General features: G+C 69.6%; 166 protein-coding genes and 3 pseudogenes (1 of these 169 cut by a window edge). 69 read left to right on the top strand and 100 right to left on the bottom strand.

The window, feature by feature from the left end:
• From ABH935_RS07855 to ABH935_RS07815, 9 genes are all read right to left on the bottom strand, one after another.
• Positions 1-442 carry the beginning of an LLM class flavin-dependent oxidoreductase gene (locus ABH935_RS07855; RefSeq protein ID WP_370377117.1) on the bottom strand. The gene continues 656 nt to the left of window position 1, outside the view, so the window shows 442 of its 1,098 coding nt (coding positions 1-442); the start codon lies at positions 440-442; the stop codon falls past the left edge of the window.
• Between the two features lie 10 nt (positions 443-452).
• Complete coding sequence (locus ABH935_RS07850; protein WP_370377116.1) at positions 453-1,316, bottom strand: ABC transporter ATP-binding protein; 864 nt, start codon at positions 1,314-1,316, stop codon at positions 453-455.
• Positions 1,313-2,152 (bottom strand): ABC transporter ATP-binding protein, encoded by an 840-nt coding sequence (locus ABH935_RS07845; protein ID WP_370377276.1) that lies wholly within the window; start codon positions 2,150-2,152, stop codon positions 1,313-1,315. Before ABH935_RS07845 ends, ABH935_RS07850 begins: the two co-directional genes overlap by 4 nt.
• 154 nt (positions 2,153-2,306) lie before the next feature.
• Positions 2,307-3,206: an ABC transporter permease gene (locus ABH935_RS07840; RefSeq protein WP_370377115.1), complete on the bottom strand. Its 900-nt coding sequence runs from the start codon at positions 3,204-3,206 to the stop codon at positions 2,307-2,309.
• Entirely contained in the window at positions 3,203-4,147 is a 945-nt protein-coding gene (locus ABH935_RS07835; RefSeq protein ID WP_370377114.1) for an ABC transporter permease, read from the bottom strand. Before ABH935_RS07835 ends, ABH935_RS07840 begins: the two co-directional genes overlap by 4 nt.
• 101 nt (positions 4,148-4,248) lie before the next feature.
• Complete coding sequence (locus ABH935_RS07830; protein ID WP_370377113.1) at positions 4,249-5,820, bottom strand: ABC transporter substrate-binding protein; 1,572 nt, start codon at positions 5,818-5,820, stop codon at positions 4,249-4,251.
• A gap of 433 nt (positions 5,821-6,253) precedes the next feature.
• Positions 6,254-7,018, bottom strand: coding sequence for a DsbA family protein (locus ABH935_RS07825; RefSeq protein WP_370377275.1), 765 nt, complete (start codon positions 7,016-7,018; stop codon positions 6,254-6,256).
• Between the two features lie 5 nt (positions 7,019-7,023).
• Positions 7,024-7,476: a cupin domain-containing protein gene (locus ABH935_RS07820; protein WP_370377112.1), complete on the bottom strand. Its 453-nt coding sequence runs from the start codon at positions 7,474-7,476 to the stop codon at positions 7,024-7,026.
• Between the two features lie 19 nt (positions 7,477-7,495).
• Positions 7,496-7,921, bottom strand: a complete 426-nt coding sequence (locus ABH935_RS07815) for an Rrf2 family transcriptional regulator (RefSeq protein ID WP_370377111.1) — start codon at positions 7,919-7,921, stop codon at positions 7,496-7,498.
• A gap of 236 nt (positions 7,922-8,157) precedes the next feature.
• On the opposite strand from ABH935_RS07815, the gene ssuE reads away from it, so the two are divergent.
• From ssuE to ABH935_RS07770, 9 genes are all read left to right on the top strand, one after another.
• Positions 8,158-8,715: an NADPH-dependent FMN reductase gene (ssuE, locus tag ABH935_RS07810; protein WP_370377110.1), complete on the top strand. Its 558-nt coding sequence runs from the start codon at positions 8,158-8,160 to the stop codon at positions 8,713-8,715.
• 122 nt (positions 8,716-8,837) lie between these two features.
• Entirely contained in the window at positions 8,838-9,641 is an 804-nt protein-coding gene (locus tag ABH935_RS07805) for a DUF1684 domain-containing protein (RefSeq protein WP_370377109.1), read from the top strand.
• A 10-nt stretch (positions 9,642-9,651) separates the two neighbouring features.
• On the top strand, positions 9,652-10,749 hold the full coding sequence (locus ABH935_RS07800; protein ID WP_370377108.1) for an LLM class flavin-dependent oxidoreductase: 1,098 nt from the start codon (positions 9,652-9,654) through the stop codon (positions 10,747-10,749).
• On the top strand, positions 10,746-12,107 hold the full coding sequence (locus ABH935_RS07795; RefSeq protein ID WP_370377107.1) for an MFS transporter: 1,362 nt from the start codon (positions 10,746-10,748) through the stop codon (positions 12,105-12,107). Before ABH935_RS07800 ends, ABH935_RS07795 begins: the two co-directional genes overlap by 4 nt.
• Before the next feature lie 53 nt (positions 12,108-12,160).
• Positions 12,161-13,807: an ABC transporter substrate-binding protein gene (locus tag ABH935_RS07790; RefSeq protein WP_370377106.1), complete on the top strand. Its 1,647-nt coding sequence runs from the start codon at positions 12,161-12,163 to the stop codon at positions 13,805-13,807.
• Positions 13,804-14,895: an ABC transporter permease gene (locus ABH935_RS07785; RefSeq protein WP_370377105.1), complete on the top strand. Its 1,092-nt coding sequence runs from the start codon at positions 13,804-13,806 to the stop codon at positions 14,893-14,895. The genes ABH935_RS07790 and ABH935_RS07785 overlap by 4 nt, the downstream gene beginning before the upstream one ends.
• Before the next feature lie 2 nt (positions 14,896-14,897).
• Positions 14,898-15,842, top strand: coding sequence for an ABC transporter permease (locus ABH935_RS07780; protein WP_370377104.1), 945 nt, complete (start codon positions 14,898-14,900; stop codon positions 15,840-15,842).
• Complete coding sequence (locus ABH935_RS07775) at positions 15,835-17,511, top strand: dipeptide ABC transporter ATP-binding protein (protein WP_370377103.1); 1,677 nt, start codon at positions 15,835-15,837, stop codon at positions 17,509-17,511. Before ABH935_RS07780 ends, ABH935_RS07775 begins: the two co-directional genes overlap by 8 nt.
• Complete coding sequence (locus tag ABH935_RS07770; RefSeq protein ID WP_370377102.1) at positions 17,501-18,775, top strand: dipeptidase; 1,275 nt, start codon at positions 17,501-17,503, stop codon at positions 18,773-18,775. Before ABH935_RS07775 ends, ABH935_RS07770 begins: the two co-directional genes overlap by 11 nt.
• A 91-nt stretch (positions 18,776-18,866) precedes the next feature.
• On the opposite strand, the gene ABH935_RS07765 is transcribed toward ABH935_RS07770, so the two are convergent.
• On the bottom strand, positions 18,867-19,148 hold the full coding sequence (locus ABH935_RS07765; protein WP_370377101.1) for a helix-turn-helix domain-containing protein: 282 nt from the start codon (positions 19,146-19,148) through the stop codon (positions 18,867-18,869).
• Positions 19,149-19,222: 74 nt separating this feature from the next.
• On the opposite strand from ABH935_RS07765, the gene map reads away from it, so the two are divergent.
• Together map and ABH935_RS07755 are read left to right on the top strand one after the other, a co-directional pair.
• A complete protein-coding gene (map, locus tag ABH935_RS07760; protein WP_370377100.1) occupies positions 19,223-19,990 on the top strand; it encodes a type I methionyl aminopeptidase in 768 nt (255 codons plus the stop codon).
• A gap of 55 nt (positions 19,991-20,045) precedes the next feature.
• On the top strand, positions 20,046-21,233 hold the full coding sequence (locus tag ABH935_RS07755; protein WP_370377099.1) for an NAD(P)/FAD-dependent oxidoreductase: 1,188 nt from the start codon (positions 20,046-20,048) through the stop codon (positions 21,231-21,233).
• A gap of 994 nt (positions 21,234-22,227) precedes the next feature.
• Here the strand turns inward: ABH935_RS07755 and ABH935_RS07750 are convergent.
• On the bottom strand, positions 22,228-23,895 hold the full coding sequence (locus ABH935_RS07750; RefSeq protein WP_370377098.1) for a transposase domain-containing protein: 1,668 nt from the start codon (positions 23,893-23,895) through the stop codon (positions 22,228-22,230).
• A 392-nt stretch (positions 23,896-24,287) separates the two neighbouring features.
• Between ABH935_RS07750 and ABH935_RS07745 the strand changes: the two genes are divergently transcribed.
• On the top strand, positions 24,288-25,217 hold the full coding sequence (locus ABH935_RS07745; RefSeq protein ID WP_370377097.1) for a hypothetical protein: 930 nt from the start codon (positions 24,288-24,290) through the stop codon (positions 25,215-25,217).
• Between the two features lie 72 nt (positions 25,218-25,289).
• Here the strand turns inward: ABH935_RS07745 and ABH935_RS07740 are convergent, their stop codons facing one another.
• Together ABH935_RS07740 and ABH935_RS07735 are read right to left on the bottom strand one after the other, a co-directional pair.
• Entirely contained in the window at positions 25,290-26,873 is a 1,584-nt protein-coding gene (locus ABH935_RS07740) for a peptidoglycan-binding protein (RefSeq protein WP_370377096.1), read from the bottom strand.
• A 336-nt stretch (positions 26,874-27,209) separates the two neighbouring features.
• On the bottom strand, positions 27,210-28,418 hold the full coding sequence (locus tag ABH935_RS07735) for an RICIN domain-containing protein (protein ID WP_370377095.1): 1,209 nt from the start codon (positions 28,416-28,418) through the stop codon (positions 27,210-27,212).
• A gap of 285 nt (positions 28,419-28,703) precedes the next feature.
• Between ABH935_RS07735 and ABH935_RS07730 the strand changes: the two genes are divergently transcribed.
• Positions 28,704-29,717: a LacI family DNA-binding transcriptional regulator gene (locus tag ABH935_RS07730; protein ID WP_370377094.1), complete on the top strand. Its 1,014-nt coding sequence runs from the start codon at positions 28,704-28,706 to the stop codon at positions 29,715-29,717.
• Between the two features lie 37 nt (positions 29,718-29,754).
• Here the strand turns inward: ABH935_RS07730 and ABH935_RS07725 are convergent, their stop codons facing one another.
• Positions 29,755-30,855 (bottom strand): zinc-binding alcohol dehydrogenase family protein, encoded by a 1,101-nt coding sequence (locus ABH935_RS07725; protein ID WP_370377274.1) that lies wholly within the window; start codon positions 30,853-30,855, stop codon positions 29,755-29,757.
• 177 nt (positions 30,856-31,032) lie between these two features.
• Between ABH935_RS07725 and ABH935_RS07720 the strand changes: the two genes are divergently transcribed.
• Both ABH935_RS07720 and ABH935_RS07715 read left to right on the top strand, forming a co-directional pair.
• Positions 31,033-31,599 carry a helix-turn-helix domain-containing protein gene (locus ABH935_RS07720; protein ID WP_370377093.1) on the top strand — a complete coding sequence of 189 codons (567 nt, stop codon included), beginning with the start codon at positions 31,033-31,035 and terminating at the stop codon, positions 31,597-31,599.
• Between the two features lie 168 nt (positions 31,600-31,767).
• Complete coding sequence (locus ABH935_RS07715) at positions 31,768-34,560, top strand: tetratricopeptide repeat protein (RefSeq protein ID WP_370377092.1); 2,793 nt, start codon at positions 31,768-31,770, stop codon at positions 34,558-34,560.
• Between the two features lie 84 nt (positions 34,561-34,644).
• On the opposite strand, the gene ABH935_RS07710 is transcribed toward ABH935_RS07715, so the two are convergent.
• The 3 genes from ABH935_RS07710 to ABH935_RS07700 all read right to left on the bottom strand — a co-directional run bounded on the left by ABH935_RS07710 (position 34,645) and on the right by ABH935_RS07700 (position 37,454).
• A complete protein-coding gene (locus ABH935_RS07710) occupies positions 34,645-35,682 on the bottom strand; it encodes a hypothetical protein (RefSeq protein WP_370377091.1) in 1,038 nt (345 codons plus the stop codon).
• Positions 35,679-37,178 carry a phenylacetate--CoA ligase family protein gene (locus ABH935_RS07705; protein ID WP_370377090.1) on the bottom strand — a complete coding sequence of 500 codons (1,500 nt, stop codon included), beginning with the start codon at positions 37,176-37,178 and terminating at the stop codon, positions 35,679-35,681. Before ABH935_RS07705 ends, ABH935_RS07710 begins: the two co-directional genes overlap by 4 nt.
• 147 nt (positions 37,179-37,325) lie before the next feature.
• Entirely contained in the window at positions 37,326-37,454 is a 129-nt protein-coding gene (locus ABH935_RS07700) for a hypothetical protein (RefSeq protein WP_370377089.1), read from the bottom strand.
• A 113-nt stretch (positions 37,455-37,567) separates the two neighbouring features.
• On the opposite strand from ABH935_RS07700, the gene ABH935_RS07695 reads away from it, so the two are divergent.
• The 6 genes from ABH935_RS07695 to ABH935_RS07670 all read left to right on the top strand — a co-directional run bounded on the left by ABH935_RS07695 (position 37,568) and on the right by ABH935_RS07670 (position 45,493).
• Positions 37,568-40,504 (top strand): BTAD domain-containing putative transcriptional regulator, encoded by a 2,937-nt coding sequence (locus ABH935_RS07695; RefSeq protein ID WP_370377088.1) that lies wholly within the window; start codon positions 37,568-37,570, stop codon positions 40,502-40,504.
• A gap of 182 nt (positions 40,505-40,686) precedes the next feature.
• Entirely contained in the window at positions 40,687-41,226 is a 540-nt protein-coding gene (locus ABH935_RS07690; RefSeq protein WP_370377087.1) for an EF-hand domain-containing protein, read from the top strand.
• A gap of 28 nt (positions 41,227-41,254) precedes the next feature.
• Complete coding sequence (locus tag ABH935_RS07685) at positions 41,255-42,007, top strand: (5-formylfuran-3-yl)methyl phosphate synthase (RefSeq protein ID WP_370377086.1); 753 nt, start codon at positions 41,255-41,257, stop codon at positions 42,005-42,007.
• Positions 42,008-42,016: 9 nt separating this feature from the next.
• Positions 42,017-43,423, top strand: a complete 1,407-nt coding sequence (locus ABH935_RS07680; protein WP_370377085.1) for an aldehyde dehydrogenase family protein — start codon at positions 42,017-42,019, stop codon at positions 43,421-43,423.
• A gap of 1 nt (position 43,424) precedes the next feature.
• On the top strand, positions 43,425-44,537 hold the full coding sequence (locus tag ABH935_RS07675; protein ID WP_370377084.1) for an NAD(P)-dependent alcohol dehydrogenase: 1,113 nt from the start codon (positions 43,425-43,427) through the stop codon (positions 44,535-44,537).
• Positions 44,534-45,493 (top strand): class I SAM-dependent methyltransferase, encoded by a 960-nt coding sequence (locus ABH935_RS07670; protein ID WP_370377083.1) that lies wholly within the window; start codon positions 44,534-44,536, stop codon positions 45,491-45,493. Before ABH935_RS07675 ends, ABH935_RS07670 begins: the two co-directional genes overlap by 4 nt.
• Before the next feature lie 40 nt (positions 45,494-45,533).
• On the opposite strand, the gene ABH935_RS07665 is transcribed toward ABH935_RS07670, so the two are convergent.
• A complete protein-coding gene (locus ABH935_RS07665) occupies positions 45,534-45,671 on the bottom strand; it encodes a hypothetical protein (protein ID WP_370377082.1) in 138 nt (45 codons plus the stop codon).
• Positions 45,672-45,736: 65 nt separating this feature from the next.
• Here ABH935_RS07665 and ABH935_RS07660 point away from each other — a divergent pair, with 65 nt between their 5' ends.
• Positions 45,737-46,474: a tetratricopeptide repeat protein gene (locus ABH935_RS07660; RefSeq protein WP_370377081.1), complete on the top strand. Its 738-nt coding sequence runs from the start codon at positions 45,737-45,739 to the stop codon at positions 46,472-46,474.
• Between the two features lie 180 nt (positions 46,475-46,654).
• Here the strand turns inward: ABH935_RS07660 and ABH935_RS07655 are convergent, their stop codons facing one another.
• The 5 genes from ABH935_RS07655 to ABH935_RS07635 all read right to left on the bottom strand — a co-directional run bounded on the left by ABH935_RS07655 (position 46,655) and on the right by ABH935_RS07635 (position 56,271).
• Entirely contained in the window at positions 46,655-47,221 is a 567-nt protein-coding gene (locus ABH935_RS07655) for an RICIN domain-containing protein (RefSeq protein WP_370377080.1), read from the bottom strand.
• 142 nt (positions 47,222-47,363) lie between these two features.
• Positions 47,364-47,873 carry a hypothetical protein gene (locus tag ABH935_RS07650; protein ID WP_370377079.1) on the bottom strand — a complete coding sequence of 170 codons (510 nt, stop codon included), beginning with the start codon at positions 47,871-47,873 and terminating at the stop codon, positions 47,364-47,366.
• A 104-nt stretch (positions 47,874-47,977) separates the two neighbouring features.
• A complete protein-coding gene (locus tag ABH935_RS07645) occupies positions 47,978-54,670 on the bottom strand; it encodes an RHS repeat-associated core domain-containing protein (RefSeq protein WP_370377078.1) in 6,693 nt (2,230 codons plus the stop codon).
• 130 nt (positions 54,671-54,800) lie between these two features.
• Positions 54,801-55,730, bottom strand: a complete 930-nt coding sequence (locus ABH935_RS07640; protein ID WP_370377077.1) for a hypothetical protein — start codon at positions 55,728-55,730, stop codon at positions 54,801-54,803.
• A 91-nt stretch (positions 55,731-55,821) separates the two neighbouring features.
• The gene (locus ABH935_RS07635; protein WP_370377076.1) at positions 55,822-56,271 is read right to left on the bottom strand and encodes a hypothetical protein; all 450 of its coding nucleotides are present in this window, start codon (positions 56,269-56,271) and stop codon (positions 55,822-55,824) included.
• Positions 56,272-56,793: 522 nt separating this feature from the next.
• On the opposite strand from ABH935_RS07635, the gene ABH935_RS07630 reads away from it, so the two are divergent.
• From ABH935_RS07630 to ABH935_RS07620, 3 genes are all read left to right on the top strand, one after another.
• Complete coding sequence (locus tag ABH935_RS07630) at positions 56,794-58,434, top strand: peptidoglycan-binding protein (protein ID WP_370377075.1); 1,641 nt, start codon at positions 56,794-56,796, stop codon at positions 58,432-58,434.
• A 107-nt stretch (positions 58,435-58,541) separates the two neighbouring features.
• Positions 58,542-59,234 carry an ABC transporter ATP-binding protein gene (locus ABH935_RS07625; protein ID WP_370377074.1) on the top strand — a complete coding sequence of 231 codons (693 nt, stop codon included), beginning with the start codon at positions 58,542-58,544 and terminating at the stop codon, positions 59,232-59,234.
• On the top strand, positions 59,224-60,513 hold the full coding sequence (locus tag ABH935_RS07620; RefSeq protein ID WP_370377073.1) for an ABC transporter permease: 1,290 nt from the start codon (positions 59,224-59,226) through the stop codon (positions 60,511-60,513). Before ABH935_RS07625 ends, ABH935_RS07620 begins: the two co-directional genes overlap by 11 nt.
• Positions 60,514-60,536: 23 nt before the next feature.
• Here the strand turns inward: ABH935_RS07620 and ABH935_RS07615 are convergent, their stop codons facing one another.
• Genes ABH935_RS07615 through ABH935_RS07605 form a run of 3 tightly spaced genes read right to left on the bottom strand, consistent with a single transcriptional unit; the run spans position 60,537 to position 64,205 of the window.
• Positions 60,537-61,970 carry an aspartate aminotransferase family protein gene (locus tag ABH935_RS07615; protein WP_370377072.1) on the bottom strand — a complete coding sequence of 478 codons (1,434 nt, stop codon included), beginning with the start codon at positions 61,968-61,970 and terminating at the stop codon, positions 60,537-60,539.
• A gap of 43 nt (positions 61,971-62,013) precedes the next feature.
• Entirely contained in the window at positions 62,014-62,988 is a 975-nt protein-coding gene (locus ABH935_RS07610) for a 7-cyano-7-deazaguanine synthase (protein WP_370377071.1), read from the bottom strand.
• The gene (locus ABH935_RS07605) at positions 62,985-64,205 is read right to left on the bottom strand and encodes an MFS transporter (protein WP_370377070.1); all 1,221 of its coding nucleotides are present in this window, start codon (positions 64,203-64,205) and stop codon (positions 62,985-62,987) included. The genes ABH935_RS07610 and ABH935_RS07605 overlap by 4 nt, the downstream gene beginning before the upstream one ends.
• A gap of 69 nt (positions 64,206-64,274) precedes the next feature.
• Between ABH935_RS07605 and larB the strand changes: the two genes are divergently transcribed.
• Together larB and larC are read left to right on the top strand one after the other, a co-directional pair.
• Positions 64,275-65,009, top strand: a complete 735-nt coding sequence (larB, locus tag ABH935_RS07600; RefSeq protein WP_370377069.1) for a nickel pincer cofactor biosynthesis protein LarB — start codon at positions 64,275-64,277, stop codon at positions 65,007-65,009.
• Positions 65,006-66,274 carry a nickel pincer cofactor biosynthesis protein LarC gene (larC, locus tag ABH935_RS07595; protein ID WP_370377068.1) on the top strand — a complete coding sequence of 423 codons (1,269 nt, stop codon included), beginning with the start codon at positions 65,006-65,008 and terminating at the stop codon, positions 66,272-66,274. The genes larB and larC overlap by 4 nt, the downstream gene beginning before the upstream one ends.
• Positions 66,275-66,285: 11 nt before the next feature.
• Here the strand turns inward: larC and ABH935_RS07590 are convergent, their stop codons facing one another.
• The 13 genes from ABH935_RS07590 to ABH935_RS07530 all read right to left on the bottom strand — a co-directional run bounded on the left by ABH935_RS07590 (position 66,286) and on the right by ABH935_RS07530 (position 86,025).
• Positions 66,286-74,271 (bottom strand): amino acid adenylation domain-containing protein, encoded by a 7,986-nt coding sequence (locus tag ABH935_RS07590; protein ID WP_370377067.1) that lies wholly within the window; start codon positions 74,269-74,271, stop codon positions 66,286-66,288.
• Positions 74,272-74,350: 79 nt separating this feature from the next.
• On the bottom strand, positions 74,351-74,572 hold the full coding sequence (locus ABH935_RS07585) for an MbtH family protein (RefSeq protein ID WP_370377273.1): 222 nt from the start codon (positions 74,570-74,572) through the stop codon (positions 74,351-74,353).
• Positions 74,572-75,465: a peptide chain release factor N(5)-glutamine methyltransferase gene (gene prmC, locus ABH935_RS07580; protein WP_370377066.1), complete on the bottom strand. Its 894-nt coding sequence runs from the start codon at positions 75,463-75,465 to the stop codon at positions 74,572-74,574. Before prmC ends, ABH935_RS07585 begins: the two co-directional genes overlap by 1 nt.
• Positions 75,462-76,199 carry an SDR family NAD(P)-dependent oxidoreductase gene (locus ABH935_RS07575; RefSeq protein WP_370377065.1) on the bottom strand — a complete coding sequence of 246 codons (738 nt, stop codon included), beginning with the start codon at positions 76,197-76,199 and terminating at the stop codon, positions 75,462-75,464. Before ABH935_RS07575 ends, prmC begins: the two co-directional genes overlap by 4 nt.
• Complete coding sequence (locus ABH935_RS07570; RefSeq protein ID WP_370377064.1) at positions 76,196-77,593, bottom strand: aldehyde dehydrogenase family protein; 1,398 nt, start codon at positions 77,591-77,593, stop codon at positions 76,196-76,198. Before ABH935_RS07570 ends, ABH935_RS07575 begins: the two co-directional genes overlap by 4 nt.
• Positions 77,593-78,666: a phenazine biosynthesis protein gene (locus ABH935_RS07565; protein ID WP_370377063.1), complete on the bottom strand. Its 1,074-nt coding sequence runs from the start codon at positions 78,664-78,666 to the stop codon at positions 77,593-77,595. Before ABH935_RS07565 ends, ABH935_RS07570 begins: the two co-directional genes overlap by 1 nt.
• Positions 78,663-79,292 (bottom strand): aminodeoxychorismate/anthranilate synthase component II, encoded by a 630-nt coding sequence (locus tag ABH935_RS07560; protein WP_370377062.1) that lies wholly within the window; start codon positions 79,290-79,292, stop codon positions 78,663-78,665. Before ABH935_RS07560 ends, ABH935_RS07565 begins: the two co-directional genes overlap by 4 nt.
• Positions 79,289-80,620, bottom strand: a complete 1,332-nt coding sequence (locus ABH935_RS07555) for an anthranilate synthase component I family protein (protein ID WP_370377061.1) — start codon at positions 80,618-80,620, stop codon at positions 79,289-79,291. The genes ABH935_RS07560 and ABH935_RS07555 overlap by 4 nt, the downstream gene beginning before the upstream one ends.
• Position 80,621: 1 nt before the next feature.
• Positions 80,622-81,842 carry a DUF362 domain-containing protein gene (locus tag ABH935_RS07550; RefSeq protein ID WP_370377060.1) on the bottom strand — a complete coding sequence of 407 codons (1,221 nt, stop codon included), beginning with the start codon at positions 81,840-81,842 and terminating at the stop codon, positions 80,622-80,624.
• A gap of 1 nt (position 81,843) precedes the next feature.
• A complete protein-coding gene (locus ABH935_RS07545) occupies positions 81,844-82,509 on the bottom strand; it encodes a cyclase family protein (protein WP_370377059.1) in 666 nt (221 codons plus the stop codon).
• Positions 82,506-83,570, bottom strand: a complete 1,065-nt coding sequence (locus ABH935_RS07540; protein WP_370377058.1) for an LD-carboxypeptidase — start codon at positions 83,568-83,570, stop codon at positions 82,506-82,508. The genes ABH935_RS07545 and ABH935_RS07540 overlap by 4 nt, the downstream gene beginning before the upstream one ends.
• A 90-nt stretch (positions 83,571-83,660) precedes the next feature.
• Positions 83,661-84,608, bottom strand: coding sequence for a TauD/TfdA family dioxygenase (locus ABH935_RS07535; RefSeq protein WP_370377057.1), 948 nt, complete (start codon positions 84,606-84,608; stop codon positions 83,661-83,663).
• Between the two features lie 439 nt (positions 84,609-85,047).
• The gene (locus ABH935_RS07530) at positions 85,048-86,025 is read right to left on the bottom strand and encodes a pyridoxal-phosphate dependent enzyme (protein ID WP_370377056.1); all 978 of its coding nucleotides are present in this window, start codon (positions 86,023-86,025) and stop codon (positions 85,048-85,050) included.
• Between the two features lie 445 nt (positions 86,026-86,470).
• On the opposite strand from ABH935_RS07530, the gene ABH935_RS07525 reads away from it, so the two are divergent.
• Both ABH935_RS07525 and ABH935_RS07520 read left to right on the top strand, forming a co-directional pair.
• A complete protein-coding gene (locus ABH935_RS07525; RefSeq protein WP_370377055.1) occupies positions 86,471-89,149 on the top strand; it encodes a fibronectin type III domain-containing protein in 2,679 nt (892 codons plus the stop codon).
• 1 nt (position 89,150) lies between these two features.
• Positions 89,151-90,836 carry a serine/threonine-protein kinase gene (locus tag ABH935_RS07520; protein ID WP_370377054.1) on the top strand — a complete coding sequence of 562 codons (1,686 nt, stop codon included), beginning with the start codon at positions 89,151-89,153 and terminating at the stop codon, positions 90,834-90,836.
• 50 nt (positions 90,837-90,886) lie between these two features.
• On the opposite strand, the gene ABH935_RS07515 is transcribed toward ABH935_RS07520, so the two are convergent.
• Genes ABH935_RS07515 through ABH935_RS07505 form a run of 3 tightly spaced genes read right to left on the bottom strand, consistent with a single transcriptional unit; the run spans position 90,887 to position 95,270 of the window.
• Positions 90,887-93,007: a transglutaminase-like domain-containing protein gene (locus tag ABH935_RS07515; protein WP_370377053.1), complete on the bottom strand. Its 2,121-nt coding sequence runs from the start codon at positions 93,005-93,007 to the stop codon at positions 90,887-90,889.
• Positions 93,004-94,332, bottom strand: coding sequence for a DUF58 domain-containing protein (locus tag ABH935_RS07510; RefSeq protein ID WP_370377052.1), 1,329 nt, complete (start codon positions 94,330-94,332; stop codon positions 93,004-93,006). Before ABH935_RS07510 ends, ABH935_RS07515 begins: the two co-directional genes overlap by 4 nt.
• The gene (locus tag ABH935_RS07505) at positions 94,329-95,270 is read right to left on the bottom strand and encodes an AAA family ATPase (protein WP_370377051.1); all 942 of its coding nucleotides are present in this window, start codon (positions 95,268-95,270) and stop codon (positions 94,329-94,331) included. Before ABH935_RS07505 ends, ABH935_RS07510 begins: the two co-directional genes overlap by 4 nt.
• 249 nt (positions 95,271-95,519) lie before the next feature.
• Here ABH935_RS07505 and ABH935_RS07500 point away from each other — a divergent pair, with 249 nt between their 5' ends.
• Positions 95,520-96,938, top strand: a complete 1,419-nt coding sequence (locus ABH935_RS07500) for a glycoside hydrolase family 76 protein (protein WP_370377050.1) — start codon at positions 95,520-95,522, stop codon at positions 96,936-96,938.
• A 63-nt stretch (positions 96,939-97,001) separates the two neighbouring features.
• On the opposite strand, the pseudogene ABH935_RS07495 reads toward ABH935_RS07500, so the two are convergent.
• From ABH935_RS07495 to ABH935_RS07440, 12 genes and pseudogenes are all read right to left on the bottom strand, one after another.
• Positions 97,002-97,259 (bottom strand): annotated as a pseudogene (locus ABH935_RS07495) (hypothetical protein); the annotation flags it as partial.
• Positions 97,260-97,362: 103 nt separating this feature from the next.
• The gene (locus ABH935_RS07490) at positions 97,363-98,421 is read right to left on the bottom strand and encodes a hypothetical protein (RefSeq protein ID WP_370377049.1); all 1,059 of its coding nucleotides are present in this window, start codon (positions 98,419-98,421) and stop codon (positions 97,363-97,365) included.
• A 157-nt stretch (positions 98,422-98,578) separates the two neighbouring features.
• Complete coding sequence (gene menC, locus ABH935_RS07485) at positions 98,579-99,688, bottom strand: o-succinylbenzoate synthase (protein WP_370377048.1); 1,110 nt, start codon at positions 99,686-99,688, stop codon at positions 98,579-98,581.
• Complete coding sequence (locus ABH935_RS07480) at positions 99,685-100,662, bottom strand: GNAT family N-acetyltransferase (protein ID WP_370377047.1); 978 nt, start codon at positions 100,660-100,662, stop codon at positions 99,685-99,687. Before ABH935_RS07480 ends, menC begins: the two co-directional genes overlap by 4 nt.
• Complete coding sequence (locus ABH935_RS07475; RefSeq protein ID WP_370377046.1) at positions 100,659-101,174, bottom strand: hypothetical protein; 516 nt, start codon at positions 101,172-101,174, stop codon at positions 100,659-100,661. Before ABH935_RS07475 ends, ABH935_RS07480 begins: the two co-directional genes overlap by 4 nt.
• Positions 101,171-102,268 carry a dipeptidase gene (locus ABH935_RS07470; RefSeq protein ID WP_370377272.1) on the bottom strand — a complete coding sequence of 366 codons (1,098 nt, stop codon included), beginning with the start codon at positions 102,266-102,268 and terminating at the stop codon, positions 101,171-101,173. The genes ABH935_RS07475 and ABH935_RS07470 overlap by 4 nt, the downstream gene beginning before the upstream one ends.
• Positions 102,269-102,361: 93 nt before the next feature.
• On the bottom strand, positions 102,362-103,372 hold the full coding sequence (locus ABH935_RS07465) for an ABC transporter permease (protein WP_370377045.1): 1,011 nt from the start codon (positions 103,370-103,372) through the stop codon (positions 102,362-102,364).
• A gap of 13 nt (positions 103,373-103,385) precedes the next feature.
• The gene (locus ABH935_RS07460; RefSeq protein WP_370377044.1) at positions 103,386-105,158 is read right to left on the bottom strand and encodes an ABC transporter substrate-binding protein; all 1,773 of its coding nucleotides are present in this window, start codon (positions 105,156-105,158) and stop codon (positions 103,386-103,388) included.
• A 43-nt stretch (positions 105,159-105,201) separates the two neighbouring features.
• Positions 105,202-106,194, bottom strand: a complete 993-nt coding sequence (locus ABH935_RS07455) for an ABC transporter permease (protein WP_370377043.1) — start codon at positions 106,192-106,194, stop codon at positions 105,202-105,204.
• A gap of 49 nt (positions 106,195-106,243) precedes the next feature.
• The gene (locus ABH935_RS07450) at positions 106,244-107,428 is read right to left on the bottom strand and encodes a serine hydrolase domain-containing protein (RefSeq protein ID WP_370377042.1); all 1,185 of its coding nucleotides are present in this window, start codon (positions 107,426-107,428) and stop codon (positions 106,244-106,246) included.
• Positions 107,429-107,579: 151 nt separating this feature from the next.
• Entirely contained in the window at positions 107,580-109,250 is a 1,671-nt protein-coding gene (locus ABH935_RS07445; protein ID WP_370377041.1) for a PucR family transcriptional regulator, read from the bottom strand.
• Between the two features lie 137 nt (positions 109,251-109,387).
• On the bottom strand, positions 109,388-110,341 hold the full coding sequence (locus tag ABH935_RS07440; RefSeq protein ID WP_370377040.1) for an aldo/keto reductase: 954 nt from the start codon (positions 110,339-110,341) through the stop codon (positions 109,388-109,390).
• Positions 110,342-110,471: 130 nt separating this feature from the next.
• Between ABH935_RS07440 and ABH935_RS07435 the strand changes: the two genes are divergently transcribed.
• On the top strand, positions 110,472-111,362 hold the full coding sequence (locus ABH935_RS07435) for a helix-turn-helix transcriptional regulator (RefSeq protein WP_370377039.1): 891 nt from the start codon (positions 110,472-110,474) through the stop codon (positions 111,360-111,362).
• Positions 111,363-112,445: 1,083 nt separating this feature from the next.
• Here the strand turns inward: ABH935_RS07435 and ABH935_RS07430 are convergent.
• From ABH935_RS07430 to ABH935_RS07420, 3 genes are all read right to left on the bottom strand, one after another.
• On the bottom strand, positions 112,446-113,216 hold the full coding sequence (locus ABH935_RS07430) for an ABC transporter permease (RefSeq protein ID WP_370377038.1): 771 nt from the start codon (positions 113,214-113,216) through the stop codon (positions 112,446-112,448).
• Positions 113,217-113,223: 7 nt separating this feature from the next.
• Complete coding sequence (locus ABH935_RS07425; protein WP_370377037.1) at positions 113,224-114,228, bottom strand: ATP-binding cassette domain-containing protein; 1,005 nt, start codon at positions 114,226-114,228, stop codon at positions 113,224-113,226.
• Between the two features lie 114 nt (positions 114,229-114,342).
• Positions 114,343-114,885 carry a GbsR/MarR family transcriptional regulator gene (locus ABH935_RS07420; RefSeq protein ID WP_370377036.1) on the bottom strand — a complete coding sequence of 181 codons (543 nt, stop codon included), beginning with the start codon at positions 114,883-114,885 and terminating at the stop codon, positions 114,343-114,345.
• Positions 114,886-115,066: 181 nt separating this feature from the next.
• Between ABH935_RS07420 and ABH935_RS07415 the strand changes: the two genes are divergently transcribed.
• On the top strand, positions 115,067-116,284 hold the full coding sequence (locus ABH935_RS07415; RefSeq protein WP_370377035.1) for a hypothetical protein: 1,218 nt from the start codon (positions 115,067-115,069) through the stop codon (positions 116,282-116,284).
• Positions 116,285-116,384: 100 nt separating this feature from the next.
• Here ABH935_RS07415 and ABH935_RS07410 read toward each other — a convergent pair whose 3' ends face one another.
• Positions 116,385-119,249: a BTAD domain-containing putative transcriptional regulator gene (locus tag ABH935_RS07410; RefSeq protein ID WP_370377034.1), complete on the bottom strand. Its 2,865-nt coding sequence runs from the start codon at positions 119,247-119,249 to the stop codon at positions 116,385-116,387.
• A gap of 221 nt (positions 119,250-119,470) precedes the next feature.
• Here ABH935_RS07410 and ABH935_RS07405 point away from each other — a divergent pair, with 221 nt between their 5' ends.
• The gene (locus ABH935_RS07405; RefSeq protein WP_370377033.1) at positions 119,471-120,580 is read left to right on the top strand and encodes a hypothetical protein; all 1,110 of its coding nucleotides are present in this window, start codon (positions 119,471-119,473) and stop codon (positions 120,578-120,580) included.
• Between the two features lie 645 nt (positions 120,581-121,225).
• On the opposite strand, the pseudogene ABH935_RS07400 reads toward ABH935_RS07405, so the two are convergent.
• Positions 121,226-122,164 (bottom strand): annotated as a pseudogene (locus tag ABH935_RS07400) (endo-beta-N-acetylglucosaminidase H); the annotation flags it as partial.
• A gap of 317 nt (positions 122,165-122,481) precedes the next feature.
• Between ABH935_RS07400 and ABH935_RS07395 the strand changes: the two are divergent.
• Positions 122,482-123,756, top strand: coding sequence for a hypothetical protein (locus ABH935_RS07395; protein ID WP_370377271.1), 1,275 nt, complete (start codon positions 122,482-122,484; stop codon positions 123,754-123,756).
• On the opposite strand, the gene ABH935_RS07390 is transcribed toward ABH935_RS07395, so the two are convergent.
• Complete coding sequence (locus tag ABH935_RS07390) at positions 123,737-123,991, bottom strand: hypothetical protein (RefSeq protein ID WP_370377032.1); 255 nt, start codon at positions 123,989-123,991, stop codon at positions 123,737-123,739. The genes ABH935_RS07395 and ABH935_RS07390 overlap by 20 nt on opposite strands.
• Before the next feature lie 146 nt (positions 123,992-124,137).
• The gene (locus tag ABH935_RS07385) at positions 124,138-125,808 is read right to left on the bottom strand and encodes an ArnT family glycosyltransferase (protein ID WP_370377031.1); all 1,671 of its coding nucleotides are present in this window, start codon (positions 125,806-125,808) and stop codon (positions 124,138-124,140) included.
• 515 nt (positions 125,809-126,323) lie between these two features.
• Between ABH935_RS07385 and ABH935_RS07380 the strand changes: the two genes are divergently transcribed.
• A complete protein-coding gene (locus tag ABH935_RS07380) occupies positions 126,324-128,726 on the top strand; it encodes a ricin-type beta-trefoil lectin domain protein (protein WP_370377030.1) in 2,403 nt (800 codons plus the stop codon).
• Positions 128,727-128,817: 91 nt separating this feature from the next.
• On the opposite strand, the gene ABH935_RS07375 is transcribed toward ABH935_RS07380, so the two are convergent.
• The gene (locus ABH935_RS07375) at positions 128,818-129,648 is read right to left on the bottom strand and encodes a hypothetical protein (protein ID WP_370377029.1); all 831 of its coding nucleotides are present in this window, start codon (positions 129,646-129,648) and stop codon (positions 128,818-128,820) included.
• A gap of 367 nt (positions 129,649-130,015) precedes the next feature.
• On the opposite strand from ABH935_RS07375, the gene ABH935_RS07370 reads away from it, so the two are divergent.
• Positions 130,016-133,183, top strand: a complete 3,168-nt coding sequence (locus ABH935_RS07370) for a GH92 family glycosyl hydrolase (protein WP_370377028.1) — start codon at positions 130,016-130,018, stop codon at positions 133,181-133,183.
• Between the two features lie 383 nt (positions 133,184-133,566).
• Here ABH935_RS07370 and ABH935_RS07365 read toward each other — a convergent pair whose 3' ends face one another.
• The 8 genes from ABH935_RS07365 to ABH935_RS07330 all read right to left on the bottom strand — a co-directional run bounded on the left by ABH935_RS07365 (position 133,567) and on the right by ABH935_RS07330 (position 150,006).
• A complete protein-coding gene (locus tag ABH935_RS07365) occupies positions 133,567-134,331 on the bottom strand; it encodes a hypothetical protein (protein WP_370377027.1) in 765 nt (254 codons plus the stop codon).
• A 309-nt stretch (positions 134,332-134,640) separates the two neighbouring features.
• Positions 134,641-135,294: a response regulator gene (locus tag ABH935_RS07360; RefSeq protein WP_370377026.1), complete on the bottom strand. Its 654-nt coding sequence runs from the start codon at positions 135,292-135,294 to the stop codon at positions 134,641-134,643.
• Between the two features lie 4 nt (positions 135,295-135,298).
• Complete coding sequence (locus ABH935_RS07355) at positions 135,299-136,387, bottom strand: sensor histidine kinase (protein WP_370377025.1); 1,089 nt, start codon at positions 136,385-136,387, stop codon at positions 135,299-135,301.
• Between the two features lie 52 nt (positions 136,388-136,439).
• Positions 136,440-137,984: a nitrilase-related carbon-nitrogen hydrolase gene (locus tag ABH935_RS07350; protein WP_370377024.1), complete on the bottom strand. Its 1,545-nt coding sequence runs from the start codon at positions 137,982-137,984 to the stop codon at positions 136,440-136,442.
• A 338-nt stretch (positions 137,985-138,322) separates the two neighbouring features.
• Positions 138,323-139,102 carry a hypothetical protein gene (locus ABH935_RS07345; RefSeq protein ID WP_370377023.1) on the bottom strand — a complete coding sequence of 260 codons (780 nt, stop codon included), beginning with the start codon at positions 139,100-139,102 and terminating at the stop codon, positions 138,323-138,325.
• A complete protein-coding gene (locus ABH935_RS07340; RefSeq protein ID WP_370377022.1) occupies positions 139,099-139,686 on the bottom strand; it encodes a SigE family RNA polymerase sigma factor in 588 nt (195 codons plus the stop codon). The genes ABH935_RS07345 and ABH935_RS07340 overlap by 4 nt, the downstream gene beginning before the upstream one ends.
• Positions 139,687-139,815: 129 nt before the next feature.
• Complete coding sequence (locus tag ABH935_RS07335; RefSeq protein ID WP_370377021.1) at positions 139,816-140,820, bottom strand: hypothetical protein; 1,005 nt, start codon at positions 140,818-140,820, stop codon at positions 139,816-139,818.
• Positions 140,821-140,880: 60 nt separating this feature from the next.
• Positions 140,881-150,006, bottom strand: coding sequence for a DNRLRE domain-containing protein (locus ABH935_RS07330; protein WP_370377020.1), 9,126 nt, complete (start codon positions 150,004-150,006; stop codon positions 140,881-140,883).
• A 295-nt stretch (positions 150,007-150,301) separates the two neighbouring features.
• Between ABH935_RS07330 and ABH935_RS07325 the strand changes: the two genes are divergently transcribed.
• Positions 150,302-150,826, top strand: a complete 525-nt coding sequence (locus ABH935_RS07325) for a trypco2 family protein (protein WP_370377019.1) — start codon at positions 150,302-150,304, stop codon at positions 150,824-150,826.
• A 122-nt stretch (positions 150,827-150,948) separates the two neighbouring features.
• On the opposite strand, the gene ABH935_RS07320 is transcribed toward ABH935_RS07325, so the two are convergent.
• From ABH935_RS07320 to ABH935_RS07305, 4 genes are all read right to left on the bottom strand, one after another.
• Positions 150,949-152,658 carry an alpha-amylase family glycosyl hydrolase gene (locus ABH935_RS07320; RefSeq protein ID WP_370377018.1) on the bottom strand — a complete coding sequence of 570 codons (1,710 nt, stop codon included), beginning with the start codon at positions 152,656-152,658 and terminating at the stop codon, positions 150,949-150,951.
• 103 nt (positions 152,659-152,761) lie between these two features.
• Complete coding sequence (locus ABH935_RS07315; protein WP_370377017.1) at positions 152,762-153,643, bottom strand: carbohydrate ABC transporter permease; 882 nt, start codon at positions 153,641-153,643, stop codon at positions 152,762-152,764.
• Between the two features lie 18 nt (positions 153,644-153,661).
• Complete coding sequence (locus tag ABH935_RS07310; RefSeq protein ID WP_370377016.1) at positions 153,662-154,702, bottom strand: carbohydrate ABC transporter permease; 1,041 nt, start codon at positions 154,700-154,702, stop codon at positions 153,662-153,664.
• 34 nt (positions 154,703-154,736) lie between these two features.
• Positions 154,737-156,128 (bottom strand): ABC transporter substrate-binding protein, encoded by a 1,392-nt coding sequence (locus ABH935_RS07305; protein ID WP_370377015.1) that lies wholly within the window; start codon positions 156,126-156,128, stop codon positions 154,737-154,739.
• Positions 156,129-156,503: 375 nt separating this feature from the next.
• Between ABH935_RS07305 and ABH935_RS07300 the strand changes: the two genes are divergently transcribed.
• From ABH935_RS07300 to ABH935_RS07280, 5 genes are all read left to right on the top strand, one after another.
• Complete coding sequence (locus ABH935_RS07300) at positions 156,504-157,535, top strand: LacI family DNA-binding transcriptional regulator (RefSeq protein WP_370377014.1); 1,032 nt, start codon at positions 156,504-156,506, stop codon at positions 157,533-157,535.
• An 81-nt stretch (positions 157,536-157,616) separates the two neighbouring features.
• On the top strand, positions 157,617-158,636 hold the full coding sequence (locus tag ABH935_RS07295) for a LacI family DNA-binding transcriptional regulator (protein WP_370377013.1): 1,020 nt from the start codon (positions 157,617-157,619) through the stop codon (positions 158,634-158,636).
• A gap of 303 nt (positions 158,637-158,939) precedes the next feature.
• The gene (locus tag ABH935_RS07290) at positions 158,940-161,384 is read left to right on the top strand and encodes a glycosyl hydrolase family 28-related protein (RefSeq protein ID WP_370377012.1); all 2,445 of its coding nucleotides are present in this window, start codon (positions 158,940-158,942) and stop codon (positions 161,382-161,384) included.
• Between the two features lie 32 nt (positions 161,385-161,416).
• Entirely contained in the window at positions 161,417-164,365 is a 2,949-nt protein-coding gene (locus tag ABH935_RS07285) for a CBM35 domain-containing protein (RefSeq protein ID WP_370377011.1), read from the top strand.
• Positions 164,366-164,834: 469 nt separating this feature from the next.
• Positions 164,835-165,839: a GNAT family N-acetyltransferase gene (locus ABH935_RS07280; protein WP_370377010.1), complete on the top strand. Its 1,005-nt coding sequence runs from the start codon at positions 164,835-164,837 to the stop codon at positions 165,837-165,839.
• A 317-nt stretch (positions 165,840-166,156) separates the two neighbouring features.
• On the opposite strand, the gene ABH935_RS07275 is transcribed toward ABH935_RS07280, so the two are convergent.
• Positions 166,157-168,079: a PAS domain S-box protein gene (locus tag ABH935_RS07275; RefSeq protein WP_370377009.1), complete on the bottom strand. Its 1,923-nt coding sequence runs from the start codon at positions 168,077-168,079 to the stop codon at positions 166,157-166,159.
• A 278-nt stretch (positions 168,080-168,357) separates the two neighbouring features.
• On the opposite strand from ABH935_RS07275, the gene ABH935_RS07270 reads away from it, so the two are divergent.
• On the top strand, positions 168,358-170,700 hold the full coding sequence (locus tag ABH935_RS07270) for a tetratricopeptide repeat protein (RefSeq protein ID WP_370377008.1): 2,343 nt from the start codon (positions 168,358-168,360) through the stop codon (positions 170,698-170,700).
• 170 nt (positions 170,701-170,870) lie between these two features.
• Here ABH935_RS07270 and ABH935_RS07265 read toward each other — a convergent pair whose 3' ends face one another.
• The 3 genes from ABH935_RS07265 to ABH935_RS07255 form a co-directional block, all read right to left on the bottom strand.
• The gene (locus ABH935_RS07265; RefSeq protein WP_370377007.1) at positions 170,871-171,371 is read right to left on the bottom strand and encodes a cupin domain-containing protein; all 501 of its coding nucleotides are present in this window, start codon (positions 171,369-171,371) and stop codon (positions 170,871-170,873) included.
• A gap of 24 nt (positions 171,372-171,395) precedes the next feature.
• Positions 171,396-172,358, bottom strand: coding sequence for an NADP-dependent oxidoreductase (locus ABH935_RS07260; protein ID WP_370377006.1), 963 nt, complete (start codon positions 172,356-172,358; stop codon positions 171,396-171,398).
• Positions 172,359-172,652: 294 nt separating this feature from the next.
• Positions 172,653-173,498 (bottom strand): helix-turn-helix transcriptional regulator, encoded by an 846-nt coding sequence (locus tag ABH935_RS07255; RefSeq protein WP_370377005.1) that lies wholly within the window; start codon positions 173,496-173,498, stop codon positions 172,653-172,655.
• 334 nt (positions 173,499-173,832) lie between these two features.
• On the opposite strand from ABH935_RS07255, the gene ABH935_RS07250 reads away from it, so the two are divergent.
• Entirely contained in the window at positions 173,833-175,146 is a 1,314-nt protein-coding gene (locus ABH935_RS07250; RefSeq protein ID WP_370377004.1) for a carboxylate--amine ligase, read from the top strand.
• Positions 175,147-175,198: 52 nt separating this feature from the next.
• Here the strand turns inward: ABH935_RS07250 and ABH935_RS07245 are convergent, their stop codons facing one another.
• The 3 genes from ABH935_RS07245 to ABH935_RS07235 form a co-directional block, all read right to left on the bottom strand.
• Positions 175,199-176,257 carry an HTTM domain-containing protein gene (locus ABH935_RS07245; protein WP_370377003.1) on the bottom strand — a complete coding sequence of 353 codons (1,059 nt, stop codon included), beginning with the start codon at positions 176,255-176,257 and terminating at the stop codon, positions 175,199-175,201.
• Entirely contained in the window at positions 176,247-176,948 is a 702-nt protein-coding gene (locus ABH935_RS07240; protein WP_370377002.1) for a DUF5819 family protein, read from the bottom strand. The genes ABH935_RS07245 and ABH935_RS07240 overlap by 11 nt, the downstream gene beginning before the upstream one ends.
• A gap of 84 nt (positions 176,949-177,032) precedes the next feature.
• Positions 177,033-178,439 carry an ice-binding family protein gene (locus ABH935_RS07235; RefSeq protein ID WP_370377001.1) on the bottom strand — a complete coding sequence of 469 codons (1,407 nt, stop codon included), beginning with the start codon at positions 178,437-178,439 and terminating at the stop codon, positions 177,033-177,035.
• Between the two features lie 882 nt (positions 178,440-179,321).
• On the opposite strand from ABH935_RS07235, the gene ABH935_RS07230 reads away from it, so the two are divergent.
• Positions 179,322-179,999, top strand: coding sequence for a hypothetical protein (locus tag ABH935_RS07230; RefSeq protein WP_370377000.1), 678 nt, complete (start codon positions 179,322-179,324; stop codon positions 179,997-179,999).
• 9 nt (positions 180,000-180,008) lie between these two features.
• Here ABH935_RS07230 and ABH935_RS07225 read toward each other — a convergent pair whose 3' ends face one another.
• From ABH935_RS07225 to ABH935_RS07215, 3 genes are all read right to left on the bottom strand, one after another.
• Positions 180,009-182,276 carry an NB-ARC domain-containing protein gene (locus ABH935_RS07225; protein ID WP_370376999.1) on the bottom strand — a complete coding sequence of 756 codons (2,268 nt, stop codon included), beginning with the start codon at positions 182,274-182,276 and terminating at the stop codon, positions 180,009-180,011.
• 163 nt (positions 182,277-182,439) lie between these two features.
• On the bottom strand, positions 182,440-183,735 hold the full coding sequence (locus ABH935_RS07220; protein WP_370376998.1) for an MFS transporter: 1,296 nt from the start codon (positions 183,733-183,735) through the stop codon (positions 182,440-182,442).
• Between the two features lie 367 nt (positions 183,736-184,102).
• Positions 184,103-187,366, bottom strand: a complete 3,264-nt coding sequence (locus ABH935_RS07215) for a caspase family protein (RefSeq protein WP_370376997.1) — start codon at positions 187,364-187,366, stop codon at positions 184,103-184,105.
• A 585-nt stretch (positions 187,367-187,951) separates the two neighbouring features.
• On the opposite strand from ABH935_RS07215, the gene ABH935_RS07210 reads away from it, so the two are divergent.
• The 8 genes from ABH935_RS07210 to ABH935_RS07175 all read left to right on the top strand — a co-directional run bounded on the left by ABH935_RS07210 (position 187,952) and on the right by ABH935_RS07175 (position 198,231).
• On the top strand, positions 187,952-189,385 hold the full coding sequence (locus tag ABH935_RS07210; protein ID WP_370376996.1) for a hypothetical protein: 1,434 nt from the start codon (positions 187,952-187,954) through the stop codon (positions 189,383-189,385).
• A gap of 269 nt (positions 189,386-189,654) precedes the next feature.
• Complete coding sequence (locus ABH935_RS07205) at positions 189,655-190,521, top strand: transporter substrate-binding domain-containing protein (protein ID WP_370376995.1); 867 nt, start codon at positions 189,655-189,657, stop codon at positions 190,519-190,521.
• Positions 190,518-191,591: a hypothetical protein gene (locus tag ABH935_RS07200; RefSeq protein ID WP_370376994.1), complete on the top strand. Its 1,074-nt coding sequence runs from the start codon at positions 190,518-190,520 to the stop codon at positions 191,589-191,591. The genes ABH935_RS07205 and ABH935_RS07200 overlap by 4 nt, the downstream gene beginning before the upstream one ends.
• Before the next feature lie 227 nt (positions 191,592-191,818).
• A complete protein-coding gene (locus tag ABH935_RS07195) occupies positions 191,819-193,810 on the top strand; it encodes a tetratricopeptide repeat protein (protein WP_370376993.1) in 1,992 nt (663 codons plus the stop codon).
• Positions 193,811-193,818: 8 nt separating this feature from the next.
• Positions 193,819-195,186: a VWA domain-containing protein gene (locus tag ABH935_RS07190; RefSeq protein ID WP_370376992.1), complete on the top strand. Its 1,368-nt coding sequence runs from the start codon at positions 193,819-193,821 to the stop codon at positions 195,184-195,186.
• A 100-nt stretch (positions 195,187-195,286) separates the two neighbouring features.
• Entirely contained in the window at positions 195,287-196,132 is an 846-nt protein-coding gene (locus ABH935_RS07185; protein WP_370376991.1) for a hypothetical protein, read from the top strand.
• A 269-nt stretch (positions 196,133-196,401) separates the two neighbouring features.
• Entirely contained in the window at positions 196,402-197,010 is a 609-nt protein-coding gene (locus ABH935_RS07180) for an RICIN domain-containing protein (RefSeq protein ID WP_370376990.1), read from the top strand.
• 528 nt (positions 197,011-197,538) lie between these two features.
• Positions 197,539-198,231: a helix-turn-helix domain-containing protein gene (locus tag ABH935_RS07175; RefSeq protein WP_370376989.1), complete on the top strand. Its 693-nt coding sequence runs from the start codon at positions 197,539-197,541 to the stop codon at positions 198,229-198,231.
• A gap of 24 nt (positions 198,232-198,255) precedes the next feature.
• Here ABH935_RS07175 and ABH935_RS07170 read toward each other — a convergent pair whose 3' ends face one another.
• From ABH935_RS07170 to ABH935_RS07155, 4 genes are all read right to left on the bottom strand, one after another.
• Complete coding sequence (locus tag ABH935_RS07170) at positions 198,256-199,185, bottom strand: XRE family transcriptional regulator (RefSeq protein ID WP_370376988.1); 930 nt, start codon at positions 199,183-199,185, stop codon at positions 198,256-198,258.
• Positions 199,182-199,907, bottom strand: a complete 726-nt coding sequence (locus tag ABH935_RS07165; protein ID WP_370376987.1) for a peptidoglycan-binding protein — start codon at positions 199,905-199,907, stop codon at positions 199,182-199,184. The genes ABH935_RS07170 and ABH935_RS07165 overlap by 4 nt, the downstream gene beginning before the upstream one ends.
• A 48-nt stretch (positions 199,908-199,955) precedes the next feature.
• Positions 199,956-200,168 (bottom strand): hypothetical protein, encoded by a 213-nt coding sequence (locus ABH935_RS07160; RefSeq protein ID WP_370376986.1) that lies wholly within the window; start codon positions 200,166-200,168, stop codon positions 199,956-199,958.
• 323 nt (positions 200,169-200,491) lie between these two features.
• Complete coding sequence (locus ABH935_RS07155) at positions 200,492-200,911, bottom strand: MerR family transcriptional regulator (protein ID WP_370376985.1); 420 nt, start codon at positions 200,909-200,911, stop codon at positions 200,492-200,494.
• 75 nt (positions 200,912-200,986) lie between these two features.
• Here ABH935_RS07155 and ABH935_RS07150 point away from each other — a divergent pair, with 75 nt between their 5' ends.
• A complete protein-coding gene (locus tag ABH935_RS07150; protein ID WP_370376984.1) occupies positions 200,987-201,829 on the top strand; it encodes an enoyl-CoA hydratase/isomerase family protein in 843 nt (280 codons plus the stop codon).
• On the opposite strand, the gene ABH935_RS07145 is transcribed toward ABH935_RS07150, so the two are convergent.
• Complete coding sequence (locus ABH935_RS07145) at positions 201,826-202,461, bottom strand: MBL fold metallo-hydrolase (protein WP_370376983.1); 636 nt, start codon at positions 202,459-202,461, stop codon at positions 201,826-201,828. The genes ABH935_RS07150 and ABH935_RS07145 overlap by 4 nt on opposite strands.
• Before the next feature lie 203 nt (positions 202,462-202,664).
• On the opposite strand from ABH935_RS07145, the gene ABH935_RS07140 reads away from it, so the two are divergent.
• A complete protein-coding gene (locus ABH935_RS07140; protein WP_370376982.1) occupies positions 202,665-203,129 on the top strand; it encodes a MarR family winged helix-turn-helix transcriptional regulator in 465 nt (154 codons plus the stop codon).
• A gap of 129 nt (positions 203,130-203,258) precedes the next feature.
• Here ABH935_RS07140 and ABH935_RS07135 read toward each other — a convergent pair whose 3' ends face one another.
• The 5 genes and pseudogenes from ABH935_RS07135 to ABH935_RS07115 all read right to left on the bottom strand — a co-directional run bounded on the left by ABH935_RS07135 (position 203,259) and on the right by ABH935_RS07115 (position 208,031).
• Positions 203,259-203,633: a ricin-type beta-trefoil lectin domain protein gene (locus tag ABH935_RS07135; protein ID WP_370377270.1), complete on the bottom strand. Its 375-nt coding sequence runs from the start codon at positions 203,631-203,633 to the stop codon at positions 203,259-203,261.
• Between the two features lie 27 nt (positions 203,634-203,660).
• Positions 203,661-205,994 (bottom strand): annotated as a pseudogene (locus ABH935_RS07130) (ricin-type beta-trefoil lectin domain protein); the annotation flags it as partial.
• A 154-nt stretch (positions 205,995-206,148) separates the two neighbouring features.
• Entirely contained in the window at positions 206,149-206,682 is a 534-nt protein-coding gene (locus ABH935_RS07125) for a ricin-type beta-trefoil lectin domain protein (RefSeq protein WP_370376981.1), read from the bottom strand.
• 736 nt (positions 206,683-207,418) lie between these two features.
• Positions 207,419-207,667 (bottom strand): hypothetical protein, encoded by a 249-nt coding sequence (locus tag ABH935_RS07120; protein ID WP_370376980.1) that lies wholly within the window; start codon positions 207,665-207,667, stop codon positions 207,419-207,421.
• Between the two features lie 121 nt (positions 207,668-207,788).
• Positions 207,789-208,031, bottom strand: coding sequence for a hypothetical protein (locus ABH935_RS07115; RefSeq protein WP_370376979.1), 243 nt, complete (start codon positions 208,029-208,031; stop codon positions 207,789-207,791).
• Positions 208,032-208,080: 49 nt separating this feature from the next.
• Here ABH935_RS07115 and ABH935_RS07110 point away from each other — a divergent pair, with 49 nt between their 5' ends.
• A complete protein-coding gene (locus ABH935_RS07110; protein ID WP_370376978.1) occupies positions 208,081-208,704 on the top strand; it encodes a LuxR C-terminal-related transcriptional regulator in 624 nt (207 codons plus the stop codon).
• A gap of 140 nt (positions 208,705-208,844) precedes the next feature.
• Here the strand turns inward: ABH935_RS07110 and ABH935_RS07105 are convergent, their stop codons facing one another.
• Positions 208,845-209,498: a TetR/AcrR family transcriptional regulator gene (locus tag ABH935_RS07105; RefSeq protein WP_370376977.1), complete on the bottom strand. Its 654-nt coding sequence runs from the start codon at positions 209,496-209,498 to the stop codon at positions 208,845-208,847.
• Positions 209,499-209,567: 69 nt separating this feature from the next.
• On the opposite strand from ABH935_RS07105, the gene ABH935_RS07100 reads away from it, so the two are divergent.
• Positions 209,568-209,930: a hypothetical protein gene (locus ABH935_RS07100; RefSeq protein ID WP_370376976.1), complete on the top strand. Its 363-nt coding sequence runs from the start codon at positions 209,568-209,570 to the stop codon at positions 209,928-209,930.
• A gap of 28 nt (positions 209,931-209,958) precedes the next feature.
• Complete coding sequence (locus tag ABH935_RS07095; protein WP_370376975.1) at positions 209,959-210,690, top strand: LuxR C-terminal-related transcriptional regulator; 732 nt, start codon at positions 209,959-209,961, stop codon at positions 210,688-210,690.
• 58 nt (positions 210,691-210,748) lie between these two features.
• Here ABH935_RS07095 and ABH935_RS07090 read toward each other — a convergent pair whose 3' ends face one another.
• Complete coding sequence (locus ABH935_RS07090) at positions 210,749-211,753, bottom strand: hypothetical protein (RefSeq protein ID WP_370376974.1); 1,005 nt, start codon at positions 211,751-211,753, stop codon at positions 210,749-210,751.
• A gap of 307 nt (positions 211,754-212,060) precedes the next feature.
• Between ABH935_RS07090 and ABH935_RS07085 the strand changes: the two genes are divergently transcribed.
• The 4 genes from ABH935_RS07085 (at position 212,061) to ABH935_RS07070 (ending at position 214,884) form a co-directional block, all read left to right on the top strand.
• A complete protein-coding gene (locus ABH935_RS07085) occupies positions 212,061-212,309 on the top strand; it encodes a hypothetical protein (RefSeq protein ID WP_370376973.1) in 249 nt (82 codons plus the stop codon).
• Positions 212,310-212,419: 110 nt separating this feature from the next.
• Complete coding sequence (locus ABH935_RS07080; RefSeq protein ID WP_370376972.1) at positions 212,420-212,929, top strand: sigma-70 family RNA polymerase sigma factor; 510 nt, start codon at positions 212,420-212,422, stop codon at positions 212,927-212,929.
• On the top strand, positions 212,926-213,639 hold the full coding sequence (locus ABH935_RS07075; RefSeq protein ID WP_370376971.1) for an anti-sigma factor: 714 nt from the start codon (positions 212,926-212,928) through the stop codon (positions 213,637-213,639). Before ABH935_RS07080 ends, ABH935_RS07075 begins: the two co-directional genes overlap by 4 nt.
• Positions 213,640-214,104: 465 nt before the next feature.
• On the top strand, positions 214,105-214,884 hold the full coding sequence (locus tag ABH935_RS07070; protein WP_370376970.1) for an SDR family oxidoreductase: 780 nt from the start codon (positions 214,105-214,107) through the stop codon (positions 214,882-214,884).
• A 110-nt stretch (positions 214,885-214,994) separates the two neighbouring features.
• On the opposite strand, the gene ABH935_RS07065 is transcribed toward ABH935_RS07070, so the two are convergent.
• Together ABH935_RS07065 and ABH935_RS07060 are read right to left on the bottom strand one after the other, a co-directional pair.
• The gene (locus tag ABH935_RS07065) at positions 214,995-216,020 is read right to left on the bottom strand and encodes an NAD-dependent epimerase/dehydratase family protein (protein WP_370376969.1); all 1,026 of its coding nucleotides are present in this window, start codon (positions 216,018-216,020) and stop codon (positions 214,995-214,997) included.
• The gene (locus ABH935_RS07060) at positions 216,010-216,615 is read right to left on the bottom strand and encodes a TetR/AcrR family transcriptional regulator (protein WP_370376968.1); all 606 of its coding nucleotides are present in this window, start codon (positions 216,613-216,615) and stop codon (positions 216,010-216,012) included. The genes ABH935_RS07065 and ABH935_RS07060 overlap by 11 nt, the downstream gene beginning before the upstream one ends.
• 208 nt (positions 216,616-216,823) lie before the next feature.
• On the opposite strand from ABH935_RS07060, the gene ABH935_RS07055 reads away from it, so the two are divergent.
• From ABH935_RS07055 to ABH935_RS07025, 7 genes are all read left to right on the top strand, one after another.
• A complete protein-coding gene (locus tag ABH935_RS07055; protein WP_370376967.1) occupies positions 216,824-221,035 on the top strand; it encodes an FtsK/SpoIIIE domain-containing protein in 4,212 nt (1,403 codons plus the stop codon).
• 140 nt (positions 221,036-221,175) lie between these two features.
• Entirely contained in the window at positions 221,176-221,475 is a 300-nt protein-coding gene (locus ABH935_RS07050; protein ID WP_370376966.1) for a hypothetical protein, read from the top strand.
• Positions 221,475-223,271, top strand: a complete 1,797-nt coding sequence (locus ABH935_RS07045; RefSeq protein WP_370376965.1) for a hypothetical protein — start codon at positions 221,475-221,477, stop codon at positions 223,269-223,271. The genes ABH935_RS07050 and ABH935_RS07045 overlap by 1 nt, the downstream gene beginning before the upstream one ends.
• A gap of 168 nt (positions 223,272-223,439) precedes the next feature.
• Positions 223,440-223,736 carry a hypothetical protein gene (locus tag ABH935_RS07040; RefSeq protein ID WP_370376964.1) on the top strand — a complete coding sequence of 99 codons (297 nt, stop codon included), beginning with the start codon at positions 223,440-223,442 and terminating at the stop codon, positions 223,734-223,736.
• A 52-nt stretch (positions 223,737-223,788) separates the two neighbouring features.
• Positions 223,789-225,594, top strand: a complete 1,806-nt coding sequence (locus ABH935_RS07035; protein ID WP_370376963.1) for a protein kinase — start codon at positions 223,789-223,791, stop codon at positions 225,592-225,594.
• A gap of 173 nt (positions 225,595-225,767) precedes the next feature.
• On the top strand, positions 225,768-226,436 hold the full coding sequence (locus ABH935_RS07030; RefSeq protein WP_370376962.1) for a response regulator: 669 nt from the start codon (positions 225,768-225,770) through the stop codon (positions 226,434-226,436).
• A 100-nt stretch (positions 226,437-226,536) separates the two neighbouring features.
• Positions 226,537-227,697 carry a sensor histidine kinase gene (locus ABH935_RS07025; RefSeq protein ID WP_370377269.1) on the top strand — a complete coding sequence of 387 codons (1,161 nt, stop codon included), beginning with the start codon at positions 226,537-226,539 and terminating at the stop codon, positions 227,695-227,697.
• Positions 227,698-227,825: 128 nt separating this feature from the next.
• Here ABH935_RS07025 and ABH935_RS07020 read toward each other — a convergent pair whose 3' ends face one another.
• Entirely contained in the window at positions 227,826-229,754 is a 1,929-nt protein-coding gene (locus ABH935_RS07020; RefSeq protein WP_370376961.1) for a hypothetical protein, read from the bottom strand.
• A 188-nt stretch (positions 229,755-229,942) separates the two neighbouring features.
• The coding region (locus tag ABH935_RS07015; RefSeq protein WP_370376960.1) for a CHAP domain-containing protein at positions 229,943-230,686 on the bottom strand (744 nt) is incomplete at its 5' end.

Here is a 230,686-nt window from a genome sequence, read left to right as displayed (position 1 = left end):
GGTCCGCGGACTCCCATTCCTTGCGCACGATCGACAGGAACTCGTCGGTGCGGCGGTAGCGGGTCGCCTTGTCGGTCAGGTCGCCGTCGCGCGCCTGCTCTCGGTCGTCCCCGCCGGTGATGGTGTGCAGGGCGATGCGACCGGGGTGGAAGGCGTCGATGGTCGCGTACTTGCGCGCGGCGTAGGTCGGCGAGACGAAGCCGGGGCGGTGGGCCAGCAGCACCGCCAGGCGGGTGGTGTGGGTGAGGATCTGGTCGGCGACGGTGAAGCCGTCGACGGAGGCCGAGGAGTGCGCGACCAGGACGCGGTCGAACCCTGATTCCTCGTGCGCCAGGGCCAGGTCCTTGAGGTAGTCGAGCTGGACGGCCGGTCCGGAGACCGCGGCGGTCTCGGTCTCGCTGCCGGGGCGGGTGGAGGCGATGCCGATGAACTCGATGGGCATGGCGGGTTCCTTACGCGGTGGGGGTCGGGCGTGCGGAGAGAAGGTGTTCGCGGCGCAGGCGCGGCGCGGCGGCGACGAGGCGGGCCGTATAGGCGTGCCGCGGGTCTTCGAGGACTTGGCGGACGGGGCCGTCCTCGACGATCCGGCCCTGGTGCAGCACGGCGACGCGGTCGGCGACGCCGGCCAGGGAAGGCAGGTCGTGCGAGATGACCAGGACGGTTGTCGCGGTGGTGTCGCGCAGCTCGGCGAGGAGCCGCAGGACGTGGCCGCGGTTGGCCGCGTCCAGCGCGCTGACCGGCTCGTCGCAGATCAGGAGTGCGGGCTTGGTGACCAGGGAACGGGCCAGCAGGACCCGTTGGCGCTGACCGCCGGAGAGCCGGCCGGGGTGGCGGTCCAGGAGGGCGTCGTCCAGACCGACGGCACGCACCGCTTCCGCTGCGCTTTCGCGGCGTTCGGCCTTGCTGCCGACGCCTGTGACGGCGAGTGGTTCGGCGACGGACTCAGCGACGGTCAGCTCGGGGTCCAGGGCGCGCAGCGGATCCTGGAACACGAACTGCAGGCGCCCGGAGCGCCGGAACGCGCGCAGTTCCCGGCCGCGCAGTGCGGAGATCTCGGCGCCGCCGAAGACGACGCGTCCGGAGCGGAGCGGGACCAGTCCGGCCACCGCCCGGGCCAGCGTGGTCTTGCCGGAGCCGGTCTCGCCGATGATGCCGACGATCTCGCCGGGCTGCGCGGACAAGATCGCGTCGGCCAGGACTGGCGGCGTGTGGCGGCCGCCGTAGCCGACGGTGACTTCGTCGACGGCGAGGAGCGGGTGATGGCCGGTGGTGTCGGGGCTGCCGGAGCCGGTGAGGGCTACTGTCTGCGTGCTCATCGGCTCGCCTCCAAGAGCGCGCGGGTGTGTGCGTGCTGCGGCGCGGCCACGATGTCGGCGGTCGGCCCCTGCTCGACGAGCTCGCCCCGGTACAGGACCAGCACTTCGTCACAGACTTCTGCGACGACGGCGAGGTCGTGGGTGACCAGCAGCAGCGCCAGGCCACGCTCTTCGGTCAGCGTGCGGAGCAGTTCCAGGACCTCGGCCTGCACCAGCGCGTCCAGCGAGCTGGTCGCCTCGTCGGCCACCAGCAGGTCCGGGTCCCCGGAGATGGCGATGGCGATCAGGACGCGCTGGGCCATACCGCCGGAGAGCTCGTGCGGGTAACGGCGGTAGACGGTGTCGGCGTCGCGGAGCCCGACGGCGGCGAACAACTCCAACGCCCGGGCGCGTGCGGCGGCTCGGCCGACGCCGGTGTGGACGCGCACCGTCTCAGAGAGCTGACGCCCGACGGTGATCGAGGGGTTGAGGTAGGAGGCGGGGTCCTGGAAGACGATGCCGATCCGGGTGCCGCGCACGGCATCCCACTCGCGGCGACTGAGCCCGGTCAGGTCCGTACCGCCGAGATCGATCCGGCCCGCCGACCGCTCGCAGCCGCGGGCCAGCAGGCCCAGGACCGCGCGGCAAGTCAGGGTCTTGCCACTGCCGGACTCGCCGACCAGGCCCACGGTCTGGCCGCGGCGGATCGCGAACGAGACCCCGTGCACGGCCTCGGTGCGGCCGGCGCCGACGGTGACGCGCAGGTCCTCGACGCGCAGGACCTCGGCGGGCTGTTCGGCGCTGGCAGGTTCGCGCGCACCGCGCTCACGCGCGGCAAGGTGGCCGGCAACCGGAATGCCTGCGGCAGATTCGCTCGCGGCCGGACGGCTCGCGGCGAGTTCGCTCGCGACAGTCTCGGGCACGGCCGATTCGCTTGTGGCCAGTGCGTCTACTGCGGATTCGCCCGCAGCTGGTTGGCTCGCAGCCGATTCGTCGGCGGCGATCGGCGGATCAGAGAGCTGGGATCGGGACATGAGCATCCTCCTTCGCCTCGTAGTGGAAGCCGGGGTCGGCAACGACAGCTTCGGGGGCGATCTCGGCGGCGCCGCTGTCGCGGATCGCGTCGGCCAGGGTGTTCAGCGCCCCGGCGGCGATCATGATCAGCAGGCCCGGGGCCAGCGGGGCCCACGGCTGCTGTGCCAGGTACTGCAGGTCGCTGCTGAGCAGCCCGCCCCAAGTCGGCGCCGGCGGCTGGACGCCCAGGCCCAGGAACGCCAGCGAGGACACCGCCAGCAGTGCCGCGGCCGTGGCCTGGGCAGCGGTCACCGCCAGTGTCGGCAGGACCTTGCTCCAGATGTGCGTGCGGAGGATCCACCAGCGCGAGGCCCCGAAGAGCTCGGCCGCCTCGACGTACTGCGCGCGCGTCAGGCCGAGGCCGGCGGCGCGGGCGATGCGGAAGAAGCGCGGTGCCAGGATCAGGCCGATCGCGATCATGGCGGTGGTCAGGGTGTTGCCCAGCACGCCGGTCACCGCGACCGCGAACACGATGTACGGCAGGGTCATGAACGCGTCGGCCAACCGGGACAGCACCCACTCGAAGGGCCGGCCCAGCCACAGCGAGGCCAGGCCCGGCAGCACGCCGACCGCCAGCCCGACCCCCACTGCCTCCAGCGCGCCGACGACGGAGCGCCCGGTCCCCTCGATCAGCCGGCTCAGCACGTCCCGGCCGAGGTAGTCGGTGCCGAGCAGGTGATGTGCGCCGGGGCCTTGGAGGACCGTGTTCGGGTCCTGCTTCAGCGGATCGAAGGGAGCCAGCACGCCGCCGAAGACGGCGAGCACCGCGATCACTCCGATGACGGCCAGCGACACCTTGGCCGAGCGCAGCCGCCAGGCCCGTCGCAGAGTCCTCATATCGCCCCTCCCACCGGGCGCCGCGCCTGCGGGGTCAGCCGCGTCAGCGCGAGGTTGACCGCGATGTTGCTCACCAGTACCACCGCGATGGTGACCAGCAGCGTCCCCTCGATCAGCGGGATGTCGTGCTGCGAGCCGGCCTGCAACGCCAGCTGCGCCACACCCGGCAGGTTGAAGATCTTCTCAGCGACGACGGCGCCGCCGATCAGACTCGGGATCTCCAGGCCGATGACCGTCAGCGCCGGGGCGGCGGCGTTGCGCAGCACGTGGCCGAACAGCACCCGGCGCGCCGGCAGCCCGCGCGCCACCGCACCGGTGACGTAGTTCTCGCTCAACGCCCCGACCAGCGAGGTCCGCAGCTGCCGGGCGATCGCCGCCGCGCCCTCGACGCTGAGCGCGAGCGCGGGCAGCAGCGCGAACCGCAGCCACTGGCCGGGATCGGTGCCGAGCGGCACATAGCCGCCGGATGGCAGAACCTTGAGAAACACGGAGAAGACGATGATGAGCGCGATGCCGATGACGAACGGCGGCACCGTCGCCAGCCCCGCGCACACCAGCGTCACCGCGCGGTCGAGCCGCCCGCCCTGCCGCAGCGCCGCCGCGATCCCGGCGACGCCGCCGAGCACCACGGCGAAGACCAGGGCCAGCACCGCGATCGACAGATCGACCGGCAGCGCCTGCCGCACGCTCGTCGCCACCGGGATGCCGGTGAAGTACGAGGTGCCCAGATCGCCCGTCAGCGCGTGCCCGAGCCAGCTGAAGTACTGGACCACGAACGGCCGGTCCAGACCGAAGACGTGGTTCATCCGCGCGATGTCGGCCGGGGTCGCGAGGTCCCCGAGCACCGCCGCCGCCGGGTTCGCGTGGCCGAGCGCGCCGAGTCCGTAGGTGAGGAAGGACGCGAGCAGGAACACCACCACCGGGACCGCGACGATCCGCACGACGCTGCGCCCGGTGCGAACGGTGCGTCCCAGTGGACGTCGCGCCACCCCAGATGCCCGGACCGACTCCAGCCCAGCGGTTCCTGCCGCGTGAACGGCGCTCACTTGATCGTCACACCCTCGAACCGCTGCACCACCGTGTACGCCGGAATCTCAGAGACCTTCGACGAACGCGCCAGGATGCGCGGCACCGTATAGAGGAAGACGTTGGGCATGTCCTTCACCGCCAGCGCGGTCGCCGCCTGGAGCACCGCCGGGTAATCCGGGCTGTCCAGCGGCGTCACAGAGATCTTGTTCACCGCCTCCAGCAGTTCCTGCGGCACCGTGCGCCCCGGATTCATCAGGCCCTGCTGCCCGAACAGCACCTGGAACGCCTGCGCCGCCGAATCGCGGCCGGCGAAGGCGTCCACGGTCAGGGCCCGCGAATGCTGGACATAGACGATCTGCGTGAACTGCGCCGCCGGAATGACCTCGATCTTCGCCTTGAAGCCCACGGCCTGAAGCTGCGACTGCACCTGCTCCGGCACACCGGTCGCGGTCGAGGTGGTGATGGTCACCTCCGGATTCGGCCCGTACTTGGACTGCGCGAGCAGCGCCTTGGCCTTGGCCGGGTCGTAGGCGTACGGCTGGCCGATCGCGGGATCGTTGCCGACGTAGCCAGCCGGGAACGGCTGGTACGCGACATCGCCGTAGCCGAAGTTCGCCGTCTGAAGCAGAGCTTTGCGATCGACCGCGAACTTCAGCGCGAGCGCCACGTTCGGATCGTCGAAGGGCGCCAGCGCGGCGTTCACGTCCAGGGTCGCGACGACCAGCGAAGGGATGACCTGCACCGACAGACCGGCCGCCTTGGCAGCGGCGATCTGGCTGCCCGGGATCTGCGCGAGGTTGTACTGACCCGACTGAAGCCCCGCCACGACCGTCGCCGCGTCGGGCAGCGGATACAGCTCGACCCCGGCGAGCTTGATCTGGTCGGCGTTCCAGAAGTTCGGATTGCGGACCAGGACCGCTTTGGAGTTCTGCGTGTACGAGGTCAGGCTGAACGGCCCGGCGCCGGCCGGCTTGAGCGCCAGGCCCGCCGCGTCCGTGGTGAAGGCGGCGGGGTTGACGATCATCCCGGTCTTCCCGGCGAACAGGTTCGGGATCTGGTAGTTGGCCACGGACAGGTCGATCACGACGGTGACCGCGTCCTTCGCCGTCACGTTCTTCACCGTGGTCAGCTGCGAGGCGATCAGCGAGTTCTTGGCGTCCCGGCCCCGCTCGATGCTCTGCTTCACGGCGGTGGCGTCAAGCGCGGTGCCGTCGCTGAACTTCAGGTTCGGACGCAGCGTGAAGGTCACCTGGGTACCGTCGGCGTTGTACTTCCAGCCGGTGGCCAGGGCCGGTACCGCGTCGCCCTTCTCGTTCTCCTGTGTCAGTCCCGAATAGGCCAGGGACAGCGCGTGGACGTCCCACCCGGCCGAGGAGGTGACGGGATCCCAGGAGGTCGGCAGCGCCCACCCCCATTTCAGAGTGCCCGTGGCGTTGCCCGCCAGCTGGGCGTTCGCGCCGGTCGCGACGCCGGTGCTGGTCCCGCCGCAGGCAGCCAGGAGGGCACCGCCGGCGGCGCCCAGACCCAGCGCGAGGAACCCGCGGCGGCTGGTGGTCCGGGCACCGGTGGATTCGATGATTGGCAATGTTTTTGGGAGGCCGGTAGTCGTCATCGGACGAGGTCCGCCTTTCGCAAGGTATGCGTGCACACCGACGACCGCGGGCGGGTGATGGCGCCATGGCGTCGGAGGCTGGATGGTGAAAGCTGGGATGCCGCCGCGAGACGAGTGCGGCGCGAAGTGCGGGCGACGCCGGACCGCGCCGGCACGCGGCGATCCGGGGTTCTCTCCTGCGGGGGAAGATCCGATGCGGCCGAAGAAGGCCGGGGCGACCGGGGTGGGTGTCAAGCGTCAGCGGGCGCGAACACCCCGGGAAGCGGAGCGCTTCAGATACGTGGTGCCGGGCAACACAGGGCGCTGGAGGTGCGCCTGAAGTCGACGTAGCGGCAGACCACGCCGGGGTGTATCCGGTTCATGGTGCTCATCGTGGCGACGGCGGGCACCGCTGTCAATTGATACATCAAAGTGTCTTATGGCTTGAGACCCGGGAGTCCGCAGGTCCCCAGGCGGCGCGGGCCGCGTCCAGGTACTCGGAGAGCGGACGCCAGCCGGGGACCACGGCGCGTCCGGCGGGGCCGGTGAAGACGAGCGTGGGCAGGGCGTAGCGGTATCCGTCCTCCGGCAATTCGCCCAGCGGTTTGGCCTGACCGTTGTGGCGTCCGGGCGTGGTGATCTCCCGGACTTCGGCACACGGGGTACGGGTCTCGGCCCAGTCCCGGCGCACGGCTTCCAGGACTTCGGGGCTCGCTGCGGCGCGCGCCAACTCCGCGGCGTCCACGCCGGGAAGTCCTTCGAGGGCGCGGCGTACGCGCTCCGGGGTGTCGGCGGGCTCGCCGTCGAGGAAGGTGGTCTCTCGCAGCCGGCGCAGGACGGCGTCGGCGATGTCAGCACCCTGAGCTTCCGCGGCCTTGCAGGCGAGCGAGGCGGGCCAGCTGCTACCGGCCACCCACTTCAGGTGCGCGGGGCACGGCGCCGCGGTGTGGGTCGAGATTTCGAGGAGTTCCTGGTGGTACCAGGCCGCTTCGGCGGCGGGGTCCGGGGCCGGCTCGTCGCAGTCGTCGAAGAGGATGCCGTAGACGCGGCGCCAGCGCACCTGGTCGCCCAACGCCGTGCGCAGCTGCTGGAACTTGGGCTCGGAGCCCCACGCCCAGGGGCACGCCGGGTCGGTGAACTCGGCGACCGCCAATGAGCCGTCCGCTCCGTCCACACCGTCCGCGCCGGTCATGCCGATCACGCCCCGTCGGATCCAGCGTCGGATCCCGCGCCGCGGTCCACCGGCGCCCACAGACTCGGCAGGTTCACCACGACGCCTTCCTGGCTGCTGCGGGCGATCACCACCAGCGCCTCCTCGGTGCCGGGGTTCTCCTCGCGGTGCGGCACGTACGGCGGCACGAACACGTAGTCGCCGGGCTCGGTCTCGATCCGCACCTCGTCGGCGCCGTCGGCGAAGACGAACACCGGGTTGCCGGACACCACGTAGATCGAGGTCTCCGCCTCGCCGTGGTGGTGGTCGCCGGAGTTCGTGGCCGGCGCGACGTGGGTCTGGCCCATCCACACCTTCGAGGAGCCGACCGTCTTGCCGGAGACCGCCTCCAGGCGGGTCATCCCGGTGGTCTGGTTGGTGTCGCCGCTGAGCTCGGCGCCGCGGACGTGCCGCAGCGCGGTGTGCCAGTGGTCCGTCATGGCGTCCCGCCTCTCGTCGTCATGCGCTCACCGCCAGCGAGCTGGTGAGCAGGTCCGCGACGCTGATCCCGGCCAGGAAGTCCTCGGTCCGGGCGCGCAGCGCCGTCCACAGCACGGAGATCTGCTCGGCCGGCGCCGGGTAGAGCACCGACTCGGGCGTGTCTCCGTTGATTGTGAGCATCTCGCCGTCCACCGCCGCCACGATCTCGGCCAGTGAGATCGCCGACGCCTCGCGCGCCAGCCAGTAGCCGCCCTCGCAGCCGCGCTGGCTGCGGACCAGGCCGGCCACGCGCAGGTCCCGGACCACCGCCTTCAGGAAGCGGTAGGGGATCTGCTGGGACATGGCGATGCCCTCGCAGGTGAGCGGGCGAGCGGTGTCCGCCGCCAGCTCGACCAGTACGCGGATCGCGTAGTCCGTCCTCGCCGAGATGCGCATCGGTGTCATCGGTCCTTGTCGGGAAGCGGATGGGGAGGCGTGCCCGTTTGTCCGCCAACCACCGGGCAGACGCTTGACACACCGGCACCGTATCAAAATAGACTCATCGTGGTGTCCTTTCCATCGGCGGCGTCCGCGGCACCGGATCGCCCCACCGAAAACGGCTCGCGCGGCGGCGCGGCCGGACCCCGCGGCGCGTCGTTCCGGCGACCGCCCGCCCCAGCCGACGAAAGCGACGTCCCACCATGGCGACCATCCTGACCGTCTCCGCAAGCCCTTCCACGCACTCGAAGACCGCCCGCACGCGGTCTGTCGTCGACGCGTACCTCACCGAGGCCGGCCACACCGTCACCGCACTCGACGTCCGGGACCTCCCGGCGTCCGCGCTGCTGTCCGCCGACCACACCGACCCCGCGATCGCCGCGGCGGTCGAGCTGTTCGAGAGCGCCGACGGGGTCGTCGTGGCGACTCCGGTCTACAAGGCCTCCTTCTCCGGCCTCCTCAAGACCCTGCTGGATCTGCTTCCCCAGCGCGCGCTGGCCGGGAAGGTCGTCCTCCCGCTGGCCACCGGCGGCACCTTGGCGCACGTCCTGGTCCTGGACTACGCACTGCGTCCGGTGCTCACCGCGCTGGGCTCGCCGGTCATCGTGCAGGGCCACTTCCTGCTGGACCACACCATCACCGTGGACGCCGGCAACGGCCGAGCGGCTTTCACGGCCGACTCGGAGAACTCGTTGCGGCGCGCCGTGGACAGCTTCGTCCGGGAGCTGGGCTACCGCGTGCCGGTACCCGTCGCCGCCTGATGGTCCTGCCACCATCCAGGTGGCGAGACGAGGATGACAGTCCGATGGTTTCCGCAGGCATGATGAATCCGCCCCCAATCCCTACTGAATCTATAGGCATAATCTCGGAAGGTTCGAAGAACGTGACAACCGACGTCGGCACATTCGTCGAGAGCTGGCAGGAATGGCACACCGGCCAGGAAGGGCGGATCGGTGATCCGCACGGCTTCCTGGCCATCACCGAGCTGCACTGGCTGAGCGACGAGCCGGAGCGTTACGACGACGCCCCCGGCACGTGGTCCACCGGCCCGGACGGCGTCCGGGTGCTGCTGGCCGAGGGCGAGGAGCTGGTCGTCGACGGTGTGGCCGTGCACGGCGAGTACAGCTTCGGCGTCATCGGCGAGCGGGCCAGCCTCTTCCCGGTCTCCGGGGACGCGGTCATCGAGGTCGCCAAGCGCGGCGGCCACGACATCCTGCGGCCCCGCCACCCCGAGAACCCGCTGCGCGTGGCCTACACCGGGACCCCGGCCTACGAGCCGGATGAGCGGTGGGCGGTCGGCGGCCGTTACGTGGCCTTCGACAGCCCCCGGCCGACCACGGTCGGAGCGGCGGTCGAAGGCTTGCAGCACGTCTACGACGCGCCCGGGCGGGTCGAGTTCGAACTCGACGGACAGGAACTGAGCCTCACCGTGTTCGCCGGCCACGCGCCGGGCAGCCTGATGGCGCTGTTCACCGACGCCACGTCCGGCGTGAGCACCTACGCCGCGAACCGGTCGCTGAGCATCGGCGCGCCGGACGACGACGGCACGGTGTGGCTGGATTTCAACCGAGCCGTGAACCTGCCCTGCGCCTACACCGACCTGGCGACCTGCCCGCTGCCGCCGGCGGAGAACCGGCTCCCGGTCGCCGTCGAGGCGGGAGAGAAGACTCCGTACGAGCGCGGCTGAGGAGAGTCCGGTGAGCGACGCGACGCCTGTCACACCACCTCGAATACACATCAACACCCTGTCTTTCCTGACGCCGGGCAACTTCCCGGACGACGACCCGTACGCCGGGCTCGAACAGACCCTGCGCCTGTTCGAGCTCGGCGAGCGGCTGGGCTTCGACGGGGCCTGGATCAGGCAGCGGCACCTGGAGCACGGCGTCGGGTCCGCCGCGGTGTTCCTGGCCGCGGCGAGCCAGCGCACCAGCCGCGTCGAGCTCGGCACCGCGGTGATCCCGATCGGCTACGAGAGCCCGTTCCGGCTGGCCGAGGACCTGTCGATGGCCGATGTGCTGTCCCGCGGACGGTTGCAGGTCGGCCTCAGCGCCGGCGTGCCACCGCACGCGGACCTGATGGGCCACCTGGTCTTCGACGGCGACTGGCGGACCTACGACCTGTCCTACGGCCGCATCTCGCGACTGCTGGAGAACCTGCGCGGGGACTACCTCGGCGATCCGGACACCGTCATCCACTCCCCCGGCAACACCCAGCGGCCGCGTCTGCAGCCGCACAGTCCGGGGCTGGCCGACCGGATCTGGTACGGCGGCGGCAGCGGCCGGTCGGTGCGCTGGGCCGCCGAGAACGGGGTGAACCTGCTGACCGGCAACATCGTCTTCGGCGAGAGCACCGACGATTTCACCGCCGCGCAGCTGGCCCTGCTCGCCGAGTACCGGCGGCTCGTGGCCCCGACGCGGCGGACGCGCGTCGCGCTGGGCCGGGTGATCGTCCCGCTGGACGGCGCCGACCGCGCGACCCGGCAGAAGTACCGCGACTACGCCGCGAGCCGCTACGAGCGCACGCTGAAACCGCAGGGGGAACGGCGGATTCTGTTCGCGCCGGACGTGGTGGGGACCGCGGATCAGATCCTCGAACAGCTGCATGCCGACGCTGCTGTCGCGCAGAGCTCCGAACTGCGGTTGGAGCTGCCGTACGAGTTCCACGCCGAGGACTACGAACAGATTCTGCACGACGCCGTGCACCTGATCGGGCCCGAGTTGGGGTGGGTCGCCGACGCTTCGCCACACGTCCAGACGCGGGATAAGACGCCGGAGAAGCTCACGGCGACAGCATGAGTCGCGCACCCGGCACGACCGATTCGCCTTCGCTCGACAGCGATACACCGGCGCCGATTCCTTCAGTTCCTTCAGCTCCTTCATCTCCTCCGACCCGCAAGGCCTTCGCGGCGCTGGCCGTCCGCGACTACCGCATCTACCTGTCGACCGGCCTGGTCTCCAACATCGGCACGGCGATGCAGGGCGTCGCCCTGGACTGGTTCGTGCTGACGCACACGCACAGCGGAACCGCGGTCGGCTGGACCACCGGACTCCAGTTCGCCCCGGTGCTGCTGTTCGGCTTGTGGGGCGGGGTGCTGTCCGACCGCTACGACCGTCGCGTCCTGCTGCTCACCGCGCAGACGCTCTACGCGGTGCAGGCGGCGATCCTCAGCGTCGCCGTGTTCACCGGCCACGCGCCGCTGTGGCTGATCTACCTGCTGTCGTTCTGGCTGGGCTGCGTGTTCACCGTCGAGAACCCGGCACGGCTGTCGTTCGTCACGGAACTGGTCGGCGGCGCGCTGATACCGAACGCGGCCGGGCTGAACATCCTGTCCCTGAACATGGCGCGGCTGGTCGGCCCGGCTGCCGCCGGGATGCTGATCAGCGCTGTCGGCACCGGCTGGGTGTTCGTGATCAACATGGCCTCCTTCGCCGTGGTGCTCGCCGGACTGACCGCGATCCGGCCCGCTCCGCGAACAACTGCCCGGGCGCGGACGCCGTGGAAGGGCGCCGGCACCGCAGGGCTGCGCTATGTCGCGGCGCGACCCCGACTCCTGGCGGTCCTGGCGATCTTCGGCCTGGTCATGACGTTCGGCGCGAACTTCCCGATCACGATGACGCTGTTCGCCGGCCAGGTCTACGGCGTCGGCTCGCGCGGACTCGGCTTCATGTCCACCGCCCTCGCGGTCGGCACGATCGCCGGAACGCTCGTCGCGGCGCGCCGGGCGGCACCGCGGGTGCGCAAGGTCGTGACCGGAGCGGCGTTGTTCGGAGCCGCGGAGGCCGCCGCCGCACTGGCCCCCGCCTACGCCGTGTTCCTGGTGCTGCTCGTCCCGGCCGGATTCGGGCTGATGACGCTGAACACCGCGGTCAGCGGCTACGTCCAGACCGAGGTCGACGAGGCGATGCGCGGCCGGGTGATGTCCGTGTACACGGTGGTGGCGATGGGCGGCACCCCGATCGGCGGCCCGGCGATCGGCTGGATCTGCCAGCACGCCGGCGTGCGCTGGGGCATGGGAGCCGGCGCGGCGGCGTCCGTCGCGGCGGCCGGGCTGGTGGCGCTCTGGCTGGTCAGTCGGACGAGAGCCGCTTCCTGTCCCACACCGCCGAACTCGCGACGTACCTCGGCATGCGGCGTGACGGCGAGCTCGCTGTGACAGCCGGCAAACGACCTGTGCACTGATCCCGCGAACGGAAGGCAGCCAAAGCCATGTCACGCCAGACCAGACCAGCCCGCACCGGCCTCGGCATCACGGCCCTGGCCGTGGCGTCGTTGGCGGCCCTCGCCGCGTGCACCAGCACCCGGTCGCCCGCCGGGTCCGCCGCCGCCGGGGACTCGGCCCGGACGCTGGTCGTCGGGACGACCGACCAGGTCACGAGTCTCGACCCGGCGGGTTCCTGGGACGCGGGCTCCGGGACCATCGAGACCGAGGTGTACTCGCCGTTGCTGAACACCAAGCGCGGCTCGTCGGACGTCGTGCCGGATCTCGCGTCCGGGATCAAGCTCACCGGCCCGAAGCAGTACACGGTCACTCTCAAGCCCGGCTTGAAATTCGCCAACGGACACGACCTGACCTCCTCCGACGTCAAGTTCAACTTCGACCGGCAGCTGCGGATCGCCGACAAGAACGGCCCGTCGTCCCTGCTCTACGACCTGGCGTCGGTCGCGGCGCCGGACCCGCTGACCGTGGTGTTCACCCTCAAGTCGGCCAACGACGCGCTGTTCCCGCAGGTGCTTTCGACCTCGGCCGGCCTCATCGTCGACGAACAGGTGTTCCCGGCCGACAAGCTCCTCGACGACGCCGCGATCGTCGCCGCGAAGCCGTGGGACGGGCCGTACGCGATCGGCACCTACGACAAGAACTCGCTCGTCTCCTTCACCGCGAACCCCGCCTACCAGGGCCTGTTCGGCGCGCCGAAGGCCAAGGACGTCGACCTCAAGTACTACACCGACGCGAGCAACCTCAAGCTCGACGTCCAGCAGGGCACCGTCGACGTGGTCTACCGCACGCTGACCGTCGCAGACCTCGAAGACCTCGGCACGAAGAAGGGCGTCGTCGTCCACACCGGCTCCGGCAACGGCATCCGCTACCTCGTCTTCGACCTCAAGACCCAGCCCTACGGCAGCGCGACCAAGCAGGCCGATCCGGCCAAGGCGCTGGCCGTCCGGCAGGCCGTGGCCGACTCCGTGGACCGCGCGCAGCTCGCCTCGCAGGTCTACAAGGGGACCCTGACGCCGCTCTACTCCCCCGTCCCCGACGGCCTCACCGGCGCGACCCCGGCGCTCAAGGCGCTGTACGGCGACAAGAAGGGCGGCCCCGACCCGGCCGCGGCGAAGACGCTCCTGGCCCAGGCCGGCGTGGCCACGCCGGTGGTGCTGAACCTCCAGTACAACACCGACCACTACGGCTCCTCCTCGGCCGACGAGTACGCGCTGATCAAGACCCAGCTGGAGGCCACCGGCCTGTTCACGGTGAACCTGCAATCGACCGCGTGGACCCAGTACGGCAAGGACCGGGTCGCCGACCAGTACCCGCTGTACCAACTCGGTTGGTACGCGGACTACCTGGACGCGGACGACTACCTCGCGTCCTTCTATTCACACAACAGCTGGGTCGCCAACAATTACGACGACCCCGCGGTCCAGGCGCTCATCACGCAGGAGGAGACCGAGCCCGACCCGGCCAAGCGCACCGCGCTGATCGAGCAGGTGCAGGACAAGGTGGCTGCGGCCGTGCCGCTGATCCCGCTGCTCCAGGGCTCGACGGCGATCGTCACTCGGGACGGGGTCACCGGCGTGCCGGCCACGCTGGACAGCTCGTACACGTTCCGCTGGGCGGAGCTGTCCAAGCAATGAGTGTCCTGATCCAGGACGTCCCGGGCGCCACCGGCCCTGCTTCTCAATCCGGGGCCGGCGCCGGGGACCGCGGGCTCGCGCGCTACCTGGCAGTCCGCTTCCTGCTCATCATCCCCACGGTCCTGGCCCTGGTCAGCGTCGTCTTCTTCCTCATGCGCGGCACCGGCGACTCGATCACCACCGCGTTCGGCGACCGCCTGACCCCGGCCCAGCTGCACGCCAAACTGCACCAGGCCGGATACGACCGGCCGCTGCTGACTCAGTACCTTGAGTATCTCCGGGGTCTGGCGGTCGGAGACTTCGGCCGCACCGCGACCGACGACCAGCCGGTCTCCGCAGTCCTGCGGACCTACGGCGCCGCGACGGTCGAGTTGGCGGGCTACGCGCTCGTCGTCGCGCTGGCCGTCGGCGTCCCGCTCGGCATGGTGGCCGCGGCCTACCGGGACCGGGCACCCGACGTCGCGATGCGGCTGGTGGTCATCCTCGGCTACGCCACGCCGGTGTTCTTCCTGGGGCTGCTCTTCAAGCTCGTCTTCTCGGTCTGGCTGGGCTGGCTGCCGTCCTCGGGGCGAGCGAGCATCGGCGTGCAGCTGGAGCTCCAGAACCAGAGCAGCACCACCGGCCTGTATCTGGTCGACGCGCTGCGCAGCGGCGACGGCGCGGCGGTCGTCGACGTGCTCGAACACGCCGTCTTGCCCGGCCTCACCCTCGGGCTGCTGGTCGCCGGGGTGGTGGCGCGGCTGGTGCGGACCAACCTGATCGGGACGCTGTCCGCGGACTACGTCGAGTCCGCGCGCTCCCGGGGCGTCAGCCGGTTCCGGCTGATCACCCGGCACGCGACCCGGCCGGCGCTGATCCCGGTGGTCACGGTCCTGGGGCTGCAGATCGCCGGGCTGCTCGGCGGGGCCGTACTGACCGAGACCACCTTCGAGTGGAAGGGTCTGGGCTACGAGCTCGCGCACTACCTGAGCGCGCGGGACTTCCCGGCGGTGCAGGGCATCGTGGCGCTGTTCGCGGTCGTCGTCGCGCTGACCAACTTCCTGGTCGACGTCGTCGCGGCCCTGATAGACCCCCGAGTGAGGTACTGACCGTGGCCCGGTTCCCCGGCAGCTTTTCCAGCAGCCTCTCCGGCAGCGTGGGAGTGCAGCGCGCGATGCTCCTGGCCGGCGTCGCCCTCACCGCGCTGTTCCTGCTCACGGCCGTCTTCGCGCCGCTTCTCGCTCCGTACGGACATGCTCAACTGAACAGCGGCCATGTCTTGTTCGGCTCGCAGCAGCACCCAAGCCGGGCGCACCTGCTCGGGACCACCATCGCCGGGTACGACGTGCTGTCGCGCACCATCTGGGGCACGCGCACCGCGGTCGCGATCATCGTCGCGGCGCTCGGGCTGTCGGCGGTGCCGGGGATCCTGCTCGGCCTGGTCTGCGGGTATCTCGGCGGCCCGTCGGACCGGGTGCTGGTCGGCGTCGCCGACGCGATGTACGCCTTCCCGTCACTGCTGCTGGCCATCATCATGTCGATCGTCATCAGCGGCGGACAGTCGAGCCTGGTCGGCGGGCTGGGCGCGGCGGCGTGCGCGGTGGCCGTCGCGTTCGTGCCGCAGTACTTCCGGGTGGTCCGGGCCGAGGCGGTCCGGGTCAAGTCAGAGCCCTTCGTCGAGGCGGCCCGGGTGATCGGCACCGGGACGTGGCGGATCATGCTCCGGCACGTGCTGCGGAACTCGGTGCGCACGCTGCCGCTGATCCTCACGCTCAACGCCTCCGAGGCGATCCTCACGCTGGCCGGGCTCGGGTTCCTCGGCTTCGGGATCGAGCCCAACGCCGCCGCCGAGTGGGGCTACGACCTGAACCGCTCGGTCGCCGACGTCACCTCGGGGATCTGGTGGACCGCCGTGCCGCCGGGGCTGGCGATCGTGCTCACCGTGCTGGGGACCACGCTGCTCGGCGAGAGCCTGACGGACCTGGCAGATCCGCGGCTGCGTCGCCGTCCGGCGGCGGCACCCGAGATCGGGACGGAGGTCGGAGCAGATGCCTGATCTGCTGCGGATCGACGATCTGCATGTGGGTTTCAGCACCGATGGCGGCGTGGCTCCGGCTGTTCGCGGCGTCAGTCTTTCGGTGGCCCCCGGCGAGGTTCTGGCGCTGGTCGGGGAGAGCGGCAGCGGGAAGACCGTGACGGCGAAGTCGGTCCTCGGGCTGCTGCCGGCGACCGCCGTGACGACCGGCCGCGTGCTGCTCGGCGACGGCGCCGCCGACCCGGACGAGGACGTGCTCACCGCGTCCCCGGCCCGCTTGCGCGCGATGCGCGGCACGCTGGCGGCGATGGTGTTCCAAGAGCCGTCCACGGCCCTGAACCCGGTGTTCACGATCGGCTGGCAGATCGCCGAGGGGCTCCGGGCGCACGGCCGGGGCAGCCGCGCCGAGCGCCGGGACCTGGCCGTCGAGCTGCTCGACCGGGTCGGCATCCCGGATCCGGCTGCGCGTGCGAAGTACTACCCGCATCAGCTCTCCGGCGGACAGAAACAGCGTGCTGTCATCGCCATGGCGCTGGCGCTGGGCACGCGGCTGATCGTGGCCGACGAGCCCACGACCGCGTTGGACGTCACGGTGCAGGCGGAGATCCTGGAGCTGCTGCATCGATTGCGGACGGACCTCGGCACGGCCGTTTTGCTGATCACGCACAACATGGGGGTGGTGGCTGACCTGGCGGACCGGGTGGCGGTGATGCGCGACGGGGCCGTCGTGGAGCAGGCACCGGTGACGACGCTGTTCGCCGCACCCGCACACGACTACACACGCGAACTGCTGGCCGCCGTGCCAGTGTTCGGAAGTGCGGACCCCGCCATGCCTCCCCAGCCTGACGAGCCTATGGTCAGCGCGGCGGGCCTGGTGATCGACTTTCCGGGCCGCCTGGGACGCCGGGCGTTCCGCGCCGTGGACGGAGTCGATTTCGAGATCCGTGCCGGCGAAGTGCTGGGCCTGGTCGGGGAAAGCGGGTCGGGCAAGACCACGATCGGCAGGGCGATCGCCGGTCTGACCGCCGTGACGGCCGGTGCGCTCGACGTGCTGGGCGAACCGGTGACAGCGTGGCAGCGCCGAACCGGCAAGCGAACCCGGGCAGGCCACCTCGGCTTCGTCTTCCAGGACCCGGCCACCAGCTTCAATCCCCAGCTCACCATCGCCGACAGCGTCGCGGAACCGCTGGAGGTGCACCGTCCCGAACTCGGGCGCCGGGCGATCCGCGCCGAGGTCGAGGCGCTGCTCGACGCGGTCCGGCTGCCGCGCGGCCACGGGGACCGCTTCCCGCACGAGCTCAGCGGCGGCGAGCGCCAGCGCGCGAGCCTGGCCCGGGCGCTGGCGCTGCGTCCGCGGCTGCTGATCGCCGACGAGCCGACGTCGGCGCTGGACGTGTCGGTGCAGGCCTCGGTGCTGGAGCTGTTCGCCGGGCTGCGCCGGGAGCTGGGTTTCGCAGCGCTGTTCATCAGTCACGACCTGGCCGTGGTGGAGCGGGTCGCGGATCGGGTCGCGGTGCTCCACCGGGGCCGTATCGTCGAGTCCGGCGACACCGCCGTGGTCCTGGGCGCGCCCCGGGCGGATTACACGCGGCGGCTGATCGCCTCGTTGCCCGTGGCGGACCCGTCACGCCAGTCGCGTCGGCGGCACGAGGATGGAGGAATCGGTGAGCGAGGTATCGATGAGCACTGACACTGACGGTGGCACTGGCACTGGCACTGGCACTGGCACTGACGCCGACGCCGGCGCCCTGGTGGAGGAGGCCCTGGCTGCGAGCCCGGTCTTCGACGGCCACAACGACCTGCCGCTCGCGCTGCGGGCGCGCTCCGGTTCCGGCGTGGAGGGCCTGGACCTGGGCCGTGCGGATCTGCACACCGACCTGCCGCGCCTGCGTTCCGGAGGCGTGGGGGCGCAGTTCTGGTCGGTCTACGTGTCCTCGTCGCTGCCCGAGCCCGAGGCCGCGGTGGCCACCCTGGAGCAGATCGACACGGTCTACCGGCTCGTCGCCCGCTACCCGGACGATCTGCGCATCGCCTACACCGCAGCCGATGTGGAGGACGCTTTCGCGAGCGGCCGGATCGCCTCGCTGCTCGGCATCGAGGGCGGCCACAGCCTGGCCGGTTCCTCCGGCGTGCTTCGCGCCTTCGCCCGGCTCGGCGTCCGCTACGTCACGCTGACCCACAACGACAACACCGCCTGGGCCGACTCCGCGACCGACGAGCCCGGGGTCGGGGGTCTGGACGACACCGGGCTCGCGATCGTCGCCGAACTCAACCGCGTCGGGGTGCTGGTGGACCTGTCGCACACCGCCGAGAGCACCCAGCTCGCGGCGCTCGGCGCGGCCACCGCCCCGGCCATCTTCAGCCACTCCAGCGCCCGCGCGGTCAACGACCACCCGCGCAACGTCAGCGACACCGTGTTGGAACGGCTGCGCGCCAACGGCGGCGTGATCCAGCTGACCTTCGTCCCGGCCTTCATCTCCCCGGACGTCGCCGCCTGGTCGGCCGACCACGCCGCCGAACGCGAACGCCTCGGGCTACCCGCGCACTCGTGGACCTGGCCCGGCACCCCTCGCCCGGGCGAGGACCCGAAGTCGGTCGCCGAGCAGTACGCGCAGACCCTCGCCGCCCCGCCGGACCCGCGGCTTCAGGAATGGCTCGACCGCCACCCGCGCCCGGAGGCCACCGCGGCGCAGGTCGCCGACCACGTCGAACACGCCCGCGACGTCGCCGGTCTGGCACACATCGGCCTCGGCGGCGACTACGACGGCGTCGACCGCCAGCCCGCCGACCTACCGGACGTGGCCGGCTACCCAGTGCTGCTGCGTGAGCTGGCCTCGCGCGGGTGGTCTCGCGGTGAGCTGGAGGCGTTGACCAGTCGCAATGTCCTGCGGGTGTTGCGCGAGGCGGAGGAGGCGGCCACCGAGCCGTTGTGGCCGACGGCGGCACTGCGGTGAGGCGGTAGGGGCACGGTAGGCGGTAGCGCCCGGGCCGCGCCCGGATCCGCGGCCGTGACGCGGAGCTGTTCCTTGGCCAGCGTTCCGGGAGTTACGCCGCCACCGCGGCCGGCGTGCCGTCGCGGTCTTGGGCTTGGGCGGCCGGCCGGGCCAACTCGTCCAGGGACAGGCCGAGGACGGCCGCGACGGCGGCGATGGTGAAGAAGGAGGGCGTCGGCGCCCGACCGGTCTCGATCTTGCGGAGCGTCTCGGCGGACACCCCGGCGGCCATCGCGACCTCCGTCATACTGCGGTCGCCTCGGGCCTGCCGCAGCAGGACGCCGAGCTGGCGACCACGTTCGAGTTCGGACCGGGTCAGGGGGTTGCGCACCATGACCGTGATACTAATACCGGTATAGTAATTGGGGCAACGCGGGCCACCGCGGGCCGACCGGAAGGGCACGGATCATGGTGGAGTTGAAGACGGCGGCGGAGTTGGACGCCATGCGGGAGGCGGGCCGGGTGGTCGGCACGATGCTCGACACCGTGCGGCGGATCGCGGATGTGAACGTCAGCCTGCGCGAGCTGGACGAGGCGGCGCGTGCCGTGCTGCGCGAGGCCGGGGCGGGCTCGCCGTTCCTGAACTACCGTCCGTCCTTCGCGGCGACGCCGTTCCCGGCGGTGATCTGTACTTCGGTGAACGACGCCATCGTGCACGGCATCCCCGACGACTACCGGCTGCGCGACGGCGACCTGCTCGGCGTCGACTGCGGCGCGACGCTGGACGGCTGGGCCGGCGACGCCGCCGTCAGCTTCGTCGTTGGGACCCCGCAGCCGGCGGATTCACGTCTGATCGACACCGCGGAGCAGGCCCTGGCCGCCGGGATCGCCGCGGCGGTGGTCGGTGCCCGCATCGGGGACATCTCCCACGCCATCGGCAGCATCGCGCGAGCTGCGGGCTACGGCATCATGGAGGACTTCGGCGGCCACGGCATCGGCCGGCACATGCACGAGGACCCCGGCGTCCCGAATGAGGGGCGGCCCGGCAGGGGTCTGCGGCTGCGGCACGGGATGACTTTCGCTATCGAGCCGATGCTCATTGCCGGTGGCCGTGACAAGTGCCGGACGGCTACGGATGGTTGGACCCTGCTCACCACCGATGGGAGCCGCGCGGCGCACGTCGAGCACACCATCGCCGTTACCGACGACGGGCCGCGCATTCTGACAGTGGCCTGACAAGTCGTTATGGTTCCCGTATGACGATCCGCACCGAGTCATCCGGAACCTGAGCATGTACGACGTCATCGTCGTCGGTGCGCGATGCGCCGGGGCCGCCACCGCGCTGCTGCTGGCGCGGCAGGGTGTCAGGGTCCTGCTCACGGACCGGGCCGCGTTCCCCAGCGACACGATCTCGACGCACCTGCTGCACCCGACGGGTGTGGCGCGCCTGCGGGCGTGGGGCTTGCTGGATCCGTTACTGGCCACCGGGTGCCCGTCCATTGACACCATCAGCTTCCGGGCTGCGGAGGACCTCGTGCTGCGCGGGGCGCCGTATCCGTGTGATGGGGTCGCGGTTTCGCTGGCGCCGCGGCGGACCGTGCTCGACGCGCTGCTGGTCGAGGCGGCCGTGGCGGCGGGTGCCGAGCTGCGGGAGGGTGCTTCGTTCCAGGAGGTGATCTGGGAGGACGGCCGAGCGGTCGGCGCCGCGTTCGGCGGGCGCGGCGGCGGACGCAGCGGCGGTTTCACCGAGCGGGCCGCGCTGATCATCGGTGCGGACGGCCGGCACTCGGCGGTGGCGCGTCAGGTCGGGGCGAAGCCGATCCGCGACGCCGGAACGTTCGGCTGCCAGTTCTACGGCTACTGGCAGGGCCTGCCGAACGTGGGCACGCAGATCTTCGTCGGCGGCGGCCAGGCGGTGTTGGCGTACCCGACGCACGACGAGCACCATCTCGTCCTGGTCGGCTGGCCGCACGCGCGCTTCGCCGAGGTGAAGCAGGACCTCGACCGACACTTCCTAGCCGCGGTCGCCGCCAGTGCCCCGGCTATCGCCGAGCAGCTCACCGACGCAACCCGGACCGGGTCCATCACCGGCTCCGGCGACCTGGGCAACTACGTCCGCGAGTCGTCCGGACCGGGGTGGGTGCTGGTCGGGGATGCCGCGGCAGCGAAGGACCCGGTCACGGCGCAGGGTATCGGTGATGCGTTCGCGCAGGCTCAGTCGGTGGGGGACCGCCTGGCCAGTGCTCTGGCCGGGGGGCCGGGGGCGGTTGACGCGGCGATGGCGGCGCATGGTGTCGATTGGGAGCGGGGCGGGAGGGCGGCGTTTGAGACGACGGTCGCGTTCGCGATGGGCGGCAACTCGGCCAGACTGCTGCCGGTGTTGCGTGCGATTGAGCGGCGGCCGGAGTTGATCAGTATGTTCTATGGGGTGTACGCCGGGCAGTTCACGGTGGAGGAGTTCTTCGCGGCGGTTGGGTGAGGTTGGCTCGGGGGTTTGGGTGGTTGTGGTTTGGGTGGTTGTGGTTTGGGTGGTTGTGGTTTTGGGCGCTCGTGGTTTGTGTGGGTGCTGGTATTGGGCGGGGTGGGGTTGGTTGTGCGGTTGGTTGCGGGTTTCAGGCGATTTTTACGGCTTCGCGCAGGGGTTGATGACCTCGCGGGGGGACGCAGTTCGGTTGTGCCCCGCTGGTTGCGCTGGCGGCTGGCGGTTTTCGTGGGCACGACCGCGCGGTGGTTCGGGTCTGAGCGTGGTGCGTTGGCGACTGGCGGTATTCGTGAGCAAGAGCGCGCGGTGGTTCGGGTCTGAGCGTGGTGCGTTGGCGGCTGGCGGTATTCGTGAGCAAGAGCGCGCGGTGGTTCGGGTCTGGGCGTGGTGCGTTGGCGGCTGGCGGTATTCGTGAGCAAGAGCGCGCGGTGGTTCGGGTCTGGGCGTGGTGCGTTGGCGGCTGGCGGTGTCGGTGTCGGTGGCGCGTGCTATATCTACGTATAAGGGGGATTAATTCCCTAACAAAATGCCGCCACGCCCGACTCGCACACCAGGCTGCGCTGGCGGCCGGCGGTGTTCGCGTGCAAGACCGCGCGGTGGTTCGGGTCTGAGCGTGGTGCGTTGGCGGCTGGCGGTTTGCGCGTGCACGACCGCGCGCCGGTCCGAGTCACTGCGCACGCGTTTCGTAGGCGGCAATCGTCGTGCGTGGTGGGCACCTTGAGGCCTCCGGCGGGCGCTCTACAGCGAGGGGGCGACCCGCGCGTCCGGCGCTTCGGCGGCGGCCCGCGACTGCTCGGCTTTCTATCCGCTGTTGCCTGCGCCGCGCTGCCTGCTGGCGGTCGCTGCTTGTGGTCGCCGAGGTTCTGTGCCCCTCGCCGCGTCGTCGCCGTAAACGGAACCAGGCCGGTCCGGTGGTGTAAAGCCGGATCACACCTGCTGTGGTCCGGTTTCGCCCGGCTTGACACCGCCAAACCGGTCCAAGATCGGGTAGTTAAGGGTTTGTGGGTGCTGTCAAGGTTTGTTCGGTGTTGACGGTGTAGGTGCCTGGTGCGGTTTTGGTGATGTGGCCGCGGCGGGCGGCGGTGTTGAGGGCGACGCCGATGGCGTTGAGGGGGTCCCAGCCGGTGATGCCCAGGGCGCGGGCGAGTTGGCGGGCTTGGTGGGGTTGGCCTGGGTGGGTGTGCAGGATGGCCAGGGCGCCGATCGTGTGGTCGCTCATGGTGGGATGGCGGGTGCGCAGCGCTTGGATGGTGGCGGGGTTCGCTGGCTCGGTGGCGGGCGTGGCAGGGGGCTGGATGTGGGTGTTGATAGTGCGGATGGCGGTGCCGGTCGCTGGGCGGGGGTCGTCGGGTCGGTGTTTGGGGTAGCGGGAGCCGGGTTGCTTGAGCACGCGGGCGGCGACGCGGGGTCGGCGGGGATCCAGGGGCTGGTCCAGGACGGCTGTGCCGATGGTGCCGAGCAGGGGGTCGGGGTGGCCGGCGATGTGGTCGGCGCGGATGACGCTGTCGCGGGCGGCGGCAAGGGCGACGGTGACCGAGCAGCGGTCCGGATCGAAGCCGGGGCGGGTTGCGGCGGCGTCGGTGGTGACGGTGGCCAGGATCTGCCAGATGCAGGCCAGTGCCCACATTTCCTGGGCGATCCCGAAGGGGTCGCCGGAGCGCAGCACGGTGCGGCCGGTGAGGGTGTGGCGTAGTCCGAAGAAGCAGGTCTCGATCTCCCAGCGCTGGTGGTAGAGCTCCACCAGGGTCTTCGCGGGGTGGGTGCGGTGGTCGGTCAGTGAGGTGATCAGCCGCCAGCGGCCGCTCACGACGGTGCCGTCGGCGCCGGTGATACTGATCTGCGCATCGATGACGCGCAGCCGAAGTTCGCCGATGCGGGTCAGGAACGACCCGTCGGGCAGCACGGCCAGCACCGCGGGTTTGCGTACTGCGCTGGCCCGGATGAGGAACTGCGCCTGGCGTCCGGCGACGCAGGTCATGACCTTGTCGGCGTCGAAGGCCGCATCGGCCAGCAGCAGCATCGAGGCATCCAGCCGGGCCCACAGCGCGGCGGCGGTGGACTCTGCGACCGACAACGCCGTCACCGTCGCGCCCAACAGCGCCCGGGTGCCGCACTCGGCCAAAGCCAGCAGCTGCACCCCAGGCCAGCCGTCATTACCGCTGCGGCGCCGCCCGATCCGGAACACCGCCCGGTTCCGCGCCGTGTCCGGCGCCTTGAACGAGGAACACCCGTCAACAGCCACCATCCGCAACCCCCGATAGCGGCAGCCCGGCATCCCCGGCCAGGACGTCGGACCAGCCAGGTGCTCGAACAACGACCTGATCGGCGCTACCGACACCCGCCGCCGCAGATCCCGCAACGCCTTACCCGACGGAGCCGGCACCATGATCTTCGGCAGGCCCCGCATAGCACCGGTCAGATGCGACCACACCCCGCAAAGGCCCACCTCCGGAAACAACACCATCGCCAACACCACATACACACCCACCCGCGAAGGCAGCATCCGCACCCGCTGCTGCACACACCCGGTGGCCTCCAACACCGCATCGACCAGCTCGAACGGCACCAACGCCGTCAACTCACCCAGATGCCCCGCAGCGAACACCCCCGGCGCCACGTCGATGGTGCGCTCCGCACGGACCATGGCAGACTCAGACACGACGAGACCTCCGAACAACGGTTTTCCTTAGACAAGAACCCGTGTATCAGAGGTCTCGTTTCACATGCCAGCCCAGCAGCCCAGGGCCTTGACACCACCGGCAAACCCTTAACTACCCGCTCTTGCGGCCCGGTCAGGTTGGCAGAGCCCGCCGACGCGGCGAGGGACCCAGAACCAACACCCCGCATGGTCCGGTCGGACACGACGAACCGCGCCGCCGGTTGCGCTGGCCCGTCATCAACCGCGGCGGGTGCGCCTACGTGCGGCGTGATGGCCGGGCAACCGCCGGAGCCGGCAGACCGTCTTTATATACGATGCCTTATCCGAGGCCTCTGCAATACGACGGCGCCTATCTTCGGCGAATCGCACATATCAGTACATGGAGCTATCGCATGCGCTTGAAGTCCCTGATCTCCCTCGGCGTGGCCGCGGCCTGCGTGCTGGCTGTCGCGCCGGGTGCCTACGCTGCCGCGTCGCCGGCACCGCCGACTACCACGACTACCGTCGTCGCGACGACGCCCTCGGACAGTGTTGGTGGGCTGCCCGCGTCCAGCCTGGATGGGCGGGTTGCGTACGTGCCGAGTTCCGGCGTGAAGACTGCGGCGCTTGCTGCGCGGCATGTCGGCGGCGCGACTGGGTACGACATCTCCTGGCCCGAGTGCGGGGGGCCGATGCCGCCGGCGTCGTCCATTGCCATCGTTGGTGCTGATGGCGGGCATCCCTTCAGCCAGAACCCGTGCCTTCAGCAGGAAGCCGCTTGGGCGGCGGGCGCGAGCAACCACGCGCAGTACATGGTGCTCGACTCGCCGATCGGCTTCACTTCGCCGCACGTGTTGCAGTACGCGTACCACGGCCCGGCCGGTGACTGTACCGCCACCGAGTACTACTGCCAGTCGTTCAACTGGGGTTACAACGCCGCGTACTCCGCGGTGCAGAATGCCACTGCTGGGGGAGCTACCAGCGACAAGTGGTGGCTGGACATCGAGTTGCCGCAGGCTTCGAGCATCGACCCGCCCGGTGCTCAGTGCTACACGCCGAACTTCTGGGTCTGCGACCAGAGCCTGAACTCCACCGTCGTCGTGGCCGCCGAGATCGCGTTGCGGCAGCAGGGCAAGGATGTGGGCGTCTACTCCACGCAGAAGCAGTGGGGCGCCATCACCGGGGGTCTGCCGTTGGGCGGGCCGATCTGGATTGCCGGGTACGACTATGCGGCTGCGACGTACTGTGACGTCGCCAACGCCGGCAAGTACTGGTTCGCTGCGGGGGCGCCCGAGTTCGTCCAGAGCCTGCCGGCGACGTACGACCCGGACACCGCCTGCTGAGTGGAGTTCATCGGTGGGAGTGGCGACCGCCGGCACCGACGGTCGCCACTCGCCGCCGGAGGCGTGCGGGGGTCAGCTGCCGACGAGCATCTGCCAGGTCTGCGGTCCGACTTGGCCGTCCACGCCCAGACCGTGGGCGGACTGGAAGGCCCGGGCCGCGGTGGCGGTGCCGGCGCCGAAGCTGCCGTCGACTGTCAGGCCGTAGCCGAACTTGTTCAGCTCCACCTGGGCGGCGCGGACGTCGTCGCCGGTGGCGCCCTGTTGGACCTGCACGATGAGTGCCGACCAGGTCTTCGGGCCGATCTGGCCGTCGGCCCCTAGACCGTGTGCGGACTGGAAGCTCTTGGCCGCGGCCGGAGTGCCCGAGCCGAACTGGCCGTCGGCGGTGATCGAGGCGCCGTGGTAGCGCAGCAGGTACTGCACGGCCTGCACGTTGCTTCCGGTGTCGCCGTCGATGACGTTCGGCCACGGCGGTGCGACGGCGCCTCCGCCCGAGGCGCCGCTGCCGGTGCCCACGAGCATCTGCCAGGTCTGCGGGCCGACCTGGCCGTCCACGCCCAGACCGTGGGCGGACTGGAAGGCCCGCGCGGCGCTGGCGGTGCCGGCGCCGAAGCTGCCGTCGACGGCCAGGCCGTAGCCGAACCGGTTGAGCTCCACCTGCGCGGCCCGGACGTCGTCGCCGGTGGACCCCTGCTGGACCTGCACGATCAGTGCCGACCAGGTCAGCGGGCCGATCTGGCCGTCCACGCCGAGGCCGTGCGCGGACTGGAAGCTCTCGGTCGCGGTGAGGGTGGGCGCCCCGAACTGGCCGTCGGCGGTGATCGAGGCGCCGTGGTAGCGCAGGAGGTACTGCGCCGCCTGCACGCTGGGCCCGGTCATGCCGTCGGTGATGTTCGGCCAGGACGGCAGGATGACGCCGCCCCCGCCGCCGCCCTTGCCGCCCCACTGCCCGAAGTCGGCGGCCATCGCCTGGTCGAGGTCCGCGTCCTTCCCGGCGACCGTGATGTCGTTCTGGACCTGCCGCAGCTGTGCGCGGCCGTCCCAGTTCCCGCCGGACCAGGCGTACGTCTGCCAGCCCCAGGCGATCTTCCCGTTGTTGAAGAGCTCCTGGATGACGTGGTAGCCGGCGTACGCGCCGGTCCGAGAGCGGCCGATCACCGAGGCGACGCCGTCGAAGTAGGAGTTGAGCGCGGCGTACATCGAGGGCTGGAGGTCGAAGTCGACGCTGAAGTAGATCGGCCGCGTCGACGGCATCCCGTCGGCCAGTGCCTGCCGCTGTGCCTCGGTGGCGTGGCCGGCGCCCTGGGAGTAGGGGTCGGAGGGGACGCCGGTCTGCCAGGACTGAAGCCCGTCGGACTCCCAGTTGGAGACGATGCCCAGACCCGCGGCGGTCAGAGCCTGGGCCTCGGACAGGGTGAGGACCTTGGTGTTCGGCAGCCAGCTGAGGTAGCGGCACACGAAGCCGTAGCCCGCCGCGGCGACCGAGGCGGCGGTGAGCGAGGCGTCGGAGTAGTCGATCCCGTACACGGTCCCCGCGGTTGCCGCCGACGCGGACTGGGCCAGCCCGATACCGGCCACGGAGGCGACCGCGGCGCCGCCGGCGAGAGTCAGCAGCCTGCGTCGGGACAATCGAGGGCTGTCGTCAAACTGGTTCATGACACGGTCCAATCCTTGACGTGTGGTTGCGGAGAGCGCCGCGTGAGCCGTAGATCGAGCCGGCCCATCGTCGGCGAACCCCGGCCCGGTATCCAGACCGGCCCGGGGCTGGGAACCGTTCGCACCGCACGACAACACCGCTACCTGCGGCTTGGGACACCGGATCGTGCAACTGTCGACTGAGCAGTTGAACGCGGCCGCCGTGATCACGCCTGGACAACCAGCGATCGCCGGGCCCCCTCGCCAATGGCGGGACCCGGCGTCGCAGTGCCCTGTCTGGTCTCAGTGCCCTGTCTTGTCACAGTGCCCTGTCTATCCGCAGGGCTCACCGATCACTCAGTGAACCGACCAGACCTGGTTGGCCTGAGTTCCGCCGCCGCCGTAGCAGTCCCAGATCTGGAGCAGGGTGCCGTTGCCAGTGCCCTGATTCGCCGCGTCCAGGCACTTGCCGGAGTTGGGGTTCGTGATGGTGCCGTTGCCGTTGACCTGCCACTGCTGGGCCGCGGTGCCGTTGCACGACCACAGCCGGACCTGCGTCCCGTCGGCCGTGCCGGCGCCCGCCACGTCCAGACACTTGCCGGACTGCGGGTTGACGAACCGGCCGCCGGTGTTCGACCACAGCTGGTTCCACCCGCCGCCGCAGTCCCACAGCTGCACCGGGGTGCCGTCGGCGGTGCCGAAGTTCTGGATGTCCAGACACCGGCCGCTGCCCTGGCCGACGACCTCGCCGCCACCGCTGCCGCCGCCACCGCCGCCGGAGCCGTTGGCGGTGAAGGAGAAGGAGTTCACGCCGAGGCCCGGGCCGCCCTGCCAGGGTTCGAAGCCGAACTGGACGCTGGTCAGGTACCAGGCGCTGCTCATGTAGCCGCGGCTGAGCGAGTCGTTCGTGAAGTCCTTGATGTTCACGGTGATCGCGGTGGTCGGGTTCTCGCGGACGTAGGACACGTCGTTCCAGCCGATGCCGCCGTTGTTCATCCGGGACTCCCACACGTCCCACGTCGCGCCCTCGATCGTCGCGGTGCCGATCTGCGAACCGGCGGGCCGGGGCGCGCCGGAGTGGTTCGCCCAGATCATCAGTTCCTCGCCGTCGTTCTGGCCGGAGGGGTTGGGCTGGGTGTCGAACCAGATGTCGTAGGAGGCGTCCCACTGGCCGGCGGCGGTGGCGAAGTCGACGCTGGACTGCGGGTTGCCGAACGCCGAGACCTGCAGGGGTAGTCCGCTGCCGGTCGAGCAGTTGCCGTAGTGGCAGCCCGCGTAGATCGACGGGTACGCTGCGGGCGCGCCGCCGGTCCCGACGTTGTGGTTCCCGGTGGTGACGGAGAATCCGTCGTTCGTCACGTCCAGGCACTGCTGGATCGTGTCGCCCCATTCGTTGTTCTGCACGATGTACTGGCCGCCGGAGACCGCAGTGCTGTCGAACTTGCCGCAGATGGTGGTGTCCGCGTGGGCGGCGGACGCGGTGAACGTCCCCGTGGCCGCCACCGCGAGCGCGAGCAGCCAGCCGCGCCATCTGCGAGCGGTCGGGGATTGCCGGAACTGAGCCATGGACGAGACCTTCCGTTGGGTCGCCAGAGGTGCAGTTGCCAGCGCTTCCGGTGTCGGCCGAGCGATCAACCTGGGTCTGGAATCCCCAGTCGATGTCACTTCGGCGGATGAATTGGAAGCGCTTCCGGTGAGAGTAGCGATCCGATGCGTGACAGGGAAGGGGCTTTGCAAGGATTCTGTTACCCGACGGCAACAGGAGCGGTCAGGCGCCCTCGTGAAATGATGGGAGCGCTTCCAGCGCCGCGGGAGCCAGAGCCGCTCGACCGCCCGAAAGGCAGACGCGCCATGCCCGAGGCACCACGCCGTCAACCCACCCTCGACGAGGTCGCCGAGCGGGCCGGCGTCTCGCGCACCGCCGCGTCACGGGTTCTGAACAACGCCCCGCACGTCAGCAAGGCCAAGCGCGACGCGGTCCAGAAGGCCATCAGGGAACTGGGATACGTCCCCAACGCGACGGCCCGGGCCCTGGCCACCAGACGGGCCGGCGCGGTGGTCCTGGCGATCACCGACGACGACTCCGCGCTGGGCCAGGACACCCCCTTCTACAGCCAGGCCATCGCCGGGGTCACCACGGTCCTGGAGGAGACCGGTCTGGAACTCATGCTGGTCCTGGTCAACTCGCCCCGCAGCCGCTCCAAGCTCCAGGACGTGCTCCAGACGCACAGCGCCGCCGGCGTCATGCTGATGGGCCGGCACGGCGACGACCCGCTCGCCGCACTCGCCGAACAAGCGGGCATGCCGGTCGTCTTCGGCGGCCGCCCGCTGAACGTCGAACCGCGCTTCTACGTCGACTCCGACAACCGCGGCGGCGCGCGCGCGGCCACCGAACACCTCATCGCCCGGGGACGCAGCCGCATCGCCGCCATCACCGGCCCGCTCGACAGCGACGCCGGGCTGGCCCGCCACCGCGGCTACCTGGACGCGATGGCCGTGGCGGGCCTGGACGCGGACCGGGTCGCGCACGGCGACTACACCGAGGCCAGCGGCACCCGGGCGATGCGGGCGCTGCTGGACCGGCACCCGGACCTGGACGCGGTGGTCGCCGGCAACGACACCATGGCCATCAGCGCCCTGCGAACACTGACCACCGCCGGCCGCCGCGTCCCCGACGACGTGGCCGTCACCGGTTTCGACGACTACCTCGCCGCCCGGCACACCGCCCCGCCGCTGACCACGGTGCACCAGTCGATCCAGGCCTGGGGCCGGGAGATGGCCCGGATGCTGCTCGCGGTGATCGACGGCGAGCAGCCCAGCCCGCTGATTCTGCCGACGCGGCTGATCGTGCGCGAATCCAGCTGACGCGGTCAGTAGCCTGCTGTGGTCGGACGCCCGGGTCTCAGGGCAGGGTGACGACGACCTTCGCCGCTGAGACACCGCCGCGCTGAAGGTCCAAGGCAGCCTGGATGTCGTCCAGGCTCTTGCCGACGACCATGGGCTTCGGGGCCGCCAGATAGCGGCCGTCGGCCAGCGCCGCGGGTAGGAAGTCGCGGTAGATCGCGGTGCCGACCTCGTTGGCCTTGAGTGTCGTGCCGAATATGAACTTCAGCCCGACTCCGCGCGTTCGCGCCGCGAACTGCAGCGCGACGTTGGCGCCGATGAGGCTCGCGAGCAGGCGCGGAAAGGCGAACCTGCCCCGGTCGGGGTCGCCCAGGCGCTCGAAGGGCACCGGAGCGGTGGCCAACGCCACGAACTTCTTGCCGCGGCACTTGCGGACGATGCGGACGCAGGACGCGGCGGAGGTGGCGCCGAAGGCGATCGCGCCGGCCAGGGTGCGGCCTTGGAAGGCCTCGATGATGTCCGGCACCACGGTCGGGCTGTTGTAGTCGAAGACCGCGCTCGCGCCCAGGGCTCGGACGTAGTCGAAGTTGCGCGGCGAGGCGGTGGTGACGACCTCGTAGCCGGCGGCGACCGCCAGCTGGACGGCGTTGCTGCCGGCGCTGGTGGATCCGCCCCACACCAGGACGGTCTGGCCGGTCGGCTCGGGGTTCGCCGACGGATGCCGCAGGCCCAGGTGGCCGGTCTGGAACAGACCGCAAGCGGCGGTGGACACGGCCAGCGGGAGCACGACGGCGTCCTCGAACGGCATCGCGTCCGGCAGCGGGCAGGCCATCTTCTCCGAGACGGCGGTGTAGTGCTGGAAAGCACCCTCAGCCGCACTGTTGCTGTCCTTGTCGGTCCCCACAGCGTGCCCGATCACCCGGTCGCCGACGCGGAATCGGGTGACCTCGGTCCCCACCTCGACGACCTCGCCGGCGACGTCCGCGCCGAGCACCGTCGGGTAGCGCAGCCAACCGTAGGTCAGGCTGCCCTCGACCTGGATGATCCAGTCCAGGGGGTTGATCGCGACCGCACGGTTGCGTACGACGAGCTGGTCGGGGCCGGGTCGGGGGTAGGGGCGGGCCGGACTTCCAGGCGGGCGTGTTTGGCCGGGATCCAGGCAGCGGTATTCGTGGGCGTGTTCGTCGGCGTGTTTGCGGGAGTGGTCATGGAAGAGCTCCTGCCAGTGATTGCACTTGGTGTAATGACTTCACTGTGCCAGGCGATTGCACCAAGTGCAAACAGTGACTTCACCGCGTGCGGACGCACCGGCGGACGCGCCGGTAATGTGATGGCCATGGCACGGTGGGAACCGAACGCGCAACAGCGGCTCCAGCAGGCGGCCGGAGCGTTGTTCGCCGAACGCGGCTACGCCGACGTCACCGTCGCCGACATCGCCGAGCGCGCCGGCCTGACCAAGCGCACGTTCTTCAACCACTTCCCCGACAAGCGCGAGGTCCTGTTCGCCGACGCCGCCGCCTTCGAAGCGGCCGTCCTGAAGCACCTGGCCGCGGCCGACCCGGCCCTGGCGCCCCTGGACGCCGCCGTCGAGGCCCTGGCCGGCGCCGGCCTGAGCGACCTGGCGAAGTACGGCGAGTACGCCGCCACCCGGCGCGACCTGATCGCGTCCTCGACCGAACTTCAGGAACGAGACCTGATCAAGACGGCGGCGCTCACGGCGGCCATCGCCGCCGGGCTTCTGGAGCGCGAAGCGCCGCCACGGACGACGGCCTTCGCCAGCAAGGCGGCGGTCGCCGTGTTCATCGCCGCCTGTGACGACTGGATCGACTCCCCCAGAGCGAATCTCGCCACCCTGATATACCAAGAGCTGGCCGAACTGCGGCGCGCGGTTTGCGGAGCCTGATTCCGCCCGGAGGGCCGTCGCGGGTTTGGGGCTCGCCGTGGCGGCAGCGATCGAGAAGGAGTGAAATCGACTTCTGCGACGCGGTCGAAGTCCAGTAGTCTGTCCACTTCTGTACATCTACTCCACGCGCGGCAGCGGCGTGTGGGACGGTCGGGAGCGCACAACTAGATGGCTGCGAACGAGGCGCCGGATCCCTCGCAGGCTCGTAACCTGGAGGAGTTCATCACAGCCCTCGGAGAGTTGCGGCAATGGGCCGGCGGCCCGTCCTACCGGATGTTGGCCAAGCGCGTCGGCCCGCTGATGCGGCCGCCGCAGCTCGTCGCGCACACCACTGTCACCGGGGTCTTCCAGCCCCAGCGCCGCCGGTTGGACATCGATCTCGTGACGACCATCGTCCGGGCCCTCGGGGTGGACGAGCCCGAGGTGGCGCGCTGGCGGCAGGCCTGCATCCGGGTGCACGTCAAGGCCAAGGCCGGCCGCTCGGTCGGGCCGCTCCGGCAGCTGCCCGCGAATCTCGCCGCCCTCACCGGGCGCGACACCGAACTCAAGCAGCTCCTCGACATCGCGGCGGCCACCGGCGACAAGGCGAGGACGGTGGTGGTCTCCGCGATCGACGGCATGGCCGGGATCGGCAAGACCGCCCTGGCCGTGCACGCCGCTCACCTCGCGGCCAAGAACTTCCCCGACGGGCAGCTGTTCGTCGACCTGCACGCGCACACCGCCGGCACCGGCCCCCGCGACCCGAACGAGGCCCTGGGCCGGCTTCTGCAAGCCCTCGGCCTGGCTCCGCAGGCCATCCCGCCGGAGTTGGACGAGCGGGCCAAAGCCTTCCGGAACCGCCTGGCCGGCACCCGCACCCTGATCGTGCTGGACGACGCCGCGAGCGAGCAGCAAGTCCGCCCCCTGATTCCGGCCGCTCCCGGCTGCCTGGTCCTGATCACCAGCCGCAACCGCCTCAAGGCCCTGGACGACGCCCAACCGCTGCCGCTGGACGTCCTGGATCCCGCGGACGCGATCGCCCTGCTGCGCCGGCACGCCGGGCCCGGCCGCGTCCCCGCCGACGACCCGGCCGCCGCCCGCATCGCCGAGTTGTGCGGATACCTGCCGCTGGCGCTGCGCATCACGGCCACCAACCTGGCCCACCGCCCCACCTGGACCACCGACCACCTGGAGACGCGGCTGCGCACCGGGCTGGCCGACCTGGCCGCCTTCGACGACGGCGACCGGCGAGTGCGTGCCGCCTTCGACCTGTCCTACGACAACCTCGCCCCCGAGCAGCAAGCCATGTTCCGCCACCTCGGACTGGTCCCCGGCCCGGACAGCGACCTCTACGCGGTAGCCGCACTCCTGGACACCGGCGTGAACGAAGCCGACACGCTGCTCCAGGACCTCACCGACCGCAGCCTGCTCATCGAAACCGCCCCCGGCCGCTACCGGCTGCACGACCTGCTGCGCGAGTACGCCCGCACCCTAGCCGTGACCCACGAATCCACCGAGCAGCGCACGACGGCGCTGGACCGCCTCCTGCACTACTACGCCCACACCGCACAAACCGCGTCCAACGCCATCTCCCGCTTGCCCCGCCCCGCACCCGACAGCCCCTCCCCCGCCCACACCCCCGATCTGACCGAGCCCGAGACCGCCCGGGCCTGGCTGCGCACCGAATACCGCAACCTCGATGACGCGCGAACCCAGGCCGGCCATCTCGACCGCCACACCATCGCCTTGGCCGCGGGTATGGCCGAGATTCTGCTCTCCGACGGCCCGTGGATCCACGCCTTGGAAGTCCACCGGGCCGCGGCAGAGGCAGCCGCCCGTCTCGACGACTGGGCCGCCCACGCCACCGCCCTGACCGACCTGGGGCGGGTGCGGCGTCTGACCGGGGATTCGCCGGGCGCTGCGGACGCCTTCGCGCAGGCTCTGGAGATGTCCCAGCAGAGCGGCTATCGCCTCGGTGAGGCCAACGCCCTGACCAATCTGGGACAGGTGCGGCACCTCAGCGGGGATTTTCCGGGTGCTACGGAGGTCTCCGCCCAGGCCCTGGAGATCTTCCGGGAGATCGGCGACCGCCTCGGCGAAGCCAACGCCCTGACCAATCTGGGGCGGGTACTGGACACGAGCGGGGATTATCTGGGTGCGGCGGATACCCATACGCGGGCCCTGGAGATCTTCCGGCAGATCGGCAACCGCCTCGGCGAAGCCAACGCCTTGAACGACCTGGGCCGAGTGGGGCATATGCGCGCAGATTTTCCGAGCGCGCTGAACGCCCATACGCAGGCCCTGGAAATCTTCCAGCAGATCGGCAACCGCCTCGGCGAAGCCAACGCCTTGAACGACCTGGGCCGGGTGGGGCATCAGAGCGGGGATATCGCGGGCGCGCTGGACGCCCACACGCGGGCCCTGGAGATCTTCCGGCAGATCGGCAATCGCTTCGGCGAGGCCCTCGCCCTCCACGACGTGGGGCTGGCGCGCTGTCTGACCGGGGATCTCCCGGGCGCGGCCCAGGCCCACACTCAGGCCTTGGAGATCTTCCGACAGCTCGGCAATCGGGCCAATGAGGCTTCGACGCTGAACGACCTGGGCCGGGTGCGCTATCTGACCGGCGACTTCCAGGGCGCGGCGGACGCCCACAACCAGGCCTTGGAGATCTTCCGGCAGATCGGGTACCGCGGCAACGAGGCCTGGGCGCTGAACTTCTACGCGGCCGCGATCGCCGCGCTCGGCGACCGCCCCCGAGCTTTCGCGCTGTACCAGCAGGCTCTGGCGATGAACCGGGAGCTGCGCAAACCCGACGACGAAGCGATCTCGCTGGAGGGCATCGCCGATCACTACGTGGCCACCGGCGACCCCACTCAGGGTCTGGCATACCTGAACCAGGCATTGGAGCTCTACCGGCGCCTCGGCATGCGCGCGGACATCGAACGGGTCCAGGGCCGGCTGTCCGAACTCGGAGCGCGTTAGCCGCGGCGGCGTGGGCGTCGAATATCGCGCCCACGCCGGTCAGGCGGCGTCCCAGCTGGTACGCCACCTCTGTCTATTTGTCCGTCACACCCTCGCGCCGCGGACGACCAGCGGTCCGACGTGCCCGTTCGCGCGCGCGTCCCGGCAGGCCAGGCCCGGCGACGGTCCGATGCCCACGACGAGGCCGTCGTCGACCGCGAGCCACGCGCCGGTCGGCAGGTGGGCCGGCACGTGCACCCTGAGCGCGGATCGCAGCGGGGCGTTCGGGTCCGGCTTGATCGCCCTGGGATCCACGGCGTCGCGCCACTCCCGGACCGTCCGCTCGCGGTAGCCGAGGCGGCGCCAGATCGCGTACTGCGCGACGATGAGCGGGCCGAGGAACGCCAGCACCGGCACGGCCGTGCTGACCACGCGCCACCAGAACAGGGCCATGATGAGCGCCGTGACCGCGACGCCCACGAGGCCCGCCGTCACCGCCGGCCGGCGGCCGAAGGCCTTGCCCGCCGCCATCGGGAACAGCACGAGCATCACCAGGTCGCCCAGACCGATCGCCACCAGGGCGCCGTGGCTGCCCGGGATGACCAGCAGCGGGGCGAACGGCAGGCCGTGCAGGTGGTCGGAGAACCGGGTCATCAGCGACGTCAGGCTGGTCGCCGTGAGGTCGTAGCCGGTGAGCATCGCCGCGAAGGCCGCGACGTGCGCCGCGCGCATGCCGCCCTGCACCCACATGCTCGTCACCCCGATCACCGCGACGGCGAGTCCGGCGTCGGTGAGCAGCGTCGTCGGCAGCGGATGGCCCGACAGCCAGCAGGCCCACGTCGCGGCGCACAGCGCCAGCGCGGCCAGGGTGGCCGGCCGGCCGCCGAGCAGCGGAGCCGCCGCGGTCTGGATCGCGACCACCGTGACCAGGCCGAAGACCGCGGCGACCACGGTCGCCGGCAGTTCGAGGTAGAGCAGCGGCGCGATCACCACCGACACCGCCATGAGCGCGACGTCGGAGCGGACGAACAGGCCGATCGGCGGCCGGCTCACGGTGTACCGGCGGACGTGGACCAGCGCGAGGCCGATCAGGACGGCGACGACGAGGACGAGGCCCGCGAGCGCGGGGGCGGACGGCTTCACGCTCGGCTCCCCGCGAACGCTTCGTCCGATCTGGCAACGCTCTGACGTTTGTCACCGCCGCCGATGTGGCCCGAGCTGTCGAACGAGTACTCCCGCAGATCGGCCCGCACCGTGTTCCGCGCCGGCAGCCGCTCCACATCGTCGTGCACGACGATGCCCTTCAGCGCGACGCCGAGCGCGGCAGCCCTCTCCTCCAGCCGTGTGAGGATCCGGGCGGACCGCTGCCGCGCCACAACGTGCAGCACCGGCCCGCCGGGCTCGTCGACCAGGCAGTACCGGGCCGGCAGCAGGATCGCGCGCTCGGCCTCCAGCAGGTCCAGGATCGAGCGGGTCGGCACGGCGACGCTCAACGGACCGTCGTACCGGCCCAGGATGTCGGAGGAGGCCGCCATTCCCGCCAGCTCGCACGTCGGCGCGCTGTCCAGCACCCGCACCAGGTCGTTCGTGACGTAGCGGAGCAGCATCGTGCACTCCCGGTACGGGACATAGGGCGTGACCACAAGAGTCGCGGCACCCCCCGGCGCCGCGGGCTCAAGGGTCTGCGGGTCCAGAAGCTCGATGTGCCCGAACTCCGCGGGGTAGTGCAGGTGCCCCTGCGAGCAGTGCGCGCCGCCCGCGGGCAGGATCTCCGTGGCCTGATACGCCCGCTCCGGCGCGACGCCGAATGCCTCCTCGACGCGCGCCCGCAGGGCCTCGCTGACCACCTCGCCGCCGGAGAGCAGGTCGGTCAGTCCGAAGTCGGCCGGCGTCCAGCCGTCCCGTTCAGCGGTTTCGACCAGGGACGCGAACACCGACGCCGGTGCCGAGAAGTTCGTGATCCGCGGTGCCCGGCCGGGCAGGTACAGCGGCGTGGCCAGACGTTCGAGCACCAGCTCCGGGGCGATCGAGCCGATCTGGACGAACGCCGCCCCGACCCGCCGGACGATCTCGGCGGTCACCAGGTAGCCCAGCGTGGCCCGCGACGAGACGCCGGTGGCCACCACGTCGTGCGGCCGGACGCCGAGGGTCATCGCCATGGCGATCGTGCTGAGCGCGATGACGTTCTCCAGGTCGCCCCGCGAGTACCAGACCACCGTCGGGGTCCCGGTGGTCCCGGTCGTCGCGGCCATCAGATACGGCACCGAGCCGGAGGCGACGAACGCCGCCGGCATCGCCCGCAGCGAGGCCTTGGACGTCGGCGGGACCTGCGCCCAGGTGTCGGCGGTCAGCTCCTCCGGCCGGATCCCGAGCTCGCCGAACAACCGGCCGTAGTACGCCGTCTGTCCGGCGGCGCGCCCAGCCGTGCGGCGCAGGGCGCGCGTCGTGATGGTGTTCTGCACGTCCGGGTCGATCACGCCCTGCCGGCCCGGGAGCAGTTGCGAGTCGTCGCCGACCGTCCCGAACTCGCGCAAGGTGGCGACCAGGTCCTGCGAGACCCGGGTGAGCACCTCGGGCCGGAGCCGGCCGCGCAGGATTCCGGCGGCATAACGCATCTGGTCGATTCCGCTGCGCAGCAAGGGTTCTCCCGGTGTCTCGGTCTCTCGGTTTCTCGGGTTCTCGGTTTCTCGGCGTCTCGCGGGGTCCGGCGACGTGGAACGGGCCGAGCACGCACATCCGAGAGTGCGTGCTCGGCCCGGGTCAGCGGCAGCTGCCGGCAAGCAGCCTCAGCTCAGCTGCGAGCTGAACATCGCGCTCGACAGGGTCGACAGGACGTACTTGGCGTAGTGGCGCGTGGCCTTGGCCATGATGGACTCCTTCGAAACGGTGCGGGTAGGACGGAAGAACTCTTTCACCGAGCGCGTGCGATACCCTTGCCGCTTGCTTGCAGTGCCCTTGCGTTTCGCGGACACCGGTGTGCGGGCAAGGCCGTCACACCCGGGCGCACAGGCCACGGGGAGGGACGGACGTGGAATTCGGTGTGCTCGGATCGCTGCTCGTCCACGACGGCACCCGGGAGATCCCGATCTCCTCGCCCCGTCAGCGGGCTCTGCTGGCGACGCTGCTGCTGCACGCCGGATCGCCGGTGGCGGCGGACACCCTCGTCGAGGCCGTGTGGGACGACATCCCGCCCGGCGCCCGGTCCACGCTGCACACCTATGTGACGCGGCTGCGCAAGGCCGTCGGCGCCGACGTCGCCGAGCGGATCAGGACGCGCGGCGGGAGCTACCTGGTCGAGGTCCGCCAGGGCGAACTCGACCTGCACCGCTTCACCGCTCTGCGGAATTCGGCGCGCGCCGGCGCGGACAGCGGGGACTGGCCCGCGGCGGCGGACCTGTATCGGCAGGCGGTCGCGCAGTTCCGCGGCGAGCCGCTGGCCGACGTGCCCTCCGGTCTGCTGCACCGAGAGCACGGGCAGCGGTTGGCCGAGGATCGGCTGCGTGCTCTGGAACAGCGCATCGATGCCGACCTCGCGCTCGACCGGCACGCCGATGTGGTGGCCGAGCTTCAGACTCTGGTGGCTGTGCATCCGCTGCGCGAGCACTTCAGTGCCTGTCTCATGACCGCTCTGCATCGGTCGGGACGGAGGGCCGAGGCGCTGGCCTGCTATCAGCGGGCGCGTACGGCACTCGCCGACGAGCTCGGGATCGAGCCGGGGGCCGAGCTGCGGGAGCTGCATCTGCGGATTCTGCGGTCTGAGGATGAGGGCGAGGCCCTGATCAGGGTCGGCGCTGAGCCGAACGCTTCTCCGGTGTCGGCGGCGCTGGTGTCAGTGTCGGTCCAGCCGGTGTCAGTCCAGCCGGTGTCAGTCCAGCCGCCCGCGGCCCAGCCGTCCGCCGACCCGTCGCCGGAGCCGTCCCCGCCCCCGCCGCCCCGTCCGACACCGGCTCACCTCCCGTCGGCGATCAGCGATTTCACCGGCCGCGACGACGACCTCGCCGCACTGCTCGACTGGCTCGACCCGACCACCGGTGCCGGATCGGTCGCGGTGGTCTCCGGAAGCGGCGGCATCGGCAAGACCTCGCTGGCGGTGCGCACGGCGCAGACCCTGCGCCGGCACTTCCCGGACGGCCAGCTCGCCGTCGATCTGCGGGCCGGGGCCGGGACCCCGGTGGATCCCGGCGTCGTGCTCGCCGGTTTCCTGCGCGACCTGGGCGTCGACAGCCGCGAGATCCCGTCCGGCACCGACCGCCGGGCCGCGTTGTACCGGTCCGCCGTCGCCGGCCGGAGGCTGTTCATCCTGCTGGACGACGCCCTGGACGCGGCGCAGGTCCGTCCTCTGCTGCCGGCCGACCCGGGGTGCGCGGTCGTCGTCACCAGCCGGAACCGGCTCGCCACGCTCGAAGGCTGCCGCCGGGTCATCCTCGGGATGCTCGACCCCGCCGACGCCCGGTCGCTGTTCGCCCGGATCATCGGCGAGGACCGGCTGGCCGCCGAGCCGGAGGCGGCCGCCGCCGTGCTGGACGGCTGCGGCGGGCTGCCGCTGGCGATCCGCGTCGCCGCCGCCCGGCTCGCCGCGCGCCCGAGCTGGACGATCGCGTCGCTGGCCGGGCAGATCACCGACGCCCGCCGGCGCCTGGACGAGCTCCAGGTGGACGACCTCGCGGTGCGTGCGAGCTTCCAGGTCAGCTACGACGGCCTCGCGCGCTCGGCCGGCGACGACGACTTGCAGCGCGCGCTGCGGCTGGTCAGCCTCTGGGAGGGGGCGTCGCTGAGCCTGCCCGCCGCGGCGGCCCTGCTCGACCTGCCGGCGGGCAGCGCCGAGACGTCGCTGGAGCTGCTCGTCGACAACAACCTGCTCGACTCGCCGGAGCGGGGCGTGTACCGGCTGCACGACTTGATCAGGCTGTGCGCGGCCGAGATGAGCGCCGCGCACGACGCAGAGCCCGAACGAACCGAGGCCGTCGGCCGGGTCCTGCGCTGGTACCTGCACACCGCCGCCGCGGCCCACCGCCGCCTGGCGCCGCTGGCCCGGCAGCTCGACCTCGACCCGCCGGGCGAGAACGTGGCCCCGCTGGACTTCCCCGACTACGAGGCCGCGCTGGCCTGGTCGTCAGGCGAGGATCGGAACCTGACGGCGGCCGTGCGGATCGCCGAGCGTACCCAGCACGACGTCGTGGCGTGGCAGCTCGCCATGGCGACGGCACCGTATTACCAGCTGGACACGCCCACCGCCGACTGGCTGGAGACCTTCCGCATCGGCTGCGACGCCGCCCACCGCCTCGGCGACCGCTTCGCCGAGGCGCGCATGCTGAACGGCCTGGGCATCGGCTACGGACTCATCCGCGCGGATGACACCGCCATCGAGCACCTCCGCCAGGCCCTGCAGATCCGCCGCGAGATCGGCGACCGCCGCGGCGAGGGCGCGACCCTGGCCAACCTCGGCACCGTGTACGAGCGCCTCGACCGCTTCGAGGAGGCCCTGGAGTGCCACAGCCAGTCCCTCGCCGTCGCGCGCTCGGTCGGCAACGACAACGGCGCGAGCGTCGCCCTCGGCAACCTCGTGGCCTCCTGCCGAGGCCTGAAGCGCTATGACGAGGCGATCGCCCACGGCCGCGAGGCCCTGGAACTGGCCGACCGCATCGGCGACCGCGTCGGCCAGGGCTACGTCCTGCACAACGTCGCCGGCGCACATCTGGAAGCCGGACGGCCGGCGGCGGCCGTCGAGCTGCTCGGCCAGGCGCTGGAGGTGCGCAACGCCCTGGGAGACCAGCGGACCCGCGCGGAGACGCTGGCCGATTTCGGCATCGCCCTCGACCGGCTCGGCCGCGGCAAGGAGGCGGCCGAGGCGTGGACCGAGGCCGCCGACGTCTTTGAGGACCTGCGGGACCCGCGCGCTGCGCGGATGCGTGAGCTGCTTGCCGCCGGCCCGGATTCGAGCGCTTCACACATCACGGAAGGCTGATCCTTCTCGGGGTCGCCGAATCGCCATGCCCCGCCACGGCGCGCGCCGTGTCATGCGCGCCGTGGCGCACTGGTGCGACGTCCACTGATCGGGTGAATTCGGAGCCCGGTGCGGGACGAATCAGTTCCCTGAGACGACAATCGGACAAGTCAGGTCACTGCTCACGAGAGGCCGGAATCGCCATGAACCACCACCCCCAGGCTGCCGCGCGGGTCGAGCACGTCTTCGAGCTCTTCGACGCCGACGGCAACGGTTTCATCGAGGCCGCGGACATCGCGCTGATGACGGAACGGGTGGTCGCTGCCGCGACCGGGTCCGAGCAGGTGGCGAAGGATGCGATCCGGGCGGCCTTCGAGCGGTACTGGAACACCATGGCCGCCGAGCTCGACGAGCGCGGTGACGGACGGATCACCGTGGAGGAGTTCCGGCCCTTCGTGCTCAGTCCGGAGCGGTTCGGGGCGGCTGTCGAGCAGTTCGCTGAGGCGCTGTCGGCGCTCGGCGATCCGGACGGCGACGGGCTCATCGAGCGGCCCGTCTTCGAGGCGCTGATGAAGGCGATCGGGTTCGGGCACGAGAACCTGCACGCACTCTTCGACTCCTTCGAGCCCGACGCGCAGGACCTCATCGAGGTGGAGGTGTGGCGGGCCGCGATCGTGGAGTTCTACGAGCCGCACAACGGCGACACCCGGGGCAACCATCTGATTCCCGCGCAGGGGCGCTGAGCACCCACGCCACCGAAAGGAGAGCGCGTTGCTGCTGCTCATATCCCCGGCCGATGTCGAAGAAGCGCGCGACTGCGCGAAGGCGGCGCGGTTCCTCGACATCGTGGACGTCAAGAAGCCGGACGAGGGCTCGCTCGGTGCGAACTTCCCGTGGGTGATCAGGGAGATCCGCGACGCCGTCCCGGCGAACAAGCCGGTGTCCGCGACCGTCGGGGACGTCCCCTACAAGCCCGGCACGGTCGCGCAGGCGGCGCTCGGCGCGGCCGTCTCGGGCGCCACCTACATCAAGGTCGGGCTCTACGGCTGTACCACGCCCGAGCAGGCGATCACCGTCATGCGAGGGGTCGTGCGCGCGGTGAAGGACTACCGCCCGGACGCGCTCGTCGTCGCCTCCGGCTACGCCGACGCGCACCGGATCGGTTGCGTCAACCCGCTCGCGCTGCCCGACATCGCCCACCGCTCCGGCTCCGACGCGGCCATGCTCGACACCGCGGTCAAGGACGGCACCCGCCTGTTCGACCACGTGCCGCCCGACCTCTGCGCCGAGTTCGTCCGGCGGGCCCACGGCGCCGGCCTGCTCGCGGCGCTCGCGGGCAGCGTCCGGGTGGACGACCTCGGCACGCTCACCGGCATCGGCACCGACATCGTCGGCGTGCGCGGGGCCGTGTGCGAGCGCGGCGACCGCACCACCGGACGGATCCAACCACACCTGGTGGCCGCCTTCCGAGCCGAGATGGACCGGCACGAGCAGGAACAGACGACCGTCGCCGCCGGGATCTGAGCCGACGGCATGCCGACGACCCAGCCCAGCCGCGGCCCGCACGTGGCCCGCGCCGGCAGCTTCGCAGTCCTCGATCCCGCGACCGGCGAACCCTTCGACGAGGCGCCGGATCAGCAGCCTGAGGAACTGGACGCGATCGTCGAGCGTGCCCGCAAGGCCTGGCGCGGGTGGCGGACCGACCCCGACGCCCGCGCCGCCGCACTGCTCGCGGCGGCCGACGCGGTGGAGCAGGCCGCGCCGGACCTCGCTCCCCTGCTCACCCGCGAGCAGGGCAAGCCGCTGCCCGAGTCGCACGCGGAGGTCGCCCGCACCGCGGCGCGCCTGCGCTACTTCGCCACGCTCCGCCCGGAAACCCAGCCGATCGCGGACGGCCGGCCGATGCGCAGCGAGGTCCGCTGGCGACCGCTCGGCCCCGTCGCCGCGATCGTCCCCTGGAACTTCCCGCTCCAACTCGCCTCCGCGAAGTTCGCCCCCGCGCTCGCCGCGGGCAACACGGTAGTGCTCAAGCCCTCTCCGTTCACGCCGCTGGCCACCAGGATGCTGGGATCCGTGCTCGCTGCCGCCCTACCCGAGGACGTGCTCACGATCGTCACCGGCCGCGAACCCCTCGGCGACCGCCTCGCCTCGCACCCGGGAATCCGCCACGTCACCTTCACCGGCTCGATCCCCACCGGACGCGCCGTGGCGCGCGGCGCGGCGTCCTCGCTCGCCCGGGTCACCCTGGAACTGGGCGGCAACGACGCCGCGATCCTGCTCGACGACATGGACGTGGAGCAGATCGCGGACCGGCTGTTCTGGGCGGCGTTCCGCAACTGCGGGCAGATCTGCATGGCGGTCAAACGTGTCTACGCCCCGGCCCGGCGCTACGCCGAGGTCGTCGAAGCCCTCACTCAGCGCGCGAAGAGCACCGTCGTGCGGCCGGGCCTGGAAGCCGGATCGCAACTGGGCCCGATCAACAACGCCGTTCAGCTGGCCCGCGTCGAGCGCTACGCGGCCCGGGCCCTGGCCGACGGCGCCCGCGCCGCGACCGGCGGACGCCGGCTCGACGGGCCGGGCTACTTCTTCGCCCCGACGATCCTGGCCGACGTCCCGGCCGAGAGCCCGGTGGTGACCGAGGAACAGTTCGGCCCGGTGCTTCCGGTGCTCTCATATCAGAGTATTGACGAGGCCGTCGAGGCGGCCAATGACACCGGCTTCGGGCTCGGCGGCTCGGTATGGGGAACCGATCTCGACCGGGCCGAGGCAGTGGCCGAGCGGCTCGAATGCGGGACGGTCTGGATCAACCATCACGGCGAGCTCTCCCTCGCCCAGCCGTTCGCGGGCGTCAAGGAGAGCGGCGTCGGGATCGCGGGCGGGCCGTGGGGCTTCTACGGGAACCTCAGGCCGTTCGTCGTGCACCGGCCGCGGGAGGCGTGAGGTGGGCCTCCGGTTCGGCGCGGCAGTGCTGCGTGCGTATCAGAGCCCGTTCACCCTTGAAGAAGTGGCCTTGAACGCGGGACCGGCCGCCGACGAGGTCCTGGTGAGGATCGCCGGGTGCGGGATGTGCCGGACCGACCTCGCCGTCCGCAGCTCCGCGGGTCGCTCACCGCTGCCGGCCGTCCTCGGTCACGAAGGCGCCGGAGTCGTCGTGGAGACGGGCGGCCCGGACACCCGGCTGAGCGTCGGCGACCACGTCGTGCTGAGCTTCGACTCCTGCGGACATTGCCGCACCTGTGTCGGCGGCGCCCCCGCTTACTGCGATTCCTTCGCGGACCTCAACCTGTTCGGAGGACGCAAGGAGAACGCCGCGCGATTCACCGACGCGGCGGGAAACCCCTTGGCTCCCCGATGGTTCGGCCAGTCCTCGTTCGCCGAGTACGCGATGGTCCCGGCCCGCAACGCCGTCCGGGTCGATCCCGCGCTGCCCGTCGAACTGCTCGGCCCGCTCGGCTGCGGTTTCCTCACCGGCGCCGGGGCGGTCCTCAACACGTTCCGCGCAGGCCCCGGCGATACCGTCGCCGTCCTCGGGGCCGGAGCCGTGGGCCTGGCCGCGGTCATGGCGGCGACCGCTGCCGGGGCCGTAATCGTGGCCGTCGACCAGCACCCCGAACGGCTGGCGCTGGCCGAGCGCTTCGGCGCCATCCCGCTGTACCGGACCGGCAGCCTTTCCGACCGTATCAAGCAGCTGGCAGACGGCGGAGTGCAGTACGCGCTGGACACCACAGCCTCGCCGGAGCTGATCAACGATGCACTCAGGGCCCTGCGACCGACCGGCCACCTCGGCCTGGTGGCACGGCTGCACACGACGCTGCCACTGGAGCCCGGGACCCTGGACCGGGGACGGAAGCTATCCCACATCTGCGAGGGCGACGCGGTGCCCGGTCTGCTCATCCCGCGATTGACAGAGCTCTGGCAGGCAGGCCGCTTCCCCTTCGATCAGCTGATCCGCACCTATCCGCTCGACGAGATCAACGAGGCCGAGCGCGACTGCGAGGCGGGCCGCGTCGTCAAACCCGTCCTGATACCGCGAACCGAGATGGAGCACGCATGACGACCGACGTGCCGCAGCGGAACACCAGCGCGGAATGCGCGGGAGACGCGGGAGACACGGGAGACACCGAAGGCGCAGGCGTCGACGGCGGCATCGGCGTCACCGCGCTCCTGGTCGCCGCCGCCCGCGCGATCGAGACCCACCGCCACGACAGCCTCGCCCAGGACCCCTACGCCGAGCACTTCGTGCGTGCCGCGCCGGCGTCCACGAGCTGGCCCGTCCGCATCCAGCAGGCCCCGGACGGCGACGCGAACCCGCTGTGGGGCCGCTTCGCACGCTACTTCGGCTTGCGAACCAGGGTCCTCGACGACTTCCTCCTCCAGGCGGTCCACGCGGGCGCGCGCCAGGTCGTCCTCCTCGGCGCCGGGCTCGACGCGCGGGCATACCGGCTCGACTGGGCCTCAGGCTGCGTGATCTTCGAGCTCGACAGGCAAGGCGTGCTGGCGTTCAAGCACCGGGTGCTCGACGCTCTCGCGGTCACCCCGAAGGCGGCCCGCGTCCCGATCCCGATCGACCTGCGCGCCGACTGGGTCAAAGCACTGACAGACGCCGGCTTCGACCCGACAGCGCCGAGCGCCTGGCTGGCCGAGGGCCTGCTCTTCTACCTACCCGCCGCCGCCGAGACGCAGCTCATCGATGCGGTGCACCGGCTCACTGCGGCGGGAAGCGCGCTGGCCTTCGAAGTGAAACTCGAAAGGGACTTGATGGAGTACCGGGACAGTCCGCTGTACACGGCGACGAGGCAGCAGATCGGCATCGATCTGCTCGACCTGTTCGCGAAGGAGCCGCGGCCCGACTCGGCGGGCGCCTTGGCGCAAAAGGGCTGGTCCACGACAGTCCACACCCCCTTCGACTACACACACCGGCTCGGACGCGGCCCGCTGCCCGAGCCAAACGACGCGCTGGCCGGCAACCGGTGGGTGTTCGCGCACAAGACGAGCGAGGCGCGCGGCTAGAGCGAAGAGGTAGCGGGAGCGCGCAATAGCCGCCTGTCCCTCACCGCTGCCGGGTCGGCTGCACGATGATCTCGGTGACGTCGACCCCGGCCGGCTGGCCCAGCGCGTCGCCGAACGCCCGGGCCAGCCTGGTGGCCTCGGCCAGATCGGCCAGCGGCCGGGCACCGACGTGAGCCACGATGCCCCGGCCCTCGCGTTTCCGTGTCAGCCTCCGGACACGTCTGTCGGCGCTAGCGTTGAGGCATGACGGAATCGCAGAACATGGTGGAATTGCTCGCGCGCGGGGACGACGCGCTGTTCGAGGGCGGATACCGGAGCGGGGACTTCGCGGCCGCTCATGAGTTGTTCGCGGCCGCGGAGACGCGCGCGGCAGCGGAGGGCGATCGGGCCGGCGAGGCCGACGCGGTGTACTACCGCGGGCTGACAATGCACTACGAGTCGATCGTGCGGCGGTTCAGTGGCACCGGGATCGACGCGGCTGACATCGACGCCGAGGAGGTGTTGTTCCGCCGGTCGCTCGCGCTGAATCGTGCGCTGGGAGGCGCCGGGGTGGCCCGGCCGCTGTTCGGGCTCGGGCTGGTCATGCAGGTGCTGCGCCGTGATTGGGCCGCTGCCGAGCCGTTGTTCCGCGAGGCGCTGGAGCTGGTCGATGGCGTAGAGGCGCAAGGCGACCTCTATACATGCTCGGAGATCCACCGGCACATCGGCTTCTTCTACGCGGTCCAGGACGTACAACTCCCGGTGGCGATCAAGCACCTGGAACTGTCCCTCACCTTCCGCGAACGGCTTGGCGACCCGCGTCGTGTGCCCAGCGGATTGGCCGCGCTTGGCGATGCTCATCTCGCCCACGGGCAGGTCGAGCGCGCGGTCGAGCTGTTCGAGCGTGCGGCACAGAACGCGCGGGAGGTGGGGTTGTTGTCGTTCTGGATCGCGGACGCGGAGCGAGGACTTCGCGAGGCGCTGGAGGCCAGGGACCGTTAGCCCCGGGTCTTCACAGGGCCCACGAAACCACCTGCCCGAGATCAAGCCCGCCGCGCCGGCCACCGGGCCGTTGCCGTCGGTACCGGACAGCTTCGGGCGCGACTCAGATCATCCCAGGCCAGGAGACATTGTGGAAGCCGCCGATCTATCAGTGATCTGCTACGGCGCTGTGAATTCGGGCTATACCGTCGTGTCGGACACGAACCAACTCTGGTCGGGGTAGTGGCCGTACGGATATATATTGATCGGCGCGACGCCCGTGTTGGCTCCGGGGACAGACATGGCCCAGCCTTGCATCGTGAGAATACCAGTCGACCCCGGCCCCGTATTGCTCCACGACCAGAGCTCCGTGTTCACATTACCGTTCGCCGCACTCGGTCCGCAGTTCTGAAGCGTGAGCTGGGCGGTGCTCCCCGGCACGTATGTCACACACAGAGAGGGGTTCTGGTGGGGAAGAATGTAAAACCAGCCTGGATGGCTGCTCGAAAAATCAAGGTACCAAAGCTGGTCCGGGAAGAGAGGGCCGGTGCAGGTGTATTGGTTGACGACCGCCCCTGCGTGGATGTTGTCGCCGGGCACTGACATGCACAGACCCGAGTGATCGTTCGTGAACCAAACCACACTGTCGTCGGACGCGGAGGCGGAAGCGGTGACCGTGCTCGCGCACAGAGCGATGGAAGCCAGGAGGCCCACCAAAAGGGCGTACCACTTACGGTTTCTCATAGATGGCTTGAGTGCTGCCGGCATGCTGATTCCTTTGGAGAGTGGGCTGTTGGTGAATATCGGCGGGACGCGCATTACTGGCAACCCCCGCGACCAAGAGATTCGTGCCCTGATTCAGGACATTGAAAACACCTTGTGCTGCCTGAAAATCGCCGATTCCCCGCCGTCATCTCGCAGCTACGGGAAGGCGTCCTCTCAGCTCCTCCAAGGTCGCCGCGAACTCCGTTTCGGACATGACCGGTCCGATTTTCTCCCGCCTCATGTAACTCCGGGAGCCGACGCGGCAGTGAACCTGAGTCTCGATCCGCTTACCTTTCTCGGTGATGATCCAGATGGCCTTCATACTGGCGCCGTTCCGCGAGCCCGATCGGATGGGGCGTTCCTCGACGGCGCGGATCTCATCCCAGCGGAAAATGTAGGTGCGGACTGAGTTGCGGACCTTGAGGCCCCGGTCACCCACGTAGATGCCGATCGTCAGGACTCTGACCATGAACGCGGGAATCAGGATCCACCCGTTGACGATCACGCCGAGCAGGAACACGACCCCGGCCGCCGCGGAATGCACGCCCGCCCCGACGAGCAGCGCGCCGACCAGCGCCAGCCAGCTCAGCTCGACGACGGCCAGGCGCCTGGCCAGGACGCCGCGGTCGTACCTGAGCCGTTTCCACTCCCACATCTTGTGCTCTCTCGTCGCGCTCGCCGGTGGCGCCGATCGGCGACACCGGCCGTCAGGTTCCTGGCTCCTGGCGCGGATCAGCGGCCAGGAGCCAGAAAACTGAGTCAGTCCCAGATATCGTCCCAGAGCGATTCGACTCCCTTGACGGGGTTGAACGCGTAGACACTGGTGTTGCTTTCGCCGGCGTGCGCTTCGGCGATCGGGCCCTTACCCCACCCGACGGATTGGTCGAACACGTGCACGTGATTGCATCCGCTTCGGTCGTTGCCCCACGAGTAGTTGAGGGTGTACGACGGCCCGCCGGGCACTCCGATACTTCCACCGGCGGTACCGAACGGACCGCCGAGGTCATAGACCGTATTGGCGTCGCTGACCTGCTCCCCGCCCGAAATACCCGCTGACGGCGTCCCGATCACCCCGGCCACCGTGCCCTCGACACCGAGGTTCCCCGTGCTGTCCGCGACGACGCATCCGCTCGCCGCGCCGCCGAAGAGGAAGGTCGCGGCGCCGCCGAGGCAGAATCCGACCGTCCAGAGGCCGGCGGGGTCCGCAGCGTTGAGCGGATTGTCGTGGACGTAGCCGTAGCTGCTCCGCGTCGCGTCCACCGCGGGATCGACGGTGATGAACTGCGCGGTGGCCGGATCGTAGAACCGCGCTCGCAGGTAGAGGAAGCCGGTCTCCGCGTCGTCGTACCCACCGGTGTATTGCAGCGGTGTCGTCGCGGTACCCGTGTGGTTGGTGACGTTGCCGAAGGCGTCGTAGCCGTACGTGCCGGCGATCGCGCCGTTGGCGTCGAGCAGGGCCCGGGTCGAACCGGCCGCGTCACTGAGATACCAGTAGGTGCCGGCGGAACCGATCTGCTCGACCGGAGTGCCGCCGGGTCCGTAGACATAGTCGACGCTGCCGTCGTAGAGCAGGTCGGCGATGGTCCCGGCGTCCCAGGTGAAGGTGGTTGTCGTACCGCCAGCGGTCTTGCTGGTCCGCAGTCCCAGCCCGTCGTAGCCGTAGCTGACGCTGCCGTTCGCTCCGGAGTATCCGGTCAGTTGGCCGGCCTGGTTGTACGAGTACGTACTCGCCGTGCCGCTCCCAGGGGTGGCCGCGGTGCGGTCGCCCTCATTGTCGTACTGGTAGCTGGTTGCCCCGGTGGGCGGTGCGGCGCACGGTGCCGTGCTGGTAGCCGTCCCCGGAAGAGTCCAGCACGTGCGGCCCGCCGCGTCGAAGCCCTGTGCCGATCCGGCCAGGCTGGTCGGGTCGGCGGCCGCGTCGTAGCCGTAGCCGACCGCGGTGGATCCGGCGGTCGCCGATTTGAGCTGTTCGAGGGGCGTGTAGCCGAACGTCTGGGCCGTGCCCGGCACCCCCGACGGCGCAAGGCTTGCCACCTGTCCAGCGTTGTCCCGGCCATAGGTCAGGCTCGCGAGACTCGTCGAGCCGGTGGCGGCGCTGATCGAGCTGACGAGATCGGTGTCGGTGAGCCCCCTGGTCACGACGGTCCCGTTCGGGTAGGTCGTAGAGGTCAGGTCGCCGTCGTAGTCATAGCCGAACTGGGTCTTCTTGGTGTTCCAGTCGGTGACGGAGGACAGCCGGTTGGCCTTGTCGAAGCTCCGGATGACGGTCTGGCTCTGCCCGCCAGGATAGACGATCGATGTCTGATTTCCGTTGTTGTCATAGCCGTAGCCGACGGTGGTTCCCGCTCCGCTGGTCTCGGAGACGACTTCGCCGAAGGCGTCGTACTTCCACGTGGTGGTCCCGGTCCCGTCGGTCATGCTCGTGCGATGCCCTGCGGGGTTGTAGACGGACGTGACACCCGGAGTCCCGGTCGCGGAGTACTTCACCGACGTCAGGTTCCCGGCCGCGTCGTACCCGTTGGTCGTGACCCGGCTGTCCGGGTTCGTGACCGTGGTCAGGTTGCCGGCGGGGTCGTAGCCGTACGTCGTCTTCTGGTTGTCGGGATCGGTCCGGCTGCTCTTGCGGGCCTGAGAGTCGTACGTGTACGACGTCTTGTTCCCCGCGGGATCGATGGTGTCCTTGACGGTTCCATCGCCGTAGTAGTCGGTATGCGACGTAGTCGTGTCCGCGTTGACCGTCGCGACCGCCTCGTTCGCCGGGTCGAACTGGTACGTCGTGGCTTGGCCGTCGCCGTCGGTGCTCGACGTCTTGTTGCCGTTGGTGTCGTAGACGGCGCCGGTCGAGTGGCCGAGCGGGTCGATCGTCTTCACCACGTGGCCCCAGGCGTCCTGCTGGTAGGTGGTGCACCCCTTCGCAGGCGGCGTGCAGGCCGTCGTGGTTCCCGCCGCGACGCCGTTCGGGTCGACCTTCGACGTTCGCCAGCCGGTGCCGGTGTTGTAGCCGTACAGGGTCTTGTCGCCAGCCGGATCGGTCTCGCTGGCCATGAACCCGTTGCCGTCGAAGGCGAAGGCGGACGTGTTCCCGTTGGCGTCGACGAACCGGGTGCGGTCCGCGGGGTGCGCCGAGTCGTCGTAGTAGTCGCTGGAGTTCCGCGACGGCAGGACTGCCGGATTGCTGTCGACGATCTCCGCGGACTGGTCGTTCTGCTGGACCGTGACGCCTGTCAGCAGGCCGTAGACCAGCGTCCCGTCGTTGGTCCCGGAAGCCGTCTTGATGTGGCCGGCCTCGTCGTACTTGTAGGTGGTCTGGACGCCGAGCGGATCGACGACGGTCGTGAGGTCGTTCAGCGCGTCGTAGGTGGAAGCGGTGGTCTCGCCGCGGGCGTCGCTGGAGGCGATCTTGTTGCCTTCGGCGTCGTAGCTCGCCGTCTGGACGTTGCCGTCGGGATCGGTGGTCGAGGTCCGGCCGAGCGTGATCGGGTCGTAGGCGTAGGTCCAGGTGCTCGCGGTCGAGGATCCGTAGCCCTTGGTCTCGGAGGTCAACAGGCCGTTCTGGTACGTCCCGAGCCACTGGTTCCCCGCCGGATCGGCGACCAGCGTCTGACCGGCGGCCAGGCTCGGCGTGGTGGCGGGGCCGTAGGTGAACGTCGTGACGCGGCCGATCTGGTCGGTCTGGGTCTTCACGCGCTCTGACGAGTCGTACGTCATCGTCATGGCCGGCACCGGGCTGGTCGTGGTGTCGCCGAAGTACTTCGGCTGGCGCCAGCTGGTGAGCAGGTGCGTACCGGTCTGGTAGCCGTACGTGGTGTGGTCGTCGTCCTTGAGGGTCGGGGTGCGCGTCGTGCCGACCCCGTAGACGTCGGTGAGGTCGTTCGAGGAGTCGTAGCCATAGCTGACCTGCCGGCCGGCCGAGTCGCTCAGGCCCGTGATGTGGCCGCCGGTCCAGGCGAGGGTGTAGACGTGCCCGGCGGCGTCGGTGATCGTGTGCAGGTTCCCGGAGCCGTCGTACGCCAGGGTGGTCGCGTAGCCGGCCACCTTCCCGGCCGGATCGGTTTGCGTGAGGAGATGGCCGGTGGCCGCGTCGAACGTCATGATCTCTTTGCCGCGGCGGGTGAACGTGTAGGTGGTTCCGGTCTTCACCAGCGTGGCCGCGTCGCGAGGCGCGGCCGGCGCGTAGACACCGGCGGTGTCGACGAACGCGACCTGCGAGCCGTCCTCCTGATGGATCGTCACATTGCCGGTCGTGCCGTCGGTCGCGGCCGAGACGTTGTAGGAGAACGTCCAGCCGTAGCCGAACGGACCGTTGACCGCCGAGGCGCCGTTGGGCCCGGCGGGGTCGGCGAACCCCGAGGCGTAGGTGCGGGTGAAGTCCAGCGGCGCGCTGCGTCCCGGGGTGGTCAGGTCGGTGACCGTCTCGCCGTAGTAGCCGTTCGCGGTGTTCACCGGGTCTCCGGCACAGGCGTTGGTCGACACACACTGCCACACCGACGGGTTGGTCCCCGTCGGGTCCTCCGGCGGGGTCAGCGGACCGCCGACCGGTGCTCCCGGATTGGCGGTGGTTCCCGGGATGCCGCCGCGCGGAAGGAAGGCCAGGGCGTCATAGCCGACGTCGTAAGCGCCCGGTGTCATCGAGCTCTTGTTGGTCAGCTGAACGGTGCCGCCCGGAGCCATGCCGAAGGTGCCGAGCACGATCCATTGATCGACCCGGAGGTGCTGGTTGACGGTCACCGTCACGGGATTCAGCCCGGCGGAGCCCGAGTTGACGACGTACGTCGCGTCGCCGGTGGTGGCACCGGTGGCCGGGATGTGGACCTCGATCGTGTAGTACTGGAACTTGGACAGCGTCGGGGTCCAGGTGCCGGTGTTCATGACGGCCGGCTCGGAGCCGTCCTGCGTGTGGTCGAACATGATGTAGCCGCCGAAGCCGGCGCCGAGCTGGTGGGTGTCGATGGCTCCGGTCGGGTCGCCGTTGGCGTTGGTGCCGTACGTCATGGCGAACGTTCCGCCGTTGGACCAGTTCGACGTCCCGGTGCATCCGACGATGTTCAACGGGGTCTTGCCGGCGGCCAGCCCGGGCTGTGCGGACACGATGACCGGCGGCCCGTCCGAGGTCGTCGGGACCGCGCTCGTGTCCAGGCTGCAGACCGGTGGATGCGGATCGTTCACCGACGGCTCCGTGGAGCCGGAACCGTAAGCGTATGAACTCGTCGAACACGTCGTGGCGCAGTTGGGGATCCAGGTGACCGGAGCGTGCCACCAGCACTCGTAGTCGGCCAGCGTGCAGGTGCCGGACTGTCCGGTCGCGCCCGGGTTGCACAGGTCGCCGGCCGATGTGCAGAAGGTGTTGAAGGCCGGGATGTTCAGCCAGTTGCTGCCGCCGTTGAAGGTGGCTTGCGCATAGGCGTGCGATCCCATGCGCACCAGCGGCGTGCCCATCCAGCCCAGGACCCGCTCCTGGTAGGGCCAATCGCCCGGGTGCGCGGCGTCAGCATACGTATAGGCCAGGTACGGCGCCCGGTTCGGCGGATAGCTCGGGTTGGCGGGGTTGTTCGCCCACCCCAGGCCCCACGTCCCATCAGCACCCGTACAACTCGGGCCGGGGGTGCATCCGGTCGTGTTGCCGTGCTTGGCGTCGGGCTGGATACCGGTGTTGTAGGCCCAGATCGCGAAGTACCAGTTCTCCAGGTACCGCGGGTCGCCCCCGTTCGCCGTGATCCCGGCGGCGTAGAGCGTGTTCCAGGTGCGCTCCAGGATCTGCAGGCCGGCGGCCATGTTCTCCTGGTAGTCCACCGCGATCTTCCACTGGCCGTGCAGGGAGTACTGCTGGCCGGTCTGGCTGGCGAACATCCCGGTCGTCACCTGGGATATGCCGTAGCCGCAGTCGGCGGCGGCGTAGTTGATGGTGTCGATGGTCCCGGCGGCGCCGTAGTAGTCCGCGATGACAGGGTTGCCCGCGATACCGGGCAGGGCATGCCAGGAAGCCTGGTCCCAGTTGGACTCCTGCGCCATGATCGCTTCGAAGACCGAGCGGGGCACGGTGTTCCAGGTGTCGCTCGACGGATGGGACAGCGGTACCGCGGCGAAGTCGCTGTTGGGCGAGTAGGAGACCAGGCCGAGGTTGTCGAAGTTCGCCGGCCGGGCGTACGCGGACCCGGTCAGCAGATTCTGCTCGGCCATCTGGGCGGCCCAGTCGATCTGGCTGGACCCCTGCTGTGTGCTCTGGAAGGTGGGATTGTCCCGGGGCACGGAACAAGCCGGAGTCTGCAGAGCATTCGGCGTATCCGCCTTGGCACCGGCCTGCCCGGTGGTGCTCTTCTGACCGACGGCCGACGTCGGCAGATCGGAGTTCAACGCGTCCCGGTTCACACCGTCCGGGACCGCCGAGGACGTGGCCGTGGTGACCGGCGTGGTTCCCGCGGTGTCCTTGGGCTGGCTGACCACCTTGCCGGTGGCCGACGCCAGGACCTTCGAGTCGGCCCGGGTGTCCGTCTGGTGCGCGCCGAAGACGGCGTCGCCGTCGAGGGAGACGGTTTGCGGATCGGTGATCGCCTTCGTGTCGACCGCCCGCACCGCCGATCCGTGCGCGACCTGGTCGGCGCCGATGAGGACGTTGCGACCGGCCCGGCCGGAGAACAGGTTCAGGCTGGTCGTGCGCCCGCTGCCGGTCTCGGTGACGCCACCGTTCTTCTCATGCTCCAGGTGCGCTGTCGTCGCACCCGGCGCGACCAGCAGGAAGTCGACCCCGCCGTCGGCGGCGGGCCGCAGGTCGTAGGGCTGCCCCGACACCGCGGCGATCGTCTGGGGTACGCCGGTGTCGTGTCCGGTCTCCGGGACGGCGACCAACCGGCTGCCCAGGACCCCGACCACGCCCGCGGCGGCGGGTACGGCGGACGTGAGCTGACCTGCGACCTTCGTGCTGTGGCCGATCCGGCCCGTGGCCAGGTCGGCGGAGAGTATCTCCGTGCTCTGCTGATCGTTGCCGAAACCGACGGAGAACTCCGCCTCGTCGCCGGTCCCGCAGCCGGGCGAGTCGTACTCCAGCGCGACGCCGCTGGCTATCGGCTGAACCCGTCCGGTCGCCAGGTCGACGGAGTACGCGAACGCACCGTGCTCACGTCCCGCCGTCGAGTTCGCGGCGGACGCCGGGGCGACGGTGACGGCCTCGAAACGCCCGTCGCCCGACGTGCACTGATATCCGGTCCAGCCGGCCTCATCCATCCCCGCGGGTCGGAGCACGGCGATCTCGTGCCAGGCGAATCCTGATTTCTCGCGGGAGACCTGGAGGTGATAGCCGGCGCTGTCACCGATCGCGGTGACGGCGAGGTCGGACGAAGCCGTCGCCGACGGTCCGAAATCCGCGGCGGTCCCCTGGCCGACCGCGGCGGCCGACGTCTGCGGCGCTCCGAACGCGGGCCCGGCTGTCAGCTCGCCGGCGGCCAGAGCGATCGCCATGACGACGGCGGCACCCCGCCACGTCCCGGATCTGGCGTGCCGTCGCAAGGCGGATTTGGGCAATGGAAGCATGGCGCTCCCCTTCCGAGACGAGCGGGATGGCGGTGAGGCAGGTGGCGGCCCGGAACTGTCAGCTCGCGCCGACAGCGGCGTCAGCTCGCTTGAGGGCGTCGTCGATGTTCTTCTTCACCTGGGCGAGCTCAGGAGCGTGTTGCTCGATCATCTGCTGCTCGTAGGCGGACTCCACGGCGAACCAGATGCCGATGACGTTGGTCTTCTGCTTGCACCTGACGTCGGCCGTGGCGGTAGCGATCTCCGAGGTCGACACCGACTCCGTGTGCCAGTTCGGATCGTTGGCCGCGTCGTTCGGCGTCGCGTAGGTGTATCCGACCGCTTGCATACACGACGACCACGCCGCGAACGCCGCCTTGACCCGGTCGTCGCTCAGCGAGTGGTTGAACCCGTCGGAACCGATCTTCTGAACCACACCGCCGAGGCCGATGTCCGTGCCTCCGGTGTCGAGCTTGTTCTCAGCCTCGCCCACACACCCGCCCTTGGGGACGGCGACGCCGTTGTAGGTGGCCGGCGTGGGAAGCCCGACGTGCGGCCCGGCACCCGAGCCGAGCACGGAGAACATCACGTCGCTCATCTTCGGCACCGGAGGCCTGGTGGTGCTCTGCGGCGGGTTGTGCGGGTGATAGCCGTACTGAGACGCCACCGCCGGGTCGACGACGCCGTAACGGCGGGCGTTCTGATCCGGCCCGTTGGGGCCGGTGGACGGGACCACATACGATCCGTAGTCGAAGCCGTATCGCTTCATGCAGGAGATCTCGACGGCGATCGTCGCCGCGTCAATCTTCTGATACTGATCGTTGGTGATCTTGTACGCGTCGATCGGCAGCGCCAGCGCCGCAGGATCCGTGATCGCGGGAGTCGAGGAGACCGGCGGCTCCGTCGAGCCGCCGGCCGGGTGGCCGGCTCCGGACGAGCAGGCAGCAACGAGGATCGCGGTAACCGCCATGGTGCAGGTGATACCGGTAGCGGCGGTCTTCCGAGTCATGGTCGATACTCCATTTTGCGATTCGCGATTGCTGCAGCTGTCCGAAGGACGATTCCGGCCGCCCGGCCGCCGGACCGGTTACCGGGACGTGCTAGGGGCAGGTGCTGTCGGTGGCGACGTCGAACAGGTTGGAAGCGTCGTTGTCGCTGGTGGACGAGAGAACCTTGTACCAGCCGGGCTGTCCGTACACCGCCATCCAGTCCCAGGACCCCACCCATTCGGAGTTGTAGAAGATGCACAGGGTGTTGCCGTTGTTGTAATTGGCGGCCGAGAGCGCGTTGTTCTTCACCGGAACGCCGTTGCCGGGGCAGTTGCCGCCGCCCGAGCAGCCGAAGTGCAGACCGGCGAGGTCCGACCAGTCGTTGCCGAGGTCATAGGACGCGCCGTTGTATCCGGCCTGGAACCACAGGCACCCGTCTCCCGCATAACAGGTTCCGGGCCCATCCGCCGAGGCGGGCGCGGCGGTGGCCAGGCCTCCCGCCGCGAAGGCGAGGCTCGCGAACGTCGCGACGGCCAGCCGTTTGACTTTCGTCCATGCCATAGTTGTCCCGCTCCTTCATGCCGTACTACCGATGGGTCGTTGCCGTGCGGTGGTGCGAATGGAGCTCGCTGGCGGCCTCGCTTGCCAGAGCGGGGCCGTCAGTGCCACGGAACGTCGATGCGCTCAGCGACGCCGATGTGACCGGTCGTCAGCATCGCGACTGCCGAGCGGCCGGGTCAATCAGGTTCCATCGGCTCAAATAAATAAGCAACTACCTTACGTAACCGGCGCCGGAGGGAATGCTGCCATACCGGACAGCGGTGTTGCCCGAATAGCCCCTCAGCGTCCTGATATCAGAGCCTTCAACACGGTCACGGAGGGTTCAAGGTCACGAGTTCATAACATATTGTTCGGGCCCTGATTCCCTTGACAGCCGCCGCGACCCGGCGGCAGTCTGACGCGAGTCCGACCACTGACGTACGGTCGGTGACCGGGCTTGGACAAGGCCCAGATACCGGATCGAGGCTGTCACGCTTGCATTCCACCGAGACCGGGCCGCGCTCCGCTGCTGACGAGAGTCCTGTGGCGGAGACTGGAACCGGCAGCGACACCGGCACCGGGAGCGCCGATCCCGACATCGTCATCGCCGGTTTGTCCAAAACGGTTCGGCGACAACGGGTGTTCCTGGCAGCGGCCTGCGTCGCCGCACTGGCCGCGGGCGGCGGGTTGGTCGCGTCGACGATGATCGAGTCGCCGGCTCAACAGGCCGCTGAGACCAAGCCGCCGAAACCCGCGGTGCTGACCGCCCCTGTGGTGAAGAAGGTGCTGACCGACACTGTCACCACTCGGGGCACGGTCGGGGCAGGCGGGGATATCACTGTCAGTCCGGTGGCGAGCGGTGGCGGTGGTAGTTCCGCAGGCGGCGCCGTCTCGCTGGTGGCGTCGAAGTTGTATGCCAAAGCCGGCGACCAGATCCGCGCCGGACAGGTCCTGATCGAGGTGTCTGGACGGCCCATCATCGCCTTGTCCGGAGCGGTGCCCGCGTACCGGGATCTGAAGCCGGGCATGGACGGACCCGACGTCGCGCAGCTCCAGGCCGCGTTGAAACAGCTCGGTCACGATTCCGCGCCGGACACCCTCGGGCACTTCGGCGATGGCACCAAGAGCGCGCTGACAGATCTCTATACCGCCCTCGGTTACAGCGTTCCGACCACCGGCGGTGCCAACGACACCGGCGACAGCTCCGCGCTCCAGGCTGCCGCCGACGCGGTCACCGCGCAGCAGCGCACGGTGGACACGGACTACGGCCTGCTGCAGAAGGCGAACCAGGCGCTGGCATCTGCGAAAAAAGGACTCTCACCACCCACTACCTCGCCGACCAGCGGCTCTGGGCCGGGCGCTGGACCGAGTGCCGGACTGGGCCAATCTCCGCTTCAGGCCGCCCAAGAAGCGCAGCAGACCGCGCAGACCACCTATGACAACGCCCTTCAAGATCTCGGCAAGGCCGAGAAAAAGCAGAGCGATCTGACCGCTACGACCGGACCGATGCTGCCGGCCTCCGAGGTCATCTTCGTCCCTTCCTTCCCGGTGCGGTTGGCCAAGCTCAACGCCACGTTGGGCAGCACGGTCACCGCTCCGTTGCTGACGCTCGAATCCGGTCGGCTCGTCGTCGCCTCGCTGCTTCAACCGGGTCAGAACAGTCTCGTCAAGCCGGGGGTGAAGGTTCAGCTGACCGCCGAGGCGCTCGGCCAGACCGCTACCGCGAACGTCACCTCGATCGGACCGTACAGCGATGGAAGCGCGAGCAACGGACAGAACGGGAACGGACAAAACTCGGGGACCGGAGGCGCGGCTGCGGGGCCGAGCAACGGACAGGCATCCGGGTCAAACGCCACCGGCGGTCAACAGCCGACGCAGTTGCCGGGATATCCCATGACGGTGACGCCGGATTCGCCGTTGAACCCCGCTTGGGCCGGCCAGGATGTCCGGGTCACGATCATCAACGCGGCCACGACCAGTGCCGTGTTGACGGTGCCGCTGTCCGCGGTGTCGACCGGCGCTGACGGACACGCCACCGTCACGGTCGTCGCAGCGGACGGGACCCAGCGGCGGATCCCGGTGACCGCCGGGGCCAGTGCCGACGGAGATGTCGAGGTCACGCCCGCTGACGCCGGCGCGCTCCGCGAGGGCGAGGCGGTCGCCATCGGTCAGGCCCCGCAGTGAGCCCTGACCCGCACACCACGCATCCGGCGATACCGCGATCACCGCAATCGGAACGACCGGTCCTCGAACTGCGCAGTGTAGCGCGGACCTATCCGGGACCGCCCGCAGTGGCCGCGCTGGCGCCGACCGACCTGACGGTGCACGCGGGCGAGCACGTCGCCATCATCGGGCCTTCTGGATCCGGCAAATCAACGCTTCTGAACCTGCTGGGTCTTCTCGATCGGCCGACCGGGGGCCGCCTGTTCCTGGACGGAACAGACACCGCCACGCTCAACGAGCGCGACCGCACCGCGCTGCGCGGGCGCCGGATCGGGTTCGTCTTCCAGGCCTTCCATCTCATGCCGCACCGCAGCACGGTGGAGAACGTCATGCTCGCGCAGCTCTACACCGACCGGCGGCGCAAGGTCGAACGACGTGCGGACGCAGTCAAGGCGCTCACCAAGGTGGGGCTCGGCCACCGGATGAGCGCACTACCCTCGACGCTGTCCGGCGGGGAACGACAGCGCGTCGCGATAGCCAGGGCGCTGGTCAATCGGCCCGCGCTGCTGCTGGCCGACGAACCGACCGGAAACCTGGACTCGCAGACGGCCACAAAGGTGCTCGACCTCCTGGCGGAACTCGTCGCGGACGGGCTCACGCTGCTGGTGATCACCCACGATCCGACCGTCGCCGAACGCGCGCACCGGACCGTGGCGATCCATGACGGAAGGCTGACCGAGCAGCACCCGGCAGCGTCGAAGAGCACTGTGTCAGCCCCGGCACCGACGCACGATCACTTGGCGGCACCGCGTGCCCGGTAGAAAAGACGGTGAGGGCAGCCAGGGCCTGATCGAACGCAGTCGGCCGCGCGTCCGCGAACTCGGCTCCGAAGCCGTCGCCGGACTGGTCCAGCGACCGGCACGCACGTTGCTGACCATGCTCGGCACCGTGCTCGGCGTCGGCGCGTTCGTCGCGATCCTCGGACTGACGACGACCGCGGCCGGCCAGATCTCCTCGGACTTCTCGGTGCTGTCCGCCACCCAGGTCGACGTCGACGACTCCCCCGACCCGGCCGCGCTCACCGCGGACGGCTCCGCCGGCTACGACTTCCCGCCCGACGCCGACGCCCGGATCGAGCGCCTGAACGGCACCGTCCACGCCGGCCTCTGGTGGAAGGTCCAAGACACGCACGACCCCACGCCGCCGACCGTCGCGGCCCACCCCCCGACCTCGGTCTCCGACGAGACCCGTTATCAGGGCCCGCAGATCGACATCTACGCCGCCGACCCCGAAGCCCTGGCCGCGATGGGCTCCACGGTCGCGCAGGGCAGGGTGTACGACGACTTCACGTCGAAGCGCGCCGAGCACGTGGCCGTCCTGTCGGACTCCGCCGCGCGGCGGCTGGGCGTCACCCGCCTCGACGCCCAGCCGGCGGTGTTCATCAACGGGGTCCCCTACCTGGTCGTCGGGATCATCAGCGACCTGCGACGGCACCCCGAACTGCTGCTCGGGGTGATCATCCCCACCACGACAGCGACCGCGCAGTTCGGAGCGCCGACCTCAAGCGCCCCGGCCCACATGCTGATCCAGACCAAACTCGGCGCGGCCCGACAGACAGCCGCTCAGACCGCGCTCGCACTGTCCCCGGAACACCCCGAGCGCTTCAAGGTCATTGCCCCGGCCGACCCGCATTCGCTCAAAGACCACGTCACCGGCTCCATCAACGCACTGTTCCTGCTCCTGGCCGGCATCACACTGATCATCGGAGCCGTCGGCATCGCGAACACCACCCTGGTCTCGGTCCTGGAGCGCACCAGCGAGATCGGCCTGCGCCGCTCACTCGGCGCCCGCCCCCGCCACATCGCCGGCCAGTTCCTCACCGAGTCCACCGCGGTCGGCGCCCTCGGCGGCCTGATCGGCACCGCTCTGGGCGTCGCCACCGTCGTCACGGTCGCCGTGGCCCGTCACTGGACCGCCGTCCTCAACCCCGCCACCGTCCTGCCCGCACCCCTGATCGGCGCCGTCGTCGGACTCCTCGCCGGCACCTACCCGGCCCTGCGCGCGGCCCGCATCGAGCCGGTTGAGGCGCTGCGGCGCTGACGGTGTTTCGCCAGTACAGCTGCCTACACCTGCTCGGCCCGGGCCGCGATGAGGTCGACAAGCTCGTCGATCCGGTCGGCGTGGGTGTGGTGGCCGAGGACGCAGACGCGGATGGTCTGCCGACCGTGAGTGACGGTGCTGGACAGCAGCGTCCGCGGGTCGTCGTTGATCCGCGCGAGTAGTTCGCGGGTGGCCTGGTCCGCTGCTTCCAGCGCGGCTGCGCTGTCGTCGCTGGGCCGAACCCGGAAGGCGACCGTGCTCAGGTCGGGACGCCAGGGGACTTCGAGGGCCGGGATGCTGGCGAGCGCGTCGTGGACCCGCTCGGCGAGGTCGAGTTTCTCGTCGAGGGCTTCCCGGAAGGCGGACACCCCGTGCAGATGGAGGGGTATCCAGGCGCGGAGGCCGCGCACCTCGTGACTGAGCTCCGGACCCATGTGGGCGTAGTTGGGCAGCCCGCCGGCCGAGACGACTTCCTGGAAGTAGTTGCCGGTGCCCTCGTGTGCGGCGTAGAGCTTGGCGGGGTCGCGGACGACGAGGGTGCCCGTGCCGAAGGGCAGGAACAGGGTCTTGTGCGGGTCGAGCGTGATGGAGTCGGCGCGCTCTGTACCGGCCAGTCGCCGACGTCCGCGTTCGGTGAGGCGGAAGAAGCCGCCGTAGGCCGCGTCGATGTGGAACCAGAGGTCCTCGCGCGCCGCCAGATCGGCCATCGCGGGCAGCGGGTCGACGGTGCCAGTGTCGGTGGTGCCGGCCGATCCGACCAGCAGGAAGGGACGGAGTCCGGCGGCCCGGTCGGCACCGATCATCGTCGCTGCCGCCGTGACGTCCATGCGCAGGTCATCGATGCAGGGCACGGTCCGTATGCGGTGCGCGCCGATTCCGGCGAGCCGGGCCGCCTTCGCCACGGAGTGGTGCGCGTACGCCGTGACGTAGACCGTGCCGTCGGCGAGGTCCTCGCCGAGGCGGTCGTGGCGGGCGGCGACCACCGCGGAGAACGTGGCCATGGAGCCGCCGGTGGTGAGCAGGCCGGTGCTGCCGTCGGGGAGCCCGCAGACATCCCGCGCGATCCAGCGCAGTACGCCCTCCTCCAGCGCGACCAACGCCGGGGCGGCGAAGGCGAGGCTGGGGTACTTGTTGATGCCGCGGGCGTAGAACTCGGCGAGTGCGGAGCTGTAGAGCCCGCTGCCGGGAATGTAGGCGAGGTATCCGGGCGCCGATGTCTCTAGGGCGCAGTCCACCGCGCGGTCCAGCCGGTCGAGCAGTGCCTTGAGATCCCCGGCCGCCTCTGGCGGCGGGGAGAGGAAGGACTCGACGAGATCAGCGGTTAGGCGCGGGTCGACCAGATTGCCGGCCGGCCGGTCCGGCAGGCTCTCGACGTGGTCTATGACGCGACCGAGAACCAGGTCGCCCATCTCGGCCATGGCGGCGCGGTCCGGTTCCAGCGGAAAGTCATTCATCATTCACAACCGTTCATTCGACGTCGTTCAGCGAGATGCCTCGGCATCAGGGTGCAGATATAGACGGGCTCCCCACCGAGCCGGACCGATACGGCGCGAGCTCTCCCGGCCCCGTCAAGCCGAGCGCCACCAGCCCGCTGAGCACGCCGCGCTTCAGCTCCGCGTCGTCCTGGAGGACCGCCATGGCCGCGGCGTCGACCTCGACGCGGAACGACTTCAGCAGGATCCTGACACGCAGGTCGCCGACGGAGATCCCGTTCCGTGCGAAGTAGCCGCGCACGTGTTCCTCGGCACGCTCCACGCTTCCCAACAGCGCGAGCGAAACCGGGACGCCGACCTGGATGCGCGAGGCCAGGCACGGTGCGGCGGGTTTGTCCGCGACCGGCAGCGCCCACGACGCGGCGAGCTTTCGCACCATCGCCTTGTCGATGCCCGCCGCCGCCAGCGGCTCGACCACCGCCAGTTCCTCGGCGGCCCGCAGCCCCGGCCGGTCCAGCGCGCGCCGGTCGTCCGCCTGGGTGCCGGTGGCCACGTGCGCGATGCCCGCTTCGTCGGCGACCCGCCGAGCCGCCGCCAGAACGGTCGACTTGCAGAAGTAGCAACGGTCGCCGAGGTTTCGGCGGTAGCCCTCAGCGGCGAGTTCGTCGGTCGCGACTTCGACCAGACGGACGCCGAGCGCCGCGGCGAGTTCCCGGGCCTCGGCCAGCTCGCGCCGAGCCAGGCTCGGGGAGTCCGCGATCACCGCGAGCACGCGCGAGCCCAGGACGCGGGCCGCGGCGGCCAGGACGACGGTCGAGTCGACGCCGCCGGAGAAGGCCACGACCAGGCTGCCGAGATCGCGGAGCACGGTTTCCAGCCGGTCGGCGGCGACGCGGATCTGCGCCTGCTCCACCAGCTCTGTCAGCTCTGTCAGGTCCAGCAGCCTTGTCAGATCCATCGCGTCCATCGCGTCCATCGCATCCAACGCGTCCATGGGCTCGGTCGGTCCTACCAGTTCCATCAGCTCTTCCTCCGCGTTCATGAGGCTTCCACGGCTTCCAAGGCTTCAGCGGTTTCCGGCCGGATCCGCTGCTCGGGCCGGGTGAACAGGTAGCCGGAGGCGACGGCCACCAGAGCGGCCATCACCGTCAGCATCACGCGGTAGTCGACCGTCGCGATCAGCGCGGCGCCGAGCGCGATCGCCGCGCCCTGCAAGGGACTGAACAGGAAGTCGAACCCGGCCAGGACCCGGCCGCGCAGCTCCGGCGGGGTACGGCGCTGCAGGACGGTGACGATGCCGATGTTGATCCACGGCAGCGAGACTCCGAACAGCACCATCCCCGCGACCGTGACCGGCAGCGACGGCGTCGTCAGGAGCAGCGCGCCGACGGCGAACGCCGCCATGCCCAGCCCGACGAGCCCGCCTTCGCCGTAGCGCTTCGCCAGGCGCGCCGCGACGGTCGAGGCGGCGAGCGCCCCGACGCCCATGGCCGCCATGAGGTAGCCGAGGAACTCCGGCTTGCGATGCAGGCCGTTGCCGACCACGGCGAACACCACCGACTCGACGAACCCGAACGCGACGACCGTGAACAGCGCGGCGACGACGAGCTGCCGGAGGTCCACCGTGCGCAGCAGGTGTCTGATACCGGCGGTCGCCTCGTCGAGGAAGTGGGTCTCGGCCGGTTCGGGCCGGGTCTCGGTGACCCGCAACAGCAGCAGGGCCAGGATCGCGGCACCGAAGGTGGCCGCGTCGAGCCAGATCACCCCGGAGGCGCCGACCGCGGCGAGCAGTCCGGCGCCGAGCAGCGGCGCCACCAGCCAGACGCCCTGCGATCCGGACTGCACCAGGCTGTTGGCCTCGGCCAGCAGGTCGTCCTCGACGACGGTGGCGACCAGCGCGTTGCCGCCGGCGCTGATCACGGTCCCGAAGGCGCCGTAGAGGAACATCACGAGGTAGATGAGCCACACCTGGTCGCGTCCGGACACCAGGAGCAGCACCAGGATCACGCCGCCGGTCGCCGCGTTGGCCAGGACCAGCAGCGGACGCCGGCGGTACCGGTCGGCGACCATGCCTCCGACCGGACCGAGCAGGGTCCCGACCGTGTAGCAGAAGACGGTCATGCCCGCGGCGGCGCTGCTGCCGGTGAGCATCTTGACCCAGATGCCCATCGCCAGCCACAGCGACCGGTCGCCCAGAGTGGAGAGCGTCTGGCCGATGAAGTACAGCGTGACGTTGCGGTGAGAGAGCGCGCGCAGCATCGGGGGGACTCCTCTTAGGTACCGGTAAGGCGCTGATGCCGGGCATCCGGCGCGAGGTAGTGTTCGATCGTGACTGGAGATGACGGGGGCCGGCCCCGGCCCGCGGAGCGGATCGTCGAGCTCGGGGACTTCGCGAAGCTGGACGTCGATCGCATGGCGCGGACCGGTGTCCCGGAAGTCGTCTTCGCGGAGTCCAAGACGGTGGAGCAGACTTTCGCCGCGTTGGAAGGTCTGCGCAGGGCGAACCCCTCGTCCCCGGCACTGGCGACCAGGTGTCCGCAGCCGGTGCTGGAGCAGGCCGTGCGGTATTTCGAGTCCGACGAGGTCCTCGTGGACGAGGTCGCCAGGACCCTCACCGTCGGTCCGCTGCCGGAGCCGATCGGCCGGGTCGCGGTCGTGTGTGCCGGGACGTCGGATCTGCCGGTGGCGCGGGAGTGCCTGGCGACGCTCGCCGTGCTCGGCGTCGGCGCGGTGTCGGTGACCGACGTGGGCGTGGCCGGGATAGCGAGGCTGTTCGCGCAGCTGGACACGCTTCGGGCGAGCTCGTGTGTGATCGTCGTCGCCGGGATGGAAGGCGCCTTGGCCGGCGTGGTCGCCGGTCTGGTGGCGCCGCCGGTGATCGGGGTCCCCACGAGCGTCGGGTACGGCGTCAGCGCCGGGGGTCTGGTGGCCGCGGCGGCGATGCTCGCCTCGTGCAGCCCCGGATTGGTCACCGTGAACGTGGACAACGGGTTCGGCGCCGCGGCGCACGCGGCGAAGATCGTGAAGACGGCATACTCCATGCGGACGGCGGACGGTCGGTGAGCACCGACGCGCAGCTGCCGGCCGCACAGCTGCCGGCCGCACAGTTGCCGGCCGCGCACCTGGACTGCACGCTCGGAGTCGCCGGCGACATGCTGCTCGGCGCGCTCGTCGGCGCCGGGGCCCGGCCGGAGGCGGTCACGGCGGCGATCGAGTCGATGGGCATCGAAGGCATCGCAGTGCACTTCGACGACGCGCGCCGCGCCGGATTCGCCTGTAAGCGCGCCGAAGTGACGGTCCCCGCGGAGCCCGACGTCGAACGAACCCTCAGCGACGTCCTGGCCGTGGTGCGCGGCACGGTTCTGCCCCCGCGCGCGATGCGGTACGCGGAACGCGTTTTCACTCTGCTCGCCGAGGCGGAGGCGACCGTCCACGGCGTGACCCCCGACGAGATCCACTTCCACGAAGTCGGGGCGTTCGACGCGCTGGCCGATGTCGTGGGGTGTGCTGCCGCCCTGGGTGATCTGGGGCTGCTGGAGGAGGGCGTCGTCGTGCACTGCTCGGCTTTCGCCGCCGGCAGCGGAACGGTGCGCAACAGACACGGCCGGCTTCCCGTGCCGGCACCGGCGGCCCTTGAGGTGGCCCGGTCCGCCGGCATCGGGCTGACCCGCTCCGATCTGGCCGGCGAGCGGACGACGCCGACCGGTGCCGCGCTGGTCGCGGCATTGGCCGTCCCGGCGCCGATGCCGGAGATGACTGTGACGGCGGTCGGTTGCGGCGGCGGCACCCGCGACTTCAGCGACGGCCCCAACATCACCCGGGTGCTCCTGGGCCGGCGCACCGGCGGCGCGGCCCTGGGCACCGAGGAGATCGTCCTCGTCGAGAGCACCGTGGACGACCTCGATCCCCGGCTGTGGCCCTCGGTGCTGCGGGCGGTCCGCCGGGCCGGCGCCTGGGACTGCTGGACCACGCCGACGATCGGCCGCGACGGCCGGCCCGGGCAGACGGTGACGGCGGTGTGCGGCGAGCAGACCCGCCGCGCCGTCGTCGAGGCGATCCTGCTGCACACCTGCACGCTCGGGGTCCGCTGGTCGCCCTGGCAGCGGGTGACGCTCCCCCGCCGCTCGGTGCGCGTCGCCGTCGGCGAGGCCGGCGCGCGGCACGAGATCACCGTGAAGGTCGCCGAGCTCGCCGGACGGGTGATCACCGCGCAGCCCGAGCTCGCCGAGGCGGAGCAGATCGCTGCGATACTCGGCCGCTCCGTCAGGTCGGTGTGCGAGGAGGCCGCGGCCGCCTATCGGACGGCCGCGCCTCCCCCGGGAGCGTGACAGGACGCTGATCACTGGCCGCCGACCGCGATCTTGGCCAGGTCGCTGACCCGGGAGCTGCGGAAGAACTCCCGCAGGTCGATCTTCAGCCCGAGTTTGGACCGGGCCCGGCCGACCAGCCGCATCGCGAGCAGGGAGTTCCCGCCGAGCGCGAAGAAGCCCTCGTCGACCCCGACCTGTTCCACGCCCAGGATCTCGGCGAACAGCGCACACAGCTGTTCTTCCTTCTCCGTTCGCGGCGCGCGGTAGCCGGAGGTGTCGTTCTCCGGAGCCGGCAGGGCTTTGCGATCCACCTTGCCGTTGCCGGTCAGCGGCAGCTTGTCCAGCACCACCAGCGCCGAGGGCACCATGTAGTCCGGCAGCCTCCCCGAGGCGAACTCCCGGACCGCGGCCGGATCGGCCGCGCCGGTCACATAGCCCACCAGGCGCCGGTCCCCGGGCCGGTCCTCGCGCACCACGACCGCCGCCGCGCCGACGCCGGGAGCGCGGCCCAGCACGCCTTCCACCTCGCCGAGCTCGATCCGGAAGCCGCGCACCTTCACCTGGTCGTCGACCCGGCCGACCAGGACCAACCGGCCGTCGCGGTCCCAGCGGACCAGGTCTCCGGTCCGGTACATCCGCGACCCCGGCGCGCCGGACGGATCGGCCACGAATCGTGACGCCGTCAGGGCGCCGCGTCCGACGTAGCCGCGGGCCAGGCCGGTCCCGGCGACGTACAGCTCTCCGACGACCCCCGGGGCGACCGGGAGCAAGCCGTCGTCGAGCACTGACACCCGGGTGCCGGGCATCGGCGTACCGATCGGAACGACCCCCGAAGGAGTCGGCGCCGCCGGATCGATGCGGTATTCGGTGCAGCTGACCGTCGTCTCGGTGGGGCCGTAGACGTTGAAGACGGTGACCCCGGGATGCCGGTCGCGCCATTCGGCCAGCGCGCCGCCCCGCAGCGGCTCGCCGGCCAGCAGGAGCTCTTCGGTCGGCGCGAACTCCTCGGGCAGTTCGGCCAGCACCTGCAGGTGGCTCGGCGTCGCCTTGAGGAACGTGCTGCGCCGCTGCGGCGCGGGTTCCTCCAGCGCCGCGAGCTCGACGGCTCCGCCGTTGATCAGCGGTACGTAGAGCGCGGTGACGGTGAGGTCGAAGGACACCGAGGAGTGCAGCAGCGCCGTTCCCCGGGTACTGGCGTAGTCCTCCTTCGCGAAGGCGAGGTAGTCGGCCAGCGAGCCGTGCTGCACCATGACGCCCTTGGGCGTGCCGGTCGATCCGGACGTGTAGATGACGTAGGCCGGGTTCCGGGGGTCCACGGCCACCTCTGCCAGGTTCCCGCCGGGCTCCCGGGCCACGCCGCCGGCGGTGGTCGGGTCGTCCACGACGACCCAGCGCGTGTCCAGCGGCAGGCTGTCGGCCGCGCCCGCGGTGGTCACGACGCAGACCGGGGCGGCGTCGTGGACCATGAAGCCGATGCGCTCGGCCGGATACGCGAGGTCGATCGGCAGATACGCGCCGCCGGCCTTGAGTACCGCGAACAACGCGACGAGCAGATTCACCCCGCGCGGCAGCGCGACGCCGACCAGCCGCTCCGGGCCGACGCCGAGCGAGCGCAGATGCCGGGCCAGCCGGTTGGCCCGGCGGTTCAGCTCGGCGTAGGTCAGCCGGTCGGATCCGCAGACGATCGCGATCGCGTCCGGAGTCCTGGCCACCTGTGCCTCGAACAGCTCCGGCAGCGACAGCGCCCCCTGCGGCACTCCCCCGTCGCCGAGCTTGCGCAGCCAGGCCGTCTCCGGCGCCGAAAGCACCGGCACCTCGCCGAGCGGGAGCTGCGGATCGGCCGCGACGGCGTCCAGGAACCGGGCGAAGCGCTCGGCGATGCCCTCGGCGGTGTCCTGGTCGAACAGGTCGGTGGCGAACTCGACGTAGCCTTCGAGCCCGGCGGGCTGCCCGTGGCCGTCCAGCCGCTCGCGCAGCGCGAAGGTGAGGTCGAACTTCGAGGTTCCGACGCCGGATTCCCGGGTCTGGACCTCGACGCCGGGCAGTTCGACCCGCAGCTGGTCGCCTTCCAGGGTGAGGAGCACTTGGAAGAGCGGGTGGCGGGAGGTGGTGCGCACCGGGTTGACCACGTCCACGACCCGTTCGAAGGGGACGTCGGCGGCGCCGAACGCGGAGACGTCCACCTCGCGGACGCGCGTGACGAGGTCGCGGAACGCCGGATCCCCGGCGGTGTCCACGCGCAGTACCAGGGTGTTGACGAAGAACCCGACCAGGTCGTCGAGCGCGGCGTCGCCGCGTCCGGCGGTGACCGAGCCGATCGGCACGTCCGTACCGGCGCCCAGCCGGGTCAGCAGCCCGGCCAGGCCGGCCTGCACCACCATGAACAGCGTGGCGCGGCACTCCCAGGCCACGCGCAGCAGGCCCGCGTGCGTGCGCGCCGGAACGGCGAACCCGACGCGTCCGCCCCGGTGCGAGGCCACCGCCGGCCGCGGCCGGTCGGTCGGCAGCGCCAGCTCCTCCGGCACCCCTTCGAGCACTCCGCGCCAGTACTCGGCCTGACGTCCGATCACACTGCCGGGATCGCTTTCGGCGCCCAGCCACTCGCGCTGCCACAGGGTGTAGTCCACGTACTGGACCGGGAGCGCGGGCCAATCGGGCGCCGCGTCACGAAGCCGCGCCTCGTAGGCGGCACCCAGGTCGCGGCCCAGCGGGCCCATCGACCACCCGTCGCCGGCGATGTGGTGCATGAGCAACAGCAGCACCTGTTCCTCGGGACCGAGCCGGAACAGCCATGCCCGCACCGGGACCTCGCCGCCCAGGTCGAACCCGTGGCCGGCGGCACGCGCGTATTCGTCCTCGAATCCGCCGGCCGTGCAGTCCACGACGGTCAGCAGCGAAGCGGGTACCGACGCCGCGTCGCGGACGGTCTGCCAGGCGTCGCCGTCGATGTCGGCGAACACCGTCCGCAGCGATTCGTGCCGCAGGACGAGGTCGCGCAACGCCGCGTCCAGGGCACTCACGTCCAGGACGCCGGACAGGTGCAGCACCAGCGGGACGTTGTAGGTGGCGACGTCGCCCTCCAGCCGGTTGATGAACCACAGCCGCCGCTGCGCGAACGACAGCGGCACCCGCTCCGGGCGCGCCATGGGCACCAGCGCAGCGCGCGCCGATTCCGCCCCGGCGAGCGAGCGCGCGAGACCGGCGACCGTCGGCGCCTGGAACAGGTCGGCGATCCCGACCTCGACGCCCAGCACCGACCGGACGCGGGCGATCAGCCGCATGGCCAGCAGCGAGTGCCCGCCGAGCTCGAAGAAGCTCTGGTCCACGCCGACCCGGTCGACGCCCAGGACCTCGGCGAACACCGGGCACAGCACCTCTTCGGCCACGGTGCGCGGGGCGCGGTATCCGACCCCTGATCCGTAGACCGGGACCGGCAGGGCCCTGCGATCGACCTTGCCGCTGACGGTCAGCGGCAGCCGGTCGAGCACCATCAGCGCCGAGGGCACCATGTAGTCGGGCAGCTTGCCGGCGGCGAACTCGCGCACGGCCGCGGCCTCGACGGCGCCGGTGACGTACCCGGCCAGCCGCCGGTCGCCGGGCCGGTCCTCGCGGACCACGACCACCGCGGCGCCCACGCCCGGGGCGCGGCCCAGCACGTCCTCGACCTCGCCGGGTTCGATCCGGAAGCCGCGGATCTTCACCTGGTCGTCGGCCCGGCCCACGAACACGAGCTGGCCGTCGCGGCCCCAGCGCACCAGGTCGCCGGTCCGGTACATCCGCGTGCCGGGCGCCCCGAACGGGTCCGCCACGAAGCGCGAGGCCGTCAGACCGCCGCGGCCGACGTATCCCCGGGCCAGACCGGCGCCGGCGACGTACAGCTCACCGACCACGCCGGCGGGCACCGGCGCCAGGCCGTCGTCGAGCACGTGCAACCGGGTGCCGGGGATGGGCTTGCCGATCGGCGGCGTCCCCGCACCGGACAGCGGTTCGCTGATCGTGGCGTAGACGGTGATCTCGGTGGGGCCGTAGGCGTTGATCATCTGACGGCCGGCCGACCAGCGGGCGGCGAGTTCGGCCGGGCAGGCTTCGCCGCCCACGATCAGCGTCCGCAGGTGCGGGTGGTCCTCGGGGCGCAGCGCCGCGAGCGCCGCCGGGGTGATGAGGGCGTGGCTGATCTGATGCTCGATCAGGAACGTGCCGAGGGCTTCGCCGTCGGTCGGGCCCGCGGGCGCGACGGCCAGCATGGCGCCGAGCGGCAGGGCCATCTGGAGTTCCATCACGGACGCGTCGAAGCTCGGCGAGGCGAAGTGCAGGACGCGGCTGTCCCCGGTGATCCCGAACCGGTCCGCGTGGGTGCGCACGAGGTTGGCGATGCCGGCGTGCGCGACCATGACGCCCTTGGGCTTCCCGGTCGATCCGGAGGTGTAGATGACGTAGGCCGCGTTCGCAGGTGTCAGGGGCCTGTGACGGTCGGCGTCACCCGGGTTCGTGTCCGGCTCGGCGTCCAGTGCGGACAGCGTCTGTGGCGCGTCGAGCACGAGCGTGGGCGTGGGCGCCGCGGTCGTCGGCAGCCGGTCCGCGACCGCCGTGTTCGTCAGCACCGCCGCCGAGCCGGAGTCCTGGAGCATGAAGGCGATCCGCTCGGCGGGACTGTCCGGGTCGACCGGCAGATAGGCGGCGCCGGTCTTGGACACGGCCAGGATCGCGACGGCCATCTGCGCCGAACGCGGCAGGACCGCGGCCACCACGCGTTCCGGGCCCAGGCCGGAGGCGATCAGGTGGTGCGCCAGCCGGTTGGCCCCACGGTTCAGGTCGGCGTAGGTCAGCCGGGACGCGCCGTCGATCAGCGCGACCGCGTCGGGAGTCCTGGCGACCTGGGCTTCGAAGAGCTGCGTCGTGGTCGCGGCCGGTTCGGGGGCGCCACCGTTTCCGGCGCTGAGCAGTTCCCGCCGTTCCTGGGCGGACAACACCTCCACCTCGCTGAGCCGCGTCTGCGGGGCGGTGGCGACAGCGGTCAGGAACTGCGCGAAGCGCGAGGCGAGGGCTTGTCCGGTCTCCCGATCGAAGAGGTCTGAGGCGTACTCGACATAGCCTTCCAGGCCGTCGGGACGTCCGTCTCCGTCGAGCAGTTCCTGCACGGAGAAGGTGAGATCGAACTTCGACGTCCCGACCCCCGCCGCGCGCACCTCGACCTCGATGCCGGGCAGGACCACGCTCAGCGGATCGTTCTGCTCGAAGGCGAGCATCACCTGGAACAACGGGTGCCGGGCCGACGAGCGCGCCGGGTTGACGGCCTCCACGATCTGCTCGAACGGGATGTCCTGGTGCGCGAAAGCGGCGAGGTCGACGTCGCGGACACGAGTGAGGAGGTCGCCGAACGCCGGGTCCCCGGCGGTGTCCGCGCGCAGTACCAGGGTGTTGACGAAAAACCCGACCAGGTCGTCCACCGCGGCGTCGCCGCGCCCGGCGGTGACGGAACCGATCGGCACGTCCGTCCCGGCGCCAAGCCGGGTCAGCAGCCCCGACAGTGCGGCCTGGACCACCATGAACAGCGTCGCTCGGTAGGACGACGCCAGCTGCGACAAGTCCGCGTGGACCCGTGCCGACACCTCGAACGCGGCCCGGCCGCCGCGGTGGGAGGCCACCGCCGGGCGCGACCGATCCGTCGGGAGCGTCAGCTCCACGGGCACGCCGTCCAGTGCCTTCCGCCAGTACTCCGTCTGCTGCGCGATCATGCTGTCCGGATCGTGTTCGGAGCCCAGCCGTTCCCGTTGCCACAGTGTGTAGTCGATGTACTGGACCGGCAACGGCGGCCAGTCCGGAGCCGCGCCTTGAGTACGAGCGGCGTAGGCGGCGCCGATGTCCCGGCCGAGCGGGCCCATCGACCAGCCGTCGCCGGCAATGTGGTGCAGCACCAACAGCAGCACCGACTCCTCGGCGGACAGCTGGAACAACCACGCCCGCAGCGGCGGTTCGCCGGCCAGGTCGAACCGGTGGGCCGCGGCACGGGCCAGCGCGTCCGGCAGCTCGTCGGTGGTCGTGGGGACCACCGACAGCCGCGGCTGCGCCTCGTGACAGCCCAGGACGACCTGGACCGGCTCGCCGTCCACCTCGTCGAAGACCGTCCGCAGGCTCTCGTGGCGGCCGATCACATCGTGCAGCGCGAGTTCCAATGCCGGAACGTCGAGCACGCCCGACATGTGGATCTCGTAGGGCAGGTTGTAGGAGGAGTCCGGGCCTTCGAGCCGGTCCACGAACCACAGCCGGCGCTGCGCGAACGACAGCGGCACCCGGTCCGGACGCGCGGTCGGCACCAACGCCGCGTGCGCCGCATCCGCCCGGCGCGCCACCCGCGCCAGACCCGCGACAGTGGGCTCTTCGAACAGGTCCGCGATCCCGATCTCGACGCCGAACAGCGACCGCAGCCGCGCCACCAGGCGCAGGCCCAGCAGCGAGTGTCCGCCGAGGTCGAAGAAGCTCTGATCCACGCCGGCGCGGGGCAGCCCGAGCACGTCGGCGAACAACGCGCACAACCGCTCTTCCGTCTCGTCGCCGGGCGCCCGGTAGCCGGAGGCGTCGTGGTCGAGTGCGGGCTCTGGCAGAGCTTTGCGATCCACTTTGCCGTTCGCGGTCAACGGCAGCCGGTCCAGCACCACGACAGCCGAGGGCACCATGTAGTCCGGCAGCAGGCCGGCGGCGAACGCGCGGACCGCCGCCGGTTCGGCGCCGCCGGTCACGTAGCCCACCAGCCGGCGATCCCCCGGGCGGTCCTCGCGCAGGACCACCACGGCGGCGCCGACGCCCGGAGCCGTGGCCAGCACGTCCTCCACCTCGCCGGGCTCGATCCGGAAACCGCGCAGCTTCACCTGATCGTCGGCCCGCCCGACGAAGAGCAGCCGGCCCGGACCGTCCCCGCGCACCAGGTCGCCGGTCCGGTACATCCGCGTCCCCGGCGCCCCGAACGGGTCCGCGACGAATCGCGAAGCCGTCAGACCGCCCCGGCTCAGGTATCCCCGCGCCAGGCCGGTGCCCGCGATGTACAACTCCCCCACCTCACCGGCGGGGACCGGATGCAGCTTCTCGTCCAGCACATAGAGATCCGTGTCGTCCAGGCCGGTGCCGATCGGCACAGTCCCGCCGCCGTGAAACCGGTCGCGCATCCGGAAGGAGGAGGCGAACGTCGTCGTCTCGGTAGGACCGTAGCCGTTGACCACCGTGACGCCGGGGCAGTGTTCGAGTACTGATCGCACGGCCGCGGGCGACACGACGTCGCCGCCGGTCCACACCTCGCGCACCCCGGCGAACACCGCGGGGTCCTGCTCGACGACCGCGCTGAACATGCCCGCGGTCAGCCACAGCGCCGAGACGCCGCCCGCGGCGAGCGCCCGTCGCAGCTCTGGAGCGTCGAGCACCGCGGCCTCCGGGATGACCACCCGGCCGCCGGAGAGCAGGGGAACCCAGAGCTCGTAGGTAGTCGCGTCGAAGGCTGGCGCCGAATGCAGCAGCATGCAGGCGTGCGCACCGTGGGAGAACGCGGTGTCCGCCGCGAGCGCCGCGACGCTGCGATGGGTCACCGCGACCCCGTTGGGCAGACCGGTGGTGCCGGAGGTGAAGTTGACGTAGGCGAGTTGCTCCGGGTGGACCGGTATATCAGGGTTCTCGCTCCGTCCGCCGGGCACCAGGGCATCGGCCTCGGTGAGGACGTGTTGGACGCCATAGCCCTGCACCACCGCGTCGATGCGGGACTGCGGGGCGCGGACGTCCAGCGGGACGTAGACGCCGCCGGCCTTGGTGACGGCCAGGATCGCGACGACGGTGGCGGCCGAGTGCTCGGCGCGCAGGGCGACGAGCGTCTCCGGGCCGACCCCGGCCTCGATGAGCCGATGGGCGAGGCGGTTGGCGCGCTCGTTCAGCTGGCCGTACGTCAGCCGGGTCGTTCCGTGGACGACGGCGATGACGTCGGGTGTGCTCGCCGCTTGTCGCTCGAACAGTCGGGGCAAAGATGCGTGGGGCATGGTTGTTCCTCTGCGAAATCTGTACCTGATACAAGATCTGTGTTTGCTACAAGACCTGTGGCCAGTGGTCGGCGAACGATCAGCCGTCGCGGCCGCCGTCCATGGCTCGGGCCAGGCTTGCCGGCCGCATGTCGGTCCAGTGCCGGTCCACGAAGTCCAGACACGCCTGGCGGCTGTCCTCGGCGTGGGCGGTCCGCCAGCCGTCCGGCACCGCGCGCGCCGCGGGCCACAGCGAGTACTGGGCTTCGTCGTTGACGAGCACGAGGAAACGGCCGTCGGCGTCGTCGAAGGGGTTGGCCATCATTGCTCCCGGAGGGTTCGGTTCGGATCGTGGTGGGGTCGTTCGGGTGCGGTCCGCTGGGCGACCAGCACGGCGTCGTCGACGGTCTCGTGGTCGGTCACCTGGCTCCAGGCCTCGTCGCCGAACATCGCGAGGACGGATTCGACCTGGTAGGGGCCGTGTTCCAGGAAGAGCCAGCCGCCGGGGGCCAGGAGCCGGCGCGCGGTCGCCGCCACGGCCCGGACCACGTCCAGACCGTCCGCGCCGCCCCACAGCGCCAGCGCCGGGTCGTGGTCGCGCACCTCGGGCATCCCGATCGCGCGGCCCACCGGGATGTACGGCGGGTTCGCGATCACGACGTCCACGAGGCCGTCGAGTTCGGGCAGCGCCGTGGCCACATCGCAGCATTCGAAGGCGACCTTCACCTCCGCCGCGGCGGCGTTGCGGACGGCCAGATCGCAGGCCTGCCCGGACAGGTCGACCCCGGTGACCGTCGCGCCCGGCACGTCGGCGGCGACGGTGATCGCGACCACGCCCGAGCCGGTGCACAGATCGACCACGCGCGGGGTGGCCGTCGGCAGCGTGCGAAGCCGTTCGACGACGCGCGCGACCAATTCCTCGGTCTCCGGCTTCGGGACGAACACCCCGGGCTCCACCAGGAATCGCCGGCCGCAGAAGAACGACGCGCCGACGATCAACTCCACCGGCTCGCGCGCGACGCGGCGATCGACCAGCGCCCAGAATCGCGCGGGCACCGGCAGGTCGAGGTGTGTGCCCACCGCGTCGGGCGTGGTGCCCAGGGCGTAGGCGGCCAGGCTCACGGCGTCGCGCTCGGCGGTCGGCACGCCCGCCGCCTCCAGCATCGCGTGCGCGCCCTTGATCGCGGACCCGATGCTCAGCCCACCCGCGGTCATCGCAGCACCCGCCCGCCGTCGATGACCAGGGTCTGACCGGTGACCGCGGACATCCGGGCAAGGTCGAGCACCGCGTCGGCGACCTCCGAGGGCTGGACCACGCGGCGCAGCGCGGTGCCGGCGAGCAGGCCCGCCAGCACGTCCGGGCGCAGCTCGTCGGTCATCGCCGAGGCGACCGGCCCCGGCGCGACGCAGTTGACCCGGATGCCGCGGGGGCCGAGGTCCCGGGCCAGCGACCGGGTCAGCCCGAGCACGGCCGCCTTGGCCGCCGCGTAGTGCGGACCGAACGAGCCGCCGGTGAACGCCGCGGCGCTGGAGATGGTGACGACCGATCCACCGGCCTTCTCCAAATGCCCGAGCAACGCCTTGGTGACGGCGAACGGGATCTCGACGTTCAGCTGCATGCACTCGCGCCACTGCTCGACGGACAACTCCTCCACCGGCACCGGCCGCGCCCCGCCGACGGCGGCGACCAGCAGGTCGACGCCGGTCCACTCCGCCGGCACGCTCTGGACCAGGCTCGCGATCCCCTCCGGGGTCCGCAGGTCGGCTTGGACGACGCTCACGCCGTCGTCCGACCAGGCGCCGGTCCGGCTGTGGGTGTGGGCGAGGACTTCGGCGTCGGCCCGTCGGCAGCCGGCGACCACCGCCGAGCCGAGGTCGCCGGAGGCACCGATCACCACCACGCGGTTGACGCTGTTCTGTGTCACCGTCTCCATCACGGTCGCCGTCACGGCCGGACTCCTTGATCTCCTGATGAGGGCACGGTCCCCGGTCGGGGAACGAGGCCCAGATGCGCCTTGGGTTCGAGCAGGAAGGATCTGAGGCTGCCGTCGTGCGGCAGGCCCGGAAGGGTGTACCAGGGTTCTGTCAGGCCGGTGACGACACGCCGGACGGTCGGTTCGGCCAGGGCCCGGTCCGCCAGGACCGGATCGGTGCCGAGCAGGTTGAGCACGAGGCTGTCGCGCAACGGACCGATGGAGCCGTCCCACGGCGCCACGACGACGAACGGGAACGGCAGCTCCGTGCCGATCAGCGGATGTCCGGCATCGGGGGCCGAGAGGACCACCGGCCGCGCGGCGACCGAGCCGTCTGGCAGCGCCAGGAACGGATCGCCGCCGTAGTGGTCGCGGCTGTGGTCGACGAACCCTGTGAACTGCCCGAGCGACTGCCGCAGTCCGTCCACCCGATCGACGCCGAACCTCGGCGGATTCCCATAGCCGGCAAGGCGTTCGGCGAGCAGGTCTGCCAGCCGCCCCGGATCGCCGGACGTGAAGATCGCCGAGATGTTGGTGCACCGGACGCCGCTGTCTCCGGCAATCGCCCGCGCCAGATGGTCGATGACAGCAACGTCCCCGGGCCGCACGGAGTCACCGACGGCCGCCTTCGACCGCCCCGGCCCGCGAACCAGCACGTTCGACCGGCCACCCCAACGCCGTACCGCATCCGGACCGCCGTAGACGATGGACAACGGCGCGGACTTCACCAGATGAGCGCTCACCGCGTGGTCCCCGGGCAGCACCGCCAACCGGTCGGCGGGCAGCCCGGCGGCCAGCAGAGCCGCTGCGAGGCGAACCGGCGTGAAAGGATCACGACCGCCCGGACGGACCACGACCCGATAGCCGTATGCCAGAGCCCTGACCCAGGTCAGATGCGGCTCGGAATGGTTGCTGGCGGCCACGACGCCGATGACCGGCGCGCGCGGCACCCACACCACGCGGTGCCCGGGCCCGCTGTCCGGGGCCGGACGCTCCACGGCGTCAGCCGTGCCGAGCTGCCGCAGACCGTCGGCGAGCGCGGCGAGTCCGTGTTCGACGACGCTCGGCGGCAGGCCCGTGGCCAGTGCGGTCAATCGGATGTACGCGGCGGGATCCAAGCCGTCGAGATCCGCCGACTCCAGCGCCTTCGCGGCATCGTCGAACAGCTGCTGCCCGACCGGCCGCCCCGGTTCCGCGGCCCGCATCCGATCCAGCACGGCCTGAACGAGCAGCGGCGGCACGTACTCGACCTCGGCGATCGGCTCGCCGGTCACCGCCGTCAGCACTCGACGATCGACGGCCGCCGGGATGCCGGGGCCCGTCAGCGCGGCCAGCCGGCGCGAAATGCCCGCGGCATCCGGCGCGGCCATCAGTAGACCCCCTCGATCACCGTCGCGCCGCCCTCGCGATACGGCGCCACCTCGGCGAGGCCGTCGAGGCCGCCGTAGAAGGAGCCGCGCGTGGGCGCGACGCGAATCGCCGAGTCGCGCTCAAGCACGTTCGGCAGGAACATCTCGCGGGTGATCAGGTGCACCAGGACGCGTCCCCGCTTGCCGTGGGCGACCGCCTCCCCGCCGGCGTCGACCACCTCGACCACCGCGCGCGGCCAGAAGGGTTGGAAGACGCATGCCTGCTTGTCCTCCGGGACCGGCGGCCGCTGCGGCGCGATGCCCATCAGGCTGTTGCCGTAGATGCCCGTGACCACCGCCTCGGGGAAGTAGTGGTCCCGCACCATGCTCAGACTCGACTCGTCGAAGCTGGTCCCGCTCCAGATCAGGCCGGTCAGCCGGGCGGCGAGCCGTTCGCGCAGTTCGGTCCGGGCGCACAGCGCCTCCAGGACCGCGGGGGTGATGAACAGAACCCTGACGTCCTGCGTGGCCGTGACGAGCTCCACCTGGTCCAGGACGTGCTCGATGTACTCCTCGGCCAGCTCGGGGCGCCCGGAGCGGATCATCCGCTTGACCCAGCGCGGATCGAAGTCGATCGTGAAGCAGGCGCCCCCGCGGGTCTCGGCCAGCCGCCGCATCGAGCGGCCGACGATGTGCGGGCCGGTCGGTCCGACGTGCAGCCAGTGGACGTCCCGGGGGAAGGCGTACTCGTCGAACATCCGGTCCACCCACGCGATGCCCTCGGCCCGGCTGCCGGCCTCGATGATCCGCTTCGGCGTGCCGACGGTACCGCCGGATTCGTAGACCTGGAACGGACGGCCGCGGCAGCCTTCGGGAAGCAGGTCGTCGACGGGGACCGTGCGCAGCTCCGCGCTGAAGTCGGGGAACCGTCTGAGGTCCGCCAGGGTGGCGACGTCGGCGAGCGGATCGAATCCGAGCTCTGCGACCCGGCCGAGCCAGAACTTCGAGCCGGTCGCGGGGTTGAAGTGCCAGCGCAGGATCTCTTGTAGATGCGGAGCGAACTGGTCGGTCGGCGAAGTGGTGTAGGCGCTCATCGGGCGACCTGCCCGATGCCGGCCGTCGGATCCACCTGGTCAGCAGGGCCGGCCGGCTGAGCTGGCTCGCCGAGCGCGTTGGCGACGATGCGCAACCCGTGCTCGGTGAACAGGGATTCGGGATGGAACTGGACCCCTTCGATCGGCAGCTCCCGGTGCCGCACACCCATGATTTCTCCGTCCGAGGTCCGAGCGCTCACTTCGAGCTCTGCCGGAAGCGACGGCTCGTCGATGACGAGGGAGTGGTAGCGGACGACCTCGAAGGGATCAGGCAGCCCGGCGAACACCCCGCGGCCGTCATGGGAGACCTGCGAGCACTTGCCGTGCATCGGCCGCCGGGCATGCGTGATCTTCGCGCCGAACGCCTGGCCGATGCACTGGTGCCCGAGGCAGACCCCGAAGACCGGGATCCGGTTGCCGAGGCAGCGGACCACGTCGAGGGAGATACCGGCCTGGTCCGGCGCGCAGGGTCCGGGCGAGACGATGACCCGGTCCGGGGCGAGGCGTTCGAACTCCTCGACCGTCACCTCGTCGTTCCGCAGGACCCGGCAGCGGTGGCCCAGACGGCCGGCGTACTGGACCAGGTTGTAGACGAACGAGTCGTAGTTGTCGACGACCCCGATCACCGGACCGCCCCTTCCAGATCGAAGCCGATCGCCCGGGCGACGGCGGAGAGCTTGGCCAGACACTCGCGGTGTTCCTCGGCCGGATCGGAGTCGGCGACGATCCCGCCCCCGGCCTGCAGATGGGCTCGGCCGCCCTGCAGCACCAGGCTCCGGATGGTGAGGAAGAGGTCGACGTGCTCGGCGCCGAAGCTCCCGACAGCACCCGAATACAGTCCTCTGACAGTGGGTTCGAGCTCGTCGATGATCTCCATCGCGCGCACCTTCGGCGCCCCGGTCATCGTCCCGGCCGGGAAGGTGGCCCGGATCAGGTCGTCGGGCCGCAGCCCGGCCGCAGTCTCGCCGACCACGTCCGAGGTGAGGTGCATGACCCGGGAGAAGCGCTCGACCGCCATCAGCCGGGGCACCGTCACCGTCCCGGGACGGCAGACCCGGCCGAGGTCGTTGCGCGCGAGGTCGACCAGCATGCGGTGCTCGGCCTTCTCCTTCTCCGAGGCCCGCAGTTCGGCCTCGTTGCGGGCGTCGGCGTCCGAGTCGGCGCCGCGCGGGCGGGTGCCGGCCAGCGGGCGGATCAGGCCTCTGCCTTCGGCCATCACCACGCACGGCTCCGGGGAGCAGCCGACGGCCTCGAAGCGTGGGCCGCGGTACCAGAACTGATACGGCGAGGGATTGCCGGCGGCGAGTTCCCGGTACGCCGCAAGCCCGTCGATCTCCGCCGGGACCGAGATCGCCAGCGAGAGCACGACCTGGAAGACGTCGCCGTCGACGATGTACTGCTTGGCTCGCCGCACCGCCGCGATGTAGTCGTCGTATTCCAGACTCACCTCGGCGGCGCCGAATGCCCCCGATGGCCGAAGCCGCGGCGCTTCGCTGCCCAAGCTGCCGAGCGCGCGCACGGCGTCGGCTGCGGCTCGCTCGGCGTCCTCGGGTGTGCGGCCGCGGCCGATGACGACGGTGCGGTCGGCTTCAAAGCGGATGAGCGTCTCGGGCAGGAAGAATTCGTACCGCGGCAGCGGACCGTCGGGCCGGGCGGGGAGGCGTTCGACGTCGCGGGCCGCGTCGTAGCCGAGGAATCCGACCCAGCTCTGTTCGCCGAGTGATTCGGCCTCGGCGAACGTGAGCGAGGCGAGGAAGTCCACAGCGGCGGTCAGCCCACTCCCGCAGAAGGCCAGCTCCCCGAGGTACAGCATCGGAACGACGTCCGCTTCAGCAGAACTGGTCACCATGATCCGACGCTCGTCGCGCAACGCGCACGCCGCCGCGACCGGATCAAGGGCCTGAGGCAGAACCCTTTCATGGCGACACACCACGTCGCCTTTGCTGATCGACATCTCAGCCACCCCCGACCGCCACCGCGTGAGCCGGACCCGCCGGCACCCGGAACTGCGTGCGCTCGTGATCGGAGACGTCCTTGCCCATGGCGTACCGGAATCCGGCGATCTGGATCGCGCGCGGCGGGCAGCCCTCGATGTAGACGCCGAGGTCCCGGTTCTCGTAGAGGCAGTTCCCCACCAGCACGACGGCACCGGCCAACGGCGGCGTGGCCGTCATCGGACCGGCCAGCACGGTCATCTCGCCGTCCCACTCCAGGAGTTCGGAGCGCAGGGCGACCATGGCGCCGGCGATGTAGCGGCGACAGGCCGGACAAGCCCGGTCGGCGTGGACGTGGATCCCGGGGCGCGGGGAGACGATCTCGACCGGCGCCTTCTCCATCTCGAACCGGATCGCGGCGGGATCGGTGCCGCGCAGTTCGATGTCGGCGAGGTCGAGCGGTCCCATGCCGCGCTGATGCGCGTCGCGCAGATACGCCACGGAGTCGGGATCGAACCCTGCGATGGATCCGACGGCGACGTCGAGCGCGACGGCGTTGCGGCTGGCGGCCAGGAACCCGACCTCGCGGGCCCGGCCGGCCATCGGATAGTTGCCCTCGATGACCGTCGTGCCGTCGCAGACCACGAGGTCCTGGTGGCGGAGCAGGTTGAGGTCGACCGTGGACTCGTCCACGCCGGCCATGTGCACGATCCGGGTGGTGTAGCCGGGAAGCAGGCCGACGAGGTTCTTCATCGCGTTCGAGTAGACGACGCTGGCGTGCGTCCGCAGCTGCGGGACGCCGATGAAGTAGTCGCAGTCCAGCACGAGGTCCGGCACGGCGATCGGGACCCGCAGCGACGTCGCCGCCGGGATCGAGGCGACGCGCAGCGGGAGGTCGTCCAGGCTCACCACCCGGGCCCAGCGGTGCACGGGATGGTCGCGCAGGACCTCGTAGATGTTGGCGGTCCGCTCGGCGACGGTCGGGTGCGCGCCTTGGTCGGCGACCCGGCGGGCCAGTGCGGCGAGCAGGTCGGCGTTGACGGCGAACCCGGGCTGGGTCTGGAACATGTTCGGCTTGATCAGGACTTCGTCCCCGGCACCGAGCTCCGACAGCGGCTCGCCGAGCGCGGACAGGAGCTCGTCGAGGGCCGCGCGGACGGCGTCGGCGGTCGGGCGGGCGCCGGGATGGGCGAACGCGACCGGCGTGCGGGTCTTGCCGGCTTCGTTGCTGGCTACGGACATCTCAGTCCGCCTCGATCGCGATCACCCGGGCCGGGGCCGCCTCGGAGTCGCGCACCTTGATCGGCAGCGCGTAGAGCTGGACGACCTGCCGGGTCAGCTCGTGCATGTTGGTCAGGTACTCCGCGATCGGGATACCCGCGGTCAGCAGCGTGAGGTGCACCGGGGACGTCCCGTCGCCCGGCCGTTCGGTGAGGCAGTCGATGCCGACCAGGCTCGCGCCGTTGTCCACGGCCCACTCCGCGGCCGACGGGGCCAGGTAGGGCGGGACGTCCCAGTAATCCGGCCGGCCCCAGGCCCGGCTCACGTAATCGGTGCGGACGAGCAGGCGGTCGCCGCGCTGCCAGACGTCGCCGACGCATTTCTCGATGTCGTCCCCGGTGATCGGGGTGAGGTTCGAGACGTGGGAGAGGTCTGCGACGCAGGCGCGGCCGACGAGCGTTTCGAGCGGGACCGCGTCGATCCCCTCGGCATCAGGGAAGAAGTGCAGGCGGTATTCGATGTGTGTGCCGTTGTGCGGGAACAGGTGCAGCTGCGAGAAGGTCCGGGTGGTCGGCGCCGGGTCGGTGTCCGGCGTCATCCGGCGCTCCAGGCCGAACTCCGGGAACCAGCCCGCCGGATACGCGGGCATGCCCTGGTAGAAGCCGTGGGTCAGGTCGACGATTCTCATGCTTGTTCTCCTTGTTCGCGGTGGGGTTCGGGGGGAGATTCGCGGTGGGGTTCGCGGCGGCGGGGGAAGCGGAGCCCGTCGAACTCGCCGAGGACGACGGTCGCGCCGTAGGGGACCAGCCAAGAGGGACACAGATGGCTGATATCTGCGTTGACGAGCACGGGGAAGGTCGTACCGGGCAGCACCTCGGCGAGGAGTTCGGTGACCTCGGCGGCCCACTCCGCGGCCGGCACGACCTGGTTGGCGCCGACCACCATCCCGGCCAGCTTCGTCAGGTCCGCGCAGTCGGCGAGGCCGGCGAGCAGGTCGCGGACCGGGATCTCGTTGTAGAGGTTGACGTCCCAGAACAGCACCGAGCCCTCGGTCCGCAGACCCCACTCGGTCACGAGTTCCGACAGCAGCGGCAGCGCGGCTCCCACCAGGGGACCTTCGGCGAGGCCGCGCCGGATCCAGTCCATGCCGCCCGGCCGGTCACGGACGCGCTGCCGGTGCTGGACGTCCGGATTGATCCAGCTGTACCACTGGCTGGTGCGCGAGGGCATGGGCTCGCACACCAAGTCCGCGTCGGACATCACCGCCCTGCGGAAACAGTCGAGCGTCTCCGGGAACGGACCGCCGACCTCGCCGAGCTGGTGCAGGTAGGTGTAGCCGTAGTAGGAGACGAGTCCGACTTCGGACAGCAGGAACTGATTGAGAAAGACGTTGTCGCTGTATCCGATGAACGGCTTGGGATTGCCGCGGATGACATCCGCGTCCAGATAAGGGATGAGCTCGACGCTGCCCTCGCCGGCGTCCCCGCAGAAGACCCCGGCGACGCTCGGGTCGCTGAAAGCCGCCATCAGGTCGGCGGCACGCTGCTGCGCGGAGCCGGCCCTCCCGCCGTCTTCGGAGACGGCGTAGACGTTCTCACCGTAGGACACTTTGAATCCGAGCCCTGACAATGTCTGCTCGGCCCGGACGACGCGCTCGGGGCAGTAGACGATGTCCGGCAGGGCCGGACTCACGACCCTGATATCGTCGCCCGCAGCCAGCGGTGCGGGCAGCAAAAGGCGTGGTGGCACTGCACATTCCTCCAGACAGGACTGTGTTGCGCGTGGCGGTTGACGCACGCCACGCGGCGTCGGGTCCGCCGCTTCGCGGCGGTACCCGCGTCAGCCGGCGAAACCCGCCAGCGGCTGCACGGTGGGCCGGCAGTCGGCCAGCGCCACCGGATCCCCCATCGCGACCAGAATCTTGCGGTCGCCCTTGAACGACTCCCGGCCGTGCGCGGCGAGGATGTTGTCCACGATCATCACGTCCCCCGGACGCCACGACTCCCGGACGGTGGCGGCGCGGTAGGCCTCGTCGATGACGCGCACGTCAGCCTCCGCGAGCGGCTCCCCGGTCCCGAGGACGGTGTGGTACGGGAAGTTCCCGGCCCCGCCCAGGGCCTCGCTCATGATCTCCCGCACCTCGGGCTCCAGCGACCACTCGTTCCAGAAGACGGCGTGGTTGAACCACACCTCCTGCCCGGTGCGCGGGTGCGTGATGAGCGCGGAGCGCCGCTGAACCGTCCGCAGCGCGCCGTCGGCGTCCCATTCGTGCGCGATGAGATTGGCCTGGCAGTACTTGGCGACGTCGGCCGGATCCTCGGAGGCGAACGCGGTCGTCCAGCCGAGCCCGAAGTCGTCCCGGTAGTTCCGTACCAGGGCCCAGCCGTGCGCCCGGAACCGGTCGAGCAACGCGGCCGGGATCGCCTCGCGCACCTTGCGGACGTCGGTGACCGGAGTCGCCCCGCCCTCCTCGGGCGCGATCAGGCAGCAGAACAGCAGCAGCCCGGGGAACGTCAGCGTGTAGCTGTTCTCGTTGTGCGGCCGGATCGACTGCGCCGGCGGCAGATCCGTCGAGGAGTAGACGTCGGCCCCGAAGTGGCTGCGCGGCGTGGCGTTCTCCCGGTACTGGGCCCGCTCGGTGATCACCGCGTCACGGACCCGCGCGAAGTCCTCGGCGGAGCGCACGGGCAGCCCGCGCAGGAAGACGGCTCCGTGCTCGTCGAGCCCGGCGCGCAGTTCCCGGCGGTGCGCCTGGAGCCAGGCGCAGGCGTCGTCGATCGTTTCCACCGGTATCTCGACTAACGCCGGGTGCCCCGGCTCCGTCTTGAAAGACGGCAGGCGACCTGCGTCATCGTTTACCACCACTTTCTCCCTTCCATGGGGCTAGACGATAAAAGCCTGTCTTGGACAGATACCTTTCGGTATAGGTGAAACAACCTCCGTACAAGACCTATCCAAGATCGAGGGCAGATGTCCGCGATGCGCCTCATCCGCCGATCTGATGGCTTTAACAACCCTAGAAAACGCCCACCGCAGGCAAACCCGTAGGACCACCTGCATTTGATGGCCCTTAGGAGCAAACCCCCGCGGTGTTGAGAGCGTCAGGGTTCGAAGGGTGAGGGGGTATGACAGTGGATGTACTTAAGGTGCGGCGTTGAACCCACACGGCTACATGACCGTTGCGCCACGCGGGGATTCGACGGCGCGCCTGTCTCTACCTGAAGCCTTAGTCCGACATCAGTTCACTGAGTCGCCGGACGTCGAGGTTCCCGCCGGACAGCACAATGCCGACTCGGGCGCCGGCTCCGGCTCCGAGGCCGACCCGCCCCGCGAGCGCCGCCGCGACGGCCGCCGCCGCACTCGGCTCGACGACCGTCTTGACCCGTTCCAGGAGGAAGCGCAGCGCGTCGCGGATCTCGTCGTCCGTCACCAGCACCACCTCGCTCACGAGGCGCCGCGTGACGTCGAAGGTCAGCTCTCCGGGCATGTCGGTGGCGATCCCGTCCGCGATCGTGCGCGGGACCGGAATCCGCACGCGCTGCCCGGCGGCCAGCGAGAGCTGCGTGTCATTGCCCGCGGCCGGCTCGACCCCGACGATCCGCGTCGCCGGACTCAACCCGGAGGCGGCCAGCGCACACCCCGCGATCAGCCCACCCCCGCCGACCGGCACGAGCAGCACATCGAGGTCCTCGACCTGGCCGAACAGCTCGACCGCCAGCGTCCCCTGACCGGAGACCACATCAGCATGCTCAAACGGCGGGATCACCACCAGCCCGCGCTCGGCCGCGAGCCGCTCAGTGATCTCCTCCCGCCGATCCGTGTACCGGTCGTACGTCACCACCGTCGCCCCGTAGGCACGCGTCGCAGCCACCTTCCCAGCCGGCGCGTCCCGCGGCATGACGACCGTCGCCGAAACCCCCGCCTCCCGCGCCGCCAAAGCCAAAGCCTGCGCATGATTCCCGGACGAGAACGCGATCACCCCCCGCGCAGCCTGCGAGGGATCAAGCCGGCTGACAGCATTGAGCGCACCCCTGATCTTGAACGACCCGGTCCGCTGAAGATTCTCAGCCTTCAGATACACCCGCGCCCCCACCGCACGATCCAGCGCCGCGGACGTCAACACCGGCGTCCGATGCACCCGCCCCCGCAACCGCCCGGCAGCCGCCATCACCGACTCGAACGTGGGAACCTCACGCTCACCCATCCCAGCCCTCCCCCGCTGTCGGGTACCCGCGCCCCGATTCGACCGGCGCCGGGACCGGCGCGCCGCACCGTGCGCCATCGTAGCGGTGACCTGCACGCCTCCCATGCTCCGGCAGGCGGCGCGACCATCGGCCCTCGCGGGCTCGCTCAGCCGCTGGCTGCTACCCGCGGGCGGAATGCATACTTCGCCGCCCGGTTGCCGAACCAGACGGAATATCCTGCGTTTCCACAGAACCGAGAAATCTTCACCTCACGCATCCGTGCCCAGAATCCCAGTACTTTGCGATAACCCCGTCCATCCACCGCGTGCCGTGCTAGGTTTTTCGCCCGGGGTTCGGGCTGGACCCCTTTCAGGGATCAGTGCGGGAAATCAGGGCGGGCGGCTTGATCTCTTTGCCTTTCTCGCATTCCGGCAATAACAAGGCTTTGTCGTTTGGGGGGAGACCGTGAGTTTTCCACGGCACGGCGGATATTGGGGCGCGGGGGTGGCGACGACTTTGGTCGCCGGCCTGCTGGGGCTGGGCGGGCATGGGCTGACCGCGCAGAACGTCCACACGCTGCAGGGTAAGGCGTGGCTGTCCAACAATGGGAACGGCAGCGTGTCGCTCGTCGACGGCTACTCCGGCCGGGTCGGTGCGCAGGTCGGTGTGTCAGGGCTCGGGCATCCGCTGCAGGTGGTCGACGCGCCGGACGGCGCTGTGGTCACCGACGACCACGGGCGGCTGGTCAAAGTCGCGAACGACGACTTCACCACCAGTGGCACCATCACGCTGTTCGGCGGCCACATCACGACCGCCGCGGCCGGGTCCGCCACCCTCTACGCGGTCGATCAGGCCGCCGGCGACATCCAGCAGCTCGACCCCGCCGGGGCCGGGCTGACGCCGATCGGTCCGCGGTTGCACGCGGGCTCGTCAATCACCTCGCCGGTGGTGGCGCCGGACGGCAGTCTGTACGCGGCGGTGCCGGCGAACGGTTCCGTGATCCACGTGGCCGGCGGTGCCGTCTCCGCGGTCGGCGGGGTGGGGCAGCCGACCGACCAGCTGGCCGTCGTCATCGCCGGGCGCACGCCGGTGGCCGTGGACCTGACGCTCGGCACCGTCTCGCGCGTCGCCTCGGGGCCCAGCGCCGTGCGGGTCGCCGCGCTGCCGCAGGGCCACAAGGCCGTGCAGGTCACCGGCTCCGACACGGTGGACGGGCTGCTCGCCGTCGTCGGCGCCGACGACGTCGACGCGGTCGACGCCGCCACCGGCGCCGTCACCACCACCCCGCTGACCTCGGCCATCGCGCCGGTCCAGGCCGTGATGCGCGGCTCCTCGGTGGTCATCATCGACAGCCTCACGCATCAGGTCCTGATGGTCGACCCGGCGTCCGGCAAGCCGCCGACGCAGCTCCGGCTGCCGGGCGTCCAGGCCCCCGACACGCTGACCGTCCAGGACCGCCTGGTGTTCGTCAACGACAGTCAGGATTCTTCGGCGGCCGTCATCGACGGTTCCGGGAACGTCGTGCCGGTCTCGAAGTACCTGCCGGCCCCGAAGCCCACGCCGTCGACGCCGAAGCCCACCCCGAGCTCCGCGCCGCCGGCCCCGACCACGTCCCGCCCGAGCGGGCCGACGGGGCCGACCGGGCCGACCGGCACCGTCCCGACCGGAAACCGGTCCACCGGGCCCCGGTCGAGCACCCCGAAGCCGCCCCGGCCGGGACCACCCGGGGCGCCCGGCGCACCGGCCGCGACCGCCGGCAACGCCTCGGCCGACCTCGGCTGGCGGGCCGCGGCCCCCAACGGCAGCCCGGTGACGGTCTACCACATCGCCTGGACCGGCTCGGACGCCTCGACCGGGACGCTCGACGCGCCCGGCACCGCACTCGGCACGACCATCCCCAGTCTGACGAACGGCGTGCAGTACACCTTCACCGTCGTGGCACAGAACGGCGTCGGCCGAGGGCCGTCGGCCACGAGCAACCCCGTGACCCCCTCCGGCAACGTCCCCGACGCACCGACCGGCGTCACCGCCGCCACCCCCAATCCCGACGGCACCGTGACCCTGACCTGGACCGCGCCGGACCACGCCTACCACGTCGCCGGCTACACCGTCTGGGCCGCCGGGTCGACCGTCCCCCTGGTGAGCAACGTCTCCGGGACCTCCACGACGCTCGGCGCCCAGCAGAACCTCGTCGTGGGAACCCCGGTCCAGTTCCAGGTGAGCGCGACCGGAACCGTCGGCGCCGCCGAGGGCACCAAGTCGACGCCGAGCGCGCCGGTCACGCCGTACCTGCCGCCGACCGCGCCCACGATCGGCGTCACGTCGATCGCCGCCAACGGCACCTCGGCACAGATCACAGTGTCCTGCGACGCGGCGTGCCAGCAGGGCAGTCCCCCGGCGAAGTACCGCGTGGCCCTGACTCCCGCCGCCGGCGGACCGGTCGTCGTGAACGCCACCGCAGACGGCTCGCCGGTGACGGTCCCGCTCTCGGGTCTGGCCGCGAACACGTCCTACACACTGGCCGTCAGGGTCACCGACGCCGCCCAGGCGACCGGCCCGAACGGGACCGCGCCGCTGACGACCACGGGACCGCCTTCGGTGAGCGGGGTGTCGGCCGGCGCCAACGGCCTGACGCTCTCGGTGTCCGCGAACGTGGGGCGCGGCGGCCTGGCGACCGACTGCTGGGTGACGGTCGACGGGACGTCGATCAACAGCCACTCGACGGCGTGCGGCACGATCAACGTGGGCGTGTCGACGTTCAACCAGGCGTACACCGTGCACTACTACGCCCAGAACGCCGCCGGACAGGCCACTGGCCAGACGACCGTGATGACGGGGACGAAGGCGATCATCGCGGACGCGACAGCGGCCTTCGGGACCTGCCCGGCAAAGAGTCAGTACTGCGGAGGAAACAGCCACGTTCTGTCGGTGGCAGGCTGGAACCCTAGCAACGAGATCCTGTTCGTGACACAGGGCACGACTGTTCAAGCACTCTGCTGGGAGAATGCGACACCAGCCGACAGTTCGACCAAAATGGGCACCTCGACTGTCTGGATCAAGGTCAGCAGCCCCGCGAACGGCTACATGTCGAACCTGTGGATGCTGGACCCGAACACCGCGACCAACAACCTCCCCGGCTGCTGACATGCCACGGCCGCGGCGGAAAGCCGCCCGCTTCGACGTGAACGAGCCCCCGGAGATCCCCGGGCTCAGCAACCTGACCCTGCTCGGCGTCGGCGGCAGCGCCGCCGTCTACAAGGCCCGCCAGACCGCGATGAACCGCGACGTCGCCGTCAAAGTCCTCATGACGCAGATGGAGGACGCCGAAACGCGCCGGAACTTCCAGGCCGAGTGTGAGGCCGCGGGCCGGCTGTCCACGCACAAGTTCGTGGCAGACGTCTACCACGGTGACTTCCACCGCGGGTTCCCGTACATCCTCATGAAGTACTACGTCCACAGAAGCCTGGAGCAACGCCTGTCGCTGCGTGACGCGCTCCCCGTGGACGAGGCCCTCAGCCTCGGCGTCCGCATCGCCGGAGCCCTGCAGTTCGCCCACGACCAGGGCATCCTGCACCGCGATGTGAAACCGGCCAACATCCTGCTCGACTACAACGGCGAGCCCCAGCTGTCCGACTTCGGGATCGCCGTCGACCGCGACACCCCGTCGGCGGCGCTGCGCTACGCCATGACAGCGGTCTACGCCGCCCCCGAGGTCCTCCGCAACGGCGGCGGCTCGGCCCCGGCCGACGTCTGGTCGCTGGCCGCGACGGTGTACGCGGCGCTGGCCGGCCGTCCGCCCTTCCACACCGGGGGCGATCCCGACCCCGGTGTCCTGAGGGAGCGGGCGATCTGCGGCCCGCTGCCGGTCATCGAGCACCGAACGGACATCCCGGAGCAGCTCCACGCCTGCCTTCGCAGTGCCCTGATCGGCGAGCCGTCGCGACGGACCGGCTCGGCCGAGGAGTTCGGCCGTGCCCTCAACGAGGTGGAACGCGACCTCGGGCTGGCCCCGACGCCGTGGGACGACGGTCCGGGGTCGGAGACGAATGCACCGCGTTCGGCACGCCGAGCTCCCTCGGGACGAGTGCCGGACCAGCCGCGCGCGCCGGCCGAGGACCCGCCGGAGGGCGGGGCCGGCAACCTCAGGGTGCCCTGGGAAACAGTGCACGGGATGACCGACTACAGCGCACCGGTGCCCGAGCCCCCGAAACCGAGCGACGGGATCCACATCGGAGTACCGATCCCGGGCGGCGGCCCGCGGCGTGACCCCGACCGGCCCCGCGTCATGCGGCCGTCGGATCACCAGGGGATGCAGACCGACGTCATCCACTGGGAGGCGCCGCCGGAGCCCGAAGAGTCCGCCGCAGCCGGCTCGACTCGCCGACGGCCGATGCTGGTCGCCGGCGGGTCCGTGCTGGCGATCGGCGTCATCGGCGGCGGGTTCGTGGCACTCCAGAGCCACCAGGCCACGGCGGCGCAGCCGGCCGGTGCCATCTCGTCCGCGCCGGTTTCGGCAGCCGCTCCCGCGTCGTCGCCTGCCGCCGCGTCGACGCCGATCCCGCCAGACGGCGTCACGGTCGTCGCCTCGGGGACCGGGCTGAAGGTGTCGTGGCACGACCCCGAAGGGAACCCGCAGCACTTTCCCGTGGTCATCACCCTGGGCGCCGGCCACACGCCGACGCCAGTGACCGGCGGCAGCCCGCAGGTACTCACCGGCCTCGACGCCGCCAAGCCATACTGCGTCGCAGTCGGCTACGTCTACTCGCTGGACGGCCGCGCCGCCTACTCGACGCCGGAGTGCGTCCGTGGCGGTCAGGCCTCGCCGAAGTAGACCGACACCAACGCACCGCGCCCCCGGGAATCATCCCGGGGGCGCGCACGTCACCGTCGGTCGGCCGGCACCCGGAACGCGCTGCGCACCCGCTGCGGCGCACTCAGCGTCGTCCCCACGGATTTCCGCGCGCTATCGCTGAGCTGCCAGGCAACATCGGCGTCATCCATGCTGACCTCGTCATACAACGCCCGCTCCACCAGCACGGCCAGCCGCCGGACCGGAACCGACTCCGGCACCACGCCGACGGCCGCCGCCGCGACGTCGTGCGAACTGCGCGCCCGCACCGTGAGCCCGGCCTGCTCCAGCGGATGCAGGAGTTCGTCCCACGCGCCGACGACCCGTGCCGCGGCCTCCGGAGCCCGGCGCAAGCGCCGCCGCCGGGTCAGGAGCCTGATTCGCACGACCCCCAGCCAGATCGCGACGAGGGCCAGGAACCCCAGCGCACCGAGCACCACGACCAGGGCCACAGACGGGCCGCGGTGGCGCGGCTTCGGCGGATCGGTGATCGTCGTCGTGTCCTTCGTCCGGTGCCCCTGGTCCACGGCCTGCGAGACCTGCGACACGCCGGTCTGCTGCTCGCGCGGCGGTGCGGCGGCGCTCTGGTCCGACCGCGGCGTCGGGTCGAAGTCGACCCAGCCGATGCCGCCGAACATGACCTGGGGCCAGGCGTAGGCGTCGCCGTCGGTGACGACGTCGGTGGCGCCGGCCGTGTGCCCGGGCAGGTAGCCGACGGCCATCCGGGCCGGGAGGCCGAGTTGCCGCGCCGCCATCACGAACGCGGTCGCGAACTGCGCGCTGGTGCCCCGCTGGGTCTGCAGAAAGCGGGTGATGTTCCCGCAGCTTTCCCCGGGCGGAGCCTTCTTGTCGTAGACGTAGGGCGCCGAGTTCAGATGTTCCTGCAGCCAGACGGCTTCCTCGTCGGGCAGGCTCGCCTGTTGCCGAGCCTGGTCGGCCAGGCTGCGCAGGCCTGGCGGGGCGCAGGACGGGACGGCTGTCAGCCCCGCCGGCGCGTTCGCCGGAATGGCTGCGCTGGTGAGCGCGTCAGCCCCCGGATTCACCACCGAGGCGGTGACCGAGAACGTGCCGAGCGCCCCGGCGGAGGCCAGGAGCTCGTGGCCGCTGTCGTACTCGACCGTGCCGGGCCGGTTCGACGACACGTTGCCGGGGTGCGGCAGGAGTGTGGCCGGCGACGTGAGCGTCACCTGCGCCGCCCCGGTGTCCCCGGTCACCGGCACGGTGCCGATGCCGGTCGGCTTGGCATCGGCCGACGCCCGCCAGGCGGCACCGTCGTAGGAGTCGTAGACGAGGGAGACCCAGTTGCGGGGATGGACCTGGAGCGCCCCGGACAACGTCGCGGTCAGCACGGGCCGGTCCGGGCTTTGCAGCCGGCCCGACAGCTCAGCGAGCGGGTCGACGCTGACCTGGGACTGGACCGGGAGCTGCTGCACGCTCCGGGGGTCGAAGGCCTTGTGCAGCGGGATGGCCGTGACGCCGACAAACGCCGCTACCGCGACGGCGGCCGTCGTGAAGGCGGCCAGGCCGCTGTCGCGCAAGGCGTTCGACGATGTCGCGGCCAGATAGCCGAGTGCCGCGACGGCATAGCAGGACGCGTAGACCGCCGACGACCCGGGGCCGTGGACGCCGAGCGTCAGCAGACCGCCGAAGACCAGCGTGGCGGGCACCAGCGCGCCGACCGGCCGCTGGCTGCGTGCGGCCAGCGCCACGACAGCCGCGAGCAGGGCGCCGACCAGCAGCGGCAGGTCGGTGAAGCCGCGGCTGTCCGGCACCGGGGTCGGGACCGACAACAGCCGTTGCACGCCGTCCGCGACCGCTCCGGCCAGGCGCGATCCGAGGCCGGACGGAGCGTAGGGGTCCGCGGCGGCCAAGAACATGCCCGGCAGGACACCGGCCATGACGCCCAGGAACAAGGCGACGGCCACTGCGAGCGGACCGCGCGGGCCCGGCCGGTCAGGGCTCTGCCTGCCTGCGACGAGCCGCTGCGCTCCGAGCGTCACGACCGTCGCGGCCGGAACGGACAGTGCGATCAACCGCAGAGCGGGAGCCGTGTTCAGGACCTTGACCAGCGGGAGCAGGGCCGCGCCGGTCAGCAGGGCGCCGACCGTGACGGTCGTAGTACGGCGCAGTGTCGTGGGAAGGGTCGCGGTCATGCGGCGGCCCTCGTGCGGTGCAGCGCCGCCGGCAGCTCCTCGGCGCCGCGCACCTCGGTCCACAGGACGCGGCCGATCCGAGTGGTCGTCGCCGGACCGGGCGCGTCGGTCGCGTAGACGGCGATGACGCGGGCGTAGGACGAGGCCAGGACCTTGAGATCGTTGGCCCAGGGATTCAGCGACCGGGTGCTCACCACGACGGCGAGACTGCCCCGGCCGCTCTCGGCCAGGCGCCGGATGCCGACGCCGAGGGCGCCGCCGCCGCGTCCGGACGCCGGGCCGTCCCTTTTGTCGGCCGCGGGCAGTCCCGAGGACGATGCCGATTCGGACCTGGACCGTTGGCGCGGAAGGGGTTCCGGCGATTCCGGCGGCTCGGGCACGATCCGCGTCAGAGCATTGAGCACCCCCTCGGTGGTCGCGGCCCGGCGGGCGCGCCCGCCCTGGACGAGCAGCGACCGGCCGAAGGTGTCCAGCAGGACCAGCGGGTCGCCGCGGTCCGTCGCGCACACCGCGACGCTCGCCGCGCAGTCCACGGCCACCTCGAAGGCTTCGAAGGCCTCGTCCGCGCCACCGGGGACCACGTCGACCAGCACGGCCACCGCCGCGTGCGCGGTGTCCACGTGCTGTTTCACCAGCACCCGGCCCGCGTGCGCCGTGGCCAGCCAGTGGATGTGCCGGCGTTCGTCGCCGGGCACGTATTCGCGCAGGCGGTGGAACGCGAGCGTGCCGTCCATCTTCGTCTCCGCCTGTGCGCCGTCGACGGACCGCGCCAGGCTCTGGGCGACGGCGGGGAGGCCGACCGGCCGGGGACGGACGTAGAGCTCGGAGGAGGTCCCGGTGTCCAGGACCCGGCGGGCCAGGCCGAAGGGGTCCGCGCGGGTCACCAGCAGCGGACCGACCGGCACGACGCCGCGGCGGGCCGTCGGCAGTGTCGGAGACTCGACCTGGGCCGTCGCGCCGCCGCCGACGGCCGGGAGCTTGACCGGCAGGCTCTCGGCGCCCGCGATCAGCCGCGTCCGCGCCGAGGGCAGGGACCAGCGCGAGGTGTTGTGCACGTCCAATCGGGCCGTGACGTCCGGCGTGCCTCGGGTGACCTGGGCCGGGTGCGTGTACCGCTCGACGGTGAGGGCCGGGGTGCGCGCGACGGTGACCAGCGCCACCAGCACCGCGGCGATGCCGGCCGAGCCCACACCCGCGAGTTCGGGGTACCCGAGCGCCAGTGCGGCGCCCACGACGGCCGCGGATCCCGCGAGCAGCAGCCAGCCGCGCAGGGTCAGGGCCTTGTGGAACGGGGTGACGCCCAGGAGCTCGCCCCGCGCGGTCATCGCACACTGCCTGCCGTGTCCGGCGTGCGGACCTTGGCGAGCACGTCGCGCACGACGTCCTCGGCCTGCACGCCGTCGAGCTCGGCCTGCGGCGACAGCACCAGGCGGTGCGCCAGCACCGGGCCGGCGAGCGTCCGCACGTCGTCCGAGGTGGCGTATTGGCGTCCCCGCACGTAGGCCAGCGCTTGTGCGCTGCGCACGACGGCGATCGTCGCTCGGGTGCTGGCGCCGTGCCGCACGTGCGCGTGGTCGCGCGTCGCCCGCGAGAGGTCGACCACGTATCGGGCCAGCGTGTCGGTCACGGTGACCTGCTTGGTCTCCTCGATCACGCGCAGCACCGTGTCGCGGTTCATCACCGGCCGCAGGTTCTTCACGGTGTGGCCCTGCTGGTGGCTGCGGATGACGGCCAGTTCCTCCTCGGCTTCCAGGTGCCCGAGGCTCAGGCGCATCAGGAACCTGTCGAGCTGCGCCTCGGGCAGCGCGTAGGTGCCCTCCATGTCCACCGGGTTCTGCGTCGCCACGACCAGGAACGGCCGCCGCGCCGGGTGGGTCGTGCCGTCGACGGTGACCTGGCGCTCCTCCATGACCTCCAGCAGCGCCGACTGCGTCTTGGGCGAGGCCCGGTTGATCTCGTCCGCGATGACGATCTCCGCGAACACCGGCCCGGGGCGGAACTCGAACTCCCCGGTCCGCGGGTCCAGCACCGAGGTCCCGGTGATGTCTGCCGGCAACAGATCCGGCGTGAACTGGATGCGCCGCCATTCGGTGTCGATCGCCGCGGCCATGGCCCGCGCCAGCGTTGTCTTCCCGGTCCCCGGCACGTCCTCGATGAGCAGATGGCCCTCGGAGAGCAGACAGACGACGGCCAATTCGACCGTCGCCGGCTTTCCGATGACCATTTCCCCGATGACATCCGTCAATATGCGAGAATGAGGCATTGAACAATCCCTCCCCCAGTGCCGGCCCGGCGCTTAAGTGTGGGGCCCGCAGTCCGAGCTGACACCTTATCGGCCGGGGCGGGAATCCCGGCGGGATTCACGGTATTCGCGAGCAGAGGGCTTGAAGGGTTTCTCTCTAGTGGACAATTCCGGGGCGCGCCGACTCGTGGACGGCGCTCGCGCCGCTGTCTGCACCTATTGACGCCTCCCTGATGCCTTGGTTACGTCTTCACCGTGAAGCGTTCCTTGATGCTCATCCTCAGTGTCCTGATGACCTTCGTGCCGCTGGCGGTGGCAGCACCCGCACGAGCCGCCACCATCTGCGACAAATACTGCGACGCGCGGGACCCCGCGCTTTCCCCGGTGGACCGGCAGCCGGTCAGCACCAGCATCTACTCGCGCAGTATCGTGCTGCACTCCGACGACAGCGACGACATGATGTGGGCCAGCATCGACAACGGGAACCCCGGTGACGAAGTGTGGCTCGACCGGTCATTCGACGGCGGGCAGACCTGGTCCTCCGGCAGCAAGCTCGGCGACACCACCGTCCCCAGCGGCGACCGGGGCTGGCGGACCCTGATGTACAACAACGACGACTGGAACAACCTCGGCGTCGGCGCGATGCGCGCCTGCGGCAAGGCCGGCGACCGCGCCGAGATCGCCTGCACGCCCTGGGCCCGCACCACGTGGAACGCCGCGGACCGGCGCCGCGCCGCGGCCACCGCGGAGATGATGTTCTACAACACCTCCACCGGCCTGTTCAACACCACCGGATGGTGGAACTCGGCGAACGCGCTCACCGCGGTCATCGACAACATCCGGGCCACCGGCATGGGCAGCTACGAGTACGCGGTGTCCACCACCTACAACAAGAACATCAACGCGCAGGGCGGCAACTTCACCAACTCCTACATCGACGACACCGGCTGGTGGGGCCTGGCCTGGGTGGACGCCTACGACCTGACCCATGACTCGCGCTACCTGACCACCGCCGAAGCCGACGCCGACTACATGGCCCGCTACTGGGACTCCACGTGCGGCGGCGGGGTGTGGTGGAGCACGGCGAAGACGTACAAGAACGCCATCCCCAACGAGCTCTACCTGCGGCTCACCGCCGCGCTGCACAACCGCATCGCCAACGACACCGTCTACCTGCAGCGGGCCCAGGCGGAGTGGAGCTGGTTCCAGTCCAGCGGGATGATCAACAGCTCCCACCTCATCAACGACGGCCTGACCTCCGGCTGCGCCAACAACGGCCAGCCCACGTACACCTACAACCAGGGCGTGATCCTGGGCGGCCTGGCCGAACTGTACGGGGCGACCGGCAACAGCTCGCTACTCACCAGCGCCACCGCCCTGGCCAACGCCTCCACCACCAGCACCGCCCTCAACCCCAACGGCGTGCTCACCGATCCGGGTGAGCCGGGCAGCAACGGCGGCGGCGACGGTCCGTCGTTCAAGGGGGCCTATGTCCGTGGTCTGTCTTATCTGAACGCCACGCTCTCCAACCACCCGTACAGCGCCTACCTGACCAGGCAGGTGAACACCGTCTACCAGAACGACCGGAACGCACTCGACCAGTACGGCTACCACTGGGCCGGCCCGCTCGACAGCATTGACGCCGCCCGCCAGCAGAGCGCGTTGGATCTGCTGAACGCCGCGGGTTAGCAGGACCGGATCAAGGCCGGGCCACCAGGACGTGACTGCCTGGTGTGCCCGGTCGAAGGTCGGTCAGGCGTCGGGGTCGACTTCGGGGTGCGTGAACCGCACGGTCTTGCCCAGCGAACGGGCATAGGCGATCTCGGCTCGGGTGCTGTCTCCGATGTAGTCGCCGACGACGAGCACCTCGTCGGCGAGCCGGATCTTCGCGCGGTGCAGCTCGCCGAGTCGGGCCTTCAGCGCGTCGGGCTCGGCGGGATCGGAGCAGAGTTCGTGCGGCGACTTCGGGTCGATGCCCGGTTTGACGACGATCTTTCCGGCGAGCTTCTCCATCAGCGAGACCTCCAAGGGACAGCTCGTCTAAGCGTGTGGGTGTTCGCCGCCCTGGTGCTCGACCGGTTCGGCGACTGCGACGACCAAGTGGTCATCGTGGTCACGGTGGTGGTGCCGCTATATGGTCTTCCGCAGCCAGCGAGGCCAGCGGGACATAAACGCGCGCCAGCGCGCAGTAGGCCTCCCATAGCTGTCGCGCAGTGCTCTGGCTCATCGGGAAGAGCGGGCCCTGGCTGATGTTGAGGGAACGCAGATACTCCCGGAGCATGCGCGCCGTTCTCCGGTCGTCGATGTACACCGGAGCAGCCTTGCCGCCGAAGTCGAGCATGATGGAGCTCCGGCCGACCGTCACGTTCCCAAGACTCAGCGACAGCAGCTTCTCCACCGGCACGTGGCCGACGTGGGCGAGTTGGAAGAGCAGCCGTTCGCGCTTGCCGGCCCGGGGAATGGTGTGGATCACCCGCTCCACGTCAGAGCGCCGCCGCTTCCTCAGCAGGCGAACGCCCGCGCCCGCGGCGGTGAGGACCGCTCCGCTGGAGAACAACCCGAGCCCCATCGCCGTGGCGAACAGCCAGTGCAGAGCGTGCGAGACCACATAAGTGACGGACCGCGAGACCGGCACGGTGACGTCGATGGGAGCCGCCTCGGAAAGCACATCGCTGGTGTCCGTGCGGTAGGCCGTGACCACGATCCGGATGCGCGCCGTGCCGGGAGACCCCGCCTTGACCTCGAAGCTCCAACCGGCCGTCTGGCCGACGCCGAGCACGGGCTGCCGCGCCGAGGAGAGATCCGTGCACTCCATGTTCGAGCAAGCGACCGCCAAACCAAGGTAGGCGCCAGTGGGCACGTTCTCGCTGGAGGCCACGTAGCCGGGCCCGGCCGAGGGACCGGGTACCTCGGGCGAGGGCAGCAACAGGGATGGGGAACGCCCGATGTCCGTGACCGTCACCTGGAAGTCGGCGGATTCGCCCGGCCCGAGGCTGTCGAGCTTGGTATGTATGAGTACGCCCTTGTCCAGGGATTCCTGGTCTTGGCGGATCTGAAGCGCGTACGTCGCCTGTTCTGAATCTCCCGGCGCGGTGACGACCGGCGGCGGGGGCTGGGACGATCCATTGTCCGAACCACACGCCGCGACGATCCAGCCGGCCAGCGAAACCATGAGCGCGAGGAGGATTCCGGACTTCCGGCATCGCGGTCTCCACCGCCCACGTGAAATCAGCACTCTGAGATGCTTTCAGACACCCCGGCACGTGTGAAGCAGATCGGGCAGTTTGCACCGAGGCCTCGGCATCAGACGCCCACGCCGCATAAGAAAGTCATCCGAAGTCGATCCAATGCCTGGCCGTTGTGAACTCATCGAGCAGCGCAGGGTCGGGCGTGACCCCGAGACCGGGCCCCTGCGGCACGTCCAAGCACCCGTCGCGCAGGACGAACGGCTCGGTGATGTCGCGCTCGAAATAGCGCTCGGACGCGCTGATGTCTCCGGGCAGGGTGAAGTTCGGCAGCGCCGCCAGCGCCACGTTGGCCGCGCGGCCGACGCCGGTTTCCAGCATGCCGCCGCACCAGACCGGTATGCCGTTCGCGGCGCAGACGTCGTGCACGCGGCGTGCCTCCAGGTAGCCGCCGACGCGTGCGGGCTTGATGTTGACGATGCGGCAAGCGCCGAGGGCGATCGCGTCCGCGGCCGAGCGGGCCGAGACGATGGACTCGTCCAGGCAGATCGGGGTGCGTAGCAGCCGGGCCAGTGCGGCGTGGCCGCGGATGTCGTCCTCCGGGAGCGGTTGTTCGACCAGGAGCAGGTCGAAGGGGTCCAGGGCGGCCAGGCGCGGCGCGTCGCCGAGGGTGTAGGCGGTGTTGGCGTCGACCTGCAGCAGCAGCGCGTCGCCGAACCGCTCGCGGACGGCACGTACCGGCTCCACGTCCCAGCCGGGCTTGATCTTCAGCTTGATCCGGCGGTAGCCCTGGTCGAGGTAGCCGCCGACGGTGTCGACGAGCTCTGCGACGCTCGGCATGATCCCGACCGAGACGCCGACCGGCACCGAGGAGCGCACGGCACCGAGATGGTCGCCGAAGGAGGTGCCGGCGGCCCGCAGTTCGGCGTCCAGGACGGCTGCTTCCACCGCCGCCTTGGCGATCGGGTGGCCTTTGAACGGCGCCAGGATCTCCGCCACCAGCGCCGAGGTGACGCGCGGTGCGGCGGCGAGCCTTGGGAGAAAGAAGCGGCGGATGACGTCCTCCGCGCCGTGGATGTACTCCGAGGAGTACACCGGCTCGCTCATCGCGGCGCATTCGCCCCAGCCCTCGGCCTCCTCGGTGACCACGCGGATCAGCAGGATGTCGCGCTCGCCCACCACGCCGAAAGACGTCTCGAACGGGCTGCGCAGCGTCATGGCCAGGCGCCGCAGTTCGACTCCGGATATCTTCATCGGCGTTCGTTCTCCTCGTCTCGTTCCAGACCTTGGTCCAGGTCTTGGTCCAGGTCTTGTTCCAGCAGGTACCAGCCCGATCGGGTGAAGCCGGTGATGCGGTATCCGCGTCCCAGGGCTTCCGTCAGCGCACCGCGCAGCGCGAACCGCCACCGACGCGCCAGCTCGGGTGCCTCACGCCGCAGGTCCTGGATGGCCGCAGGCGTCGCACACAGCAGGGGACCGCCGAAGTCCGACGGCGGTGCGGGGTCGGGCATCATGCCCGGCGCGATCCCGGAGAGCAGTACTTGGTTCGCGCTGAGCAGGGATTCTTCGTTCTCCGGCTCGTTTCGAGTGCCGTTCGCGGCAGCGTCCGCGCGCGCCGAGTCGAGTGCCCAGCTCATCAGGAGTCGATCGCTGCCTTGTCCCGCGTTGACGCCGTCAGGCATGTCGCCGTAGAAGTCGACGAGGTAGGCGGTCGCGTCCGCGCCGAGTTTGGCCATGTTGAAGTAGGCGTTGGCACGCACCAGCGGGTCGAACGTCCAGGTGATGCGGCGCAGGCCGCGGCTCAGGGCCCAGGCGCGCTGGTGCAGCTTGACCGCGAAGCCGGCGTGTCGGCCGTCGGCCTCGGGCAGCATCCCGGTGATGTGGGAGTGCAGATGGATGCCGCCGCACGGTTCCACATCCGAGGCGAGAAATCCTGTGGCGGCACCGACCAGCCGGTCGCCGTTCTTGTCGTCGAAGACCCCTGCGATGTAGCAGCCTTCGTATGCCATCACGCGCATCAGGCCGGTGGGCATCAGGCTCTGCCCCGGCTCAAGCGCCCAGATCCGGGTGAAGACCTCGGCGACCGCACCGAGGTCACTCGGCTCTGTCAGTTCTCTGATGGTGACGGCTGCGGCACGCGCTGCCGCCTCGGCTTGGGCGTGCGCCTCCGCGATCAGGGCACGCGCCGAGGGCGTCGGGATCGGCGTCGGGATCGGCACTGTGCTCACGGACGCGCCCCCGCCAGGTCCGCCACGAGCTCGGCGAGCAGCGCCGCGCGCTCGGGCATGGAGCTGGCCAGGACGTGCTCGCCCTCGGCGTGCGCACCGCCGTCGGCACTGGCTTCCAAGACGAGCACTGCCTGATTGCGGCGGGCTTCGTCCTGGATGAGGGTGCGGGCTGCCGAGGAGCCGACTTCCTCGTCGGTGGTGATCAGGACGGTGGCACCGTCCAACGCGTCGGATCCGCCGAGCGGCCAGACGGTGTCGAGGTGACCGAGCAGCAGGACGCGGTCGCCCCGCCCGAAGCGCCAGCGGAGCTGGGCCGCTCCCCCGTGCTCCAGGCGCTGCGGGTGCGATCGCAAGAGCCTGATTCCAAGCTCGGCGACCGCGTCGGCACAGCGGCTGGTCGCGGACGGGTCGCCGGTCGGCGATTCGCAGCGGACCAGCGTTTCCAGGTCGGCGAGCATGGACGGCAGGGACCGGGTCAGCCGCTCAAGCCGCGGTGCGGTGTCGACGGTCACGCGGCGGCCCCGCGGTGCCCACGGCGGTCGGCGGGCACGCCCAGCTCGGCCTGGAACAGGCGCAGCACATTGCCGCCCAGCGTCGCGGCCACGACTTCCTCGTCCAGGCCGCGCGCCAGCAGTTCGGCGGTGAGCAGCGGCAGACCGGTGGGCCCGGCCAGACCCGGCAGCGCGGCGAACGGATCGCAGCCGGCCACCGGCCCGAGCTCGACCCCGGCGGGCAGCACGTCGTGCAGCATCTCGGCCACGAAGTCCGGTCCGATGCCGACATGGCCCGGACCGGCCACCTTCTCGATGTGCTCGATGTGGTCGACGAGCCGGGAGATCGACGGCTCGTGCGCGTCCACGAACCCCGGGAAGAAGTTCACACACACCACGCCGCCGCCGGCGGCGATGGCCGCTATGCGCGCGTCGGTGAGGTTGCGGTGGTGGTCGCACAGCGCCCGGGCGGAGGAGTGGGTGGCCAGCACCGGCCGGGTCGCGAGGTCGAGCACGTGGTCGACGCCGGCCGCGCCGAGGTGGGAGACGTCGAACAGCATGCCCAGGCGCTCCATCTCGGCCAGCGCCTCGACCCCGGCGGCGGTCAGCCTGCTGCCCGCGGCGTCCTCCGCCGAACCGTCGGCGAGCGCCGTGCGGCCGAGGTGGGTCAGCGAGGCGATGCGCACGCCGAGCCGGTACAGCGTGGCGAACAGTTCGACGTCGGCGTCGATGCCTGGGGCGCCTTCCAGCGCGAGGACCAGCGCGATCCGTCCGGCGGCCAGCGCGCGGTCGATGTCGGCGCCGTCCAGGCACAGGCCGACCTCGTCGGCGTTGCCCTCGGCGATCCGGTGCGCGGCCTCGATCATGCGCAGCGTCTCGCGCAGCGCGCCTTCGGGCCGGTACGCGTCGTCGATGTAGACGGGGAGCACTTGGATGTCCACGCCGCCGGCGCGCAGCTGCGGCAGCCATCGCGCGCGGAAGTAGTCGGGCCACTGCGCGACCGGCCGCAGGACGACCGAGCAGAGCAGGTCGTTGTGGGTGTCGGCGACGACCGCGCGTCGGTGCAGCTCCAGCGCGGCCGGATCGAGGCGTTCGGGGGTGCCGAAAGCGGGCATGGTGAACGGATCAATTCTGAGCATGGCTCTCGTCTCTGAGCATGGCTCTCGTCGAGTCGGATGAACCGGAGGTCCGGCCGCGCCGGCCGGCCGTCACAGCCGCACCCGCGGGTCTGCCACCGCGTACAGGACGTCGACCAGCAGGTTGGCCAGCACGATGAACGCGGCCGCGAACAGGGTGACGCCCATCATCATCGGGAAGTCGCCGTTCTGGATCGAGGTGATGGCCAGGAAGCCGATCCCCTTCATGGAGAAGGTGATCTCGACCAGCACCGCGCCGCCGAGCACGGTGGCGAAGTCCATGCCGAAGATGGTGATGATCGGGGTGATCGCGGCCCGCAGCGCGTGCTTGAAGATCACGCGGCGTTCGGACAGGCCCTTGGCCCGCGCGGTGCGCACAAAGTCCTCGCTCAGGACGTCGAGCATTCCGGCCCGGGTCAGCCGGGTGTAGAGGGCGGCCAGGCCGAAGGCCAGACAGGTCCAGGGCAGGATCATGTCCAGGAACCACTGGCCCGGGTCGGACAGGATGCCCACGTAGCTGCCCGGGGCGGGCAGGATCGACCACCGGTAGGCCAGCGGCAGGGACAGCAGCGGCGCGAGGAAGTAGACCGGCAGCGAGATGCCGAGCAGGGCGGTGACCATCGACGCCCGGTCGAGCAGCGAGCCCTTGCGCACGGCCGAGGCCAGACCCGAGGCGATGCCGAAGAACAGCCACAGGACGCCGGCGCCCACCGCGATGGAGAAGGTGACCGGCAAGTCGCTCAGGATCGTCGGCCAGACCTGTTGGTAGTTCCGGAACGAGTAGCCCAGGCAGGGGGCCTTGCACGCGATGTCCTTGGTGCCGTCGCTGAACGTGGTGCCGGTGACGACGGTGCGGAGGTAGTCGAAGTACTGGACCGGGAACGACCGGTCGAAGCCGAAGCGGTGGATCACCCCTTGGACCGCCGCGGGCGAGGGCTGTTTGCCCACGTACTGGACCGCCATGGTGGCCGGTGTCTGCCCTCCCCACTGCGGCATCTCGTAGAAGATGACCATCGTCACGAGCGCGACGACGAGCAGCAGCCCGGCCACGGCGAACAAGCGCCGCACGATGAAAGTCAGCATGGTGTCAGGGCCCTCACTGGACGCCGAGAGCCTGGAAGTCGTACATCCCGTAGGCCTGCTCGACATAGGCGTTCGTGACGTTCGGCGGGCGCAGCATCAGGGCCCGGGAGTCGATCATCGGCACCAGTGCCGCGTCCTTCAGCGCCTGCTGGTCGATCTGGGCGTACAGCGCGTTGCGGGCGTCCGGGTCGGTGGTCTTGAGCGCCGTGGCCATCAGCGAATCGATGGCCGGGTCTTCGAGTTCGGAGTAGTTGCTCTCACCGGTCGACTTGATGCCGTCCGGGGTGACGATCTGGTCCAGGAATCCGTACCCGGACGGGAAGTCGGCGGCCCAGGCGGTGATGAACAGCGCCTCGTTGTTCTGCGTGACGTAGGACTGGCTGCCGGCCTTGATCGAGAGCTGGCTGTACTTGAAGCCGTCCTCGGTCACCGTGATGCCGATGGCGGCCAGGTTCTGCTGGACGACGTCGGCGACCGGCTTGTCCTTCGGCTGGTCGATGTAGTAACCCATCTGGGTGGTGATGTCGGTGACGTGCTCGGCGGCCTTGCAGGTCGCGATCTCGGCCCTGGCCTTGGCCAGGTCGCCGGTGTGGCCCGGGGTCGGGTACAGGTCCTGCTGGACGTAGCCGGGCACGGTCGGGGGCAGCACCGTGGTGGCGATGTCGCCGCCACCGATGCCGCCGCCGAACGCGGTCTGCACCGCGGCCTTGTCGATCGCCCACTCCACGGCCTTGCGGCAGTCGATGTTGTCGAAGGGCTTGATCTTCGTGTTGATCGTCAGGTAGGTCAGCAGCCCGGTGATCGGGTCGTCGGCCTCGGCCTTGAGCTTGGCGTTGCCCAGCACCTGCGACTGCGTCGCGGTCTGGACGCCGACGCCGCCCTGGTCCACGTCGGTGCCGCCGTGCATCAGGTCCTGATCGACCGTCTGCGCACTGACGTCGACCTTGTCGACGATCCTCGCGGCGCGCGCGACGTGCAGGTGCAGCGGATCCGAGGCGGCGTTGAAGTTCGGCGACGCCGACAGGTCCAGTTCCTTGCCCACGGCGTACGAGTCGAACGTGTACGCGCCGGAGGACAGTACGTGCTCGTAGTAGGTGGCGCCGGTGTCCTTGGCCCGCGGGACCGGCGCGGTCGACGGCAGCGTCAGCACGTCGTCGAAGTCTGCGAATGGCTTGACCAGGTGGAAGACGATGGTGCCGCCGTCCGGCGTCTCGATACCCGAGGGATGGTCGGCCGGGTTCTTGTCCTTGTACGGACCCTGATAGTTCGTGGTGTCCGTGAGCAGCTGCTTGAAGTAGGTCGGGCCGTTGGGCAGGACGTCCTGGCCCCAGTTCGAGCGCTCGATGCCGTAGGCGACGTCCTGCGCGGTGATCGGGGAGCCGTCCGTATACGTCGCGCCCTTGACCAGGTGGAAGGTCCAGGTCAGGCCGTCCGTGCTCATGGTGCCCAGGTCGGTGGCCAGGTCCGGGACCAGCTTCACCGGGCCGGGACCCTCGGCGAAGGTGACCAGCGAGCGGGTGTAGAGCCGCAGCATGTTCCAGTCGGCTCCGAAGTAGGTGTTGCCCGGGTCGGTGGACTGCAGGTCCGAGGACTGCTCCAGCCGGAGCGTGCCGTGGGCGGTGGCCGAGGACTTGTTCACGATCCCGGTCACGCCGACGTTGTATGCCGCCGAGGCATGGGCTCCGCTGCTGCCGCTGTTACTGCTGGTGGACCCGCCGCCGCAGGCTGCGGCGCCGAACGCCAACGCTGTGGCCGCCGCGCAGGCGGCGATTCGTGGCTTGTGCATGACGCGTGTGAACCCCTTGTCTTCTCGTTCGGGTCTCGCCCGGTCAGCGACCGGCCTTGGGATCGAAGGCGTCGCGCAGTCCGTCACCGAGCAGGTTGAAGGCGAGCACGGTGAGGAAGATGGCCGAGCCGGGGACGATCAGGAACTCCGGGTCGACCTGGTACAGGGCGATGGCCTCGTTGACCATCTCGCCCCAGGACGGCATCGGCGAGCGGATGCCGACTCCCAGGTAGGACAGCGACGCCTCGAACAGGATGTTCGACGGGATGAGCAGCGTCGCGTAGACCAGGATCGGGCCCGTCAGGTTGGGCAGGATCTCTCTGAGGATGATCCGCGCGGGAGTGGCGCCCAGGGCGCGCGCCGCGTCCACGAATTCGCGTTCGCGCAGCACCAGGGTCTGCCCGCGCACGATGCGGCCGATGTACGGCCAGGAGAAGAAGCCGATGATGACGATCAGCACCACGATCCGCAACACGTTGCCGGTCAGTCCGAAGGACGAGTAGCCGAGCACCCCGGACAGCGAGATCGCGAACAGGAACAGCGGGAACGCGAGCATCACGTCCATGGTCCGGCTGATCACCGAGTCGATCAGGCCGCCGAAGTAGCCGGCGACCATCCCGAGGCCGACCCCGATCGCGATGGCGATCACGGTGGCCAGTCCGGCGATGCCGAGCGAGGTCCGGGCGCCGTAGACGACCCGGGCGAACAGGTCGCGGCCGGTCGGCACGTCCACGCCGAGGAGGTGCCGGGAGCTCATCCCGCCGAAGCCGCCGCTGGGGATCTGCAGGTTCGGGTCGATCAGATCCGTGTGCGTGGTGTACGGATCGTTGCCCGTGAGCGAGCACAGTTGTGGCGCGAAGACCGCCATCAGGATGAGCAGGACGACAGTCACCCCGCCGGCCATCGCGACCTTGTCCTTCTTCAGCCGGCGCAGTGCGATCCGGCCCGGGGAGCGGCCCTCGATGGCCTTGCCGAGCGGCGCCGGGGCTTCCGGCTCGGCCGCCGGCACCGAGCCCGGTTCCAGAATCGTCGTCATGGTGTCGCTTCCTCAGAGCTGTCTGGTCCGGCGGCGCGAAGCAATGCCCTCATCCCAGGAGTTGCGCCCCGTGGACGAGATCCGTCGTGACCGAGGCCCTGAAGTCGGAGACCGCCGACCAGTCGCCCTCGTCGGTGTTGATCAGCACGGCGACGGCGTGGTTCTGGTCTTCCGTGAGGACGACCATGGTGGCGAACCCGATGTCGGAGCCGGAGTGGCCGACGTACGGGTGTCCGGACACGACCTCTTGGACCCAGCCGAGCCCCTGGTAGGGCACGATCTTCGGGCTGACTTGGGGACGCAGCATGTCGGCGACGGCGGCGGCCGACAGGATCGGGGGCGTGCCGATCGCCCCGCCGATCATCGCGCGCAGGCTGGTCGCCAGATCGGTGACCGAGCAGCGCAGCGCACCGGAGGGGACGTCCGGGTAGCTCATCTGAGGCAGCGCGGCCAGGGCGCCGTTCTTGTACTCGTACGGCACGGCCAGTACGCCCGGCGCGAACTGCCGCAGGTACCAGTGTGCGTCGGTGATGCCGAGCGGCCCGAACAGATTCGCCTGCGCGTAGCCGGTGAAGTCCTGTCCGCTGACGCACTCGACGACATAGCCGGCCAGGGCCATGCCTACGTCGGAGTAGCTGAAATACGTGGCCGGCTTGTGCTTGGGCAGATACGACTTGTTCGGTGCGTAGTGCTTGCCACCCGGCACGAGGTAGCCGCGGAGGAAGTCCGACAGGCTCTCCGTCGGGTCCCCGACGGTGTCGAAGCCCACGTAGTTGTCGTCCGAGATGCTGGAGGTGTGGGTGACCAGCTGGTGCGGAGTGATCGGCACGTTCGGGTAGTGCGGGTTGCGCACCGGGAAGTCGATGAAGTCGTTGACGTCGGCGTGCCGGTCCAGACCGCAGCGCTCAAACAGCTGGACCAGGGCCGAGGCGGTGAACAGCTTGCTGACCGACGCCAGATGCATGGGCGTGTCCGGGGTCAGCAACCGGTTCGCGGCGATGTCGGCGTAGCCGAAGGCCGCCGCGTAGGGGGTCGGGGCGTTCTTGGAGACGATCGCGACTTCGACCCCTGCGACGTGGGCGGCCGCCAACCGGGCCGGAATGCTCGCCTCGAACTCGCGCAGCCACTGGTCGAAGGTCTGTTTCTGGCCCGTGCCGGCGAAGGCCACGGAGCCCTGGGCAACGATGAGACCGGCCAGTCCCGCTTTGAGGACCGAACGTCGAGTCGAGATCATGATGCGTCATCCGTCTCTGGCGGTCGCTTCCGCCGATTGATTCCGTTCATGGATCGGTGTGCCGAGGCTATGTCTGCCGGTCGGGCCGAAGCTTCGTCCGGGCGGATGAGGCCGCGCGACGGAATCTGTAGAGAAGGACGAAGATCGCGGACTACACGTCCGGGTCGTCCTGGGTCGTCGGCCGCCCGGAGGGCTGCAGTCGGAGGTGCAGCATGGCCGCGAACCGGGCGTCGGCGTCCTGCAGATCGATCTGGCCGATCTCGGCGACGCGGCGCAGCCGGTACCGGAAGGTGTTCGGATGGACGTACTGCGTCGCGGCAGCGGCGTTCACGTCGCCGAACGCTTCCAGCCACGCCCGCAGCGTGGCGACCAGGCGGGTGCGATGCCGGGAGTCGTAGTCGGTCAGGCGCGCGACCGGGCCGCCAAGGGCGTCGCCTCGCTCGGTGATGGTCTCGGCCATCTCGGCCAGCAGCGCTTGGAGCTGAACGTCGCCGATCAAGGCCACACAGGACTCGGCGCCGTCCCGTTTCCGCAATACGTTGAGGGCCCGGTGCGCGCCGGCTCGCGACCGACTCAGTTCACTGTGGCCGGTGCCGATCTCGCCGATGCCGACGATGAGCCCGTGCCGGATCCCGATGCGCCGTAGGAACTCCTGAGCCACCGCGGCGACGCGCTGCGCGCCGTCGGCGCTCTGCTGCGGCACCGGCACGATGGCGTACACCACGTCGCCGACGACGGCCACGGCCGAGCGCGGATGGACGGCGGTCAGGTGCACCGCGAACGCGTCGGCCACGCGTTGACGTTCGGCGACCAGGTCCGCGCGCCGCACCGTGGACGGCTCGCCGGGAGCGCCGACGACGTCGAGGGCGACGACCACCGCGGCCCGCTCGGCCAGCCCGAGGCGCGCGACCGCCTGCGCCGCGCCGGGCCCGGACTCCAGCGCGGTGGCGACCAGGTCGGCGTGCAGCCGCCGCCCGACGTCGGCCCCCGCGCGCAGCCGCATCATGTGCAGGGCGACGAGCTTGGCCGCGTCGCGGAGCGCCTGTGCGCGCTCGGCCGACAGCGGCGCCCGCACGGCGGCCCAGATCGTGCCGAGGATCTCGTCGCCGGCCCGCACCACCAGCGCGGCCCTGGGCATCTCGCCGTGACCGATCAGGTCCGGCAGAGGATCGACGAACACTGGTTCCTCGCTGCGGTACAGAGCCTGGTAGACACCGCGTTCCTCAAGGATGCGCGTGTACTGCTCAGGAACCTGCCGGCCCAGGATGGTCGCCACCCGCGAGGCGTCGGCCTCGTCCTGGCGCCCGGAGAACGCCAGCACCCGGTTGCCCCGGTCCTCGATGGTGATCGGCGCGTCCAGCAACGCCGCGATGGCGTTCGCGAGGGCGAACAAGTCGCCCGCCGGCGTCCCGAACATCGTCGGCGTGCCCACCTCGCCGACGTCGCCCTCCGCGATCAGCGACCTGACCATGGCCGCCAACTGCGCCCACGTCGCCCCCGGCGTCAGCGCCAGCACGGTCACGCCGGAGCGTGAGGACGCGTCCTTGACGACCTGATCAGCGACGACCGGCGCCCGAACCACCAACGCGGCCGCGCCGACCATGACGGGATCGGCCAGCAGCGCGGCGATCTGCTCCGGCCCCCGCACCCCCACCCCGAGCACCAGCGCGTCCAGGCACGACGCCTGCTCCTCCAGCGGATCGTAGATGACGACACCGCCGACCTCTGTCTCCGAGCCCGCATCGCCGCACACCACCTCAAGCAAGGTGCTGCCCAGGTCTTCGACGACCCGGCCCAAGCTGGCCCCGAGATGCGCCTTCATCGCCGATCGCACGCCTTCCGCATCCGGGGGCCGTGCCCGCGCCGGGCCTCCTCGCCGTCCACGGCATCCTGACGCCGCCGAGTCTCCGTTGGCAAGGATCTTGAGGCTGGCGACCAGTAACCAACAGCCAGCAACTGCTACATGGCGTGCTCCCAGCTGCCGCGCGTGTCGACGTTGGCGGCATCCGCCAGCGCCTCCAGCTCGGCGATCTCCTCGTCGGCGAGCGCGATGCCGTGAGCTCGGACCAGACCGTCGAGATGGCCAGCCTTCGTGACCCCGATGATCGGGGTGGTCCCCTTGGCGATGGCCCAGGCGGTAGCGATGTCGGCGGCGGACGCGCCTCGGTCCTCGCCGATCGCCGCCATCCGGTCCGTCAGCGCCTGCAGCTGGGGCAGGATGCCGTTGTACACGGCCGCCCGGCTGCTGCCCTCCGGCAGCGGACGGGCCGGGCTGTACCTGCCGGTCAGCGCCCCTTGCTCAAGGACCATGTAGGAGAAGAACCGCACGTCGTTCTCGCGGCAGTGGTCAAGAATGCCCGCGCGCTCAGAGCTCCGGTACAGGAGGCTGAAGTGGTTCTGGACCGCCTCCACGCGGAAGCCCGCCTCGCCGAGGATCTGATCGGCGAGAACGATCTCCTTGAGGTTGTGGTTCGAGACGCCGACGTGCTTGATCCTGCCGCTGCGCAGCTGCGGAATCAGAAGCGGCGTCCAGCGGGCCACGTCGGCAGGATTGTGGATCCAGTACAGATCCACATAGTCCGTGCCCATCCGGTCCAGGCTCTGCTCCAGCATGTCCGCGACCGGATCGTCGCCGTCGCCCGCGATCTGCGGGGTGAACTTCGTCGACAGCTGATACTCGCTGCGGGCGTAACCCTTCAGCGCCTGAGCCAGGACGGTCTCCGAGTGGCCCATGCCGTACACCACCGCGGTGTCCCACAGGGTGAACCCGTTCGACTGCGCCTTGTCGACGACCTCTCGCAGGCCGGACGCGGTCAGCCGGCTGCCGAAATAGCCGTCGCCCACCTCGCCGCTGTCTCCCCAGGCCCACGTGCCCAGCGCCACCGCCGGCACGGTCAGCGTCTTGCTCGCCATGTCCCCTACCTCCGTTGCTTGTCGTTCGGCCTCCAGCAGACCCCGATCGCCGCCGCCGGAGAAGGTCGCCTTTATAGGGGGTACGACCTCGACCCCCCTCGCGCCGTGACCAGCGGCTACCGTGAAAGACATGGACCAGCAGCCCGGAAACCGCGAGGAGATCCGGCACTTCCTTGCCAGCCGCCGCGCCAAGATCACCCCGGCGCAGGCGGGACTGCCGACCAGCACCCGACGCCGGGTCGCCAGACTGCGGCGTGAGGAAGTCGCCGTCCTGGCCGGCGTGAGCACGGAGTGGTACACGCGGCTGGAGAAGGGCCACATCGGCGGCGTGTCCGACGAGGTCCTGGACGCTGTCGCTCGCGCCCTGCACCTGGACGACGACGAGCGCACCTACCTGTTCGACCTGGCCCGGTCGTCGCGGCCCAAGAGCCGCACGCCGTCGCGCCGCAGGGACGTCGAGGTCCCGCCCCGGGTTCAGTGGCTGCTCGACTCCATGACGATGTCCTCGGCGTTCGTCCGCAACGGCCGCACGGACGTCGTCGCCGCCAACCCGCTGGCCCGAGCCCTGCACGCACCGATGTTCGACAGCACCACCGCCGACCGCCGCGGCCGCCCCAACATCGCCCGCTACATCTTCCTCGACGCCAGCGCACGCGACTTCTTCGTCGACTGGGACGCCGCCGGCAACGCCACCGCCGCCCTGCTGCGCGCCGAGGCCGCACGCGAGCCCCACGACCGGGCCCTGCGCGAACTCATCGGCGAGCTGTGCACCCTCAGCCCCGAGTTCCGCAGCGTATGGGCCGCGCACAACGTCCTGATCCGCCACGACGGCGTGAAACGGCTCCAGCACCCCGACGTCGGCCACTTGGAACTGACCTTCCAGTCCCTCGACCTGCCCCTGTCCGGCCGAGCCGAGCACACTCTGATCACCTACACAGCCGAACCCGGCACCGCGTCCGAAGACCAGCTCAAACTTCTCGCCAGCTGGGCGGCCACGCAGTCCCGGGCGATCTCGCCCTGACTTTCCGGCAGGATAGAAACGGCGCTGCTGACCTGTGTGTGGGTGCTGGTGGCGGGTGCGGTTTGTTTGTGGGTTGACAGTCAAGGGCGTTTTCTTACGGCTTCGCACTGGTTTAAGAAGGATCCGCTGGGTGGCGCAGTTCGGTGGTGTGCCTGGCGTCGCGTTGGCGGCTGGCGGTGGTGCTGGGCACGATCGCGCGCGGGTCCGAGTCACTGCGCACGCGTCAGGTAGGCGGGCGGCGGCCGCGTTTGGTGGGCGCCTGAAGTCAAGAGCAGGCGCCTCCGGCGGGGGCACTCCAGACTCTGAGGGATCCGGGACAACCCCGCCTGTGGTGTGGACGGGGTCCACTGGGTGGCCACAGGTGGCGGTGAGCCGTCGAGCCGGAGGTGCGGGAACCTTTCCCGCAGGCGGGGTTGTCCCGGGTTCCCCGTCGCGTCGGCGGGCGTAGCCACGCTGACCGGACAGCCGGTGTCAAGCCGAACGCGACAGCACCACAGCAACAGCGATCCGGCTTGATACCGGCTGGCCGGTCTGCTTCCGTGAGGCGACGACGTGACGGGGAACCCGGGACAGAGGCGACCACAAGCAGCGTCCGCCGGCAAACAGCGCGACCCCCCCTCCCCGGAGCGAGTGCCGCTCGCCGCGCAGGCGCCGCCGGAGGCCCTGTCTTTGACTCTTGGCACCCACCAAACGCGGCCGCCACCCGCCAGACCAAACGCGTGCGCAGTGACTCGGACCCGCGCGCGGTCGTGCACACGAACACCGCCAGCCGCCAACGCCACGCCAGGCACACCACCGAACTGCGCCACCCAGCGGATCCTTCTTAAACTCGTGCGAAGCCGTAAAAAGCTCCTAAAATCCACCAACAAACCGCACCCACCACACCCCAGCCACCCACACCCACACCCACACCCACACATCAAGCAGGGCCGCCGATAAAAGCGGCAGCCGAAACACATATCCCCCAACACGGAGGAGCTCGCGGCGGCATGTTCTGGATCCCCGCCGTCGCAGGAGCCTGATCGGGCACCAAGAAGACCGGGCCGAACGGAGTCGGCCCGGTCTTCTTGTGCTTCCACCGGCCTACGCCGCGGTCTTCTTGTTGAACAGCGACCGCGACCAGAGGTAGCCGACCAGGGCGATACCCGCGAGCCAGACCAGCGAGATCCAGGCGTGGTCGCCGACCGGGGTGTCCATCATCAGGCCGCGCAGGGTGTCCTCGATGTGGGTCATCGGCTGGTTCGAGGTGAAGGCCTGCAGCCAGCCGGGCATGGTGCTGGTCGGCACGAAGGCCCCGGACAGGAACGGCAGCATCGACAGCAGCGAGGCCGTGCTCGCCGCGCCGGAGGCGTTCGGCGCTCCCAGCCCGATCGCCGCCGAGAGCCACGCCACCGCGTACAGCATCAGCAGGATGATGCCGACGGCGGCGAGCCAGCGCAGGGGATTGGACGTCGGCCGGAAGCCGATTGGCAGCGCGATCACCACCACCAGGGCGATGCCGGTGAAGGTGCGTAGTGTACTGCCGATGACATGCCCCGACAGCACCGAGGACCGGTGGACGGCCATCGTGCGGAACCGGTCGATGATGCCCTCGCTCATGTCGCTGTTCACAGCGGTGGCGGTGGCACTGGCCGAGTAGCCGGCGCCCATCAGGATGATGCCGGGCACGACGTAGTCGATGTACTTGACACCGTGGGTGTTCAGCGCGCCGCCGAAGCCGTAGTTGAACAACAGCAGGACGATCAGCGGCAGCAGGATCGTCATGATCAGAGTGGACGGGTTCCGCGCGGTGTGCTTGAGCACACGGCCGGTCTGTGTGCGTACGTCGGTGAACGCGTAGTTGAGGGCACTCACGGCTTCGTCACTTCCCCGCTGTCGCGTTCTCCGGCGCCACACCGCTGTGCCGCGCGTCTTCGTCAGGCTGCTGCGGTACCTCGGTGCCGGTGAGGGCGAAGAAGACGTCGTCCAGGTCCGGGGTGTGGATCGCGAGCTTGTCGACCGTGATGGACAGCCCGCTCAAGCGGTCCAGCAGGGAGCGCAGCTCCTCGACGCGCCCGTCGCTGGGCACCTGCAGGCTCAGCTTCTCGGTGTCCGGCGTGCCGTCGGCCACCGCCGCGGCGGCCGCGTCCAGCTGCTGCTGGTCGGCGAACCGCAGCGTGATGTGGCCGCCCAGGATCATGCTCTTGAGCTGGTCCGGCGTGCCCTCGGCCACCAGCTTGCCGTGGTTGAGCACGGCGATCTGGTCGGCGAGCTGGTCGGCCTCCTCCAGCAGCTGGGTGGTCAGGAAGATGGTCATCCCGTCCGCGGCCAACTCCCGCACGATCTCCCACAGGGTGCGGCGGCTGCGCGGGTCCAGCCCGGTGGTCGGCTCGTCCAGGAAGATGATCCCCGGCCGCCCGACCAGGCTCATCGCCAGGTCCAGCCGCCGCTTCATGCCCCCGGAGTAGGTGACGGCGTACTTGTCGGCGGCGTCGACCAGATCGAACCGCTCCAGCAGCTCATCGGCCCGGCTGCGGATCTCCGGCTTGGGCAGCCGGTTCATCCGGGCCATCAGCAGCAGGTTCTCCCGGCCGGTGAGCAGCTTGTCGACGGCCGAGAACTGGCCGGTGACCGCGATCGAGCGGCGCACCCCGTCGGGGTCGGTCTTCAGGTCGTGCCCGGCGATGATGACCTCGCCGCCGTCGGCGGGAATCAGGGTCGACAGGATCCGCACCGTCGTCGTCTTCCCGGAGCCGTTCGGCCCGAGCAGCGAGAAGATGGTGCCGGCTTGGACGTTCAGGTCTATGCCGTCCAGGACGACGTGCTTGGCGAAGGACTTACGCAGCCCGTTCACCACGATCGTCGGCGGAGATGACGCGGTGGTCACAGTTCCTCGTTTCCTGGTCTGGGACGTGTTTCATCGGCCCGCGGCGGGAAAGTCTCCGAACCGGGGCTACGTTGCAGGCCTTGCGATCGAGGTGTGCCTCTGGGCGGCGGCGCTCTAGGCCGGCTTCGGACCCTGGCGCGGCCGCCCTCCAAGCGGGTTCTGCTCCGGCATGTCAGGAAGCTTCCCTTCGGCGCGCAACTTGTCACGGCGCACCCGCCACTCGTCGCGCAGTTCGGGAAGCCGCTCGGAAAGGAAGTCGGCCAGGGCGGCGAGCTCTTCCAGGACCGCCCGCCGGATCGACGAGTCGTCAGGCAGCAGAGCCAAGCCCTCCCGCATCAGCTCCGCCTGCTCACGATGGATGGTGGCGTCAAAGCCCTTGGGCTCGATCCGAGCCGGATCGATGCTGAAGTGGTCGACCCGCTCACCGGCCGTCCGCGACCGCTTCAGGAGCTGGTAGGCCTCCAAAAGCTGGATCGCGCCGGTGATGGCGCTCCGGCTCGCCATGAGCGCCTCGGCCAGCCCCGCGATCGTCTGCTGCGGCGGATCACAAACGATGAGGTAGCCGAGAAGCCTGCCCGCCATCGGCGGAAAGCCGTACTGACGGGCGTAGAAGCGACCCGCGTGGTCGGCGAAGATCAGTTCGGCGTCGTTGGGCACATCACTGACACTACAGCTATGACTGAGATGACACAACTTTCTGTCATCTCAGTTCTTGATTTCTTGACTGGCACATCCGTTCAGAGTGGGCAGCCGCATCGCGCGTCCAGACCGTGTCCAGAGGGCCTGGAGAGCGGTCGGCGAGCATCGGCTCGACGGCTTCATTCCAAGGGGGATGCCCATGATCAACCTGTTCTCGTCGACCCGTTCGTCGCGGCGGCGGTCGGCGGCGCTCGCGACAGCCGGCGCCGTGACCTTCCTGAGCGTGCTGCCGTTCGCGCAGGCCGCGCAGGCGGCGTCGGGGTTCCAGCGCGCCGCGTACTTCGTCGGTGCGGACGGCAGTCTCGACGTCTTCGGCAGCAACAGCGACGGGGTCTGGTCCAAGGCGGTGCCCATGACTCCGGCCAAGAGTGCGCCGGCCGGGGCGCCGGTGACCGCGGTTCGTGGGCCCTCGGGACGTCTCCTCGCCTACTACGTCGGCGTCGACGGGGCCGTGTACGAGTCCTGCGGCGCGGTTCGGGGATCCTATGCGGCCGTCACGGGATCCGGGTTCGCGACGGCCGGCGCCCCGGTGTCGGCCACGCTCATCGGCCGAGAGGTCCACCTGACCGTCGAGTCCGCCGGCGGCTTCAACTCCGCCACCGACGACGACCCCCCGATGTGCGGCACCGGCGTCCACTGGTGGGGCCCCGGACCGCACCCGAAGTGGTGGACCGTGGGCGGCGACTTCGCGACCGTCGGATACACCGACGGCGAAGTCGGCGTCTTCCAAGCCGGCAACGACGGCGCGGTCCACGCGCTGTGGGGCACGGCCGCCGGGCAGTGGCAGGAGGCCCAGCTCACCGCTACCGGCATCGCGGCCCCCGGCGCAGGCCTGGGCGCAACGGTGAACTCGGCTGCCGGCGCGGGAATCCGCGCTGCGGCCGCGAGCCTGAACGCCGCGAGCCCGAACGCCGCCTCGCCGACGCCGGGCGCCACCTCGATCTTCTACGCCGGGCGCGACGGGCACGTCAACGTCGAGCATCCGGCGACCGGCGGCCTGTCCGACCAGCCGGTAGCGCTGCCCGGCGACCCCGAGCCGGCACCGTGGAAGGCCCACATCGGGGCCCTGTCGGCCGCCGACGGGACGACTCAGGTCGCTTACATCTCCTCAACGGGCGCCCTGTTCGTCGCCGGCACCGTCAACGGGCAATGGCAGGTGCCCAAGCAGGTCAGCGGCTCCGGGTTCGGCATCGCGGGCAGCTCGGTCGGCGTGGCCGGCCTCGGCGGCGACGACATCGACGTCATCTACTGCGGGACCCCGCCCGGCCACATCCACATCGGACCCGGCGGACCGGTCTACACCCAGCCGGCCCTCGGATCGGTGGTCGCGGGCACGGTCACCGCAGCCGCGCAGTAAGCGGTAGCGGTCCGGAGGCCGATACCCCTGGAGCTCCTACGACACGTCGGCGGAAGCGGAACCGGGCGCCGTGCCGACGACCTGGCCGGGAACGGGACACCTACCCGTTCCTGGCCAGGCCCGCGAGCTGTGCACGAACGTCCGCGGCGGCCGGCGCGTCGAGCTCGTCGAACAGGTCCAGGGCCCGGCTCCACTGCCGCCGCGCCTCGACCGTCCTGCCGATGGCCTGATGAATGTGTCCGAGACAGTCGAGGGTCTCGGCCTCGCCGTAGCGATCCGCGGTGTCGCGCCGCGCGGCCAGGGCCTCCTCGCAGCGCTGCAACGCCTCCTCATAACGGCCCATGGACTGGTACGTGCGGGCCAGGTTGTCGAGCACGTTGCCCTCCATCCCCCGGCTTCCGAGATCCTGAAAGATCTCCAAAGCCTGTCGCTGACAGGCGATGCTCTCCTCGAACCGGCCCGCGTCCCGATAGCGTTCCCCCAGATTCGCCAGCGCGATCCCGGTACCCGCCCGGTCGCCGGACTCCCGGAAGATCTCCAGCGACTGCTCCAGGCAGGTGATGCTCTCCCCCATCTCCCCCAGCCGCCGGTAACTGTTGCCGAGGTTGGTCAGCACTCCGGCCTCCCCGCTGCGGAAACCGATCTGGCGCATCAGATCCAGAGCCCTGCGATAGTGGCCGATCGCCTCGGCGTACTCGCGCAGATCGTGACAGCAGGCGCCGAGGCCCACCAGAATCCTGGCCTCGGCCAACGGGTCGCCGGCCCGGCGGGCGCAAGGCAGAGCCAACTCGTAGCACGCGACCCAGTCGGCCCACAGGCGCCTGGTCTCGAAGAAGCCCCACAGGTAGCGGGCTATCTGCCAGCCCTGATGATCGAGTCCGTACTCACCCGCCGCGCGCACCAGCGGGACCAGGCCGGCGCGCTCCGCGTCGAGCCAGGCGAGCGCCGCGGCGCGGTCGTCGAACCGATGTGCCGAGCGGTCGTCGGGGGGTCGGTCGGCCCGGTCCAGGCGGTGCGGCCGGATCAGTTCCTCGGCGTTGTCCACGGTGAGCACGTAGAAGTCGAGCAGCCGCTCCATCGCGGCCCGCCTGGCCGACTCGCTCTCCTGCGCACGGCACTGCCGGGCCGCGAAGACGCCGAGCAGGTCGTGGAAGCGGTAGCGTCCGGCCCTGGACTGGTCGAGCAGATGGGCGTCGACGAGATCTTCGAGTGCTTCGTCGGTGTCCCGGACATCCGCCCCGGCGAGCGCCGCGGCGGCCCGCACCGTGAACTCCGGCCCCGGGAACAGGCCGAGCAGACGGAAGATCCGCTGCCGATCAGGGGTCTGCGATTGGTAGGAGAGGCCGAACGCCGCGGCGACACTCCGGTCCTCGACGCGCAGCTCCGCCAGCCGGCGGTCCTCGTCGCCGAGCCGGTCGAGCAGGTGCGCGATGCTCCAGGCCGCGCGGTGGCGCAGCCGGGCGCCGGCGATCTGGACGGCCAGCGGGAGGTTGCCACAGATCCGCACGACGGCCGCCGTCGCCTCCGGCTCGGCGGCCGGTCGGACGTCGCCGGCGGCGAGCGCGAACAGGGTCGCGGCCTCGGCGGCGGGCAGCACGTCGAGGCTGAGGAACTCGCAGTCCTGCAGGCCGGGCAGCCGCCGGCGGGCCGTGATGAGGACGAGCGACCCGGCCGTGCCCGGCAGCAGCGGCCGCACCTGGGCCGCGCCGGAGGCGTTGTCGAGCACCAGCAGCATCCGGCGATCGGCGAGCTCGGCCCGCCACGTCGCGGCCCGCTCCTCCGCCTCGACCGGTATCCGGTCCCCGGGTACCCCGACCGCGCGCAGCAGTCTGTCGAGCGCGGTCGCGGCGGTCAGCGGCTCCTGGCCGACGGTGTGCGCGTGCAGGTCGAGGTAGAGCTGGCCGTCGGGATAGTCGTCGGCCAGACGGTGCGCCAGACGGACGGCGAGGGAGGTCTTGCCCACGCCCGCCATGCCGTCGATCGCGAAGACCCGCAGGGGCGGGACCGATCCCGGAACTGCCCCGGTCGCCGGCCTCCGGTCCGCTCGACCGCCGGGACGGTCGATCGAGCTCAGTACCCTGATCATCTCCTGGTCCCGCCCGATGAAGCCCTCGATGTCCCGAGGAAGGTTTCGACGAGCAGCGGCGGGCGCTCGCACTGTCGCCTCAACACGCGTCTCAAGCGTCAAAGCGGGGTCGGCGACGAGGATCCTCTGTCGCAGTTCCCGCAGAGCCGGTCCGGGGTCGAGGCCGAGATCGCGGGCGCACGCCTCGCGGGCCCGGTCGAAGGCCGCGAGGGCGTCGGCCTGGCGGCCCGCGCGGTAGAAGGCGAGCATGAGTTGCGACCAGGCGCGCTCCCGCAGGGGGTACTCCCTGGTCATGGTCCGCAGGTCGCCGATCACCGCCGCGTGCCGGCCCCGCGCCAGGACCACGTCGATCCGGTCCTCGACCACGCCGAGCCGCACCTCGGCGAGCCGGTCCCGCTGGGTGGCGGCGAACGGTCCCGGCACGCCGCCGAGCGCGGCGCCGTCGAAGAGCCCGAGCGCCTCGTCGTAGTGGCGTTCCGCCTCCGCGAGAGCGCCGGTGCCCACGGCCGTTCGGGCCGTCTCGACGCACCGCTCGAAGCGCGCGAGGTCTATCGCGTCGGACGCGGCCCGCAGCAGATAGCCGGACCCGCGCGACTCGATGACGCGTCCGGGCGAGCGATGCCCGCGCCCGGGTTCGAAGGCCCGGCGCAGCCCTGCGACATAGGTATGGACGCCGCCCTCGGGCCGGGTGGGCAGTTCCTCGCCCCACAGCGCGTCGATGAGCTCGGCCCGATAGACGACGTGGTTGCTGCGGAAAGCGAGTACGGCGAACAAGGCGCGCTGCAGCGGCGGGCCGAGCTCGATCTCGCGGTCCCCGGCGAACGCCCGCAGCGGGCCGAGCACTCTGACGGCAAGTTCCTGGTCTGTTGCCGCGTCCAAGGCTGTCACCCCAGGACGGGACGATACTGGCGCCGGTGCCGACGCTTCAACCAGCGGCGGCAAAGGCATCCAGACGTTATGCAGAGCGCGGTGCCAGCATGGCCCGGCTCGGTGTATCAGAGATCTTTCAAGGGGGGAGCGGCACAGTGACCGGGGGAACATCACAGAATCGCAAGCGATGGCGGATCAGGGCGGCGGCGTTTCTCGCGGCCCTCGGAATCGTGGCGGCACCGCTGTCGGCGGCAGCCGCGGAACCGGCCGCGCGACCGGCGGCGGCGAAGCCACCGGCGAACGCCTATTTCGTGGCGTCGAACGGCACCGTTTACGGCTACGGCCGCAACGTCGACGGGACTTGGCTGCCGGCCGTCCCGGTGGGCACCAGGATGACGGCTCCGCCCGGAGCACCGATCACCTCGGCCCGTATGTCGGACGGAACACCGGTCGCCTTCTTCGTCGGCGACGACGGTGCGATCTGGGGTGGTTGCAGATCCCTGTGGCGCATGACCGTAGCGAATCTCCTGAAGCCCGGCACCCCTGTGACAGTGGCGGTCACCCCGAACGCCACGATGCTCGTGTTCTCCGACGGCCAGGGCCAATGGTCCGACGTCCACGTCGAGTCGGAGATCCACCACCCGTGCGACGTCCCCGGAGGCCCTCCCCCGCCGATCAACGCCGAGCCGCTGCCGGGCACCGGGCACGTCCCCGGCGGCACCATCGCCGCGACCGGCCTGGCGGACGGCGAGATCGGCGTGTTCGCGGTCGACGTCGACGGAGCCGTCCACGCCACCTGGCGCGCCCCGGACGGCGACTGGAGCGACACGGCGCTCACCGCAAACGGGGCCTCGCTCCCGGGTGGCGGCATCGCGGCAACCGTGTCGGCGACCGACGGCAGCGTGACACTCTTCTATTCCAACCGCGCCGGCCAGGTTGTCCTGGCCCAAGTCGCCGAGGGAGCGGGCCTGCGGGCCGACCCGACGCCGGTCCCGTGGGCGGTGGCGAAGATCCCCGAGGGCGCCGCACTCGCAGCCGTGAGCAGCAGCCTGGGCACCGACGTCTCGTACATCGCGCAGGGCGGCACAGCCATCGACCTCCAGACCGACACGGCCGATGGATGGAAGAACGCTGTGACGCTGAGCCCGGCCGGCTTCGCGAAGGACGGCAGTCCGGTCGCGGTGACGGCGAGCGCCGACGAGGTCGACGTCTACTGCGGCACCGCCCCGGGCGTCCCCGGCCACTTCGGCGTCCCACCGCACACCCGCGGAGACGTCAGTTGGCGGCCGGCCGGCGCCGCGGGCCTCGTCCCGCCGATGGGAGTGATCACAGCCTCGTGATCGTCCGAACGGTGTACCGTTGCGGCCGACTTCGTGTCGGGAGTCGGCCGCAACGGGCCATCGCTATGCGGTGATGGCGAACACGTGCAACTGGCCCTGGTTGGCAGAGCTCGGCAGGGTGACGCTCTTGACCGTCTTCCCCGCGTGCAGGGAGATGGCGCTGGTGGCGAACACCTTGGTGGCGACGCCGTCGCGGCCGCCGGAGGTGGTGTCGCGGTAGGCAGTGCTGATCGCGACCGTGTTGCCCGACTGGACCGAGGCGCTGCCGCCGTTGAGCGTCCAGTCCGAGAACGACAGGGTCACGTTCTGGCTCGTGCCGTCGGTGAAGTTCACCTTCGCGGTCCCGGTGGAGGGTCCGTTGGTGGCGGCGCCCAGGAAGGCGATGCTGCCGGAGGTGCCCGCTCCCGTTATCGCGACCGTCTGGCCTGCGGCCTGGTAGTTGTCCGGTGTCCCGGCGGCCACGTTCGGCCAGGTGAAGGTCTTCCCCGACGCGGTGATCCGGGAGCCCGGACTGATGCCGGCGGAGGCGAGTGCCTGGGATGAGTAGGCCCAGCCGACGCCGTCGAAGTTCGGTCCCGTCGAGCCGTCGCTGGCGATGCCTGTGTTGTTGTACGTCGCCGTGCCGCCTCCGCCCCCGCTGCTCTTGTAGAGGGCGGCGCTGCCGTACAGCGCCTGGGTGAAGGACGAGATGTACGCGCTGGCGTCCGTGTCGGGCAGGTTGTAGGTGTTGAAGACCCCGTAGCCGTTGCTCACGGTCTGCTGCGCCAGGCTGGTCGCGGTCGACGAGTCCGTGTTCTGAATGTCTATCGCCGCCGGGGCGAGCTGCGCCTTCGTCATGCCGGGCACGCCCGGCACCCCCCACGTGCCGTAGTAGGGGTTCCAGCTGTAGTTGATCAGGCTGCCGACGTTGATCCCGTTGTAGGACAGCGAGGTCGAGGCCGGGCCGATGTAGTACAGGGAGATGATCTTGTTCGGCAGATCGTTGCGCAACGCCTGGACCAGGTACGGGAACGACCACGCGTTCGGCTGTCCGGTGCCGTTCGTGCCGTAGTCGGCGTATTCGTCGTCGAAGTCGATGCCGTCGAGGCCGTAGGTGGTCACGGCGTTGGACAACAGCGTGGCGAACGCCGCCGCGCTCGCCTGATCGGGGAAGTTGGCGAAGCCGGCGCCCTGGTGGTTTCCGAGGATGGACAGCAGGACCTTGATTCCCTTGGCCTGCAGCGGCGCGATCTCGGTCGCGGCGTTGTCCAGCACCGCCTGCACCTGCGGATTGAAATACAGGGTGGCTTTGGTGCCGTCGTAGTTGATGTTCGCGGCGAAGATGATGGCGATGTCGAACACGTTGGCCCCGTTCGAGGCCAGCGTGTAGTTCCCAGCGCTGGTGATGCTGTTGGTGTTGACCTCGACGTAGGCGGTCGTGATCGGACCGGACTTGGTGGCGGCCGGGGCCGCGGCACCCGCGGCCGCTGCGGCCGAGGTGCCCGCCTGGGCCCGGACCACCGCCGATGACGTCCCGAGGACGGCGACGGCGAGACCGGCGTCGCGCAGCAAGCGGCGGCGGGTGAGCTGCGGACTGTCGTTCATTGACATCTCCTTGTAGTCCAGTCTGCTGATTGCCTGTGCGCATTCCGGGTGGTGCCGCCGAGGGAGGTAAACCGCTCAAGCAAGGGCACTATCCACCCGGTGACGGACTGGGTCAAGAGCCTGAACCGGCTGGAAATCCGCTCCGATCCCGGCCGAAGACCGGCGAGGTGCGGCACGCCGCGTTCGGGTAGCGTGCCACCGTGACGACACCCGAGTACCCGCTCGACCGCCCGGCCGGCGGTGAGCCAGGAGCTCCGGCCGGCCCACCGCGCACTCAGCGCACTCAGCGCCCCCAGCCTCCCGAGCGCGCCCAGCAGATCGTCACCGCGGGCGTCCTGGGCGCCCTGGCTGGCGCCGCCCTCGGCAGCCACCGCGGGCGGCGCGGGACCGTACTGGGCGCGCTCGCCGGGGCGGTCGGCCTCGGCACGGTCGAGGCGGTGGCCCGGGCGCGACAGCGGCCCGGGCAGATCCCGGCCTGGTGGGCGCGCGTCGCCGCCAGCGGCGCGATCGCGGCGCCGGTCGGCTGGGCCGCCGGCCGGGCGACGGGCGCCGGACCCGTGGTGGTCGGCACCGCCGCGGGGGCCGTCGCCGGAGGTCTGGGCCTGCGCCCGCAGAAGGTCGCGCTCGGACCGGTGCTGGGCGCCGCGATCGGCCGCGGGCTGGCCACCCGGCCCGGGCTCAAGGCGCCGGCGGTGGTGGCCGCGGCGGTCGTGGTGGGCTTCCGCACGGTGTCGGCACTGGTGTTCCGCGATCCGCAGGTCAGCCTTCTGGCGGAGCGCGTCACCGCACGCGACCTGCCGTTCGTCGTACCGCTGGAGTCGCGCACGCGGTACGTCGGCACCGGATACGTCCGCGATCTCGCGGAGGTCCTCGGCGGCGTCTACGTCCCCGACACGGAAGACGTCGGCATCGTCGCCTCCCTCGACGAGTTGGAGGGTCCGGACTTCGCCCCGTCGAAGGCAGACCCCCTGGTGCGCGAGTTCTACGAGCACACCACCCGGTTCACCTTGGACATCGTGCCGGAGTGGCGCACGTGGGTCCGGCCGGGCTACCTGCTCTACCGCACCCTGCTGGCCCGCCCCCTCGGCCAGGCGAACGTGCCGATGAACCAGCGCGAGACGCTGCGCGGAATCCGCAGCCGGATCGACACGATCGTGCACCCGGACGACGACATCGTGGCGGTCCGCGGCTGGATCCGCTCCTTCGCGGACAACGACGAGCCCATCTACATGGGCATCTACACCACCTACCGGAACGCCGGCCGCGGCTACGTCAGCGTCGGGTTCCCCCTGCCCCAGGCCAGTTTCACCGCGACGCTGCTGCCGAAAGCCCGGCCGGACGGCGGCCTGGTCCTGACCAGCCGCAGCGACCTGGACCAGCCTGGCCACTACCTGACCTACATCGACTCGCAGTCGCGCGAACTGACCAGCGCCGCGGTGCACGGCTTCGCCGAGCAGCTGGACGTCTACGTCCAGGACGGGGAACTGCGCGCCGAACACGCCTTCTGGGTGTTCGGCCTACCGTTCCTCGTCCTGCACTACCGCATCCAGCGCAAGCCGAAGGCCGGGCGCCTCACCGCAGGTGGGAGCTGACGACGACGACCAGGACTGCCAACCCGAGCAGCCGCCTGAAGTAGTTCACCCCCTGCGTCAGCTCCAGGTAGGCCCAGGTGAACAGAAAGGCCGAGCTGACGAATTCTGCTGCGCTGCGCCAGTGGCCGCCGCCGGAGATCCCGGCGAGGGCGGCGAAGACCAGCCAGCCGATCAGCGGGAGGTTCGGCCACTGCGCGAGGACGACTCTGCCGTCGGCATCCCGCCAGAACCTCATACGGTCGGCCGATTCCGTTTCGCCAGAGGCCGTCGCTGCCGGACGAATCGCGATGATGGAAGCACCTTCTTTCTCGGCTGCCCACGGTCGTGCGGGTAGAGGCCGCATCTGAACACTAGGCCGTGCTAGATCTCCACTCGGATCCTCTAGTGACAGACCGTCTCAGCTGTCCGGTACACGTAAAGCGACTGCTGCGGGCCCATGAAGCCGAAGCGGCGGTATTCGGGAGTCGCGTCGAGAGTCCAGCCGGCTTGTTGCTGAGGGCTCGCGGCGACGACGTAGCACGGGTGGTCGTGTCCGAATGCCGGGCTCTTCACATAGATGCCGGGTTCGGCGTTCGGGTCCATCGCCTTCTTCCCGTCCGGGGAGTGCCAGGCCGTCCAGTCGAGGCCGGCGTCGACGTGGTCGGCGGAGGCCTTGTGGCCGGCGACTATCGACTGGGCGGTGTGCCAGGTGGCGGCGTCGAAGGTCAGTGCGTTGACCGTGATCGAGCCGGTGACGCCGGCCAGGAGGGCGCCGGCGAGGGCGGCGAGCGGGATTCGCGGGCGGGCGATCGGCTCGGCGCGATGGAGCGCGATCGCCAGGAGCGGCACGGTGAGTGGGAGCAGGTAGCGGTCGAAGAGGATCCAGTGCTCGGAGAGTTCGAGCATGATGGAGCCCGCGGTCACCAACGCGAACACGAGCACTTCTTTACGGAGCGTGCGGACGCGCGCGAGCACCAGGCCGATGAGCAGCGCGCTGGCGAGACAGCCGAGCGGCAGCAGCAGGTCCCATATCGGCCGGGGGAAGAGATTGGCGCGTAAGCCGAGGAACGCCGGGCTGTAGGCGCCGTTGGGCTGCAGATAGTTCTGCGGGAGGACGACCGCGCCCCGGTAGACCTCGTAGGCGAACCAGACCCCTGCGACGAGCGAGATCCCCTGCACCGGCCGCGACCAGGCCCACGGCCGCGCCGTCAGCACCACCACGGGACTGAGCGCGAGCGCGAGGTAGAGCCAGCCGCCGGCGGCCGTGAAGAGCACGTAGTGCCAGCCGGGAAACTGCGCGAGGGTCACCGCGGGCGGCTCGGCGTTGGGTACGGTACGGCGCCAGTGTTCGAAGACGAGTGCTCCGACCGCCATCGTCGTGCCGAAGCCGAGCAGCCAAGCCAGCTTGGCGGGCCGCAGCAGGTCCCGCTTCCACAGCGCCGCCACGTACACGCCGACGATGGCCGCGATGGCCTGCTCGCGAATGGTGAAGCCCCAGAAGCCCGTCACCGACGCCGCCAAGAAGAGCGGAACGGAGGCCCGATCAAGCGCTCGCCGACCGATGGCGAGCGTCACCGTCACCGCGGCCAGCGCAGGAATGTCGGTCATGAACGACGTGGACAGCAGGCCGAAGCCAGGCCAGCACACCAGCACGAGGACGCCGACCGCGGCGCGTCGGCGCCCGCCGACCGCGCGCAGGATGTCGAAGACGGCCCAGAGCGCGACAACCGCGAGGACACCGATATAGGCGTCCTGAACCAGGATCCAGCGGCCCGCCTTCCACAAGGGGATGAACTGGCCGACCAACGCCATCGAGTTCCAGTTGAACAGGTGGACGCGGCCGGTACGCGCGAAGATCTCGACGGCCCGGCTGAAGCACCAACTGTCGTTGTGCGGTATAGACAGGCTGCCGGTCCACGCCGAGACGAGAAACGGGAAGCCGATACCGATCGCCGCTGCGAACCCCAGAAGGATCAGCGTCGAGCGCTCCCAACCGCCGCGCAGCACACCCGTATCCGACTGCGTGTCCTCGTCCAAGACGGCGACAGCAGCGGTCCCCCGAAGCTGGAACACGCCTCACCCTCCCATGAGGCCCGACTTCGACACCACTGTTCGCTTCGGTCGCGCTGTGAGGCCGCACGCACACTGCCCACCAATGTGAACGTTCTCATCCCACGCGTCGAGGTGAGTATCCGATCGTCTCAGACCACTGTCAAGGGCCGCCTGCCGGTCCGGGGGCGGCTCGGCGTGGTGAATCACGTTGAAATCCGGGAAGTTGGTTCCGGACTATTGACAAAACCGCGCAAGAGTAATCACGATGCGACACGGTGACTCACCGCCGGTCGACCGCCCACCTCCGGCCCGGCGCGAGTATCCAAGCACCCTGCGACATCGCGGCACGCATCGATCCGCCGGCTGACAGGACCCTGATTCAGCACCGGCCGGCGGCCGATCCGCCGTGCCCCCGCCGGCATCGGCCCTGACGACCGGCGGCGGCGGTCCAACCGCGGTCCGCGTGCGGTCCGTCGCCTCATGTCTGCCGTTCGGCAGCGCATCACCGTGGCCGACCCGTCCCGAAAGGAAGATCGATGAGCGCAACCCGCACCCGACGATTCAGACGACTGTGGCCTCTTGCCCTCGCCGCACTGCTGGCTTCGATGTTCTTCGTCGCCGCCAGCCCCAGTCCCGCGCGCGCCGCGACGTCCACCACGATCTCCGTGAACGGTGCCGGCGGTGGGCGGACCTTCGACGGTATCGGTGCCATCAGCGGCGGCGGTGGCAACTCGCGGCTGCTGCGGGACTATCCGGCGGCTCAGCAGGCGCAGATCCTGGACTACCTGTTCAAGCCCGGCTATGGCGCCGACCTGCAGATGTTGAAGCTGGAGATCGGCGGTGACGCCAACTCCACGGACGGCTCGGAGCCGTCGATCGAGCACACCCGCGGCGTGATCAACTGCAACGCCGGGTACGAGTTCTGGCTCGCCCAGCAGGCCAAGGCGCGCAACCCCAACATCGCCTTCTACGGCCTGGCCTGGGCCGCACCGGGTTGGATCAACGGCGGGTTCTGGTCCACCGACACCATCAACTACCTCATCAGCTGGCTCGGCTGCGCCAAAGCCGACGGAGTCCCGGTGTCCTACCTCGGCGGCTGGAACGAACGCGGCTTCGACGCGAACTGGTACATCAACCTGCGCACCGCGTTGGACAACGCCGGCTACGGCAGCGTGAAGATCGTCGCCGACGACAGCGGCTGGGACGCCGCGGACGCCGCAGCCTCCAACCCCGCGTTCAACAACGCCGTGTCCATCTGGGGCGCGCACTACCCCTGCGCCGGCGGTGACGGCGGCAGCGCCGACACCTGCTCCAGCGATCCGGCCGCGCAGCAGAACGGCAAGCCGCTGTGGGCCAGTGAGAACGGATCGCAGGACATGAACACCGGCGCACCCGCGCTGATCCGCTCCATCACCCGCGGCTACATCGACGCCAAAATGACCAGCTACTTCAACTGGCCGCTGATCGCCGCGATCTACCCGAACCTCCCCTACGCCACAGTAGGTCTGATGACCGCCGGATCACCGTGGTCGGGTGCCTACTCGGTCGGCGCCAACACCTGGGCCACCGCGCAGGTCACCCAGTTCGCGCAACCCGGCTGGCAGTTCCTGGACGCCGGATCCGGTTACCTGGGCGGCACGGAGTCCAACGGCTCCTACGTCACCCTGAAGTCGACGAACAACACTGACTACACCACGATCATCGAGACGACGACGGCCAGCGCTGCCCAGACCGTCACCATCAACGTCAGCGGCGGCCTGTCCACCGGCCCGGTGCACGTCTGGTCGACCGACGTCACCAGCCCGAGCAGCGGCTCGGCCCTGGTCCACGCCCAGGACATCACGCCGTCGAACGGCTCCTACTCGCTGACCGTCCAGCCGGGGTACGTGTACTCGATCACCACGACGACCGGCCAGGGCAAGGGCACCGCGACGGCTCCGGCGAACGCCGCCCTCGCCCTGCCGTACAGCGACGACTTCGAGTCCACCGCGACCAACACCGAGGCCCGCTACTTCTCGGACATGCAGGGCTCGTTCGAGGCCCGGCCGTGCACCGACGGCCGTTCCGGGCAGTGCCTGCAGCAGGTCACCCCGGTCATGCCGATCGAGTGGCAGAACGACTCCGACGCCTTCTCCCTGCTCGGCGACCAGACCTGGTCCAACTACACCGTGCAGGCCGACGTCGACCTGCAACAGGCCGGCACCGCCGAACTGCTGGGCCGGGCCGGCACGCAGTCGCGGCCGCAGGGAAACCAGGACCTGTACAAGTTCCGGGTATCGGACACCGGGGCCTGGTCGATCGTCAAGAACTATGCCAGCGGCGCGGCCACCACCCTGGCCAGCGGCACGACCACGGCCCTGGGCACCGGCCGGTGGCACACCGTGGCCCTGGGCTTCCAGGGCACGCAGATCACCGCCACCATCGACGGCGGCACCGTGAGCACCGTCAACGACGGCACGTTCCTGTCCGGGCAGGTCGGTATCGGCGTCGTCGGCTACCAGACCGACGAGTTCGACAACCTCACCGTCATCCCGGGCAGCGGCACGGCCCAGCCCCCGACCGGGCCGATCACCTCCGGCATCGCCGGCAAGTGCCTGGACGACAACACCGGCTCCGCGGTCAACGGCACCAAGGTCCAGATCTGGGACTGCAACGGCAGCGGCGCGCAGCAGTGGACGTACACCGGCGGGACGCTCCAGATCAACGGCAAGTGCCTCGACATCACCGGGGCCGGGACCGCCAACGGCACCCTGGCCGAGATCTGGGACTGCAACAACGGCGGCAACCAGCAGTGGGAAGCCGTCGGCAACACGCTGGTCAATCCCTCGTCCGGCCGCTGCCTCGACGACCCGGCGTCCAACACCACCAACGGCACGCAACTTGAGATCTGGGACTGCAACGGCGGTCTGAACCAGCGATGGACGCTGCCTTCGAGCTGAGGCAGGCAGACCTGTGAACGTCGGTGCCGCGCGTACTCCCCCGTGGGCGGACGCGCGGCACCGACGCGCGGCACCGACGTCCGGCAGCGCCTCAGGTCGGAAGACGCCACCTGATGCCCTGCACGCCGGTCAGCAACGAGGTCCCGATGAGGTGGACTGTGTGATGGCTGTTGACCTCAAGGGCCGTCGTGGGACGGATCGGCTTGTACAGATCGCTTTGGACGAAGGCGTGACAGGCCACCGGCAGTGCGGCCGGATCGAAGACGATCTCCATGATGTACTGCTCGGTGCGGTGGCGTACCGCGTGGGCGAGCAAGGAGCTGGGCTCTCCGGTGGGATTGGTCCAGCGGTACTCCAGCAGCCAGGTTTCGTTCGCCTTCAGGCGCTGGCCGAATCGGAGTTCGGCGACCATCACCGGTTCGTGCGCGTGCCACCGAACGTGCCCGACCGTGCAGTTGGCGACGGCTTCGAGGTCGATGCGGTTCAGGTCCGAGCCCGGGTCGGCGAAGTGCCGCAGGACGTAGCCGTCGACGCCGTCGCGACGGGCTCTCACCACCATCCGTGACGCGATCCGCCAGATCTGCCCGGCCTCGTTGACCCAAGCGCGGTCGTGGTGCGACAGCACATCGACAGTTCGCTCGCGGGCTCCGGGCCACTCGTCGAGCAGCTCGCCCAGTGCACCGTGACGCTCGCTGAGCTCGGTGCGCGGAATGAGGTCGGTCAGCGTTTGACGGGGCAGTCCGAGTATCTCTTCCAAAGCCTGGACGGCGGGTACCGAGGCGGGCCGTGCCTTGCCGTGCTGCCAGTCGCCCAGAGTGGACACTCCGACCGGGTATCCGAGCGCTGCGAGACGTTTGCAGACCACCTGCAGAGTCAGCCTTTGGTGCCGGATCGCCGTGCGGAGCAGGTCATGGAAGCTCACCAAAGTACGGTCCGGAATTCCGGACCCATCGCGGACGGTCCCCTGGGGGCTAGGCATATATCGATCCCTGGTATCCGTGACTCGATCACACAGGAAGCACAAAATTCGAACGTTTATAAGCATGTATCTGAACGGGAGTAAACGCTACCGCACCAGGGCCGTCAAGAGACTCCGGACCTGACCTTCCGGCGCTACGCCGGCCGGAAGGGGGAGTGTAGACAGTCGTGCAGCGACCGTCCATATCCCTTAAGGCTCCGGATATTCGGATATTGCGACGGATCCCAGGCCGTCACAGGATTCCAACCAGCCTGTGAACGCCCGCCGATCCGGCCCGCCCCACGGAGGTCTGCCCATGTCACGTCGGCCCATGTCACGTCCATCGGTCCGGTACAGACTCGGCAGGCGCGCACGCCATGCCCTCGGCACGTGTCTGAGCCTGGCGCTCATCGTCACGGCCGCGCTCGCGGGGCCGCAGGCGGTGCGCCAGGCGTACGCGGCGGTCGCCGACCCCGCCAGCATCGTAAATACCCTGATAGGTACGCAGAACCACGGCGAGACCGTCCCGGGAGCGGCGACGCCCTTCGGGATGGTGCAGTGGAGCCCGGAGAACACGGCCGGGGACCAGACCCGGGAAGTGGAGCCGGGCGGGTACAGCTACGACTACACGAAGATCCGCGGCTTCAGCCTCACCCACCTGTCCGGCACCGGGTGCGCGGGTGCCTCGGGCGACATACCGTTTCTGCCGATCACCTCTTCGGTGTCCACGTCCCCCAGCTCGGACACCTCAGACGCCACTTACGCCAGCGCCTATTCGCATGCGAACGAGACCGCCACGGCGGGCTACTACAAGGTCGGGCTGGATTCGGGCGTGACGGTCGAGCTGAGCGCGACCACGCACACCGGAGCGGGCCGGATCACCTACCCGTCCGGCAGCCCGGCCTCGCTGCTGGTGCGCACCTCCAACTCGGAAGTGGGCAGCAGCGCGGCGGTCACCACCATCGACACCGCGGCGCGCACCATCAGTGGATCGGTGACCAGCGGCAACTTCTGCGGCTACATCAACCCGATCGACCAGCGCAGCTACTACACGCTGTACTTCGTCGCAGCCTTCGACCATCCGATGACCTCCACGGGGACGTGGAACAACGGCAGCGTCACCGCCGGCTCGACGAATGCCTCCGGCGGCACCGGTTGGGATTCCAACGGCTTCCCGGTGGCCGGAAACGGCTCCGGAGGCTATGTCACCTTCGACACCTCCGCGGGCGGCACCGTCGGTGTGCGGGTGGGCATCTCGTACGTCAGCCAGGCCAACGCCCAGGCCAATCTGGACGCCGAGAACCCCGCCGGGACCAGCTTCGACACCGTGCGGCAGCAGGCGCACGACGCCTGGAACACCGCGCTGAACCGGATCAGCGTCAGCGGCGGCACCGGTGACCAACAAGCCACGTTCTACACCGCCCTGTACCACTCCCTGTTGCATCCCAACGTGTTCAGCGACGTCAACGGCCAATACGTGGGCATGGACGAACAGGTGCACTCGGTCTCCGGGGCGCAGAAGGCGCAGTATGCCAACTTCTCCGGCTGGGACGTCTACCGGGACCAGGTGCAACTCGTCACTTTGCTGGAACCGGACGTCGGCGCCGACATGGCCCAGTCGTTGTACAACCAGGCCGGCCAGAACAACGGCGTGTGGGACCGCTGGACGCACAACCAAGGCGGCACCCACGTGATGACCGGCGACCCCGGTCACGCCGCGGTTTCGAGCATCTACGCCTTCGGAGGTACGAGCTTCGACGCCACCGGCGCCCTCGCGTCGATGGTGCACGCCGCCACCACGGTCACGCCCGACGATCTCAGTTCGGCCGGCTGGAACGTGATGGTGGTGGGCGAACGACCCTCGCTCGACAAGTACCTGTCGCTCGGCTACGTGCCCGCCGACAGCAACGCCTGGGGCGGGGCAGGGGAAACGCTGGAAGACGGGGCCGCCGACTTCGGCATATCCACCCTCGCCGGCCGTCTCGGCGACACCTCGACGGCGGCCACGTTCCTCAACCGGGCGCAGGGCTGGAAGAAGGTCTACAACTCGGCCAACGGCGGCTACATCCAGCAGCGCAACTCCGACGGCAGTTGGCCCTCGTTCAGCCCGGACACCGAGGACGGCTTCGCCGAGGGCAGCGCGGCGCAATACACGTGGATGGTCCCTTACAACGTCAACGGGCTGTTCACCGCGATGGGCGGCAACGCCACCGCGGCATCCCGGCTGGACCAGTACTTCCACAACGCGGACGGCACCTGGGCCCTGACCGGCGGCAACGGCACCACCTCCGACCTGAGCAACGAGCCGTCGATCGGCGACCCGTGGCTGTACGACTTCGCCGGGAAGCCGTACCAGACCCAGAACACCGTGCGGCAGGTGGTCGACACGCTGTGGAGCGACACCCCCGCCGGCATCCCGGGGCAGGACGACCTCGGCGCCATGTCGTCGTGGTACGTGTGGGCCGCGACGGGCATGTACCCCCTGGCTCCGGGCCGCTCCGAACTGCTGCTCGGCTCACCGCTGTTCACCCAGGTCGTCGTCCACCGCGGCAACGGCGTGACGATCACCGTCAACGCACCCGCGGCGGCGGCCGGCGCTCCCTACGTCCAGAGCCTCGACGTCAACGGCGCGCCGTCGACCAAGCCCTGGTTGCCGGAGTCGTTCGTCGCCAACGGCGGCACCCTCGACGAAACCCTCGGCACCAGCGCCAACACCTCGTGGGGCTCGGCCGCGTCCGACGCCCCGCCGTCCTTCGACACCGGTTCGGTTCCGAGCAACGACTTCTCGTTGGCGGTGGGTCCTTCGTCGGGTTCGGCGGTGGCTGGTTCTTCGACTACTGCGACGGTGACCACCGCCGTGGTGTCGGGGTCCGCGCAGTCGGTGTCGCTGAGCGCCGGCGGACTTCCCAGCGGCGCGACGGCCTCGTTCAGCCCGTCATCGGTGACCGCCGGCGGATCGAGCACGTTGACGATCTCCACCTCGCCGTCGACTCCTGCCGGCACATACGCGGTCTCGATCACCGGGTCTGCCCAGTCGGCGACACATTCGGCGACCTACGCGTTGACGGTCACCGGCTCCGGCGGCGGGATCTCGAACGGTCCACACACGCTGATCACCTCGGGTAAGGCGCTGGACGATCCGAACCACTCGACGGCCGCGGGTACGCAGCTGATCACCTGGGCCCCAACCGGCGGCGCCAATCAGAGTTGGGTGTTCACGCAGCAGTCGGACGGGTCATATCAGATCACGAACAGCGAATCGAACCTGTGCATCGATGTCTCGGGAGCGTCCACTTCCCCAGGCGCACAGGTGATCCAATGGACCTGTCACGGCGGGGCCAACCAGCACTGGACCGTCACAGCACTCGCAGGCGGCGGCTACACAATCGCCTCGCAGAACGGCGGACTGTTGCTGACCACCGCCTCGACGTCGGACGGATCGCTGGTGACACAACAGGCCAACACCGGCTCGGCCCTCCAACACTGGGCTATCAGCTAAGAACGCGGGCTACGTGACGGGGACTCACGGCCTCGCCGCCGACGCGGCGGTACTTGTCGGCACCACGGTTCTCAGTCCCGGTCTTTTGGGCCGCGGAGCGTGTGAGCAGCTCGGTTTCGCGGCGGGATCGGTGCGGTGAGACGAAGGTCTGGCACCGATCCGGCCGAGCCAGCCGTCGCGCCGGCTCGGGGACTCGGGGACTCGGGGTGCTGGACGCGCCGGACCTCAGCACGCGACGGTCGCCGCCCTGGCCGGTGACCACGTGCTGACGCCGGCCGGTGTGCGACGCCCGGCTACCTCACTGCGGTCAGGCGGTACTGGTGCTCAAGCAGCGGAGCCGCGGGCCGGTTGCGCGTGGCGGCTGCTGCCACAGGGGATACCGATCAGTCGACATCGAGATCCGGCCAATCCTCGGCCCGGTTCGGGGCCGACCTCCGTGCTCGCGCCTTGGCGTACCACTCCTGCGCCTCGGCTCGGCGTCTCGTTCTGTTCAGCACGTCGCCGAGCAGCTCCATCCAATCGGCTTCCAGGCGGTAAGTGTCGTGTCTGTGACTGGAGTCGAGAGCCTTGCGCACGTACGGCTCGGCCAGGTCGGAACGCTGGGTGCGGGTCAGTATTCGCGCGAGGTCGATGCAGGCGAGCGGGTCGGCATCAGCGCGGTCGGCGGCCAGCCGCAGGAAGTGCTCCGCGTCGGCCTGCCGGCCGTCTTGGCGGAGAAGCCATTCGGCGAGTTTGTAAGCGGCTTTCGCGTGACCCCCTTCGGCGGCTTGGCGGAGGTAGCGCTCGGCGTCCGATGTGGCGTCGTCCGAAGGCCGGCTGTCCCCCAGGCGCGTCGCGCCGATGAGGAACGCGGCGTGTGTGTGCCCTGATTCGGCAGCCGCTGTCAGATAGCGCTGCTCCTCAGGCGTCCAGGGATTTCTCTCCTCCGGCCAGACAGGCCTCAACCTTTCGTTGGCCGACAAGCGGGCGAGCGCCACCGCCGCGTCGGCGTGACCCGCGTCCGCCGCGCGGCGGAGATGCAGACGGGCGAGCTCGTACAGCCGCCGGGCCGATCGCAGGTGTATCCGGGTATTGAAATGGTCGCGCCGCAGCTCGACGTAGCGCTTGCCGAGCGCGTACGAGGCTTGCACGTCCCCGCGCTCGGCCACTTTCCGCAGCGATCTTCGCTTCAGAGGCCCCACAGCCGTGTTCTACCCGCGCACGAGGCGGACATGGATGAACGGCCCGCGAACCGCCTTGAAATGGAGCCGCGGCCGGTCACAAACCGCGGTCGAACAGTATGCGTTCTCGCCGGCGGACAGACCGCTCGGGCCGGTCAGCAGAAGCGGGCCGGGGTGGGCGCCCAGCAGGGCGGACCCATCGCGGTCGGATGGATCAGATAGCTGCGACCGTCGGACGCCCCGGTCTTCGTGACCGAAGATGCCGAGTCCCCCGGTCTGCGCCACGAGGTACTAGCGTCAATCAGAACCCACGGTGACCAGGCCGGATTCATACGCGAAGACGACAGCTTGAGCCCGGTCCCGCAGCCCGAGTTTGGTCAACAGGTTGCTGACATGGCTCTTCACCGTGTGCTCGCTGACCACCAACGCGGCCGCGATCTCGGCGTTGGAGCGGCCGCGCGCGATCTGCTGGAGTGTGTCCACCTCGCGTTCGGTGAGCTTGTCCACGTGCCTTCTCAGCGCCGGACGTGGTGTGCCGCGGCTGAGAGCGTCCTGGATCAGGCGCCGGGTGACGGTCGGGGCGAGTAGGGACTCGCCCGCCATCACGAGTCGGGCGGCGCGGACCAGGTCGTCGCGGCGGACGTCCTTGAGTAGGAACCCGCTGGCGCCGGCGCGCAGCGCGTCGTACACGTAGGCGTCGATGTCGTACATGGTCAGCACGAGGACTTTCGCGGCGGTCCGGCGGCAGATCTCGGCGGCGGCCGCGACGCCGTCGACGCCCGGCATGCGGATGTCCATCAGGACCAGGTCCGGGTGGAGTTCCACCGCCTTGTCGATCGCCTCCTGGCCGTCGGCCGCCTCGGCGACGACGGTGATGTCCTCGTGGGCGTCGAGGATCATGACGAAGCCGCTGCGGAACAACTCTTGGTCGTCGGCGACGAGTACGCGCATTCAGCTATCCGATCGGCAACGTGACGGCGACGGTGAAGCCGCTCGGGTCGATGGCCAGGGTCCCTCCGCATGCTTCCACGCGTTCGCGCATCCCGGTGAGGCCGTGCCCCTCACGCAGGCTCGGTGCGCCGTGGCCGTCGTCGCTCACCTCGATGCTCAGCATCCGGTCGTGCCAGAGCAGGCGTAGCCAGGCGGTGCGTGCTTCGGCGTGGCGGAGGGTGTTGGTCAGGCACTCCTGAATGACGCGGTAAGCGGCGATGTCCACCGCGGACGACGTGCGCAGCCGGGTGCCGACTTCTTCGGTGCGCACGTCCAGACCGGCTTGACGCACCCGCTGGACCAAGCTGGTGAGCGCGTCGAGCCCGAGCCCGATCTCGCCGCGCAGTGCGCCGAGCAGCACCCGAAGCTGCCCGATGGCTTCCCGTCCGGTCGCGGAGATCGCCTCGAACGTCGCCTCGGCCTTCGCCGGGTCGTCTCGGACGACCAACGGCCCGGCCTCGGCCTGCACGGTCATGAGTCCGACCGAGTGGGTGACGATGTCGTGCATGTCGCGGGCGATGCGGGCGCGCTCCTCCGCGGCTGCGAGCGCGCGCTCCTCCGCCATCCGCCGGGCGCGCTCCGCCTCCGCGTCGGCGTGCGCCCGCCGCGCCCGGGTGCCGACGCCCAGCGCGTACGCGGCCACGTACTCGGTCGTGACGGCGCGGAAGGTGTCCAGATCGTTGTGCGGCACCGCCAGCGAGACGGCCACGCCGCCGGCCAGCAGCACGATACCGACGACGCGCCACGCCGGCCGGGCCAGCTCCGCGAACGTGTAAGTACACACCAACGGCCCGTACGGGGCCAGCGACAGCGGCTCGCCCGGGGCCGCGTGGTCCGCGAGATCCAGCACCATGATCGCGAGCCCCACCACGAGGCATACCGGGAGGAGCCAGACGCGTCGCCACAGCACCGGGACCGAGCTCAGTACGGTCAGCACCACGGCCCACCACGGCTGGGTACGCGGTACGAACGCGGGCACGAGCGCGGCGGCGGTGACCACGGCGGCGACAGCCGCGTCGACACGCGCGACCCGTATCGCCGCCCCCGCCGACACTCTGCTCTCCCACGCTAGGAACTGCCACGGCCCCGGTCTCACCACGGCCAACCTACTGCGCCGCGGTCTCAGGCGTCGGCGCGGTTCGCACCGCCAGCTGCTCTGATCCGCCGTGCGGCGTACCTCGACGCCCCGCGCGGGACCTGCCGACATACGCGACGGCGATTCCGGCGAGGAACAGGACGACGCACGTCCACGCGAACCAGTCACCGAAGCGCGCGTACAGCGTGGACGAAGCAGGCGACGGCAGCCAGGCGGTGACCGAGACCATCGACGGGCCGGACGTTCGCGCCTCGGCGGTCACGCGGCCATAAGGATCACTCACGGTCAGCGCGCCCTGCCTCGCGGCACGTACCACGGTCATGCCATTCTCGATGCCCCGGGCGATCGCCATCCTGCTGTGCAGCCACGCGTCGTCGGAGAAGTCCCACGCCGGCACGAAGAGCGTGCTGGCGCCGTGACTCCGGTAGTCGCGTACCAGGTTGGGGAAGTCGAGGTCGAAGCAGACGGCGAGCGCCCAACGGTCCTGCCGGCCGGGAAGGAAGGCCTGACTGTGCCCCGCGGTCAAGTCGTCCTCCACACCGGTGACGAGGTGCTGCTTGAAGTAGGTGACCGGGGCGCCCCCGTCAGCCGGGAGGTCGATCGCCGCGTTGAAGAATTGATTGTCCCGCTTCAGAATCAGCCCGACGACGATGTCGAAGTGTCGCTGTTGCGCGAGGCGCGACAACGGGCCGGTGAGCGTGGGAAGGCTCGTGTCGTCGGCGGTGAAGGCCTTCTCCGGAAGGACGACGACCCGGATGCCCTGTGCGGAAAGCGCCTGAACGCCGCCCACGTAGGCGTCGAGAAGATCGTGGCCGGCGGCCGATTCGACGGGCGTCGGATCGATCTCGCGGTCACTGGCCATCAGGGCCACACGCTCTCCGGTTTGCGGGTGCGAGGAGTGCAGACGCCACGCGCCGTAGCCCAACGCGACGGCCAGTACCGCCGTCGCAGCGACGGCCGGCTGCCACCGGCGCGCTCGCGTCTGCCTCTGCTCCCGCGCCCGGCCCCAGCCCTGCGGTGCGAACACGGTCGCAGCCGCTGCCGGCACCAAGAGCACGAGGAAGGTCACGCCCCATATCCCGGTGACCGAGATGATCTGGAACACGGGCAGGACGCTCGCCTGGGTATAGGCCAGGCTCCACCACGCGCCGAACGGTGCCGCTTGCGACATCACGAGCTCCACCGTGACCCAGGCCGCCGGAAAGACGACGGTCGCCAGGAGCGGACGCCGTTGCCCGATCAGGGCGCGCGCGAGCAGCACCACGAGCCCGAACAGCAGCGCCGAGCCCCCAATGATCAGCACCGCCACCGGCACCGGAATCTGCACGGTGTCGACGAAATAGCCCCACATCGCCGACTCACCGCCCAACCACGCGGCGACCGCGAGCCCGAAGGCAGCACGCCGGCCCACCCGAGGCGCCATCAGCAGCACCGGAAGCGGCGCGAGCCAGGTGAGCCAGGGCACCGGCCGCAGACCGGTGCTCAGGAAGAACAGGATGGCCGACCCCGCCGCGGCCCCGATCGCCGTAGCTGCCAGCCGATGGTTCGACTTCACTGAGACGTCTCCTCTCCAAAGGAATCGCCTCAGTGAACGGCGCGCTCTCTGGTACCCGCATCGCCGCTACGAGCGAACTAGGCATCGTCCGTAGGGACTACTGCGGGCTGGGTAGCGCGAAGAAGTGCAGCGTCTGGTTGAACGTACCTGAATCAGGGGTCGGATAACCGGTCGCAGCCCGGCCGCTGACCGAGGTGAAAGAATCGCCGGGCGCTGTCAGGCGCCCGGCGAATTCGCCCTACCGCGTTGTGCGCGCGACTAGAACTGCGAGATCCGTGGCTGCGGAACGTGTCGCTGGCAGCCGCAGAACACACCGTGCCGATCCAACGGCGTCGGGGCTAGTGAGCAAGCTCAGAGGCGATCGCCTTGTCCCAGATGGGCGACTGCACGAGCTTGGTGACCTGGTCCTGGGTGAGCGCGAGTTCGGAGGCCGGCGTGGCGCCCTTCTCCATCGACACGTTGATCTCGAAGATGTCGACCTTGGTGCCGTCGGAGCGGTACCAGGCGACGTCGAGCAGCTTCAGCCCCAGGCTGCCGGTTCCGGACGGGTTCTCGATCACCAGGTGTGAACCGTCGGGCAGGTCCTTGACGGTGACTCCGGGCTCCGAGCCCGTCAGACCCGACGCGGCCCAGGAGGAGCGGGAGACTTCCACCAGGACGTTGCCGACGCCGGCGCTGTAGCCGATCTTCAGCCTGGCGTACGCGCCGGTGTGCGGGCCGGGCGCGGCGAAGGCGGCGCCCGAACCGGTCAGATCCGCGTCCGTGCCACCCCTGGACACGACGTCCTCGCTGGTGACGCCGTACGGCGCGATCCCCTGCTCCAGCCACTTCACCATGTCCTCGCCGCTCACCGCCGGAGCCGCTGGCGGCTGCCCGGCCGCACCCGTCGCGGGCGAGCCGGCGTGGGATCCGGCGAAGCTGCCGGCGCCGACGGCCACGGCCGCGCCGACCGCCACCAGACCCAGCGCCGAGCCGCCGACAGCCCGCACGCGGGTGCGGCGCCGCCCGTCGCCGACGATGGCGCCGTACGGGGCGCTCCCCGGGAAGAAGTCCTCGGCCGCGTCGTTCAGCAGGTCCCGCAGACCCGTTTGCATCGTGCTGTCGCTGTGTTCTGTCATGGTGTTCTGACTCCCATCATGAGATCTTCGGGGGCGGCGGCGCGCAGGGCCGGATGCAGCCGGAGCTTGGCCAGGGCGCGATGCGTCTGGCTCTTCACGTTTCCGACGGAGCACCCGAGGACCTCGGCCGTCTCCAGTTCCGTAAGGTCGGACCAGAAGCGCAACACCACGATGGAACGCTGCTTCTTCGTCAGATCTTGGAGCGCGGCCACCAGCGCGCGCCGCTGTTCGATCTGTTCCGTGGCGTCGGACGTCGCACGTTCCGGCAGTTCGCCGAGGTGCTCGACGACGCGCCGCTTCCGAAAGCGGCCGGCGTTGCAGCGCAGCATGATCCTGTGGACGTAAGCGTCGGGGCTGTCGCTGGCACGAACCCGGTTCCAGCCCTGGAACGTCCTGGCCAGCGTGGCCTGGGCGAGATCCTCGGCGTGCTGGCGGTCGCCGGTCAACAGGTAGGCCGTCCGGACCAGTCTGGGCCACCTCGCGACGACGAACTCGTGGAACTCGGCCTCGCGCGCCTGTCGGCCACCGCCACCGCCACCGTCCGGCGGTGGTGCTTCGCGACGCTTACCCTGTTCGTTCTTCATTCGGTCCCTCCTCACCTAGGAAGTGGACCGACGGGCCGCGAAGGGTTGTCGTTAGCGGAAGAGTTCTTCGGCGGCTAGTACGGCGACGGCGCCTGATCCGGACGAAGCCACCGGCAAATCAGATTCGCCTCACTGAACACTGAGGCGAATCTGATGCCTGACATCCTTGTCGCACACGAAGACGTTCAGCGACCCGCCCCGGCCGACCACCACCTGGGTCGGCACCGACGCGTCATACGCGTCCGCGGTCGCCCGGTCCTCCAGCGGGATCCAGCTCATCGTGCCGCCGTCCCACTCGCTGCTGGCGATCCGCACCAGCAGCGACATCGGATCGCCGCACTCGCACAGCAGCCGGGCCGGACCGGTCACCGGCCAGGCCGCGAAGCCGCCGGTCTTCCAGCCCGGGGCCACCGAGAGGTCGGTCGAGTAGCGCGGCGCGTCGTCGTCGTCCCAGTCCTCCCAGTCCTCCAGCCGGTCCCGCAGCCGGTCGGGAAGCAGTTCGATGTCCTGGTGCTCGGTCACGCGCTCCGGATTGAGCGCGCACGGCTCCGCGACGTATCCCTCGTACCCGACGGCCACCGGCAGCGGCGGTTCCCGCAGGACGTCGCCGACGTCCTCAGCCCGCCGCCAGACCACCGTCAGCAGTGGCTCGTACCCGGTGGCTCCGTGCGCGTCGTAGGGACACCACAGAAGCTGAAGCAGATCGGCGTCGTCCGGCCACGGCAGGTCCGGCACATCGCGCGCGTACACCTGCGCCAGGGGAAGCAGCGACCTGTAGTGCTCCGTCTCCGGCGCCTTGACGCTCTTACGGCCCAGCGTCCGCAACAGCTCCTGCTCGGCCTCGTCAGGCCCCTGACGCGCCCCGGGCGCCGGGACCCTGGTCCACGCATCGGCGAGCAGCCGCCGGCGCTCCCTGATCTCGCTGATGAGCGCCGCACGGCCGTAGCGATGCTCCTGCGGACACGTCGGCCAGGCCTCGTCCGCGGGCCACAGCAGCGGTCCGCCGACGGAACTCTGTGACGCGTCGACGACCGCCGGCCGCGGATGCAGGCGGGTTGCCGTGGCCCGGAACTCACTCAACTGCGGGAAGACCGCTTCGATGTCCAACGGCCTCGCCGGTGTGGTCCGAGCCACGACAACCCTCCATCACTTCGTGCTAGTCGACTACTTGGCTATCACTTGACTACTACTTGGCTACGGAAGGTTGGGAACCGCAGTCCTCACCCCCGCGGCCGGGTTGTCCAGGAATCCAGACATCGTAGAGCCGCCGGCTCCGACTCCGCTGAACTCCAGGCTGATGGGAATGGGGTTGGTGCCCGCGTACACGGGTTTCACCGAGTATTGCACCGACCCCTCGGCCTTCACCGTGTCGTACACCCACTGCTCGAACATGTCCCGCATGAGCGGCGAGTTGGTCGGCGTCTGTTCCAGGGTCACCAGGTTGTACTTCGAGTACCGCCCGACCCCGCGTCCGCCGAGACGTCCGGCCAGCAAGTGGCCGCGCGCCTCGTTGAACAGCGTCCCGTTGCCGCGCCATCCGGGAGTCCGCCGGGAACCGGCCTCGGACCCCTTGTTGAGCATGTCCCGGGTCACCATCGCGTCGATGCCGGTGGGCCGCTTCAGATCGTCCAGGGCGCCGTAACGCACCTGGCCGTTCCAGTCGTACTGGTCACCGCCGCAGTTGTGGACCAGGACCGTTGTACCGCCGGCCTCGACGTAGAAGTCGTGGTCGCCGGGGACCGTCAGGTCCCACATGTCGCCGTCGGACTTCGCCGGGGTGAGGCCGCCGACCGCGGTGACGGCGCTGCCGTCGTCCGTGGTGAGCTGGTCGCCCTTGGGCAGCTTGGCGGCCTCCACCCAGTTCTTCCGGGTCTTGTCGAAGAACAGGTGGTGCGCCGTGGTGTGGACGACCTGGTCGCCCTTCGCGGTGTGAACCGTGAGGTCGTACAGGTCGGTGTCGTGGTTGACCAGGACTTCGGAAGCGGTGCTGTCCTTGGTCTTGCCGGTGGCGGTGTCGGTCGACTTGACCTTGTCGCCGGCCTTCATCTGGCTGATCGGCTTGGTGCTGCCGTCGGCCAGCTGGACCTGGGTGTCCGCGGTGAAGCTCTGGCCGCCGCACTTCGGACCGCCGAAGGCGCCGAACACCGCGCCGAGGGCGCCGGAGAACGCCGTCGCCTCGGCCAGCCCGCTGAACGAGCACTCCGCACCGACCGCGCAGCCGACGCCGTAGCTCGCCGCCCCGCCCGCGGCGTTGGACAGGCCGCCGGCGGCCCAGCCCGCCATGGTCTCGGGCAGCAGGACGGCCACGCCCTCGGCGACCGCGCCGAAGACCGCACCCTCCCCCGCCGCCGAGGCGAAGGCACCGCCGGAGCAGGCGCTCCCGCCGGTCTCGGCGCAGGAGACACCCTGGGCGGCCACGGTGCCGGCGGCACCGCCGACCACCGCGCCGGCCAGGCTCGCGACGCCCGCGCAGATCGCGATGCCGGCGCCGGCCGTCTCCGCGTCCAGCAGGGCGTTGCAGACCCCGTACCCGATGGCCTTGCCGACCCAGCCGCCGATCACGCCGCCGCCCGCGCCGCCCAGCCAGCTCAGGAAGCTGTGGCCGTCCTGTTCCACGTTGCTGATCGGGTTGCCGCCGGCGAAGCCGTACCGGCTGCCGCCGGACAGGCCCGCGTCGGCGCCGGCCCCGTTGTAGGAGTCACGACTGACGAACCGGTTGATGTTCGGGTCGTAGCTCCGGGCGCCCATGCTCAGGTTGCCGGAGGTGGTGGAGATCCGCGCCGAGTTGAACCGGTAGGCGTTGAACGGGAACGCGGTCGGGCTGGCGCCGACGGTGTCGGTGCCGGAGTCCAGATTCTTGTCGTCGACACCGTAGGCGGTGTAGCCGTAGGTGCCCGTGGTCGAGCCGGTGCTGTTGGTCAGCGCCTCGACATCGGCGTGCTGGTTGTAGGTGTAGTACTCGGTCTGGTCGGTCGCCGGGGCGTTGTTCGGATCGTGGTTGAGCAGCGCCAGCCGCTCCCCGTTCGCCGAGTAGTCGTACGTCTTGGTGATGGTGTCCGCGGCGGTTCCGGCACCGCCGGCACCGGCCGGGATGCTGACGGTCTCGTCGGCCACCGTGCCGCTGGTGCCCAGGTAGTCCAGCTTCTCCGACTGCGACGTGGCGCTGCCGGGGTTGATCGCCTGGCTGACCGCCCGGTTCAGCGAGTCGTACGCGGTGGTCGTGGTGTTGCTGGTCTGACCGCCCGAGCCGTCACTGGTGATCGACGTCTGGGAGGTGAGGTTGTCGAAGCCGTCGTAGCTGTACTGCTGGCTCACCGTGCCGCTGAGCTGGAACAGCCCGTTGGCGACGTCGTGCAGCCGGCCCAGCGTGTCGTACTGGTAGATGCCGCCGGTACCGGCCTGCGGGGTCGCGGCGTACAGCCGGTCCCGGTCGTAGGTGAAGTCGGTGGTGGCGTTGGCGCCGCTGGTCGGGTCCTTGAGGGTCTGCTCCTCGATGTTCCCGGCGCTGTCGTAGATGTACTTCTGGTCGTCCTTGCCGTTGGTCTCCGAGGTGACCTGGTTGTTCGGGCTGTACGTCAGGATCGAGTCCTGAGACAGTGTGCCGCTGCCGGCGTTCTGGACCGCGGCCTTGTCCTCGGTGACGTTGTTGTTGGAGTCGTAGCTCAGCAGGTGCGAGTCGACGGTGGTGCCGGTCGAGGTCGCCTCGATGCTGCCGGCCAGGGTGCCGTCGTAGTTGTAGCTGTTGGTGACGACGTTCTTGTTGTCTTTGGTCTCCGTGCGCAGCTGGCCGTTGGGGTAGTACATGTAGCCGGTGACCAGCGGCGCGCCGCCGTTCTGCGTGTCCGTGACCTGCGACAGCTCGTTCAGCGCGTTGTGCACGAAAGTGCCGCTGGACTGGTCCTGGGTCTGGGTGTCCAGGTTGCCGGCGGGGTCGTAGTGGTAGGTCAGGGTGTGGACGGCGGTGCCGGCCTTCTTCTCCACCAGCTGGGTGAGCTTGTCGAGGTTGTTGAAGGTCGGCGTGTAGTGGTCGAACTGCGCGTTCGGCGAGCCGTCCGCGATGTCCGACAGGTTGCCGTTGGCGTCGTAGGAGTAGCTGAAGGTGTCGGCCTGGGTGGTTCCGGTGCCGCAGTCGGTGCACACGATCTTGACCGCGTCGGCGATGTTCCCCGAAACCCCGGGCACCAGCTGGATGGACTGGTTGCCGTTACCCGTGCCGGTGCCGGCGCCCGCGCTCAGCGAGATCGTCGCACCCTGGTTCAGCACCTGCCAGGTGCCCGCGTTCTTGGTCTGGTCCAGGGCGCCCAGCGAGTGGCTGACGCCGCCGCTGTCGATGAAGTTGTACACGGCACCGCCGGCGCCGGCCTTCGAGTCCCAGACGTAGACCTGGTAGTCACCCTTCTGCGGGACGGCGAGGTTCCAGGTGAAGTCGCCGGATCCGCTGGTGTAGTAGGTCGAACCGTCGTAGCCGCCGCCGGCCGCGCCCGCGTTCCACCCGCTGGTGCTGGTGTTCCACGAGTCGGCGGTGACGATCTGGTCCTGCCAGCCGTCCGGCAGGCCGGTGTCCTTGTAGCTCTGCAGCGAGCCGTCCGGGTAGTAGCCCCAGTTCAGGTACCGCTGGCCGCCGCTGACGCCGGCCACTCCGCCGGTCGTGTCGCCGCTGTCGGAGCTGGCCACCTCGCGGGTGACCTGCTGCCCGGCGGCGTTGTAGTCGTAGGAGGTGGTGATGTGGAACGGGTCGCTGGAGCTCTGCGTCCAGCCGTTGTCGAAGTAGGTGTAGGCGGTCTTGGCGTCCTCCGGGCTCCCCGGGGTGATGCCGTTGTAGGCGTTGGCCTTCCGGAGCCGGTCGACGCTGGTGACCCGGCCGGCGGTGTCGTAGTGGTAGTCGGTCTCGGGCTGCTGGTCGGCCTTGTACAGGGCGTCGGTCGGGTCGAATGCGCCGAGCACCTTGGACACCCGGTTGTCCGGGTCGTACTGCGTCGAGGTGGTGAACGGGCCGGTCGCGCCGGTGCTGCCGGCGGCCACCCCCTTCGGGGAGATCACCGCGACGTTGTTGCCGGCCTGGTCGTAGACGTACTGGGTGTCGTCGTACTCGGTCGCGGTGCCCGACGGGTTCATCGCGTGCGGCACCTGGACCTGGGTGACCTGGCCGTTGGCGTCGACCGTGTAGTTGACGGTGGTGCCGACCTGGTCGGTGGTGGAGAGCTTGACGCCGTCCAGGTCGTAGGCGATCGACGTGGTCGCGCCGGCCGCGTCGGTGGTGCCGGTGACCTGGTGGTCGACGTCGTACGCGGTCTGCGAGACGTTGAGCCGCGGATCGGTGACCGTGACCTTGTTCCCGACGGTGTCGTAGCCGTACTGCGTCTTGTCCCCGGCCGCGTCGGTGCTCCAGTCCACCTCGTTGACCGGGTCGAAGTGGGTGGTCGTGGTGTAGGTCGGCGGCGAGGCGGCCGGGTTGCCCAACGGTTCGGTGACCGAGGTGCGGTTCCCGTTGGCGTCGTAGCCGTAGGTGGTCACCCGGGCCGCGGTGCCGTTGTTCGGCGGCGCGGTCACGGTCAGCGGCTGGTCGTCCTTACCGTAGGCGGTGGTCATGACCGCGCCGGCGGTCGACGCGCCGGTGTAGATCGGCGCGGAGACCTGGGTGACGTTGTCGTTCGCGTCGTACACCGGCGCCGCGGTGGTGATCGTCGTCCCGCTCGTGGCGTCCTTGGGCGACACCGAGTCCAGCGGACGCAGGAACACGTCGTAGTGCTCGGTGGAGGTGTGGCCCAGCGGGTCGGTGGTGGAGGTCAGCTCACCCCGGGAGCCGTAGACGTAGCTCGTGGTGTTCAGCAGCGCGTCGGTGACCGTGCGCGGCTGGCCGGTGGGCTCGGGGAACTGGGTACTCGATCCGGAGATCGTGTAGAAGCGGTTGTAGGTGGTGGTGTTGTTGTCCGCGTCCTTGACGCTCGCCACCTGGCCGTACATGTCGTACGTGTACGTGGTCAGGGAGGAGTTCGCCGGAGCGCCGGAGGCGGTGCCGTCCGGGGCCTGAACGGTGGCGACGTTCCCGGCGTAGCCCGCCGTCGCGACGTAGCCCGGATCGGTCGGGTTGAGCGGGTAGTAGGTGTAGTGGCTGCGGCGCCCCATCGGCGACGTGGTGTCGGTCAGCCAGGCGACGTGCCCGGTCAAGGGGTCGGTGCTGACCGTCGTGGCGTAGGTGTAGGCGGTCGCGGCGGTGTTGTTCTTGACCGCCAGCGCGTCCTTGTACCAGTTGGGGAAGCCGGTGTTCAGGTTGTAGTTCCACTGGGAGTGCGCGCCGTTGTCCTCCGTCACGTCGGTGACGTTGTTGTCGGTGTCCCAGCCGATGGTGGTGGTGCTCGCGTGGCCGTTCACCGCCGGGTCCACCGAGCTGGTCAGCCGGCCGAAGCTGTCCGTGTCGTAGACCCAGTCGGCCTGCTTGGGATCGGTGACGGTCGCGCTGTTCCCGGAGGTGCCCAGGGTGTAGGCGAAGGTCGTGGTCTGCGAGTCCCGGTTGGTCACTGATTTCGTCCACCACTTGGTGGCCGAGGACGTCGGGTAGTAGATCAGGCCCGTGCCGTTGCCGCGCGGGTCCTTCACCGAGACCAGCTTGACGTTCTTCATGCCCTGCGTCGCGTCGTAGCTGAACCCGAAGGTCTTGGCGATCGGGGTTCCGGCGCCGTCCACCATCTGGCCGAGCAGTCCGTTGCTCGTGTAGTAGAGGTCGATGGTCCGGCCGGAGATGTCGGTGATCGACTTGACGTGGTCGATGATCGCCGGGTCGGTCAGGTTCGTGCCGGGGACCAGCGAGCCGGTGGTGGGGTCGACGGAGGAGTAGCTGTCGCCCTTGTTGTAGTAGGAGAGCGTCAGCGTCTGGTTGTGCAGCGGGTCGGAGATGTAGTCGAGGAACTCCTCGGGCTTGTTCTGCGACTGGCGCTGCGTGTAGCTGAAGTCCGCCTCATTGCCGTTGGCGTCGATCTGCGCGGTCGGGTAGCCCTCGCAGTCGAAGTAGTACGTGGTGCGGTCCGGCCGGGTCATGCTCCAGGCCCGGGCGTTGGTGTCCTGCGGCTTGCAGGCGGTGCCCTGCAGGAACAGGTGCACGCCCGGCGGGGAGATCCACTCGGTCTTGTTGCCGTCGTTCGGGTTCGGGCCCCACTTCCACTGGTGGGCGTTGCCGGTGCCGTCGACCATGACGATCGACGTCGGGTTGGTCTGCGGGTGGAACTGCAGGTTGCTGCCCAGACGGATCGGCGCGGACGCCTCGATCGACCAGCCGAACCCGGTGGTGGTGTCCATCGTGGACATCGAGTTGTACGACAGGCCCAGCGTCGTGCTGAAGCCGACGGACGGGTTGTTGATCAGCTCGTCGTTCCACACCGTGTTGCCGGAGGCGGTGTTCGAGTACAGGGTGCCGCCCGAGCCGGTATCGGTGGTGGTGTACGGGTAGAACTTCTCCAGGCCCAGCTGGTTGTTACCGCTGGGGTCCACCGACACCTGCTGCTGGAGGGAGCCGATCCCGCCGGTGCCGGCGGCCATGGCGGCCAGGCCGGAGGAGTGGTAGGCGGTGTTCGCCTTCGTGACGCCCTGCGCGGTGGCGAAGGTGCCGCCGGAGGACAGGTACACCCCGGTGGACTTGTTGTACATGTCCCACGCCAGCGTGGCGCCCTCGGCCTGGTTGCCGTCGGTCGGCGTCGGCGGGGTCACCTGCGCGTTCAGCGTGACGGTGCCGGCCGGCGCGAGGTCGGACGGCAGCGCGGTCTGCAGCTGGCTGGTACCCGTGACGTCGGTGCCGTCCGGCAGCAGCCAGTGGTAGGTCAGCACGTCGTTCGCGGCCGTCCACGCGGTCGCGGTGGTGTTGTTGATCGTCACCGGGACGCTGTAGGTGGTGCCCGGGTTCATATCCGTCGGGGTGGACGGCGCGTAGTAGGTGGACCCGGTCGAGCTGTCCAGGTAGGTCACGACCAGTGTCGGGGCCAGCGCCGGCTCGGCGGTGGCGGGACCGGCGAAGATCGTGCGTTCCTGCGGCGCGGTCGAGCCCTCGGCGGCCTCCTTGACCAGCAGGCCGTCAGCCGTGCTCGGGGTGTTGACCCAGCCCTGGACGATACTGGTGGCGTCGAAGTTGCGGCGGTTCGGATCGTTGGTGAAGGTGTTCAGGGTGCCGTCCACCGCGCCGATGTCACCGCCGGGCGCGGTCCACGCCGTTCCGGTGGCGGCGCTGTTCCACGTCGCCTGAGTCCCGGTGAACGGCTTGGTCAGCGGATGCAGCTCATACACCGCGCCGCTGGTGTTGGTGGTGGTCGTCTCCTGCCACAGCTTCAGATGCGCGTCCAACACCGTGGACCCGGACGGCACCGCCGTCAGCGCCGGGAAGTTGAAGACCGAGCGGGTGATGCCGTAGGTACCGGAGTTGTCGCCGACCTCCAGCCACGGCTGCGGCGTGCCGGCGTTGCTCAGAGTATTGAGAACCGTGGTGGGCTCGGTCGAGGACAGCGTGGTCGCCGACCGCGCCGGGATGAGAAGGGTCGTGCGGCCCGCCTCCGGCAGCCGGACCACGGTCGTCGGCCCCGATATCAGCGCTCCGGACTTGGTCTTGACCACGACCATGTAGTAGTAGGCGTTGCCATACGGGTCGGAGTTGTTCGCCGGGGTCGGCACCGCGGTGGAGTCGACGAAGCTGGTCTGGCTCGATGAGATCGGCGAGATCTCGGTGCCCGCGGTCGGCGTGAACGTCTGGTAGATGCTGCGGTGCACCTGGTACTCGGCGATGTCGTTCGCCGAGTTGCCGGTGGTGTTGCTGTAGGCGGGCCAGGACAGTTCCGCGCCGGTGGAGTGGATGACCGTCGGGGCGTTCACGGTGACGCCGGGAACCCCGTAGGTGAGCACCAGCTTCGGGTAGTTCTTGACTTCGCCGCCGTAGTAGTAGCCCGAGCCCTCGTAGCGCGGGCCGCCCTGCCCGAGCGTGGCCTCGTTGGTCGCCTTGAGCACGAACCCGTTGTTCGTCAGCGTCCCGTTGAGCCAGGACTGCACGGTCGAGGTGACCGGGAAGTCGTTCCACACCGCCAACTGATTCGCCGTCATCTGCGACGTGCCGGCCACCGAACCACCGATCGTGGAGGCGTTGCTCCACGTCGCCGTCGTCGGATCCCACGCCGCGTTCGCCGCCAGCGCCTGCATCGGCACTGTATTCGTACCGGTGGTGAACGTCTGGTCGTAGTAGAGCTGCAGGTCCGCGGAGGTGAGCGTGGTGCCCGCGGGCACCGTCGGCAGCGCGAACTTGATCAGCGAGCGGGCCGCGCCGGTCGCCGTGGTGCCGACCGACAGCCGCCAGGAGGTGTCGTAGTTCGTGGTGGCGCCGTCGGCCAGGATCATCACGTTGGCCGCGGTCGCCGAGGTCGAGGAGACCACGATGGTCGGATCGACCGTGACCGGGTAGACGCGCGCCTTGTCCGCGAGCCACGACGCGTCCGGGGTGACCGTCACGTGCACGGTCCCGGAGGCCGCGTCGAAGGTCATCGCCTGGGAGACCTTGGCGCTGTAGGCCAGGCCGTAGGGCGAGTTCACGTCCGGCTTGCTGTCGGACATGTAGGGCGCGGGGATCACGAACGCCGGGTTGGCCGACTCGGACCCGTAGAAGGCGATCGCGCCGTCGGCGAGCTGCTTGGGGGTGAACCCGGAGACCTTGAGCGAGAAGGAGTAGGCGGGGCCGGACGCCGGCGCCTTGGCCAGGACGATCTTCTCGGCCACACCGTCCGGACCGGTCTGGTAGGACAAGTCGGTGCCAGGGAGCGCGTTCGCATACGTCGCGGTCTCGCCGGAGACCTTCGGCGCCGAGACCGTCGCGCCGTCCAGCCCCATCTGGATGGAGCTGGAGCCCTGCTCCATCCGGATCAGCGATGAAGCGCTGGAGCCGAAGTAGGTCTGGAACGTGTTGCCGGTGGCACCCGCGACGTAGCCGGCATGACTCAGGGGCTTGACAGACGTGTCAATGCTCTGCCACTTGCCGTGGCTGTCCCGGTAATGGACCGGGACCGCCGACAGCTCCTCCTGCACGCTGCCGTCGGACATCTTGTAGAACGACGCGTTCGCCGTCCGCTTGTCGGTCAGCTCCGAGACCCGCTTCGCATGCGGATCAGCCTTCACCAGCGGCGCGTCCTTGCCCTTCGGCGACTTCCACCCCGCCACCGGCGCCGGCTTCGGAGCCGGAGTCGACTTCCAGTTCCCGTCACCGAGTGGCTGGATGTGCGGTTTGGGCCTGGGTGGTGTCGGGGGTGAGCCGGCAGCCGCCGGCAGCCCCGACATCCCGACGGTCAACAGCGTCGACACCGAAATCCATGACACCCAACGAATCAGCCGACTCACGCGCAGTCCTCCCCGGTCGCAGTGCAGCGGTGATCCAATCACCGCTATGCACAACTACGCGCGGGCGCTCCCAGATATAACATCAGGCCCCTGACCAGTGCCGAGGAACACAGAACCCGGCCAGCGCCGGCAGTGACCACGCCGGAGGCCGCCGCGGCGCTGTAACGCACGGCCGCATCAAGACACTGAGCCCTCTGAGAACGGGACCGGTGGCAACCACGCCCGCTCTCGTGTCAGCGACCGATTCGAGGAGCCGTCCGTGGAAGTCACCAGCGAGAGCGTCGCCATCCGCACCCTGGTCGAAGTGGTGAAGTCCTCCATCTGCGAGGTCCAGGGTGCCGCGGAACCGCGCGCCGGAGAGCTGGTCGCGGCGTCGGCCACACTGACTCTGCACGTCATGATGGACACCACGGTCGGCGGCAAGGTCGATCTGCGCGTGCCGGTGATCGGGGCCCACCTGCGGATCGGCGGCCGCCGCGCGCGGCACCGGATGCACAGCGTGCGCGTGTCCCTGGTCCCCGAGCACCACGGCCGAACCCACCACGACCACGGCGCCGGCGACCCGGAGCTGGTCATGGCGCTGCGCGCGATCAGGGACCTGATGGACGGGACCGGCCGCGGCGGCCACTCGTGGTCGGTGGCCGGGGGCACGGTCCAGGTCTCCTTCGCGGTCACCGACGAGGGCTCCATCTCGGTCGGGCTGAACAGCGACCGCAGTGACGAGCACGTGCACAGCCTGGAGCTGGAACTGCAACCGGCGGATGCGGATCCGGCCGGATCGTGAGGAGAGCGGACACCGTGACGACTCGGCCGCCGTTCGGTCGGCGGGGCAGCTGCCTGCAACGCTGAGCCCTGATTCACCACAGAACAGCAGGCAGCTGCGACCCCGCCGGCAGGCGCCGCGCGTCAGCCCCCGATCCGAAGCCACACCGTCGCGTCAGGCGGCAGCAACCCATCGACCAGATCAGTGCTCTGCAACAGCACCCCGTCGTGCGCCGGCAGCACAACAGCGTCCGACGACAGGTTCGCCACGCACCGGAAGCGACCGTCCCGGACGAAGTCGAGCACTGATTCCCCGCTCTCCATCCACGTCAGCGCGCCGTCCCCGAGCCCCGGCTCGCGACGCCGGATGCGCAGCGCGGCGCGGTAGAGCTCCAGCATCGAGCCGGGGTCGCCGCTCTCTGCCTCGACCGTGAGGTCCGACCAGAGCGCCGGTTGCGGGAGCCACGGCCCAGCCTGCGCGTCGTCCGGCGAGAAGCCGAACGGCGGCTGCGCGCCCGACCAGGGCAGCGGCACGCGGCAACCGTCGCGTCCCGGGTCCGCGCCGCCGGTGCGGCGCCAGATCGGGTCCTGGCGCAGCTGGGACGGGATGTCCTCGACCTCCCACAGGCCCAGTTCGTCGCCCTGGTAGACGTAGACCGCGCCGGGCAGCGCGAATGTCAGCAGGGCCGCGGCGCGGGCGCGGCGCGTGCCGAGGTCCAGGTCCACCGGGCGGCCGTGTTCGCGGCGGTCCAAGCCGAACGAGGTGTCCGCGCGGCCGTAGCGGGAGACGTGCCGGTCCACGTCGTGGTTCGACAGGACCCAGGTCGCCGGGGCGTCGACCGGGGCGTGGATGGCGAGGGTCTCGTCGATGACCGAGCGCAAGCATGCCGCGTCCCACGCGCTGCACAGGTACGGGAAGTTGAAGGCGCTGTGCAGTTCGTCGGGCCGGAAGTAGCGCGTGAAGCGCTCGGCGTCCGGGATCCACAGCTCGCCGATCAGTGCCCGGTCGCCGCCGTAGGACTCGGCGACGGCACGCCAGGCGCGGTAGATCTCGTGCACGTCGTCGCGGTCCTCGTACGGGTGCGGAGAAGGGTGCGACGCCAGATCCGGCAGGTCGGGGTCCTTGGTCACCAGGGCCGCCGAGTCGATGCGGATGCCGTCCGCGCCTCGGTCGAACCAGAAGCGCAGGACGTCCTCGAACTCCGCCCGGACGTCCTCGGACGTCCAGTTCAGGTCCGGCTGCTCGGGGGCGAACAGGTGCAGGTACCACTCCCCCGGGGTCCCGTCGGCGGCCGCGACCCGCGTCCACGCCGGGCCGCCGAAGATCGACTGCCAGTCGTTCGGCGGCAGCGCACCGTCCTCGCCGCGGCCGGGACGGAACCAGAAGCGGGAGCGCTCCGCCGAGCCCGGTTCGGACGCCAGGGCCGCGAGGAACCAGGGGTGCCGGTCCGAGCAGTGGTTCGGCACGATGTCGATGATGATCCTGATGCCGTGGTCGTGGGCCTCGGCGATCAGCAGGTCCGCGTCCGCCAGGGTGCCGAAGGACGGCTCGATGTCGCGGTAGTCGGCGATGTCGTAGCCGGCGTCCGCCATCGGCGAGGGGTACCAGGGGTTGAACCACAGCGCGTCGATGCCCAGCGCCGCGAGGTAGGGCAGCTTCGCACGGACGCCCGGGAGGTCGCCGACGCCGTCGCCGTTCGAGTCGGCGAAGCTGCGCGTGTAGACCTGGTAGATCGCCGCTCCCCGCCACCACGCGCCGGTGCGGGCCGGCGCGTCAGGGCCGGAGACGGCGTCAGAGTCGGAGACGGCCTCAGCGCCGGCCACGGACAGCGTGTTCTCTTGAACGGTCGTCATGGAAGGGACCCGCTTTCTGATGCGTACGGTTCGGGTTCAGGCATGGCGGTGCCATACGGACGGCGCGGCACTCCCGCGCGGTCCGTCGGCGGTACTCGGGCGCTCAGCCCTTAAGACTCCCGGCGGTCAGGCCGGACATGATGTTGCGCTGGAAGACCAGGAAGAAGATCAGCGGCGGAATGGCCGCGATCGCCGCGGCCGCGATGACGACGTTCTGCGGCGACGTCGAAGCGGCCTGCGTGATGCCGACGTTCAGCGTCTCCCGGGTCGGGCTGTAGCCGCCCTCGACGAGCAGCGGCCACAGATAGTCCTTCCACACCGCCGTGACCGCGAAGATCGACACCACGCCGAGGATCGGACGCGACATCGGCAGGACGACGGACCACAGCGTGCGCATCCGCCCGGCGCCGTCGATCGCGGCCGCGGCCATCAGGTCGCCGGGGATGGAGTCGAAGAACCGCTTGAGCAGGAAGATGCTGAAGCCGTTGGCGACCGCCGGCAACCAGATCGCCTCGGGCGTGCCGACCAGGTTCACGTGCAGGATCGGCAGGTCCGACACCGTGATGTACTGCGGCACCACCAGGACCGTCGCCGGGATCATCAGCGTCGCGAGCATCAGCCCGAACAGGGCGTTGCCGAACACCGGGCGCAGCTTGGACAGCGCGTAGGCGGCGGCGACGTCGAAGACGAGCTGGAACGCCAGCGCGCCGAACGCGTAATACAGGGTGTTGACGAGCAGCCGGCCGACGCCGCCGACGGTCCAGGCGTCGGCGTAGGTGCCGGGGTGGATCGCGTGCGGGTAGAGCGTCGGCGGGACCTGTACGGACTCGTGTGTCGACTTCAGCCCGTCGGTGAACAGGAAGTACAGCGGGCCGATGAAGATCAGTGTGAACGCGACGATCACGGTCGTGGCCGTGCACCGGTAGGCGATGCGGCCGCGGCGGCGGTTCAGGGCGGTCGTCGAGACGAGGGTTCTGGTCGACATGTTTCTCGCTCCCTGGTCCTAGTCCCGGTCCCGGCTGAGCCACAGGTACCCGGCGGAGAAGACGCCGAGCACGAGCATCAGCAGGACGCCGAGCGCCGAGGCACTGTTGTAGTTGCTGGATCCGGACAGGTTGAAGGCGTACTGGTAGATCAGGTTCACCACCGACACGGTCGAGTTCCCCGGTCCGGCCCCTCCGTTGGTGAGGATGAACGGCTCGATGAACAGCTGCATCGTGCCCACGATCTGCAGCATCAGCATCATCGACAGGATCAGCCGGGTCTGCGGGATCGTGACATGCCGGACTCGGCCGAGGATGCCCGCGCCGTCCAGTTCGGCGGCCTCGTAGAGCTCGCCGGGGATGTTCTGCAGGGCCGCCAGGTAGATGAGCGTCGTGCCGCCCATGTTCATCCAGGTCGAGGCGATGGTGACGGAGACCAGCGCGCTGCCGGAGGACTGGACGAACTGCGACGTCGGCAGGTGCAGCATCCGCAGCAGGTGGTCGAACAGGCCGAAGTTCGGGTCGTAGAAGTACTGGAACAGCAGCAGCGCCGAGGCCGGCGGCAGCATCACCGGCAGGTACACCAGGATCCGGAGATACCCGCGCGCGTGCCGCAGCTCGTTGAGGATGATCGCGGTGAGGAACGGCACCGCGAAGCCGATCAGCAACGCCAGCAGGCTGAACTCGATCGTGTTCTTCCAGGCCTGCGCGAAGGTCGGATCGTGGATGATCCGCGTGTAGTTCTGGAAGCCGGCCCAAGTGGTCTTCGGCTGGCGAGTGATCTTGTCCCGGTGCGTCTGCTGGAAGCTCATGATGATCTCGCGGATCATCGGGTACCACGAGAACATCGCGAAGCACAGCACCGCGCCGATCAGGAAGCCGTGGGCGCCGAGTTGGCGGCGCAGGACCCTGAGGAACCTGCCGTCCCGGCCGCCGTCGGGCACACCGCTCGAACCCCGGCCCGGACCCCCGCTCCGGCCCAGGCCCGGGCCCCAGCCCGGTTTGCCGTCGGCCCGTCCCGGACTGCGCCGTCCCGGTCTGCTGAGGACTTGCTCGGCCATCACCGCTCCCTGATCGGCTCGCTGTCGTGTCGGGCTAGCTCGCGTTCGCGAGCAGCGTGTTCACCTGCGTCTCAGCGGTCTTCAACAGTGCGGCGACGTTGGCGTTGGGGTCCTGCAGCACGCTGAGCATCGTCGCGTCGAGGGTCTTGTAGACGGCCTGCGCGTCGGTGGGCTCCCCCATGCCCTTCTCGTGCGCGTCCACGAACGTCTTGAAGTGCGCCGTGTCGACGGTCTGGCTCGCCGCCTTGAGCTGCTCGTTCTTCGCCGAGGTGGCGCCGACCCAGTCCAGCGGCTCGGGGAAGCCGACCGGCAGGCCGTCGGCCTTGGTGCGCGCGTAGTTGAACTGGCCCTGGCCCGGCGTCAGCATGGCGAAGGCGATCCACTTGACGCCCGCGCGGATCTGCGCCGGGGTGTCGTGCTTGTTGAACACCAGCGCGTCGCCGCCGGACAACGAGCCGGCCGGGGTGCCGCTGGTGCTCGGCAGCGGACCGACGCCGAAGTCGTCGACGTTGCCGCCGTCCTGCGGAACGATCACGTTGTAGATGTCGTCGGGGGCGGCGATGTACATGCCGAGCTTGCCGGCGCCCATCTGCTTCTGCAGGTCGCCCCACTTCAGCTGCTGCGTCGGGCTCATCGAGTCGTCGACGAAGCGCATCTGGTGCAGCGCCTGGAGGACGTCGGTGGCCGGCTGGGCGTTGAACGCCGCCTTGCCGTCGCCGCCGACCATCTGGCCGCCGTTGGCGTCGACCTCCGAGGAGAAGTGCCAGCCGCCGTTGTTGCCCGCGCTGTACTCGCCGTAGCCGTAGATCCCGTTGCCGAGCGCGGTGATCGCCTTGGCGTCCTTCTCCACGTCGGCCCACGTCGTCGGCGGCCGGTCCGGGTCGAGGCCGGCCTGCTGGAACAGCTTGCGGTTGATGATCAGGCCCTGGGTGTAGATGCCGGTCGGCAGTCCGTAGACGGTCTTGCCGGCGGTGACCGCGGCCATCGCCGACGGCGCGATGTCGCTGAAGCCGGGGACGGTGGTGTCGTTGACGTAGGACGTGATGTCCGCGGCCTGCCCGGCGTCCAGGACCTGGTTCAGGTCGGTGAAGTACATGTGGAACACATCGGGCTCGGTGCCGGCCTTCAGCTGCGCGGTGAACGTCGCGGTGTTCTCGCACGGGTAGGTGTCGACGCCCTTGATCGTGACGTTCGGGTTGGCCTTCTCGAACGTCGCGACGTCCTGGAGCCACTCGGTGCGCTGCTTGGCCTGGCTGGTCGGCGGCTCGCAGGCCACCGAGATGGTGACCGGGCCGTCGCCCCCGGCCGGAGCGGCGGCGTTCTGGGAGCTCTTGCTGCTGGAGCACGCCGCGGCGGAGACGCCGAGGCCTGCGACGAGGACGGCGGCGGCTATCCGGCGCGCCGCGGGCCGTCGGGCGGGACTCATCATCGAACACCTTCCATAAGGGGGACCTGCGCTTGGAGTGCGCGGTGGGAAACCTGAATGTGATGGCGAACGCTTGCGATGTGGTGCCGAGTGGGGCTCACCGTACTGACGGTCAAAGATGAACGCAAGATGTCGATGAAAGACCGCAAGGACACGACTCCATCACGGTCTTGATGGGCGAATCGGTGCATACCGCCCGGAAATCCAAACCCGCGCCAGGTCGACGGAATGTGCCGGATCCCGCGCGACGGTTCCGGAATCCCGAAAAAGATCATGCGGCCCGGCCGTGGACGGCGTGCGCCATCGCACTGCCGCGCTCACAAAATGAACGGCTTCCCGCAAACGCTTGCGGGCACCTGTCGTATCGTTGCGACCATGACTCCCCCACCAGCCCGCCGCCTTGCCGAAGTCGCGAAGAAGGTCGGCGTGAGCGAGGCGACCGTGAGCCGGGTCCTCAACAACCGGCCCGGCGTGGCCGAGGCGACCCGCGAAGCTGTGCTGACCGCCCTCGACGTGCTCGGCTACGAGCGCCCCACCCAGCTGCGCGGCGAGCGCGCGCGGCTGATCGGCCTGGTGCTGCCGGAACTGCAGAACCCGATCTTCCCGGCGCTGGCCGAGGTGGTCGGCGGCGCCCTCGCGCAGCGCGGCTTCACCCCGGTGCTGTGCACCCGCACGACCGGCGGCTTATCAGAGGCCTACTACGTCGACATGCTGCTCGACCAGCAGGTGTCCGGCGTCGTCTTCTGCGGCGGGCACTACGCCGAGGCGGACGCGCCGCACGAGCACTACGAACTGCTCCGGGAGCGCGGCGTGCCGGTCGTGCTGTTCAACGCGGCCGTCGGCCATCTGGGTTTCCCCTGCGTCGCCACCGATGACGAGGTCGCCTCCGAGCAGTCCTTCGGGCACCTGGTCTCGATGGGGCACACCCGCCTGGGCGCGGTCGTCGGCCCGGAGGACCACGTGCCCTCGCAGCGCCGGGTCGCGTCGCTGCGCGCGCAGGCCGCGCGGTCGTCGGGGGCCGTGACGGTCGAGGTCGCGCACGCGCAGTTCTCGATGGAGGCCGGCCGGGCGGCGGCCGCGCGCCTGTTGGCCAAGGACGTCACCGGCCTGGTGTGCGGCAGCGACATCCTGGCCCTGGGCGCGATCCGCGCCGTGCGCCGGGCCGGGAAGGACGTGCCGGCCGACGTCTCGGTGATCGGCTTCGACGATTCCGGCTTCATGAACTGCACCGACCCGCCGCTGACCACGGTGCGCCAGCCGATCGAGGCGATGGGCCGGGCCGCGGTGACGCTGCTGCTGAACCAGGTCGAGGGGGCGGCGGCGAGCGAGGAGGAGCTCCTGTTCGAGCCGGAGCTCGTCGTGCGGGGGTCGACCGGGCCGCTCCGGGACGGCGCCAAGGGCGCTTGAGGAGCCCGCGTCGGGATGCGATGACGATTTTCGTCAAAGATCACGTCGTTTCTTGCGTAGATCGGTTGTACGCTGACGCCCGTGGCCACGAAGCTTACTGAGGTAGCCGCGTTCGCTGGCGTGAGTCTCGCCACGGTCCGCCGCGTCCTCAACGACCAGCCGTCCATAGCCCAGGAGACGCGGGAGCGCGTCCTGACGGCCCTCGACGTGCTCGGACACGAGCGCCCGTCCAAGCTGCGCGGGCACCGGGCCGGCCTGGTCGGCCTGGTCGTGCCGGACCTGCAGAACCCGATCTTCCCGGCGTTCGTGGAGACCGTCTCGGCCGGACTGGTGAAGCAGGGCCTCATGCCGGTGCTGTGCACCCGCACCGCGGACGGCGTGTCCGAGGCCAACTACATCAAACTCCTGATGGACCACGAGGTCGCCGGAATCGTCTTCATCGGCTCCTCCTACGCCGACGCCGGGCCCGAGCACGGCCGCACCCTGAAAGAGCGCGGCATCCCGGTCGTCCTGATCAACCCGGCCGACGCCAACGACGGCGTCCGCCGGATCACCGTCGACGACGCCTCGGCGGTGGACCAGGCGCTGGAGCACCTGCGGGCGCTGGGCCACACCCGGATCGGCATGCTGCTGGGCCCCGGGGGCCACATCCCCTCGGCCCGCAAACTCGGCGCCTTCGTCGCGGACTGGGAACGGCGCGCGGCTCCCGACAGCGACCCGGGCGCGTGGCGGGAACTGGTCGCGCACACCGGATTCTCGATGGAAGACGGCCGTACCGCGACCGCCCGGCCGCTGGAGGCCGGAGCCACGGCCCTGATCTGCGCCAGCGACGCGCTGGCGCTGGGCGCCGTGCGCGCCGCGTACCGGCAGGGCATGAGCATTCCCGGGGATCTGTCGGTGGTCGGCTTCGACGACTCGCCCTACATGATCGCCACCGATCCGCCGCTGACCACGGTGCGCCAGCCGGTGCGCGCGATGGGCGCCGCCGCCGTGGACGCCTTGAAGGCACAGATCGGCGGACACGCCGGGCCTCCGGACGAGACCCTTTACGAGCCCGAGCTGATCGTCCGCGCCTCGACGGGGGTCGTGCGGTCCCGCTGACCGTCTCGGCGCCGCGCTTTAGGTAGCTTCTTCGCAGGTCATCGCAGGTCACCGCAGACGCAGCGGCCTGAGAAACAGGCACGTCCGCACCTTTGCCACGATCCTGAGTCAGGAATCTGCGCTGTGACGCAAGATTGTCCGTGGATTTTGGCGATTTTTTGCGCTGCCCTCTGGACTTCAGCCTTTCGGGGTCGTACGGTTTCGCCAGTCTTCCAGCCCTACGAAACACCGTCGTAACCCCGCCACCAGCGCGATGGGTCACGCGACGGTACCCCCATGCCTCATTTCAAGGAGTACCGAGCGATGCTCCGCCTTACACCACGCTTGACGCAGGCTGCTTTGCTTGCGATCTGCTTGGCCTCGACGACGGCCTTCACCGCATCGTCCGCCCGCGCGACGACGCCGCAGCCCGCGTTCTCCGGCGCACCCGGCGCCGCCGTCCCGTTCACCGAGTACTCAGCAGCGAACGCGACCACCAACGGCATCGTCACCGCGGCTTCCCGGGCGTTCACCCAGCTCGCCGCCGAGGCGACCGGCCGACGCGCCGTTCAGTTGGCGGCGAACCAGTACGTCGAGTTCGTCCTGACCCGGCCGGCGAACGCCGTCGACATCCGGTACTCGGTGCCCGACGGCGCCGCCGATTCAGCACTGCGGCTCAGCGCCGACGGCAAGCCTCTCGCGACTGCCGCACCGCTGACCACGACCGCCCGGTTCTCGCACTTCTACGGGAATTACCCCTTCACCAAGAACCCCGCCGACGGCGGCGAACACCACTACTTCGACGACACTCGCGCCCTGTTCGCCGGGAACCGTGTGCTCCCGGCCGGGACGCGAGTGCGCGTCACGGCCGCGCAGCCCACGACCGTCGACGTCGCAGACTTCGAAAACGTCGCCGCACCGCGGACCCGGACCCCCGCCGGGGCGTTGAGCGTCCTCGACTTCGGTGCCGACCCCACCGGCGCGGCGGATTCCAGCCAGGCGGTCCAGAACGCCATCGACGCCGGCCGCGCCCAGCAGAAGACGGTCTGGATCCCGCCGGGCACCTACACCGTCACCCGCCACCTGATCGTGGACAAGGTCGCCGTGCAGGGCGCCGGCCCCTGGTACTCGGTCCTGCACGGAGCCGGGGTCGGCGTTTTCGGCGACGCGGCTCCGACACCGAGCACCGCCGTCCACCTCTCCGGGTTCGCGATCTTCGGCGAGACCACGATTCGCGACGACTCGGTCTCCGACAGCGGCGTCGGCGGCTCGCTCGGCGGCGGCTCGACGGTCGATGAGCTGTGGGTCCAGCACACGAAGGCCGGCATGTGGCTCGACGGCCCCGCCGACGGCCTGACGATCAGCGCCTCGCGGATCCAGGACACCACCGCGGACGGCGTGAACCTGCACGACGGCGTCAGCCACACCACGGTGCGGAACACCTTCGTCCGCAACACCGGGGACGACGGCATGGCCATGTGGTCGGACCAGAACGCCGACCACGACAACGCCTTCGTCCACGACACCGTCGTGCAGCCGCAGCTCGCCAACGGATTCGCGGTCTACGGCGGGCACGACAACGCGGTCCAGGACGACCTCGCGGCCGACACCGTGACCCAGGGCGGCGGCGTCCACGTCGGCAACCGCTTCGGATCCGTCCCCCTGGCCGGGACGACGACCATCGCCGGAAACCTGCTGCTGCGGACCGGCGACCTCGTCCCCAACGCCCCGACCGAGATCGCCGCGCTCTGGTTCGACGCCGCGGACTCGCCGATGACCGGCGCGATCTCCGTCCAAGACGACACCATCGTCGACAGCTCCTACGCCGCGATCCAGTTCGTCGGGAAGAGCATCACCGGCGTCCGGGTCGACCGGGTCGCCATCGCCGGGGCCGGGACGTTCGCCGTCCAGCTCCAGGCCCCCGGCTCGGCCACGTTCTCGGACGTGGCAGCGTTCGGTCTGGGCGCCTCCGGAACCTACGACTGCGCCAGCGGATTCGCCATCACGAAGAGCGGCGCGAACTTCGGCTGGGACCGGACAGCGTGCGGCTTCCCGCCGAACGGCACGCTGTCGATCGACAAGGCCGACGGCGTCGACTTCGGCTTCCAGGCGCTGAACACCGGCAGCACCCAGCCGGTCGTCATCACCAACCCGGGGCCGAAGCCGATCACCGTGCAGCGGATCGCCGCCCCGACCGGGTTCACGGCCGACGACCCCTGCGGCACCATCGCCGTCGGCGCCTCCTGCACCGTGCACGTCGGCTTCGATCCGGCGGCGTCGGGCAACTTCACCGGCTTGCTGACCATCGACAGCACTTCTCCGGCCGGTCCGTACGTGGTGGGGCTCAAGGGCGTCGGCTTCGACCCGAACGGCGACCTGGCCCTGGGCCGCACCGCGACGTCCAGCTCGCAGCAGTGCTCGTGGTGCGGTCCGGACAAGCTGACCGACGGCGACCCGACCACGTACTTCGAGAGCCAGGACGGCACGTTCCCGCAGACGGTCACGGTCGATCTCGGGCAGAGCACGTCCGTCGACCGTGTCGTCCTCAAGCTGCCGCCGAACTGGGGCGCCCGCACGGAGACGCTGTCCGTCGCGGCCGACGGGGCACCTCTGGTCGCCTCCGCCTCGTACACCTTCGACCCGGCCAGCGGGAACGCCGTCACGATCGCGTTCCCGGCCACGGTCCTGCGCACGCTGACGCTGACCGTCACCGGCAACACTGGCTGGCCCGCCGCGCAGCTTTCCGAGTTCGAGGTCTACGCACACTGATTCCCTCCCATCCCGAGTAAGGAGTACGACCAATGCTCCGATCCAAACGCGGATCCGCCGTCGGCTTGCTGACGGCCGCGACCCTCGCGTGCACGACCGTCGCGGTCTGGACGATCGCCCAGAGCGCGTCGGCGGCCGGCACCACCTATGAAGCGGAGAACGCTGCGCTTTCCGGCGGCGCGGTCGTCGCCGGCGACCACACCGGGTACACCGGCACGGGGTTCGTCGCGGGATACACGGACACTGACAAGGGCACGGCGAACACGACCTTCTCGGTCACGGCGAGCAGCGCGGGGAACGAAACCGTCGCGCTGCGGTACGCCAACGGGACCGGCGCGCAGATGTCGCTCTCGCTCTACGTCAACGGCACCAAGCTCAAGCAGATCCTGCTGCCGGCGACCACCGACTGGAACACCTGGACCACGGAGACCGAGACCGTCTCGCTCAACGCAGGCACCGACTCGATCTCCTACAAGTTCGACAGCACCGACCTGGGCAACGTCAACCTCGACAACATCACGGTGGCCCCTGTCTCCCCGCCGCCGCCCGGACAGTACGAGGCTGAGAACGCGGCGTTGTCCGGCGGCGCCGTCGTCGCCAGCGACCACACCGGCTACACCGGGACCGGCTTCGTCGGTGGATACACGGACACTGATAAGGGCACGGCGAACACGACGTTCACCGTGACCGAATCGGCGGCCGGTTCCACGACCACGGCCCTGCGGTACGCCAACGGGACCGGGGCGCAGATGTCGCTCTCGCTCTACGCCAACGGCACCAAGCTCAAGCAGATTCTGCTGCCGGCGACCGCCGACTGGAACACGTGGACCACAGAGACCGAAGCCATCTCGCTGAACGCCGGCAGCAACACGATCTCGTACAAGTTCGACAGCACTGACCTCGGCAACGTCAATCTCGACAACATCGTGGTCGCGCCGATCACGTCGCCGACGAGCAGCAGCTCCAGCTCGTCGCCTCCGCCGCCGCCTTCGGGCCAGCCGTATGAGGCGGAGACGGCGTTCTTCTCGGGTGGGCCAAGTGTCGCGACGTCCATCGCCGGTTACAACGGATCCGGCTACCTGACCGGCTTCACGACGCAGGGCGCGCGCACGGTCATCGACGCGTTCCTTCCTTCTGCCGGAACGGATGCGGTCACTCTTCGGTACGCCAACACCACCGGCTCGGCTCAGACCATCTCGCTGTACATCAATGGTCTGAAACAGCAGCAGCTCTCGCTCCCGGCGGGCGCCGGCTGGCTGACCAGCACGCTGAACCTGACGCTGCGGTCCGGTGAGAACCTCATCGGCTTCCAGAACGACTCCGGCGACACCGGGAACATCGGCATCGACGACGTCACCGTCGCCAACGGGACGGGTCCGGCTGCGGTCGGCGCGACCGTCCCCTACACCGAATACGTCGCCTCGACGGCACAGACCAACGGCACGGTTCTGGCGGCGAGCCGGAGCTATCCGAGCATCCAGTCGGAATCGACCGGACGCCAGGCGGTGCAGCTCACCGCGACCGGGCAGTACGTGCAGATCACGCTGGCCCGGCCGGCGAACTCGATCGTCGTGCGCTACTCCATCCCCGACAACTCCGACGGTTCGACGGCCACCGCGCCGATCGCCTTGTACGCCAACGGCAACAAGGTCCAGGACCTGGGCCTGACCAGCCAGTTCAGCTGGCTGTACGGCGGCGGCTACACCGACACGCACAGCCCGTCGAACGGTCCGGCGCACCACTTCTACGACGAAACCAGAGCCCTGATCGGCAACTGGCCCGCCGGCACCGTCCTGAAGCTCCAGAAGGACGCCGCCGATACCGCCTCCTCCTACACCTTCGACGTCATCGACACCGAACAGGTCGATCCGGCGTTCACCATGCCCTCGGGCTTCGCCTCCGTCACCGACTACGGCGTCACGCCGAACAACGGCGCCGACGACACCTCCGCGATCAACAGCGCACTGTCCTCGCTCGCCGGCACCGGCAAGGGCCTGTGGTTCCCGGCCGGCACCTACGACATCTCCGGGCGGATCACCATCAACGGCGTCCCGGTGCGCGGCGCCGGCCAGTGGTACACGACCATCCAGTCCACCGCACTGAACGGCAGCGGCGGGCTGTACACGTCCGGCGGCGTGAACCAGATCGCCGATCTGACGATCAGCGGCGACCAGACCGACCGCAACAGCGACAGCGGCGCGGCCGGCATCGAGGGGACGTTCCAACCCGGATCGCTGATCTTCGACGTCTGGATGGAGCACCTGAAGGTCGGGCTCTGGGCCGTCCCGGCGAACGGCCTGTACGCGACCGGGATGCGCGTCCGCGACGTCTTCGCCGACGGCGTCCACTTCCACGGCGGCAGCGCGAACTCGCGCGTCGACCAGTCCGTCGTCCGCAACACCGGCGACGACCAGCTGGCGCTCGACACCGAGGGCGGCAACGTCACGAACTGCGTCCTGGCGAACAACACCGTGCAGAGCCCGATCCAGGCCAACGGCATCGGCGTGTACGGCGGCTCGGGCAACGTCGTGGAGGACAACCAGGTGTCGGACACCGTCGCGTTCGGAGCGGGGATCACGATCAGCACCCGCTTCGGCGCCGGCTTCAGCGGCCCGACGACCGTCAACGGCAACGTACTGACGCGCGCCGGCTCCTTCAACAGCGGCTGGGGCAGCAGCCTCGGAGCGCTGTGGATCTACGCGAACCTCGACGACATCACCCAACCGGTGACCGTCAGCGGCAACACGATCACCTCGGCCGGCTACGAAGGCGTCCTGCTCAGCTACGCCAAGCAGATCAGTAACCTGACACTCGACCACCTGTCCATCAACGGCGCCGGGACGTACGGCATCAACGTCAGCAACGTGACCGGCGGGATGACAGCGAACTACGTGACCGTGTCCGGGACCGGCTCCGGCGGTCTGAACAACCCGGGAAGCGGGTTCAGCATCACGCGTGGACCCGGGGACACCGGCTGGTAGCTGCCGGAGGTCCTGGAGCCGTCGGAAGAAACGGCTTCGGATGTAGCGCGGTGCCGCAGCGTCAGTGATCGCTGCGGCACCGCGCCTGGGTCACAAGGCCAACCGCGGCGATGCCACCACATCCCGGGCAGGATGTACCCGGCGCGCCTTGGAGCTTCTTCAACGATTTTTCAGACGCAGGACACTAGGATCTGACGCGCACCGGCGCTTTTGTCGGAACGCCACCGGTTACTGGGGAGAGTAACCCACAGCTGAAACCTCGGGGTATCTGATGTCGGCATCGACCAGGCGGGGCACCGGTTGGACCGCGGAAGTCGCCTCGGGAGCCGACGCACTCGATACCCTGGGAACCGAGTGGGACCAACTGTTCAGACGCTGCTCGGCGGCGACTCCGTTCCAGTCGAGGATCTGGCTCTCGTCGTGGTGCCGGTGGTATGGGCCGGCGAACGGCCGCCTGTGTCTGGTCTGCGTGCGGTACCAGGGTGTTCTGGTCGCCGCCGCGGCGCTCGTCCTCACCCGGCAGCGGCTGTGGCGGGTGCTCCGGCCGGCGGGCGTCGAGCAGTCAGACTTCTGCGACGTCCTCGTCGACGACTCGGGCGACGGCGTGCCGGACGCGCGGACCATCCTCGGACGCCTGGCCGCGGCGATACGCGACGAGCTGCGCTTCGACCTCCTTGATTTCCCCGACGTGCGGCCCGGCAGCGTCTTGGCCCGGGTCCGCGACGACTGGCCGAGCGGGGCGACGGAGATCCCCGGCGAGGTGTGCTTGTCCCTTCCCGGGGTGCCGATGGAGGAGCACGTCGAGGCGATCGAGGCGACCAAGATCCGGCAGCGGTTGCGCAGGAGACTACGCGAACTCGACAGGGTCGGCCTGGAGGTCCGCCTGGTCCCGGCGGCCGAGTCCGAGGACGCGGTGGCCAGGTTCCTCGAACTGCACCGTCAGCAGTGGGCCGACCGTTCGGTCAACTCGGAGCACCTGACGGAGCGCTTCAGGGGCCATCTCACGGCGGTGCTGCGAGAGTCGACCGAGCCCGGTGAGACCACCGGCTTCCAGACCGTTCTCGCGGAGTTCTCGCTGAAGAACAAGGAGACGCTGGAGGTGGAACACGTCGCCTCGGACCTCCTGATCGTCGGCCGGTCCATGGTCGCCGGCTACCTGTACGGCTATCTGCCGAGCCTGCGATCCCGCGTCGACGTGTCCGTCGCCCTCACACGCGCCGCGATGGCGATGGCCGCCGAACGAGGCGTTCCGGAGTTGTCGCTGCTCCGCGGCACCGAGCCGAACAAGTACCAGCTGTCCCCGAACCAGGTGCAGAACGTCCGGATCGTCCTGGCGGACGGGGCCTGGGGGGCCGTCGGACTCTGGGCGATCCGGGGGTGGCGGTTGACCTCGAAGGCCGTCAAGCGCCTGAACGCGGCGGTGGTGGGGGTGCGCCAAGTGCGGCGTCCAGCGTCAGGGCCTAATCGTCGCTGACTCCGGGTTCATCAAGAAGGGCATCACCTCGGCCGGTGTCGCTCGCTGTGTTGCTCGGAGAATCAGTGCTCGGAGAATCAGTGCTCAGGGACGACCGCGACCGGGCAGCGTGGGTGATGTAGCACGCTGTGCGCGACGGCACCGACGCGCATCCCCATCGTGGCCCTTGTGGGCCTTGCCGCCGATGACCACCAGGTCGGCGAGCTCGGTGGATTCCACCAGCAGCTTGGCCGGCAGCCCGGCCAGCACCTCGAAACTGGAGAAGGCGTGAGGAGCGGGCCGGGGTCGGTATGGGGCCGGCATGGAAGCCGACCGACTCACCCCCGCGGGGGCGCGACGGTGCACCACACCGTCTTGCCCCCGCTGCTCGGTCTGGTCCCCCACGCCTGCGCGAGCGCCTCGACCAGCATCAGACCCCGGCCCGACTCGTCCTCCGCGCCGGCCCGGCGCGCCTGCGGTCCGCGGGTGCTGCAGTCGGTGACCTCGACCGTCACCCGGTCGTGGAAGCCCAGCAGCCGCAGGGTGACCGCGCCGCCGCGCCCGTGGCGGACGGCGTTGGTCAGCAGCTCGGAGGTCAGCAGCTCGACGGTGTCTCGGGTCTCGGCGTCCGGGCAGTCCCAGGTGTCGACGGTCGCCACCGCGAACTCGCGGCCGACGGCCACGCTGCGCTGTTTGCACGGCAGGTCGACGACGGCCGTCGCCTTCGGGGCCTCGGGCATGCGGACCAGGACCAGGGTCACGTCGTCCCCGCAGGCGCCGTCGACCATGAGCGCTTCCAGCACCGACTTCACCGTCAGCTCCAGGTTGTGGCCGGCCCTGGACGCCGCGCACAGTGCCGCCCCCAAGGCGCCGATGCGCTCGTCGATGTCGCTGCGCGGGGTCTCGACCAGACCGTCGGTGTAGAACGCCAGCATGGCCCCCTGCGGCACGGACAGCTGCGCTTCGCGGTGCACCGAGCCCCCGACGCCGAGCGGCACCGAGATCGGAGCGGGCAGCCGGTAGGCCGCGCCGCCGTCCTCGGCGACCACCAGGATCGGCAGGTGCCCGGCGGAGCAGACCACGACCTTGCCCGAGTCCGGGTCGATCACCAGATAGCAGCAGGTGACCAGCTGGTCGGGAAGGTCCGCGACGATGGTGTCCAGGGTCTGCATCAACCGGCTCGGCGAGGCGCCGGTGCGGGCCAGGGCGTTGGCGGCCGAGCGCAGTTGCCCCATGACGGCCGCGGCCTCCAGCCCGCGGCCCATGACGTCGCCGATGAGGACCCCGACCCGGCCGTCCGGGAGCGGCACCGTGTCGAACCAGTCGCCGCCGACACCGGCGCCGGCCGTGGCCGGCAGGTAGCAGTGTGCCGTCTCCAGACCAGGCGGCTGGACAGGAGTTCCCATCAGCGCGTGCTGAAGAGTCAGGGCGATGTGTTGCTGCTGTTGGTACAGCGCGGTCAGCTCTCGCTGCGCGCGGGAGAGCTCGGAGATGTCGCGCGCGATGGCTGCGGCACCCACCACGACGCCCTGCCCGTCCCGCAACGGCGACAAGGTGACATCGACGTCGACCAGCCAGCCGCCCTTGGCCACCCGCAACGTCTCCACGTGCTCGACCTGCTCGCCGGCCGCCAGGCGGCCGATCAGGTCCTCGTACTCGGCGCGGCAGTCCTCCGGCAGCAGGATCGCCATGGTCCGGCCGACCGCTTCGGCCTCGGCGTAGCCGTAGAGCCGCTCGGCGCCGGCGTTCCAGAACGTGATCCGGCCGTCCAGGGTCATGGTGCTGATCGCGTCCTGGCTGGAGGAGACGATGGCCGCCAGGTCCCGGATCTTCTTGTCCGCGGCCCGGCGCTCGGACACGTCACGGACCGCCGCCGAGAACAGCGGACCGTCGTCGTCCTGCAGCGGGCTCAGGGAGATCTCGACCGGGAACTCCGAGCCGTCCTTGCGCAGCCCGAACAGCTCCAGCCCGGCACCCATCGGCCGCACCTGCGGACGAGTGCTGTAGTCCTGGCGGTGGAACTGGTGCGGCCCGCGGAACCGCGGCGGCACCAACTGCTCGACCGGCTGCCCGAGCAGTTCGGCGCGCTCGTAGCCGAACATGCACTCGGTCTGCGCGTTGACCAGCAGGATGCGCCCGGACCGGTCGACGATCACCATCGCGTCCGGCGCCGCTTCCAGCAACGCGCGGAAACGCCTCTCAGCGTGAACCAACTCACTTGCTCCGTCGGCGACGGATAAGTCGCCACCTTCGTTCGACATGCCGGTACCCCAGCGTCTGGTCGCGATCACTTCCACGACGGCGGACCCGAGGTCCCGCCGTGACCGTCCCGTCCCACCCCGCGACCGCCCGCTGCCATTCAACCACCGTCCGTCACACCGCGTCCGCGGAACGGCGCGATCGGTGAAGGGCGGACCTGCGCGTGCCGCTGGCCCGCTCGGCGGACGCCGAACGAAAAGCCGCCGCCGCAGAGTGACCCGCCGGTCCACTGTGAGACCCGAATCCGGGACAACCCTGAACGCTCGTAAGATGTTGAGCCATGGACGGCGGATCGTCGAACACTGACAAGCAGGCCTCTCCCGACCCGGCGAAGGCGACGGACCTGACCGACTACGCCAGCCTGCTGGACCAGCTGCGGATCCGGTGCGGGGAGCCGTCGTACAGAACGCTGGCCCGCAAGGTGGGTCCACTCCTGCGCCCGCCGCGTGTGCTGGCCCACTCCACAGTCGCCACCCTGTTCCAGCCGCAGCGCCGGCGTCTCGACCAAGATCTGCTGACCGCCGTCGTACGAGCGCTGACAGCCGACGAGCCCACGGTCCACCGCTGGCGCGAGGCGTACCTGAGGATCCAGCGAGACGCGAAAGCCGGAGGGCCGACAGGGGTGTTCCGGCAGCTGCCGGCGGATCTGGCCACTTTCACCGGACGTGAGATCCCCCTCCGCGATCTCGTCGAGGCCGCGACCGCCCCCGCGCGCGACCGGGCGACGACTGTCGTGGTGTCGGCGATCGAAGGCATGGGAGGCATCGGCAAGACCGAGCTGGCGGTGCACGCTGCCCACGAGCTCCTGCGCGCGGGCCACTACGGCGGCGTCCAGTTGTTCGTGAACCTGCGCGGCTTCGACCCCGATCAACCGCCGGCCAGCCCTTCGTCGGTGCTGGAAGCCTTCCTCCGGCAACTGGGCGTGCCCGACCAGCACATCCCTGCGAACATCGACGAGCGTGCCGTGATGTTCCGCGACCGGCTGGCCGGAAGACAGGCGCTGATCGTGTTGGACAACGCCGCCGACGAAAACCAGGTCCGAGATCTGATCCCGGCAGGCCCGGACTGCCTGGTACTGATCACCTCGCGTCGCAGCCTCGCAGGCCTCGACGGAGCACACCTGTGCCGGCTAGGAGTGTTCGACAAGAACGAGGCGATCACGATGCTCGCTCGCATCGTCGGCAAGGAGCGCGTCGACGCCGAGCCCGCGACCGCCGAGAACATCGTGGCGATGTGCGGATACATGCCGCTGGCGATCTCGCTGGCCGGGGCGCGTCTGCGGTCCCGGCCGACCTGGAGTCTGTCGGACCTTTCCGGACGGCTGGAACGAGGGCTGGAAGGATTCGCCGCCGGGACCCGATCCCTCGTCCCGATATTCGAGCTGTCGTATCGAGGGCTGCCCGACCTCGACCAGCGCGTGTTCCGTGCGTTGGGGGCACACCCCGGGCCAGACTTCACCGCGGCGTCGACGGCGGTCGCGGCCGGGGTCGACCCCGAGCGGGCCGACCGCTGTCTGCAACGCCTTCTCGACGAGTATCTGATCCAGGAGAAGACGCCTGGACGCTTCGAACTGCACGACCTGCTGCGAGCCTACGCAGTCGAGTTGTTCTTGAAGCAGACACCCGAGAACGAGCAGACCGCCGCCGTCGAACGACTGCTGAGCTGGTATCTGGCCCAGGCCCACGCGGCAGCGTCAGCAATCAGTCCCACCCGCCACGCGCCGCCACTTGGGGAACTCGCCGCGGTAGGCGATTTCCGGGAGAGCGCGCAGGCCTTGTCCTGGTACGACCAGGAGTACCCGAACCTCGCCGCGCTGTTCGCCACAGCCTGTGAAATGTCCGGCTCCGACTACCCCTGGCAGTTGGCCGGAACGGTGTCGATGTACCTGCGGCTGCGGTGCAGGTTCGCCGAGGTCGAACGGATCCACTCAACGGCACTCGCCTGCGCCCGGGCCGCCGGAAGCAGGACCGGTGAAGCTTGGATCCTCAGCGACCTGGGCAGCGTCCTGGCGGAGCGCGGCCGCCCCCACGATGCCGTCGAACACCTGGAATGCGCACTCGATCTGAGCCGCGACCTGGGCGACGCGGCCGGCGAAGCCACGACATTGGGCCGTCTCGCGCACGCCTACGTCATCAGCGGACGGCCTGAGGACGGCCTGCGGTACAGCCTCCAAGCACTGGACCTGGCTCGGAGCGCCGGCGATCGCGCTCGGGAGGCTTCGGCGCTGAACAAGGTAGGCGGATGCCTGTGCATGCTCGGGCGTTTCGAGGAAGCACTACCCTATTTGCACGCCAAACGCGCCCTTCACCTCGCCGACGGCGATATGAACGCACTGAGCCTCGCGCTGCACAATCTGGCTGAGACACATGAAGCGCTCGGCCAATACACGGAGGCACTAGAAGTCTTCGGCGACTACCTGACGATCGCGCAGAACGCTGGTGATCTGCACGGCGAAGCCGGAGCCCGGTTCGGTATCGCCCGCTGCCGTCAGGCGACCGGGGCTGACAGCACCGCAGTAGTTGAAATCCTCGAACCCGCCTGCGCGATCTTCGACGATCTCGAAGTTCCGGAGGCCGTCGACGCCAGGTCACTGTTGGAAAAGGTCCGCGCCCCCGTTCGGTGATTCGAGGACGCCATTCCTGGGGCTGCAGACACCGAGGGCCCGGTACGAGTCAACCCCGACAGCCCGCGCGAGCAACGACTCGCCAACATCCGCCGGATCTATCTACGGTCCGGAGAAGGAAGCGCTCGGCGTCCCGGCCATCGAGATCGAACTCGTCTTAAAGCGGTGAGCTACAGGAATTCGCTTCGGTAGGTCCCGGCCAGCTCGGCCGCGAGGCGGCGGCGCTGTACGAGTTCGTCCTGCGACAGCTGCGGCGGTGGCGCGTCCTTGCCGGTGACGACGTCACCGATGCGCATGAAGTACTCGTCCTGGCCGGCAGGGGTGCACATGCACAGCATGCGGGCCGGCGCGCCGGAGACGTTGCGGAAGTTGTGCGGCGCGTTGGCCGGGACGTTGATCGTGGACCCGGCGTGGACGGTGTGCTTCTCGCCGCGGAAGGTGAACTCGATCTCGCCTTCGAGGATGGTGAACATCTCCTCGAAGTCATGACGGTGTGGCGGCGGACCGCCTCCGTCGGGGATGCGCATGTCGATCAGACAGTATCGGCCGTCGGTCTGCTCGCCGGTGATCAGCATGGCGTAGGTGTTGCCCACCAGCGAGATGTAGGTCGTGCTCGGGTCGTCGGGGTTCGCCACGGTCAACGGACGGGACGGGTCGTCAGCGGGGAGCATTGCGGTCTCTCCTTCAAGCGTCGGTCAGGTTGGCATCGGGCATCGGGCATCGGGCGCGAGGACGACGACCTTGCCGCCGGGCAGGTTGCCCGCGGCGGCGTCGGCGTGCAGGGCCGACAGTTCGGCCAGCGGAACCCGCCGGGCGACCTCGACACGCAGCTCGCCGCGATCGACCAGCTCCACGAGGTGCGTCAGCTGCTGCGCGTCGCTGCGGACGAACAGGTCGATGCCGCGGACGTCGCGCTGTTCGTCGCTGGGCGCGGGCATCCACACGGTGGTGTTCACCAGGACACCGCCCGGTCGGATCAGGTCGAGCAGTCCGGCCAGCTGCGCCGGTTCGATCGGCGCGAGGTTGAGCACCACGTCGACCGGGCTTGTCGCCGCGTCGACCGCTGTGGTGGTGTGGTCGATGACCTCGTCTGCTCCTGCGGCCTTGACTCGGTCGCTGCTGCGCGGGCTTGCCGTGGCGATCACGTACGCGCCAGCGTCCTTGGCCAGCTGCACGGCATAGCCGCCGACCGCCCCGCCCGCGCCGTTGATCAGCACGCGCTGGCCCGCCGTGAGCTTCGCGTGGTCGAACAGCGCCTGCCACGCGGTGAGGCCGACGGTAGGCAGCGCTGCGGCGTCGGCGAGGGCGACGCTGGTGGGCGCCGACGCGAGGATATCGGCCGGGGCCACGACGTACTCCGCGGACGCACCGGCTTCCGCCATCGGCAGGAACCCGACGACCCGCTCACCGACCTCGAAACCATCGACACCCTCGCCGAGCGCGGCGACCGTGCCGGACACGTCGATGCCCGGGGTGTGCGGGAGCTTCACCGGGATCGGGCCCTGCATGAACCCGGCGCGGATATTGCCGTCGACCCCGTTGAAGGACGTCGCAGCGACCCTGATCAAGGCCTGGCCGGGTCCGGGGGCGGGCTGCTCGACGTCCTCGTAGCGCAGAACGCTCGGGTCGCCGTACTCGTGGAAACGCACTGCCTTCATCGCGAACTCTCTTCTCTTCTCGGCAAGTGCTTCGCTTTCGAAGCACTTGCTGACCATAGCATGCTTCGAATCTGAAGCAAGCTGGCTTGCGCATGACCTGCGGGCGGAGCGTGAAGACCAGGAGGATCTGGTGTTCTACCAGCGCCGCAGCGTCCGATGGGTCAAGCGTGGCGCGAACCGGGAACCGGATGAAGGCCCACCTTGTCCACGGACAACTTGTCCCTGGACAACCGGTCCGGGATGTGGGCTGCCGTGCCGGCGCCGACAAGCACCGCCGAGCACCGACACGGGCGCTCAGATCACCGGGGCGACACCGCCACCGTCCACGACGGTCAGGCGTTGAAGCTTCTCCTCGCTCGGGGAACCGGGCTCGGCCATGAAGACCAGCAAGTCCTGGCTCTCGTCGGGATCCACCAGCCGCCAGCTGTGCATCTCCAACTCGCCCAGCTCCGGATGCAGGTAGCGCTTGAGCTCGTGATGGTGGGTCACGTCCACCTCGTGCCGGCGCCAGACCTCGGCGAACTCGGGACTGACCGCCAGCAGCGCCTCGACGATCTCGCCGGCGGTGCCCGCGGGGTCGGCCGTGTACACCGCCCGCAGATCCACGGTGAAGACCCGGCCGCGAAGGTCGTGGTCCTCGGGCGGATAGATGGCGCGCTGCGCCGGGTCAGTGAACCAGCGATAGACCAGGTAGCGGGACATCCCACTGAAACCCGTGTAGTCACCGAACAGGGCAACCGCCCCGCGGGTCTGCAGCAAGGTCTCGCCGAACTGGGAGAACACGATCGCGGGCGTGTCCGACAGGCGCTCGACGATGCGCCGCATGGCGGGACTGACGCGCTCGTCGCGCAGGACACGCCGCGGTGCCGAATGCCCGCCGAGCGCGAACAGGTGCTCGCGCTCGCTCGGGCTGAGTTTCAGCCCTTGCGCGAGTGCGGCGAGCATCTGCTCGGACGGCGTTGGACCGCGCTGCTGCTCGATCCGGCTGTAGTAGTCGGCCGACATGCCGGCCAGCACCGCGACCTCCTCACGGCGCAGCCCGCCGGCACGACGCCGCGAACCGCGTGGCAGGCCGACGTCCTCCGGCTGAAGCGCCTCGCGGCGAGCCCGGAGAAAGTCCGCCAGCAGTGACCGATCCATCGTCTCGTCCGTCTTTTCAGTTGGTGCGGTTGCGTCCGTCGCGAGGCTTGGCAGACCGCGGCGGCGCGGCGCGCATATGGGGTCCGGACACGGAGCGGTGGGTACAGACGTGCCGCCACGAACGGGCCGCTTCACATCGCCCCAAACATACCCACCGCGGAGCTGGCAAAGCTGTCGTCTCTGATTGATAAACGCTGTCCAAACGACCGCCACCTGGGTACTAAGCTGCGCGCATGTCAGATGCAGGGGCGCCGAGCCGCGAGTTATGGGGATCCCATTCGAGGGGTCGCGCGGCAGCGTGTTCGCGCCCGGATCGGATGGTCCAATGGCGCGCGTGACGGAGGCCACGCTGGACGCGGACACCGCGACCGAGGCCGTGCTCCTGAGGCTGGACCGCAATGTCTTCCATCACGGCGGGCTCGGGGTGATCCGCAGCCTGGGCAGGCTCGGGATACCGGTCTGGACCATGCGAGAGGACCGGTTCGCCCCGGCCGCGCTGTCCCGCTACGCACGCCGCCCGGTGTCCCCGATGCCGGCCGGCACCCACCCGGACGACGTCCTGGACCTGCTGGACCGGCTCGCCGACCGGCTGCCCGGCCCGGCCGTCCTGATCACCACCGATGACGCCGGAGCGATCTTCCTCGCGGAGTACGGCGACAAACTGCGCCCCCGCTATCTGTTTCCCAAGCCCCCGCCCGACCTGCCGCGCCGGGCGGCCGGAAAGGCGACCCTCGCCGAGATCTGCCGCACCGCCGGCGCTCCCCATCCGGCCACCGCGGTCCCGGTCGACGCCGCCGAGGCCACGGCCTTCGCGGACTCCTGCGGCTACCCGGTCATGGCCAAGGTGAACCGCTTCTGGGCGGCCGACAAAAGCACCAACGTGCGAAGCACCTCGATCGTCCACAGCCGGGCGGAGTTGCTGGCACTGGGCGAGCAGGTCCGCCGGGCGACCGGCGACGGCCCGGACACCGGCCTCCTGCTCCAGGAATACCTCGCGCCGACGGCGACCGGCGGACGCCAGGACTGGTTCTTCCACGGCTACTTCGACGCCGACTCACGCTGCCTGTTCGGCCACACCGGAACCAAGGTGCGCTCCTACCCGGCCTACGCCGGCCTGACCAGCTACGGCCGGTGGACGCCGAACCAGCGGCTCCGCGAGGAGTCGATCGCCCTGCTGACCGGGCTCGGCTACCGAGGAATCGTCAGCCTCGACTACTGCTGGGACCCGCGCGACGACAGCTACCGGCTCGTGGATTTCAACCCCCGCCTCGGCGCACAGTTCCGGCTGTTCCACGACTCGGCCGGCATCGACCTCGTCCGGGCCATGCACCTGGACCTCACCGGACGCGCCCTCCCTCCGGGGGAGGCGGTGCCGGGCCGGACACTGGCCGTCGAGAACTACGACCCGATCGCCATGCTCACCTACCGGCGGAACGAGAGCCTTTCTCTGCGCTCGTGGCTGTCCTCGATGCGCGCCGCGGACGAGTACGCCTGGTTCGCCCGCGACGACCTCGCCCCGTTCGCGATGACCGGCGCCCGGACGCTGTGGAGCGCGGCAGCACACCGGCTCCGCCGCGAGTACGGCGGTCGCGAGCGAGAACCTCGCCTTGATTCCCACCAGCACTGCGAATCCCACGGCGGCAACTGACCGTCGGCGGCACGTCCGACTCTCAGACCTTTGACAACGGAAAGAAGCCCTACTATAGGGTCTCACCTGCGTGAATCCAGCCGGGCATGGCGACGCCCCGATGCGAGCGCGTGAGAAGCCGATCCGGCAGGAACACGGCGTCTGCGACGATCATCGCGCCGGAGAACTCCGGCAGCCCCAGCAGGACCGCGATCCCGATGTGCATGCTGAGCAGGGCGCCGAGGAGGACGTACTTGAGCCTGCTGAACAGGGCGAAGGGAAAGGCGACCTGAACCAGGACGGTCAGGTACCCGGCGATCGCGGCGAGCACCTGGTGGCTGTCGGCCAGGTGGGAGAGTCCAGGCCAGGGTTGGAACAGGTCGAGGTTCAGGACGTAGTGCATCGCGGTTCCGTCACGCCACATGCTTCCCTGCACCTTGTACAAGCCGGCCGCCCCGTACAGGATGCAGACCTGAGCGGCGATGACGAACATGCCGCAGTTGTGCAGCAGCGTGCTGAGCAACCGCCGCACCAGGACCGCCTGCTGCCTTACGGGCAAAGGACCTGTGCGAGCCGAGACCGCTGGTCTCATTACGGGTGCGGACGTCCGGAGCCTTCGCCGGTGGGCGTCCAGTGACCAACACCGCCCACAGTCGGTCAACGTCAGGTACATGACCATCAGGACCGTGAGATTGTCGCCTCCGTCCGTCATGAAGAGGTAGCGGCTGTGGAAGGACGTGACCACGATGGCGAACAGGATCGAGATCGCCCGCGTGTGCCAGCCGAGCATGAACAGGGCGGCCGTGACCAGGGCCAGCGCGTAGCAGGTCTGGAAGTAGGCGGTGCTGTCCGACAGAGTCAGGATGCTGTGCCAGCCGCTCTGTCCTTCGAGTTCGCGGGCCAGGGACGGGGTCCAGGGCGATGCGGGCCCCCACATCTCGTCCCGGTTCGGGAACTCGCGCAGCAGGAACACCAGGTACAGCAGGCCGTATCCGATGCGGAGCACGCTTGCTGCGTGAAGCGAGATGGGCCGTTCGGTCAGGCAGGTGAACGCCCTGGTGATCAGGTCTGGTGCCGGGGCTGCCGCGTCGGCTGCCGGGCCGGGCAAAGTCCTCATCTGGTCAGCGCTCATGTGACGTCACCGACCACCACGGCAGGAGCCTGATACTGGGGGCGGGCGCGGGCGCGGCCGGCTGGTCGGCGCCGCCCGGCGGCGGGATCGGCGTCGAGGTGACGCGTAGTTGAACGGCATTGAATGTGGTGTGGCTGTGCGCGCTGATGCGTTGCACGGCGATGTTGCGGAGGTATTCCTGCAGCATGAGGGCCCGCGGGGACGAGACCTGGCCGTCGGCGCCCTGCGCGTCGGCGTAGGCGGCCCAGGCCCGGCGCAACATGTTCTGCGCGGTGTGGCTCGGGAAGAAGTCGTGCCGTACAGCTGCGTCGTCGACAGCAGTCAGGTCGACCCAATCGCCGGGACGGGGCGTTCCGTCCGAGGCGGTCATCGAGGCGCGCGCCGAGATCTGCTGCCGCGCGGATTGGGGATTCGGGGCGAACAGCTTCCAATCCTGCTCGAAGTAGGGGTAGACCCACGCGTTGATCTGTCTCTGATACAGCCGGGAGACGGTGTTCGACGGAGCGACGAACAGGAACACCGAGGCCACATGGACGAGGGTTGCCGTGAGGCACAACGCGACCGCACCGGCCACGATGAGCTCTGCGGGCCGTGACAGCTGTCGGCCCTCGCCGGGCGGCACGACGGGCTCGGGCGGAGGCGCGTACCCTTCGCCGGCGGCGTGGTGAGCCGCAGTGCTGATGTTGTTCACTGGATTGTTCCTTGTCCGTGCGGCAACTCCCCGGCCCTGGGTGCCGGGCCGGGGAGTCGCGCGGGCCTTACATGCGGTATCGCGTCAGGCGCGGTGTGACTGCCGACGGCGGATCAGCAACGTGCCGCCGATCAGGGCGACTGCGCTGAGCGGGATGAGGACGAGGGCGTCGGTGCCTGTGTGGGCCAGTTCCTTGCCGCCTGATGCGGACTCACCGGCTGTGGTGCCGCCGGTCGTGCCGGCTGTGGTGCCAGCTGTGGTCCCACCGGTTGTGCCGCCGGTGGTGCCGGCCGTGGTCCCGCCAGTCGTCCCGGCCGTGGTCCCACCGGTTGTGCCGCCGGTCGTGCCGGCCGTAGTACCGCCAGTCGTGCCGCCCGTCGTCCCGGCCGTGGTGCCGCCGGTCGTACCACCGGTGGTCCCGCCGGTCGTGCCACCGGTTGTGCCCGCAGTCGTCCCACCAGTGGTCGGGCCACCGGTCGTGCCACCAGTGGTGCCGCCGGTCGTGCCCGCGGTCGTTCCACCAGTGGTCGGGCCGCCAGTCGTGCCACCAGTGGTGCCTCCGGTCGTCCCGGCCGTGGTGCCGCCGGTCGTGCCACCAGTGGTCGGACCGCCGGTCGTGCCACCGGTCGTCGGGCCACCCGTCGTGCCGCCCGTCGTCGGGCCACCAGTTGTGCCACCGGTCGTGGGGCCGCCGGTCGTCGTGCCACCCGTCGTCGGACCACCAGTCGTGCCACCCGTCGTCCCACCGGTGGTCCCGCCCGTCTGGCACGTCGGACGGGTGATGGTGTTGGTGTCGAGCGTGACCGACCCGTTCCGGGCCAGGGCACGGCCGTCGATCGTCGCGCTGGTGGTGACCGAGATCGACGTCAGGGCCAGGATGTTGCCCACGAACGTGGTGCCCGTGCCCAGGGTCGCCGAACTGCCCACCTGCCAGTAGACGTTGCACGGCTGGGCACCGTTGATCAGCAGCACCCGGCTGGCCGAGGCCGTGGTCAGCGTCGACCCGATCTGGAAGATGAACACCGCGTTGGGATCACCGTGCGCATCGAGCGTGAGCGTCCCGGTGAGCCCGATCGACGACGAGGCCGTGTACACACCCGGCCCCTTCGTCAGACCGCCGAGATCCCCCGCGATCGCGGCGCTCGACGGCTGGCCGGCCGCGTTGTTGTAGGCGATGGTCAGGTCCGACTGCGCCTGCAGTGCCGCCGCGTCGGCCGCGTGGACGGCTCCGGCGACCGTGCCGGGAGGAAAGCCGGTCACCGAGGCCGGCCCCGCAGGGCTCACACCCAAGTCCCCGGTGATCGTGGTGGGTCCCGTATTGGTGACGCCCTGACCGCCCAGCACCGCGTAAGTCGCGGCAGTCCCGAGCCCGACCGCCGTGGCGGCGTTCACGCGAGCCGGAAGGAGCGCCGCCCCGGCGACCACCAGCGATGCGAGCAAACCCCCGCTGACCCGGGCGGCGAACCCATGGCGGTGAGATCTCGCAGACAAGCTAGCTCTCATGATGACCCCAGAATCTCTCAGAGATGGTTCGACATGTCCCGCACCTGCGCCTTAAATCCGAGAATCCATTCATCGGCCTTTTGAACCCTTCGACCACCGAGATCGATCTCGGACTTTTGCGTATGAGCGGAACTAGAGAAAGTGGAACCATAGCCCTGAAAATGGGAATCAAAACGCACGCGGAAGGCTTGACCGAAGAGTTATTAATCACTAACGAGTGAACGGCGTTACGCCGTCTCAGGGACCCACCGGGGAATTGAGAGGGTCGTTGCTCTGGTGTGCCTCCAGGCCACCGAGCAGGCCTGGACCGCACGAGGCCCACCACCAAGGGGTGGACTTCTCACCCGAGCCCGAACGCAGCAGCCTCCCGCCGAACACATAGAAGAATAATGTGTAGAGGTATTTGATACGACGACACGGGACGGCCGATGCGACGCGACGGAAGCCCGGAAGCGCTACATTCTGGGTAATGAAAAGGGAAGACGATGGGATCGTCTTCAACTTTCATCGTATGATGACAGCCCAGGAAATCCGGCGGCTCCCGATCAGTGACGTGCCGGGACCATCTGCTGGGTGCCACCGACCACCCGACCCGTGCCTGGGCCACTCAGGTTGCCCGGAAACTCGCCGCGGATCTGGAACAGGCATCAGAACACGAAGAAGCTTCAGAACTCCGCGGGTCAGAGCCCTGAGGTGATCTCTCCAGCGCACGTGTCTCGATAACGCCTGACATAGCCACCCGCGTGGACGCGTAGCGCGACCTGCCATGGGGCATTTCAGCCATACCAATCGGATTCAGTCAGGTGAAAAGCCAGCAAACCCTGCGCGACATCGGCGGTGAAGAAGAGCGAATACGCACCGGGAGGCGATGTGTTCGAGGTGGCCACCGTATGGCAACTGCGCTTGCCCACCGTACTTCCGGCGGCGCATCGGGTTCTGCCCGACGGCGCCGACACGGCGGAGACGATCATCGCGATGGCCGACGAATGGTCGCAGTTCGGGGGACGCTTCCAGATGATCGCCCGCACCGGCGACAGCATGCGTAAGCCGGTCTACGTCTCCGACGACTTCTACCGGCGCTTTCCGCGCTCGACGGCCGACCGCACGGTGTTCGAGCCGCATCGCACGCCGGCGATGACGAACTTGCTGATCCGCCTGGCGATGCACGCGGCCGCGCGCTGTCCGGAAGCCGGACCGGACCTGGTGGCACCGTACCTGCGCTACGTGGACGACCGGCACCGATGGGGTGCCCTGACATGCGACGTCGGCGCACTCGCCCTGGCCGTCCTCGACGTCCAACTCACCGGCGACCCCAAGGTTGCCCTGTGGTACCTCAACACCGTGGAGTGTTCGGTCAGCCGTTGCCTCGCGCATCAGCCAGCCCCGGCCGACGGCCGCTGGCAGTGGCCCGACCACGAGACCGTGACGCCACTGCCGTGGCGATCGATACCGACGCCGGCGTGGCTGCCGGGCGGAGGTACCGCCGCCGAGCTCGATCCGACGATTCCGGAGGCGCAGGCTCATCCGTTTTTCAGGACGGCGCGCTGACCGAATCCCTCATGCCCGAGCCGTCGGATCAACATCGATCCGCTCGTCATACCGGATCGGCGAGCGCTCAAGCCTGCGGCGCAGCCGGTCCGCCGTCGGCTCGTCGAGCTTGTCCAGGATCGCGGTGGTGCCGGCCACATGGTCGCGGGCCGCGGGGGTGCTTCCCCGCGCGTGGAGTGCGCGGGCTTGGCCGTGAACGCATTCGAGTTCGTGGTACAGGTCGCCGGCGTCGTGGAAGCGTGTTGTGGCTTCGGTGAAGCTGACGTAGGCCTCTTGGTGGCGTTGCAGGACCAGGTAGGTGAAGCCGAGGTTGCGGACCGCCATGGCGTGCGGGAGGCCGTTGGTCGTCGATCGCATCGCCGCGACCGCCTCCAGCACGTACTCCAGCGCTTCTTTGGGGCGGCGGAGGTCGTGGAGGCAGGTGGCGTAGTTGCTCAGGGCGCTGGCGAGCAGGACCGGCTCGGCGACCCTGCGCGCGATCGGAAGCGTTTCCGCTGCTACGGCAAGGGCTTCCTGGGTGCGGCCGGCGGTGGTCATGCAGAAGACCATGTAGCTCATGAGGAACACCTGGCCGGCTTCGTCGCCGACTTCGCGGTACTTCGCCAACGCCGCCGCGAAGTACGCCTCGGCTTCCTCGACCCGGCCGAGCTCCGCCATGGTGACGAGGTGGGCCAGAGCCAGGGCCTCCCCGTACGCGTCCCCCGAGGCGCGGGCGCCGTCCAGGCCCAGCAGGCGAAGCTCGATGATCTCCTTGAGACGACCCGTGAAGTACAGATGTCGCTTCATCGCGGCGGATATCCGGGAGCAGAGCAGCCCGTACCCCTGCCCGGATGCCACCTCGACGCTCGCGGTCAGGTTGGGCAGCTCCTGGTCGAACCAGGCCGTCGCCGCGGCCGCGTCCGAGAACGTCGCAGGCCTCGCACAAGCGATTCCGTCAGGAACTCCCGGACGATAGCCGTCGGAGCCGATGGCGCTGTCGGCGTTTATCGCAGACACCGCGTACCACGACAGCACCCGCCCCAGAGCCTCGTCACGGAGCTCCGAGGACTCCTCAGACGCAAGCTTCTCCATCGCATACGTGCGCAGCAGGTCGTGGAACTCGTACCGACCCTCCCTGCGCTGTTCAAGTAGATACTCGTCGGTGAGCCCTTCGAGCAGATCCAGTGCGTCGCCCACGGTCGTCCCCAGCAACGCGGCCGCCGACTCGGCGGTGGCGTCGCGCCCCGGATGCGCCGCCAGGAGCCGGAACATCCGCCGCGCCCCGGGGTCCAGCGTCGTATAGGAGAGTTCGAAGACCGGTCTCGGCGTGTTCGACGCGGGCCCGAACCCGTCGATCCGGTCGACACGAAGGCGTCCCAGCAAGTCCCCCAATGTCCAAGCGGGGCGGGAACGCAGCCGCGCGCCGGCCAGAGCGACCGCCAGCGGCAGCCCGCCGCACAGCGCGACGATCTCACCCGCCGCCTGCTGTTCCGCGGCGACTCTGTCCGCGCCCGCGATCCGGGCCAGGAGCGTCGTGGCCTCCTCCGAGCTGAACACGTCCAGACGGTGCGAAAACGCGTTGTCCAGGCCGGCCAGACTCCGACGGCTCGTGACCAGCACGAGACAGCCCGGGCCGGCCGGGATCAGACTCCTGACTTGCTCTTCGCTTCCGGCGTTGTCCAGAACCACCAGCGCACGCCGGCCGTACAACCGGTCACGGAACATCGCCGCCCGCTCGTCGAGCACATCGGGAATGTTCTGCGGGGCGACCCCCAACTGCCTCAGGAACGCCCCCAACACAGTGCACGGATCCGCCGGAGGATATTCCGGGTCGAACCCGTGCAAGTTCACGTAGAACTGCGCATCAAGGTAACGTCCGGCGCGGACCAGCGTGTGCGCGAGGCGGAGCGCGAGCTGCGTCTTCCCGATGCCGCCCATACCCTCGATCACCGAGACCACCACCGTGCCACCGTGCCCGGGCGCGGCCTCGATCGCCGTCGTGAGCTCGTGCAGATCCCGCACCCGCCCGGTGAAGGTCGGCAGATCCGCCGGCAGCTGCCGAAGCACCCCGGACGCCCCGCCGGTCTTGGCGTCGGCATGGACCCGGACGCAGGCCTGCCGCCACTGGGCCACCGTGGACTCGCTCATCCCCAGCGCCGCCACCACGGCCACCACCAGATCGAGATCCAGCCGCCGCCGCATCGGATCGAACATCTCGCTCAGGGTGACGTGCGACAGCGGCCGCGCCGGCGTCAGGCGCGCCCCCGCCTTCTTGGCCAAGGTGCGGTACGAAGGCATACCGCACGAAATCCTCAGCTGCTCCAGCAACCTGATGAAATCCGGGAGATCCGCTGCCCGCCTGGGATCCGGATACCCGCCGGCTCGCACATCGAGGTCTCGGAGCGCTTCCCCTTTTGCCATGGGGTGAGTTTATGGAACCGACAACACGTTCGCGCCGGCTTCAACTCGCCGGCGTCCCAATGAGCTGCGCCCGCTCCCCCAGCGCCTTCTCCGAGTCGTAGCGCAGCAGCGACGGCACCAGCGCGGCCAGCAGCCCGATGCCGGCCAGGCACGCCAGGCCGCCGGAGACCACCGATACCCGCGGCGTGAAAGCCGTTGCCACCGCTCCGGATTCCAGGTCGCCGAGGCGTGGACCGCCGGTTACCACGACCATGTAGACGCCCTGCAGGCGCCCCTGAAGGCCCGGGGGCGTCACCACCTGCATCATCGTCGAGCGGTACACGGCGCTGACCTGGTCCGCGGCACCGGCCAGCGCGAGCATCAGCAGGCCGAACCAGAGCACGGAGGTGGCGCCGAACACTGCTATGGAGCCGCCCCAGACCACGATCGCCAGGACCACGCCGAGCCCTTGGCGCCGGACCCGGGTGATGAGCCCGCCGAGGCCGGTCATCAGCAGCGCGCCGGCGGCCGGGGCGGCGTACATGAGGCTGGCCGTGCCCGCGCCGCCGTGGTACTGGCCGAAGGCCAGCGCCGGGTACAGGGCCTTGGGCATGCCGAAGATCATCGCGTTCACGTCCGCCAGGAACGAGGCCATGATGATCCGCTGCCCGCGCACGAAGCGCAGGCCCTGGAGCACCGAGGCGAGCCCGGCCCGGGGCGCGTCCTCGGCGGCGGGCAGCGCGGGCAGGCGCGCGACCGCGTAGAAGGCCGCGACGAACGACGCCACGTCGATCCCGTACGCCCACGCGAAGCCGCCGGCCCCGACCGCGACCCCGGCCAGCACCGGCCCCACGATCACCGAGAAGGTCATGCTGCCGTAGGACAGCGTGTTGGCCGCGGGCAGCTTCTCGGGGCGGACCAGCAGCGGCGTGATCGAGCGCCGCGCCGGGTTGTCGACGGCCGCGAAGCCCGCCTGTACCGCGACACAGACGAACAGCAGCGGCACGCTCCGCAGCCCAGCGGCCGCCTGCGCCAGCAGCGCGACGCTGACCGCCGTCGTCGCCGCCGAGGTGACCAGCAGCAGCTTGCGCCGCTCGACCGCGTCCGCGATCGCCCCGCCGTACAGGCCGAAGAACACCAACGGCACCAGCGCCGCCAGGCTCACCAACCCGACCTGCAACGACGAGTGCGTGATCGAGTACACCTGGACCGGCACGGCGACCTGCGTCACCTGCGTCCCGATCGACGACACCGCCTGCCCGGCGAACAGCCGACGGTACGCCGGCGACTCCCGCAGCGGCGTGATGTCCGAGACGGCTGCTCGGGCCGCTCGGCCCAGACGTGCGGTAAGGCTCACCGCGGCATGCTATCTGTGACAGCTGCGGCGAGCGGCGGCGGTGGCGGCGAGCGGCGGCAGCGGCGAGCAGCGGCGGCGGCAAGCGGCAGCGGCGGCGGCAAGCGGCAGCGGCGGCGAACGGCAGCGGCGAACGGCGGCGGTGGCGAGCGGCGGCGGCAAGCGGCGGCTGCGGCGGCGGCGAACGGCGGCGGTGGCGAGCGGCTGCGGCGAGCGGCGGCGGCAAGCGGCGGCTGCGGCGGCGGCAAGCCGCCGAGTTGTGTCAGCCGGCGGCGGCCGAGACTTCCAGCGATGTCCGTCGCAGCGGCAGACGCTGATGCCGTGCGCCATCCAGCGCATGACGCAGTCACCTACCACCGAAGGCACGCAGTCAACACACCGTCGGCTTCGACCGCATGCGGCGCTGAAAGACCGCGAGGTCGTGACCCAACCCGACGGCCAGGTAGCCGTCGGTATTGACAGCGATCGCAGCGGCAGCAGTCAGCGTGAGATGAGGGCTGAAAGCAGTTCGAGTTCGCAGGTCCCAACTCCGTACTGTGCCGTCCTTAGCCCCTGTGATTGCCAACGGGGTCCCGTTCAGGCTGGTGCATGCCACGGCGAATACGGCGCCGGTATGCTCGGTCATCGGTTCGCCGACGAGTTGTCTCGTCCGTAAGTCCCAGACCCGCACAGCGCCATCTTTGCCGCCGGTAACTGCCAACGGCGTTCCATCGATGGTGGTGCATGCCACGGCGAATACGGCGCCGGTGTGCTCGGTCATCGGTTCGCCGACGGGTTTTCTCGTCCGCAAGTCCCAGATCCGCACAGCGCCGTCCTTGGAGCCCGTGACCACGCACTGGAGTCCGTCGACCTCCGTACACGCCACTGCGTACACCTCGTCGGCGTGTTCGGGCAATGGTTCGCCGAGTTGTCTTCCCGTACGCAAACTCCAGATCCGCACCATACCGTCGGCGCCGCCGGTGACAGCGACCGGAAGTCCGTCGATCTCGGTGCATGCCACCGACCACACCATCCCGGTGTGCGTGGTCGAGTCCTCGCTGACTCGCTGTCCGGTGCGCAGGTCCCAAATCCGCACCGTGCCTTCTCCGCCGGTGATCGCGAGAGGAGTCCCGTCCACATTGGCGCATGCCAGCGCGAATATCTCGTCGGTGTGCTCCGTCAGTGGTTCGCGGACGAGCTGTCCGGTACGCAGGTCCCAGATCCGCACCGTGGTGTCGGCGCTGCCCGTCACAGCGACAGGGACCCCGTCGAGCTCGGTGAACGCCACTGACCACACCCTTCCGACGTGCTCAGCCCAGATATCCTCAGGCGAGCCGTCCAGCGTGGCCCGAGCCGCTGTGGCACCGGTGGCCCATACAGGTGCCCAGTCGCCGACTGGCATGCGAGCTATGAGTTCGCGGTGGAGGACATGGGCCCCGGCTCGGGCGGCCTCCAGCGAGAGGAGTGCGCGACGCTCGCCGTGCGTGGTGTCAGTGAGTGAATCCAGCGCGGCCCTGTAGACGGCGCCGGCCGCGCGAGCAGTATCGCTGCGAGTATGGCCCAGGTGCGGAGCCAGATCGCGAGGAGCGACGTGCACCAGGAACTCGGCGTCGGTGACGATGTCGTCCAACAAGCCCGCACACCTCGCGTGGAAAGCTATGTGACGCAAGGTGTAGGGGTGGGCCCGGCGCCAGTCACGTCCGCCGTCATTGCGGTAGGGCACCCTCTCCGAAAGCGTTTGTGTTAAAGCGGTATGCACCATCGTGTCGTCAATGCCGTCTGTCAGGAGCTCTGCCAGAGATCGGTGGAACAGGCGGTAGACCGACCGTCCATCGTCGACACTCTCAACGGCATACGATCCTGCGGCCTGGCGCAGCCAGAACAGGTGCTCGTCAGAGTATTCCCGTCCGGAGATCGCGCTGGCGAGCGGTGCCCACAGGTCTTCCCACGGCAGCCCCTTACCCTGCGCGAAGGCCAACGGACGCAGCAGGTCTACCGCGACGTCGGCGCGTTCGTGCAGGCGTGTGGCCAGATCCTCGGTCATCGCGGACCGAGCATGAGCCGGCAGGCCCGCCCGCCAGGCCGGATCGGCTGGGTCCGGCACGACCTCGCCCTCGGCGGCGAGGGTGCCGGCGACGATCCGCGCGACCAGGAACGACTTGTCCGCCGCGGCGGCGACCGCTTCGGCGACAGGCAAGGCGATCTCGGGATGCAGCCGGTACGGAGACGACGGGTGTGCTTCGATCAGGCTGCGGACGGCATACGCGGTGATCGCGGCGGGGTCGGCGTAACGCGGGGAGTCGAGGTCGACCCAGGCGGCGTCGCTGACGCCGAGCCGGGGCACCAGGTCGGCGCGGGTACCCAGCAGAAGCCGGATCCGGCCCTCGGAATGCCTGATCAGTGGCCTGAGAACCCTGGCGCACAACTCGTCGGGATCGGCGGCCTCGTCGAGCGCGTCGATCAGGATCGTCACAGGGCGCTGTCTCCGGTTACGCGGCAGCGCCTCCAGCAGATCGCCGACCGATCCGGCTCCGGCACCGCTGATCCGGACGGCGCCCGCGATCGCACGCAGCGCTTCGGCGGCGGTGAGTTGCGATCCGGACAGCACCAAGTCGATCGAACCCAGTTCGGGAAGCGAGCTTCGCGGCAAGTCCAGGGCGTCGACGGGCACAGACCGTCGTCGCTCCGGATCGGCCAGCGCCGCGACCACGCCGAGCACGGCGCTCTTGCCCGAACCCGGGCCGCCGACGACCACCCGGCAGGTCGCGTCGGCTTCGTCGCGATCCCGCGTCAAAGGAGCGTTCAGCCATCCGGCCAACTCGATCAAGGCTTCCTTGCGTCCACAGAACCACCAGCCCGGTTTCACGTCCACGCCGTGATAAGCCATCGCGCGTTCCACCAACTGTGCGGTGGATCGTGCCTGGCGCGCCGGGTCTCGCGCGTCGTCGGTCGTGGCCTGCTGGACCGCCACGGTGACGTCGGTCAGGTCCGGATCATGACGGGGGCTGTGGAAGAAATCCGGCGGCCGACCGTGCAGCCCGGTCATGGTGAACCCACTGTGTTGGTACCTGGGCCGGGCCTGGGAGTCGTTCATGTGCTGCACGATCGCGCCGATCGGCAGGGAGACCGGACCGTACCCGGTGACGCGAAGACTCCCGACCGCCTCGCTCAACAGCTGAGGGAACGCCGCCGCCTCAGCCTGTTCGTGCGGCTGGGCGGAAACGATGATCACCAGGCTGGAGCCGCTCTCGGTCGTCGCGTCCCAGGTATCGCCCAGATCCCGCAGAGCGGTCGCGGCCAGCTCGTTTCCGCCCTGCCCGGAGTAGCAGGCGTCGAGCAGCAGCATGACGTGGCGCAATTTCGTGTCGCGCAGCAGGACCGACGCCAAATCCGCGGTCCGCAGGCTGGTGTAGGTCTCGTCGGCGGGATCGGTGTCAGCGGTGAAGAGCACGTGCTCGCGACGGTTGCCCAGAATCGTGCCGTGGCAGGACAGGTACACCGCCAACAGATCGTCCTCGCGGCGCAGCGGGGAAGTGCAGAACGCCCGCAGCCCGTCAAGCAGTTGCTGCCTGCTCGGATCCAGCTCGGTCATGGCGTGGTATCGGTATCCGAGCGTTCCGGTGAACAGCTCCACGATGTTTTCACGAGCGTCCATCAGCTGCGGTCGGTCCAGCTCCGGCCATTTGGGATATCGGCACACCGCGGAGGCGATGAGGTATCTCCGCGGCCCGCGTCGGTCGTCGGCAGTTGATGTGCTCACGCTGATGTCCAGGTGAATGCCGCAGTCGCCACCACAGTCCCCACGTTCGACTCGGAATGCCGACTTCTTTTTATATGCACCGCGCCGCTTCGGCAACCGAGTCCATCGGGCTCGACTACGGCATCAACTCCTGGCGACGGATGGCAGAAAAGCGTCACCGCGGCTCGCCCCGGCCTGGCCAGACCGGTCGGCAGGGTTCAGCGGCGGTACTGGGCAACGTCGTGCCCAGTACTGAAATTATTCATGCCTTTCCTCATAGAGGCGAGCACACCGGAGATCATGCCGTTATCTCCGTAAGAAATCAGAACCCTGCTAGGCTGTCGCCCCATCCGAAGCGGATCGCATCCGCGGCACGCTTCGACCTGCGCCGCGTCTACTCATGATCGGCAATGCACAGGGAATTCTCTCAAATTCTCGACTCCTGGGGGGATGTTGAGCGTTTTCGTCGCGATCCCGCGTGGGACACGGCATAAGCGGAGCATGACGTCACGGGTCCGCGCAGGGTGGCCCGCCTGGATATTGATCCTTACCGGTTCCCTGGCCGTGGTCTTGACCGCCGGGCTGGGAGCGACAGCGGCGGTCACGGTCCACGACCAAGCCGCGCGGCTCGCCGATGTGACCGCGGCGGAGCAGCGGCTGGCCGCCGGGGGCCTGGACGACGACCTCACCAGAGACCTGCTCCGGGTTCAGCAAGACGAGGTGGCGTTGTTCCGAACGCACGTCGACTCCTCGGCCCAAGATCCGCAACTTCGTGATCCCTCTCTTGATCTGTACACGGTGGACCAGGACCTCACCGCGATCACGCATCGGCCCGGGGTGTCGACGGCGGCGGTGAGCGACGCCGACTTGATCCAGCGCGAGCTGGCCGTCTACACCGGCCTGGAAGCGATGGCGGTGTCCGAGAACCGTCAGGCAATGCCAGTAGGGGCGGCCTACCTGCGGGAAGCATCCGGCTACCTCCGGGACAACACCCTTGACCGTGCGGAGGCCATCTCGCAGGAGGATCGTGCCCGGCTCCTGGCCCAGAACGAGGCCGCGGCGGGGTACCCCCGCCTGCTGGTCGTGGTCGCCGTCGTGGCCTTGGCTTACTTGGTGGTCGCGCAGGCGTTTCTCGCATGGCGCACCCATCGCGTGTTCAACGTGCGGCTGCTGACCGCCGGCCTTCTGGTCGTCCTGGTCGCGGGCGCGGCGGTGACCGCCCTGTTGATCAGCCGCCATCGGGCCGTCGACGCGGGTCCGTCGGCCAAGTCCGCCGCGGACCTCACGGCGGTGCAGCGTGACGTGACACGAATGGGATTCGACGATCAGCTGACGCTGTCAGACTTCGGCGAGGACTGCACCGGAACGATATCGCCGGCGACCGGCGACCGCTCGACCATCTACACGTACCCGTCTACCTGCGCGTACGAACAGGACGTGCTGGACAGCTTCACGGGATCGGGCACCTTCTCGCAGGACCTGGAAACGGCAGTGCAGAGCGCGCCCGACGACGGACTGCGTGCGCAGCTTGCCGGGGTGCAGAGGTCGGCGGCCGGCTGGACGGCCGATGAGATGTCCCTTCCCACCTTGCAGAACCTCGCCGCCTACCCGTCGACCCATATGGACCAATACCCTCGATACGACCCTGATTTCCTTTCCCAGGAGCTCCCGCGCTATACGAGTCCTGACGTAGAAGCCCAGGCCGGCAAAGCCGTCACTGAAGACTTCGACGCCATGCAGCAGGTGCTGCCCGGTGCCATCGACCGGGAATGGGCCGGCTTCGCCCGGCAGACGGGAGGAGACAGACATCTGCTGGGTCTTCTCGCGAGCATCCCGGTGCTGCTCGGCGCCGTGGGCGTCGCCCTGCTGTTGATCGTCGCAAGTTTCCGGCAGGTGGTCCGCGAGCACTTCTCAAGTGGGGAGGACGATCGATGACACCCGGGTCTTCTGTTCCTCGACGGCGTCTCCTGCGGTTCGGGACGTTACTCGCGACCCTGATGCTCGCGGGCTGCACGACGGTGAGCGCCCCGCAGGCCAGGCCCGCTCCGGTCCCGGTCCCGGTGCCCAATGACGCCGCCGTCCTCCCGATGACCGGCGACACCATCGAGCCGGTTCGGACCACTCAGCCACCGTGCGCGAACAGTCCCGGGAGTAATCCATGGGCGAGTTTCCGGCCGCCGTCGCCGATGCCGACTCCCGGCGACATGCCGACAGGCAGCGCCATGCGCGCGATCCAAGATCGGGGATATCTCATCGTCGGCGTGGATCAAGACCAGTTCCACATGTCGGCCCGGAATCTGTCCCTGTCTCCGCCGGCCGGCGAACAGTACTCGGGCTTCGACGTGGACATGGTGCACGCGGTCGCCGCGGCGATCTTCGGCAAGGACGGTGCCGACAACATCAAGTACATGCCGGTGACCCTCGCCTACCGTATGGGCGCCGTGTATCAGGGTGTCGTGGACATGGTCGCGGACAGCGTCACCATCACCTGTGGCCGGTGGGCGCAGGTGGACTTCTCCGTCAGCTATCTGGCCCCGGGCCAGCGGCTTCTGGTTCCCCGCAGCGACACGGCGATCTCGCTCACCCTCGACGCCAACGGCGTTCCCCACGTCGCCGGGCTTACCGGGAAGAAGGTCTGCACGATCGGGAGTTCGACGTCACAGGGGAACCTCGGCGCGCTTGAGACCGGCGGAGGGTTCCGGATCGTACTCGCCGAGAACTGGTCCGACTGCATCGTGCTCCTGCAGCAGGGCCAGGTATCGGCGATATCCACGGATGACACCCTCCTTCACGGCATCACAGTCGAGGATCCATATTTGAAGGTGGTGGGTCAAAGGTTCTCGTATGAACCGCTCGGGTTTGTGTTTCCCCGAACCGATCCCAGCTCTGCCGACAACTCCCAGTTCGTCGGCTTCACCAACGGCGTCATCACCCGGCTGGAGTCGGCCGACCGGAACGGCTACTGCCCCGAGGCGATGACGAATGCCGATACCACGTGCTGGTCTGCGATATATCGAACCTGGCTCGGATCCGAAGTTCCAGCCCCGCCCCCCATCTACTACCTGCCATGACGCGGGAGTGGAACTGGGAGGAGGTCCGGCGACAGCTCGAAGCACAGCGTGAGTCGCTTGGCCGGCAGACCGTGCTCTTCGACGGGTTGAAGCAGGACCACACCTATCTGTCGCTGCCTCAGACCGTGGGACGCACTGCCGTGCGGTGGGTGCGAGCCTGCGAACAGATGGAAGCGGCTAGGTCGTTGCTGGGGAAATGGCGCGCTGTGCTTGAGGAGGTGGACTCGATGGTGACACGGCGGCAACCGGATCCGTATGAGGCGGCCAGACCGTTGTACGAGGAGATTGTGAGTCTCGACGACACCGATCGTTCCACGCCGGTCCGGCGTCTCCCGGGCACTGTCTCCGTCGAACACCGGTACGCACTGAATGATCTGTGCCCGCGCGTGGAGCGGCACCTGCGTGCGGTCCGAGGTCTGGTCACGGAGGTCGAGACGATCAGGGAGGCTGCCCGTTCCATCGAGGATCGGTGGCGTCTCGTCGTGTCGGCCCCGAACCGCGGGGCATTGTCCGGCGTCGCCGATGTCCTGCGCGACCGTGTCGATCAGATGCGCGTGGACGCGGTGGCGGACCCGTTGAAACTCAACAGACGCGCGCTTGTCTCGCTGCACGCCGAGGTGGTCGAGTTTCACTATGACCTGCCCTCGTCGAAAGCAGCTCGCGACGATGTCAAGGCTCGTGCCGCGGCGGCCGAATCGGCCATCGACGTCCTTGAAGCCCAGGAGTCGTACGCACGCGAGATGCGGGCCACCGTCATCGAACGTGTCCCCTACCTCCGAGTGCTGCCCTCACCCGGTGTCGCCGCCGAGTTCCGGGCGCGCCTCGATCCGCTCACCGCTCGCCTGCACCGGGACTGGTGGAACGTCACCGGGGAACTCGCCGCGCTGGCGAAGGAAGTGGACAACGCCGTCGATCTGGCGACCGAGGTCATCAGAGTGAGCAGCCGCTGTGTCCGTGACGACTGTGTGCGCGACGACAGCCTCGGCGGCGAGCTCGACGAGCTCGGGATCTGCCCTCACTGCTTTCGCGCGCCGACGCTGGACCCGCTGGCCCGATGGGAGCGGCTGTGATCGCCTGTGCCAGGAACGATTGTGACGGTGGCCTTCTCGACCAGGACGGAATCTGCGAAGCCTGCTTCCGGGGTCCGGAACTCTCCACCCAGCGGGCCTACCCGTGCCCGCGTTCGGATTGCTCGGACGGTGTCCTCGATGATGAAGGGATCTGCGACGCCTGCTCCCGGTCCGCGCCTCTGCCGAGCTCTCCGTTCATCTCCGCGTCCCCGCCGGAAAAGGCCCCGGTGTGGGACCGGCAGGACACCAGCGCCGAACCGCGGCCACGGCTGATCCTGCCGAGCGGTTCGGCGACCGCGTTGGCCCGTTCTCCCCTCGGCCTGGGGCTCGACAACGTCCTGATCCCGCCGGTGCCCCGCATCAACCCCGAGGACAAGGTGCAGGCCAACCCCGTCGTCGCCGAACAGCACCGGACGTGTACCCATTGCGGGGGCGAGGTGGGGAGAGGCACGCGCGGCGCACCGGGACCGGTGTCAGGCAACTGCCCACGGTGCCAGACCGCCTACTCCTTCCGGCCGACCCTGAAAAGGGACGACGAGGTCGGCCATCAGTACCGGGTGCGCGGGTGTATCGCGTACGGCGGCCAGGGCTGGGTGTACTTGGCGCACGACAAGAACCTCAACGACGAACCGGTGGCCATCAAAGGCCTGCGCGACTCGGCCAACCGGCACGCGCTACGCGAGGAGAAGCGCATCCTCATAGATGTGCGTCACGACGACATCGTGAACATTCGCAACTTCGTCCAGTTCCCGGACGCCGACCGGGGCGTTCTCGACAGTTACATCGTTCTGGAATTCCTACCCGGCGTGACCTTGGCTGACAAGGCGCGGGAAGCGGGCGGGGTGCTTCCCGTGCCGCACGCCATCGCGTACGTGCTCGCCACGCTGCCGGCACTGGCCTACCTGCACAGCAGGAACCTGGCTTACGGCGACTTCAATCCCGCGAACGTCATGCAGGTCGGCGACCGGGTGAAGCTCCTGGACATGGGCGGCGTCACCCGGATCGGCACCCGGTCGGACCAGCCCTGGGTCACCAGGGGCTTCGTCGCGCCCGAGGTGGCCGAGACCGGACCGTCCATCGCCGCCGATCTCTACGCTGTCGGCCGCGCCCTCGCTGTTCTCACTGCGCCGTTCGATTATAAGGATGCTTATGTAGCCGGCCTGCCGGGTCCAGAGTGCCAGGCTGTGTTCTTCCACAACGAGGCTCTCTATCGGTTCCTTCTCAAAGCGACCGCTCCAGACCCCGGCGACCGGTTCAGCAACGCCGCGCAGATGGCCCAGCAACTGACCGGCGTGCTGTATGAGACGGCCGCACTCGCCGCCGGGCCGGCGGAGAAGCGCCCGAACCTCGCGCCGTCGCCGCTGTTCGTGTTGGAACGTGCGTTGTCCAGGAGTGTTGTACACGGCGATCTGAACGCGCACGACGCCGCGCTCGCGCTGCCTCTGCCCCGCTTCGATGACAACGATCCGTCAGTAGTCGCGTTCCGCCGGATCCTGGACTGCGTCGTGCTCGGGGACACCGACCGGGCACGTTTGGAGCTCAAGGAGATCAAGGACATCGCGTCACGGGATTGGCGACGGGCCTGGTACAGCGGACTGATCGAACTCGCGGCCGGCAGCACGGGTGAGGCCTGGCTCTCTTTCGCCCAGATCCGGGACGGCCTACCGGGCGAGCCGGCGCCGAAGCTCGCACTGGCCGTCTGCGCCGAGGTGAGCGGCGACTACGAGGTGGCCGAGCACTACTACCGCACGGTGTGGCGCACCTACCAGCACACCGGGGCCGCGGTCGGACTGGCTCGCACGATGCTGAGGGGCGGCGCCGAGCGCATCGACACCTCGATCTCCGTATTGGAGTCGGTCCCTCCCGAGGAATACGTCACGGCCGGTATCGAGGCCTTGCGGCTGCGCTTGGGCAAGCCGCGCCTCGACGCCGAGGCGGTGCGTGCCGCCGCCGAACGGCTGATGCGGCTGACGGACCTGGCTACAGAAGCCGAGCATCTGGAACTGAAGTCGATGGTGCTGGAAGCCGCACGTGACCTGCTCGCCGGGAACCGCACCGCTCTCGGCTCGGCACCGTTGCTCGGAGTCCTCCCGAACCGCGCCGATGTGGGCGGTGAACTCGCAAAGGTCTACCTCCAGCAGCGACGGCACGTGGAGCGAGGCAAGCGTCCTTCCTTGGTCCGCAGGGCCTATCGCGTCCGTCCATGGTCCGCCTGGTAAGGAACCAGATGCCTGACAATCTTTCACCGCAGGAGCTCGCTCTCGAGTTCGCCCTGACGGTCCACCGCAACCAGTACCTCGCCCCGGAAGACAACACCGTGCGAGCGATCCTGGAGATCACCGCATCGTCCCCGTTCGGAGCCGCCGAAGCAGATCCGCCCGTGGCGGCTGAAGTGATCATCATCGACACTTCGAACTCCATGAACGAGGACGGCAAGCTGGTGATGGCCCGTCGGGCTGCGATCGCCGCCGTCGAAATGCTGCGTGACGGGACCTATTTCGCGATAGTGGCCGGCCACAGCGAGGCCGAACAGGTGTATCCCCCGGCCGGCGTCATGGTGCGGGCCACGGCTGACAGCCGTGCCGCGGCCGCCCGCGCGCTGGACTCCGTCAGGGCCCAGGGCGGCACCTCCATGAGCACCTGGCTGCGGCTGGCCGACCAGTTGCTCGACGGCTCCCCGGCGCAGCTCAAACATGCTCTCCTCCTCACCGACGGGTTCAACGTCGAGGGCGAACAGCCGCTGTTCGCAGCGCTCAGGGCTTGCGAGGGGCGTTTCGCCTGCGATTGCCGCGGCATCGGGGACGACTGGAGTTGGACACAGCTCAGGGAGATCGCGCGCGTCCTCAACGGCAGCTGCGAACCCGTCGCGATCAACCAGCTCGCCGACGACTTCCGTGAGGTGATGGCGTCCTCCATGGCCAGGCTCGTCCCCGAGGTGGCGATGCGGGTGCGCCTGGCCCGCCCGGCCCGTCTCGAACACTTCAAGCGGCTGATGCCGGACATCGAGGACCTGATGCCCAAGGCAGACTTCGTCAACGCCACCACAGTCGAGTTCCCGCTCGGTTCGTGGGCCGAGGAGGTGCGGCACTACCAGATTCAGATCACGCTGGGGCGAGCCGACATGAGGGTGAAGAAGGAGGAGCTGGCCCGAGCGGCCAGCGTGGAGATAGTCGCCTCCGCTCCGGGCGGGCCGACGGTCCTGGACAAGAAATCCATCTTGGTGACGTGGACCGATGACATCCTCCTCGTCGCGAAGACCGATCCCATGATCCGCAGGTACGAAGGCCAGGACAAGCTGGCCGAAGGCGTGGCCGACGCGGTCCGGGCCTGGGAGGACGGGGCGGACGACGCGGACGGCAAGCTCGGCCGCCAGGTGGCTCTCGCTCACCGCATCCACCGCATGGACGTTCTGGAGATGCTCTCCCGGATCGTCGTGATCGAAGATCCCGGCCTCGGGAAGGTCAAGCTGCGGCCCCGCGAGAGCGTCGCTCGCCGAGATCTGCTTCACCTGTCGTTCGCTTCGGAGCAGCCGCGTGGCAGCGCGAAGCTGAGGCGGGAACCTCAGGGCGATGCCGACGCGGAAGACGACGGATGACCGCCGCGCTGCGGCGGGGACAGTGCTGAACGAGTGAGGGGGACTTGTGCCTGCGATTGTGTGTGTGCATGGGATCGGTCAGCAGCGCCGAGGCGGAGCAGTGCTGCTGAATGACTGGTGGCCGGCGATATCGGACGGCCTGAGCCGCGCCGGCGCCGACGGGCTGGTCGCCGAGTCGCAAGTGGCGATGGCGTATTACGGTGACCTGTTCCGCCCGCCCGGACGGTTCCTGGCAGCCGGGGATCCGCCGTACACCGCCGCCGACGTCGAGGACGGCTTCGAGCAGGAGCTGCTGGCCGCCTGGTGGCAGTCCGCAGCCGAACACGACCCCGCCGTCGTACCCCCCGACCACGCCGGCTCACTGGCGGCGGTGCCTCGCAGCGTGCAGGCCGGGCTTCTGGCACTGTCCGGCTCGAAGTTCTTCGCCAACGTGGCATTGCGAGCCATGGTCGCGGACCTGAAGCAGGTCCGGGCCTACTTCCTGGACGAGGAGGCCCGCGCCGCGGTCCACGCCCGCATCGACGCCCTGATAACCGAGGAGACGCGAGTCGTGGTGGCGCACTCTCTGGGCTCGGTGGCCGCCTACGAGGTACTGTGCGCTCGCCCCGGCCACAAGGTCCGGGCCCTGGTCACGCTCGGCTCACCGCTCGGCATCCCGAACCTGGTGTTCCACCGGCTACGTCCCGCCCCATCAGGCCACGGCGGCCCGCTGCGAGGAGCATGGCCCGGCGGCGAAGATCTGGTGTGGACGAACCTGGCCGACAGCGGCGACGTAGTAGCACTGGCCAAGGATCTCCGGCCCCGTTTCGGGCTGCGAGTACGGTGCGCGGTGGTGGACAACGGGGCACATGCGCACAGCGCCGTGCCGTACCTGACAGACCGGCTGTGTGGCGAGGCGATTGCCGCGGGCCTGCTGCAGGGGGAGGAAGCGCCCGCCATCACCTGAAGGGGAAACCGGCGGGCCCAGCGTCCGCCGAAGGCTCGTCCCGCGACAGTCGGCGGAAGGTCGAGTGCTCTGCCGATGCGCCGTGGCAGAAGCCTGGGACGGTCGCGCGACCCAGAAGCGACCGGGAAGCGACCGGCTCGCACGAGAGTGGTTCCGTCAGCTTCGGGTGAGACGGAGTTGAACCGTCCTGGGCTTGACGCGAAACATCACGGCACGGAGCGTTCGGCCTGATGACGCGTTCGCCTGAAATGACTACGAGGAGGACTCTCTTGAAGAAACCCCGCTTTGTGGCCGCCGTCGCGAGCGTACTGCTCGCCGTCGGCATCGGGATCGCAACGACATACCCGGCCTCTGCTTCCAGCACCGCACCCACGGCCAGTGGCCTCAAGCTCAGCGCACAGTCCGGCGTTGGACCCGCCGTGACCGGACACGGCGTCAGCGGGCTCTCCTTCAGGCCCAATAGCAACCCTTACGGGTTGGAGCTCAGAAACGCCTGGAACGCGTGCATCGGATTCCAGAACGGGGATACCGGCAATGGCGCACAAGCACGCCAGGAGCCGTGTGACGGCCAACCCGACCAAGCCTGGGTAGAGCATGGGGCGGTCAACGGTTATTGGTTCGTAAACGCCAAGGGCGGCAATTGCCTTGATATCGCATACGGGGCCACCGGCACCAATGGTGCATACGTGATGCTGTGGAACTGCAGCAACAGCTACTCCCAGACTTGGCTCTGGGGTAGCTACATCGGCGTCGGTGCGAACCTGACGGACAAAGACGGTAAATGCGTTGGAATTGACGGCGGCAGCAACGGGGCAGGCTTGCCCGCAATCATATGGGACTGCAACTCCAACAATGACCAGGTTTGGAGGTTGACCTAGCCTCTAAAGTGGCTTGGCGGCCGCGGCTTCAGCCGGCTACCAAGCCACTTTGCTTTACCTCCCCGTGCAGAAAGTCTTAACAGCTCCCGTGGCTTCGCCAGGTCCGCGCGAATCGTGTGCCCCGGTCCCACGCCGAAGGCACTGGTACGCGACTTGGTTGCCGTGAGGCCGTCTCGCCGCATCGTCACGTGGAGACGCGTCCCTGCTGCTCAGCTCGTCCCGCATCCCGGATGAGGGTCATCGCGGCGCGCGCTGTCGACGCCGGTGGGCCCGCCTTCGAAAGATGGCGGTATGAGCGTGGTCATACGCGGCGACCGTTTTACATCTGCGGCTCACTTCGCGCGGTGGCCGGGATCGTCGCCGGCGGAGTTGGGCCCGGTCGGGCTCTCGGTGTACTCGTTCTCCCGGGTACCGGAGATACGTACGCCAGCCTCGACAGGACCGTCTGATCACGAGCGCTACCGGCTCAGCTTGTTCACGGCGAATGGTCTCCTTCATGCCGAGGAGGACCAGACCGGTCAAGCCGGCGTGGACGTCCTGATGCTGCATGACGAATGGCTTCCCCACGGCTTTCGCGCCCTGTCCGGCCGCGGCAGCGGCACCGATATCGGCAGCGGGAAGATGGTCATGCTGCACTTCCCGAAGGCCGCGCTCCCACTGCGTCCGCCAGCGCTTGCGCCCTTGTTCGCCCGTCAGCTTCCGGCGCATTCCGGCCTGGGTGCCGTCCTCGCCCGCTACCTCGCCAGCGTCGCCTCGGCGCTGGAGAAGGGCGAGGTGGGGCGGCGGGAAGGCGAGCAGCTCGGCACGGTGGCCCTGGACCTGGCCGTCATGACCCTGACCGCATGGGCCGGTGTCGGCGGCGTCACGGCCCCCGAAAACCGCAGCCAGGCACTGCTGGCGAAGATCGAGACGTTCATCGAGCGCAATCTCGGCGACCCGGACCTGACGCCGTCCGTGATCGCAGGCCACCACCACATCTCGGTGAGCCACCTGCACCGACTGTTCCAAGCCAGGGAGCTGACGATCGCGGCGTGGATCCGTCATCGGCGGCTGGAGTGCTGCCGCGCCGACTTGGCGGACCCGAGGCATCGGACGCGGCCGGTCCACGCGATCGGCGTGCGCTGGGGATTCCGCAGCGCCGCCGAGTTCAGCCGTGCCTTCCGTGCGGCCTACGGTTCAGCGCCCGGCCATTACCGGCGTCAGGCGCTGAGCCACGAGTAGACGCATCTGCTGTTCGCGCGACTGTCAGGACGCTGAGCTGGTGTAGCAGACCGGGGTCCCACCGGCAGGCGTGACGCAGGCCCGCAACGAGGCGCCGGGGTTGGCCACGAAGAGCATCGGCGTGTTAGCGAAGTCCATTGCGTCCTTCGGGGTTTTTATGCGGACGGTCTGCACCGGTTGGCCGGGTGTCGTCAGCGTGAGGGCGTCGCCGACGCGGGTGTTCCAGAAGCGGGCCCATGCAGCCCGGCACTGGCCGTTGTAGCGGACCTCCATGCCGATGCCGCCCGCGATTTCCTGTTGTTGGAGGGGCCGCGCTTGGATTCCGCACAGTGTCAGCCCCGCGTCCTGGCCGGTGCAGGTAGCGCCTTGGCAGGTGGGGGTACACGGCCCCGTGACGCAGGTCACGGTGAACGGGCCGGGGGTGGTTCGGCTCGGTGTGCTGCCGGTGCCGTGCAGTAGATACGTGCCTACAGCTGCCAAGGCGACCGCCGCGATCAGCGCCAGCGCCAGGCGGACACGGATAGGGACACGGACGCGACGTTCGCGACGGTCGCGACGAGGCGGGGCAGTCGTCGGCTCGGGCCCCGCTGCGGGACGCGGATTGGACCCCGCCCCGATCCCCGTCGCGGGCCCCGCCCCGATCCCCGTCGCGGGCCCCTCCTCCTCCGGTGCCGGTCCAGCCATGACAGCGCCGCGTCCCCGCACGGCCGACTCCGCCAGCTCCCACAGCGCGCGCAGCCGCGGCTCCGGTTCTCCGGCCAGACGGCACAGATCCCGCACCGCCGGCCACGGCGGCAGCACCTTCGCCGTCAGGTAGCGCTGCCACGCCGATCGGCTGTACGGCGTCTGCTCGCCGAGCGCCGTGAAGCTCAGGCCGGCCTGGTCGCGCAGCCGACGCAGTTCGGCGGCGAGCGTCGTGACCTCGCTGCTGGTGTCAGCCTGGTGAGCCGTCATCCGCGCAGAGCCGCCCAGGTCTGCGGCCCGACCCGGCCGTCGATGTCCAGCCGGTGCGCCTTCTGCGCGTCGATCACGGCCGTTTCGGTCAGCGGACCGAAGCTGCCGTCGACGGCCCCCGGCGAGAACCCGGCGTGCTGCAGCAGGCACTGGAGCTCGGCGACCTCCGGGCCCCACATGTCGACCTCAAGGAAGTCGGTGGTCGTCGTACTGTTGCCGGCGTACCAAAGGCCGTCGCGCTGCTTGTAGGTGCAGGTGTACGCGGTCCGCGCGGTGACCACGAGGGCCTGCTTCTTGGCATCGAACGCCTTCGGCCACAGCACCAGCAGCGTGACCGCCGCCCCGACGAGAGCACCCGCTCCGGCGGTCAGGGCCGTACGCCCGAAACGCCATGCCCGCGACGGGCCGACCGTGGGCTCCGGCGGGTCATCGCACATCTCCACGTCGGGCTGCAGCTGTGTCAACGCCCGAGCCGCAGCTTCACGCAGCGCCTCGACACGCACCGGATCGGCCCCGACAAGCGCCGCCAGCGCCTCGACCGCAGCCGCGGGCGCCACCGTCCTCCCCACGAAATAGCGCTCCCAGGACGACGCGCTGTAGCCGGTCTTGGCAGCGAGCCGCGACAGACTCAACCCACTGTCGTCCTTAAGCTTCCGCAGCTGCACGACGAACCTCGCCACCGCCGGGTCCAGGCCCGCCGGGAGTGGCCTCCATCGCGCCACAGGCGCCCCTTTCATCGCCACGGCACAGATGACGCCTGTGCTACCACGTCATTGTGGACGACGTCCAGAGCGGGCGGCGCGGTTCCCGCCGGGATCGGCGGTGACCGCTTGCGAAGCGCGGAGCTGCGCGACTTCCGCGACCGGCTCGCCGAGGACGACCGAGCCGACCGAGCCGACCGGCTGCTCGACCTCGCGCCGGCCCGGCTGAAGGAAGCCGGCCTGGTCAAGGGGCGCGGACGGCAGCGCACCGACTCGACTCATGTGCTGTCCGCGACGTGGGAGCTGACCCCGCTGGAGTTGGTGACCGAGGCGGTGCGGGCGCTGCCGGCCGACCGTACTACCGCAACCCGGACAAGAACAAGGAGAGCCGGACTACGGACGGTTGGTTCCGGTCCGGGGACCGCGGCTTCATCGACACGGCCGGCAGGCTCACGATCTCCGGCCGCTCCAAGGACATGATCATCCACGGCGGCGCGAACATCTGGCCCCACGAGCTCGAAGAAATCCTCGTCAAGCACCCCGATATCGCCGACGTCACAGTCATCGGCATCCGCGACGACTACTTCGGCGAGGCTGCCCGAGGGCTACGTCGACGACGGATTCAGCGCAGAGCGCCCATCGGATTCTTCGTGGTTTCGGCCGGCGCCCGAAGTGGCACGGTGTGCCCGATTGGCGGCGATCAGCTCGTTGAGGGACTCCAGGGCGTGCGTCAGGCCGGATATGTGCGTGATGAGCTTGTCGCGTTCTTCGAGCAAGCGGTCGAAGGCGGCGTTGGAGTTCGCGGCGCTCGGCGACTCCATGCAGGGAAGCAGACTGATGATCGTCTGGCTGGACAAGCCCGCCGAGTAGAGCCGCTGCAAGTACGCGACCCGATCTACTTCCTCGTCGGTGTAATGGCGATGGCCGCCCGCGCTGCGAATGCTGGCCAGCAGCCCCTGTTCCTCGTAGTAGCGCAGCGAGCGGATGCTCACCCCGGTCCGCTCCGCCAACTCCCCGATCCGCATCCTGTCCTCCGTGTGTTCGGCGTCACAGCCGGCGGGCTTGAATCTCACATCTATGTGAGATTGTAGCGTGCTCATATGACCTACGCAGACCTGTCCACCCTCAGGGTGGACCTCCAGCACGGCGTCGCGACCGTCGCGATCGACAATCCCCCGCTGAACGTCCTCGATGCGAAGCTCATCCCGGACCTGCGGCGGTTCGCCGCACAGGTGCGCGACGACGACACGGTTCAGGTGATCGTGTTCGAGAGCGCCGACCCGGAGTTCTTCATCGCGCACGGCGACATGCACTTTCTCACCGACCCGACGTTGCTGGCCCCCGACGACAGCCTGCCGCCCGGGACGAGCAACGCGATCCAGGCTCTGAACGAGGAGATCCGGGCCCTGCCACAGGTCACCATCGGCAAGATCGCGGGCTTCGCGCGCGGCGGCGGCAACGAGTTCGCCATGGCGCTCGACATGCGTTTCGCGGCGATCGGCAAGTCCGGCCAGGCGCAGCCGGAGACGCTGTTGGGCATCTACCCGGCCGGCGGCGGCACGCAGTACATGACCTCCCTCGTCGGCCGCGCCCGCGCGCTCGAACTCATCCTCGGCGCCGGACTGGCCGACGCGGAGCTCGCCGAGCGCTACGGGCTCATCAACCGCGCCCTACCGGCGGACGAGCTCGACGAGTTCGTCACGACGCTGGCGCGGCGCATCGCCGGCCTGGGCCGGACCATCATCGGCATCATCAAGACAGCGGTCGACGCGGCCGACTCCACCAAGACGGACCTGGTCACGGAGAGCAGCCTGGCCAGCAGGCTCTCCTTCCCGGAGATCACGGCGCTCGCTCACAAGTTGCTGGCTGCCGGCGTGCAGACGCGGGAAGGCGAGCTGCGGCTTGAAGAACTCCTCAACGAGGTTCTGATTGCTCCTCGCTAGATCACAATGCTCTGACCCACCTGGAGCGCCAGCAACGGCACACCGGTCAGGTCACCGAGGAACTGTGCGAACGAAGCGCCCTCGGCGTCGCTCAGTGTGAGGTCGTGGATCTGGACGGAACGCGAGGGCTTGACCGACCGCACGAAGTCGATGCCTTCGCTGAGCTTGGTCCAGGGTCCGGCCGCCGGGACGAGCAGCGTCTGGACTGCTGCCCCGGGCACGAAGTATGAGTCCCCGGGGTGGTAGACGTCGCCGTCGATCAGGTAGCCGACGTTGCTCATGAGCGGGAGGTCGGCGTGGATGGGCGCGTGATGCTCGCCGAAGGCCGTCACTTCGAATCCCGCGGCCTCGAAGCTGTCGTCGGCGCGGACCGCGAGGACTCGGCCATCGTGCGGGCCGAGTTCGGCCGCCGCGTTCGGCGGCGCCCACACGCGCAGCGACGGCCGAGCTTCAAGCGCGGCCTTCAGGATGCCGGCGTCGAAGTGGTCGGGATGGCTGTGCGTGATCAGCACCGCCGTGGCACCGGCGACGAGTTCCGCGGCGTTGGGGGTGTACGCCCCGGGATCGATCACGACGGTGAACCCGTCCTTGGTGAGAGCGACGGTCGAGTGGGCGTACTTGGTGAGTTCCATGGGTGCCTCTCAAGCTGGGCGGGGATCGGCGTGCGGGCCTGGACAGGAAGCGCCCGGGCCTGGACCGGAGCCGACCGCTTCACTTGACTGGGTAACTGAAACCTAGGCGGATTGAGTTTCCCAGTCAAGTAATCACGGTGCCCGCCGATCGGGCCGCCGCCAGCGTAAAATCGCGTCATGGCTGAGACGACGCGGTGGCCGTGATGCCCGATCGAGAAGACCGCCAGATGTGGGACGCGTTCACCAGCGTTCTGGTCTGGCTGCCGGCGGCCCTCGACGATCAGTTGGAGCGCGACGCCGCGTTGACACTTTTCGAATACGGCGTCCTGTGGACGTTGTCCGAAGCTGATGAGCGCACCCTACGGATGAGCGAGTTGGCCCGAGCGACCAACGCCTCACTGTCCAAACTGTCCCGGGCGGCCGGCCGCCTGGAGCGCCGCGGGTGGATGACCCGCGTCCCGGACCCGGCCGACGGGCGCTACACCCTGGCCGTGCTCACCGACGCCGGCCGGGACAAGGCTGCCGACGCCACCCCCGGCCACATCGACGCCGTCAACCGGCTCGTCTTCGACCAACTCACCGCACCCCAGGTCCGCCAATTGCACGAGATCAGCAACCGGATCTTGCGAGCGGTCCGGACGGAAGACTCCCGCCCACCGCAACGGTGAGCCGCGAGCAGGCACCGCCCCGTGTCGAGCACGAACACCGGTTCGCAGCTGAGACAGCCGGACTGCGCTCTGCTCCCCGCAGCCGAATGGTGCGGGGAGCAGAGCCGGCAGGCGGCAAGGCTTGGAGCGTCAGGCCGCGGGCAGTGCCCACTGCTGGTTGGTGCCGTCGTTGCAGTCGTAGATCTGGAGTTGGGTGCCCGGCGTCGTGCTGAATCCCGGGTCGTCCAAGCATCTGCCGGACTGAGGATTGAGCAGTTCGCCGTTCGCCTGCGGGATCCAGACCTGGTTGGCGCCGTTGTTGCAGGTGTACAGCTCGACGGAGGTGCCGTTGGCGGTGGCTCCTGAGCCGGTGATGTCCAGGCACTTGCCGTTGTTCACCAGGGTGTTCCCGGCTCGCTGCCAGCGTTGGGCGTTGGTGTCGTTGCAACCGTAGACGTCAACCTTGTTGCCGTCGGTGGTGACGTCGCCGGCGTCGTCGAGACAGAGTGCGTTGACAGCGGAGATGACCGGACCGACGATCGGAGGCAGCCCCCACTGCTGGTTCGCGCCGTCGTTGCAGTCCCAGATGTCGAGTTGGGTACCCGGTGTCGTACTCAGCGCCGGGTCGTCCAGACACCTGCCGGATTGCGGGTTGAACAGTTCCCCGTTCGCCTGCGGGATCCAGGTCTGGTTCGGGCCGCCGTTGCAGAACCACACTTCGACGAGGCTTCCGTTGGCGGTGGAACCGGAACCGTGGACTTCCAAGCACATGTCGCCGTTGTTCCGCATGATGCCGTTCGAGGGCTCCCACTGCTGACCGACGGAGTTGTCGCACGTGGCGATGTCGACCTTGGTCCCATTGGTGATGGAGCCGTTCGCGTTGTCCAGACACAGTCCGGCAAGGCCGGAGGAGACCGCGCCCGTGCTGTAGGTTCCGTATCCGCCGAGGAGCGGGGTGACCGCGAGGTTGTCGAACTGGTCGGTCTGATATCCCACGACGCCCAGACCGGCCTGGCCGGTCTGGTAGGTACCGTCCGAGGCGCTGCCGACCGTGGTCCCGTCGATCGAACCGCTGATCGCGGTACCCCACATGCTCAGCGCGATGGTGTGCCAGCGGCCTGTACCCAGCGCGCTGACCGCGCCCGAGGCGAGTGTCGTAACGGTCCCGACGGCGTCGCTGCGGTCGATCGACCAGGCCCCGGAGTCCGAGACCCGGAAAAGGTAGGCCGCCTGATCGGCCTGGGGCCGGTCCTGTTTGTTCGCCCGGCCGTACAGCTCGGCGGTACCGGCCTGGTTCAGGTACACGTCGGAGGAGACCGTGTAGTTCGACCAGGTCGTGTCACCGATCAAGCCGTACGCGTCGGAGTCGCTTTGCCATTCGATCGGCTTGGTGGGGGCCGTCTGCTGGACGCACTGCCCCGACCGGCCGCCCAGGCACGGGTCGACCTGGTAGGCGCCCTGCATCGTCTGCAGATACCGCGGCTCGCTGCCGGTCGCGTCCTGGTCGTAGGAGTCGTTGTACGGGAGGCCGAGCGTCGCCGGGGCCGGGCTGACCGCGGTGCCCTTGCCCTGGCCCGTGGTGGTGGTCAGGGTGTAGATGTACCCGGGCTGGACGGTCAGCGAGTACGAACCGTTGACCGGGCTGATGTCCTGGCTGTGGATCAGCGCGGTCGCCGGGTTCGGCGAGTTCACGGCGGTGCTCCAGACGTGCACGGTGCCGGCCGACAGGCCGCCGGAGACGTTGACGTTCACGGTTTGGGCGGCACTGGCTGTCGTGGTCTCGATGACGGTGGAGTAGTCACTGCCGTTGCCGGACTTCAGCGAGACGTACGAGCCGTTGGACTCGGCTCCGCCCAGGTATCCGGAGCCGGAGTCGAGGAATCGCCAGCCGGGCGCGGTGAACTGGGTGACCTGCGCGGTGGCCCAGGCGCTCTCGCCGATCGAGTAGTTACCGGACCAGGGCTGGCCCGCCGTCATCATCCCGTCGGTCGGATAGGGCAGGTTCGGGGTGATCGCGGCGATCAGCGGCCAGTTGAGGTACGCCGTCATGCGGGCGTCGGTGTAGCCGCGGACGATGGAGCGGATCAGCGCCGGCGCACCGGTGTTCATGTCCTGCGACCCGTTCTCCGAGGCCCACACCGGCTTGCCGGAGGAGGTCGCCTGGCTGGTGGTGGAGCAGGACAGCGCTGGGCCGCCGTCGCCCTGACACGGATAGTGCGATCCGATGACCTGCACCGCGTTGGCGAAGGCGGAGTTGGTGTCGATGTCGTTGGCGACCGACCAGTCCGAGTCGGCGCCGACGATCTGCACGCGGGAGTAGCCGTCCGCGTTCAAGGTCGAGCGCAGTTGCTCGTACCAGGGGATGTTGTAGCCGCGCTCGTTCCAGCCGCCCAGGTAGTCGATCGTCAGACCGTCCGCCTTGGCGCAGCCGAGCCACGACACCAGGTAGTTGATCGTGTCGGTGGACCAGAAGTTGCCGCCGCCGATCCAGCCGGGAGCACCCCAGGCCAGGCCATACAGCTTGATGTTCGGATTCAGGGCCTTGGCCTGCTGCATGAGCCAGAACTCATACCCGGTGCCGCACTGGACGTTGCCGGCGGTGTGCTCGATCGAGGGCTCGGCTCCGTCGGTGGAGTTGGTGTCGCCTCCGATCTCGACCTTGAGGATCTGCAGATCCGCGCCGTATCCGGGCTCGAACAAGTAGTCGAGGATCTGCTGACGCTGCGCCGCCGGGTAGTCGATGAGCAGCCGCGAGTTGCCCCCGCCGCCGCTGATCGCGCCGACCCCGTCGAAGGTGCGGCCGGTGGCGGCACCGTTGACCGCGATGGTGGTCGTGGCGGCGGCGGTCGCCGGAGCCGCGGGCGCGGCGAGCACGGCACACAGCATGCCGAGCAGCGCTGGCAACAACACGAGGGCGACGTGTCTACGCAGCCTTCGAGGAAGCACCGGGGTCATCATTCATCCCTTCGTCGGCAAAGCGGATCCGGAACACGCCCGCACGCCGATGCCCGGGTGCGAGCATCGGCGATCAGCGGGATTCTCAGCCGGTCGGCAGCCCGGCGGCGTGCCAAACCTGGTTGTTGCCGTTGTTGCAGTCCCAGATTTGCAGCGCGGTACCGGATCCGCCGTAAGCAGGATCGTCCAGACACTTGCCGGAATTCACGTTGACCCAGGTTCCGCTGTACTCCAGAGTCCACTCCTGGTCGGCGGCGCCGGTGCACGTCGACAGGACGACGGCAGTGCCGTTCCCCGTGCCGCCGCCCTTGGCGTCGAGGCACTTGCCGTAAACCGTGGCCGTGGTGTTCGCACCGAACTGGGGGTTGGTGAGGGTCCACTGCTGGTTCGCGCCGTTGTTGCACTGGTAGATCTGGACCGGGTTCCCGTCCGACGTCCCGAGGGCCGTGTCGTCCAGGCACAGCCCGTGCAGACCGTAGACGGGCCCGGTGATCGGAGAGGCGGCGGCGAAACTGGTCCCCGCGCCCGCCACCACGGCGCCGAGCGACAGGGCCAGGGTGATCGCGACCCGCGGTCGGCGCAGGGCGTGGGACGCGGAGCGCATTCGTGCACTGACCATCGGTGTGACTCCTTCGACATGGAAGTCGGCACGGGCAACATGTGCCGGTGAAACAAGGGATAGAGACCGTGGTTCTGAATCGTCAACGGCGGCTCGAAGCCGGCGCCACCGTCACGGCTTGGCGCGGATCTTCCGGTGGGCAGGTTTGACCCGGCTGGCGTTACCTTTCACGGCTTGCGGCTGTGAACGCGATCAGCTGTCAGGATTCTGCGATGTTGAGGATCTGTCCGGCTCTCGGCGGCTGTCATGCGGCGGTGATGTGGCGGTGATGTGGCGGTAACGCCATCGTCCTCCCGGCCGGTGGACCCAAGACATCCCTAGCGCTTGGGATATCGGCGACACGACCTCCTAGTGCGACACCGGGATCGCATTGATCTGCGCGGCGTCGAGCGCCTGGTTGAACACCTCGACGTTCGACAGGGCGCCGCGAAACCAGTTGTCCCCTCGGGCACTGTGACAGCGTCGGAGTTCTCGAACGGCGTCACACGGACCCCGTACAGGTGCGGTCCCGCGGCGGACTCCGCGGTGCGCGGCGGCGAGAACGTCAGGCTCACCGAACCGGCGCTACGGTGCCGGACTGTGGTTCGGCACCGGCGGGAGGGGACACATCGGGGGCAACCATCGCTGCCCGAAGGGGCCGGATGTTGGGCGGGGCACTCCGGTCGCCCGACCGTTCCGACCGATGGGGAACGGCCCGGGAGCAGGCGCAAACCCGGGCCGTCCCCGACTCAACGGGTTAAATCGTGGTGACCTCGGTGAGCTCGAACGTGGTCATGCGGTTGGCGGCCAGCGGCAGGCTCTCGACGGCGGCGCGTGCGGCTGCTTCGTCGCTGGTGTCGAGCACGAGGAAGGCGCCTGACCGGTCCGCCTTCAGCAGGATCGTCTCAAGGGTCCCGGCCCGCAGCAGCTCGCCGACTCGTTCACCTTCGGCCTCCAGGTAGGGGGTGGGGTCGCCGATGTTGTGCGATTCGACTATGAATTTCATGACAAGCTCCTTATTTCAAAGGCTGTGATGATCTCGCCCGCAGGAGACGGATGACGAAATCCCGAACGCATTGCGCACTCGAAACGCCGTCCGTCGGGGCACGGGAAACGGTAGCGGGGGCTCAGAGGCGAGCACTCAAAGCTTTGTGAACGCCCCGGACGTGAGGGGGTACCGCCGTTTCGATGCTTTGGCTGATCGGGATGGGAAGGCCCGCTGGGGTGATCTTGTTGAGGGTGTTGAGAATGACGACCGAGGTGGGCGTGCGGTGGCGTGCCTTGAACAGTTCCAGGCTGAGCGAAGCGGAACGGACGTTCAAAATCCCTAGCGTGCGGGGTGTCGATGGCGGCGCGCTATCGGTGACCATGCATTCATGAGGCCGGTGGCAGTGTCGGACGCCGGTGGCAGGAGACGAAGTGGAACGCGTTCACATATCGCTTTGTGCCGAGGATCCGGTGGTCCGGGCCGGTATGGAAGCCATGTTGAGGCATGTGCCGGAGCTTGAGATCCACAGTGTTGTCGGCGAGCCGGACACGACTGTGCTGGTTCTGTGCGTTGACGGGGTCGACGACCAGGTCCTGACGACTATGCGCCGGTGGAGGAAAGACGGTGCGGTGCGCATCGTGCTCGTGGTCGGGGACATCCGTGACGCGCAGTTGCTCGACGCGATCGAGTGCGGCGTCACGGCGCTGGTGCGCCGTAGTGAAGCCAGTACCGGCCGCTTGGTGCAGGCCATCAAGGTCGCGGCGAGCGGCGAGGGCGAACTGCCGGCCGATTTGCTCGGCCGGCTGCTGGCCCAGGTCGGCCGGGCGCGGACCGCGGGCGGCCGCCCCGATGCCGTCGCCATGCCAGGGCTCTCCCACCGGGAGATCGATGTCGTCAGGCTCGTGGCGGAGGGACTTGAGACACGCGAGATCGCCGCGAAACTCAGCTACTCCGAGCGGACGATCAAGGGCGTGCTGCACGGGATGATGCTGCGTCTGGATCTGCGGAACCGGCCCCACGCCGTGGCTTACGCGGCGCGCGAGGGCTTCCTGTGATGGCCGGCCGCCGGATCAACGATGTGCCCGGCCGCTGCTGCGCATCGGCGAGTGATCGGCGACCTCGGCGAAGAGGATCCTGGCAGCGCTGACTGGCATGCCGGGCAACGCGGCCAGGCGAGCGAACAAAGACGAGACCCTCAGACCGCGACGTCCCGCACTCTCAGCAGGTTGGCGATCATGGCCTCACCGTGCCAGCGCTCGAATGCCTCGTGGCTCCAGCCGCGCTCCCCCACCAGGCGCCGGTAGTTCATCGGCTGGATCTGAAACCAGAGGATGTCGGCGGCGGCTTCGGCCGAGATGTCAGGACGCAGCGATCCTGTGGCGGCCACCGCCGCCACGACGGCTCGTGCGCACTCCACCAATTCCTGCTGGCTGGACACCTGCAGTTGCGCCAACTCGGAGTCGGTCGTCGCGGCTTGTTCGAGCACAACCTGCAGCGGCCCGAGCCGCTGCGATATGGCGGCCGTGAAACCCGCGAACTCTCCAAGCAGCTGACGCGCGTCAGGAATCGTCAAGAGCTGCACGAAACGTTTGTCGTTCTCCGTGAGACGGCCGCCCGAGGCTGCGTGCATGCGGGCAAGCGCGAACAGCTGGGCCTTCCCGCCGACCCCGAAGACCGTGGCGCGTGAGACGCCGGCGCGGGCGGCGATCAGCTCAATCGTCGCTCCCGCATAGGCATTCTCAGTGAACACCTCCGCGGCGGCGGCGACTACGGCCTCGTGGGTGCGGTGCGCGGCCAGCTCGCGCACCGGCGAGCGGTACGCGCGCTGAGTGCCCTTGACGCCTGTCATAATTTGGCTATACCTTCGGTCAAGTCATTCAACGTGAAGTCTAGCTAATTCTATGGGCGGGAGAAGGCCTTGTCGACATCGGAGTTTTCCAAGGAGTGGCGGGTTCTCGGCTTCGGCAAGCACCCGGAGATCGGCGCGGTTGTCCAGGCACGCCTGCGCGAGGCCGGCTTGGCTGCCAACGTCATCGTCCTCACCGACGACGAGGCCGGCGACGCCGTGCTGGCCAAGGAACTGGACAACAACGAGTACGACGGCGTCGTGATCGGAAGCTTCATCAGCGGCCAGGACCCGAGTCTTCCGCCGACCGAGGAGACGACCCTTTGGTTCAACCGGGTCCTCAACGTCATCCATGCGCACGCGCCGGCCGCCCAGATCGTCCTGGTCCGCAATCCGGACGACGCGCTGGCCGCGATCTTCCGTGTGCTCGGCTGAACCTTCGACATCCCGAACGGGACCGCCGGTGGCGGCGGTTCCTGCCGCCGGGGTCGCATTGACGGCCTATCTGTGGGAGACCCCGGCCGGCCGGTTCTTCAGCGACGAGGACGCCGGATTCGTCGCCGAGGTGGCTCCCGTGCTCGCCACCCGGCTTCGCAACGGCCTGCACCCCCGCTTCACAGACGGCGACGCCGCGCTCGTCGGCGATCCAGTCGACGATCCAGTCGACGATCCCGCCGAGCCGGGGACGATCATTCTGGATGAGGAACTGTCCGTGGTCGGTACCACGGGGGCCGCGTGGCGCTGGATCGAACGGCTGGGGTTGGCGAGGCCCGGTGAAATCGAGCCCTTGCCTACCGTCGTCTACTCCGTCGCCACCCGAGCGGCGCTGTCGCGGGCGCAAGGCGCCGAGCCGCCGACCTCTGCCCGGGTATGCCTGCAGGCGGCGGACGGCCAATGGACGGTGGTCCGAGCGGCACCGCTCGTCGGCGCAGCGGGCGGATACGTCCTCACCTTGGAAGCGGCCCGCCCGCAGGACGTGGCTCCACTCCTCATGCAAGCGTTGTCGTTCACCGCGCGGGAGCGGGAGGTGGCAACGCTGGTGATCGACGGGCTGTCCAGCGAGGACATCGCACGGGCGCTGTTCATCTCCGTGTACACCGTTCGCGACCACGTGAAGGCGATCCTGGCCAAGGCCGGCGTCTCTCGCCGACATGATTTGATCGCTGTTCTCGCCGGAAACACTCAAAGCCGTTGATCTCGGTGGAGCGCGCCATGGCGCGCTCCACCAGGCTGGCCGATGGCTACCGACGGGCTCAGCCGCCGAAGCGGATCGAGACGATCTTCTTGTCGAAGCCGATCGCCCCCAGGTCCGGCACGTCGGCGGTCACCACGTGGGACGTGCCGGAGCAGTCCGGTCCGGTCCAGATCTTGATCGGGCCGCCGGAGAGCTGGAGCGAGGACGCCGCATCGGGCTGCCGGACGTTCACGCAGCCGGGACCGGCGACACCCTCGGAACCGTTGGGCTCGCTGAAGTTCGTCCCGCTGTCGAGGATGACGCTGCCGTTCCCGAGCGTGGTGCTGCCGCCCGACGAGGAGGACGCGGCCGAGGACGGGGCCGAAGCGGACGAGGACGAAGTCCCCGACGGCACGGATCCGCCGGCCGGGAGGACCTTCTTACCGGTCGGCGAGACGGCGAACCAGGTGCCGCCGACGCCCTCGCCGTTGGTCTGGCCCGGGGCGGTGTCCTTGCTGAACCGGTAGATCGGCCAGTGGCCGATGGTCAGCTGCAGAGTGCCGTCGTCCCGCTTGATGACGCCGATCTGCTTGACGGGCACGCCGTCCACGAAGACCTTCGAGCCCGGGCGAACCAGCACCGGCGGCCACGTCACCGCGCACTGGCCGTCGCAGTGGGACGCCGACGGGTTCGGGGTGTCCTTGTCGAACCGGTACATGGTGAAGCCGGCGCCGTCGTGGACGATCGGGCTGAGTCCGTTGGCCGAGCCGGCGCTGAGCTGGACCCAGTTGAGCGCGGCCGGGTCCGTGCGCGGACCGGAGTAGAAGTCGCCGGTGTTGGCCGGAGCGTTGTTCTGCTTGGCGGTGCCGTTCTGGTACTGCATCTGCGTCGACAAGGTGTCGCCGTTCGCGTTCGCGTTCGCATTCGCGTCCGCCCCGCCAGAACTGTCGCTGCTGCCATAAGGCGAGCCCGCGGTGCTGCTGGTGGTGACGACGGCGCCGGCCGGCTGCGCGGCGGGCTTCGCGGCGCCGCTGCTGCACGCGGTCAACGAGATCGCGCCGGCTGCCACTACGGAGACGGCCATAGCAGTACGAATCTGGATCATTCTTGATCTTCCCCTCATATCAGGACTGATACTGGTTCGTGGTGAACCTTGCGGGTGACTTACGCAGTCCCGCGGCGGCCGGTTCAAAGCCCGGAGAAACTTTTTTTGAGGCCGCAGCCGGCCGCACCCGTCCGCATGGACGGGGCTCCTGGACTCCGGCGACCTACGCAGCCGAACCCGGGCCGGTTCAATGCGGATCGATGGAGGTTTCCAGAGGTTTCCTTTGAACCCGCTCGGGTTCCGCTGCGTGGGTTGAACCGTCACGGTTCCAACTCAAGGAGCGATCATGCGTTTCCGGTCGGGCCTCACCGTCAGAGCTCTCACCGATTCCGGCCTCGGCCCGATCCCCACCGGCCAGAACGGTCGCAAACTCGGCGCGTTCCTCAACAACAAGGACGGAAGCAGCTCCTGCGCCAAGTGGCCGCTCTACTATTACGTCCGCGACACCGCGGCCGGTGACGTGGACGGACAATGCGTGGACGGCGTGTGGTTCGCCGTCGGTGCGGTCGGCAAGCTCATCAAGCCCGCCGGGTGAGGAGCGTGGACGCCGCCGTCTTTCTGCCTGGGGCGGGCCTGGCCGGCCCCGGTCAGACACGACAGAACCGTGACCACGCCGACCGCTCGACCTGGAACGGCGGAAAAGCCATGCGCCATGGGGACGAACTGGCGGTTGATCTCTACCGCGAGCACGCAGCGCCGCTGCTACGCTTCGTCCTGAGCCTGAACGGCGGCGCCCGGCAGGACGCCGAGGACGTGGTCCAGGAGACCCTGGTGCGAGCCTGGCGGCACGCCGACCGCCTGGACGGGGAGACCGGCTCACTGCGGCCGTGGTTGCTGACGGTGGCGCGTCGCCTGGTGATCGACGAGCACCGCCGGCGCAAAGCCCGCCCGCCGGAGGTCTCCGACGCGTCGCTGGAGTACCGGCCGAGCGAGGAGAGCGTGGAGAAGGCACTGTCGGCGATGGAAGTGTCCGAGTTGCTGGACACTCTCAGCGCCCCGCACCGCGAGGTGCTGGTCGCGACCTACCTCAGGGGGAAGTCCGTCGCCGAGGCGTCCGCCGAACTAGGCGTACCGCCAGGCACCGTCAAGTCCCGCGTCTACTACGCGCTGCGCGCGCTGAAGCTGGCGGCGGCTGAAAGGGGGCTGACCCAGTGACCGAGCCCGAACACACCGACATCGGCGCCTACGTCCTGGGCCTGCTGGAGCCGGACGAGGCGGAGCGTTTCGAGGAGCACCTGTTCGGCTGCGACCGTTGCTCCGCGGAGCTGGAGGAGTTCTCGGATCTCCCGGCACTACTGCAGCCGCTGGTAGCCGAAGACGACGACGCCGAACCACTGGCCGTGGCCCAGCCGAGCGCGGAGCTGCTCCCCAAAGTCCTGGACGAGGTCTCCGGCGCCCGCACCCGGCGCCGCCGCCGCAACCTGCTGGCCCTGGCAGCAGCCGTAGCGCTGATCGTGGCCGGCCCGGCAGTCGGCATCGCGATCGGCCGCCACTCGACGAGCACCTCAACACCCACCGACAGCGTCGCGGCCGAACTGGTGATGATGGGCGAACGCCACACCGCCACGAACACCGCGAACGGCGTCAGCGCCGTCATCGGCCTCGAACAGCGCGACTGGGGCACCCACATCGCGGTCGAACTCCGAGGCGTGAAGGGCCCCCTCACCTGCGACCTGGTCGCCGTCGGCAAGGACGGCAGCACGCAGGTGATCACCAACTGGAACGTGCCCCCGCACGGCTACGGCGTCCCCGGCCACACCGCCCCGCTGGACCTGCACGGCGGCTCGTCCATGGCGAAGAGCGACATCGACCACGTCGAGGTGCGGACCGACACGCAGCAGGTGCTGGTGAGCGTGCCGGTGTGAGGGCTGGCGTGAGAGAGCGTGTTGTCCGGTTCTCCGGTGTTTCGTGCGACTGTCTGGCGCTGTCGGTGCCGAGAGTGTCGTCCATGCTGGTCGGGCCTGCCCGGGACGGCGATGATGGTTGGTCGTGTTGGTCCGGTTCGCGTATCTGGCAGTGGCGAACACGTTCACTGCGTTGCGGCTGCTCGCGCTGATCGGACGTTGCCGGCGGCACTGCTGGGCACGCTGGCATCCCGGGCGTCCACGGACAGTGGCCTCGATCCGGCGGTTGGTACTGCGGCGGGCATCGTGGTCCCCCCTCAGGTAGACGCCTACCTCATGGATGCTCAGCGGTTTCCCCTCACCGCTGCCAGCTCAGAGCGCAGCCGGCGAACATCTTGTGCGGGGCTGGCGCCGGCCGGATCCGAACCTGGAAGCATCACGTCTGAAGCGGAGCCCGGTGCCTCAAGTCATAAGGATGCTGCGAAAATGCTGATGCAGGACAAGGTCGTCATGGTCGCCGGAGTCGGGTCCGGCATGGGCCGCTCCATCGCGCTCGCCAGTGCGCGGGAGGGGGCCGACGTGGTGCTCGCCGCGCGGACCGCCTCGCAGCTCGACGAGGTGGCCAAGGAGGTCGCCGCGCTCGGGCGGCGGGCCCTGGCCGTGCCGTGCGACCTGACCGATCCGGCTAGTGCGGAGCAGTTGGCGACGGCGGCTCAGGAGGAGTTCGGGCGCGTTGACGCGATGGTCTACAACGCCCTGGCGATGCCGCCCATCGAGGGCTTCGGCACGGTCCCGCTTGAGGCGCTGTCCGCCGCCTTCGACGCCAACGTACTCGCCGCGCTGCGGCTGACCCGGCAGCTGATCCCGTCCCTGGCCGAGAACAAGGGCTCGGTCGTGATGGTCGGCTCCATGGTCATGCGCTTCTCCGAGGTGTCGATGGGGCCGTACAAGCTCATCAAGACAGCCCTGCACGTGACGGCGCAGAACCTCGCCGCCGAATACGGCCCGTCCGGCGTCCGGTTCAACACCGTGGTCCCCGGCCAGATCTGGGGCGACACGCTGCGCGGGTACTTCGGCTACCTCGCGCAGCAACGCGGCGACGTGACCGTCGAGGACATCTACGACGAGGTCGCCGCCAAGATCAACCTGCGCCGCCTGCCCGAGAATGACGAAGTCGCCGACGCGGTGCTGTTCCTGATCTCCGACCTGGCCCGCGCCGTCACCGGGCAGGCCCTGGACGTCAACGGCGGCGAATACCACCACTGACCGGCCGGTACCCTTCGTGCTCCGGTTCCTCCTCGACCCGGCAACGTCACCATCACCGGAATCCCGCAGTCGTCTTCCAGACGACGTACCCGCACTCAGATTCGCTGAGGTCAGTGCGCCCTGGCCAGGATGCTGCGGCCGGTCGCGAGCACCGCTTCTTCCTTGGGCCGCGGCGTCCAACCGAGCAGTTTCTCCGCTTTGGCGCTGGTGGCCCGGTGCGGACGCCCGATCATGGGAACCGCCTGGCGCGCGTTGTCGTCGAATCGTGCCGCCAGGCGGACGACCCAGTCGGGGATCGTCCGGGTCGAGACCCGTCGGGCCTCGGCGCCGAGGCCCTGCTTGAGGGTGGCAGCCATGTCGGACAGCGACATCAGGCCTGCCGTGCCGAGGAACCGCTCGCCTGCGGCCTTCGCGTCGGTCATGGCCCGTACGTGGAGGTCGGCGATGTCGCGGACGTCCACGATGCCGGCCGAGGCGCGCGGTAGCAGCGGGAGCTTGCCGTACAACAGGTTCGCGACCACGGCCACGGAGGTTCCGTCGTCGGGTCCGAGGACGGGGCCGAGGATACCGGTGGGGTTCACGACCGCCAGTTCGAGCATGTCGTACCGCTCGACGAAGTCCCAGGCGGCACGTTCGGCGAGCGTCTTCGACTTCGCATACGCGGTGACGCCGGGGGCGTCGACGTCGGTCCAGGTGGTCTCGTCGTAGGGCACGTCGGTGGGCGCGTGTCCGTAGCCGATGGCCGCGAAGGAAGACGTCAGCACCACGCGTCGGACGCCCGCACGTCGCGCGGCGCGCAGGACGCGGAGCGCGCCGTTGCGGGCCGGCAGGATCAAGTCGTCCTCGTGCGCCGGCGGGGCCGCCGGGAACGGCGAGGCGACGTGCAGCACATAGTCCACTCCGGCGACGGCTTCGTCCCAGCCCTCGTCCTTTGTCAGGTCCGCGGTGATGAACCGGACGTCGCCGGCCCGGTCGCTGTTGCTGGAGTTGCCGGCGAGCACCGCCCGCACCTGGTCGGCTCGACCGGGAGTACGCACCGTCGTACTCACGCGGTACCTGTCGTCGAGAAGCCGTGCGACGCAGTGCGTGCCGAGAAAGCCACTGCCGCCTGTCACCAGGACGTGTTCACCGCTCATGATGGGATCCCTCCGGCTCGGTGATCGGACCCGCGATGACCGACCAGGCGGCGTCGAATCCGGCTCGACACCGACGTTCCTGATCAGCGGGCTCACTCGCCATGAACTGCATGGTCGTCACGGCCAGCGCCGCGACCAGCCCGACGGCGAACTCCAGCGGTTGCTGAGCGAGCGGCCCCACGGCGTGGACCTCTTCGAAGAGCTTGCCCAGCCCCTGGAGGGCGTCGCTGCCCTGCGACCGGCTGTCCGCGGTGATGTCCGGCGACGTCTCCAGCGCCATGAGCGCTCGTTGCTTCACGGGGGCCTCCGCACCCCACCTGGTCCAGCGGTTCCAGCCCTCCAGGGCGCGATCGCGAAGCGGCCCGTCCGGGAAAGGGGCGCTCCACACGGCGGCGGCCAGATCCTGCTTCAGGTGCAGGTAGAGCTCATTGAGCAGGTCCGTCTTGGTGGCGAAGTAGTTGAACAGCGATCCGGTCGACAAGCCCGACTCCCGGGCGATCACACCCGTCGGAGCGCCCAAGCCCTGCTCCACGAACAGCCGCATCGCCGCGTCGAGCACCGCTTGGCGACGCTCCGAGGTTTTTACTCTTGGCACCCCTCGACAATAACCGACTGATTAGTCACTCGCAATAGGATTTTGAGGATGTCGATAACCGAAGAGGCCGACCTTGACGGTCAGGGCGCCCGCGGCGCACGTACACCCGTCGGTCGACGCCGGATACCGCCCCGGGTTGACGTCCGCCCACCGTGTGAAATGCCACGATGACCCCCAGACCAGACAGCGGAATCCGGAGGCGGTACGGGTGCGGTTCATCTATGACGATGGAGCAGCGGAGACCGAGCTGGAACTTCGGGTCGGCCGTCCCGACGCGACCGTGGCGGATCTGGCGGCGGCGCTGCGGGGGGCTGGTGCGCGGGTGACCGTCGACGGTCGGCTGACCGCGCCGGAGGCCGTGCTCACCGAATCGGGCCTGGTGCTCGGTTCGCGGGTACGGCCGGTGGATGTGGGGTCGCCGATCCTGCGGAAGCCCGTCGTGGTGCTGCAGATCGTCGGTGGCCTCGATGCGGGCCGCGCTGTTCCGCTGACGGCGGGTCGTACCGTGATCGGCCGCGGCGCCGACGCCGATGTCCGGGTCGTCGCCTCGGGCGTCTCGCGGACGCACTGCGTGCTGGACGTCGCGCCGGACGCCACCGTGCGGGTGTCCGACCTCGGCTCCGGCAACGGCACCGATGTCAACGACGTCCGCTTGTCCGGTCCTGTCGTCGTCGGGCCGCGGGATCTGATCTCGCTGGGCGGCGAGATCCTGGTGCGGGTCGTGCCACCGGAGCTGCTCGGCAAGGTGCAGCACATCAACGCGGTCCGCGAGGTCCGGCCCGGCGGCACGCTGCCCTTCAACCGCCAGCCCCGGATACCGACGCCGAGCTTGAGTACGCCGATCCTCACGCCGTCGGCTCCGAAACGGGCCCACAAGCAGCCGTTCGGCGTCGCCGAACTGGTTGGACCGCTCGTTCTCGCGGGCGCGACCGTGTGGATCATGGGCGATGTGCGCTACGCGGCGATCGCGCTTCTCACGCCGCTGATGTTCTTCGGCAACTTCGTTGAGGACCGGATGCGCGGAAGGTTCAGCTTCCGGCGAGGCGTGCGTGAGTTCCGAGCCCGGATGGCCGCCTTCGCCGTGACGCTGGAAGCACACCGGGAAGCGGAGCTCAGGACGCGGCGGGCCGCCTGTCCGAATCCCGCCGAGGTCGCCGCGCGGGCCACCGGGCCCAGTCCGAACCTTTGGGAACGGCGGCGTAGTGCCCCGGACTTCCTGAAGGTCTCGGTCGGCCTCGCCGATCTGCCCTGGCGGCCCGAGATCGCCTGCGACCAGGACAGTCCGGCACCCGAGGCCGTCGCACTGCTGGAGAAGTCGGCGGTGCTGCCGCGGGTGCCGGTCGTCGTCGACATCGGGGCCGGCGGGGTCGTCGGACTCGAAGGTGACCGCCGCGCCGCGCTCGCCGCCGCGCGGTCCCTGCTCGTTCAGGGGGTGGTCGGCAGTGGCCCTGCCGACGTCACGGTGGCGGTGTTCACCGACGCCGACCGGCTGGCCGACTGGGACTGGACCAAGTGGCTGCCGCACGGCGCGGATCGACGGTCGGGGTCCGCCCGGCTGACGGCCGTCGGCCGGGACCAGTCCGACGCTCTCGCGCGGGGCCTGCTCGCCGCCGAGGCGGCGCACGGTGACTCCAAAGACCGTCCTGTGCTGCTCGTCATCGTCGACGGCGCCGATCTGCTGGAAGGGCGGCCTTGTCCGCTGCGTGATCTGCTCGCCACCTCATCAGTGTCCTGCGGCGGCATCGTGATCACGCGTCGCCTTCCCGCGCTGTGTACGGCCATCGTGACCGTCACACCGGAGGGGAAAGGAAGCCTGCGTGACGTCACGACCGGCGAGGAAACCCTGGACGTCCTCATCGCCGGGGTGGCAGACGATCAAGCCCGGACGGTGTCCCGGGCGCTGGCCCGGTACGAAGACCCCGAACTCCGCGTCGAGGGCGCCGGCCTGCCGGACCGCTTGAACCTGCTTCCGTTGCTCGGGCTGGCGAGCGTGACCGGGGAGGAGGTCGCCGCACACTGGTCCCAGCGCGTGGCGGCGCTGCGCGTACAGGCCGTCCTCGGTGTCACGGAACGAGACCTGTTCACGATCGACCTCGACGACGACGGTCCGCACGGCTTGATCGCCGGCACCACGGGCTCGGGCAAGAGCGAGCTTCTCCGTACGCTGATCGCGAGCATGGCCGTCGACGCCGACCCCGAGCACCTCACATTCGCGCTCGTGGACTACAAGGGCGGTGGCGCCCTCGACGAGTGCGCCCGGCTGCCCCACGTGGTCGGGCTGGTGACCGACCTCGACGAGCAGCTGAGCGAGCGCGCCCTGAGGTGTCTGGAAGCCGAGGTGCACCACCGGGAACGCCTGCTCCGCGACGCCGGACTCAGTCACGTCCGCGACTACCAGAGACTGCGGGATCGGGAGCGCCCCGATCTGGAACCGATGCCTCGCCTGGTGGTCGTGATCGACGAGTTCGCGACGCTCGTGAAGGCTCTGCCCGACTTCGTCGACGCGCTCGTCAGCGTCGCCCAGCGCGGTCGCAGCCTCGGCGTGCACTTGATCATGGCGACCCAGCGCCCGTCCGGCTCGGTCAGCGACGCCATCAAGAACAACGTGAAGCTGCGCATCGCCCTGAGACTGGAAAGCACGAGCGACTCCGACGACGTCATCGACAATCCGGCGGCCGCCGGCATCGGCAGCCGCCAGTGGGGACGCGGGTACTACCGGCTCAGCGCGCGTGAAGTCCTCCCGGTCCAGACCGCACTTTCGACCGGGATCACGCCCGCGGCGGCGGTGACGGCGCCGGTGATCCTGGCTCCGTTCCGGCTCGGCGTCGCAGTACACGAATCTATGACCACTGATGAGGACGCGCCCACCGACCTGCAGCGGCTGGTCGCGGCAGCGCGCGAGGCGGCAGCGCTCGCCGGCTTCGCCGAACCGCGGCGCCCCTGGCCCGATCCCCTGCCGTCGGTGGTGCCGATGAACGGCCTGCCACAGACCGCCGCACGCGGTCTGCACAGCCAGACCCCACGGTTGCCCGCGTTCGCCTTGGCCGACGATCCCGACCGGCAGACCCAGTACGCCGTCGGCTGGGACCCCGGAGAGGGCAACCTGCTGATCTACGGCGCCGTCGGAGCCGGGACCTCCACGGCGCTGGCCGCGCTCGCGCTGAGCATCGCGCGAACGCGATCCCCGGACAGCCACCACATCTTCGCCATCGACCTCGGCGCCGGAGACCTCGCGCCGCTCGCGGCGTTGCCCCACACCGGTGCGCACATCGGCGCGGCGGAGAAGGAACGCCAGATCAGACTGATCAGGCTGTTGCGCAAGGAACTCGACTCCCGCAAGGCAACCGGTTACCAGGGCGACACACCCCAATGGCTCGTGCTGGTGGACAACTTCGGAGCGCTGGCCGCGGACTTCGACAAGGACGCCGGCCGGACGAGCCTGTTCGAAGACCTGACCCGGGTGTTCGCCGACGGTCCGGCCGTGGGCATCCGGTTCGCGATGACCGCCGACCGGGTCGGCGCCGTCTACTCCGCCTGGTCCTCGCTCGCCCGGCAGAAGCTGGTGATGCGGATGGCAGACCCCAACGAATACGGATCCTTCGATGTCCCCCGATCGGCGGTCCCGGGATACGTCCCGGGCCGTGCCCTGGTCCCGGCGACCCGCCAGGTCATCCAGATCGCGTGGCCGGGAGAGGACTGGGACGAGGCCGTCGCCGAGGTGGCGCACCGGTGGTCCGGAGCCGCGGCCACCGCGCCGCACATCGGATCGCTGCCCCAGGAGGTCGCCGCGGCGGATCTGGGATCGCCCGCCTCGACCGGCCCGGAGCCCTGGCGGATCCCGCTCGGCATCGGAGCCGAGACGCTCGGACCGGTGGGACTGACGTTGTACGAGCACGAACACGCCCTGATCGCCGGCCCGCAACGGTCGGGCCGGAGCACGGCTTTGTGCACCGTCGTCCAGGCCACGCTCAGCTCCGCCAACCCTCCGGCGATCATCGCCGTGGCACTGCGGCGGTCGCCGCTGCGCGCCGTCACGGGGCTGACCGCGCTGGTCACCGACTACGCAGACCTGGCAGCGGCGTTGGCGGGTGCCACCGGCGACACCCTCCTGGTCGTCGACGACGCCGAGACCGTCGAGGACGAGCTCGGGATCCTCGATCGCTGGATCGCCGAAGCACGATCCGGACAGCACCTCATCGCGGCGGGACGCGCGGAGGGCCTCCGACGTGTCTATGCCCATTGGACGCAGAAGGTCAGGGAGAGCCGGGCCGGCGTCCTCCTCGTCCCCGACTACGACCTCGATGGGGAACTGCTCGGCGCCGTGCTGCCCCGCCACGACCGGATGGCGCCGATCCCCGGACGCGGCTTCCTGGTGGTCGAGGGGGAGACGACCGGCATCCAGCTGGCCCGGATCCCGTAGCGGCCACGCCGACACCCGTCGGCGACCCTCCACCCAGCGGGGTAGGCGAAGATGCCGCACCGGGTTGACGCCTGCCGACGGGGGCGCGAAATAGGCTCTCAACGACGTTTTACCGATATGCGGTGGGGGTGTGCCATACCATGACGATCCGCTTTGACGACACCGTCGCGGCGAATCTCAGCAGTCAGCTCAGAGTGCTCTCCGAAAAACTGAGATGGATGGCGTGGTACCGCGGCCAGCAGTGCAGCCTGAACCTCAACGCGCCGATCCCCGAACTCTCAGGCGGCTGGCTCGGCCGGCGCCGCACCGTCTTCGACGGCGAATACCACGACGAGCAGCGGCGCCTGACCAGGCTCGCGGACTCGGCGCTGGCCATCAAGGGCCAGGTCGACAAGGCCATCCAGGATGCCGACGCGGCCCGCAAGACGCAGGGCCACTGATGGCCGACAAGGGGATCGGCGACCAGCCCGCCCAGGCGGTGCCCAACCAGCTCATCGACTACTCGAACCGGACCACCCAGGCCAACAACGACTTCCAGTCCTGGGTGAAGTCGGTCCTCACGAACTCGATCGCCGACTACCGGGCCACCGCCATCGATTTCGGCGCGCACATCTTCGGGCTCAACGGCATCGGCCCACTGGCCGGCGGCACCACCATCGACGAACAGGTGATGTCCCTGCTGGGGCTGATCATGGCCACCGACCGGGAGGTCAGGAAGGTCGGCGAGGACTTCCGGGTGGCCGGTTCGGTCGGCCCGCTGACCGGTCTGTCGGCGATCTTCCCGGGGTCGCAGCTGGTCAAAACCACGAACGCGGGCCTGGACGCGGCATCGGCCAAGGCCGGAGCCGACCTCGCGTCCCGCTACCAGACGATGGACCTGGCCACCCTCCTGGCGAACCTGCATGCGCACAGCGACGATCCGAACTACATGGCGGCGTTCCTGGACAACCTGACCTCGGACCAGCTGAAGCAGTTCGTCGAGACGTACGGCTTCAACGGCTACGACGCCCTTCCGAACCAGCAGGCGACCGTCGTGGCCACGCTGACCTCGGGCTTCGCCGGAAACCTGGATGCCAGGACGGCCGCGCTGATCACCGAATACCTCGCCGAGGTCTACCACACGAACGACAACAAGGGCACTGCGCAGAACACACTGATCGTGCCGCTCCTGACGGCGCTCGCCGCGAACCCGGACGCCTCCGTGAACTTGACGAAGGCTCTCCTCGCGAATCCGAACGCGTTCAAGCTCTTCGTGAACGGCCTTTCCAACACCCCCGCCTTCGACTTCAACGCGGGCGCGGAACGGGAAGTCTCCCGCAAGCTCGCGGTCCAGATCCTCGCCGCCGGCTCGGCGTCGCTGAGCGCCGAACAAGCCCAAGAACTTGTGAAGCTGCTTGGCGAGGACCTTCCGAAGGGGGTCAGCGTCGGAGACGTGAAAGAGCTGCTGCCGTATATCAGTCAGATCATTGGCAACTGCAGCGCTCTGATGGCGGTGCGGTTCCCGCAGACCCCTGGCAAAAACTCTAAGAACCTCGAACAGTGGGCGGATCAGAACAATAAAAACCTCGGGTACCTCGCTCCCTACGATGAGTGGATAAGAAAGTCCATCGAGGACGCCAACCAACGTGACGAGCTCTTGATCCAGCTGGGCAACGATGTCCTTCTGGAGACCGTGTTCGCGGTCTCGGACCTCATGGGGCCGGAAGCTTCCATCCCCACAACACTGGGCGTCAAGGCGTTCCTCAACGCAGCGACCAAAGAGATGTTGAAGAAAGTGCTCGGCCATGTGGCGGTGTCGCAGGTCGAGGACAAGCTCGTGAAGGAGAGAGTCCTCGAAATCCTGAAGGAGGGAAACATACCCGAAATCAACGCCGACACCTACGCCGCCACCGTCGCCACACTCGCCGCCATGGACCCCGAACTGATCAAGCATGTCACCGAAGTCCCGAGACTGGACACTGGCGATCAGGTGGTCCTGCTTCAGGAGTACAGATTCGCGTCGGCGACTGCCGTGATGCTGTTCGTCGGGGGCAAGGTCAAGGACAGCAACGGTAACACGGTCACGCTGTCCGGTTTCGAGAACGGCGATCCGGCAGCGCTCGCGAAGGCGATTATCAATTTGCATGCCCAAGGGTCCGGGGGTGTGCTGGAGAACTACAACGTCGAGGGAGAAAATCTCCGGGATCTCTTGAACAACCTCAAGATCGATGACCATACCCTGCCGGGGCCGGGGTAGAAGCCGCGCCGTATCGCGCGTCGATACCTCCGTGGTTGTACGACCCCGTCGACGTACCGCACAGGGTGGACAACCGATTCCCGCCCTGTGCTGACGATCGGACGGGCCGCCTTCAGTAGTTTCGTAAACGCCAAAGCGCACACATCCATTTTCCGAGGAGACACGACAATGGGCAACGGACCCACCGCGGACATCAAGCTCAACCAGACCGCTTATAGCCAGCTCGCCCGGATGAACACCCTCGTCACCCACGACTTCACCAATCTCGTCAAGCAGCTCAACACGGCGGGAACGCACATGAGCGAGCCGGCCAACTGGGCCGGGCCGTTGGCGGACCGGTTCCGCAATGACGTGTGGCCCAAGGCCAAGGGCGATCTGGACAAGCTCAACACCGCGCTGGTCGATCTGCACCGGCAGGTGCAGTCGATCATGGACGCGATCACCCGCGCCGCCTCGGGCCACTGAGCAGCCCGGCGTCCGCCCCCGACCCGACGACGAGGACCTGAGAGGCCCTGACATGTCCGAGACGGATCCGGTCCAGCAGCGCGCCGCGGACTTCGAGGCGATGAACCTCGCGGTCCTCGGCGCCACGCCGCTGCACCGCACGGACCCCGCGACCATCGGTCCGTTCCAGGTGCTGGCCCGGCTCGGCGGCGGGGGGATGGGCCGGATCTTCTTCGGGCGGCGGGCCTCGCAGCCGCAGCCGGCGGGCGGGCAGACCACGACGACGGGCGACCGGCCGGGTCACCGGGATCTGGTGGCGATCAAGGTGATCCGGCCGGAGTACGCCGAGGACCCCAGGTTCCGGCGCCGGTTCCAGCGTGAGGTCGAGGCCGTGCGCCGGGTCCACGGCGCGTACACGGCCGAGCTGGTCGACTCCGGGTTCGACGACGAGGAGCGGCTGTGGATGGCCACCGCCTACATCCCGGGTCTGAGCCTGTCCGACACCGTCGAGCGGTTCGGCCCGCTGCCGGCGCCGATGGCCTGGCGGCTGGCCGGGCACGTCGGTCAGGCGCTGGCGGCGATAGCGGACGCCGGAATCGTGCACCGCGATCTCAAGCCCTCCAACGTGCTCCTGGCCGGCGATTCCGCCCGGGTCATCGACTTCGGCGTGTCCTCCACCGCCGACACCAGCTCCATCACCATGACCGGACAGCAGCTGGGCACGCCGGCCTTCATGTCGCCGGAGCAGGCCGACGGCGCCGAAGCCGGGACGGCGTCCGACGTCTTCTCCCTCGGGTCCGTCCTCGCGTTCGCGGTCACCGGCGTCGCGCCGTTCGGCGACGGGTCGACGGCCGACGTGATCCACCGGGTGATCTACGCGCAGCCCAGCGAATCCGTCCTCGAACTGGCCGGCGACGCCGACGACGCGCTCGCCGACCTGATCCGCCGATGCCTTCACAAGGATCCGGCGGACCGTCCCACGCCCGGGCAGATCGTCGAGGCGGCCCGGGCGCGCACCTTTCCCGACGTATGGCCCGAGCAGGTCATGGTGGAGATCGAGTCGCGGGCCTCGTGGTCCGCGCCGACCGTGGCGATCTCGCCGCTGGAGCAACTCACGATCCTGCGACGCGTCCGCCCCGAGCAGGAGGCGCGGCAACCGGACGCGCCGCGCAGAAGGCGCCTCGCGGTCTCGGTTGTCGGGCTGCTCGGCGCCTTGGTGATCGCGGCTGTGGCGTATGTGCTGACCAGCGCCGGTACCGCTTCGAAGACCTCTGCCAATCCCCAGACCTCTGCCATAGCCAAGACGTCCAGCGCCGGCGGCGTCGCAAGCTCCGGTGGGCGCGCCGGCACATCGCCGACGGGGGCGCGCCCACCGGCTCCCGGCACCGCTCCGCCCAAGCCGCAGAGCCCTGCGAGCGCCGGCGGCCCGGGTGTGCCGGACGGCACGGACACGGGGCCGTCCGCCGGTGCGCCCCCGGCGAGCAGCGTGCCGACCGCGTCCAGCGCGACGAACCCGGGCCGGACCAGCGCACGAGGAACCACCAGCGCGCCACCCGGGCACACTCCGCCACCGAGTACAACGAGCCCGAACGGCACCGCCTCGCCCAAGCCGAGTCCGCCGCCGCCGACACCGACGATCACGTGCTCCTACTACTCGGGCACGCAGCTCACGCAGTACGGGAACACCGGCGCCAGGGTCAAAGAGATCCAGTGCATTCTGAGCAAGCACGGTTACAACATCGGTTCCACCGGTGTCGACGGGATATTCGGGGACGACACGGACAGCGCGGTCCGCCGTTTCCAGGCAAACCACCATCTCACCGTCGACGGACAGGTGGGAGACGACACCTGGGCCAAGCTCTACGGCGCCGGACGCTGACGCACGCCGACTCCACGCCGACCCACGCCGACCGACGCCGGGTTCGCCGGCGCGACGCTGTAGGCTGGGTCGTCGGACGCCGGGGGCATCATCAGAACGCTGATCATCGATCACTGATGGTGATGCGGACGGGACGGCTCCGACGGCGACGGGTGGATGGGGCGGGGTCGGGCTTGGCAAGCGTACTGATCGCCGATGATCAAGTGCTGGTGCGCGCGGGTTTCGCCGCCCTCGTCGAGGGGGCTCCGAACCTGACCCTGGCCGGCCAGGCGTCCAACGGCATGGAGGCGGTCGAGATGGCCGCGCGCCTGCGGCCCGAGGTGATCCTGATGGACATCCGGATGCCTGATCTGGACGGCATCGGCGCGACGTCCCGCATCCTCGCCGAGGCCGGGGAACGGGTCCCGCAGATCATCATCGTCACCAGCTTCGATCTCGACGAGTACGTCTACGACGCGCTGCGAGCCGGCGCGGCCGGATTCCTCCTCAAGGACAGCGCGCCTGAGGTGTTGCTCGACGGGATCCACACCGTCACCCTCGGGAACAGCATCCTGTCCCCCTCCGTCACACGGCGCCTCATCGAGACCTTCGTCAGCGTTCCCGGCCCCTCGACCCAGCCACCGCCGCTGCTCGACCGGCTGACGGGACGCGAGGTCGAGGTGCTGCGACTGGTCGGTGGCGGCCTGTCGAACTCTGACATAGCCGAGAAGCTGGTGATCAGCGAGGCCACGGTGAAGACCCACGTCAACCGGACGCTGTCCAAGCTCGACGTGTCGACCCGGGCCCAGGCGGTCGTGCTCGCCTACGAGACCGGGCTGGTCCGGCCGAGATCCGGGGCATAGGCGCGGGTCAGTGGACTTGCTCAGGCACCGGTCAGCGGACTTGCGACGGATTCAGATCTGGTTCGCCTCACCCCGGACGAAACTCGCGCTGGACGTGACGATGGCGGTAGCGGTCACGGCGTACACCATCTCCCTGGGGAGCAGCACTCCCCACGGACACAAGAGGTTCGACGCCGTCGCCGTCCTGCTGACGATCGGGGCCAACGGGCCGATGGCCTTCCGCCGCGCCGCACCCGAGGTCTCGCTGGTGGTCTGCGCCGCGTCCGTGACCACGTACACCTCACTCGGCTACTGGGCGACCCTCAACGGTCTCGGCGCCGCGGTGGCGCTCTACACGATCGCGACCCGGCGCGGGCCCAGGACGATGGCGGTCGGAACCGTCATCGTCGGTGCCGAGAGCGCGTACGGCCTGGCGCACCAGGACATCGGCACCCTCAAGGACGTGGTGATCCAGGCGGCGGTCCTGGTCGCCATCCCGGTCACCTTCGGTATCAACACCCGAATTCTGGCCGACCGCAACAAACGCCTCGCGCAACTGTCGGAACAGCTGCGCCGCGATCAGGAGGCGAGGGCTCGACACGAGGTCATGGAAGAGCGGGTGCGCATAGCCCGGGAACTCCACGACATCGTGGCGCACCACCTCTCGATCATCGCGGTCCAGTCGGGACTGGCACGCCACATCCACGCGGCGGGCTCGACGACGGTGGACGACTCGCTCGACACCATCGCCGCCACCAGCCGCGAAGCGCTCTCCGAGGTCCGCCGGCTGGTGGTCGTGCTGCGAGTCACCCCGGACCGTGACGCCACGGTACCCGAGCCCGCCGGCGAGGCCCCAGGGCTCGGCCGACTCGACGAAGCCGTCGACCGGGTCCGAGGCCTCGGGATCGTGGTCACGGTGAACGTGACAGGACGAAAGCGCCGTCTCGCCCCGGGGCTCGACCTCTGTGCGTACCGCGTCCTTCAGGAGTCGCTCACGAACATCGTCAAGCACGCCAGTGCCACCAAGGTCGAGATATCCCTGAACTACACCGAGAACCGGCTTACAGCGTCGATCGTCGACAACGGCACGGCGAAGCAGCCCCCGAGCAGTCTGGTGAAACCGACGGGACAGGGATTGACGGGGATGCGCGAGCGCGCTGCACTCTACGGCGGATCTGTAGTGGCCGGGCCGCGGCCTACAGGAGGATTCGCCGTGAGTCTCACGTTGCCCGTTCCTTCTGATGAGGCGGCTTCGGCCACGCCGGGGGTTGCAGGCGGGTAGGCGTCAAGCTGCCGGGTCTTCCCCGCCCGGCGAACCTCCTGTACGCGCACTCAGTCCGGATACCGACTGAGGGAGCAGCTCACGGAGCGTTCGCCGGGCAGGGGAAGACCCTGTTCATCGCGCCGATCTCACGCTGATGGCACGTAGGCCGCCGAGAGCCCGCCGTTCTGGAGGGCGCCGCCGAGGTTCTGCCAGTCGGTCCAGCCGGTGCCGGACGTCCACGTCACCTGGTAGGTGCTCCCCGAGCTCGCGCCGACGGTGAAGACGTGGAAGGTGCCGTTGCTGGTGTCGTAGACGGCCGCGGGTCCTCCGCCGAGGACTTCGCCGTCGTTGCCGCCGGTGATCTCGCCCCAGCCCGACCAGCCGGTGCCGTACCAGTCCTCGAAGAGCTTGCCGCTTGTGCTGACGGCGAAGACCTCGAACGTTCCATTCTCGTAGACGGCACTCAGGCCGGGCTTGACGGCGCCGCCGAGGTTCTGCCAGTCCGTCCAGCCGGTGCCCGGAACGAAGGTCACCTGGTAGGTGTTCCCCGTGTTCTTCCCCACCGCGAACGCGTGGAAGGTGCCGTTGCCGGGGTCGTAGGCGACCGCCGGTCCCCCGGCAAGGGCTTCGCCGTCGTTGCCGCCGGTCACCTCGCCCCAGCCGGACCACCCCGAACTGCCGAACCAGTCCTCGAACAAGTTCCCACCCGGACTCGTACCGAAGACCTCGAATGTCCCGTTCTCGTAGACCGCGCTCAGACCACCTTGCAAGGTGCCGCCGAGGTTCTGCCAGTCGGTCCAGCCGGTACCTGGGACGAAGGTGACCTGGTACACGTTCCCCGAGGTCCGGCCGACGGCGAAGACGTGATACGTACCGTTGTCCGGGTCGTAGGCCACCGCCGGCTGAGCCAGCAGCGCCTCACCGCCGTTGCCCGCACCCATCACGGCGTAGCCGGACCACCCGGTGCCGTACCAGTCCTGGAACAGGTTCCCGGCAGAGCTCGCCCCGAAGACATGGAACTCGCCCGGCCCCTTGTTCAACGGCGGACCATAGGTGCTGCCGGGATTCGGGCCGGGGGAAGAGGGGGTTCCCGGCGGGGTGGAGTGGTACTGGACGTACTCACCGGGGTCTGTGAGGTTGGTGTCCGGTGCCACGTTCGGCTGCATGAAATGCGAATAGCTCCCATCGTTGTACGTGACCCACGGGTAGAAGCCGTTGTTTCCCGCGGCGACGGACCCGTTGTACTTGGCGACGGCGGCCTCGGCGTTGTTCCACGGGTCGAGGAGCTGGAAGTCCGTGCCGTAAGCGGGTTCGGAGTTGCCGCACGTGATCTGCCACAAACCCCAGCCGGCCTCCGTGCTGTCGCAGTAGTCCACGCCAGGCTGAATGTTCCCGGGGTAGAAGCTGCTCTCGGCGCCGGTGATCGCCGCAGCGGTCTCGGCCGTGCCGGTCGAGCCGCCGGCGTCCACCCAGAAGCCTTCGATCTGGGCGTAGCCGAGCGTGCCGCTGGCGGCGGTCGTGCTCTGCGGCGACTGCGTCGCGCGCCCAGCCGTCACGTGTCCGGCCTGAGGATGCGCCTGAGGATGCGGCGAGGTGGACGTCTGTGCGGTCGGTTGCGGGGTCTCGTCGAGGTCGATGTCGCGGAGGAATCCGCTGGGGATCGCGCCGGTCAGGCGGACGTGCAGCCGGGTGAAGGCGATCGTCCCGCCAGGTTCGACGACCGGTGCCGACAATGTAAACCGCGCTGGAATGGTTTTGGACTTCGCAGGACCCGTGCATGCCGAGACGCACTCTGGCCAGGACGTGAGTCCGGTCGCGGTGGCGCCGGTCGGCGTCCACCTGGTCCACGCCAGCTGGACGCCCTTTTCGAGGCCGTCGGCGCAGGTGACGATCATACTGCTCGGCCGCTCGACGGCCGCGCCGTGGCCGCAGACCTGCAGGATCGGGACGGCGGTCGACGCAGCGGGGGCGGCAGCGGCGCTCGCGGGCGGGGAGGATCCCAGCGTGACGCCGGCGAGCGCGAGTCCGAGAGCGCCGGCGGCGGAGAGGTGTCTCCGCAGACTTCGGATGGTCACGGAATTCCCTTCAGGTTTGGTGATGATGAGGCGATAGGGCAGACGAAGACCGCCGAAGCAGCACGCGGGAAGGCTCTGTCGCCAGAGCTCGATGGCACCGCTTCGGCGGTCGCTTGTTCAGGTCGCTCGTTCAGGTCGCTCGCGCTGGTCAGACGTGCTGATCAGGGCACGATGTCAGGACGGGGCGATCACGCCGGGGAGGCGTAGCCGCTGATGCCGTAGCCCCCGCCGTTGGTGGTCTGGTCCGTCCCGGCCTGGACCGCGTGGCTGAAGTCGCCGTTCACCACGTTCGGACCCGCGTCGCCTGGGGTGTAACTGGTGACGATCGCGACATGCGCCGCCCAGGTTCCGGAGGAGTTCACCCCGTAGACGACGGCGTCACCCGGCCGCGGCGTGTACCCGCTGCCCGCCGGGTGCCACGTCCCCTTCGCGGAGGCCCAGTGATAGAAGCTGACCGCACCGCCGTTGATGTCGCCGGTGGTCCAGGCGTAGGTGAACGACACACCCGCCTGCTGCCACGTCCAGGCCGCGAAGTCGGCACACCATTCCTCGCAGCCCTGGCCCCAGTACGTCGAGAACTTGTTGCAGTAGCTGCCGAATGAGGGTTCGGTGTAGCCCAGCTGGCCCTCCGCGATGTCGGCGATGTTCTTGCCCAGGTCCGGCGGCGCCACGTAGGTGGCGGAGAGCCCGCCGTTCTGAACCGTGCCCCCGAGGTTCTGCCAGTCGGTCCAGCCGGTCCCGGGCACGAACGTCACCTGGAAGGTGCTCCCCGAGTTCTTCCCCACCGCGAACGCGTGGAAGGTGCCGTTGTCCGAGTCATACGCCACCGCCGGTCCCCCGGCGAGAGCTTCACCGTCGTTGCCGCCGGTCACCTCACCCCAGCCGGACCACCCCGAACTGCCATACCAGTCCTCGAACAAGTTCCCACCCGG

This window comes from Catenulispora sp. GAS73, from assembly GCF_041262085.1.
Taxonomy (GTDB): Bacteria; Actinomycetota; Actinomycetes; order Streptomycetales; family Catenulisporaceae; genus Catenulispora.
This window is presented reverse-complemented; position numbering and strand designations above follow the sequence as displayed.

What these genes read in the sequence shown, in the direction of transcription:
- ABH935_RS07530 (WP_370377056.1), bottom strand. Translation starts at nt 86,025, where the DNA reads ATGGGTGAGCGTGAGGTTCCCACGTTCGAGTCGGTGATGGCGGCTGCC.
- ABH935_RS07445 (WP_370377041.1), bottom strand. Translation starts at nt 109,250, where the DNA reads ATGAAGGCGCATCTCGGGGCCAGCTTGGGCCGGGTCGTCGAAGACCTG.
- ABH935_RS07305 (WP_370377015.1), bottom strand. Translation starts at nt 156,128, where the DNA reads ATGAGTCCCGCCCGACGGCCCGCGGCGCGCCGGATAGCCGCCGCCGTC.
- ABH935_RS07470 (WP_370377272.1), bottom strand. Translation starts at nt 102,268, where the DNA reads ATGCCCGCTTTCGGCACCCCCGAACGCCTCGATCCGGCCGCGCTGGAG.
- ABH935_RS07200 (WP_370376994.1), top strand. Translation starts at nt 190,518, where the DNA reads ATGACGCGGGAGTGGAACTGGGAGGAGGTCCGGCGACAGCTCGAAGCA.
- ABH935_RS07605 (WP_370377070.1), bottom strand. Translation starts at nt 64,205, where the DNA reads ATGCTGCGCGCGCTCTCTCACCGCAACGTCACGCTGTACTTCATCGGC.
- ABH935_RS07795 (WP_370377107.1), top strand. Translation starts at nt 10,746, where the DNA reads ATGAGTCGCGCACCCGGCACGACCGATTCGCCTTCGCTCGACAGCGAT.
- ABH935_RS07435 (WP_370377039.1), top strand. Translation starts at nt 110,472, where the DNA reads ATGGACCAGCAGCCCGGAAACCGCGAGGAGATCCGGCACTTCCTTGCC.
- ABH935_RS07125 (WP_370376981.1), bottom strand. Translation starts at nt 206,682, where the DNA reads ATGGTCAGTGCACGAATGCGCTCCGCGTCCCACGCCCTGCGCCGACCG.
- ABH935_RS07450 (WP_370377042.1), bottom strand. Translation starts at nt 107,428, where the DNA reads ATGATCTCGACTCGACGTTCGGTCCTCAAAGCGGGACTGGCCGGTCTC.
- ABH935_RS07040 (WP_370376964.1), top strand. Translation starts at nt 223,440, where the DNA reads ATGGGCAACGGACCCACCGCGGACATCAAGCTCAACCAGACCGCTTAT.
- ABH935_RS07370 (WP_370377028.1), top strand. Translation starts at nt 130,016, where the DNA reads ATGTCACGTCCATCGGTCCGGTACAGACTCGGCAGGCGCGCACGCCAT.
- ABH935_RS07065 (WP_370376969.1), bottom strand. Translation starts at nt 216,020, where the DNA reads ATGAGCGGTGAACACGTCCTGGTGACAGGCGGCAGTGGCTTTCTCGGC.
- ABH935_RS07730 (WP_370377094.1), top strand. Translation starts at nt 28,704, where the DNA reads ATGCCCGAGGCACCACGCCGTCAACCCACCCTCGACGAGGTCGCCGAG.
- ABH935_RS07245 (WP_370377003.1), bottom strand. Translation starts at nt 176,257, where the DNA reads ATGAGCGCTGACCAGATGAGGACTTTGCCCGGCCCGGCAGCCGACGCG.
- ABH935_RS07820 (WP_370377112.1), bottom strand. Translation starts at nt 7,476, where the DNA reads ATGACGGACCACTGGCACACCGCGCTGCGGCACGTCCGCGGCGCCGAG.
- ABH935_RS07115 (WP_370376979.1), bottom strand. Translation starts at nt 208,031, where the DNA reads ATGGTCACCGATAGCGCGCCGCCATCGACACCCCGCACGCTAGGGATT.
- ABH935_RS07785 (WP_370377105.1), top strand. Translation starts at nt 13,804, where the DNA reads ATGAGTGTCCTGATCCAGGACGTCCCGGGCGCCACCGGCCCTGCTTCT.
- ABH935_RS07715 (WP_370377092.1), top strand. Translation starts at nt 31,768, where the DNA reads ATGGCTGCGAACGAGGCGCCGGATCCCTCGCAGGCTCGTAACCTGGAG.
- ABH935_RS07635 (WP_370377076.1), bottom strand. Translation starts at nt 56,271, where the DNA reads ATGGCATGGACGAAAGTCAAACGGCTGGCCGTCGCGACGTTCGCGAGC.
- ABH935_RS07215 (WP_370376997.1), bottom strand. Translation starts at nt 187,366, where the DNA reads ATGGACGCTCGTGAAAACATCGTGGAGCTGTTCACCGGAACGCTCGGA.
- menC (WP_370377048.1), bottom strand. Translation starts at nt 99,688, where the DNA reads ATGAAGATATCCGGAGTCGAACTGCGGCGCCTGGCCATGACGCTGCGC.
- ABH935_RS07615 (WP_370377072.1), bottom strand. Translation starts at nt 61,970, where the DNA reads ATGATGAATGACTTTCCGCTGGAACCGGACCGCGCCGCCATGGCCGAG.
- ABH935_RS07150 (WP_370376984.1), top strand. Translation starts at nt 200,987, where the DNA reads ATGACCTACGCAGACCTGTCCACCCTCAGGGTGGACCTCCAGCACGGC.
- ABH935_RS07440 (WP_370377040.1), bottom strand. Translation starts at nt 110,341, where the DNA reads ATGGCGAGCAAGACGCTGACCGTGCCGGCGGTGGCGCTGGGCACGTGG.
- ABH935_RS07550 (WP_370377060.1), bottom strand. Translation starts at nt 81,842, where the DNA reads ATGTCCGTAGCCAGCAACGAAGCCGGCAAGACCCGCACGCCGGTCGCG.
- ABH935_RS07380 (WP_370377030.1), top strand. Translation starts at nt 126,324, where the DNA reads ATGAGCGCAACCCGCACCCGACGATTCAGACGACTGTGGCCTCTTGCC.
- ABH935_RS07310 (WP_370377016.1), bottom strand. Translation starts at nt 154,702, where the DNA reads ATGGCCGAGCAAGTCCTCAGCAGACCGGGACGGCGCAGTCCGGGACGG.
- map (WP_370377100.1), top strand. Translation starts at nt 19,223, where the DNA reads ATGGTGGAGTTGAAGACGGCGGCGGAGTTGGACGCCATGCGGGAGGCG.
- ABH935_RS07210 (WP_370376996.1), top strand. Translation starts at nt 187,952, where the DNA reads ATGACGTCACGGGTCCGCGCAGGGTGGCCCGCCTGGATATTGATCCTT.
- ABH935_RS07690 (WP_370377087.1), top strand. Translation starts at nt 40,687, where the DNA reads ATGAACCACCACCCCCAGGCTGCCGCGCGGGTCGAGCACGTCTTCGAG.
- ABH935_RS07155 (WP_370376985.1), bottom strand. Translation starts at nt 200,911, where the DNA reads ATGCGGATCGGGGAGTTGGCGGAGCGGACCGGGGTGAGCATCCGCTCG.
- ABH935_RS07465 (WP_370377045.1), bottom strand. Translation starts at nt 103,372, where the DNA reads ATGCTGACTTTCATCGTGCGGCGCTTGTTCGCCGTGGCCGGGCTGCTG.
- ABH935_RS07105 (WP_370376977.1), bottom strand. Translation starts at nt 209,498, where the DNA reads ATGACAGGCGTCAAGGGCACTCAGCGCGCGTACCGCTCGCCGGTGCGC.
- ABH935_RS07590 (WP_370377067.1), bottom strand. Translation starts at nt 74,271, where the DNA reads ATGCCCCACGCATCTTTGCCCCGACTGTTCGAGCGACAAGCGGCGAGC.
- ABH935_RS07080 (WP_370376972.1), top strand. Translation starts at nt 212,420, where the DNA reads ATGCGCCATGGGGACGAACTGGCGGTTGATCTCTACCGCGAGCACGCA.
- ABH935_RS07345 (WP_370377023.1), bottom strand. Translation starts at nt 139,102, where the DNA reads ATGACAGAACACAGCGACAGCACGATGCAAACGGGTCTGCGGGACCTG.
- ABH935_RS07745 (WP_370377097.1), top strand. Translation starts at nt 24,288, where the DNA reads ATGCGCTTGAAGTCCCTGATCTCCCTCGGCGTGGCCGCGGCCTGCGTG.
- ABH935_RS07735 (WP_370377095.1), bottom strand. Translation starts at nt 28,418, where the DNA reads ATGGCTCAGTTCCGGCAATCCCCGACCGCTCGCAGATGGCGCGGCTGG.
- ABH935_RS07025 (WP_370377269.1), top strand. Translation starts at nt 226,537, where the DNA reads ATGGCGGTAGCGGTCACGGCGTACACCATCTCCCTGGGGAGCAGCACT.
- ABH935_RS07510 (WP_370377052.1), bottom strand. Translation starts at nt 94,332, where the DNA reads ATGACCGCGCGGGGCGAGCTCCTGGGCGTCACCCCGTTCCACAAGGCC.
- ABH935_RS07790 (WP_370377106.1), top strand. Translation starts at nt 12,161, where the DNA reads ATGTCACGCCAGACCAGACCAGCCCGCACCGGCCTCGGCATCACGGCC.
- ABH935_RS07655 (WP_370377080.1), bottom strand. Translation starts at nt 47,221, where the DNA reads ATGCCGGCAGCACTCAAGCCATCTATGAGAAACCGTAAGTGGTACGCC.
- ABH935_RS07645 (WP_370377078.1), bottom strand. Translation starts at nt 54,670, where the DNA reads ATGGCGATCGCTCTGGCCGCCGGCGAGCTGACAGCCGGGCCCGCGTTC.
- ABH935_RS07515 (WP_370377053.1), bottom strand. Translation starts at nt 93,007, where the DNA reads ATGACCGCGACCCTTCCCACGACACTGCGCCGTACTACGACCGTCACG.
- ABH935_RS07740 (WP_370377096.1), bottom strand. Translation starts at nt 26,873, where the DNA reads ATGAACCAGTTTGACGACAGCCCTCGATTGTCCCGACGCAGGCTGCTG.
- ABH935_RS07720 (WP_370377093.1), top strand. Translation starts at nt 31,033, where the DNA reads ATGGCACGGTGGGAACCGAACGCGCAACAGCGGCTCCAGCAGGCGGCC.
- ABH935_RS07050 (WP_370376966.1), top strand. Translation starts at nt 221,176, where the DNA reads ATGACGATCCGCTTTGACGACACCGTCGCGGCGAATCTCAGCAGTCAG.
- ABH935_RS07585 (WP_370377273.1), bottom strand. Translation starts at nt 74,572, where the DNA reads ATGGCCAACCCCTTCGACGACGCCGACGGCCGTTTCCTCGTGCTCGTC.
- ABH935_RS07090 (WP_370376974.1), bottom strand. Translation starts at nt 211,753, where the DNA reads ATGGCCGTCTCCGTAGTGGCAGCCGGCGCGATCTCGTTGACCGCGTGC.
- ABH935_RS07415 (WP_370377035.1), top strand. Translation starts at nt 115,067, where the DNA reads ATGATCAACCTGTTCTCGTCGACCCGTTCGTCGCGGCGGCGGTCGGCG.
- ABH935_RS07170 (WP_370376988.1), bottom strand. Translation starts at nt 199,185, where the DNA reads ATGACGGCTCACCAGGCTGACACCAGCAGCGAGGTCACGACGCTCGCC.
- ABH935_RS07045 (WP_370376965.1), top strand. Translation starts at nt 221,475, where the DNA reads ATGGCCGACAAGGGGATCGGCGACCAGCCCGCCCAGGCGGTGCCCAAC.
- ABH935_RS07670 (WP_370377083.1), top strand. Translation starts at nt 44,534, where the DNA reads ATGACGACCGACGTGCCGCAGCGGAACACCAGCGCGGAATGCGCGGGA.
- ABH935_RS07120 (WP_370376980.1), bottom strand. Translation starts at nt 207,667, where the DNA reads ATGAAATTCATAGTCGAATCGCACAACATCGGCGACCCCACCCCCTAC.
- ABH935_RS07160 (WP_370376986.1), bottom strand. Translation starts at nt 200,168, where the DNA reads ATGAGTCGAGTCGGTGCGCTGCCGTCCGCGCCCCTTGACCAGGCCGGC.
- ABH935_RS07460 (WP_370377044.1), bottom strand. Translation starts at nt 105,158, where the DNA reads ATGCACAAGCCACGAATCGCCGCCTGCGCGGCGGCCACAGCGTTGGCG.
- ABH935_RS07290 (WP_370377012.1), top strand. Translation starts at nt 158,940, where the DNA reads ATGCTCCGCCTTACACCACGCTTGACGCAGGCTGCTTTGCTTGCGATC.
- ABH935_RS07085 (WP_370376973.1), top strand. Translation starts at nt 212,061, where the DNA reads ATGCGTTTCCGGTCGGGCCTCACCGTCAGAGCTCTCACCGATTCCGGC.
- ABH935_RS07840 (WP_370377115.1), bottom strand. Translation starts at nt 3,206, where the DNA reads ATGAGGACTCTGCGACGGGCCTGGCGGCTGCGCTCGGCCAAGGTGTCG.
- ABH935_RS07270 (WP_370377008.1), top strand. Translation starts at nt 168,358, where the DNA reads ATGGACGGCGGATCGTCGAACACTGACAAGCAGGCCTCTCCCGACCCG.
- ABH935_RS07255 (WP_370377005.1), bottom strand. Translation starts at nt 173,498, where the DNA reads ATGGATCGGTCACTGCTGGCGGACTTTCTCCGGGCTCGCCGCGAGGCG.
- ABH935_RS07500 (WP_370377050.1), top strand. Translation starts at nt 95,520, where the DNA reads ATGCTCATCCTCAGTGTCCTGATGACCTTCGTGCCGCTGGCGGTGGCA.
- ABH935_RS07765 (WP_370377101.1), bottom strand. Translation starts at nt 19,148, where the DNA reads ATGGTGCGCAACCCCCTGACCCGGTCCGAACTCGAACGTGGTCGCCAG.
- prmC (WP_370377066.1), bottom strand. Translation starts at nt 75,465, where the DNA reads ATGACCGCGGGTGGGCTGAGCATCGGGTCCGCGATCAAGGGCGCGCAC.
- ABH935_RS07520 (WP_370377054.1), top strand. Translation starts at nt 89,151, where the DNA reads ATGCCACGGCCGCGGCGGAAAGCCGCCCGCTTCGACGTGAACGAGCCC.
- ABH935_RS07680 (WP_370377085.1), top strand. Translation starts at nt 42,017, where the DNA reads ATGCCGACGACCCAGCCCAGCCGCGGCCCGCACGTGGCCCGCGCCGGC.
- ABH935_RS07640 (WP_370377077.1), bottom strand. Translation starts at nt 55,730, where the DNA reads ATGACTCGGAAGACCGCCGCTACCGGTATCACCTGCACCATGGCGGTT.
- ABH935_RS07360 (WP_370377026.1), bottom strand. Translation starts at nt 135,294, where the DNA reads ATGCGCGTACTCGTCGCCGACGACCAAGAGTTGTTCCGCAGCGGCTTC.
- ABH935_RS07315 (WP_370377017.1), bottom strand. Translation starts at nt 153,643, where the DNA reads ATGTCGACCAGAACCCTCGTCTCGACGACCGCCCTGAACCGCCGCCGC.
- ABH935_RS07035 (WP_370376963.1), top strand. Translation starts at nt 223,789, where the DNA reads ATGTCCGAGACGGATCCGGTCCAGCAGCGCGCCGCGGACTTCGAGGCG.
- ABH935_RS07775 (WP_370377103.1), top strand. Translation starts at nt 15,835, where the DNA reads ATGCCTGATCTGCTGCGGATCGACGATCTGCATGTGGGTTTCAGCACC.
- ABH935_RS07545 (WP_370377059.1), bottom strand. Translation starts at nt 82,509, where the DNA reads ATGAGAATCGTCGACCTGACCCACGGCTTCTACCAGGGCATGCCCGCG.
- ABH935_RS07650 (WP_370377079.1), bottom strand. Translation starts at nt 47,873, where the DNA reads ATGTGGGAGTGGAAACGGCTCAGGTACGACCGCGGCGTCCTGGCCAGG.
- ABH935_RS07850 (WP_370377116.1), bottom strand. Translation starts at nt 1,316, where the DNA reads ATGAGCACGCAGACAGTAGCCCTCACCGGCTCCGGCAGCCCCGACACC.
- ABH935_RS07320 (WP_370377018.1), bottom strand. Translation starts at nt 152,658, where the DNA reads ATGACGACCGTTCAAGAGAACACGCTGTCCGTGGCCGGCGCTGAGGCC.
- ABH935_RS07610 (WP_370377071.1), bottom strand. Translation starts at nt 62,988, where the DNA reads ATGAACGCGGAGGAAGAGCTGATGGAACTGGTAGGACCGACCGAGCCC.
- ABH935_RS07190 (WP_370376992.1), top strand. Translation starts at nt 193,819, where the DNA reads ATGCCTGACAATCTTTCACCGCAGGAGCTCGCTCTCGAGTTCGCCCTG.
- ABH935_RS07070 (WP_370376970.1), top strand. Translation starts at nt 214,105, where the DNA reads ATGCTGATGCAGGACAAGGTCGTCATGGTCGCCGGAGTCGGGTCCGGC.
- ABH935_RS07660 (WP_370377081.1), top strand. Translation starts at nt 45,737, where the DNA reads ATGACGGAATCGCAGAACATGGTGGAATTGCTCGCGCGCGGGGACGAC.
- ABH935_RS07815 (WP_370377111.1), bottom strand. Translation starts at nt 7,921, where the DNA reads ATGACACCGATGCGCATCTCGGCGAGGACGGACTACGCGATCCGCGTA.
- ABH935_RS07755 (WP_370377099.1), top strand. Translation starts at nt 20,046, where the DNA reads ATGTACGACGTCATCGTCGTCGGTGCGCGATGCGCCGGGGCCGCCACC.
- ssuE (WP_370377110.1), top strand. Translation starts at nt 8,158, where the DNA reads ATGGCGACCATCCTGACCGTCTCCGCAAGCCCTTCCACGCACTCGAAG.
- ABH935_RS07285 (WP_370377011.1), top strand. Translation starts at nt 161,417, where the DNA reads ATGCTCCGATCCAAACGCGGATCCGCCGTCGGCTTGCTGACGGCCGCG.
- ABH935_RS07300 (WP_370377014.1), top strand. Translation starts at nt 156,504, where the DNA reads ATGACTCCCCCACCAGCCCGCCGCCTTGCCGAAGTCGCGAAGAAGGTC.
- ABH935_RS07555 (WP_370377061.1), bottom strand. Translation starts at nt 80,620, where the DNA reads ATGTCGATCAGCAAAGGCGACGTGGTGTGTCGCCATGAAAGGGTTCTG.
- ABH935_RS07225 (WP_370376999.1), bottom strand. Translation starts at nt 182,276, where the DNA reads ATGCCTTCGTACCGCACCTTGGCCAAGAAGGCGGGGGCGCGCCTGACG.
- ABH935_RS07205 (WP_370376995.1), top strand. Translation starts at nt 189,655, where the DNA reads ATGCCGACAGGCAGCGCCATGCGCGCGATCCAAGATCGGGGATATCTC.
- ABH935_RS07275 (WP_370377009.1), bottom strand. Translation starts at nt 168,079, where the DNA reads ATGTCGAACGAAGGTGGCGACTTATCCGTCGCCGACGGAGCAAGTGAG.
- ABH935_RS07825 (WP_370377275.1), bottom strand. Translation starts at nt 7,018, where the DNA reads ATGACCGGCGCGGACGGTGTGGACGGAGCGGACGGCTCATTGGCGGTC.
- ABH935_RS07260 (WP_370377006.1), bottom strand. Translation starts at nt 172,358, where the DNA reads ATGAAGGCAGTGCGTTTCCACGAGTACGGCGACCCGAGCGTTCTGCGC.
- ABH935_RS07770 (WP_370377102.1), top strand. Translation starts at nt 17,501, where the DNA reads ATGAGCACTGACACTGACGGTGGCACTGGCACTGGCACTGGCACTGGC.
- ABH935_RS07490 (WP_370377049.1), bottom strand. Translation starts at nt 98,421, where the DNA reads ATGGTTTCGCTGGCCGGCTGGATCGTCGCGGCGTGTGGTTCGGACAAT.
- ABH935_RS07455 (WP_370377043.1), bottom strand. Translation starts at nt 106,194, where the DNA reads ATGACGACGATTCTGGAACCGGGCTCGGTGCCGGCGGCCGAGCCGGAA.
- ABH935_RS07265 (WP_370377007.1), bottom strand. Translation starts at nt 171,371, where the DNA reads ATGCTCCCCGCTGACGACCCGTCCCGTCCGTTGACCGTGGCGAACCCC.
- ABH935_RS07565 (WP_370377063.1), bottom strand. Translation starts at nt 78,666, where the DNA reads ATGAGCGCCTACACCACTTCGCCGACCGACCAGTTCGCTCCGCATCTA.
- ABH935_RS07340 (WP_370377022.1), bottom strand. Translation starts at nt 139,686, where the DNA reads ATGAAGAACGAACAGGGTAAGCGTCGCGAAGCACCACCGCCGGACGGT.
- ABH935_RS07140 (WP_370376982.1), top strand. Translation starts at nt 202,665, where the DNA reads ATGCCCGATCGAGAAGACCGCCAGATGTGGGACGCGTTCACCAGCGTT.
- ABH935_RS07570 (WP_370377064.1), bottom strand. Translation starts at nt 77,593, where the DNA reads ATGGCCGCGCCGGATGCCGCGGGCATTTCGCGCCGGCTGGCCGCGCTG.
- ABH935_RS07390 (WP_370377032.1), bottom strand. Translation starts at nt 123,991, where the DNA reads ATGAGGTTCTGGCGGGATGCCGACGGCAGAGTCGTCCTCGCGCAGTGG.
- ABH935_RS07145 (WP_370376983.1), bottom strand. Translation starts at nt 202,461, where the DNA reads ATGGAACTCACCAAGTACGCCCACTCGACCGTCGCTCTCACCAAGGAC.
- ABH935_RS07505 (WP_370377051.1), bottom strand. Translation starts at nt 95,270, where the DNA reads ATGCCTCATTCTCGCATATTGACGGATGTCATCGGGGAAATGGTCATC.